Genomic DNA, 230686 nt, shown 5'->3' on the forward strand with positions numbered 1-230686 from the left:
CTCTTAAAGAACGCATCTCAGATTTAGAACATGAACTCGCTGTCAAAGAAGCCGAGGTTCATCGTTATCGCCTGGAACTGGGCAAAGCCAATCAAGCTTTAGAGAAAATGATCATGCAGATGAGCCAGGAATTGAAGATGGCTCAGACTCTGCAAAAAAAGCTTTCCCCCACTGAATTGCCAAACGTACAAGGATTCGAGTTCAGCACCAAATTTTTGCCGGGCACTCGGTCCGGCGGGGACTACTTTGATATCTTCGAACATGAAGACAAACTCAAATTTGGCATTCTGATTTCTAGCGCGACGGGCTACTCACTCTCATCGATGCTGCTTTCGGTTATCATTAAAATTTCATCTCAGATGGAAGCGCGTCGCGGCCTTGAAGCCCACAAGGTAGTGGGTATATTGGCTAAAGACGTTGTTCCAAATATTACGAATGAAGATCGCGCGAACATCTTTTACGGTATCGTCGATCGACGCAGTTATGAATTTCAGTATTGTTCAGTAGGTGACATCGATGGATTTCACCAGATATACGGCAAGGAAGGTCTTTCTGAGCTCATGGCGACAGGACCAAGCCTTGGTAAGGATTTTAACACGGAGCCTCAAAGTCGCACGGTGCAATTGAATCCCCGTGATAGACTGATACTGGCTACTGAAGGACTTAAAAACTCTCAAAACTCATTGGGAGTTGGCTGGGGCGGGCACAATCTGATGGATGCCATATCCAAGGCACCTCGTCAGGGTGTTCACGAGCTGCGTAACGAGATTCTGTATTTGAATCAACAGTACACAGGCAAAGAAGACCCCGTTCGTGATCAGACTCTGATCGTCACTGAGGTGAAGGATCGAGTGATCAAGCTTGCCAAGAACTAGCTGTTTTTATATGACTTATTTTATCTAATTCCACTGGAAAGGAACCCCACAATGGCTGAAGTAAATATCTACGAAGGCGCCTTGGATAAAGGCTTAGAAGGCGTAGTAGCATGTACAACGAAAGTATCTTTTATCGTTGGCGATAATCTTAATTTCCGCGGTTACACAATCGACGATTTGGCTGCGAACTCCACATTCGAGGAAGTGACATACCTTCTTTGGAACGACAAGCTTCCAAATGCTTCTGAATTGGAAACATTCTCTAAAGAGCTTCACGCTGAAATGGCGTTGTCTCCAGACTTTATCAAAGTTCTAAAAGGTATCCCAACTGACGTTCACCCAATGGGTTGGTTGCGTACGGCTGTTTCTTTGATGGCTCACTACGATAAAGACGCTAACGACATGTCTGCTGAAGCAAACCTTCGCAAATCTGTTCGTTTGACTGCGAAAATGGGAACTCTTCTTTGTGCATTCGATGCAATCCGCAAAGGCAAAGAGCCTGTAGCTCCAAAAACTGACAAGTCTATGGCTTGGAACATGATGTACATGCTTACTGGCGGCAAAGAGCCTAATGCTGAACACGTGAAAGTAATGGACACTTGCTTGATCCTTCACGCTGACCATGAGTTGAACTGCTCTGCATTCGCAACTCGCGTAACAGCTTCTTCATTGTCTGATCTTCACTCTGCAATCGTATCTGCGATTGGCGCCTTGAAAGGCCCTTTGCATGGCGGAGCGAATGAGCAAGTTATCTTGATGCTTCAAAAAATCGGCACAATGGATAAAGCTCAACAATTCGTAAAAGACGCTCTTCAAGCGAAAGAAAAAGTTATGGGTATCGGTCACCGCGTATACAAAAACGGCGACCCTCGTGCTCGCATCCTTCGCGCTATGTCTGAAAAATTGACTAAAGCGGCTGGCATGGAAACTATGTACCAAATGTCGACTTTGATCGACGATACTATGTACAAAGAAAAAGGTTTGATGCCGAACGTGGATTTCTATTCTGCGACTGTGTACTTCTCAATGGGTATCCCAACTGATTTGTTCACTCCAATCTTCGCAGCTTCTCGTATCTCTGGCTGGTGTGCACATGCATTCGAGCAATACGCGAACAACCGTATCTACCGTCCTCGTGGTAAATGGGCTGGTAAAGAAGGTTTGACTTGGAAACCTGCTAACCAAAGGTAGCATTCACTCCGGCGTTGCCGGAGTATTTTATTCACTCCGGTTTCGCCGGAGTAGGATTTGAAAAAACTTTGGTCTCAAAAGGGAGTCGTAAGACTCCCTTTTTTATTTGTAGGAATGCAGTCCATTCGTTTTGATTTCGAAATTTTCTGGCCGACGGCCTTGCTGACTCTAACATTCGAGCCATTGCGGTAAGAGTATGGAGGGAGAGCAAGGAGAATCTAGCTATGAAAATACCCTGGAGAGTCTTTCTTGGTTCATTTGCCGTTGTGTGCCTCTTTGATGCAGAACCCGTCGGCGCTCAATACACTTCAGGTCCGAATGGCCAGCGCGAGTACTTTCCCGCCGCTGACTACATAGCCTTGTTCGAGAACATGAGTGTGGACGACATCCGAAATACAGTTTTACAATCCTGGATTCATGGCGTGAATCCGGCATATTATTGGCGCTCTGATATGGAAAAAGCATATCAATCAGGCGGAGCTACGGCGCCGGGTCTGAAAGCAAAAGCCGACGAATACTACTTGAGACTCTTGAAGGATGTTTCTGTGGGAAGTGTCAACCCAGAGCAGCTGGGACCTGATATTAAGCTTTCCAAAAAGAACTTCATTTCTGTCAAATACCTGCAGATGCTTGTGAATGCCAGCGGTAATAAGCCAAATCTTGTGATGGACAGTCTGGCGCCACAAAGTCCGCCTTACAATTCATTGAAGGCCGCCATGGCAAAGATTTATCCATCTTGCAGTGACGGAACCTGGGCGCCGCTGAAGCCTTTTAAAAAGGCCCTTAAATTCAATACTAAAAATCCTGCGGTCATCGACATTAAAAAACGCCTCAATCTGCTTGGCTACCCAATTGGAAATTTTGATGAAACCTTTGACGCTGAAACGGTGCGGGCAATTAATGACATTCAATGGAATTTGCATTGGAAACCCGATGGTGTGTTGTCTCCAGGGGGCCGTACTTGGAAGTTCTTAAGTGTGTCGTGTAAAGATCGTACACGCCAGTTGCAAGCTGACATGGAAAAGATGCGATGGTTTCCACAAACTTTTCCTGAACGATATGTATTTGTAAATACGGCGATGACGTACTTCGGGATGGTGGATCGGGCGCAGCCTTACTCCATGGCATTTAAATCTATCAGTGGCCGTCCTGCCAGAAAAACTCCGACCATGGCCGACAGTATCGTGCGGGTCATTCTGAATCCATTCTGGGTGGTACCGCCTACGATCTTTATTGAAGACAAGGTTGAAGAGATCAAAAAGCTAAGCCGGTCGGAAATAAACCGTTACTTTGACTCGCACAACTACGAAGTTTGGAACAGGGAGTTCACGAAGCGGTTGGATCCTGCAAGTATCGACTGGTGGGCGATTGATTCCGGCGCGGATGCAAATATCTACATTCGACAAAAGCCACATATGGGAAATGCCTTGGGAGTGGTCAAGTTTGATCTCACCAACTCATACTCCATTTATTTGCATGATACCAACCAACGGGAATTGTTTGCGCAAGCAAACAGGCAGCTAAGTTCGGGCTGTGTGCGATTGGAAAAACCTTTGGATCTGGCGGAGTATCTGCTGAAGGGAACGGAGTGGGATCGCCAGGCAATTGAAAGCACCGTAGCGCAACCCGGTCAGGTCATGACCAAGGATACTAAGATCAGATTGCCGCAGGCGATGCCGGTCTATATCGGCTTTATTACCTCGCAAATGTTTTCGGATCGCGTGATCCGGTTTGCAGAGGATTCGTATAAGCAAAATTCAGCAATTCTATCGTTGATGCGAGCGCCTTTCTAGGGCGCTCAAAGATCAGAAACTACTTACTGTTGGAGCGAATAACTATCGTCGGGATGGAGCTGTTCTTGATCGTATCCCGGGCCGTGCTTCCCAGGAAAGCCTTAACAAATGAGCTTCTTCCATGGGTGCCCATAACCAGATACTGATATCCACCTTTGCTGGTTTCAGCAGTGATCGCTACCTGTGAGCTGGCGCTGTTGTCATCAATTTTGAACGAGCATTTCACACCGTCCACTTTGAAAAGTTTGACCTTCTTCTTAAGGGCTTCCAACGATTTTGAATTCAACGTGTTGATGGTACCTTCATCGATAAAATTAGTTCCAGACATTGCGGCGTACTGATCAGCAATGCGCAGAGTTTCCACTGAGGAGTAAAGCAATACGACCTCGGCCTTGAGGGCTTTTGCCAGTCTTTTCGCATAAGCTTCAGCGCGGCGACTGTTGTTGGTAAGATCGGTTGCCACCAGTATTTTACCTTTGTCGGTCGGTGCTTTGATTACTTTGGGGCCAATGACCATGATTGGCACGATGGCATTTCTGACGACTTCTTCGGCAACGCTACCCAGAAAAAATCTCTCCAGTCCCTTTTTTCCCTGACTCCCCAAAACAATCATTCCGGGCGCAGGAGAAGTATTTTCGAGCCTGAATATCTCGTCGACTGGATTTCCGTAGGCTTCCACAACTTGAACTTTAGGGTTGTTTTGGCGAGCCATATCCAGGGATTTTCTGATGCGCTCGCGGTCGGCGGATTTCAAAGTGATATCGATAGGGTTTTGAACATACAGAAGTTTTACGGGTGCTTTTAACTGGGTTGCAAGACCCAACCCGCATTGTCGAATCAGCTCAGACCTTTTTTTAGCCCCGGGGGTTACATCCAGCACGTCATCGGCAATTAACATATACTTGCTCGCCATAAACACCTCCGAATACTATTGTACTCCTTGTCAGAGTCGAATGTCATTGCCTGAGTTTTGTCTCACTTCTATACTTTGAGGGCTAAAGAAGTGAGGGAGCAAATGGCTTCAATTTTTACTAAGATTATCGCTGGTGAATTGCCTTGTTATAAAATCTATGAAGACGACAAAGTATTGTCGTTTTTGGCATTGGATCAGGTGAATTTGGGACATACTTTGGTCATTACCAAAGAAGAGTTCAATCATTGGACAGAAGTTCCTGCTGACACTTATGCGCATCTACATAAAGTGTCGCAGAAAATTGGAAAAGCAGTTTTAAAAGCTTCCGGATCTCCACGTGTGGGGCAAATTGTGGCGGGTTTCGAAGTCCCTCATTATCATCTGCATTTGATTCCGGCTTGGTCCATTCCTGATTTGGATTTTAAACGTGCACAACGCCGATCTGATGCTGATATGAAGCAAATTCAGCAGGAAATCATCAAACACCTGGGGTAGTCATGCAAAAGCCTAAGGCTCCGGTCAGCGGTGCCATTTACAAACATTATAAAGGCAAGTTCTATCGCGTGATTGGCGTGGGAAAGCATTCTGAAACGTTGGAAGATATCGTTCTGTATGAATGTTTGTATGAAAATTCACTGGGAAGACTTTGGGCGCGGCCCTTGGAGTTGTGGTCGTCACCTATTGAGGTCGATGGGAAAATGGTTCCGCGATTCGAGTTTCAGTATGAATAAAAAAATCCCCGCGTATCAGGCGGGGATTTTTTTTGAAACTTTAAGTTACTCTGGGATTTGGCAGGAGACTTCAAGCAGAACGTCTCTTCTCCAGATTGTATTAACAACGGAGTCGCCGGCTTTTAACAAAGTTGCATCAGCGTAGTAACGGCCTTCACCAGCAATATCAAAAATTTCAAGGGAAACACGGCTGCCATCATTGTTGCGAATGCGGAAACTGTAGCCATCAATGTCACCAATTTTACCGTAGCCGTTCAAAGTTGGTTTGATCACTGTTTCCAGTTGCAGATCATTGTTTTCAGTAACTGTGCAGGAAACCTTCAAGTCTGTGGCTTGCGCGGATGCGCCAATCAAAGTCATCAAAGCTGCCGTAATTAGAGTTTTCATCGTTCCTCCTTGAACATCCTAAATTCGCAAATCTCCGACTCCGTCGGAGGGGTTTGTCATTCTTACAAGGGGCTTTCTTTTCTTCCCGACTGATTCTCAGTTGGTAGTCAGCGGGGAGCATAATTCCAGGGTGAATTTGACGTTTGTTAAGGTCACCTATATGACTCCGCAAGCCCTTATTTATCTTTGCAGGCCTTTGCCTCGGAGAGTACTGATTTGAAGGAGCCGTGCATTCGTTCCGGTCGTTGCTCCAGTACGAATGCCAATCACTAATGTACTGGACGTTTGGGCCAGGCAATTTAACAGGAGACGAAATGAAAACTCTGAAGTTAATGGTAGCCGCATTTTCGGCCGTGTTCGGGATGAGCGCATCGGCAGCCAGCAATCAGGAAATCATCAGCCATATTTCCTACAACGTGATCTCTGCAACATATGTTGAGTTTGCTCATGCAACTGTTTCCTTAAAGCAAGCAGTCGATATTTTCGTTCAAAACCCAAATGAATCCAACTTGGCTCAGGCTCAGGCTGCTTGGCGTGGCGCTCGCATGCCATGGGAGTCTTCTGAAGCTTTCTTGTTCGGTCCGGTGGATTCTCTTGGAATTGATCCGATGCTGGATACATGGCCTTTGAATAAGCAGGATCTTGATTCTGTGTTGGCAATCAACACTCCAATCACGACGGATATGATTCGCGGTCTTGGAACAAACCTTCAAGGTTTCCACACGATCGAGTATCTGCTGTTCGGTGATGGTATCCGAACTAATTCCAGACCCTTGTCTCAATTCACACAAAGACATTTTGAATACCTTCAAGCAGCAGCCCAATTGGAAATGGAGTATGCTGTGGCGTTGGCCAATTCCTGGACAACCAACTACAATCCGGAAGATACAACAACTCCGGGTTATTCTGCCATTTTTGCTCAACCAGGTTCAAATAATCCGTTTTACACTTCCGACGCTGCAGTTATGGAAGAGCTTGTGAATGGCATGATCGCCATTGCAGACGAAGTGGCCAACGCAAAAATTGCTGAGCCAATGGGTGCTGATATTAGCTCTGCAAATGTGGGTTTGATCGAGTCTCCGTTTTCCTGGAACTCTTTGAATGATTACACCTTCAATATCCGTTCAATTTACTCAGTTTATACTGGTACCTACAGAACTTCCAAAGGACCTGGAATCAAAGCCATGGTTGAGCGTCACAATCCTCTACTGGCACAACAGATTGAACAACACATCCTTGCATGCATGCAGTTGATTCAGGCGATCCGTCCTGCGGGCGGCGGTGACATGGGTCAGGCGATATTCACTGTGGATGGTCGTCAACGTGCAACTCAGGCGATTCAGGCTTTGAATCAGTTGCAAGCCGTTTTGGAAACACAAGTTTTGCCCTTGGTTGACAAGCAATAGATGAAAACTCCAGCTCTGCTATTAACACTTCAATTGTTCATTGGTGGAGCTGCGATTGCCGCTTCAAATTCCCATGCCATCGACATGGATTACGTGCACGCGGTCATGTCGGGTGGTGATACCACAGTTATTTTTAAGCGAGAGTCCATTCAGGCGTTCAGAAATCCTGCCGCGAATTTGACTGAGGATGAAATCCGACGTCATTTTACCGGTGATGCTTTGTTTGAAAGAAATTTTTCTGACGATCCTTCGCGCCAGGATCATGGCTTGGGTCCTGTTTTCAACAATACAAACTGCAATGCCTGCCATGCCAAAGACGGTCGTGGGGCTCTTCCTGTTTTGCCAATTGGTCAGGAGAAAGTTTTGCTTCGTCAAAACGAGGCGGTTTTCTTAAGAATCAGTATTGAAACGGCAGTACCGCAAGCGAAGTCTGCTTCCAATAATTGGGGAGCACCAACTCCGGTACCTGGTTTTTCTGATCAATTGTTTCACTTGGGTTCGCTGGGAGTTCGCCCGGAAATGCAGGGGGTCGGTCAGGCTCAGGTTTGGATGAGCTATGAAACTTCACAGTTCACATATCCTGACGGATCAGTTGTTGGACTACGCAAACCGATCTTCACAGTGACTGCTCCGTACGACCAGTATTTTGACTCAGTGACCGGGCAAGTTCGGTCACGATTGTTCGAGAAAGACGTTAAGATGGGTCCTCGTATGGGGACGCCGATGATCGGCTTGGGATTGCTTGAGGCGATCAAAGAATCTGACATTCGATCTTTGGCGGCTCGCGATCTGTCGGCGGAAGGAATCTCCGGTCAGGTTAACATGGTATTTGATATTGAAAAGTCCATGAGAGGTGAGGCGTATCCGGTGTCGTTGGGTCGTTTTGGTTTGAAAAACAACACGCCTTCGGTATTTCATCAATCGTTGGGGGCTCTTCGTGGTGATATCGGCGTAACTAATTATGCATTTCCCAATGAAAGCATCGTGGATACACCGCTTTATGAGAAGTTCATGGAGAACCGTCCACAACTTCCAGCGCCTCAGGCAGCAAATCAGGTTGCCGACGATATAGTTTTTTACTCTCAAACACTGGCTGTTCCTTCCCGTCGCAATGTGGATAATCCCGTTGTAATTGAAGGCGCCCGATTGTTTAACCAAACCAGTTGCACGAGCTGCCATCAACCAAGTTTTGTGACGGGACCTCATGCGATCTCGGCCTTTGCCAATCAAAAGATTTACCCATTCACTGACATGCTACTGCATGACATGGGACCTGGTTTGGCGGATGGTCGCAGAGATTTCGATGCTTCAGGCAATCAGTGGAAGACTCGTCCACTATGGGGTATCGGACAAACTCAAACGATCAATCCACGCGCTGGCTTTCTGCATGATGGACGTGCACGCACTCTGGAAGAGGCCATTCTGTGGCACGGAGGCGAAGCGGAATATTCCAAAACCAAATTTACTCAACTTACCAAGGATCAACGTATCGCTTTGATTCAGTTTTTGAAGTCCTTATAATCAAGACTTAGAAACAGTGGAAACCCAGACTCCGAATCAGTTATGATTGACGAAAGCCTCTATTGGGGCTGGGAAGGGGGTGGTCTTATGGTTAAAACATGTGACATAACCAAGGCGGAGGTGGCGGCTTCTTAGCCGACTCGACCTTCGCCGAGGAATCGAAAGTATTCCAAACAAAGGCGGCTCTCAAGGCCGCCTTTCCTTTTTTCAAATCTGGCCCTCGCATTTCAGTTCTTAGCCTCTCTTAAATATACGAAATTCCGATAAATTCACAGCTATGATGGATGATCAAAACGACGCAAATGATCTGCCGGATTTTTCCGGACTGATAGACTTTGAGCAAATCGAAGAGGTTTCGCGCGTCTTTTTTGAGGAGTCCAAAGAAATTCTGCAAGGTCTCGATGCGCAAATCATGAAGCTTGAAGATGCGCCAAATGATATCGAGCAAATCAATGTGTTGTTCCGAAAAGTACATACTATCAAAGGCAGTGTGGGATCTGTTCCCGGCGGTCAGTTGCTGGCTTCCCTGTCACACGAATTCGAAGCATTGCTTACGCGTATCAAGCGTGAATCGCAAACAGTCTCCAAGGAATGCATCGATTTATTCCTATTGAGTTCGCGTCTGATGAAGCAACTTGCGGATGCCTTGCGTGAAAAGCGTGATTTGTATCCGGAGGAGCTAAGCGAAGTGATCGAAACAATCACTCGTTACAATGGTTTCCAGTTTTCAGGGGAAGCTCCCAAGAAAACCAAGAAGATCTCCAAGTCATCTGCTCCATCAAGTGATGAGGATGGCGTTTGGATGTCGACCAAGCAACTGAATGAAATGCTGCGCTTAAGTGGTGAGCTGCTGGTGCTTAAGAATTTTTTCGCAATGATGAATCAGACAGTGAACTTCCGCATGGAACCGGAACTGTTTGAGCGTCGCCAATCCGATTTTTCACAAAACCTCTCCAAGATCACAGATCAATTCCAGAGCCAGCTTCAGGTAATTCGCAAGGAAAAGGCCGACGAGAGCTTTCAAGGAATTCCGGTCTTGGTTCGTCAGACTGCGACCGAGCTTAATAAGACAGTGAACCTGGAGATGAACGGTTTGGACTTTTTCATCGATAAGTCTTTGGCGAAGGACATTTCTGAATCACTGATCCATCTGGTGCGCAACTCCATCGATCACGGTATTGAAGATCAGTTTGAAAGAACGGTGGCAGGCAAGCCTTCCATTGGACAGTTGTCGATCGAAATCACGGATCGCAGCGGGACCATATATGTTGTCATGAAAGATGACGGTAAAGGTTTGGATCGCGAGCGCATTCTAAAACGTGCTCTTGCCAATGAACTGATCAGGCCTGAAGACGTCGGTTCTGTTTCTGATGAGGAAATATATAAGTGTATTTTTGAGCCAGGGTTTTCCACCAAAGAAAAGATCACAACCGTCTCCGGTCGTGGTGTGGGAATGGATGTGGTATCAACCCTGGTTGAAAAATACGGTGGTAGTATTTCAATATCAACTCAAAGTGGCTTGGGAACGACCTTTACTCTGGTTTATCCAGCACCGTCGCATATCCTGGTGGAAGCAGCAATGCTGGCGACTTGGAATGGTTTCCAAATTGCCGTGCCGTTAACTTCTGTGGCCCATATCACCTCGTGCAGTGGTCTGCAGTTGAATCGCATCGAACATCTTCGCTATTGTCAGTTCCACAATCAAACAGTGCCGCTACTAAGTTATCAGGAGATTCGTGAAGACAGATTGAATCTGGACGAATCCAAAGTGTCGGCAAGCACTGCTGTTTTTATCAGAGCAAAAAACTCAATGGTGGCATTGCTGGTGGATCGGGTAGAGGCCCAGACAGATCTTGTGGTTAAGGGATTCGGGAATATCGTTAAAGAGCAAAAGGGCTTTAAAGGGTTCTCGATTCTTGCAGATGAAAAGGTCACCTATATCATTGATCCTGAACAGTTGCTGGCAATGTTAAAACAGGCTCTACCTATGGAGAACGCGGCATGAGTGACATCTTCGGCGATGATTTTACATGGGAATTGAAAAAGTACTTCCTGGAATCAACCAGTAAAGATGTTGAGTCATTTATTGATTTGCTTGATGACTCGACGCTGGCGAAAGTCACGCTCGAGATACGCGAATCCGTCGATTCCTGGCAGATCGATGCCAAAACCAATGAGTTTGCTCAGTTGGAATCCTGGCTTGCCGACTTTAAAAGCAAAATAGACTCCTTGGACACCGTTGAACAGTTGCGCACCGGACTCGGCTTACTGCTGAAGTATTTAACTGCGCTTTTGACGGAAAAAAAGGACAGTGAGGAACTTGTCGCTCGATTCCCGCTGGTTGCGCAAAGCAATCGCGAAGCTTTGTTCCTGCATTGCAAAACCGGAACTCAGGAATTTGTTGTTCCGATCGGCAACGTCATTGAGATCAGCGGAGTTCTGCCTGTGTACATACTGCCGGATGCCCAGCCAGGTTTGGCGGGTTTATTGCCGTTCCGTGGGGATGCGATTCCGGTGATTGATTTGAATTCCTACGGCTTTCATGCCGTGGATTTAAGTAAGTGCTACTATGTCATCTGCGAACATGAAGGCATGCGCTTTTCATTGAAGGTGACAGAGGCAGACGAGTTAATAAGTTTAAAAGACAGAGATATGCAAAATTTAAGTGATCATCCAACGATGCTTTCGGTGCCTTTCATCAAACAGTTCTTTGTAAAAGACAAGCACAGCGTGATGGTACTCGACATTGAAAAGTTGGTGGCCGCATGAATTCACATTATTTGTATCCAGGTAAGTACGCAGCATTTAAAGAAGAGACGATTATTTCAACCCTTCTCGGTTCTTGTGTTGCCGTCGCGATCTTTGATCCGACTACAAAAATTGGCGGGTTGAATCACTATCTTTTGCCCGAAGCCCAGTCAGGGGAGCGTGCAAACTCCCGCTATGGAAACTTTGCCATTCAGATGCTTGTGGATGATTGCCTGCGTTTAGGCGCAAATCGCAGTCAATTGAAAGCAAAGATTTATGGCGGTGGCAACGTTATCAGTGTGTCCTCGCTGGGTGATGCCATTGGCTCCCGAAATATCGAATTCGCTGAAACAACATTGCGCCAGCTGGGCATTCCGATAGTTGATAAGAATGTCGGTGGCGAATCCGCTCGAACGATCAAGTTTAATACCGCGACGGCGGATGTCTTGCATAATCAAACCAAAGAAGGCAGCTCGGAAAGTCCAGTGGACGTTTCGGGGTTTAAGCCACTGGCCGTTGCAAAAAGCATTAAGGTGCTGATTGTTGATGACTCGGCAACAGTACGTACATTGTTCAGTAAGATATTCACCGCCAGTGGTTTGGAAGTGGTTGGAGCTGCCGCTGATGCCTATCAGGCCCGTGACCTAATTGTTAATAAAAAGCCGGACGTGATGACCCTGGACATCGAGATGCCAAAAATGTCCGGTGTAATGTTTCTGGAAAAGATCATGACTCACTTTCCGATTCCTGTGGTCATGGTTTCGTCATTGGCCAATACAGGTGAAGCGGCCTTGAAGTCATTGAATTTGGGGGCTGTTGAGTTCGTTCACAAGCCGTCACAGTTTGATCCTCAAGTTTTAAAGCAATTGGCAGAACAGTTGGTAACCAAGGTTCGTGCTGCAGCTTCAGTAAATGTTATTAAAAAGCTCAAAGAAAATCCAGCACCCGAAGTTCGGGCTTCAGCGCCGACAGTGGCTTTGCGTCGCGCGGCGGAATTGAAGCTGGTTGTTGTTGGTGGTAATTCAGGAAGTGCCGATGCATTGGAGAAATTCATCACCAATCTTGCGGCGGATACACCACCAGTTGTAGTCTCTTGTAGTACTGTTACAAACTTCGTGACGGCCTATATATCTAAGCTAAAGGGTAATTCAAAAGTATCTTTGGTAGTGGGTAAAGATGGTGATTTCCTGCGAATGGGACACGTGTATTTCATTCCTTCGGAACATCATGGTAAAATTGCTCCAGGCGCACAAGGCCCTATGTTGAAATTGGAAAAGGGAGCCCCGGTGGCTTCTCAGTTGCCTTCCAGCAACGTGCTGTTTCAATCAGCTGCAAGTGCCTACGGAAAAGGTGTTTTCGCCGTCCTTCTTGGGGGATTTGGCACGGACGGCGTAAATGGTTTGACCGAGGTGCAGAAACTCGGGGGTGCGAGTGTTGTTCAGAATCCATCTGAGGCTCAGTTTCCGTATGGACCACAAAAAGCCATTGAACTTGGCGTGGCGGATGAGGTACTAAAAGCAGAGGCTTTGGCTGGATACTTAATGCAGTATCGTAACCAAAATCTTTACTAATACTGTTCCTTTTGAGGTCCGTTTTGGAAATTCTAAATTTCGTTTCCGGAGAATTCAAATCCTCCGGAAATCAAAAGACATTCTTGAAGCTTTCACCTTTTGATAATTCCGAATTGGCTCGGGTTGCAGAATCCGATGCGATGGATGTAATTCTGTGTTTGCAAAGCTCAAAGAAGGCGTTGGCCTCTTTCGAAACCTCGACGCGGGAACAGCGCGCAGAACTACTAAATAAGTTAGCGGATTATTTCGAAGTCCATGCCCAGGACATTGCGCTTCGTGAAGCCCTTCATCAAGGCTTGCCTCAAAAGTTTGTTTTAAAGAACAGTGTAAATGTTGCGATTGCAACTCTGCGTTCCACGGCTGCAAATCTATTGATACCATTGCCATCAGATATTGGTGTGAAAGCAACGGGATTGGTGGGAATCGTAACTCCCTGGTCGCTGTCTTTAAGAATGGTGACGGAAAGACTGGCTCCTGCATTGGCAGCGGGCAATGCCGTGATCGTAAAAGTATCTGAACATTCTCCGATCACTTCTGCCATTCTGGGTGAAGCATTTAAATCCATCGAGTTACCAGCCGGACTGGTGCAGGTATTAAACGGAGGCGCAGAAGTGGCGCAAGTGATTGCAGGGCATCCTGCAATTCGCGCTGTTTCAGCAGCGGGTAAATCCCAAACCATGGAAGCCATTGCGAAAGCGGCCCTGCCACAAATGAAGAAGCTTCAACTCAGTGGTGGAGCAAAAAATGCCGCTATCGTTCTAGGTGATTTTGATTTTAAAAATCGCATGGCAGAAATAGTGGAACCATTTTTATTGGGACAAGGACAGATGTGCTGGAACTCAACTCGCTTGTTTGTGCTTGAAGCCTTTGCCAAAGAGTTCAATGAGGAGTTGAAATCGTTCATGTCGTCCTTAAAGCCACTCACCTCTCCTCAAGGTGATTCTGTGTGGACTCCCTTAATCTCCAAAGATCGTGTGGAGATTTTGCAGCAAAAAACGCAATTTGGAATTTCCGAGCATGGAAAAGTTCTGGCGCAACCAGAGTCCGAGTCATCCGGAAATTTTGTGAAACCAACTTTTATGTTGGATCTGCCAAATTGCTCCGTGATGCAACAAGATGAATTGTCAGCTCCTTTGTTCTTGGTGACAGCGGTGAAGTACCAGCACGAAGCCGTGAAATGGACTAATACGTCTTATCTCGCGCACTCTGCAATTGTTTGGTCCAGCGAAGAAAAGTTCCAAAAGGTTGCGGAGAAACTGGAAGTTGGACATGTATCTTTGAATACATGGATGAGTCAGATGAACTATCCCGTGGTGGGCATCAAACAATCCAGCTTCGGCGTGATGGATATGTTGTGGAGTGGCCCGTTCTATTCGGATGTGAAAAAGTTGACGATGGTGCCATAACGTCAAATTTGTGACGAAATGGCCTGTCGGATTCTTGGCGCGATTTAGTTCAAAATGTGCGTTCTAGCACGAGTTTTGACATCACAGTGAGAGCAGAATGCCTCTTCGGTAATCTCAGAAATATTTGGATCAGATACGTGTCGTAGTTCAAGTACAGTGCCGCAAAGTATGCAATTGTTTTGGGAAATTATAAACTCGCGGTGCTTGGGGCTGTCGGTTTTCTCGAAATAATTTACTTTTGTATCTTCCATGTTGCCTCATCCTTGAGCTGATCACCTGCATCCATGCAGGGAAGCATCATGGTGCCAATGCAAGATCCGTTCACAGGCCAAAGTCCGGACGCCGGACAACAAATCCAGCACAAATCAATCTGCCGTGGTGCCGATATTGGAAACCGTGAATCCCGGAAGCAAATAACGGGAGTGGAAATGAAGTCGGTAGTAAGTGTTTTAGCGGTTTTAAGTCTTTTCAATTTGGTCGCTTGTGTTGAGGTCATGGATAAAGATGATCTAAAAGGCGAGGTTGTGGTGAAGGAAATCCGCAACTTGGTCATTGATGAGCCCTATTTTCTGGTAGATGGGGATTTTGTCCCGGCTCGTCGGTTAACGAATAAACCCAATGCTGAAATGGCTTTGCTGGGAGATCGGCAAACCTATGCTCTTTCCGTGGACGTTCTAACATTTACGGACAAGGGTGTCCTGTTCACGATGGGACAGGATGTTCGTATTTCTGCACGTGTTTTGGAATCCCAAAATGGATGGATCACCACTTTTCCTGCAGATCATGAAGCAAGGCTTGTGGCCGACGGGGTGTCTGGCGGAAATATCTCACTTCAGGTGGAAAGAGCTTCTGGTTCGCTTAATTTGGTTATGCAAGGTGAACGCGGAGGTGTTGGATTAACTGGCGGTGATCCGCATCCTTCCATGGATGGAAAGTCATTTCCACTGCCCAGGCCGATGAATGGATTTGGTTGCACGCAACCTAAGGAAGGTGCGCCAGGTGGTCTTGGAGCCCGCGGTGGCATCTCGGGTAGCGCACATATTGAAATTCTGGATGGTGAGGGTTTTGTGTTGAATGCCAAGGCCTCACCCGGTTTGGGCGGAAGAGGGGGACCTGGTGGAGCCGGTGGTCGTTATTGTATGGGCAGTCACAAGCGCGGCCCATCAGGAGCGACGGGACCAGTGGGTGCTGAAGGAACTGTTCAAACGATTTGTGTTAAAAGAGGCAGTAGGGAGTTGCAGTGCAAGTAGAAAGCAAAAAGGCGCGATGTGAATCGCGCCTTTTTGCTTTTAAAGATAACTTGTTTTAAGTTTTGCCTCTGATTCGTATCTCTCAAAAGCAAATCCGATCAATTTCGTGATCAGATCCTTGTATCCCACTCCCGTGGCTTCCCACATTTTTGGATACATCGAAATCTTCGTGAATCCCGGGATGGTGTTGATTTCATTGATATACAATTCACCATTCGGTCTTAGGAAGAAATCCACGCGAGTCAAACCGTCGCAACCCATAGCCTGATACGTTTTCTTGGCCATATCCTGCAGGCGTTGCAAAGTTTCGCCGTGAATCTCTGCAGGAATCTTCAACAAAGCGCCATTATCGTCAAGATACTTCGCTTCGTAAGAATAGAACTCATGCTGCGGAATCACTTCACCTGGAAGAGAAGCTTGAGGCGCATGATTGTGACCCATAACTGAACATTCCACTTCACGACCTTGGATGAATTCCTCTGCCAGAACTTTATAGTCGAACTGAAATGCATCCTGCAGCTTCACTTTGAAATCGTCAGCCGTTTTGATTTTATGAACGCCCACTGATGAGCCCGCGTTTGCAGGCTTGATAAAGAATGGCGTACCCAGGTTCTTAACGATTTCGTCGTAGGAATTTTCCTTGTGCGGAGTCAGCAGCATATAGCGCGCATTAGGAATCTTTGCGTCAGCCAGAATGTGCTTCATTACCGCTTTATCCATACCAGCAGCAGATGACCAAACACCGCAGCCCACGAACGGAATATTCACCATCTTGAAGATGCCCTGAATAGTTCCGTCTTCACCCATGGTTCCGTGCATGATTGGGAAAGCACAATCAACTGAAGTTTTTGTGCTGTTTTTCAAAGAGTAAAGAACCGGTTTGCCCAGATCGCAAATCAAGGCCACAGGTTCAGCATTTGGCGGCAGAGCTTTATCGTCAATTTTTGTGACTTGAGTGAAAACACTCATGTCGGGAAAACGGTACCAAGTTCCATCAGAACTGATGCCAATCAAAATAGGAGTGAATTTTTCTTTGTCCAAAGCATCTGCGATGTTTTTTGCCGAGCGCAGGGAGACTTCGTGTTCTGCTGATTTGCCACCGAAAATAAGTGCCAGTGTCTTTTTCATTTTAATTCCGTCCGTGAGTTAAAACATTCTAAATCTATCTAAATTAAGCCCATTCAACGATTTCGTGAGCCAGGCCGAAAATTCCCGCGAAGACTTCGTTAGGTCTCGCATCGCCGTACATATATGCCGGAGTCGTCACAACTTTTGTTTCGCGATCTGTGATGTAATCATCCACCGGGCATTCTTCGTGTAGTGCGCCGGTTTTCTGAATTTCTGCAGCAGTCGCCGGATCATTTCCAATGGTCACTGTGACTTTCTTTTTACCCAGAACTTTTGCAACAAGCACTGGAGCGATACAACAAGCACCAATAGGTTTGCTGGCTTCATAAAATTCCAGGATCACACGTTTAACTTCTGCGTTTACATCGCAATCCGCGCCTTTTTCAGCCCAGTTGCAAAGATTTTTCGCAGCACCGAAACCACCCGGGAAAACCACAGCATCAAAATCCTTGGCATGAAGATGTGCCAGGGATTCAACGTGACTGCGCGCAATGCGGGCAGATTCTTTCAAAACATTTCGTGTTGTGCCTGTTGGAGATTTTGCGACGTGATCGACTTCGTGCAATTCGATATCAGGGGCAAAGCAATTTACTTGTGCTCCTGCTTGGTTAAGTGCAATCAACAAACTGACTGACTCAGTGATTTCAGCGCCATCAAGATAACCGCAACCAGAAAGGACTACTGCGATTTTTTTCATAAAAAAACCTCCGGGAGAGATTTCACTCTACAGGAGGTCCTTGTGTCTGGCAATCAAGTGCTGGTTATTACTGGCTGCCAGTGCGTTGAAAGTTTGTAAGACGGTTGCACACCGTGACTAAAACTTTTGATGAATCGGGGATCTGAACCAGGCCACGATTGCAGTAGTCCAAGACGCGCCCAAAAAAAGGCAGATCTTGCGTGACCGAAATACTGTAGGTGACCTTCTGCTTTTCCGTGGCTGTTCCAGTTTTCATCAAAATCGACCAATCAAATGTCACTTTTTTAACATTGAGCTCACAGTTTGGAATTCCGCCGCAGTTAGGTTGCTTTTTAATAAGGTCAGGGGCAGGGCGTACTTCTGTGACAGATGTCAAATTGCTACATTTGATTTCGCAGGAATCGAGCTTCAACTCTTCTTTGCAGTATTTTTGAAGGTCGTCAGTCATAACACAGGCATTTGCCAGCATCACAACGCGCTCGAAACCCAGGGTCAATTCATAGTCGTCAGCTTTGGTAGTAACATCACTTTTTTTAGTTAAAACTGATTTTAAAGTTTTCAATCCTGCTGACTGGGCAGTCAGATCGTTGCCTTTGCTGACGGTGCGGTATTGTTTGCGAGTCGACTGCGAGGAATTGTCTCCTGTGATGACCGCAGTTTGATATAGGAATGTATACTCGTACTTCTCAGCAGTCTCGGCGATTTCTGAAATCGTGGTTCCTTCCTGGAGAACCAGGCGGGGATTCATTGTGTCGATTTGTTGATCTGTCTCCTGAAGAAGGAAATCACCTTTAAGCATTGTCAGAGGGCTGACTGAGCCCCAGGAATCAACCAAAGAAGTGGTTACTTGCTCAGCTGTTGCCGGAGTGAACTCGTCTTCCAAATCCGGTGTTTTCATACAGGACAGAGTGGATGCGATGACCGTCGCAAGGGCCACTCGTTGAAGGTATTTATTCATATGGAATCCCAACCCCAAATCCACAGCTGCAGGGGCATGATTTTATCGAATTTTTGAACGGTCTCTTCTTTAAAGATGCCAATTGCGCGATAGTCGATCGGGCCGAACAACAAACGAACCATATCTGTTTCATTGTTGATCGTATAAAGATCCTGACCGATACCAAAAACGAAGTTATCCGGGTGTTTTTCCAGAACAAAATCCGCAATACCTTCCGCGCGGAAAGCACGTTTAATTTTTGCAGACAATTGATCGAAGTTCACAATTTTGATCATGCCCAGGAAGCCGCTGTTTTTAGTCACAGAGCGAGTTTCCAGTTCGCGAATCAAGTTTTGCGAGTGTTTTGGGCAAATAATTGTAAACGGAGTGCCTTTTTTAGCTCTGATAAAGCTTAACAAGGACAGCAACGCCGGCGTTGAACCACCCCATTCGTGGATATAGCCGCCCAAATCGATACCTTTGCCTTCAATGGCATACGCCGCCAGTTGGCCGCTTGGTTCCCAGGCTGTGTAGATTTGCGTTTGTGGAATGCTCAGGAACTTACGAGTTTCCTCGATCGAGCGCACCGAGTTCACGGAATGTTTGGAATAAAGACGGTAAATAGCATCCGGTGCAACTCGATTGTCAGTGGAGTAGCTGAGGTTGCTGATAGGCATATCGAAGTTATCTTCGATAACGAAGCTGATTTCACTGCCGGCAAGTTCAAAGCCCATACGGCGGTAGAAATCGAACAAATCCGTCCATAAAATAGCGATATCACAGGATTGTTCCTGGGCTGAGCGAAGGCAATCTTTGATTACAGTCGTGCTCAAACCCTGTCCACGATGGTTGTCATCGGTAACCACAGAACCAATGGCCGCCACTTTATAGATGACGTGGGGGGACTTAATAATAAGAGGTTTCAATACCGCATGGGAAAGAACGCGCTCTTCATCCGCGATAATACGCATATTGTGCAAGTTGTTAGAGGTAAACGCCGTTGGGTACTCGGCAGCAATGGACCAAGGGGCTTCTGAACGTAGTTTTTTATTCAAAAAATCCAAAACTTGGGGAAGCTCAGTTTCCCTAGGCGAACGTGGTCCTTCCATGAACCCTCCTTTTGACAGTCTCCTTTAGAATAGCGGGATTTGGGGCTGGACCCCAGTTATTCGACAAAAAAGGCCCTGAAAATGCGACACAAGTCCGGAAGGCCAGTTTGACAGGAGGGGGGAAAGCCTTATAAATAAGGGGCGTATTTAGGAGAAATTCATGGCCGATAAGAGTCAAAAGTGGAACGAAAATAAACCAGGTAAAGTGTTCGTCGATCAATCTTGTATTGCCTGCGACGCCTGCGTTCTTACGGCTCCAAAGAACTTCTCCATGCATGAAGAAGATGGCCATGCTTTCGTTTCCAAACAACCAGAATCTCCTGAAGAGCAAGAGTTGGTAAAAGAGGCAATTGAAGGTTGTCCAGTCGAAGCAATTGGCAACGACGGTGACAACTAAGAAAAAAGCTCCCTTAGAGCAAACGATAGCCCTTTTAAAGCGTTATTATCCTGACGCTCACTGCGCTCTAGATCACAAAAATCCATTTGAACTATTAGTGGCAACTGTTCTATCCGCTCAATGTACTGATGAGCGGGTGAACATGGTGACGCCAGCCTTATTTGCAAAGTATCCCACTCCTGAAGCCATGTCGAAATCCCCTTTGAGCTCGTTGGAGACATTGGTTCGTTCCACAGGTTTTTTTAAAAACAAAGCCAAGAATTTAAAGTCTGCGGCGACGGATCTGGTGAAAAAACACGCCGGAAAAATCCCACAGGATCTTGAGGCTTTGGTCGAGTTGGCAGGGGTCGGTCGCAAAACCGCAAACGTTGTTTTGGGTAATGCCTTTGATATTCCCAGCGGCATCGTTGTGGACACGCATGTGACACGTCTGTCGAATCGCCTGGGTTGGGTTAAGACGGAAAACGCGGTGATCATCGAGAAGCAGCTTTGCAAAGTTGTACCTCAGGATGATTGGATTTTATTGTCACACTTGTTGATTTCTCATGGTCGAGCTGTCTGTAAGGCGAGAAAACCGGATTGCGATCATTGCTTCCTTGAGACGACTTGCCCGAAGCGCGGAGTCTAGGCACAATGGTCTCATGTTTGTTTCATTCTTTGAGAGCGTTAAATACGTAGGTCATCTTCTTCCCATTTCATTTCTCAGAATTTTTCTGGGTTATTACTATTTGGAACAAGCTCTTCAGAACTATCGTGGCGATTTTCTAACCCGCCCTCGCATCGCAGATCAAATTGCTGAGTGGTTGCCATCAAGTCACGCGCCAAACTGGTTCAAGATATTTGCAAGTGCACAGATGATTCCAAACTGGCAGACAGTGGCATTTATTATTGTCGGCTTGGAGTTCGCAATCGCCATTTCATACATCATCGGATACGTGGTAAGACCCATGGCTCTGTTGGGTGTGCTTTTGTGTGTCACTATGTTGTTTCTTTCGGGACCGGGGCAGGAGGATTTCTTCAAGACCTTCCTGGCAATTCATCTGATTCTGGCTTGGGTTGGTGCGGGCCGTTGTCTGGGCCTTGATTACTACTTCTTCAAACGCCGACGTGGTATCTGGTGGTAATTGTATGAAAAATTTTATCGTTTTTATTGCGGTTGTATTCCTGGGTCTTTTTTTGGCGATGTTAAATCGTACAGATTCCACTTCCGCAACCGGAAGTGTTCCGACGCTACGGGTGTTTGGATACTCGTCTTTCACAGGAAAATTTGGACCGGGTCCTTTGCTGAAGGCTGAGTTTGAAAAGAACTGCCAGTGCAAGGTTGAATTTATCGAGGGAAGTGATTCCGGCATTCTGTTGCAACGTCTGAAGATTGAAGGCGAGAGTCTTGGTGCAGATCTTGTTGTGGGTTTGGATCAGTTTGACCTGTCCAAAGCCATGAACGAGCAAAAATGGCGTAAGATGAGTCTGGGCAACCTGAATGTTTACGATGCAGTCAAGCCTGCGTTGGGAAATAACTTTTTTGTTCCTTATGACTGGGGCGCTTTGACCTTTGTGATGAGAACAGGCGAGTTGAAGAAAGTACCGGTTAAGATCGATGATCTTTTGGACTCAGAACTGACCAGAAAAATCTCTTTGCAGGATCCTCGCACAAGTTCTCCTGGGATGCAGTTTTTGTATTGGCTGGTTCGAACCAAGGGTGAGGATGAGGCATTCAAGTTCCTTGAACGGTTGATGCCTCAAGTTCACAGTTTTTCCCCGACGTGGTCGGCGGCCTACGGCATGTTCACGAACAAACAGACTAAGATGGTTTACTCTTACGTGACTTCTCCTCTGTACCACGAGATCGAAGAAGGAAAGAAAGACTTCCAGGCCATCGCATTTGAAGAACCTCTTCCCTTGCAATTCGAGTTCATGGGCATTCCGGAGTTCTGCAGACATTGTGAGCTCGCAGAGAAGTTTGTAAATCTGATGCTGTCCAACGATGGACAGAAAATCATTATGGAAAAGAACTATATGATGCCGGTGATGAAAGGTGTGCGTGACGGCACTCCGTTTGCGTCAGTTCCGGAGTATAGAACTTTGAACGAGTTTGAGATCCTGTCCACGTCTGAAGTTGATCGCTTGTTGAAGCGTTGGTCAGAAGTTCGCAGAGGCGCGCTCAATTGAGCTTACGAAATCTCCTTCGCATCTCTTTGCTCCTGTTTCTGGTTTTCCCGTTCCTGTTTCTTGTCGCGCAATTCAGACCTCATGAATTGCCGGACATGGCTGAAGTTTTCTGGGCATTCAAAAACACTTTGTTTCAGGCGGTTTTGTCTGCTCTAGGATCAGTTTTCCTAGGGGTATGGGCATCATTTGGAATATTGAACTTTGCCGGAGGCAAGCATCGTCTTCGCTTGGTATTGGAAGTCCTGTGCCTGATTCCAAGCTTCCTTCCTCCATTATTTATTATTCTTTCAGTTCTTAACATTGTGGATCCATTTCCGGTCGGCTCGATTGGCATCGCATTGATTCATACGGTGATGAACTTTGGATTGGTTGCAGTATTGTTCACCGGGATAGTTGAAAACAAGATTGGCGGAGTGGCGGAGCTTTCCTGGATCGAAGGCTCCAGTCGCTGGCAGTTTATTCGCCAAGGCCTTATTCCGATGCTGAAAAAGGATCTGTGGCTGCTGGGATTGTTTGTTTTCGTGGTTTGCTTTGGCAGTTTCTCAGTTCCTTTGATTGTGGGGGGCGGTAAAGGCACGACGATCGAGGTTTTAGTTTACGAAAAAATCAGATTGTCCAGTGACTGGAGTGGCGCTGTGTTTCTTGCAGCGATGCAGTCTCTATTTATCTTTGCGCTGTCGATGATCGTGGGACGGGGTAAGGGCAGCCCAGGGAAGCGAATCGCCAATTTAAGCATTCTGCGAATGCGCTCGGGCATCGCAATTATTGTCGCGGTTTCGTTGATGTATATCACGGGATACTTTCAGGGCCTGGTTGCGGGTTTCGGCATGATGTCGACATTGTATGAATATCAATCATCCTTGGCCTGGAGCTTTCTGGGTAGTATCTTCATCGGCGTTTCAACCGGTCTGTTGTGCTATGGCGGTTTGATGCTAATTGCATATTGCTGGCCAAAACCCTGGTTTGAAAAGTTTCTGAATGGCTACGTGGCTCCCAGCACCTCATTGGCGTGTTTTGCTTTGCTGATTCTAAGTCCCAATGAAGGAATCTTTCCGTTCTTAAAGATCCCGGTGGCCATGTTGCTATTAAGTTTGAATGGTCTGTTTAGAATGGGTTGGGATAGTGAACTTCGTTCTTTGGAATCTCAGCTGAGCGTTGCGTATGCAATGGGTGCGTCTCCTTCTCAGATCTTTTCTGAAATCATGTTCCCACAGATTTCCGGAAAGGCCGGTGTTCTTGCCGGGATCGGGGCGGTGTGGGCGTGTGGTGACTTTGCTGTTTCCCGTATTCTGGCTCATCGTGATCTTAGTATCGCGATGATGACAGAAACACTGATGTCCAGCTATCGCTTGAATCAGGCAACAGTTCTAAGCTTGCTTATCGTACTTGCGGGATTAATCTGTTTCTTTATTTGTATAGGGGGGAGTCGTGTCCTTCGTAGAAAATTTACGCCGTGATTTCGGCGACTTTAAATTGGATATCCCACGTTGGGAAATTCTGGATCAGGGAGTTACTGTATTGTCAGGACCTTCCGGCTCAGGAAAGACCACTGTTTTCAGAATGCTGCTGGGCTTGGATGAATGCCCTGGAATGAAGTGGACCATTGAAAATCTGGATCTGGCCAAGCTGCGCACACCGGAGCGACGTTTGGGTGTCGTATTTCAAACTCTGGATTTATTCCCACATATGACGGCCCGGGAGAATATTCTGTTCGCGGCGCGTGCTAGAAAAATTTCTGAAGAGAAAGTTCGTTCCCGTCTGAAAGAGCTTACGCAGAATTTAAAAATGGAATCCTTTTTGGATAGACCAGCGGCGGTGATTTCCGGTGGCGAAAAACAACGTGTTGCTATTGCGCGTGCCTTGATGGGCGAGCCAAGACTGTTGCTTTTGGATGAACCGTTTTCATCGTTGGATCAGGAACTTCGCGAGGACAGCCGACGCCTGATAAAGGCGGTGATTGAAAATGAAAAGATACCGACCTTATTGGTCACTCACGATCCGAAAGACATCGAAGTGCTGGCTAATAAAGTTTACTATATCCGCAACGGTTCAATAATTTCTGAAAGCTGAATCTAAATAGTGTATCGCTGAACCATCTCAAGCAGGGCCGTCTTCTTGACGGGTTTCGTCAGATGCTCCGTGCAGCCGGCATCCAATGATTTCTGAATGTCTTCGGCCATGGCATTGGCGCTCACTGCGATAATCGGTGTAGGTTTTAGTTTGTTGACCTGCTCCCATTCGCGAATTTTGCGAGTGGCCACATATCCATCCATCACCGGCATTTGAATGTCCATCAGGATCAGGTCAAAATCCCCACGTGTTGCTTTTTCCACGGCGATCAAGCCATTTTCAGCCTGGACAATGTCGAACGGATACTTCTTAAGGTAAGTCAGCAGCAGGAATCGGTTGTCTTCGGTGTCGTCGACGACAAGAATTCTCCCATTTCGAGAAATATTGGTGGAGATTTTTGAAATCTCCTTGGAATCCGGAGCTACTGGCGGTGCTTCAATAGCGGCTTCAGTTGGAACGAACGGAATAGTGAAACCAAAGGTACTGCCTTTGCCCTCCTGGCTCTCAAACCAGATTCGTCCACCCATAAGTTCAACCAGATTTTTTGAAATAGTCAGTCCCAGTCCACTGCCACCAAACTTACGCGTGATGGAGCTGTCTGCCTGTACAAAGTTTTGGAAGAGCAAATGTTGCTTGTCTGTCGGAATCCCTGTGCCGGTGTCACGAATACGGAAGCGCAAGCAGTGCTTTGATTCGTCTTCAAAATCCACGGTCACAGCGATTTCACCGGATTGAGTAAATTTGATCGCATTCCCGATCAGATTAAACAGAATTTGCCGTAAACGGGTCGGATCACCAATCATATGGGGACGTTCGCCCTCCAGATTCACGGTCAGATTGAAATCCAGATTCTTCTCAGAAGCTTTTTGTTTCAAAATGTCGCAGATATTTTTTGTCGTCGAAACAAGATCGAAAGCGATCTTTTCAATACGTACTTCCCGGGCTTCGATTTTGGAAATATCCAGAATGTCATTGATAAGGGAAAGCAGGTTCTCGCCGGCATTGGCACAAACCTGAACAAGTTGAGCTTGCTCCGGTTTCAAATCAGATTCGGAAAGGATATCTGTAATACCAATGATCGCATTCAATGGCGTACGGATTTCATGTGACATTCTGGCCAGGAACTCGGATTTTGCCTGAGAGGCCTTGACGGCTTGCTCACGGGCTTGAATCAAAGCGTGCTCACTTTGGATTCGGTCCGTAATATCAGTTCCCACGAATACGAATGTCAGATCTTTTGAAGTCCGGTTTGGCAATGCCGCCCAGTTCATCAAAATCGGAATTCTGTGGCCATCAACGTTTGTGATCTCCGCCTGAATACTGTGGCGGGTTTGCAATAGCCAAGTGTAGTTTTTGAAATCAGGCTGAGCATGGATCAGGCTTTTTAGATCGACTTGTGAAACCTGGTTGGGCGAAAGGCCCAAAAGTTTCAAGGCGTATTCGTTGGCCTGGGAAATCATGTATGAAGACTGGCGCCAGTCATCGTGATGCACGACCTTAACGATGAATAGGAAGGCTTTGATGGATTGAATAACGCTATCCAGGAATTCCTTGGATACGGTGGTGGTTTCCAAACGGTCGGCAAGCTGATTGTACTTTGTTACCAGCATCCCGATCTCGTCGCGGGATTGATAGTTGATCTTTTGAGTCAGATTGCTGGTTCCCAGTTTTTCCAGGCGATCCGTCAGAAGCTGGATAGGCTCAACGACTTTACCCGTTGCTGCAAAGGTCGCAAAGAAGAACAGAATGAAAATTAAAACCGCAGCGGCGCTGGATGCGATAGCGATACGATCCAAAACGGCAAAAGCTTCGCTCTCATCGATTTTGGTTTGGATATACCAAAGCTCACCATTCGGCAGATAGATTTTGCCGATGGAGCGAATTACTTTATGGCCGCGATAGTCAGTACCCAGTTCCCGAACCTCACTGAGGTTCTCGATTTTCTTGATGTCTTCATTTCCACGGTTACTTAGGGTCGGAATACTTCCTTCCTGACCAATCTCACTCTCTGCCGCTTCGTCCGTACGGAAGCGGCCCGTGTTGCGCAGACTCCAGTCTTCTCCGTAAATCAAAGTTTCGCCCGTTTGGCCCATACCGTGAGTGGCCCAGGCAAAATTGTCACTGGTGATGCGGTCAATTTCAGAGATGGAAATTTTTAGAATGACAGCCCCGAGGAATTTGCCATTGCGGATGATCGGGGAGGCAACGTAACCAGTGGTAAATTTGACATTCACTGGATCCTTTTCAAAATCCAGAAACAGAGTGGATCCCTCTTGCGCTTTCAGTGCCCAGATAAAGAGATCTTTCAGTTTTTGATTGCCGGTCGTTTCGTCGTATACGGAATCGCCATCGTCAAAGTCTTTACGGGTTGTATACAGTACTCGTCCGTCAGGATTGATCAGAGCCAGGTCGTAAATATTAAAATCCAGGACATAGTTGTCCAGGAGGCGACGAAACTCTGGAAATGAATCCGACTGCTTGTCCATCAGAAGGTTGTCTGTCATCTCGTGGGATGAAATCAGATTTACTGCCATTTGCAGATCGCGGAAGTAATTCTCAATTGAAGTGGTTTTGGCAATACGGATTTGTGTCAAACGTTCATACGTGCTGTCCACGATTGTCGATTCGACAATTTTAAGACCGATCAAAGCAACAACGAAGGTAGCTAAGAATACCGAGACTAGATTGAATAGAAAAATTCTTAAACGTAAAGTCATTTTGTTGCCTTATATCTAGTAGTACCGATTGAATTTGATTCACGCAACGAGTAGTTCCTTTTCTCTCTGAAAACAGGTCGTTTTTTGGTGCTCGTGTTAGGTTTTTGTAACTATAAGAGCAGACAGATTCTTATGCGGTTACAGTGTGCGCGCCTTGTAATTTGTCTTTTGTCTGCGGGGGTGAAATTTTCCCCAAGTATGGTTATTAATAGGAACCACATCATGGGAGGCAACATTGAAGAAAAACTTTCTAGCGCAGGCGCTTTTTACGACGACGTTTATGCTTCATTTGATCTCATGTGCCCAAACGAAGGTCATGGAAGGGGATGCGGCTTTGTTGTCTCCTACAATCTATTACAAACCCACAGTCCATTTTGATGCAGCGAAATGTACCCAAGAAGAGCTTCGCGACATGGTTTCTCCGGCAGACAAAATCCTTACCACGATTTGCGTAAGGGACTTTGATCGATGTCTGATCGAAGGTGCCTGCTTTGTGGATAAAGGCGGGAGTGTTCGTTCTTTCAACTATCATTCCAGGATTAAAAATATTCCGCGCTTTGTGGAGGTGGACTTGCGCCGATGTCCATTTGGTTATGGCGTGAACAATTCCTGTCTGGACCCTTATTACACAATTGCCGCAGATCTTTCGATCTACAAAGTAGGTGACGTGGTATTCGTTCCTCGACTGGTAAATGCACCAATGCCTGATGGCAGTATTCATGATGGATTCGTGGTGATTCGTGATCGTGGTGCCAGAATATTGGGGCAGGGTCGTTTTGATTTCTTCACGGGTTTCTACAATCATGCAGACAAAGACAACATCATAGCTCGTCTGGGATTCGGTGATCCTTATGCACGCTTTGACTATCGGATGGCGACGGAAGAAGAATCTGCTGCTGCTCGTGAACGTCGAGGTTATCCTGGAATAAAGAACACGATTATTGTCAGAGCTCTGGAAGACATATCCAAATTAACTCGCACTACGCCGGAGCAGGCTGTAAGCGAGTAGATAAACGCCAGTCTATTTTGTGTAACATAACCATTGAATATCTATCGTCTTTTTACCCACCTTGGTCCAGTGATCCCTGGACCTTTGTCTAAAAAAATCCAAACTCAAAGTTTAATAAAATCAGGTAGTAAGCGTGGTCCCCGAAAAAAAACTGGACCTAGGTCTAAAGTTTTCTGGACCTTCGTCGATAAGTATTTCGTAACACGTTGGGCTTCCGCGGACCTCTCCTCAAAAAGATTCCTCGGACAAAGTCTCCTGCAAACATGGTCAGTCACCCATGCTGCGGGGGACCTGCTCCAACCAAAATATTTGTATTTAAAAATTTAAGAGTTTTTGAACGAAACAAACAATCGATCATAGTACGTTGTCGGGTTCAAAGGTGTTCTGCAGGTAAGTGGTGCGACCACAGTGCAATCTTTAATCCTCAAAAAAACAGCGTCTTATGGTCAAAACAAATCCCGAGGAGGATCGTAATGGGCTTAAGAATTGCAACGAATACAGCGTCTATCGCTGCTCAGCGTGTATTGTCCACGCAACAGAAAAGAACTGAGCACTCTGCTCAGGCTCTGGCTTCAGGTTCCCGTATCGTAAATGCTGCTGACGACGCCGCAGGTCTGGCGATCTCAGAAAACTTCAAAGGACAATTAAAAGGTATTTCAGCTGCGCGAAACAATGCGAATAACGCGATTTCGTTTGCGCAAGTCGGTGAGGGTGGTCTGAACGAGATCTCCAATATCCTGATTCGTCTGCGTGAGTTGGGTGTGCAAGCCGCATCTGATACTATCGGTGAAACCGAGCGCGGATTCCTAAATAAAGAGACCCAACAACTTCTCCAAGAGGCCGATCGTATTGCCAAAACGACAACGTTTGGTAATCGAAAACTTCTCGATGGATCCGGTGGTGAGCTGGAGTTCCAGGTCGGTGCGAATGCCGGGGAAGATAATATGATTAAAGTAACCTTCGATGCCGATGCTTCTGCAAGTAATCTTGGTATCGATGGTATCGACATGGAAGACAAAGGCGGAGCGCGATCTTCACTCGAAGATATCGATAAAGCCTTGGTGAAAGTCAGTGAGATGCGTGCCGGTTTCGGTGCGACCCAATCTCGACTGCAGTCCACTGTCAGTAACTTGGATATTTCTTACGAAAACCTTTCTGCAGCGAACTCGCGTATCCGTGATACCGATATCGCCAAAGAAACGGCCGAGATGGCTTCTGCCAACATCCTGCAAAACACAGCGGTGTCGGTATTGGCCCAAGCCAACCAATTGCCTAACGTTGCCATGAAACTCGTAGGCTAAGGTTATAATTAGAGATTTAATTTTTAATTAGTTCCTTCAAATTGCGAGGGGGACTCCGGGATAATCTCCCTCTGGAGTAGTCGCCCACAAAAACTACTCTAATTCAGCCCACCCACAGGGGCCCTCGACGGGGTCCTTGTGGGTTTTTTGCGTTTGTACCCCGCCCGCTCTCCGCCACCCCCCGGGGGTATCGGTCATGTGCGCCGCCGGGGACGACTGTACTCTCCCGTCCACAACTCATGGATCTGCTGCTCACTCATTCCACGCAACCTGGTCTTTGAATACGGACGCCCGTTCGCTTCACACTCATTTAACTGTATATAGTTCCGCACAGTCCGATACGCCCGAAACCCTTTCACCACTCTGGTAAATGGCCGGTGCTTCCAAATCCTAACACTCTCCCGCCCTCGCATGGGGGTATCGGTCAACCTTTGCGCAAACTGCCCAGGCACCACACGAAAAAAACTCTGCAGTCGTGATCTGCGACTTGCACGGATTAACAAGTGCACGTGATCGTTCTGTATGGATACCTGCTCGATCTTTACAAAAAATTTCAACGAGTACCGTTTCAACAGAATATTCATCAGTCGGAACACGTGGGGATTGCGAAGGCCTCCACGCATCGTGAATTTATTTATCTTCAACACCAAGTGAATCGGTTTTTTATTTGATAGCGGTCGAGTGCCGCGTCCGAAGGAAGAGTTTCTTAGCGCTCCTCCATAAGAGAGCTTGTGATTTTTAGGTAAATCAAAAGGTTTGAATACGTTCTTCATGGAATCTCCTTGAGAGGATGACCGGTACCCCCGGGATGTGGAGAGAGTGATGCACGTTTGTGGCTGGTGAGAGGAGTGATTGTGTTGAGAGAGGAGAGGAAGGTGTCCGTATAGCGGAAAGACAGAGAGTGGGATCATGACCGATACCCCCGGGACGTGGGTGTTGTGTTCCGGTTGGGATCAGTGGAGTGCTTCTTTAGGATGTATTGGGATCGATTTCCTTAGCTTAGGTCTGATGGACCTTTGTGGGATCCGGGAAATCACTGGACCTTGGTATTGAAAAACCCCCGTTTAAGGCCCAGTTTTCGGGACTATGGTCTAGGTTTGGCTGGATCATGGTCTAGTTTTGCAGGACGCGACTAAAGGCTTCACAGACCTCGCCGAAAGGTATGTCAGAAGCAACGACGAAATCTAAGTCGAAAGAACTCGAGAGCTTCGAAGGGTGTGACTGCCTGACGAAAGTTCGCTTGCAGAGTGATTAGACAAAGGTTGAGTCCCGACGTGTTAAACAGGTCAGCCTAAGTAGGTATAAGGCGGCCAAAATTTATGGGGGTCCCAAATGGGAATGAGAATTTCTACTAATATCGCAGCGGTTAATGCACAAAGAACTCTTCAGGGTTCACAACGTGTAATTAGCAAATCCATGGAGCAATTGTCTTCTGGATCACGTATCAATAAAGCGGCGGATGATGCAGCCGGCTTGGCAATCTCTGAAGGTATGAAATCGCAAATCAGATCTTACAGCCAAGCACAACGAAATGCGAATGATGGTATCTCAATGGTGCAAACTGCTGAGGGTGGCTTGTCTGAAGTTTCCAATATCTTGACTCGTATGCGTGAGTTGGGTGTACAAGCTTCTTCTGATACTATCGGTGATACTGAGCGTGGCTTCTTGAATAAAGAGGTTCAACAACTAAAAGATGAGTCTCAACGTATCACTCAATCTACTAAATTTGGTACAACAAAACTACTTGATGGTTCCGGCGACAAGTTTGACTTCCAAGTAGGTATCGGTAACGACGATTTTGCGGACCGTATCTCCTTCAACGCAGGTGAGACAGACGCAACGACATCTTCATTGGGTATTGATGGTTTCGATTTCAGCTCTAAAGCTGGTGCTCAAGAAGCCCTGGCGCAAATCGATGCTGCGCAAACTCAAGTGAATGGTTTCCGTGCAAATCTGGGTGCCCTTCAAAATCGTCTGACTTCAACAGTGGACAACTTGGGTGTACAGCACGAAAATATCTCTTCAGCGAACTCTCGTATCCGTGATACAGACATCGCTTCAGCTTCTGCTGACCAAGCTCGTAACCAAGTATTGTTGCAAGCGAATACAAGTGTCCTGGCTCAAGCGAACTCGCTTCCAGGCGCAGCAATGAAATTGATCGGTTAATTTTAAATGTTTGATCTGGGAGGGCGCCTCCGTGCTCTCCCGGTACCAACCTACCCAGGGAAAATCATAATGGGTTTCCCTGGGGTACTTAGAGGGAAGGACTTGGGAATGGCCCAAAGTCCAGCTGTTTAAGTATGAGGCAGAAATGCCGATAAGTACCTCATGAATATCAAAGGATTGATTCCCAACATACAGCCCTCCGACATCAAGTCGGTAGACCGCGCAGGGCGGGCGATTCAATCTGATATGGCCCATGACCGAGATGCCAACGGTCAGGAATCTTACCAACAGCAACAAAATCAAAGACCGCCGATGTCCGAAGAGCAGCTTGAAGCCTCGATGGAACATCTTCGTAAGCTTTCCGCATTCAAGGAACATCGATGGACCGTGGAGTTGGAAGATAGCGAAGGCGAAAAGTTTGTACTTGTTAAGGACAATCTTGGAACCTTGATTCGCAGAATTCCCGAAGCTGAGTTGTGGACTTTGCCTTCTGATGATTCTCCTCGAGGGCAGCTTTTAAAGCGATCTGCCTAGCCTCTTTGGAAAAATCCAAATTATTTTAAGTGATAATAGCATTTGATTCCCAGCTTCTGGTCCAGCTATCAGGGGGGATGTCAAAATTTATCCGCCTTATATTTCAATACAGCCTCAAAACCCGCATCCCTAGGCCTTTCGACGGACATTTAATTGACTCACGTTCACTGTATGAATTTGAGACGATTGTTTCATGGCAGGAATACGAATTACAGGCATGGCCTCTGGGCTACCACCAAATATCGTCGAGCAGCTGATGGATGCTGAGCGTATTCCTGTGAAGCAAATGGAAGGAAAGAAGTCCGAGAAGGATGACAGGTTGAAACTTGTCAAAGAACTCGAAACTAAGGTGATGGATATCACCAAGAATCTTTCTGAGCTGACCAACGTTCGCGGTTTTGCGGATAAAAAGTTTACCACAAGCGATAACACGGTCGTTGACGGTCAGCTTGATCCGAATACAGCAATGCCGGGTGAGTATAACTTGGAAGTGGTTGAGCTGGCAGAAAAGCCCGCGGCCATTTCGAATGGTTTCCCCGATAAGAATGAAACGCAAATTGGCACGGGATATATAAAATTTGAAACGCACGAGGGGACTAAGGAAGTCTATATCACGGGCAAGAATTCCACATTGGAAGGTGTGGCAAATCAGATCAACAATGCCGACGTCGGTTTGAAGGCGCAGGTTTTGGAGGATCGCAAGGATAAGGAAAATCCTTTCAAGCTTTTGGTTTCCGGTATGGCGACGGGCGATGATAACCAGGTTGCGTTTCCAAAGATTTATCTTTTGGACGGTGATCAGGACATGTACTTCGATCAGTCCCGCGCTTCCAAGAATGCGAAAGTGAAGATCGATGGTTTTGAAATTGAGCTTCCTGATAACAAGGCAAAAGATTTGATTCCAGGCGTGGTGTTGGATCTGAAATCCGCAGCCCCAGGCAAGAAGATCAGTATGTCGGTGAAAGAGAATCTGGAAGCCATCAGCGGTAAAGTTAAGAACTTCGTTGATGCTTACAATGCGGCTTTGGGGTTTATCCAAAAGCAGAATCAGATTCAGGGCGGAGATAAAAGCGGAAATCCAAAGCTGGGCCCATTGGGCGGTGACGGACTGTTGCGCACGATCGAGAGCTCTTTGCGCTCGGCCATTCTGAATCCGGTCATGGGGGTAGAGTCTCCTATTCACCGGATCAATGAGCTGGGAATTACGTTTAATAGAAACGGTACACTGGAGTTGAACCAGGATAAGTTCAACAAAGTATTGAATGAAAACCCGGTGGGCGTTGGCGCGTTCTTCCGTGGCGACAGTTTTAAAACTGGTTTTGTTCAGGTTATCAAACAGACGGTCACTAATTTGACCAACGGACAATATGGCGGCATCGCCAACCGTAAAAGAGGTTTGGAATCGCAGATCAAACAGATTGATCAGCGAATCGATACCAAAGAAAGACAGCTTCAAAGAAAGGAAGAGGGACTTCGCATGAAGTTTGCCAACCTGGAAACGAAGATGTCAGAGATGCAGGCCCAGCAAGCCAAGTTCGCAGCTATGGCTGCTCAGGGCGCAGGATAGTTTTTGAAGTTAAACAGGACGTTTACTGTTAGTTAGAGGAAGAGGAAACGATGAATAAGAACGCGTATCAAAAATATAAGAATACCTCGGTTCAAAGCGCCAGCAAGGAGAAAATCCTTTTGATGCTGTATGAAGGTGCCATCAAGTTTACGAAACTTGCTGTTAAGGCCATTGAGGAAAAGAAAATCGCTGATCGCGGTCAAAACATCGGCAGAGCCTTCGATATCATCATGGAACTTAATAATACTCTTGATCATAAAGTGGGCGGGGAAATCGCTTCCCAGTTGGAACAACTTTATATGTTCATGATGGAACAATACACGAAAGCCAATATCAGCGGAGATGCGGCACCACTTCATGCGAACTTGAAGTTGCTGAATACTTTGTATGATGGCTGGGTTCAAGCAGTGGAAAAAATTAAAAGAGAAACAGACGACGGAAAGAAAGCGGGTTAATACCATGGAGGGTAACGTGACCAGAATCATCAGCCTGTTGAACGAAAAGAATCATTACCTTGAAAAGTTTTATGCTTTGAATGAGGTAGAGCTTGTGAACTTTGCGCAAGGCTTGTTCGACAATGTGGAGCACTTTTATCAAACGCGTGAGAAAATTCTGGATGTTCTGAAGTATGTTGATTCACAAATCGACAAAGCTCATAACGAAATCAATCCTGACGCTGTAATGACTCAAGAAGATCGTAAACAGATCAAAGAAGCTCTGATGATCAAAGATGAATATGTTAGCCGTATTATTGAGCAGGATATTCAAGTCTTGGCGTGCATCGAGATGGCAAAAAATTCCATCATTCGTGAGCTTCAGGATGTTCGTCGCAATCGTAAGGCAATCGGCGGTTATAAATCCAAGTCGTTTGCTCAGCAATTGGATGAAGAAGCCTAGACCCGGCAATTTTTTCCCGACAAAAAGCTGACGGCAAGGACGGTCTGGGAGTCAAACTCCTGAGCTGAACTTGCCTCAACTTAAATTAAACGCACTTCAAAGTTTGGCATCTGTGTTGCTCTTCTATTTCTTCGGAGGAGATCCATGCAGATGTTGGAAAATCAGATCGTTCAAAAGTCCAGTGATAATATTCAAACCGGCACTTCCGCGGAAACTAACCAGGAAAGTGCAGGCAGAGTCTATTTCGATTCTGTGCAAGCTCTTGCTGACTTTGAATCAGAAACCACAATTAAATCCCAGGAAATTTCAGATCCTCGTATATCCAAGTGTCTGCAAAATGCAGAGGTGCTGTCAAAGCACGGAGAATATCACTTGGCATTGAATCTGTTGCGTCAGGCATGCAACCTGAATTCGAAACATCCCGCAACTCTAAGTATGTTGTCCCGCAATCTTGAAAAGATCGGCAAACATGACGAGGCACTTGTTGCACTGAATGCCTGGAATAAAGTTGATTATGGGTTTGAGAGTCTGGCATTTCTGGCGCATGCCCTGTATCGCATGGGACGTGATCAACAGGCATTGGAAAAGTACTTCGAAGCTTTGTCAGTTTTGACTGAAGAAGATGATCAACTTTTCGAGGTCTATAAAAACATCGGTAATATTTACGTTCGCCAAGGTGATTTCGATGGTGCCGAAGAGTATTACAATAAAGCTTATACTATTAATACGACGTCGGACGTGTTGCTGGTGAATTTCGGCACACTTGAAGTTCAGCGCGGTGACTTTGATAAATCCCTGTACTGCTTCCGTAAAGCGGTGGAAATCAATCCTGACAACGATAAAGCGTGGGTTGGACTTGCAATGGTTCATCAACAATTCGGTGATACTGAGTTGGCCTGGGCGAACATTGAAGCTGCATTGGATATCAATAAGAAAAATCGTACTGCGGTTCATTTAGCCGCTAATTGGGGTCTGCGTGACCGCCAGCTGCATAAAGCTATCGAAGCTTTGCAGGAATACCTTTCGAATGTGGAACAGGATGAGGATATGTCCTTGGTTCTGATCAATTTGCTGTGCACAGCGGGACAAATGGATCAGGCGATGCTTGAAATTGAACGAGTGTTGCTGTGGAACCCCGATCACACCGAAGTTAGAAATCTTAAAAAGAAAATCACACCTACAGTAAAGGCAGCTTAATCATGTCCATGATCACTTTCTCTGAAAATCAGGAATCTTCCCTTATCGCTTTTGAAGCTGGCGTTCCGTTGGCAGCAGTAAACTCGCCACGCGAGGAAGCTTTAAAATGGACGTATTCTTTGGGGCCGATTCCATCGTCACATGTGGTGATCGTCGGACTTGGTTCGGGATTCCATGTTGAAGCTCTTGCTGACATGGACACGAATGTTCAAATCACTATCGTTGATTCCCGTGACTCCCTGGTGCCGGTTTTCAGATCCCAATTTCCGGAATTGGCGGAGCGAGTGGAAATCGTGATCGCCGACAGCGTTCAGGATCTGATGAAGAATGATATCTACGCAGACGTCGTGGCTAATCGCGCATACGTGGTTTCTTTCCGCGAATCGTGGGGCGAACAAATGAATTTGTATGCGGAATTTTTCGGTCATTTGACGGGTCGTACTGTTGAGGCGGTTAAGTACCATCTTCAGGATCTGGAAATGAACATGAAGTCTTTGTACTTCCAAAACAATAACAGCCTTCTTTCAATCAAGGATATTCTTCCGGTGGTTGAGGCATCCCAAGTGGCAGAGGAAAAAAAACAAATCTTCCGCATGCTGGGTGAATTGGTTAAATAGATGAAGATATTGGTCGTCTCTTTATTGCGTCTGGGGGACGTCATCCAGCAACAGCCTCTTTTGAAGGCTTTGCGTAATGAGAATCCTCAGGCAGAAATACATTTGTTGCTGAATCGCCAGTTCTCTCAGGTGGAGAACTTGTTGGGCGATTTGGTCGACAAGTACTTCTATTTCGATCGGGAATCCTTGCAAAAGGGTCTTGGAGAGGCGTCCTATAATATTTTGTGGTCACATCATCAGCTGGAGTCTTTGGTTGAGGAATTGAATCATGAAAATTATCAAAAAGTTTATAATTTTACCCATAACAAGTTGAGCGCCTATTTGCTGGGTGCAATTCAGTCACCAGTGAAGCTGGGGCTGTTTCATGGTGAAGGACGCTTTCAGGGGTTGAATAGTCCATGGTTGCGTTACTTCAATGAGCGATTTTCAGGTACCCAGCCTTCATTGTTTCACTATGTGGAATTGTTGGGGAACTCCTTCGGTCTGCCGGTGGAGAGAACAACAACTGACACTTCTGGAAAAAGCAAAAAGATCCTGTTTCAGTGTCTGACCAGTAACGAAAAGAAGAATTGGTCTTTGAAGCGCTTTAAGGAACTCAAAGAGACAATCGAAAGCTCATTGGTTGACTATAAGGTGCAGATCCTTTGCGCTCCATTTGAAAAAGAAGCATTGCTGAAACACTTTTCAGATTCAGATTTGCTGGTATGTGATCTTAATTTGGCGCAGTCCGCTTTACGCGAGAGCTGTCTTTTGGTTACTGGCGATACCAGTATTAAACATCTTGCAGCTCAGAGTGGTGTTCCGATCATTGAATTGGTTATGGGCAGCAGCGATTGGACCAAGACCGCTGCTTTTTCAAAGAATTCCGAAATTATCACGGCGCAAGTGGCTTGTGCGCCTTGCTCTCACTCTCAAGCTTGTTCGCAAAAATCACAGATTTGTGCCGAGCAAATTTCAGTGGAGCAGGTCTTTGCAGCAGTTTGGGACCGTCTAAGTAAGAAATCTCAGCAAGCAGGCGTCACTTTGCGTGATGTTGAGAGAGTAGCATGGACAATGCAGCTGAATGAGGTGGCGACTGCGGAAGTGATTCCATACGCCAATGCTGCATTAAGATTTACGGAGGAATACTCCAAAGATTCTGTTCGCCGTATTCTGGCGTCTTGCCGGGAAACACAACAACGGAATGAATCCTGGATGGCCCGTCTGGAAAAGGCATTTCCAACCTGGAGTTCCCTGGCTGGAAAGTCGCAACTGAAAAGTCAGGATATCGGGGAGTTTATTCTGGTAGCCCAGGAAATTGTAAAATCAAAACAAGACACGGCTGGGTACTTCCAGTTCGTTGTGGACACTCTTATGGCCCGTTTTTCGAGCACGTTGCAATTTCATGAAAAAATGCAGGGTGCGCTTGCAGAGGTCCGTGGACTTGTACAAGCACGAGGTCAGTTCATTCATTCATTAGAAATAGTTCTCAAGGAAGGGGCCTATTATGCAGCAGGAATTGGACAATTATCTATCGACGGCTTTGAAGAAGTTGGAAGAAGCGTATCGCGAGATCGTGAAGACGCAGCCATATAATCAGGAAGCTGAAACCGTAAAACTTGTTGCTGAACTGGCAAAGGAACAAATTAAAGATGAAAATTCTAATTCTGCAACTCGCTAGACTTGGCGATATCTATATTTCTTGGCCTGCGATTCGTGCGGTTCGCCGTATGTATCCCGATGCAGAGATTCACTTCCTGACGCGTCCTCGTTTTGAGGGGGCTGTTGAAGGTTTGACTGCCATTGATCGCCATCTGACTTTGCCAAGTGGTCATATTCTTGAACCCTTGGTGCAGGAAAATGCAAATACTGAAGAATCCCTGAATCGCATGGAAGAGTTTGTTGAGACCGTGCGGGCCGAAAACTATGATCAGATCATCAATCTGACATTTTCCCCGTTTTCGAGCTATTTGACCCATGCTTTGACGATGCCACATACGTCAGTATTGGGATACACACGCTTCAGAGACGGATTCTTCTGCGCAGCCGATGAGGTCAGTTCTTACTTTTATGCTCAAGTGGGCGTGAACAAGCCAAACCGTGTGCACATTGCCGATATCTTCGCTTCGATGATTGGTACTGAGTATGTGGAGCAGGATTGGGAAGCGCCACAATTGCCAGATGTGAAGATCGATCTTCCAAATTTGTTTTTGACAGTCCACGTGGGAGCAAGTGAAGCGCACAAAGCATTGAATGCTGAAGCGTGGGGACGTGCGCTGGATTATTTCAGTCGTCGCTATCAAGGTATGCCCATTGTTTTGATCGGCGCACCAAATGAGATCGAGATTGCCGGTGAAATTGTTCAGAAGGCACCAAACGCCAACATCGTAAATCTTGTTGGTCGTACGAAAATGCACGAGTTGTTTGCAGTGCTGAAGCGCTCTGAGTTGTTGATTGGCTGTGACAGTGCACCTATTCACATGGCTTCGTTGACCGATACCCCAACTCTGAATATCAGCGTTGGAAATGTAAACTTCTGGGAGACGGGTCCCAAGGCAACATTGGGTCTTATTTACCGAATTGAAGAAGGTCAGGATATCGTGCCTGAACGCATCGGGGAAATAGTTGCGCAGCTTCTGGAAGGCAGCGCGGATCCGGAGCTTATCATGCGTACGCCGGGCCTTGCGAGTTATTCCAAAGTTGAATCGGATCAACAGGAATTCCGCTGGAAGCTGGTTCAGGCGATTTATCTGGGCGGTGAATTCCCAGTGGCTGATCGTATTGAAATTATTGAAGGTTCGATGAAACTGGATGAAATCAATGACTTCATGATGAGCCAATTTGCCTTGATTCCGGAAAAGGGTGTGGATGCCATTGCGCCGTTTATTGACGGTGGCGAAGATGTGATCAAATCAATTAGCCGAATTGTTCCTGAATTGCGTCCTATGATTGATTGGTATCATGCGGAGAAGATCCGCGTGGCACCAGGCACGCAAGAGGAAATTATTGCAGCAACTTTGAGTGTTCATGAGCGTTTTAAACGCCATCTTCGTGTTTATGTTCCTCAGGATGAAAAAATCACGACAGTGGAGGCTGAAGATGGAACGCTTTAAAGTAACGGGTGAAGAGCTTCGCAATTTCTATCAAACCGACACAGTTCTTTCGCGTGTATTTGACGATATTGAAAATGACCTGCGTGAAACGAATGAGGTGGTCTGCCGATTCATCTTGAACGGAATGGAAATCAAGGAGACCGACGAAGCACGCTTTGGCACAGTTTCCCTGAGCGAAGTGGAAACACTCGAGTACATGACAGAAAATAGCAACGATCTGGTGTTGGATGTTTTGCAGGCTTGGATTGCCGCTTTGCCGGAGCTTCAGCAGAAGACGGAAAGTCTTTCCAAGAGAATGCGTACCCAGGGTTTCAGTGGTTTGCTAAAGCCGATTCACGATCTGGTTCAAAACTGCGAGTTCCTGATTGATTCGGTGATGTCATTGAAGATATTGGCGGGGGATCGGTACCTGGTTAGCAGTCCAGTTGATTGGGTCAAGGCGGAGCAAAATAGTAAAACGACGGTTGTTGAAGCGCTTCGTGCTCTGGAAAATAAGGATTTTGTTCTTTTAGCAGATGTCCTAGAGTATGATTTAAACAATGTTCTGCAGATGTGGACTGAACACTTGCAGCACTTGGAGAAGGCGTTCAATGGGGACAGCAGCGGAACTTATCAATCCGAACAAAATAGATCCAATTTTATGGGTCGGAAGCGTATCGCCAATTAGGCTGCCTCATTACTTTCCGTTTCAAAAGCGGGAAGTTGAGATTGTTTTGCGGGCTTCGTTCGACGAGGCCCGTTCGCTTTTGCATTCTCAGAAGTTTTCCTCGATCTTGGTCCAGGACGATGGCACGAATGAGGCTTTCGAACTATTGATTCAGGCTCGTCACTTGCAGCCGATCGCCCCAAGATTTTTTATATCCAATGATCTTAGTGAAGAAAAAGTGCGTCAGGGAATCAACAAAGCCCAGGTGTATCGTTTTATCCGCTGGCCATTGCCAGAGCGTGAAATCTGGCAGCAGTTGGAGGACGCTCTTGAGAAGCACTCCACTTTTTTGTCGCGGTCCCTTCTGTTAAGGGAGTCCTCTTCCCAAAATAAAGAACTGGAAGCTCTGACTCACTCCCTGGAAGGCCTCGTCGATGAGCGAACCCAGGGTATTGAGATGTCGCACAAGGAAGAAAGCGACAAGCTGAACCGCGAGCGCAATTTGGTTCGTTTGATTAAGGATTTGGCGAATCAAAATTCATTTGAGGACGTGTTGGGGATTATCCGCAAGGAACTGCGCAAGTTCCATAAAATCGGTGATCCCATTCTGGTGTATCGCACGGATAACACCAAAACTCATTTTATCAGCTTTCAACTGGGAGCGATGACACAGTCAGAATCATCAATTGATTTTGAGTTCCCAAAAAATGCACAGGTGCCTTCGTCTGATCTGATTCGTCAGTTGGCGAATCATTTTGGACGCCCATTTGCAAAAACCTATGTTGTCCCACTGGAACTGCGTTTAACCAATCACCTGTTGGGCGAAAACAGTGAAGCGATTCTTTGTATCGAGAACTCCCTGAACGAAAAAGAAATGCCTCCTTTTGTGGAATTCATTTCAGATCGCATGCGTCCCCTTGGAATGACCTTGGATCGCGTTCTTTTGGAAAGTCAGCTTTCTGCGTTTTCGTATCGTTGGGAAAAGACCTTTGATGGCATGAGGGATCCAATTGCGATTATGGACGTGGACTACAACGTTATCCGCGCCAATCGAAAATTTTCAGACAGATTCCCAGATAAAAAAATGGCTGGTGAAGCCTCGCCAGCGGCGCAGGCTTTGGCAGATGGTCAGCCTCATGTCGGACAAATTCAAGCAGACGGACGGGTGTATCAGGTGCACAGCTATCCGGTTGTTTTGGATAATGGCGGTAAAGCGACCAATGTTGTGAATCAGTATGTGGATATCACACAGTCCCGCGAGCTGTATCTGCGCATGCTGCAGAATGAAAAAATGGGTGCCATTGGAATGTTGGCTGGCAATATTGCCCACGAGTTGAATAACCCGCTGACCGGTCTGCGCTCGTTGACTCAGGTTTTATTGCAAGAGGCAGAGAAGAACACAAACTTGTACTCCGATCTGGTTGAAATTGAAAAAGCGGCGGCTAGATCGCAACGAATCATTAAAAATCTTCTGGATTTCTCCAAAGGAGAGGATCAGCCGGCCGAAGACATTACTGTTGATGAAATTGTAGAGAGAACGTTGCCGATGCTGAAATCGGCTTTGCGCACTCATAGACTGGAAGTCACTTTGCACAGCATTGAAAAAACTGTGCACGTTGAGCCACACCTTATTCAACAGGTGGTGTTTAATCTGATTAATAATGCGTGTCAGGCGATGAAAGACCCAGGGCGACTTAGAATCAATTCGTTCCACTTCGGAAACCAGGTGGTTTTGGAGATTGAAGACAGTGGCCCGGGCGTTCCTGAAGAGATTCAAAGACGTATATTTGAGCCTTTCTTCACGACAAAAAAAGAGGGACACGGAACGGGTCTTGGGTTAAGTATGTCTAAGTCCGTCATTGAGAAATTTGGTGGCAGTATCACGTATCAAACGGCGCAACCGCAGGGAGCCCGTTTTGTGATTACCTTGCCTTGTAAGTAAGGATTCTTTTGTGAAGGTTCTAATCGTTGATGATGAAGTATTGGTTCGTAGATCTCTTTCCCGTGCCTTCCGTGCCAAGGGGCATGATGTTGTTGAAGCAGAAGACGGTAACCAGGGTCTGGAACAGTGGAAGAAGACATCCCCTGATCTGGTTTTCTTGGACGTTCTAATGCCGGGAATGACAGGGCCTGAAGTTTTAAAAGAGATTGGTGCAGACCGCTCTGGCAAAGTGATTTTGATGTCAGCGTTTGCCGGTGAACACAATATGGAAACGGCTTTGCAAATGGGGGCCGAGATGTTTGTACCCAAACCGTTTGAAGATATTTTTGCCGTCGTAAAGATGGCCGAGGATTTGTTGTCATGAGAATCATTGCAGGGAAGTATCGTGGTCATCAGTTGGTGAGTTTTAAGGCGGATCATATTCGCCCCACCACAGATCGCGTAAAGGAAACCTTGTTCAATAAACTTCAGTTTGAGTTGGAAGGGGCTAATGTCGCGGACTTGTTTTGTGGCACAGGCAACCTGGGAATTGAAGCCTTGTCCCGAGATGCAAAATTTTGCACGTTCGTGGAAAAGAATCCCAAGTCTCTGACGATCACTCGTCAGAATTTCGAAAAGCTTAGAGTTCCGGATTCCCAATATAAAATCATCAGTATGGATGTCATTGCGTTCTTAAAATCCTACTCGGGCGAACCATTTGATATCATTTTTGCCGATCCTCCCTTTACTGAAAAGATGGCTCACTTCGTGGTTGAGGCCGCCAGCACCAGCCAAGCTTTTGGTGCGACCACTTTGATGGCTATAGAATCTGAGCGCAAAGAGCGCATGGAGGATCGCTATGGTCAGCTGGTTCGTTACAGCAAAAAAGAATTCGGCGATAAAATCCTGAGCATGTTCTGCCACGAAAGTGCGTTGGAGCAGGATACGCAGGAAGAGGAAAACGACAATGAGTAGAATCGCAGTCTATCCCGGCAGCTTTGATCCCATTACTATGGGCCACGTGGATATCATCAATCGTGTGGCGCCTCTTTATTCTGAGGTCGTGATATTGGTGGCTCAGTCGGCGCAAAAACAATCCTTGTTCACGGCGCAGGAGCGCAAAGAGCTGATTGAAAAATCCCTGTCTCATTTGAAAAATGTCAAAGTTGATTTCTTCGAAGGTTTGACTGTTAACTACATGCAAAAGCACAAGGCTCAGGTCATTATTCGTGGATTGCGTGCCGTTGTGGATTTTGAATATGAATTGACGATGGCTCAGATCAATAAAAAGATCGCACCAGAAATTGAAACCCTGCTGATGTTTGCCAGTCCGGAATGTTACTATATCTCCTCACGGGGAGTGAAGGAACTGGCAGTGAATGGTGGCGAACTAAACGGTTTTGTACCGGATGTTGTTAAAGAAGCGATTATAAAAAAATTGAAGAAGTAGGACTTTGCCAAATGTTGCAACTTTCCAAACGCGCTTTGAACCTAAAAACATCTCCAACGTTATTTCTGGTTGCGAAAGCCAAGGAGCTTGCGGCGCAAGGCCATGACGTGATCTCTCTGACAGTGGGGGAGCCGGATTGGCCAACCTTCGAAGTGCCGAGCAAAGCCGGTATCGAAGCTATCGAAAAAAACATCACCAAGTACACTCCAGCCAATGGGACGTTGGAACTTCGCCGGGCCATTGCTGAAAAAATTAAGTTTGAAATTGGTCAGGCCTATTCCACCAAGGAAATCACGGTGGCTTCTGGTGCCAAGTTTATCATCTTTGCGGCTTTGCAGATGCTTTGTTCTCCGGGGGATGAGGTTATCGTGGGCGCGCCTTATTGGGTTAGTTATCCCATGATGGTGGAGTTGGCAGATGGCGTTCCACGCATCGTTGAGTGTGGTGAGCGCGAAAACTACAAAATCACTCCCGAGCTTTTGGAAAAAGCGATCAATGCGAAAACCAAAGCTCTTCTGTTCTGTTCGCCCAGCAATCCGACAAGCCTGCTGTATACAGCGGATGAGTTGCGAGCGTTGGCCGATGTCTTAAGAAAACATCCTCAGGTGGCGATTATTTCTGACGATATGTACAACCGCCTGGTGTTTGATGGTTCCAAGGTCGCTCCGCACATTTTGCAAGTGGCTCCGGATTTGAAAGATCGAACAGTGGCAGTGAATGGTGGCTCCAAAGCATACTCGATGACAGGGTGGAGAATTGGCTGGGCAGCGGGCCCGGAAAAGCTGATTACCGCCATGGCGGACTATCAAAGTCAGGCCACGGGATCACCTTCCAGTATCTCCCAGCATGCGGCGATGAAAGCCATTGAACAATGTGAGCCGGATATTGCCGAAGTGGTCGGCAAACTGACTCTTCGTAAAAATTCAGGTTTAGCAGAATTGCGATCTGTGCCGGGCTTTAAGGTTGCTGAGCCAGATGGTGCCTTTTATTTCTGGGTGGATATCAAAGCTCATATCGGGAAGACATTCGACGATCAGTTGATTCGAACGTCCAAGGATTTCTGCGATATTTTATTGGAAAAGTTCTATGTCGCCACGGTTCCCGGAGCGGAATGCGGTATGGATGGTTTCATGCGCCTGAGCTTCGCCGTTTCCGAGGAAACGATGAAGCGTGCTGTGGTTCGCATGAAGGAATTCATCAGTAAACTTGCTTAGTAGATCCAGATTAGCTTTTTAGCCATATCTTTCATTTTGCTGGCATGGACAAGGTAAGCACCTTGTTCCGGAAGGCAGATGATGTCTTTGCGGTAGTCGCAGGATTTGCCCCAGGAATTGCGAACCATGTAGTAGCAGGAATTTCCGATTTTCTTACGACCCACGATAGTGGAAGCGTGGCCTGCACCAAAAATACCACCAACGTCGGTGATTTCAGAAGCATCATACTCCAGAGAAATCAGCTTGCGGCGATTTAGCAACCAGTCGATCTGGCTGTTGATGGATTCAAATGGATGAGTTTTCTTGCTCCATGTCTCGTATTTCAAAGAGTTTGGAATTGGCGTCGCTTTGTAACGGCAGGAGTTGTCCAGGAAGAAGAACACCACATCCTCAAGGCTGACATTTTTATTAGACAGAAGATACTTTCTGATCGTGTCAGGGGAAGTTCCTGGGAAAAAGCCCTCTGCCAGTTGGTTAAAGGACTTTTCGCACAAGTCCACGCATTTGCCTGCGCGAAGGTCCTTCATGCGATTGATTAAAAAAGCCATGCCGTTGTGAACTTTTGTTCTGGAAGACAAATAGACTTCTTTGGTTCCTTGAGAGGGAACGTCCTGCTCTTTGCAGGCATAACCCAGGTCATACATTTTTCTGACGGCCACACCCACCATACCGCCCTCTGGTGTTGTTGTTTTATTAACAACGCCACGGCCGATCTTACCAAGCACAGTGACTTGGCTGGAATAGTAAGCAGACAAATGAAGAGCGGATACAGGAGTGCCCAAGGCCTGACTGATGATGTCTGCAGCTGTGTAACCGTAGCACCAACCGATATCGCCTTGGTCAGATGGAGTGGACATGAAAGTTTTAACATCAGCCGGAAGGCTGTCTCGAACGTCTACATTTGAGCAGTCATTGGAAGCAAAAGCATTCACCTGAAGTGCACAAATGAATGTTGTTAGGATGCTCAAATATTTCATGTAAATTTTCCCCTGCTTTTTGAAGTCCGAGACGTATCGCAAGTCTTCGCAGGTTTGTCTATTCCCAGTGTGACAAATTTGAGCAATGCTGACTTTTTTACTCTATTTGTTTCTGCACTGTAATAACTACATTTCATTCAGGTCACTTGAAGTGGAATGTGAGAGAGGCTAATTTGGTGCCACTCAGGGAGAACAAAATGAAAACGCTTGTTTTGGCATTCGTATTATTGGCGTCAACTGCAGCCTCTGCAGCAACTACTTGCACAGCAGTGACGGAACGTATGAACCTTCAAATGGTTCAAAAAGAAAACTCTGTGGCGATTAAATATCAAATGAATGCGCGTGATTTTGGTAAAACAAATGAAACGGCAGGTTTGACGGTTTTGTTCCAGGAAGGCGTTGCTTATGATGTGCAAGGAACTAACTTGGATGCTTTGAAACAGAATAAGACTGCGTTGACGAAGTTGGTGGTGATGGCAATTTACCGCACGGCTTACTTTGGCGGCGAGGAAGACATGGCCTATGTCGAAGCAGGCGACCTGATCGCAGCTCTTAAGTGCCAATAAATAAAAAACCCTGCTCGAGAGCAGGGTTTTTTTATGTCCGAATTTAATCAGAATCTAAAACAGGTTTTTAAAGAAGTTCATGATCTTGGTGAAGAAGCCGACTTCCGATTGTGGTTGCTCCACAGAGCTTGGAGTTCGGTTTGCATCACATTGGTACTTAATTTCGATTTTGCTGCCAGCAGGTACCGGAGTGTCGAAAACTATGCTCATACCCTGAACGCGGTAGCTGAGGGACGCCAACGTCGGAGTGATTGTCACGACAGGTGTTCCAACTGGAGTACATTCCAGATTTACGCTGCCCAATGAATCAACGATCTTATCCACAAACAAATTCAAGTTCGTCCCGAAATCCGCTTCGCAGATGCTGCCGATACCGCCGCCCGTAAGGTTGGACAGGGCCGCGTATTGAACACCATAGTGACTTTTTGCTCCGCCAGCATCCTGGGTTTTCATACAAGCTGCATCGCCTGGTTTTACGATGATTGAGTTTACAGTAAAGCGTTTGTTCGCACCGAAAGTGGACTTAACATAGTCAACAAAGACCTGAGGCTGGTCTTCATTTTCAAGAGCATAGTATTCGTCTTTATAATATTGCTGTGTTTTATCTCCACCAATACTGCGCTCATCTTCGTCAGAGATGATCACATAGGCAATAGCTGCATCTGCACGGTAGCAGCCGCTCGCGCCGGAGTAACGATAGTCGCCATTGTAAACGTGGCGATAGGCCGCCTTGATCGCGCGCTCGTCATTGGATCCAGCCCAGCCAGCGCCAACGTAGTTGATTGTTTGCGCAAAGATCGTTGAAAGATTCGCAGTGCCTTTTTTAAGTACCAAACCCAAGGTGGTGTTTGGAGAAGCCGAGTTGGTTTGCCAGTAGATGGAAGCACCCCACGCCACTGAATTTGCACCACTTGAAAGACCCCGAGTCACCGTCAAACACATTTGCCAATCCAGATTCTTATTTGACTGAAGTGTCGTGACAAAACTTGAAAGTTTGGCAGCAAGCTTTTGGTTGTCTGCCAGCATCGAGTTGGAATCATCGACCACAAGAACGATATCAATCTTATTGTTTGAGGCTTCAACGGTGTTGCTGTAAGTGACATCACGAAGATTTGGAGTGGGTGATGGCGAAACCGTTGGAGTTGTCGTCGGAGTTTCAGTTGGTGTCGGAGTCGGTGACTCTGAAGTTTTAACTGATGGCGCGCTGAACTGTACCGGATTACAGGCAGTAAGACCGATTAGTAAAACTGGCACCACGGCAGCAGCCTTTTTATACAAAGACAAAAACATACTTCCTTTTCCCCTTTGGTGCAGAATAGCACAGGAAGCGACTTCGTCTCAAAATTTACCAAGTCCAGTCTGGGTTTGAGACAATCCAGACCTTCGTCTCATTGTGGGAATAGAGCTTAAAATACTAGAATTAAATCCATGTTCTTGTAGGAGGCTGGGTGAGCTTTTGGTTTTTAACTCAATTGTTGGTGAATGTGATTCTTTTGGCTGGCGTTATTGGCGTTTGGGTACGAATGAATCGCCCGGCTAAGGATGATCCTCGTTTGAGTAAGGGCTTGCAGCTTCTGCAAAGCAAAATTGCCGTTCTGGAGGATCTGTCCGATCGTACCGAGACCCAGGTGAATCAGCTGACGGCACTGTTGGAGCAAAAAGTAAAAGATATCCAATCCAAAATTCAGGCGTCAGAAAAGCAAATCGCCAAAATTGATCAAAGCATGCAAAAGAGTATGGAAGTTGCAAAAATCTTCCAGGATCGTATCCCGCATACTGAGATTGTGGAACGCCAGAATACCATTAAGTATGTCAAAGCAGCTCGTTTGGCCCATCAGGGTTTAAGCGTTGATGAAATTGCCGGCCAAGTGGATCTTTCAATTGGTGAGATCGAGTTTATTGCCAAAGTGAACAAAGACCAACTTATGTTCTGCGAAGACAGCCTGCCTGAATGGGCCAATGAAGAGACGGATTCGGCGGATGCAGCAATGGCCTCTGACTTCAGCGATGTCGACAACATCTCGTTCATGCAACCGTTGCAAAGAGCGGGTTCTGACATCAGTAACGTATTTGCACTTCCGCAGAACGAAAGCGATTCGATGAAGAAACTGGGGGATGCATTCAAAGCAGCCTGCCAGGAAGTGGAAGAAGAACAGGCTGAAGCTGAAAAAGCGCCAAGTATTTTCGATGTTACTCATAATATTGCGCAGAACTTTCTGGGCGAGAAACCGGCACCGGCCACTCCGACAGCTGTGACTTCAAAGCCAGCTCCGGCAAAAAATAATTCTGCAACAGGTCCGAATGTGCGCCCTGTGGAATTTCGCCGCATCGATCTTGTGAATGATCTGGAGTAAGTGGTGGCAAGTTCGGCGTTCCTGAAATCACTGACCAAAGGGCAGATCCTGCATTCTGTTGTTGAAGAAAAACAATCGGGCCGGGATGTCCTGTGCAGTTTTAACGGGAACCTACTAAGAATTGCCAATCATAGCGGACAGCCCATGGACAAGGGGCAGATCGTCCGGGTGCAGGTAAAATGCACCGATCCACTTGAGTTTCAAATTTTTGATCCCAACACAATTAAGTTCGAACGTGTAATTTGAAAGCCAAGACCCTGACTTGTTTGCGAGTTCAGGGTTCCGGTTGAAAACTGTAATTACCGTTCAGTATCACCATGCAAGGGGAAAGATATGCGAGCGTTTCGAGGCCTGCTGTTGTCAGTGGTATTCGTGTTCAGTCAGTCAGCTTTTTCACACGACATCGTTGGTGGGGTGGAAGCAGCACCCGGTGAATTCCCTTGGATCGTTTCACTCCTGGATAAAGACGGCAAAGCTTATTGTGGTGGCAGCTTGATCGCAAAAAAATGGGTTTTAACCGCCGCCCATTGTATGAAGTATGCTCCCGCGAAAATTTTGGTGGGACTGTATCAGATGTCACAAATGGAGGGGGCTGAAATTCATACGGCTGCCCGGATTATCAATCATCCTAAAAAAGGCTACTTTTCCAATGATTATGATTTCTCACTGATTGAGCTTGCTGCGGAATCGGCGATCGCGCCGGTAGAGCTGAACACTCAGGAAATTCAAATCCCCACTGAGCCCACAGCGCCAGCAGTGATGACAACAGTGGCGGGCTGGGGAACGCTGACCTCGAATGGGGCTGTTCCGGATATTTTAAATAAAGTCGATGTGCCTTTGGTTCCTCAGGAGAGTTGCAACAAGGTGTATTCCCCGTTTGGATTTGAAGTTACCGACCGGATGCTTTGTGCAGGTTTGGAAGCCGGTGGCAAAGATTCGTGTCAGGGTGACAGCGGTGGTCCGATGATTTTAAAAACGACTGAAAAAACATTATTGGCAGGAATCGTAAGTTGGGGAATGGGATGTGCTGAGCCCAATTACCCAGGTGTTTATGCCAAAGTGAACGCGGTGACTGATTGGATTAATCAAACAATGGCCGGGGAGGTGCCTGCTCCTATACCTTAGTCCAGAAAGCTGGACCAAGACACAGATTATACCCAAATTGGAACTAGCCTTTGGCACGACTTGAAAAACAAATAACAATGTCTAAGCACATTCATTTTTGAAGGATTCAAAAAGAGAGGGACACGGACATGAAAGTTTTAAACTACCTATTAATCACAGGTCTAGTATTTACAGGTGCAGTTTCCACAGCAGCGCAAAAAGTTGGCGCTAAAATCGTGGGTGGCGTTGAGGCGTCTGTTGGTGAGTTTCCATATATGGTATCTCTACAAGGTAACTACGGCGGTCACTTTTGCGGTGGTTCATTGATTAAGCCAAACTGGGTTTTGACAGCAGCTCACTGTGTAAAAGGTGGTACTGTTAAAGCTGTTAAAATCGGTCTTCACAGTCAAAAAGACACTGCAGGTGTTGAGTCTTTCGCTCCAGTTAAAATCGTGGCTAACGCTGGCTACCCAGGTGGCGGCACAGACTACGACTACGCGTTGATCCAACTTGATGGCAACTCCACATTCACTCCAATCGAATTGAACACGACTGAAATCGTTATTCCTGAAGACGGTACTGAAATCATGTCCACAACTGCTGGTTGGGGCGCGACTAAAGAAGGTGCTTACGGTCTTCCAGACAAATTGCAAAAAGTTGACGTTCCATTGGTTTCTCAAGCAGCTTGCTCTAAGTCCTATTCTGGTAAAATCACAGATCGTATGATCTGCGCTGGTTACACTCAAGGCGGCAAAGACTCTTGCCAAGGCGATTCTGGCGGTCCATTGGTGGCTAAAGCGGACGACGGCCAAACTTACCTGATCGGTGTAGTGAGCTGGGGTAAAGGCTGTGCACGTGCCGGTTACCCAGGCGTTTATGCCAAAGTCAATGCAGCAATTGACTGGATTAACCAGACTATCGCTGAATAAAACCGAGCTTTTAGCTTAAAACTTAGATCCCGTGGCTTAAAAACCACGGGATTTTTTATTGCCAAATCGTGCCATCGAGCGGGACTTGCTTTTCCATTAAAAAAGAGTAAATCCATTAACAGTATGCAAAATAAAGAATTTGATATCTTAGTAGTTGGTGCCGGCATCATCGGAACTTCCGTAGGTGCAGAGCTTGCTCGTCGTGGCGCAAAAGTTTGTGTAATCGATAAAGGTTCAGTGGGCCGTGGTTGCTCGTATGGGAATGCAGGTTGGATGACTCCTTGCTTTTCTATGCCGCTTCCAATGCCAGGTATGTTCCTGAAATCCATGAAGTGGTTGGCGAATCCGAACAGCCCCCTTCATATCAAACCGTCCTTGTCGTTGGATCTGGCTGCATGGCTGTTCCACTTCATGAAGGCGATGAATGAAAAGCAAGCGCGTCGCGCAGTCGAAGGCTTGGTTGTTCTTTCCCAAAAATCTTTGGAAGAGTACGCAAAACTTGGTCAGAAGTACCCAAAAACCCGCTTTGAACAAAAAGGCCTTTTGATGGTTTCCCGCACTAAAGAGGGTGTGGCGGCAGCTGTTGAGGAACTTGAATACGTTCGTGGCGTTGGTGTGACTGGCAAACAAATGACTGGCGAAGAAATTATGAATTTCGAACCAGCGTTCCGTCCGCCAATGTTGGGTGGTGTGTACTTTGATCAGGAAGCTATGGCTGAGCCATTCCAAGTGGTTCAGGCAATGGCCGAAGAAATTCGCGCTAACGGCGGCGAGATCATTGAAAACTGTGAGTTGATGGATCTTGAAATCCAAGGTGGTAAAGTCACCAAGGCCCTTACTTCCAAAGGTGAATTCAAATTCAAGGAAATCGTTGTGGCGACAGGCAGCTGGTCTAAGGATCTTGCGAAGTTGTTGCAGCTTAGAATTCCGATTTTGGGTGGTAAAGGTTATGCCTTGATCGTTCCAAAACTTGAAAAACAACCAAAGTATCCAATCATGTTCGTCGAGAAAAAAATCGCGATCACTCCGCGCGAAAACACTTTGCGTATCGCGGGAACTTTGGAGCTTGTGGATCAAGATTTCTCCATTACAGAACGTCGTGTGAACAATATCAAAAAAGGTGCATCTGAGTTGTTGTATCTTCCAGAGCAACTGGAAGTTCAGGAGCTGTGGGCGGGACTTCGTCCTTGTACACCGGATGGCGTGCCTTTGATCGGTTACCACAATAAGATCTCCAACTTGATGTTGGCAGTGGGTCACCAGATGCTGGGTCTTCAATCCGGCGCTGGTACAGGCTTGATGGTGGCGGACCTTATCGATAAGAAGAAAACTTTCGTCGATGTGGAAACCTTCGCACCGAACAGATTCTAAAATAAAAAAAGCCCGGGAGACCGGGCTTTTTTTTATTCATAATTCGTTTCAGAATTATTTCTTTTTACCTTTTGCTTCCACTTTTTTAGCAGCAGCTTTTTCTTCTTTGGCAGCAGCAGCAGCTTCTTTTTTAGCCCCAGCCTTTTTAGCCTTACGTTGTTGAATGATACGATCCAAAATGTCGTAGGATTCTTTTTGCAGGTCATTTTCGAAAACGAAGCGGTAGAAACCTTCGATTTCAGGGCTTTGGCGGAACTTTTTTAGCGATGTAGGCAAGCTTTCAGACTGAACGAAATCAATGGAGCTACCGTCTTTTGAGAGCTTTACTTTTTCTGCCATCTTTAAATCCCCTAGTGTTTTTAAGAACTTGTACATTAAATCGAACGATTGAAGCAAGTAGAAAATGCCCGCCGGGACCGCGGTTTATTTTAAATTGGATTAACTAAACCATTGAATTTCTTTGGAAAATACTGGAAATTGGGGCTTCCAAACAGGGGAGGTGTTACCGTGCTCATTTTAGATGGCAAAGAAGTATCAAAGCAAATTCGCGCCTCCCTGGTTCCTCGCATTGAATCATTTAAAGCAAAAAACGGCCGCGCCCCACATCTGGCGGTTGTTATCGTGGGCGAGGATCCTGCCAGTCTGATTTACGTTCGCAATAAAAAGAAATCCTGCGAACTTGTTGGAATGACGTCCACCATTCATGCCTTGCCGTCAGATATCACGCAAAATGAACTGATCGAAATGATTGAGACTCTGAACAACGATGAAGGTGTTGATGGAATTCTTGTACAGTTCCCATTGCCCAAACATCTAAGCGCCCATGAAGTGTTGCAAACGGTGTCGCCGTTGAAGGATGCGGATGGTTTGACGTACAAGTCTCTTGGTTATTTCTTTGCGGGCCGACCGTTGGTCAGTCCTTGCACACCAAAAGGTGTGATGTCCATTCTGGCGTATTATAAAATCAACGTTGAAGGCATGAATGCCGTCGTCGTCGGGCGCAGCAATATCGTGGGTAAACCGATGGCGACTCTTTTGACAGAAGCCAATGCCACAGTGACTTTATGTCATTCAAAAACCAAAAACCTGTCGGAGTTCACACAGCGTGCGGACCTGGTCGTGGTTGCCGCGGGTAAGGCCCATTTGCTGGGTAAAGAAGATTTTAAAAAAGATGCGATTGTCATTGATGTGGGAATGCATGGTTCCGGTCAGGGACAAAAGCTTCGTGGTGACGTAAGATTTGCTGAGCTCCAAGGTTGGGCAAAAGCTGCGAGTCCGGTTCCAGGCGGAGTTGGTCCAATGACAATTACGACGCTTTTGGAAAACACTTGTCTGTTGGCTGAAAACAGAGCAGGTCAATAGAGTTCAATTTCTCGAGGTTCATATGTTCACAGGATTTTTAAAAAACGTATGGTACGTGGCTTTGCCAAGTGCCGAACTTGCCATCAATAAAGCTCAAGCCAGAAAAATCCTGAATGAGCCTGTGGTGTTCTTCCGTAATTCCCAGGGGAAAGTTTCAGCAATGCGTGACATCTGTCCTCATCGCGGAATTCCGTTAAGCTACGGACGTGTTGTGAATGACACTCTTGAGTGTCCATATCATGGCTGGAAATTCAATGGATCTGGAGTTTGTACAGAGATCCCGTCGTTGTGTGAAGGTCAGGATTTGAATCCTGGTAAAATCAAAGTTCGCAGTTATCCGGTTCACGAAGCTCAGGGGTTGATCTGGGTCTTTATGGGCGACAAGGATTTTGATTTAAGCAAGGTTCCCACTCCACCAGTGATGAAGGGTTTCCCAGAGGATAAAAAACCGAATCTGACTTATGTGGTGAACTTCCCATGTCACGTGGATCATGCGGTCATTGGTCTTATGGACCCGGCACATGGTCCTTATGTGCATAAAAGCTGGTTCTGGCGTTCTGAAAAAACCATGCTTGAAAAAAGAAAGCTGTTTGGACCCGTGGATTTTGGTTTTCAGATGATTCGTCATCAACCGTCCTCCAACTCCAAGGCTTATAAATTGTTGGGCGGAGTGCCCACGACCGAAATCACATTCACGCTGCCATGTGTGCGTGTGGAGCATATTCAGGTCGGGGAGCGTAAATTCTATTCTTATACAGCACTGACTCCGGTCGACGAGAAAAACACGCGGGTCACTCAGCTTGCAGTTTGGGATATTCCTTGGCTGACACTATTTAAACCGGCTGTGAATCAGTTCGGAAAAGTGTTCCTGGGCCAGGATATGGAAGCCGTTACCAAGCAGCAGGATGGTCTGAAATACGACCCAAGTCTGATGTTGATCAAGGACGCTGACACTCAGGCCAAGTGGTATTATTCTTTAAAGACCGAATATCACAATGCCCTGGAAGAAAAACGCGACTTTGTAAATCCGGTTAAACAGACAGAACTTCGCTGGAGAAGTTAATGCAGATATTTCTGATGGTTCTTGTTTCGGTTCTGATGTTGTCAGGACCCGCGCAGGCTTTAAGTTTAAAATATGTAGGCGAGACATCGATTGTCACTGGCGCCAAGTTTGAAAACACCACCATTGGTGGATTGTCCGGTATCACATACAAAGACGGCATTCTGAATGCCATCAGTGATGATAAAGGCCGTTGGGGCGAGCCCCGTATTTATCAATTCGAATTTAAAGTTAATAATAAATCAATGACCTTGATTCCTAAGTCAGTGAAAGAAGTGAAAGGGCTTCCCAAAGAAGGCCGTCGTAAAGCTTTCGTGGATTTGGAAGGCCTGGTGCAATTGCCTGATGGTGATTTTTTAATTTCCTCGGAAGGTAACGGAGATCTTAAGCCGCGATCCTTACCACGAATTTTCCGGGCAGGAGCGGAAGGCAAATGGAAATCAGATATTTCAATTCCGGAAAAGTACCTGCCAGAGAGCACCGGTATGCAAAGCAAAGGTGTTCAGAACAATGGTGCCTTTGAAGGGTTGACTGCGACTGCTGATGGCAAGTTTGTTTTTTCCTGCCTTGAAGCGCCTTTAACTCAGGACATCGACATGGAGACCGAAGCCTCCGGCGTTGTCGTACGAATGTTGAAATTTGAGGACCGTGGTGCCCAACGTGGATATTATTCCCCGGTTTCAGAGTTTGCTTATAAAGTCGATGCCTATCGTGACAATCAGATCGGTCGTGAGATTTTCAGAGGTGTTTCTGAGGTTCTGGCCCTGTCTGAGTCCAAGGTGATTGTGCTTGAACGTGGCGCACGTCTTTATGGCAAAGGCTGGAAATCAACGGTTTCTTTGTATTTGGCGGATTTGTCAAAGGCGACCAATACTTTGCCGATGGTGAAACTTTCTGATCATAAGTACACACCCGTTGAAAAAGTGAAGCTGCTTGATCTTGAAACAGACTTGATAAAAGAGCGCGGAAAGAAAGACGTTCAAAACTTTGAAGGTTTGGCCATCGGGCCCAAATTGCCGGATGGTCGTCGTACGCTTCTGGTTATGTCAGATAATAATTTTTCCAAGAACGAAGTTACTGAACTTCTGGTCTTTGCAATTGAAGGTGAATAACAATGGTTACGGTTTGGAGACTCCGCACTGGAGCTGATAAACGCATTCGCAGTGGGCATCCCTGGGTTTTTTCCAATGAGCTGTCAGTCAGTCCGAAAGGTTTGCCGCCGGGTTCACCCGTGGAGCTTCAGGACGCCAAGGGGCAGTTCCTGGCAAGGGGTTACGGCAATCCGCATTCTTTAATCGCTTTCCGTGCGTTGACTTTCAATAGTCAGGACAAGGAACCAACGGGATTTGATTTTCTTCACAGCAAAATTCTAAATTCGTGGAGAGTGCGCAAGGCTGCGGGTTTTCGAGGAAGTTTCCGTCTGGCGTTCGGTGAATCTGACTACATTCCGGGGATCGTGCTGGATTACTATGTGATCGACCAGGGGGGGAAGCAGGCTCAGGTGTTTGTGGCCCAACTTGTGACAGCAGGAATGGATCTGGCATTGCAGAATACTGAAGCCTTCTTTAAAGGTTTGGCAGAGAAAGCCAAAGAACAGGGTTTGTCCTCGTTTGACTGGAATCAAACAGCTGTGATCATTCGCAATGATGTCAGTGTTCGCAAACTGGAAGGTCTGACCAACAATGAAGCGAAAGTTGTGAAGGATCTGCCTGATTTCAATTTAGATCACGTGGAAATTCTTTTGAATGCCGCGGGAGACGCTGGTGTTATCAAGATGAGTTGTGATCTGCGTGAAGGCCAAAAGACAGGGTTCTTTCTGGATCAGACTCATAACATTTATCTGGCAATCGGTCTTTTTAAAAACTGGGCAAAGCAACAACAGACCAAAACTATTCGTGTGTTGGATTTGTGCTGTTATGTGGGCCATTGGTCGACGCAAATCACCCGCGCTTTGAAGGCGGAGGGTTTTGATGTTGAAGTTTCCCTGGTGGATGTCTCTAAGACGGCTTTGGCTTTCGCCAAAGAGAATGCCGAGCGGGAAGGTGCCAAGGTTACCGTTCACGAAATGGATGTATTGGAAGGTTTGGCAAATTTGCCTACGGGCCAATATGACATTGTGATTTCGGATCCACCGGCGTTCATCAAAGCCAAAAAAGATATTCCAACCGGAAAAGCGGCCTATATTAAAATGAATACTCACGCTTTCCGTTTGGCAAAAAAGAATGGATTTGTGGCTTCATGCTCCTGTTCTGGTTTACTGGAAGAGGATGAATTCCGTGATGCGATCAGAAAAGCATCACTTAGGAACTACAGCGAAGTTCGCAGCGTTTTGCGCGGCGGGCATGCAGCGGATCATCCTACTTTGATGCAATTCCCAGAGGGTTTTTATCTGAAAATGTACGTGCATTATATCGTCTAAACAAATGAGCTGGACCAAGGGCTAATTGAAGGCCCTTGGTAAGTGTCACGAAGCTCTATTTTGCCCTAATTTTCTAAGGCTTGGCTGGCTTATACCCGATAAATACAGGGATGAAACAGCTGTTCAAAAAAACCAAGATCATCGTAATTTTACTATTCATGTCTCAAATTGCATTGGGACAGGATGTGACGCCTTTGGCGGCGACGACGATCTTGCCAACCACGGCAGCCTCACCAGTCGTGACAGCGCCGGTGACTACGACCACGACAACGACGACCGTTGGTCCGACGATGATGGATCTGTATCTGCAGCAAGTGGCAGCACAGCAAACGGCAGCGGCGGAGCAGGCAACGGCAGAGGCGACAGCGCAAGCACGCTCCCAGCAATTGGCTGCGGGAATTCAACTGGCGATGAAAGCCTGTCCGTTTTTTCAGGCCTCGGAAGCGACAAAGATAAAAGTTGAAGGACAGAAGATTCAAGAGGCGATCGGCCGTGACTCTGACAAGGGTGGGAATCAGGATCCGACAGTGAGTGAACAGGATCAGAAGCAAAACCGCGAAAGCAAAAGTGCCTCTTCAGTTGTTAAATCCTGTGATTCGTTTATCAAAGATGATGGAGAGTACGGTTCATTGGGGAATAAGGTTCTGGCGGGAGTGCGGGAAAATGCGGATGCATTTTCCGAGAAAGTTCCCAAGGATATGAAAAGCCTTTGTCCCAAGTATGCATCCATGGATAACGAACAAAGAAATAAATTCTGGGTGTGGGCGATGATGTCCATGGCCTCCACCGAGTCATCTTGTGATTCCGAACAGGTGAATGAAAATGCCCCGCACGGTGCTGCCGTCGGGTTGTTTCAGTTGTCTGGTGATGTCTGCGGTAAGGAAGTGGATTTAAAAAACGCGATATCCAATGCGGATTGTGCCGTGAAAAGACTGGCTAAGGAGCTAAAATCCCGTCCTAATTTCATTTCAAGTTCAGCAGTCAGTGAAGATGGTACTTATTGGGCCGCAATTTGTGTTCCCAAAAAAGGATCCAAGGATTGCGGCGAGAATGGCAATTCAGGTAAGAAAACCATTTCCATGATTCGTCAGTTTAGCGGCTGTGGATATAAAGCGAAACCCACAGCCAGCAAGACCGCCAAGAAATAACTATTTCAAGGATTGATTGATTGCATCCATCAAAGTCTTTTTACGAATCGGCTTCGTCAGGAAGCTTGTCTTCGGAATCGTCTGCGCCCTTTTCATGGTTTCTTCCAGAGCATCTGCTGTAACCAATAGAATTGGTCGCTGTGGCAATCCCTGTGAAGCTTCGTGGGCGCGCATTCTTTCGGCAGCTTCAAAGCCATCCATCAATGGCATTCTCACATCCAGAACCACGATTTGCGACGGGTTGGCTATATAGGCATCCAAAGCCTCTTTGCCATTTTGGGTGTATTTGATATTCCAGGGCTTGCCGTCAAAGTAGGCCATGTAAAGCTCCTGATTTCCCATGTCGTCATCAGCTACCAGAATGTTCAAAGAGTCAGGTATCGGTTTGACCGCTGGCTCCATCTTCGACTTTTGCAACTCGCGATTCTCGGTGCGCCGTGCGTGTCTGCCGTAAAATCCTGTGATTAACAAAACATCTGTCAGGGCAAGTGGAGACACATCCAAAACAGGGGCCAACAGCCGTGGATTGTTTTGAACTATTTCATCCTTATTGCCCAGCAGAAGCACGTTTCCGATTTTATGAAGTTCGGTGATGTATTCGTCCGTGATCGAAACTGTGGATGTGTCCACCATGATCCAGTTGTTCTGCTGGGAAATTTTTGGATTTTCGTGCGGCTTTTCATCCTTTGAAATTCTGGAGAAGATAATCGCCGGGTGCATTGACAGAGGTTCAGCACTGACCTGCAGATTGTGATCCTCTGTGATCAAAGTGAATTCCTTCATTTGATCATCCGGGGAGTTGAAGCTCTCCAGCCAGTTGCTGCCATCAATAACTTCGACATCGAGATCAACCTGGAACAGGGTTCCTTTTTTATGAGTGGAAGCCACATGCAGGCGTCCATTCAGCTTGTTTACCAGCTCTTTTACAATGGCCAGGCCAAGTCCCACGCCGCCTTCTGCAAAAGCCGTGGAGTTTTCAACTTGAAAGAAGGCGTCGAAGACTTTGTTGATTTTGTCATTCTGAATTCCGACACCGGTATCTTCAACCTCAAAGCGCAGGGTCGCCTTGTTCTCTTGTTGCTGGATTTTGCTGACTCTTAGAGTGACGTGACCCGAGTTCGTGTACTTGCAGGCATTACGCAAAAGATTCAGCAGAATCTGACGCAGACGACTTGGGTCGTAGTGGATGACTGAAGGCAGGTCGAAGGCAAACTGAGAGTAAAAGCGCAGATTTTTCTTTGCGCAGTCTTTCCCGGATATTTTTGAGATATCAGTCAGGAAGTTGATCAGTTGCATTCGTTTCGGCAGAACCTGAAGCTCATTCGTGCTGGATTTTGCCAGATCCAACAGATCCTCAATCATGGAAAGAAGATGATTACCAGAGGAGCGCATGCTACTGAGATAATCATTGATCTTTTTGTCGGTGTCTTTTTCTTCGCACAGATCAATCATTCCCAGAATCAAATTCAACGGTGTGCGAATTTCGTGAGAGATATTTCCCAGGAAGCGATTTTTTGCGACCAAGGCCTCTTGAAGTTCCTGATGGGCTTGTTCCAAGTCATGAGTTTTATCGATGACCATTCTGGAGACGCGGCGGTTTTGTTGCACCAGTACCCAGAAAAGGTAGGAGATAATCAAAGTTATCAGGACGCTCATCAGGCCGGTTATGGTGGAGGCGTTGGGGCCATCCGGCTTTTGAAAATTAAAATGAAAGTGAACCTTCAGGGGGCTTTGCTGAGTTTCCCCGAGGCGAAGCGTTTGCAGAAGGGAGTCACCTTTTTTTGCCTTTGTTTCGCCATCGCCGGTACGGATGGTTTTATTGGTTCCGTCGGATGAAACAATCCAGGATTTCGCGCTGGCGGTGTCCTCGATCTCCAGGGACTCCGTGGGGCGAATGTCAATTTTTTCAAAAAGGGAAACCAGCGGTGTCGAGAAAACAAAGTAAATATTTTCGCGGCTTCGTGATTGCAGAACATATGTCACCAGGGGAACGCCATCCCGGTCATGTAAAATAGCGCGGCTGTATTCCTTGTGCGCGATGATGTCAGCGATTCCCTTAAGGACGGCCTCGGAAGACATGTTTCTTCCTTTGGTCAAAGGTACTTGCGAATTGGGCGTGTTGATCCTTGAAATCAGTCTCAATTTGGGAGGGGTTGCTGTACGTTTTCCGACAAGCTGAAAAATAGAGAAGCGTTGGAAAACGGTGTAGCGCAAAGATTGACCCAAAAAAGCCATATCGCGATAATAGTCCATGGGACGGGTGCCGATGTACTCCTCATAGGACTGAATTCTAAGAACGCTGTTGGAAAGTAATAGATCCAGTGATTGAATCATCTCTCTGGAGCGTCTGATGGAGTCGGCTCTTTGATCCACATATTCACGTTCCGTCATACGTTTGTGAATATAAAATGAAAGAGACAGCCCGCAGACGAGCGTCAGAACAGGTATCCAGAGAAAGAATTTACGGGCTTTTTTCAGAATGATATTAACACGTTTCATCTGTTACACTCTCGCAGATCTGGGTGAGAACGATGTTAATTGAGTTTGAAGGTTTCTTCAAACCAATTTAAATTCAGCGTATAATCGCATTGTTATTGTAATGCTCATGAAGGAGCTAACAGTGGAAACAGATAATGACTTGGTGGGAGTCAGCAGGCAGTTGAAATCGCTGCGAGGGTTTGACTCACACGCATTTAATCATTTATTGGAAGATACGACTCCTAATACCGTTTTGCGGATATTGGCGCGTTTTAGTGTATCGTTGAACGAATGCATTCCGGTTTTGGAGCAGGGAGCTACAACTGGGGACGCCGAGGCAGTGTGGAAGGCGGCTCATAAACTGGCCGGGTCTGCAGAGATGTTGGGGTTTAAGGAGTTTGGCAGAAATTCCAAAGAACTAAGCTGGCAACTGAAGCAATCCGCGCATATCGGCGCAAGTCAGGAAGAGGTGAACTTCTACTTGATGCAAGCCCGTGAGTTGGCAAAACAGCTTACGGATGTCTTTCCTAATCAGAAGCACTATCTCTAACAGCGGCTTTGTATCCTGCGCTCAGCACAGTCTCCACTTTGACGGAGCTGTCGCTGATCTTCTTGCGCAAGTGACTGACGTGGGCGTCAACCGTTCTTTCGGTCACATACTTGCCAACACCCCATACTTGATCGATGAGTTGCTCTCGGCTGTAGACTTGCCCTGGGCGGGCGCAAAGGATTTTCAGAATTTTGAATTCAAAAGGTGTCAGTTCGATTTGAACTGTGCCTGTCTTGGGGTTGCGCAGTTCAACACACATGCGATTTGAGTCGATATATAGATCACCCAATTGCACTTGCTGAGTGTTTTGCTGATAGGATTTAACGGCACGAAGTCTGGCATCAACACGGGCGCGCAATTCACTGGAGTTTGGTGGTTTTGAGATGTAATCATCCGCACCGATACCGAAGGCCGCGACCTTGCTGATGATATCATCGTCCGTGCTCAAAATGATAATTGGAACAGGTTTCGCTTTAAAAGAATCCTTCAGATCCGGAAGGATTTTCATCCCGTTTCCGTCTGGAAGTGAGATATCCAATAATACCAAATCGAAACTATCCCGTCCTGTTTGCACGATATTGAAAGCATCTGCAATAGATTCGGCTTGAGTTAACGTGTGGTCTTTTAAAACCGAACTCAAGTAAATAAAAAACTCAGTACTATCTTCGATGCACAGGATTTTTGCCATACAGGTGGATTTAAGCAGTGTTTTGCGAAATCATCAAATCATTTTAGCACAAAGCCAATCTCCAGGCCCGATCATTAATAAATCAGCGGGAGGTAGCCATGGAAAATTTATTGGCTCATGAGAACGAAAATATAGAGGCGATTCTTTCTAATATGATGTTGGATACGGAACCACGCCGATTCTTGATTGTTGAAGACGACACTGGGCAGTGGCCTTTGTGGGAAAGTATAATTCGATCCGGATTTCCCAACGCTCGAATTGACTGGGAAACTTCGGAAGCCGGAGCAGAAGCGCTTTTGCGGCATTCATTTCACACCGAGAAGCCTTACGATTTGGTTATTTCAGACGTATTTCTTGACGGCGATGACACAGGTATAGATTTGTGGTCCCGATATGGCGAAGCCTCGGATCATTTCGTTTTCGTCAGCAGTATGAGTCTGGGGAATTTTGACTCGCTCTTGCAGTCAGTTAGAAATACGACAGACCAATTGCCGTTTTATCTGCAGAAACCTCTGCAGGTACAAAAATGTAAAGAAATTTTACTGGCACTTTTATAGTTTAATTTTGAACCACAGGAGGATTCAGCATGACGAATGTAGAACTTAAAACAGACAAAATCGCCCTTCCCGAAAAGGATCAATTGCTCATCTCATGTGGTCGCATATTGGAGCGTCTGACTGCGACAGCGCCATCAGACAGCAGTATCAGCATGTCCATCGATTCACGTGGTGCTGACTTTATGGTCGATGTGGGAATTGTTTCCGGAGAACTGCGCTTTTCAATCAGCGCCGATGCAAAAAGTCCGTTCATCGCCTTGGAAAAAGCCAGTAAGGAAGCCTCAGAGCGCATCAAGAAGTGGTCGGCCACCAAGCAAGTGGACACGATGCCCGCAATAGTGGAATAGGGGCATCGATCACAGTAATTCAAATCATGGACAGGGAAGCGTCATGAAAACAAGAATTCTGATTGTCGAAGATGATTTATCATTGAAACCCATCTGGGAGCACATTCTGCGCCGGCAGTTTAATGACTTCCATTTGGATTGGTCCGTGAGCTGCGAGGAAGCGCAGAAACTTGTCAGCTCATCCATTGTGCGTGACGCACCTTACGCTTTAATTGTGACAGATTTATTCCTGTCGGGTGCGGGCACGGGCCTGGATCTGGTTCGATATTTGGCGCGCGCCGTGAAATCAAGCCCCATAATTCTTGTATCGGTTGTTGAAGAGACAGCACTCCGTGAAAAATACGGAGACTTGCTGTGCCGAATGCAGGTGCTGACAAAGCCTATCAGCGTTCCTTTGTGCGATCGCGCACTCGATAAACTATTCGGAGTGGACATCGCGTCCTCCAGCTAGGTTTAAATATGCAAAAGCATGCGACCATTTTCAAGAAAGTGGTTTTGGTGACCGGATGCACTTCCGGTCTGGGCAAAGCCATATGCGAAAGTCTGATTCGTTCCAGTCGATATCGGGTGGTGGTAACCGCACGGGGTCGCTCGTTCATGCGGCTGGCGGAAATTTTCCCTGAAAATGATGATACTTTGCACCTGCCTTTGGATGTCACAAGTGAAAGTGAGATTTCCAATGCAGTGAATGAGATCTGCCGGCGTTGGGGGAGGATTGATATACTTATTAATAATGCCGGTGTTTGTTTTCGGTCTGTCGTTGAACACATGGATGCCAATGCCGAAGACCTGCAAATGCGTACCAATTTTTTTGGGCCAGTTAACCTGATGAAATCTGTTTTGCCAATAATGCGTGAGCAGCGCTCGGGTCATATCATAAATATCTCGTCAGTGAGTGGCATGGTTTCAATGCCTACGATGGCTTCCTACAGTGCCTCCAAACATGCTCTGGAGGGTGTCAGTGAGGCCTTATGGTATGAATGTCGGCCCTACGGAATTCAAGTCAGCATTGTTCAGCCGGGATTTATCAATTCACCATCATTTCGCAATGTCATTTTGTCACGTAAAGCCCGACTCAGTTACGAGCTGCGCGGCCCGCATTCGGAATACTATGACTCGATGACTCCATTCATTGAAAACTTAATGGGTTATTCCATGAGTCGGCCTGAAGTCGTAGCCGCAAAAATTTTAAAACTGCTTGAGATGAAGAATCCACCGTTAAGAATCAAAGTGACCTTGGATGCGATTTTGTTTGGATTGTTGCGCAGATTGATTCCGGGATTCTGGTTTCACAAACTGATGTTCTATTTTTTACCAAGATCCGGACAGTGGGGAAATAAAAAATGGGCTCAGGAGGAGGGACCCCTGAGCCCACGGAGGAAAATATAATCTGCGCTTAAGCTTGAGTCGGCGCTGTAGTTACTGTTGCAGTTGCAGTTGCAGGAGCAGCCTGTTTTTGGGCTGCGTGCATTTGCTGGATCTGATGAGCTTGCTGCTGAGCCTGTTGTTGCGCTTGAGCCGCTGACACCTGAGCGATCTGAGTTACCACATTCTGAGCATGTTGTGCTTGTTGGTGGTAGTAATTCAGTTTCGCAACGTATTCTTTCAATGAGATGTTCTCTTGTTTCAGAACCACGGATTGGCTCAGTGTCTGTTGCAGGTGACTGAAGTAGTCCTGTGCTTCCAGGGATTTCTTATCCAAAGCCACTTTCATCTCGACGATCTTGGTTTCAGCCACAGAAGTCAGATTCTGCAAAACTTCATTCTGCTGTTGCGCGGATGCCTCGACTTCGCTGAAGGCCGTGGAGATCTTTTCGATTTCCTCGTTCAGGGAAGTGACCGTGGTATCGCGCTCTTCAATTGTTGCCATCAATTCCGAGTTGGCTTGCTCAAGATCTGATTTGTCCTGCTTCAGCTTTTGAATCTCAGCCTGAAGTTTTTCGTATTGTTGTTCCCACAAATCCTGCTCACGCGCCCAGGCACTTTTTGCTTTGGCAAACTCCATGGCAGTTTCGTCTTTCAATGCACGAGTCAGATCCAAATCTCTTTGCAGAATTTTGCTTCTTTCAAACATGGATTGAGAATATTTTTTTTCTTCGCCTTGAATTTGCAAAGCACGCGCTTTCAAACCTTGAATTTCAAGTTGCAGCTGCAAACTCAATTCTAACGATTTTGCAAGGTCCGAAGACATCTTGGCATTCGTTGCGCGTTCTGCGCTGAGTTGATCCGCCAACAGTTTCATCTGCGTATCCAACGTTTCAGATCCGTAAGAAAAGCTCTCTAGCGATTTGATTTTCTCGCGAAGATCTTCTTGTGAACCTTTCAAGTCAGAATTGAATTTCTTCATCTGCTCTTGCATTTGCTCGTACTTTGGCTGAGTTGGATGATTTTCATCCGCGTCACCATTGGTGCTGAGCTCGTTCAGTTTATTACAAATTTCATCAAATAATTTTTCGTGCTCTGGTACGGATGGATTTGTCATAGACTTTATTCTGGTCTATGGACTGAAGTCCGTCATTGAAAAATATTGACAAGACTTATGGCTCTCGATTTAGGTCCAGTGTGTGGAGGTACTAATGATCGTTGCGAAGTTGTTCCGATATGTCACAGCTCTGATTTTCGCTTTCAATTCCATTGCATTTGCGCAATCACATGATTCGCTTGGAATGAGTGATATCAAACCACCAGCCCAGGCATCGGAATACATTTTCCGTTCATCGCCTAAAGAATCTCTTATCAGTGTACAGCTCTTGGGTGCGGTTAATCGCCCTGGTATCTACTATGTGCCACCATCAACGGATTTGTTAAAGCTGATCACTTTGGCTGGAGGGTCCAGTTCATCCGGTGATATGTCAGAAATCCTGGTTAGAAAGTTAGAGCCCAAAACTTGGGCAGAAATCAAATCCAAGGCAGTGGAAGAGTATCAAGGTGCCTACGAAGTTGATGCTGAAAAGGTCATCAAGTATGGGGGAGGCAAACAGTTGAAGCTGGCTCAGGATGATTTCATTTATGTTCCCCAAAAATCCTACATGGTGAGCAGTGACACAGCGAGATCCATCACGATTGTCTCTTTGGTGCTTGGTATTGCGTTGACGGCGATCCTGATTGATAAGAATTCCGGACAAGGGCTTCACAAGTAATGATTCACGCCAAAGACGCCCGTATTTTATTTCTGATAAAATCTTTGGTGGCGTTAACTTTCCTGTGCAAAGTTTCATTGGGTGGGCTTTTGCCCATCCCGCGGGAGATTCCTTTTTTGATTTTTCAGCAAGGCATGCATCCTTATGTAAATGTTTTGCTGACACTGCTTTTGGGAATTCCACTGCTGTTGTTGTGGTTAAGAGTTCCTGTCAGACAACATCTTAGTGGTTTCTATAAGCTATTCGTCTTTTTCTTAATGATTATTCTGGCAGTACAAACTCTGCTGCAGATTCACTATGTGAATCCTGATGAGTCCGTGCTTTTTCAATTGGGAGCAATGTTGCTGTCCCTGTTTATGGTCGGAATATATGGGTTGATTATTCCCAGTTTGTGGAATGTTCAGGATTTTCTTAGGTTTGTGCAAAGGTGGGCGGGTGCACTAGTTCTACTTTCGTTGATTGTTTTGATCTTGTCTCCAGGATCAGCATTCAAGGGCGGCCGCTTTATTGGCGTCTTTAAGCATATTCCTCATATGGTTACCTGTGCGACGACGGCGTTCATTTTTTCTATGGGCACATTTCTTTTGGATCGAAAATTGAAACATAAGATTTGGGATGTGTTGATTTTGATCGCGAGTTTTACCGCCATTGTTCTGACGGGGACCAGGTCGTCAGCGGCAGCCGCAATGTTCGCTTTTCTGTTGACGATGATTCTGCATGAAACCAGAACCTCGCAAGGGCGCATGTTTAAGGTTATTGTCGTTTCACTGCTGACCACATTCACCTTGTTTTTCGGAATGCAAACCTACCAATTGGCTCACGAAATTGCCACCGGACATGCTTCTCTGGGGGGGCGTCAGGCTCAGGATGGAGTGGCCTCGCGATGGGAAGAGGTGGAGCGTGGATCAGAAATCTTTCAGCGTGAACCTTGGTTGGGGCAAGGCTTGGTATCAAAGTTTGCGTCGGGCAATGAAGTTGATGTCGGTAACTATAACTCCTTTAAGGATCCCCATAATATTTTTGTCTCTGCCGGAGTGGTCGGAGGTTGGCCACTTTTGGTTTTGGCGGCAATTGCATTGGGATTAATGACCATCGGTGCACTGAAGGCAATTAGATCCTTCAGCATAGCAAAACGACAGATTTCAATTTACCTCCTGGCACATGTACCTATTCTGGTTATTTATCACGTCCATCTGTCGATTGGTGGTATGGCGGATAGATTGTATTGGATGATCTTTGGCTTCGTCGCGGCTGCGGTCTTTGAGGAAGTTCGCTACAAGTCACTTTTAGGCCGCCCTTTTAAGTCTCTTGAACAACCTTTAGACAGTCAAAACGCATAAAAAGGGTTTCTACCGGATTCTGACGGGGCATGGATTCTGCTTAAGTGGAAGCGTTGTTAATTATTTCGCTAAAGGATGCAAACAATGAAAAAGCCAATTGCTATGCTATTTGGGTTCGGAATGTTGTCACTTACTGCATGCAGTAATGGATTTGAAGCTGCTCAACTGGATGTTTCAAACGCAATTAAAGCCAACCAAGCGGCGGCAACGTACGATGCATGGCACGCTTCCGAAGACAGCCCGGAACATGTATTTGAAAAATGGCGCGAAGAGATCAGCAAAGAAGGCATGACGGCGGCCGATGTCTGTCAGGCGTTGAAAGAGATGGACGTTAAGCATTTGACTTTGTTTGAACAAGAGTTGGATGCGGAAGTGAATCAGGACATCGTCAAGGACTGTGCAAGTGAACTTACTTCCAGATTGAATGACTACTATCGTGATGATCGTGCGACTTTGACGACAAATCTTGGAAACTTTTTTGACGGGGAAACCGTTTTCACAGCCCCAGGAAAACAAACTGTGGTTCTGCCGGGTGCCGGCGTTAATAAAACATCCCAATTCAAGTTCCAAACAATTGAACGTGCGATTGACACCAGAAACGGCTTTGATGGCACAGCAAGAGCCAACGGCAAACGTCTGCATGTGGGTCCAAAAGAAGTTGTATTGACGTTTGATGATGGTCCATCTCCTTATACAAAAACAATCCTGAAAACCCTTGCGGAAGTGGATGCCAAGGTCATGTTCTTTCATGTTGGCAGAAACGTGATTGCCAATAAAGAATACGTGAAAATGGTTGCTAATGACGGCCACGTTGTCGGAGGTCACTCGATGACTCATGCCAACCTGGGTAAGCTGGGTTTGCAAAGCGCGGAAAAGGAAATGTACGGCAGTTTGAACGCCATCCAATCGGTTCTTGGTTGGGCTCACCCGGTATTCAGATTCCCATACGGCAGTTCCAGATCTGATTTGAAAAACTCATTGAAGACACACCATGTGGGTGAGTTTTTCTGGAATGTTGACAGCTTGGATTGGAAGTCAGGTCGTTCAAACTCTGAAATGATTGAATTCACAATGAAACAAGTGCGCGCCAACAACGGTGGAATTGTTTTATTCCACGATATTCAAAAACGTACTATGGAAAGCCTTCCGCAGTTCCTTGCGGTGCTCCATAAAGAGGGCTACAAGATTGCAGTTCTTAGACCTACCAATGTGATGATGAGTCCTATCAAGCTTCCATAAAATGACTTCTGACTGCGCTGCGAGTGCAGTCAGATTAATTTCACCAAATTAATCCTCATTACAGAATAGACACAGGCCATCCTTTTGAAAGGATGGCAAAACTATGTGCTTGGGGGGATGAGTATGCAGGATCCAAACTTGGAGCCAGAGCTTAGTGTTGGTGAAATTCTAAAACTATATTTGTCACACTGGCGGATGTTCGTATTCTTCACAGCGATTCTTTTCGGCCTGAGTGTGCTTGTTTATGCAGTTAAGATCCCCTATATAGCCTCCACGACTGTGATCTTTAACGACTCACAGAACTCTTCAGTACAGGCCTTTACAACGCAGTACTTTGGCTTAAATAAATCCCTGCAGGAATCAAAAAAAGGCAGCAGCCTTTTGTCCAAACACATTGAGTATTTGAAAACCCGTGAGTTCTTTGAGGCGGTGCTAAGCAAGATCCCGGAACGGGGAGAATCCCCTCTTATATCAATGGAAGAGCGCAAAGGTTATGAAACTCTTCGCGACAAGTATTTAAGTAAAATTTCGACGACGCCAGAAAGCAAGATCGCCTTCCTGCAGAAGCTCGATGGCTGGATTCGCGCGCAACTGGATTCCGAGTTCGAAATCAAAATCACGGCGGCCACTCCCGATCGGGCGATGTCTTTGTTTTTGGTGAATACCGTTGTGCAAACCGGCAGCGAGCTTATGAAAAAGCGTGAAGCCCAGGAAATCAATCGCGTTGAGAACTTCATTATCGAACAGAAAAAAGACGCCGATTCAAAAATTGCAAGTCTGGGCATGGAACTGGCTGAAGTTGAAAATCGCGATCACAGCGTTGTGCCCTTGGCATCCAAAGACAAGATCAACGACTATGTCAGTGAACTGCTGGTGCGTGGTAACGAACTGAAACTTAAAATTTCCCAGAATTCCAAAATGATTGCTTACCTTAAAAAAGACCGGACTGATAGTAACGACAAAACCATGTACGGTGTTGGCGGTCAGATCGAGAATCTGAAAAATCAGAATGATATTTTGAAGGATCAACTGGGGCAGGTACAGGCTTCAATCAATAGTTTGAAGTCTGAATCGCGAGAGCTGCCGTACCAGGCGCATATGGCCGATGACTTAAGAAAGAAGTCCGAATTGGAGTTCGCAAGATACAAGGAACTCAGTACAGCTCTTGCAAAGCTAGAGTCCCAAAAGCTTTCGGTTGGAAATCGCTTTGAAGTCCTGGAACCGGCTCGTTGGGAGAACACCTCTCCGCAGATTGGTTTGATGGCCTTGGCACTGCTAAGCATTCTGGTCAGTCAGTTTGTTGGATCGTTGATTATCTATTTCCGTTACTTGTGGAATCCAAATGTTGTGACAGCTGAAGCCACTCGCAATCTTGTGGTGTTTGACAATCACTCCATGGATCCTCGCGTGATTATCGAGAACTCAAAAATCAAATTGAATCTAAAACAACCGGACAAGGATGAAACGGTGGATATCATATGAAGCATGTATGCGTAAGATCTGTGATGGTACTGGGTATGACTGCATTGACCGCCTGTGGCGGCGGAATCAGTGAACAGATTCTAGAAACCATCACTGTGAATAAAAATTCCACCTCATTGGCAGAGTGGGATGCCTCTCCGGCAAATCCGGAGCATCTTTTTAAAAGCTGGCGAAGTGAGAACACGGACATCAAGTCCCAGGAAAAGTTTTCTGCACAGCTGTGCGCAAAGCTAAAGGATCTGGATGGCTTGTCCTTAACAATATTTGAAAATGAAATTCGCGAGGACATCAATCAGGCCCTGGTGAAGTCCTGTCGCAAAGATCTGATGGCACAACTTGAAAGGCATTACACTGCAGAGCGCGCGACTTTGAAGGTTCGAGTGAATGCCCTTACGACAGATCCTTCAGGCAATAGTTTTCAGTTTCCGGTAAATACCCAATATCGGGATGTTTCGAAGGGATACTTTGCCCGCGCCGGAGACGTTGCACCCAAAGAAATCGTCATTACTTTCGATGACGGTCCGAATGATGTTTACACTCGATCAGTGCTTAGAACGTTGAAAGAGGTCAACGCCAAGGCGCACTTTTTCCAGCTGGGAAAAAACGTTCGCCAGAATCCTGAAGTTGTTAAAATAGCGGCAGCAGACGGGCATGCGATGGGCAGCCACTCGGTGACTCACTCCTGTCTGGCGACTACGGCTAATTGTGAGCGCATGATGTATAAAACGCTGTCGTTCACAGAGGCTGTTGCTGAAATCAAGGGCGGGCATCAGGCGGTTTTCGATACCTTGGGTTATGTTGAGCCATTTTTCCGCTTTCCTTATGGGGAGGTCGATCCCGAGCTTCGCAATTATTTGAATGCGAACTCTGTGGCTGAATTTAACTGGAATATCGATAGCGAGGATTGGAAGGCGCAAACCAACGAACAGCTATTGAAATTCACATTGGAAACTATTGAAAAAAAGGGACGGGGTATTTTGCTTATGCACGATATACACCGTCGTACCGCAGAGGTTTTGCCACAGTTACTGGCTGAGCTTTACAACCGTGGGTACAGTATTGTATTACTCCAGCCCACGGACGCGGCCGCAAGATTCAATAGTAAACTGGTGAAAAAGCCCGTCCCATAAGGGACATGAAAACAGATAAAGACCGACCCTCTACCTGGAAATCCTATAAACAAGGAATGTGCAGTGGTTGCCATGGCCACTGCTGTACCATGCCGGTGGAAGTTAAGCTGGCGGATCTGATTCGTCTGGGAGTCACCGACGAGGATGAGGCTGCGAGCGGGGTCAAAAAGCTTTCCAAACGTCTGATCAAAGAAAAGATCGTCATCTCGTATCGAAGCGGTACGGAGTTCTTTATGCTGGCGTCCCGGCCTAATGGGGATTGCCATTTTCTTCATCCTATTACGCGCCTGTGTACCGTCTATGACAAGCGCCCTGATACGTGCCGGGAATTCCCCAGTATTGGCCCTCGCCCCGGGTTTTGTCCGGTCGGCCCCAAGTAGGTTTGTCGATAGTATTGACAGGGTGGTGCGCGGTCACGGCACTGTCTCATATTGAGAGACGCCAGATTCAACCAATTGCAGCTTAGGTGGCATAAGGGATGCTCTTGTAACCAGTAGGAACAGGAGTCTTTTATGAAACTTAAAGACAACAAACTTGAAATTGCAATACTGGTAGTCGCGGCGATCCTTATCGGCGGCGTGGGCAATCTGTTCAAAGCACCTGTTCAAAAAGCACTGCAAAACAGCGACATCAGTTTTGAGATGATTCGTCCTAAATCAGTTTTGGCGGCCCTATTTGATCTTGGTGGTCGTGAAGTTTCCCGTAATTACGTGAATCCATTTGGCAATAAAAAGGCTGAAGATAAAGCTACGACGCCAAATGCAGAAGATAAAACCAAACAGGCAGCAGCGGCAGCTGCAAAAACGGCTGCAAAAAAAGCCGAAGACAAAAAGGCTGATGCTGAGAAGAAATCCGAGACTGAAGTTCGTGTCGTAGACGCGGGTCCTGGCTTCAAAGCGGGTTCCGATGATCTTTCCACAGGTGCCGGTGCTGGTGCTGTGGCTCAAGCGGGCGCAGGTGCAGCTACTGACAAGGCAAATAAAGAAGCTGATAAAAACGCAATGACAGCAAATCAATGGCGCTCTTTGGTTTTGGGTCAACCAACCAAAGAAAACGTTAATAAAATGGTTGTGGCTTTCATGGAGCAGGAACTAACAGACGCTGAATTCTACGGGATTGTGAAAGAGCTTTTGCAAAACAGCAACGCCGAAACACAAGCCTTGGGTTTGTCGGCAGCGAGCACCTTCTACACAGCGACAGCATTTAATACAGTGGCTTCCAGCTACAAGGGCTTCTCAGCTGATATGCAAACCAAAGCAATGGCTTACCTTCTTGGTTACGCAAATGCAGGTCGCTTGAGTGCTTTGGCGTCCTCTTTGAAAAGCAGTGATGTCGAAGTGGTCAACTTGGCAGCTCAAGTTGTTGTTAAAGGCTATAATTCTGCAAAAGAAGGTACCGCAACCAGCCAAGGCAACCGTTTCCGCGGCGATGCCTTCACGAACGCATTGGGCAATTACACTCAGTTTGTAACCCTTTTCACGGAACTTTCTCAAAACAGCCAAAGTTCAGAGATCGCAAGCATCGCGAACTCTGCTTTGAGTCAAATTCAATCGGGCGTTGCATCTCTATAAGAGCTGGACAGCCAAAGGTATTTGCGACGACAATGATTCACATGAATTTCGGTCGTCGCTTTTTATTTTTAATCATCGCATTCTTTTGTGCGCATTCTTATGCAGCCACACAGTTGCCTCGTAACTTGGATGTCGGTGATCAAAATAGAACTTTGGAAATCCTGGGTTATGGATCATCCTCAAAAATTCTGGGCGACCCGTATCCTCTAGGTGGGTATTCGGGCGTTGAAGTCGGTGTTTCATCCCAATTCATTCCTGTGAGTGATCTTGCCACTTTGGGCAGCGGCACCACTGAAAAGGGCGAGATGTCCTATTATACAATCACTCTGGGTAAGGGGTTGTTTTATAATATCGACACCTTCGTTTATTTTTCCCCGGCAATTCAGACAGAAGAAATGCAAAATTTTGGTGCGCAGATTCGTTGGGGATTTTACGAAGCTTCTTTTTTTCCGATTTCGTTTTCGACAATGATCTATGCCGGCGGAGCTAACTTTCAGAATTTGGTTAATATCGCAACGACGGGTTGGGATTTGATCGGCACTGTGAATATGGAAAACGTGGCGTTGTATTTTGGCGGCGGCCGCGTGCGAGCACAAGGAACATTTATCGGTGGCAGTGCAGGAATTACGGCATCCGGCAATACGGAGTCCCGGGATATTACTGACAACCATACATTCTTTGGTGTGAATATCGAGATTTCCAAGGCATTCATCGCCCTGGAAGTGGATCGTTACACAGATTCAGTTTATAGCGGGAAATTAGGATTTAGATTCTAATTGAGCTTTTTCAATAAGCTTTGTGGTGGATTTGCCATCAATGAACTGCAAAGACATCACTTGGCCACCATAGCCCGCAACAAAAGTTCCACCCACGATCTGTTCAATTTTCCAGTCGCCACCTTTTACCAGAATGTCGGGCTTAACTTTCTTGATCAGATTTTCCGGTGTGTCTTCAGTAAAGATCACAGAAAAATTCACGCAACCCAATGCTGCCAGAATTTCTGCGCGATCATTTTCAATTTGCACGGGACGAGTTGGACCTTTAAGGCGCTTTACGCTGGCATCAGAGTTCACTCCCACAACCAGAACGTCACCCAGGGCTTGAGCCTCCTGCAGGTAACGAACGTGACCCACATGCAGCAGATCAAAACAGCCATTGGTGAAAACAATTTTTTTGCCGGCAGAGCGAAGCGGAGCCAAGGCTTCAGAGATATCATCAAACTTACGAACTTGGCCCATAACGAAACCTATACTTTCTTAAGAAGGCGCGCACCTGTGATCTTACCAGCAAAGTCTTTGTTGAAAAGAGCTGATATAACCGGAAATACAAAGAATCCAGTCGCGATCACCAAAAGGCTGCGAGCGGCAACTTTAAGGTAAAACAGACCTGAGTTAAGTTCTTCAGGTTTGCCTACGCGTTGATCGAAAGCCCACTCACCTGGAGTGGCACCCGTGAAGATGCGGTTCACAGTCAGGTAAATGAAAGCAACACCCGCGAAAATTCCGAACGTCGAGAAGTAAATCAGGAAGTTTTCATCCGGATTCGTCAAGTTTGCCACAAGATCGATGCGAGCGATAGAGACCAGCAGGATCAGGCACAGAAGGCTGGCTGCGATAACAAGCATTCCATCCAGCAAGCCTGCTGAAAAGCTGAAATACGTGCTTTTGTACTCTTGTTTGGTTTGAGCTGTGATTTTGGTTTTTGATTTTGACTCATCAAATTCCAAGCGGCGGTTTTTTTGAAGAGTTTTAAGAATCTCATCAACCGCAGCTGTTGAAGAACTTGGGGAGGCATCGCCGCCCACTTCTGTCAGGTAACCCGGAGCAGAAGGAACTTGAGATTCGATACTGGACTTTTTGCGGGGAAGTGGTGGACGAAGTGGATCCGTAGAACCTTCTTCCAGCAATTCCAAGCCTTGGTTTTTCAAAAGAGTCGGGGATGGAGTGGAAGCAAACGAGTCCACATCAGCATCAGCTTTTGCAGCCGCTGCCTTCTTTTTGTGGAAACCTAGACCATCCGTGAGGGGCTTAAATTCAAACTCTTCGAAAGGATCCATTCCTTCTCCTTTAAACCATCAGATCAAAGTCATACTTTAGGACTGATACCAAGGCCATGCAAGCCGTTTCAACTCGCAAAACTTGGGGTCCCAAGGTGACTGGATGAAGGCCTAGGTCCTGGAATTTTTGAACTTCGGAATGGGAAAAGCCGCCTTCGCTACCCACGATAATCCAAATGTTGGAGATACCTTGGGTGTGAGACGCTTTAACTTTGCTGATGTATTCTTTAATGCTTAGCGTTGACGAGCCTTCATATGCAAATAGACCCACGGAAGAGTCATTTTGGTTAATGATGCCAGCAAGCTTATCAAAGTTCACCGGTGCGTGAATTTTCATCAGATCACCACGCCCCGATTGTTGGGTCGCGGATTTCACGATTTTATCCCAGCGGTCCGTTTTGTTTTCAGAGATCTTTTCGCCGGAGCGAACGAAACTGAATTCAGAGAAAAACGGTTGAATGCTTTTTACACCCATTTCCACAGATTTTTCCATCACTGCATCCATGACGGGAAAACGTGAGACCGAAAGAGCCAGGTGAATGTGCGGAGTTTTTAATTGAGGAATATCACGTTCTTCGATGATACGCGCGACAGCGTTTTTTTTTGAAACCTGAGTGACTTCGACAAAGTAAGCTTTGCTGTCTTCAGTAAGAACTTCGAATTTCGATCCTTCTTCCTGGCGACAAACATCGAAGATGTGATGAAACACATCTCCAGTGAAATTAACCTGATCTCCGAATAGATCTTTTTTGTCGATCCAATAGCGTCTCATCGAAATCTACCTTACGCGTTTTCTGTGGATTTTGCCCAGTAGCCAACCCATTCGTCTTTTTCCAGACGACGAACGACTTCAAGGTTGGTTCCTTCAAAGAATTTTTCAAAGAAGTGATTGTCACGCTCTTCAAGGATACCAGTCAGCAAAATGTGACCGCCTGGTTTCAGTACGCGTAACAGGTCTTTTTTGATATTGATCAAAACGCCATCGATGATGTTGGCAACAACAACGTCATAAGTCCCGCGCATTTCATCCAGTTGAGTTTCCGGAACATCGATTTGCGGAAGTTTGTTCAGTTTCACATTTTCACGAGCCACGCGGCGCGCTTCAGGATCAATTTCGATCCCTGCAACCAATCCAACACCACTCATCTGAGCCAGCATTGCCAGGATCGCAGTCCCAGTGCCGACATCAAGCAACGCCCAGTCTGCCAGGTTGGCTTTGTGTTTTTCAGCCAGCTTGTGGATGAAAAAGGCCATCATCTGTGTTGTTGCATGAGTGCCTGTACCGAATGCCATGCCCGGATCGATATAGATCGGGTGTTTGCATTCCGGTGGGGGAGTCAGCCACGAAGGCACAACCCAAAAGTCACCAATCAAGCGGAAAGGTTTGAAACCTTTTTTCCACTCTTCAAGCCAGTCTTTGTTTTCTTCTTCGTAAATCTGCCAACGGATCAAAGCACTGTATTCAGTCAGGCCTTTGAAAAAATCAGCTTCAGGGGAGTTGGGGAAGAATACATCCAATTCGTGAGACGATACGTTCACGAGAGTTGGATCATAGGTTAAATCGGGTTGGGTGAAGACCAAAGCTTCAGTGACGCCGGAAGCGCCACAACTAAAGCTGTGTGTGGTAATAATGTCTTCAAGATCAGCAGGAACCTGGCTTAAACGAACGCGGAAATATTTATTGTCACTCATTCCCTGAGTTGTTACCAGAATCCGCCACTTTTTCAAGCTTTTCCCCTGTATTAACCACAGGTTGAGCAAGGGCCTTTTCTGGTGCTGGAGGAGCAGTCGGAGCCTGTAAAATAGCCACAGTGACCCCCGGAGTTGCCGGAGCGACTTCAGCCACTTTCTTCTTTTTAGGCTTTGAATTATCAATAAATGATCCGCGGGTTTCAATGCGATCCCCGGTCATAATGCCGATTTGTTCAAGCATTGGCAGGTCGTCACGGGAAAGCAGGGTGAATTCACGGGCTACAGCGACTTTGTCATAGATTGCAATGATCTTAAGCTGACCAACGGGAACCAGAATTTCACCAACAGCATTGGCGCCTGAAGCGTCGCGAACATTGAGTTTGCGAACTGCGGTAACCACCAGGTTCTTTTTAAGTCCGGAGCTGCCATCAGCGGCGATATAAAAATCTTTGTAAGGCTCTTCATCGTTGGCCAAGGTGATATTGCGACGGACATCCACGATCGTCATTGATGCGGGACCCGCGTGTGCCGGTGAAGATTGCAGCAGGCTTGCGAATAGTAAAGCTAGCAACATAAATAAACCCTTCCATGGTTTTCTTAATGGGCTTATCGGGTGTCTTATTTTGAAACTTAAATTTGGTCTAAGAAGCTGGACCTATATCCGGCCTATTGAGAAACAATGGCGCCCTGAATGGACGAATAGACTTTGTATTTACCGTTATCAGTGGTCTGCTCAATCTCTGACAGGTAGTTACCCACAGAGCTTTGCACACGATAAGTTGTGACGTTACCGGAGTCTTTGGCAACACCGTCCTGAGTGGATCCTGAAACCAGGCCCGTCGCTTTGGATGGCGCCTTCATGGAGATGACAGCCGAAAGATCTTCAAGGGAAGCTTCCAATGAACAACCCGAAGCAAGCATCGTAAATGCAGCCAGCAACATGAGCTTTTTCATAATGGCCTCCTTGGAAATAAACGAGCCAATCTGACTAACTTATCGGTTGAAAACAAGAAATGATTAAGTGGTCTCACTTTGAGACGTTCCCTAATGCATCCAAACGTTGTTCAAGACGCTGAAGACGCTCTTCGCGCTTTTGATCGTTTTGTTTAAGGCGTGCATTTTCTTCTTTCAAAGAAGCGATTTCACGCTGCTGTTGTGTGATCTTCTGATGAATGTCTTGCGAGTCATTGAACCAATTGTGATAGAGGTCCTTGATGGCGTTTACGACGGCCCAATGAATTGGATCGACATTCAATTCCAAGTAGCCATCCTTGCGTTTGGAAACGGCATCAGGAATTACCTTTTGAACTTCTTGTGCGATAAATCCAGTTTTTTGGAAATCAGAAGGAAGTTGCAATGGGTTGTCTTTTTTGTAGGAATAACGAACGGTGTGAAGTTTTAAAATTTCTTTCAGACCATATTCGTAATCACCATGAATGTCCTTAAGCCTTGAATCGGAGGCATTTGTCCAGGCAGTTCCTGTTGAAAGACCGGCTGTTCCGACGACATGAAGTCGATAGGAAGGTGATATTGTACCGATTCCGACGTCACCATTATTGTTAATGGTCATTTTGGTTGAGGTCGGTGATCCGACTGAAAAATAAAGAAACCCTGTGGCTCCCGTGCCGGCATTGATACGGGATTTTTCGGTGCCATCAGAGTTGTACCAAACGAGGTCCCCTGAGTCATAGGTGGAGGTGGTGGGGGCTCTCATATTAATATTGCCTCCACCATTTGCGGTGATGGCACCATCCACATCCAATGTTGAGATCGGAGATGTGGTTCCGATGCCGACATTTCCAGAGGGCATTATGCGCATACCTTCAATGGTGGTTGTTCCGCTATTCACTATAAATCTTAAACTTGCCGGAGTCGAAGTGGATGTCCAATTGGCTTCAGCAGCAGCTTGAACGGAGGCCGCAGAGCCAATCGTCGTTGCGCTGGACCAGCCGCGGAAATGAATACCACCAATCAAGTCAGCGCTGAGGAGTGGAGATGGAGTGTCAGCGGTGCCTCGTCCTCGGGTCATCAGAAATCCGGGAGTCGTTGTGGCACTGTAAGTGTGTATATTGATATCATCGTAGGTGTCTGTTTTGTTATCAGCAACCACGTTGAGGCCCGAAACGGGAGAAATAGTCCCAATACCTACAAATCCTGTCCCCTTTACGGTCAGAATCGGATTTGCCCGACGTGCTGTTCCGACATTGTAGGCCCCTGAAGACGCTTGGAAAACAGTTCCTGTCGTGGTGTCAGTGGCAACAACGAGCCCTTGTTCTCCTGCAGATGCAAATGATCCCGCCCAACCGATGGCGTCCTGTTGATACCAGTTAAAGGAATTGAATGTCATGCCCACAGCCAGATCACCGTAGTTTGTTGGTGTGTTGCTTAGGCGTCCAGTGACTGAAGTTGTACCAAGTGCCACCTGATTTGTGGAAGTCACCCTAAGCGCAGGGTTTGTGGCACCGTTCGCGATCAGATCAATAGGGGCTGTGGTATTGGTGGTCAGTAGTAAACCATTCGAAGCTGTGGAATTGGCTGCCAGGATGAAACGATCCTGATACGCAGTCACCGAGTAGTCAGCCGGATAAGCAGCCAGCTGCCCACTGGAATCATTGGCGACGATCTGAAAACGTGCCCCAGCACTGGTGTTGCCGGTGGCAATCAGATTTTCAATTCGGCCCTCGGTGACAGAGTTTTGATTTTGATAAACGTGAAATTTGAAAAGAGGACTGATACCAATACCAACCAAACCAGCCGGAGTAACGGTGAGTGCAGAACTGCCACCGGCTTTCAGAGAAAAATTATTGGCGTCATTCGTGCCCACGGTTGCATTGGTTCCAAAGCTATTTCCACCGTTTACATAAACACCCGTGGCGCCCGTCAGTGGTAAATCAGTCGAAGCCAATGCGCGGAATGTTGGGGCAGCAGACCCTGTGGTCGGGCCCGCAAATACTGTACTCGCTGACTGTGAAGCAAAGTTCGAACCAGTTATCGTAATTGTAGAACACAAGAAAGAATCAGAAGCAGAGCTCCAGATGACGGCCTGACCTGCAGTACACGTGACCGATGGCCAAGGACTTGCAGAAGTGGAGTTAATCAAGTCCGTGTAAGTATGTTTGGTCGCATTCCATGCGGAGCCACTCCAGCGCAATATTTGACCGGTGGCTGAACCATTTGAGATTGAAATAGCCGGTGTTGTGGTGCCCGTTGCAACACTTAATGGCGCAGTTGCTGAAACGCTTGTTACTGTTCCAGTTGTAGGAGTCGCCCATTTTAAACCACTGGATTGTGCACTGTCGGCAGTAAGGACTTGGCCATCAGCACCCACTGATAAACGAATATTATTTGTGCCATCTCGGGAGATTAAATCACCTTTGGTTGTTAAAGGGCTTAAAGCATTGAACCCCAAAGTGGCAGTCGCTTGACCGGTACCCCCTTTGGATACGGGGACAACCGTAGAAAGTGCAGAAGGATTTAAGTTGGTAAGGGCAGAACCATCAACGGCCGGTAGTTTTGATGAGGCATCAAGTTGGACTATTTGATTCGCACCCGTGCCGACATTGACAGCCAAGCTGACAGAACCGGAAGTGCCTCCACCAGTCAGGCCGGTACTTGCTGTAACGCCAGTGATAGTTCCACCAGTGCCAGAAGCAGAACCCACCAGATCCCAAGTCGTACCATTGTCGCGGTAGATTTCTTTGGTGTCGGTAGAGATGTGGATATTGCCAGCAGTTCCGGCTGCTCCTTTGGTAGCATTCGTTCCGGATTTAAACCCTGGTGTGCCTCCAAGGTTTCTGATGGCGTCTGTGATACCATAGCCAGTTAACGTATTTGGTAAGCCTGAAGTAATTTTTGAAAAATCCAATGCAGGAATATCAGTCGCTGCTAAGGCACTTCCGGAAGTCACGCGGCCCTGTGCATCTGTTGTAACTTTAGAATATGTGCCAGCGGTCCCCACATTCGATAGTGAAATGACCGGCGTTGTTGTGCCCGTTGCAACCGAGATCTGCCCGGCAGTTCCACTGACAGAGGTGACAGTTCCAGAGTTCGTAGAATCCGCTGCAGGAGCCCACTTGGAGCCGTCATATTTAAGGACCTGGCCCGTCGTTGGTGCTGTCGCATCGACGCTGACGGATTGAATGGTTAGGGCGTTGCCAAAGCGCGAGTCATTACCTGCAGCGACGGTATTTGCTCCAGTTCCCACATTTAAGGTCAGAGCTGGTGCTGTCGTGCCATTGATTATCGTCAGATAGGAGTTGCCGGAAGTGACATTGGTCACGGTTCCACCTGCAGCACCTGTGACTCCGGCGCAGCTAAATGCTCCACTTTGAAATGTTAAAAATGTATCAGCAGGACAAGTGGGGATCGTGATTTTCTCAATAAACTCAGTGGCAGTTTTACCGTTCAGAGTCTGTGCCGTGCTTGCAGACTTTGCATAAGCGGCATAAGGAACCGCACGAATTTCAGTTTCTGGTGTAATGGAATTCCAACCCACTCCGTCGTGGAATTTTACGAACAATAAACGGCCATGCAAAGCCGAAGGAGTATAAGAGCCTGAAACATTGTTTGATCCGTCTCCGCAATCCAGTGCTGAAGCGTTTGAGAAAACATCCAACAAGCCCACCGTAGGTGACGTTGGGAATAGCTTAATACCCGAGCCAATCGGCACATCGAATACACCGCCAGTACCGGTAAGATTAACACCATTTTTCTGTTCACGATAAATAACGCAATTTCCATTTGGATTGGTTATTTCGAAAATGAAACTGACACTATTGTGTTCCAAGGGACTGCCGTCGGTCTTTAAGATGCGACCTTGATACGACAGATGGTCCAGGCCTCCCAAAGCGGGAAGAGCCAGCATGGCTGTTAGAATGAGAATAAGGGACGTACGGGTTCTCATATAGCACTTATCGGAGTGCTCAGGGAACCGCAGTAGTTTCAAACCCCGAATGCGAGTGGAAATATCATAGGCTTAATGAAACAGAATCAAGGTCTCGCTTTGAGGCGGGTATTTATGACTAGCATCATGGAAATAATCAGCGCTCCGGTCATCTGCAACCAAGTGAGGGACTCTTTGAAAATGAACATTCCAAGGATGGCTGCGGTGATCGGTTCAATCATCATCAGTAATGCGACTTCAGAGCTCTTCAACTTTTGCAAAGCGGCCAGTTCCAGAGTCAGAGGAATGATTGTTGAGATGATGGCAATTCCAAAAATAGCTGAGGCTTGAGTTGAAGTCAGATGCGGGATGTTTTCAAAGTGCGGATGATGGAACAGGGCCAGTGCAATCGCGCCAAAAGTGATGACGTACAGGCTGGAAGTAACAGGTCGAACGTTTTTCTGAACTCTGCCTGAAACCAAAACATAAATAGCATAGCTGATTCCAGAAAGCAGACCGGCAAGCACAGCCCAGGCATTGCGAACCTCGATGTGCCCCCATAATAACATGATCAATCCTGCAGAGGCCCCAGCCAGGCACAAAGCTTCGTTGCGGGAAATTTTATCATGAGTGAAAATATGCGAGAACACGTTTACCCAGAACGGATAGGTGTAAAGCAGCAGGGCTGCCAAAGTGATACTCAGTCCATCCACAGCTGTGAAATACAGAGTGGAAAACAAGCCGTAGCCGAAAATTCCCAATAAAGCCGCAATTAAAATCTGTTTTAAGGAAAGTCGAATCCATTGAGGTCGGAACAGGAGCATGAAGATCCACATCAACATCGCGGCCAGTGTGAATCGGTAGGTCAGGAATTCTCCGACATTCAATCCGGAGTTAAAGGCGGTTTTACCAAAGACGCCTAAAAAACCAAAACCCACGCTGCCAATGGAAATCTCTATAATTCCGCGGAGACGTGGGTTTAAGTTGTTCATAATTATTTTCTTTTCGGACCTTTAGGAGCGATCAATTTACCACCAGCATATTTCTTTTTGCCGGCGCTCATTTTCTTCTCGCGAGCTTTTTCTTTTTCAGCAGCTGTTTTCTTGGCATCTGCTGCCGCTCTTTGAGCCGGAGCTCTGCCTTTATAAGAATTCTTTTTAACTTTTAAGTCTTCTGGATCATCCGCCAAGAACACACGGTTTGCAGCTACGTCATTGATGAACATCAACTCGCCAACTTTCATCGCACCCATGCGCAAGCGACCAATGGATACACGTTGAAGTCTCATCACGTCGAAACCGATTTTTGCGAACATCTGACGGATCTGACGGTTCTTACCCTCAGTGATCACGATTTTGTACCATTCGTACTTTTCAGATTTGTTGTCGCCGGATTTTTTAATTTTTTCGATGTGACGGGCAGAAACTTTACCGCCAACGATGGACACGCCATCTTTCAGTTTTTGCAAGTGGCGAGGCTCTGGTTTGCCATCCAATTTAACCAGGTAAGTTTTCGTTACTTCCTCTTTTGGATGCGCCACTTTGTTGGCGTAATCACCATCGTTGGTCAAAAGAATCATACCTTCAGAATCCCAGTCCAGACGACCCACAGGGAATACGCGTGACGGAACATCACCAAGGTACTCAGCGATTGTTGGGCGGCCCTCAGGGTCGTCCATTGTCGTCAAAACACCAGCTGGCTTATTGAAGATAAGATAAAGTTTTTGAGTAAGTGGTTTGCGAAGAGGCTTGCCTTCAACCAGGATTTTGTCGTGCTGAGGGTCTACTTTCACGCCAAGCTCGTACACGCGCTTGCCGTTCACTGTGACCATGCCTTCTTCGATCATTTTGTCGGCGTGGCGGCGGGAAGCCAAGCCACTGTCGGCAATTAGTTTATTAAGTCTAACTCTTTGAGAGGTGTTATCTTCAGACATTCTTCATCAGCCTCAGGTAATTGTTGAGTGATCAATATATCACTGCTGAGGGCAGATGAGGAGTTATTCTTGCGATTGGCCTCAATCAGGGCGTGACGGAGGTCACGGGCCAATAAAGTGAGTAATTTATCCCCTAAAAACACGTTTTCAAGGGCTGTATCGGCCTTGCCCAAGACGATGGAAGACCATTTTGCGGCCTCGACATCACCCTGTTGAACCAGATTGCAGGTTCTCTCCAGCTGGCTGATCAGATCCTGATAGTAAGGATCTGTACGGCGGTCGATGAAGAATTGCTCCAAGCGTTTGATAGGGAACAAAATGCGAGTCTGATCTTGCAGAGGCTCGTTTTTGATTTCCATCAGTTTTTGGAAAACGTAACCGCGCAAAAGCACGCCGGAAACTTTGTCTTTACTTACGCGGAATTGAGCCGTGATGTAAGGAGCCACTTCGATTTTATGATCGTGATGAGAGCTCAGCTCCAATTCAGGGTTGTAGTAAAGAACCAGATCCTTGCGAAGAGGTTCTAAAGTTCCGCCGCGAATCGTGAATTTACGATCAAAAGTACGAACTTCCAAAGATTTGTCGGCTCTCAAGACGATTGCGACGACTCTTTTGTTTTGATCCGGAAGGATGCGGAACTTGTCGCCTTCCTCGCATTGGGATTTAACGTGTGAACTCACCGCGTCAATTAGGTCGGCGAAGTGTTCAATCTCAATGATTTGCATGTTTTGCGGGAAACGGATCGGGGAAAGGTCGAATTTTTGTTGGTAAAGTCGGTTGAAGTTTTCCAACAGGAACTGAACTTCGTGACCCAATTGCTGCTTGTTGGAAGCCCAATGCGGGTAATCCATGCAGTAATTGAAGAACATTTCGATCAATTCCGGCGTTAACGAATCGTCGGCGTGCGGAAACCCCTTTAAAAAGTTATAAAATGACAAACGCGTGGGCGTATTTTGGGGATTTAGATCTGAAACGAACTTCAGCAGCTGGCCGACTTTTAACATGGGCCTAACGTATGAACATTTGAATTTTCTGTCCAGAAAAAATATGATGTTTCTAAGAGCGTCACATCAGTACCCAAGGAGGGTCGGCTTATGCATAAAGAATTAAATCCCGAATTATTTGGTGAAAAGAAGATCAGCAAGAGCTCCGGCCTGGAAACAGCCTCCTCCATGGGTTCTACGGGTACTAACTATTTGAACACAGACCGTCAGATTTTCGAGTTGAAAGCTCAAAATCAGGCTTTGGCCGACCAAATGAACAAGATCGTTTCAACGGTCAACGAGCTGATCAAAAGCTCAAATATCAAGTTTGATCGCAGCCAGCAGCAACTGACTCGTCTGGAGCAAAGCCACAATGGCCTGGCGACAGAAGCTGGTCAAAAAATCACACAGCTTTCCCAGCGTGTGAACGAGCGTAAGAGCCTGGATTTGAAGGTTCAGGAGATGGTGGATCGTCATAATAACATCATCAAAAGCTTCGAGGTTCGTATGAATCACCTGCAAAAGCTTTTGTCTGAAAAAGAGGCACAAATGATTTCCTGCCAAACGGCCCTTAACGAGGCGAAAATGGAAATCGCCCGCTTAAAACGCCTGTAATATGGAAAAACAGGAGCTGACTCGCCAAATTCCTTGGTGGACTTGGGTCGCTCCGATCATCATTCAGACAATGGCTCGGTTTACCGGGCCATTTGTTTTTATACAGCCTGGATTTTACCTTATTTATCTTCCTTATCTCGTCGGCTCGGTCTTTGTGTTGTGGTGGGGGCCTCGTGTTGTCTTGGGTGCGGGGCTTGCCAGTTTAATTGGTTCGATGAGTGGTACTCACTTGGATTCGACTGGAGTCATTCTGTTGGCTTTAGCGGAGATGCTTAAAGTTTATTTGGGTTGGTGGTTCTGGAAGTATCTAAAAATATATCAGCGAAATCTTAAGCGCGCAGGAGCCCTTTTTTATTTTTGGTTTATGGCATTTGTGATTCCGAATGTAATTGGCAGTTATATTTTAATGGCGGTGCTGACATTGGGTGGGGTTTTTACCGAGCAGCAGTTTTTGCAAGACTATTTGCAAATGATCTTGGCGGACACTCTGATGACATTGATCATCAGTCTTCCAGTTTTTATTTTTATGAGCCATTGGATGACACAGCGGGGATGGGTGCTTTGGCGAAAGTCTCCATTTGGCTAGAATGGATTCAGTATACGGTGGAACAATGCTTGCGTTCTTGCTAAATGGTAAGGTGTTCGATGGGAGTTTTTGTCTTAAGAGTAATGAATGCGTCTTGCTCTTTTTATCCTGCTTGGACTGTTAGCCATTGATTCTTTGGGGGCGGCGGCTGCCGAATCTCATCGTCCCATCGCGCTTCGGTATCGTCAGCGTTCGCCTTATATAGAAAAAAAATGGGGTAAGCTTTCTGGAACCTGTGGAGATGTTGCCGTGGCGGCATTTAAAAAAGCGAAAATTGAAGTAACAGAAGTTGAGACACCATTTTTCAGACAGATCGCGCAGTTTGAAAGTGGCGAGCAAATTTGCTCGATTGCCTGGTTAAAAACCGTGAAGCGTGAACAAACTTTAAAGTTTTCAGAGCCCATTTGTGAAGATGGACCCTGGATTGTCGTGGGACACAAAGGCAGCGTTAAACCCACAACTCCTTCCGCGGAAGATCTGTTGAAAGATTCCAGTCTCAAGGTGCTGCGGCGTTCGCAGTTTTCGTTTGGCGAGGTGCTCGATAGTTTGATCGAGAAATACAAAACACCTTTGATTAGCGTTGAGAATTCGGACCTAAAACAGATTTTCGATATTATCCTTGCCGGGAGAGCGGATTATACTTTTTTGCCGGCGCGTGAGTTTGAACACCTGGTTGAAAAGCTTCAACTTCCAGAAAAGGAATTTGTGGTGCTAAGGCCCGATGACCTCAAAGGACCACATTATCGATATTTGATGTGCACAATGAGCGTGCCAGATGCAGTGATTAAGAAATTCAATAAAGCCATATCTAGTGCAAACTGAAAGTTAACAAAATCTCAATAGCTTCCTGACAGGACTCTGACTTGGAATGCTTGTCTTCCTTGCAAAGCCTTGGTCCAATTTAATTCAAGCACATTGAAATGAATTGTACTGGAGGATCTGGGATGGAGTTTCTTCGTCGTGACTTTTTGAAGTTAGGACTGACTCAAGCTATTGCCGCGACTGTCAGTGTACCTGCTTTGGCCAATGGGGGACATGAATCCTTCACGTCTGATGGATTGCCTTTTCAGAATGTGATGCGCGGAACGCCTTCAATTCTTCAAGGTGTAACGGATGCCACACGAACTCAATTCTCCATTCAGCATCATAAAGGTTTGAACTTTAATGCCGTGGCTCGCGATCAGACCGGAAACATCTGGCAACCCGATAAGATCGAACAGATCACCCAAACGTTTAGCAATTATGCGATTACGAAAGTCTTTTTCTCGAATCTTCGTCTGGGAGAGATTTTCTTTTTGGATTTGCTGGATGCAAAAGATGCGGTCATCGAGCGTCGCGAATTCAAAATGTTGGATTTAAGCAAACCGACTTTGCGCTATGCGATTGCCTCATGCATGGATGAAAGCCGCCATGAACCTAAAATCTGGCACAATATGTTTGAGCAGAATCCGGATATTATATTCTTTGTCGGAGATACGGTTTATTGCGACAAAGGAAGCAGTGAGTTCAAGGACGGCGACCCGCGCCGGTTGTGGGTTCGTCACAGCGAGGCCCGTCGCATACTGGAAGTATATTACTCAAAACGTCTGATTCCGATTTTGGCAACATGGGATGATCACGACTTCTCTGGGGATGATGCGAACTCTAACTCGGCAGAGTATATTCAAGCTTCACGGGCCAACTTCCTTTCCTTTTTTGCACAGGGCGAGGGACACGTTGAAGGTTATGCTCAAGGTCCGGGTGTTTCTTCGGTTCTGCGCGCAGGCCAGCATCAATTTATTCTGATGGATGATCGTAGCTGGAGAATGAAAAAAGAATCTCCGGATCGTTACGCGCACTGGGGACGTGAGCAAGAGGAATGGGCTTTGGAGATGATTTCATCATTTGATGGCATCACTTGGATTATGAATGGCAGCCAGATCTTTCCACAGATGATTTATAAGGAATCCATGTCCAAGCATAAGGGCCAGTTTGACGGCTTTATGAAAGCTTTGCGTGCGACCGGCAAGAAAGTCGTCTTCGCTTCGGGAGACGTTCATTTCAGCGAGGTTTCACGAATTGAATCAGCGATGTTGGGATACCAAACTTATGAAGTTACTTCGAGTGGTCTGCACTCCAAGTGCTTTCCGGGTATAGATATTATCTCTAAACATGAGCGTCGTATGATGATCACTACCAAGCAAAACTATGTGTTGATTGATTCGATTTATCAGTCAGATCGTTTTGCGGCGAATGTTTATTGTTGTTCTGCGCAAAGCAAAGTCAATTTTACCGCGCAGATCACCGTTTAGGTTTTTACGGTTGAATCCACTTGGTCACGTCGATCGGCGTGTACCAAGAATGGAAGATACTATGATCCGGGAAGTTTGTCGAAGTACCCCAGCATTTCAAAGTTCCATCCGGAGCCACTGCACAGCTGGCATTGCGGCCGACGCCGACCACCGAGTAGTTTTCGCCACCCAAAACCGCAGTCGGATTGTAGGAATTGCTTCCGGTACCGTTACCACCTGTGCCTTGGGTGCCGTTATCACTCGTTCCCCAACACCACCACGCATTATTAGAAACACGTTTTGCGCACATGTTCACACCATTGCCCGCAAGGTCGCTGTAAGCTGCACTAGCGGTGATTTCAGTTGGAGTGGTTCTGTTTGAGCCCGTACCGTTTGTCGCGTGAAAATGGGAGCCCCAGCAATAAACCTTTTGATCGGTTGCAAGTCCGCAGGACGCCGCGGATCCGAATGCTGAGGAAGTAGCGGCATGGGTGAACTTCAAACCGCCGGAAACCAGAGTTGGTGAAGTTCGTTGAGTGCTGGTGCCATCGCCGATTTCATTATAGGAGTTGTAACCCCAGCAGTACATGTCGTTGCTTTGGGTGATGGCACAAGTGTGAGAAGAACCGGCTTTGACGGAAATATACTTTGTACCAGATGTGATTATGGTCGGAATAGCTACTGCTGACGTTACAAATCCATGTCCTACCTGGCCGAAGCCGCTGTCACCCCAACATTTCAAATCATTGGCTACAGTAATTGCGCATGTGTGGTTGTTGCCGGCGGTCACGTCAGTATAGCGATTGCTTCCGTCGATGATAAATGGAGTGATTTTGTCCCAGGAAGCTCCTGAAGTCCCAGTTCCCAGCTGGCCATTGTGGTTCCTACCCCAACATTTAAGAGTCCCATCAGTTGTAATGCCGCAGGCGTGATTTTTTCCTACGGCCACTTTGGAGTAGGTTTGACCACGATCCAACATCACAGGACTTGGGCGATAAAGTTTAGTGTCATCGCCGATCGACCAATAAACACCGGAATCATCCACGTTTTTTCCCCAGCATTTCAGCTGGTCAGAAGTGGTAATTCCGCATCCGAAGCCACCCATAGATACGAATTTGTACTTTTGCCCCTTATCGGCTTCGCTAGGAGCCCAACGTGAAATTCCTGTGTCATCGCCGATACCAAGGAAGTCAATTTCACCCCAGCACTTCACGCGACCAGCTGTCGTGACTCCGCATGTGCTTTCACCGCTGGACACTTGGGAATATGTCGCCGAATCAGAGATAGGTGTTGGTACCAGTGCAGTTGTCGTCAGCAGGCTGTCTCCAATTCCCAACAACCAGCCGAATGAAATATTGGATGAGTTGTTTGAGTTCGAACCCCAGCAGTTGATGCTGCCATTGTCTACGATCGCGCAGGCCGTGCTGGCGCCAACAATAATATCAGTGTATGTGGCACTGCCATTCACCGGTGTTGGAGACGTTCTGGTGGTCGTGGAGTTGTCACCCAAATAGCCATAGTTATTGGCACCCCAGCAAGAGACCGCTCCCGTTGTACTGAGTGCGCAGGCATGTGATTGTCCTGAGAAATTCCAATTGATAGAAAATTTTGAAACGTTTGTTGCGGAAGAAGAAGCGGCAGGAGGGTCCACCGCTGTTGTCGTTCCGTTACCCAGTTGGCCAGAGGAATTTCCGCCGAAGCAATAAAGTTCGTTGATGTTGTTCAGCGCGCAGACAGAATTATATCCAACATCCACGGAAACAAATGGATTTGCTCCACCCGGATTAATTAAGGTTGGCGTGGTCCAACTGCCACCTGCAGTGGTAATGTTCTGACCCCAGCAATAGACTTGTCCTGATTTAACGGCACAAGTTGTGTTAACGCCGATTCCCAGAGCAGAAAAACCCGTACCAATAGTGACAGGAGACGCCGCTACTCCAGATGGATTGTTGTCGCCGACTCTGTAGCTGGATCGGTTCCCCCAGCATTGAAGGTCTCCGCCTGTCGTAATTCCGCAAACATGCCACTCACTAGGTGCAATGTGGGAGTATGAGGTCCCGGCATTGACAACTGCCGGCGCGGTTGTCCCGGCTTCAGAGCTTCCCGTTCCGAGCATGCCGGCGTAATTATTACCCCAGCATTTTAAAACTCCACCGGTGTAGATCGCACAACGAACTTTCTTTTTACCGGCCATTTTCAAAATGCTGGATGGGGAGGCGTTATCGACGTCATTAATCACGACACGACTTTGATAGTTTTTTGTGAATCTCGCAACCGGGGTGTCTGCGAAGCTGAAATTAATCTGGAAGTACTTACTATTCGTACTGGCGTTCGGGGATACGGTAAACGGAACAGCCACCGTTGTTGTGTTCGCAGCCAGGGTTATGGTGCCGGAATCGGCTAATGTGTGGTCGACCCCGGAAGTCGCGTCGCCACTCACAGAATAAGTCAGGTGAATATCATATGGTTTTGAAACCGAAGAAGTGATGGTGAATTGTTTTGCTGCGCCATCGTCTTCGTCGATAATTCGTTCAGTTTCTGTCACGGTTAGATTCGTAATTGTTGTATCGTAATAGAATACAGAACTTGATGGAGTATCAGTATTTGCCCAACCGGCAGTATCAGTGACTGCTGAAGTTTTAAGTGTGATTGATTTGGCGCCCTGTCCAGAAGGTGAGAATGACAAATAGTAGATACTTCCCACGCCAATAACAGTTCCTACGGAACCACCGACGACATCAAAGTCAGCATTGGTTAGTCCGGTCACGTTTTCACTAAAGCGAATCGTCAGTGGAATCGGTGATTCAAAGGCCGCGACACCAACGTCACTCGTGATCGTTGAAGTAGGGCGGGTGATATCATAAATGCTCGAATGCGTATTGGATACGGTGGAAGTATTTCCAAAACTGTCACTGGCTGCTCCGTTAGCAACTGTCACACTGAAGGTCCCTTCGGCAGAAGGAGTGACTGAGATCGTGTAGGTCGTACCGCTGCCGCTGACAGATGCTGTTGCATTGACCAGGGTAAGATCCGCATCTGTGAATCCTGTGACAGATTCACTAAATGTCGCAGTTACAGAAAGAGGTGATGTCGTTGAATAAGCACTCAGTCCAGTCAATGTTACTGAAGGACGTGTGCCGTCGTAGCTGACGTTTAAGGAGCCTGCTGTATTGTTTTTCCCAGCGCCATCCTGGAAGCTGCTTGCTGCAACAGAAATAGTGACAGTGCCATCGGCGGTTGGTGTGACATCCGCAGTCCAGTGAGTGCCGTCCACCGAAACGAAGTTACTTAAAGTACCATTCGTGACAGAGACGTCAGCAGAAGTGAAGCCAGTCACGGCCTCGTTGGTTTCAAAAGTCACTGCAATCGGTGAAGTGTTCGTGGATGGAGCTTGTGTTGAAGCGATGGTGATCGAAGGAGCTGCGGTATCGTAATACCAAGTCAAAGTATTAGATGCTGTGTTGTTGTTGGAAGCTGCGTCTGCAACGACTCCCGCGGGTAATTGAAGTGAAACGCTTCCTTCAGCATTAGCGGTCGCCGTCAATGTATAGGATGACCCACTGCCGGTCAGTGAGCTTAACGTTAAGTTAGTAGTTGTAAAGTCCGCCAGAGCGAGACCCGTGACATTTTCGCTGGCTGTAACAGTAATCGTGATGCCAGCAACAGTCGTCGGACTGGATTCTGTTTTTGACAATGTCACAGTCGGTGCCGTGGCGTCGTAGTGAACAGTCAGTAAGTTGGAAGTCGAAGATTGATTCGAGCTTGCATCAACGGCTGCGTTGTTGTTCACACGAGCACTGAAATCACCAGGTGTAGTTGCAGTTAGTGTGAAGCTGTATGTGTCACCACTTCCGGTGAAACCAGTGACAGTTGCATTTGTTAGGGTCAGATCAGAGGCATCAAAACCCGTGACCGGAGCAGAAAAGCTCACATCAACTGTTATCGCCGCAGTATTTGTGTGAGTTCCGGCGGTCGTGCTTAAAGTTGGAAGAGGACGATTTGAATTGAAATCAATAGACAGACTGTTTGAAACGATATTGTTATTTCCTGCCAAATCCGTGGTTTGATTGGCGCGATATTGGATGCCGACTGTGGTTAGGTTTGATGACGGCGTGATTTCGGCTGAATAAGTTTGTCCACTGCCTGTGATATTGCCGACAGTTCCATTTGTCACTTGGAAGTCAGCGGCAGTTGGTGCGATGACGTCTTCATCGAATACCAATTCAATTTCCAAGGGGCTGACGTTGGTTGGATTTGCCCCCAAGTAGCTAATCGTTGCCTGAGGTGCCGTGGTATCACTAATCAAAGTCAGAGTATTGGAGGCTTCGTTTCCAAGTGAAGAAGTTTGCCCAGTGGTGAAGCTTGCAGGCAAAGCTACGCTCACCGCACCTTCTGATGACGGAGTGATTTCAATATTCCAATGAGTCGCGTCCACAGGTGTGTACGCTGTGATCGTGCCATTAATCACCTGAATGTCTGCGGCAGTCAACAGAGCCAGTGGCTCTGTTGAGGTAAGTTGTACATTCCAGGTTGTGGCGTTGCTGTGACCCGAGACCAACGAACTGAAAGTGAGTGTTGGTGCAGCCTTTGAACCGAATCCATCAAAGATTTTTGCAGTCATGGAACAAGCCGAAATAATCACGCTTCCTGCAATGATTGCAAGTACATGTGCGAGCTTTCCAAAACATTCCGAAACGATTATTCGCTGACTCATTATGAGTACTTGTCGGAGAATTCTGGGTGTTCCTTAAGGTTTTTGTGAGTAAATGACTTCAAAGAACTACTTTGAAGCCCTATCCATTCTTTGCAAGAATTTGTCGGCTTTCTCAAATTGAGTCAGCGTCAAGGCGTCAATCCAAATGCCTTTGGGGTTATAGAAAATCACTGTAGGAAGGCCTTGGATGTTGTACTTCTTTTTCAATTCTTTTAATTGTGCAGTTTCTTTGGTGGCATCAAATTTCAATAACACGAAATTTCCGCCCATGGCGCGCACGCGTGGATCAGTGAATGTGTTCTCGGCTAGTTCGTGACAAGCAGCGCACCATTCGGCCCAAAAGTCTATGATGACCGGGCGGCCATCTTTAATAGCCTGGGCTAAAGCTTCGTCGGAATAGTGCTGCCAGTTCATCATCTGTATCTGATTGATGGTATTGTCGGCCATCATGCGTCCTTTAATATAAGGACGTAAATCGAAAACAGAAAGCACGATGTAGCCAATACCCACAATCAGCACTGCCTGCATGATTCCTTTTTGCATGTGTTTGAAAGGAGTGCCGCCATTTTTGGTCGGAAGAAATGCTCCATAGATGCTGGCCACAATAACCAAGCCCAGGCCTAAGGAAGCATCAAACCAACGAGCGGGCAGTAGTAGTTCCAGATAGTAATAGAATGCTGACAGCATCAAGGTGCCCAGGATGAATTTAAACCAAACCATCCAAGGACCCGAGCGTGGAAGAGTTTTAACCAATTGATTGGAAAGACCCAGGACGATAAAGATCAATCCCAATCCCAGGGCATAGACAAATAGAAACAGAAATCCAAACAACATGTTTTTGGTGGAAGCAACGTAAGTCAGAATTGCCACCAGCACCGGGCCGACGCAAGGGCTGGCCACGATTCCGGCGAACAATCCGGTCAGGTAAATTCCCAGAATACTTTGCTTGTGTTTTTTTCCGCCCAAGCGATTGCGTAAGAATGCGGGAACTTGCAAATCGTAGAGGCCGTACATGGACAACGCCATCGCCAAAAAGATCACACACACCACAGCAAGTACATATGGATTGCCCAGTGAAGCACCGAACATACTGCCGCTGCTTGCTGCTGCCAGACCTAAAAGAGAATAGGTGGTTGCAATGCCCAGAACATAAATACACGAAGTAAAGAAATTCTGCAGACGGGAGCGCTCTTCAGAATGGTTTCCCAGGACGGCCAGTGTAATGGGAATCATGGGGAATATGCAGGGAGTAAAGCTGGTGAAGATTCCCGCAAAGAAAACAAAGATCAAACCTGCGACCATGCTTGATCCCAGGTATTTTACAAAGTTAGCGCTGTCAAAGAAGCCGCTCGGGTTTTCCTGGGATTCCGTCGCGGAATGAATTTGTGCTTCACCCTCAACCATGGGGGTGATGATCGGAACTTCCAAAGTTTTCGTTGTAGGGAACAAACAGAACTGATCCGTACACGCTTGATAAGTCAGTTCCAGTTTCATTTTACTGTGTTTTTTTAGAAAGCGGGTCGGGGCTTCGATATTTGCGGTCAGTGTTCCATCGCCGACCAAGCCGGTTCTTTCACGTTTGGAAAACTTGTCATACCATTTGGTGATTGGATCCAATTTGAACGGCGCAATTTTGAAACCATCTGGTTCAAAAATCACCACTTTAAATTGATCCTCATATGCGTGGTAACCTGCCGGAAGTTTAAGTTTGAATGTGAGGGAGCCACCTTGCCCCGGGCTCCATTCATAGGGAAGCACTTGAGTCTCGACCAAGAGCGGGTCTGTTTCAGAGGCCGTAGTTTGAGCCCAAGACAAAAGGCCAGCGAAAAGGAAAGTAACTATAATGAGGAGTTTCTGAAGTGTTGCTTTCATATAATTGTCTTATTCCCTCTCTCGACTATGGGCAAGATTATTTGCCGATGACTCAATTCTAACACGTATCAGCCCGATAGAGGATACTGAGAGGTCATATTCTATGGGTTTTGTAGGTATATTGATAGTTTTCGCGACAGTATTCGGGGGCTATATTGCCGGTCACGGTAAGATGGGCGTCATCATCGAAGCTGCCGGTCTCGAGATGGTAATCATCGGGGGAGCTGCCTTCGGTGCATACGTTATTGCCAACCCAATGAAGATCGTAAAGATGGGGATTAAATTATCCATCAAAGCGATGACATCGAAGGGTCCGCAAAAGTCAGACTATGTTGAACTTTTGCAAATGCTTTTCCAACTTTTCCAGGTCTTCAGAAAAGAAGGTCCGCAAGGTATTGAGAAGCACATCGAGGAACCGGATAAATCTGACATCTTTAAAGCTTATCCAAGCTTCATGCACAATCATCATGCCGTTGATTTTCTTTGCGACACGATGAAAGTGACATTGTCAGCCGAGCTTTCACCTTATGACGTTGATGATCTTTTGGATGCGGATATCAAAGGTATCCACGCCGAAGAACATCTTGCTCAACATGCCATCGCCGCAGTGGCCGGGGGTTTCCCGGGTCTGGGGATCGTTGCCGCCGTACTTGGTATCGTTAAAACCATGGGTGTTTTGACGGCAGGTACAGAGGTGATCGGTGAGTACGTAGCCCATGCCCTCGTGGGTACGATGTTAGGGGTTTTCTGTGCGTACGGTTTGATCGAGCCGACAGCAACAAAAATTGCTGCCGATATCGAGGCGGAAGGTCGTTACTTGGGTTGTATTAAAGCAGCTCTGGTTGCTTTGCAACGTGGTGCACCTCCAATCGTGTGTGTGGAGTACGCTCGTCGTTCCATCATGCCGGAAGAAAGACCGACATTTGCTGAGATCGACAAAGCTACTAAAGAGATTAAAAAAGCTGCGTAGTGATTGTTTAAAAGGAGTCAATGAACTGGCTCCTTGTGACTTAAGGAAGAAGAAACATGGCAGAGAAGAAACAGACAATCGTCATCAAAAAGATCATCGTCCAAGGTGGCGGTGGACACGGGGGCTCCTGGAAGGTTGCCCTTGCTGACTTTATGACGGCCTTGATGGCCTTCTTCCTCGTAATGTGGATCGTGGGTCAATCTGATCAAACCAAAAAAGCGGTTTCAGATTATTTCTCCACACCTTCCGTGATTGAATACAATTTCCAAAACTTCGGGGTCGAACTGACTCTTGAAAAACTTTTCCTGGATCTTTTGAATGAGCCGTTGAAGGCTTTCCAAAGCTTCATGGAGCCAATGGACAAAACTCCAAATCTATTGGATATGGGTTCCGCAAAAGTTGTTGCTGCGTATATGGCTGACCAGATGAATGACGTCGCCAAAAACGTGGTGGTTTCCCCTGAAGGTTTTGATTTCGATATTCCGGATTATATGTTGTTTGAACGTGGCAGCTCGCAGCCCAACGCCAACTTTGTCCAGGTTATGGATAAAATCAAAGGTGTGACGGCTGGTTTGAAAGACGCAGAAATCAAATTGACCTCCGGATTGTTCATTGAATCAGTACCGGATGGAACTTTGATGTCAGCCAATCGCGTGGCTTCACAGCGATTGGATATCGTTCGTAATAAGATTGCGGCTTCATTGGAAAGCAGCTCGGTTGCAGTCAATGGCGCGATCAGCGTGAAAGAAAAACGTGGTGAAGTGGACCCTAAGAAATTGGTGGGCTTTATTCGTGTAAAGATCGCGCAAAAGGAACTTACTTCAGACGGTCAAAAACAGCGTAAGTTGGACTCCTTGTTTGGTGACCAACGTGTGGATATGTCAGTGTATGATAATTTTGTGCACCAGGTTTCCACTCGCCGCAAACAGGAAGCTCAGTCCAAAAAACCGCTTCGTGAGCAAGTGGATGATGAATTGAAAGACGCTGCTAAAAGCCCGTCTTCGCTGACAGAATAAAGTAAATATCGCCAGTGCCGTTCAGGTCGCCGGCAGCAGAGGTGCCGGTTACGGCACCTTCAAAAAAGATGACTCCCCAAGTGGTCCCGATTCCCGTTCTTAAATCAAAATAGCTGCTAATTGAATCGACGTCGGGTGTGTTGTATCCGGCTTCATTGTCCCAGATCCAACTTGTGAAGACTTGTGTGGATTTTCCAAAACCAATCCTTGCGGATTTTTTGTGGGTGCCTTCCCAGTTGCTGAAGGCTTCATACTTCACGCGGTAGGTTCCAAAATTCAGATGCAGGCCCAGGATGTTTCCGTTGCGCTCGCCATCCTGATAAAAAGTGCTGTGCGAATAGCTGAGGATGGCATTGGATTCCTGGGTGAAATTGATTTTAATATCCCCATTGGCGCGTAGATTGAAATTGTCATCGCCCACTTCATAGTTGGTATTCGAACCCCAAAGTCCCAGTCGGAACTGCGGGCCAAAGTTAAACCAGAATGAACCTTGTAAAGCGGGAGAGCCATCGGTTTGGTTCAATCCGTTTTCAACGTATTGAGACAGTAAGGAAACCTGGCCGTCCATTTTAAAGGTCGGTGATGAATTCTCCGCAGCAAAGCTGTAGGAGTTAAGGCCAATGAATGTTATGATAAAACTGATGTATCTTCGCATAGATAGTGCATTTGATTGTGAACGAAGAAAGTACAAAATAAAAGAAAAGCCGTCAGGGAGCTGGACCAACAGCCAAGCGGCAGGTATGTAAGGTTATGAATTTAGATCTGCCTTTGGATGAATACACGTATATTGCATTTGATACCGAGACCAGCGGAGCCTATCCGGTAGGATATGACATCGTGGAGTTTGGTGCGGTGAAGTTTCACAAAGGTCAGGAAATTGATCGTCTGCAGTTCCTGCTAAAGCCTCGCGAGTTGATGAGTGACTTCATCATCGGAATTCATGGCATCACAAATCTAATGGTTGCCGAAGCTCCATTAATGCCAGAAAAAGTTCAACAGATTCACGAGTTCTTCAAGGGCTCTGTTGTTATGGCTCATCATGCACCGTTTGATTTGGGTTTTTTGACAATTGATTTTGAAAAAGCCGGTTTGCCTTTACCAATTGAACCCGCATTGTGCACAAGTCTTCTTTCGCGCAAATGGATTCATGGTGTTGAAAATCATAAACTGCAAACATTGATCAAACATCTGAACATAGATGGTGGTCAGGCGCATCGTGCCTATGATGATGCTAAGGCGTGCTTATATGTTGGCTTGGAATGCTTTAAAAAAATGGGCGAGGGAGCAACTCTTGCACAGGCAATTAAAAGCCAAGGCAAGCAACTGTGGTGGAAAGATTATTCCATGTACACGGTGAACAACAACAATCTTAAGACGATGATTGAATCCATTCATACCAAAAAAGATTTGGATCTTGTATATGATGGGGGCTCAGCTAAGGGCGAGACTCGTCGTGTAAGTCCAATTGGAATAGTACGCAATCCAGATGGTGATTACCTTATGGCCCTTTGTCAGAGAGAGAACACCAATAAGCGTTATTATCTGTCCCGCATCAAAGATGTGGGAATTGTTTATTAACCCTCACCTTGACGATAATTAAATCGGATACATGATTAACCTATGACCTTGCCATTCACGGCAGGGGAAAGGTGAAACCATGTCATTCGTATCTGGTTACCTTCCTGTTATTCCGCTTAGAAATGCCGTTCTGTTTCCCGGTGTCAGCATGCCTTTGCGGGTTGGAAGAGACCGCAGTATTCTCGCTTTGCAAAAAGCACTAACCAATCAAAAGTGGATCGTCCTCCTGACGCAGAAAAATCCCGAAAGCTCGCTGGAAAAGCTCGAGGATATGCACACAGTGGGCACGCTCTGCAAAATCGAATCGCATCGCAAGGAAGACGATGGCAGCTATACTATTTTTGTAAATGCCCATCAGCGTATACGTGCTCTGAATATGAGATTTGAAAACGGCATCTATGAGACTTTGACGGAAGGGGTTGAAGATATCCTGGTCGCTGACCGTAAGACCGAGGAAGCCTTGCTTGAAAGCCTCAAACAGATTGCCTATGAAACCGTGGATTTGCTTGGTAAACACATGCGTCGTGTGAAGGAGTGGATCGCCGAGATCGAAGAGCTTTCACTGCTGACCAATGTGTGTGCCGCTCACGCGGATTTCACTTTGGCTGAAAAACAGGGGATTCTGGAAACTGCAGATGTGCGTGAACGTGCGCTGAAAATTCTGGATCTTATGAAAGAGCAGAAAGAGCGTTTGAAAATTCAGCTCGATATCCGTCAAAAACTCAGTGAAAACATCAACCAAAGCCAGAAGGAAAGCATCCTTCGCGAGCAGATGCGTGTTATTCGCGAGCAGCTGGGGGATGAAGACAGCAATGAAATCACGGACCAGTATCGACAAAAAATTCAGGCGGCCGGATTGCCCGAAGAAGCTTTGGCGCTGGCAACCTCGCAACTGAAACGACTGGAGAACATCAATTCTGCATCTCCGGAGTATCAGATCATTCGCACGCATCTTGATTTGATGACTGAACTGCCGTGGAGCAAATCCTCGGTCGATCAGGAAATTGATCTGGAAAAAGCCGAAACGATTTTGAATGAAGATCATTTCGGCATGGATAAAATCAAAAAAAGAATTCTGCAGCATCTGGCGGTTATGAAACTGCGCAAGACGCATCAGGGTTCCATTCTGTTGTTTGTGGGTCCTCCGGGAGTCGGTAAGACCTCCTTGGGTAAAAGCATTGCGCGCGCTTTGAATAAAAAGTATGTGCGTGTGGCCTTGGGTGGCGTGCGGGATGATGCGGAAATTCGCGGACATCGTCGCACCTACATAGGGGCAATGCCGGGACGGATTATTTCTGGAATTAAGAAAGCCGGTGAAAACGATCCTGTATTTGTACTGGATGAAATCGATAAACTTTCGCGCAGCTTTAACGGTGATCCTGCCAGTGCCCTTTTGGAAACTTTGGACCCTGAGCAGAACAATTCTTTTCAGGATCATTACCTGGATACGGCATTTGATCTTTCGAAAGTTCTATTCATCGCTACGGCCAACGCGCTCGATACTATTCCAGGTCCGCTATTGGATCGTATGGAAGTCATTGAATTGACGGGCTACACGATAGAGGAAAAGAAAAACATCGCGAAACGTCACTTGTGGCCGAAACAACTTGCTGAGCACGGTATCGAGGAATCGCAGTTGGAAATCACAGAGGGCGCATTGTCCAAAATGATCACCGACTACACCCGGGAAGCCGGCGTGCGTGAACTGCAGAGAAAAATTGCGACGATATGCAAATACATGTCGATCAAGATTTTGAAAGCCGAAGGTGAAAAGCTGATCGTCGATATCAATGATCTGGATGATATTTTCGGTGCGGAAAGATTTACTTCTGAACTGACGGAAACCTCATTGCCACCGGGAGTGGTGACGGGGCTTGCATGGACTCCGGTGGGTGGTGACATCCTGTTTATCGAAACGGAGGAAATGCCGGGCTCAGGACAGCTTTTGTTGACGGGGCAATTGGGCGAGGTGATGCAGGAATCCGCAAAAATTGCGATGAGTCTGTTGAAGGCCAGATTGCCATTGATGGATCCAACGGTTGATTTCACCAAAAAAGAGGTGCATGTCCACGTTCCGGCGGGTGCGATCCCGAAAGATGGTCCGTCGGCAGGTGTAACTATGCTGACATCGATAGCCTCCAAGTTGCTGAAAAAACCGGTCAATCCAAAATTGGCCATGACGGGTGAAATCTCATTGCGTGGAAGTGTTCTGCCAGTGGGTGGCATCAAGGAAAAAATCATTGCGGCTCACCGTGCAGGTGTGACCGAAGTGATCTTGTGCAAACGAAATGAAAAGGACCTTCGCGAGGTTCCAAGTGAGATCAAAGACAAGATGAAGTTTCATTTCGTCGATAACGTCAATGATCTGCTGAAGATCGCCTTGGAAATTGATTTCCCGGCGTACAAGTTGAACTTTGATAACAATACGCAGATGTTCCCACGAGCTATCAATTAAAGTACGGACACACTTTCGCCAAAAAAGAAGGCCATGAGGTTATACTCATGGCCTTTGTCATTTTGAAGAACGTGTGTCGTAACTTTGGCGCTAACTTAATCTTTGAATTCAACGACGTTGACGGTGCGCTCAGATTTCATGGTACTGATGCGTTTGTTGATTTCTTCTGCCAGGGTTTCAAGTTCTTTGAACTCGTCGCCTTTACGCACTTTAAGTGGCGGAATGGACTCGCCCTTCATGATTCCGTAGACATATCTTTCAAAGGCATAGATGGGGCCGGCAATGCGATGGGAAAGGACTTTTCCGACTGCAAAAGTAATGGCACAAAATGCGATGCAGATAATAGTGAAGGTGATCACATAAGGCACCAGAAACTTATTCAAAAGAAATTGGTTATTGCCAACCAGCTCCTGAATGGTCACACGCAGATACGTGTAAGAGAAAACCAGACTGATCAGAGTAAGACTTAAACCCACGGCCATCATCAGAATGCAGTACTTTACCTGAAACGACAAATTGACCCAGAAACGTTTGCGCGAGTTGTTTTCCGGCCACAACAATTCTCCTTCGCGGATAATCGCATAGACGATCAAACCATAGCCAACCCATTGAAGGGCATCGGCGATATTGAAAGCCGGGCTGGACAAGGATGGAGTTCCGATAACAATGAAATCGACAACATATCCCCAGATGATTCGGTCGCCGACGTTGCCCAGAATCCCGCCGATTAATATCGAAAGGCCACAGCGCAAGGTCAGGGATTTGATGGGTAACAGGTATTGAATCAAAGCGTAAGTACACAGTAGGAATGCGCCGCCGGTGGAAAGTGAGACGATACGCAGCACTGATGGCAAATCTGAAAACAGGCCTAGCATTGCGCCGTGATTGTGGTGCAATACGAAGTGCAGTGGGCCGTGGGATATCACTGAAGTGATGTCCGTAGCCCACAGCTTAGTTACGCGGTCGACCAACCAGGTCGCAACAAGAGGAAGTATAACAATGAGCCATTCGCGCTTTTTCATGCACCTCAGTCTACCAAGAGAGGCTCTATTTGTTGCGAATTGATTTTTCGATCGCTACTATTGTCTAGGCATCATCAGGGAGGACGTATGCGATATTTTTTTCTAGTAACAGCATTGATGACTAGTTTTTCAGCAAATGCGAATTTGGATGCAAAGTCTGCTGAATCAGAAATGCAAAATCTGGCAAAGAAGTACAAGGTCCAGCTGTCTGATGTGGGTATTTACGCCACCACGGGTGAGGGTGACGGCCTGAAGGTTCTGCTTGATAACAATGGCTCCAAGATGATGATTCCTGCCTCCATCACAAAAGTGGTGACGGGATCCGCAGTGCTGGCAACGTTTCCGCCGGGGCACAAATTTAAAACTTCCATCTGGACTACGGGTGAAATAGTCAAAGGCACATTGAAGGGCAACGTTTACCTGAAGGGCGGAGGCGATCCGTCTTTTGTTTCCGAAAACATGTGGTTCTTGGTAAATGCATTTTTGCGAAATGATATCAAGCGTGTCGAAGGTGATATCATTGTGGACGACACTCTGTTTGATAAAATGCGCTACGATGAAAGCCGCCAGAAGGCGCGCGTGGATCGCGCTTATGATGCACCAGTGGGCGCGATGTCCTTCAACTGGAATTCGGTAAATATCTTTGTGCGTCCCGGTGCCAAATCCGGGGATGATGCCCGTGTGTATGTGGATCCTGAAAATGAATACATCCGCCTGGTGATGAAGGCGAAAACCACGAATGGCAACGACAACAAACTTCTTGCAGACCGCAAGGAAGACCCGAAGTTTGACGGGGATCTGTTGCATATCGGTGGCAGCATAGGAAAAAACAATAAGGAGCTGGCGATTTTCAAGAACATCACGCAGCCAGACCTTTGGTCAGGGTATAATTTCAAAAACTTTCTTTCGCAAAGAGGCGTGACAGTGACGGGCGCGGTTAAAACCGGAGAGACTCCGAAAACTGCTGCCATGGCTGCGGAAACTGACAGCAAGGCGATTGAACAAATCGTTGCGGATATGAATAAGTTTTCCAACAACTACGTCGCTGAAATGCTGACGAAAAACATGGGCACCCTGAAGAAAGAAAAGGGTGTGACATTGGTGGATGGAATGACCGCTTTGCAGGAGCATATTCAGTCTTTGCAAATTCCCAAAGAGCAAATTCACATCGAAAATCCATCAGGTTTGACTCGGGAAAACAAAATGTCATCGTTTGCCATGTGGAAAGTATTGCAGCACCTGCGCAACGATTTCAGAGTGCAACCTGAGTTTCTTCAAAGTCTTCCCATTGCGGGAATAGATGGAACCCTCAAAAAAAGAATGAAGGGAACAAAGGCCGAACGCTGGGTACGTGCTAAAACGGGATACTTAAATAGTGTTGTATCTTTAGCGGGTTACGCCGGGTTGGAGGATGGAAGAGTTATTACGTTCTCCTTCATTTATAATGGCTCGACTGATGAAGCAATGGTTCGACAATATTTTGATAAATTGCTCGAAAGTTTGGTAAACTGACTATGAAGAGAACACTAAGGGGATCATTCTCGTGAAGTACTTTGTCGTCTCACTTTTAGTCACAGCACTTATGGCTCCTGCCGCAAAGGCGCAGGATCTGAGTGATATATTCCCCAATATGGTTCCACGAGTTCTGCCGGAAACGCGTATGTGGCGTCCACCGATCTTCAAGAATCAAAACAAGTCATTGGGTTATAATTCAAATGCTTTTGCGACTCCGAAAGGAATGGAGAAGCAGGTGCAATTTTGGGTGGATGTGTACTCCAAGTACTCATCTGATCAGGGCATCCTTCATGATTCTGAAAACGTTGAAAAGGTTTATAAGATCGTTGATTTAAAAGGTCTGAAAACTGAACGTGAAAAACAGAAGAAAATCGATGAAGTAAAGAAAGACGTCATTGCCAAGGAAAAACTGAATAAAGAGCAGGCAGCGAATCTGCGCTATCAGTTGGGTCAGAAAGACCGCATGCAACAGGCGATTTTCTATTCCGGAAGATACATTGAAGATATGGAAAAGATTTTCCGCCAGGAACAGCTGCCGCTGGAACTGGTTCGTATGGTTTACGTGGAAAGCTCCTTTAATATCATGGCCCGCTCTAAAGTGGGTGCAAGCGGCGTTTGGCAGATCATGCCTTACACAGCAAGACCTTTCAGAATGATTTCCTCGTCGGTGGATAAGCGCAATCATCCAATGGATGCGACCCGAACGGCGGCGAAACTTTTGAAATCCAATTATAATATGCTTCAATCCTGGCCTCTGGCGGTGACGGGTTACAATCATGGACCGACAGGAGTTGCCAAGATGACCAAATCCTACAAGTCCCGCGAGTTGGGGCACTTGATTGAGAACGTGGAGTCGCGAAGAAGCTTTGGATTCGCTTCCCGAAACTTCTATGCCTGCTTCCTGGCGGCTTTGGAAGTTGAAAGAAATGCGCAGAAGTACTTCGACACGGTATTGTGGTCGAAACCACTACCTGCACAGGATTTGAAATTGCCGGTTGCGATTAAGTACCGGGATCTGGTGAAGTGGTTTGATGGGGATCACGATAAAGCTCAGGTTTATAATCCGCATCTGACTTACAATGTGATCAAAAAAGGATTCAAAATACCGTCGAAGACGGTGATTTCGGTGCCCAAGGACAAGTACAACGTGGCGTTGATTTCTTTGTCCCACAAAGGCCGATCGATCGCTTCAGACAAATAGATTCACAGCCTTTAAAAACAAAAAACCCGGTTTCTCAACCGGGTTTTTTTTATTCAGCTGTTTGAATATCAAGGTACTTCATGAACAACTTGGACATCTCACTGATGATTGTCGGGTCGTTGATGTAGTTTGGATTATCAATGGCCATGGTATTAGCCATGCCGATGAACGCGTTGACCATAATATAGGAAATCTTCTCCATGTCTTTACCTGGAATTTGCGGCAGATTGTACTTCACAGTTTCCTGGAAAAAACGGATGGATTCAGAGATATAAGAAGCGTCGGCTACGTAGTATTGAATTGTGGTCAGTTTGGCGCGCAGTTCGTACTGTCTGCGATAAGTTTCGAATGCCATTTCCAACATTGCGCGGACTCTTTGCTCCGGTGGCAGAGGGAAGATCGCACGCATTTTCTCGCTCATGATGCGTTTGTCTTCTTCCATCAGATTTTTTACCACGGCTTGAACCACAGATTCTTTGTTTCCAAAGAATTGATAAAGGGAACCAATGCTGACTCCAGCTTCTTTGGCGATTTTATCAGTAGTAATGGAGTAAAAACCTTCAGATACCAACAAACGAGAACATGCATCTAGAATTGTAGATACTGTCTGGCGAGAGCGTTCTTGAGTAGGCGCCTTAACAATGATCTTAGTTTTCTTCGCTTTTTCTTTTGCCATTTCCGTAGACTGAATCATCTGAATGATTCTCCCTTTCCTTTGGACGAGAGTCCTTAATGTGAGGACAGAATAGGTCCTGCTGGACGCGACAATCAAGTCTGGATTTTTGCATTCGTGTAATCCTTTGGACTAAGGTCTAGGAAAACTGGTCCAAAAGCCCCTTAAATTCGATTTGGGGCATAAAGCTTGTAATGTTTGCGACACGAAGGAGGGGTGTGGGAATAAAAAAAGGAGCCGCAGCTCCCTTCTATTAATTCAATTCATTCTCGCAGAATAATTGAGCTCGGTCTGAATTTGGTGGGTAGGCCATGGATTTGGCCAGTGTTTCACATTGCTTTTTACTGATTGTGGAACTGTACTCGCGAAGGCAATGCCACTTGGTTTCGTCTCCGGAGTCGGCATACTCCATTTGTTTGGCGATGGTTGCACAATCCTTCAGCGTTAGTTTCTTAAGATCATAAAGACAAACCAAGCGAGCTTCCTCGGCGTTGTTGGAGTATTCCATGGATTTAGCCACGGCCAAGCATTGGTTTGGAGTCAGCTCTGCCTTCTTTTTCTTCAGGCAGTTCGAGCGCCAGTTGTCTCTTTGATCCATGGCGAGCTTGGAACCACGAGGGGGTTCGCAGATGGAAGCCGAGGCCTCCACAGTATATATGGATACGATAGTAAGAACGGCAAAAATGATTTTCAACCAACGTGAGTTCATGGCGAGTCCCTGTTGCAAAAGTAAAACCCCGTTAAACTAGCTTATATTTCATTTGAGTGGCAACAGCTTGTCTAAGAACCCGACAATCAACACATTTTGACGTTTTTATAATAGACCCTATAGTTCTGGATGACGCAGAGCAGGTGTTGGTAAGCAGAACGACTTATGAAAATCCTAATTATCGCATTATCCCTTTTGGTTTTCTCGCCGGCATTTGCCAGCGACATCCTTGGCCCTAATTTTCACGAAGTTGAAAAGGGTGAGCTTTATCGTTCTGCTCAATTGGATGGCCTTGAACTAAAACGCTATATCAAAAAACATGGCATTCAAACGATCATCAATCTGCGTGGTGCCGAGCCTTTGTCCTTCTGGTGGCAGCAGGAAACTTCTGTCGCTAAGGCGATGAACGTCCTTCACTACAACATCCCGATGACCGCAGAGGAAATTCCTCACCGTAAAAATCTGATTCGTTTGATCAGTCTTTTTGATATGGTACCTCGCCCGATTCTGATTCATTGCCAAGGCGGCGCGGATCGCTCCGGTGAAGCTGCGGCAATTTACCAGATGATTTATGCTGGTAAAAGCAAAGAGGAAGCTTTGAAACAGCTGACTTTTAAATATCGCCATATCGCCAAAGTAAAGCCTGCAAAAAGATACTTTATCGATCAGGTTTGGAAGGGTGATGATTGGATGATCGCGAATTACGATCCATGCAAAGCCAACTACAAGTACTATAATAAAAAGAATTCTTACTGCAAAGACGGGGACGGGGAAGAAGACAGCGAAGAGTAGTCTTCGCCGCTGTCACTGTTACCAGCGAATCGGCTCAGGTTCCAACTCCACACCAAATTGCGCCTTCACATCGGCGCAAACCTGGGTCGCGGTCGTCCAGACATCATCGGCATCAGCGCCACCATGATTTACCAGCACCAGCGCTTGTTTTTCGAACATTCCCACAGGGCCGATGCTCTTACCCTTCCAGCCCGCTTGATCAATCAACCATCCCGCAGCTAATTTCACCATGCCATCCGCATAGGGGAAGCTGACCAGTGTCGGATACTTCACCAACAACTGATCGCGCACCGGGACCGGTACAATAGGATTTTTAAAGAAGCTGCCGGCGTTGCCGATCACTTCCGGATTCGGCAATTTGCTGGATCTTATTTCGCAGACTACTTTAGAGATAGTGCGAGGGTTGGCTTCCAATCCCTGGCGCTCCAGCTCTTTACGAATATCACCATATTCAAGGTGCAGCTTGTTTGCTTTTGGAAGGCGGAAGGTGACTTCCCAGATGATGTATTTCCCGGCGCCATCCTGCTTAAAGAAGCTATCGCGATAGGAGAAACGGCATTCTGAATTATTGAAAGTTTTAAGATCGCCGCTGCTTAAGTCCACACACGTCACTTCGAAAATGGAGTCCTTAACTTCAGAACCATAGGCGCCAATATTCTGAATCGGAGCAGCTCCAACAGTGCCGGGGATTAGCGAAAGATTCTCAAGGCCCCAATAGCCTTGATCCAAAGTCCAATGCACAAATTCATTCCAGACTTCTCCGGCTTGAGCTTTGACGTACCAGGCTTCGTTGTCTTCATGAATCAGCGAACGGCCTTTGTTGGCCAAACGGATGGTCAAACCACCGACTTTGGCTGGCAGAACCAGATTGGAGCCGCCGCCCAGAATACGCCACGTGATTTTCTTTAAAGCTTGGTCGTTAAGAAGGGCTTGTACGTCGGAAATAGCATGCAACTCTGTATAGAGTTCCGCCGTGGATTTTAAACCCAAGGTATTCAGCTTGCTAAGATCAAATTGTGCCTGAAGTTGCATTAGGGGAAACTATATTAAAAAACGCCAGCCTTGGCCATCATTCTTTCCAGGATGTCGTCTTTATGGATGAAACATATGCCAAGTCCCAATCCATTACTCCAGATTACTTCCGCGGCCACATTGTAGACGCGCTTTAAGGAGTTCAGTTCGACAGTGAGGTTTAGAAGGTCCCCTTTTCTTGGGACGTATTCGCCGTGGTTCACTTCGAGATAGGCGCCGGTCGCAGACAGATTACGCATTTTAGCCTCGGAGTTTCCGATATGGCCGTAAACCTCGAGCTTTGCGTTTTCTTTCGTCTTAAAGCGTTTAGCGCTCATTCTTCACCTCAACTAGAGTGCACACTCTTATTTTCGGGGCATTCTATGAAAACCCGAAGGGAAAAAGGTTGCATTCTCATTATGAGATCAAATTCTGGTCCCTACTTTTTCAGGTATGTAAGAAACGAAAAGGGAATAGGCAGTGAAACGTCTCGACGTTCAGTGAGTTTGAAAACACTTTCGTCAATTTCGGGATAATGTGTATCGCCCGGAAACTCGCGGTGGATCAGAGTTAAATACACTTTATCTGTGAGGTCCTTAACAAAAGCCTGTTTGTAAATCTCTCCACCACCGATGATGAAAACTTCCTCGCCCCAGTGTGCCGTCAGGGGGCGAGCATGCTCGACCGCCTCTTCCAGACTGGAAACGAAGACCACCGGACTTTTTTCGGTTGAGGGAAATGAGAACTTGGACGGATCGCGCGTCACTACGATGTGGTAGCGATTCGGCAAGGCCTTGCCATTGAAAGAATCAAAAGTCTTGCGACCCATGATCATGATGTGACCCTTGGTGGTGTCTCTGAAAAATTTCATGTCTTCAGGAAGCTCCCACGGGAGTCCGCCCTGAGTTCCAATAATTCGGTTTTCAGAGCACGCCGCAATCTGGGTCAAAATCATACTGCCACCGGAGCTTTGATTGCAGGGTGCGGGTCGTAGCCCACGATTTCGATATCTTCGTAAGTGAAATCAAAAAGATTTTTTACACTCGGATTCAATTTCAATTGTGGCAGTGGGCGTTCGTCACGAGCCAACTGTGTTTGAACTTGCTCGATGTGATTCGAGTAAATGTGCGCATCACCCAAGGTGTGAACAAAGTCACCGACTTCAAGGTTGCAGACTTGTGCGATCATATGCACTAGCAACGCATAGCTTGCGATATTGAATGGCACACCTAAGAAGATATCAGCGCTTCGTTGATACAGTTGGCAGGAAAGTTTTCCGTTCGCCACGTAAAACTGAAAGAACGCATGACATGGTGGCAAAGCCATCTTTTCAACGTCGCCCGGATTAAATGCAATAACCAACAAACGGCGTGAATCTGGATTCTTTTTGATTTGTTCAACCACGTTCGTGATTTGATCAATCGTGCGACCGTCAGCAGTTTCCCAGGATCTCCATTGTTTTCCATATACGGGACCCAAGTTGCCATTTTCGTCTGCCCATTCATCCCAGATCGTGACTTTGTTGTCTTTCAAATACTGGATGTTTGTTTCGCCTTTCAAGAACCACAAAAGTTCATGAAAGATCGAACGCGTGTGCAGTTTTTTTGTGGTCAAAAGAGGAAACCCCTCTTGAAGATTAAAGCGCATCTGATACCCAAACGTAGAGATCGTCCCTGTACCAGTACGGTCTTCTTTTTTGGTTCCGTTCTCTAAAACAAATTTCATCAGATCGTGATACTGCTTCATCTTATCTCCTGCGCCTGATTTTAAGTTTAAGTGGGGGTTCATTATTGGTCCAGCAAGCACAATGCGGCAAATTTACTTTCTATGTCGACATCACAGGAACGGGGGAAAGGTACGCCGTACCTTCCGGGGGTGCGCCGTGTTGACGATGACCTTTTGGCTGGAATGTAAGGTGATTATTACAACTCAACTCTGCGGTGGTGGAGCTGTGCAAACATTCAGCTCTTTGGTCATAATTGCGGGTTCGCTGATATCTAGTTTCACCCTTATGTGGTCTACTTGAACCACCAATCAGTCGTTCTCTTAGTTCATTAGATTCCCTTTTGTCCTTTATGAATGGCCCCTAGCTTTTTTAAGGAGGCAAAAATGGGAAAAAAAATATACGTTGGAAATCTTAGCTACAATACTGACTCTGATCTGTTGGCAGAGACTTTCAGTGCTTTTGGTACGGTTGAGTCTGCAAACATCATCACAGACCGCGAAACTGGTCGCAGCAAAGGTTTTGCTTTTGTTGAAATGTCCTCTGACTCTGAAGCTACTGCAGCAATTGAAAAATTGAACGGTATGGATTTGGGCGGTCGTGCGATGAATATTTCAGAAGCCAAGCCTCAAGCTCCACGCACAGGTGGTGGTGGCGGTCGCAACTTCGGTTCACGTCGTTCTTACTAATTTTTTAATAAAACACCGTATAAATGCAGATCCATCTTGTTGGTGGATCTGCATTTTTTATTTAAGGAGGAATGATGGCTAGAGATGACTTGATTATGATCGAAGGAAAGGTCTCCGATTTAAAAGGTGGCGGCATTTACTTTATCACTCTGCAAAATGGAATCGATATCAAGGCCAAGCTATGCGGGAAAATGAAGCGCTTCAATATCAAAGTGGTAGTGGGCGACAGAGTTACGGTCAGCGTTTCTCCTTATGACCCCACCCATGGCCTCATCACCCATCGCTTCAAAGCGTAGGCTTAAGGGACTATTCTCGCGCGTGTTTAAAATTTGTACATGATGCTTATTCCGTAGCCCCCCTAGGTTTGAGTACGGAGGGGCATGGGAGTTGTAGGTATAACGGCAGGAAGGAGCCGTTTATGGAACGCAACCACGGACCTATAGTATTTATGATCGTTATCGCCATAGTGGGCGGTTTGATTTACGTTGCCGAAAAGACCAAGGCTCCGGCCATGGTGCCTTCAGAGCCTTTGCCTGGTGCAATTCTGATTGCGCAACAAAACAGCAAAATTCCTTTTTCTGAATCCCTGAAGTCCGCGATGCCAAAGCTTAAAAAAGCAAAGCATGATTCAGGTTTTGATATGACTCAGATTCTGATCGATCAAGTTGTTCAACGTCTTTCCGAGCGTCGCAACGACTGGGCCTTGTTTGAAAAACAAGTGCGCTCCCAAGTCGCAAGTCTTTCCTATAACGATTTGATGTCTTTGGCGGCTAAAGCCCTGAATTCCGAAGCTGAAATTCGAGAGCGCGACGTTGCCGTATATCTTCTAAGTTTGGCAGGTATGCCTGCGCACAACGCTCTTTTTGAAGTGGTGAAAGCCCCGATGGCGGTTCAGCATGGTCGAGGCAAGTCTTTGCACCAATCTCAGGACGACTCTTTGAAGATGCGTGCCCTGGTTGCTTTGGATCAGTTGGCAGTTGCGAATCCGAACCAACTTTATAAGACGATGAACCTGGTTCGCAAGTCGAAGGCAAGTTCGCAAGTTAAAACAAATGCAATGGCAAGTCTTATAGGTATCTCCAAAGGCAAGCCGGGCAAATTGTCCCTTAAATTAAATCAAACAGTGGCATCTGCGGAGGCGCAATAATGGAAACTATGAAGGGTAAAATCATTCTTTTGTCAGCGTATGTGATCACTTGCATGGCGCTGGGTTATTACCACGCAAAAGTGAATGCGACGATGAAAAGCACGGCGACAGTCGCAGTTAGTAGTAAAAATTAATCTCGGCCTTATATTCTTCATCGTTCTTTGCCCCCAAGCGAAGACCGATATCCTTGCTTAAATTAATCTGAGCACCCGCAAACAGATCGCGGTATTCATCAAGACTGCCGTGATTGTCATAGCGATACCAGGCTTCGCCCAAAAGACTGAAGCTGTCTTTTAGATTATAACGAATCAAGATGGCAGGGCCCGCACCCATGCGAAATTTATCATTCACAAATCCTTCGTCATAGGCAAATCCCGCGCGCAGCCAGGCACTGGCGGTGAAGCTATGGAATAATTCCTTGGAAATACCAATACCGCCTTGAAGCGACAAGGGCATGCAGTCATAGGCGCACTCTGTCTGATAATCACGATCCCAGCCGACTTTAAGGCGCCATGAAGGCAAGTGACTGAATATTTCCCAATTGGACAGGGATACAATTTCAATCAAACCAATCTTTTCAAACTGCACACGACCCGCATCGGGGTTGTAACTGAAATCGGTTTGGATCATCTGCATTTCAGAATAAGCAGGGTAGCCACGTACGGGATCCAGTAAATCATGTAAAGCGAAGCGATGCCCCAGGGTCATTAGATCTTGTTGATTGCGGTGTAAGTAGCCACCCTTGGCGCGGAAGGAGCCATGGGCCTGATGGGGAGCATCCAGCTCGGGTACAGGCGCAGTGAGTTCCGGAGAAACTCGATTCACTTCAGCACGTGCGATAAGAATTTCTTTTTTTAATTTAAACTGACCTTTTTGTTGAAGCACTTGATCAGCATAGCGAAAATCAACGTAGTCGATCGCCGTGTCTAATAATTCCTGGCGTTCTTTTTCATCCGAACTTTCAGTCAGGACATCGACCTTTTCGCTCTGGATGAATTCCGCGAATTTGGATTTGGCAGAGTTGTCTAATGTATTCAGGCGAGCCTCAAAAGTGGCGCGACCAGAGGGACGATAGTTGGTTTTCTGAACCAGCCCCTGGGAGGAGTAAACCAGAATCATGGTGTCCCCCGGCATCACAGCCCTTTTTGTTTTATCAATCAATCCCAGTGAAGGCCTGACGGCATCCAGAGCGGCGATAATTCGGTAAGAACAGTTCTCGGTGAAATACCAATAGTCAAAATGTGCCTGTTGAAGTTCGTAGATGTGGGCCACCAGCAGATCGACTTCATCCTGGGAAAGATTCAAGTCGTATTCCCACAGATCGCGGCTCTCGAAATTATTGTATTCGCGAACTTTGAAATAGTAGGGGAGAACTTCGAAGCGGCCGGTGAACATCCCCAAGAGTCCCATGATGGCGTAACTGGAAGGAGTAGCCCCTTCGGGAATTCCGGAAAAGCCCACGCCAAAATCGATCAGTTCATATTTCTTTTCATTCAAAGAGGAGCTGCCGCGATTCAGACGTAAAAAAGAGTGACCATAGGCTGAGGCCGGATTGTTCATGTAGTAAGAGGAAAAGACATAAGTTGCGGAGTGTGCATCCAATATGCTGCGGAAATTTTCAAATCTCTGGCAGGAAACCTGAGGCCACGAAACCCCCGGCAATTTGCGGGTGAGATACAGAAATCTTCCCGGGAAAAGACATTGTGCACGTTCCTGCAGGTTTCCTTCAGGGGATTTGCGGGTGACGGCAGGATCAAAGATGGCCCGAATAGTGGCTTCCAGTTCCATGCGTGGGGAGCGTTTGCCTTCCTCTGCAAAAAAGAACAAAGGAGAATCGGCCTGACTTTGTTTGGTAAACCAATCATCGCGGCGGTAATTCAAAAGATTCAGCCACTGAGGATCCTGGTCAAGATGCAGCTTCAGTGCTTCTTGTACAACGGAGTCCGGCAAGCTTGGTGATGCTTGCAACGGAAGATAGAAAAAAAGAGCGAACAATAAACTGAACAATTTCATAAAATAAAAGAGGGACCGTGAGGCCCCTCTCATATTTACCTTAAGCTTTGCAGCTTAGCAAAAAATTAACCTTTAACAGAGCAAACTTTTTGCGCAGTTTCCATAACGCGCTCAGTGGATTGCTCGCCAGTGTAGATTGATTTGTAGTTGTTCTTCAAAGTTACGCCCAAAACGTCAGAGTTGCAGTTCATCATTTTGGAAAGAGTCATCAAAGTCTCGCCTTGGCCACGAACGATATCGTTTTCAAGAGCAACAGCGTTGTTGTCGATGAAAGCTTTCGTTTCGTTGGCTGCGAATACAGAAGGACCGCAGTTTGAAGTACCAGTGGACATACCGAAAGTTTGTACGCCTGTACCGTTCAAAGTTGAAGCGAAGATTTGGATTGGACCTGATTTGTTACCGAATGCCAAAGCACCCAAACCGCAACCCGCAGTTCCGTATGAACCGTTTGAAAGATCGCCTTTAGAGAATGCGAAAGCTGAAGAAGTAGAAGCCAATACGATTGCTGCAAGAATCATTTTTTTCATGTGGAATCCTTCCGTGATGTTAAACACTGATGAAAAGTCTGAACGTGATTCTGCCATTGGGCAAATAAAATTCTATATAGATTCGTTATTGCAATTAGACCGTACAGAAGTCGTGACAAGCGGCATTGATTTCTTCTGTGTTTGCGAATTAACACTTGAAAACAATATTTGTCTTCCGTGATTGGTGAGGGGTGTGGAGGCTGTCTCAATCTGAGAAAACACCGTCGCAGTCAGTTTAATTGAATTTCAAGCCTCATATTTTTACGGGGCTTGGTCTGGTCGTTGCATTATAGATCTGCATCAAGGAGTTTTCATGAACAAGGCGACTTATATTATTGCGGCTATGATTTTGGGTTTCACAATGTCTGCGCAGGCTCAGTCTTCAAAGGCACGAACCAAATTCAGACCACAATATGCAGCTGGGGAAATGCAGGCAGCGAATGAAATGGACAGCGTTCAAACCATGTCGCAACGTCAGGAAGTCCTTGCCACTCAAACTATTCCAAATCCAATGGTCACCTTGGAACCTACAATTGGTTATGTCAGTTCCACTTTCACTGGTATTGAAGGCATTAATGGCTCCAGCGTTGATTCTGTATCTCGCATGCAAGGCGGAGCAGGTGTGCTGATTGGTCGCGGTATGTGGCAATTTGAATCAGGCTTGTTGTACTCCCAGCGTGGAGGCAAGTTAAACATCAATGCCAATGATGTGGTGAAAGCCGGTATCGATATCACTCTGACTTATATTGATCTTCCGGTGATGGCGCGTTTTTCGTGGCCACACTCTTCCAGATCGCATTTCTTTGCACGCGGTGGTGCTGTAGTTGGTTTCCTGACTGAAGCAAATACGGAAGTAACCGCACCAGTCAATTATATGGGAGCAACGGCTTCGAATACCGCTTCCCAAGATTTGAAAGACAGCTTCAACTCCACCGACGTTCGCTTGGCCTTGGGCATGGGTTATGACTGGAAGTTCGCTCGTAAAATGGGCTTGGTGGTTCAAGCCGATTTCCAGGAAAGTCTAAACAAAGTAAATAAAGAAGAAATATTGCCAGGCAAGGACATGTTCAACATGGGCTTGATCCTAAGCGCCGGACTGTCTGTTAAAATGTAAAGACCGCACTGGAAGCTATGGCTTTCTGAAAATAAAAAACCACAGAGGGTCGGCTGTGGTTTTTTTATTTTTGGGATTCGTTACTTCTACTGGAAGTTTTGAACTTGCGCGATATATGGAAGATTGCGGTAGTAGCCTTGGTAATCCAAGCCGTAACCAACTACGAAATCATTCGGGATTTTGAAGCCGACGTGGTCCACTTCACATTTCACTTTCAAAGCTTCAGGCTTTTCAAGCAAAGCGATTGTCGTCAAAGATTTTGGTTTGCGCGACATGATGGAGTTTTTCAAATAGTTCATTGTCAGGCCCGTGTCCACGATGTCTTCAACCAGGATCACGTGTTGGTTTTCAATCGGAGATGCAAGATCCAAAGTCACTTTCACTTCGCCAGAAGAGGAAGTGCCACCGTGGTAAGAGGCCACGCCGAAGAATTCGCAAGTGATGTCAGCGTTGATCGCTCTGATAAGATCAGAGTAGAACATGAAGGAGCCCTTCAGAACGCAGATCGCGATGACCTTTTCGTTTTTGAATTGTTTGGATAGAATTTCGCCCAGCTCTTTAACTTTGAGTTGGATTTTTTCTTCAGAGATATAAGGTTTCAAAGTTAAATTCGTCATGGGAACTCCTAAACAAATGAATTATTCATGATCTCGCCGAAACCGCCGCCGCCGGGAACGATATATTGTTGATCGTTCAGGCCGCGCTCTTGATCCCAGAATTGACCCGGCTTTGCATTTAAAACTGCCTGAGGGGACAGCCCACGGTCAAGTCTTAAGGCATAGATTACGACTTCGGGATGTGATCCTAACAAATTCTTTAAATACTCCGGAGTCACAATCAGGTTCAATGCGATAAATTTTTTAGCTGGTCCTGGGATGTGCTGCTTATAGTGGTTGATGGCGTGAACCATCGTATTACCAGTGGCCCCCATTGGGTCGGGCAAAATCACACACGCATCTTTAACGTCGCCCCCGATTTTCATGCCGCCGAACTCAGCCCCTGTGACGTGATGTTTGCTGTCTGTCATGCGCGCTGAAAAGATATGATCCTGACGAACGTTGATGGCTGGAAGGGCGAAATGCAGGAAGTTGTAGCAGATATGACTTGGATACGTTCCAGCGCGCGCCAGGTTCACGCTGACCGCCTTTTGGGATTGAGCAATGCGATTGCTGTGCAAAAGCTGGTCTGGGTGGTGCTCGGTCATGCGGGTGGGTTGAGTGAAGTTTTCGCGCTCAAACTCATTGTTGACCGTGATTGAAATCAAATGCGTATACAAGACCTCCACGATGCGGTTGATTTCAGGTTGAAAGCAGTCAGGAGAGCAGGCCTTTGCCAGCAAACCATTCAAAAATGGACTGTCGATCAGATGAACGCGGGGGCCATATGCGTGTTCTAGTTCTTGCTGAAACTGAGCCATGGTGGACCTTTCACGCGAACTCGGGTGGAAGGTCTTCGGGAATGACTATTTGCTGTCGTATTCGACGAAGATCACGAATTCGCTTTCGCCTGCTCTAAATTGAGGAGAGCGCAGAATTTTGTATACATCAAGCGCTGTCAGTTCGTCATCATTTTCAAGATTTGACTGAGTGGGCATAACACCGGCCATTAAGAACCCGTTTTCGCCGCCAATCTCAAATATAGCGGGGAAGGACTTTCTTTGGATTTCAAAACCACCACTTGCGGCCGGTTCGCGCCAGGTTCTTTGGATCTCAAGGTTTCCACGCAGACTGTTGCCGTCCACGTCGGACAGCTCGATGAACGTTGTCAATCCAATCTCAACTCCAGGAGTCGAGCGATTCTTGATGCCGTATGTCCATTGCAGTGATTTTCCCACTTCAACCGGGCGCTCTTCCTTATGCAGAATTTTTATACCCGCCATCTGCATGCGTTTTTCCATTCCAGGGATGATGCCCGCCGAATAGTCCGTGAAAGTCATAAATTGGCCGGTATTGCGTGCGGATTCAATCAGGCGATTTAGTGACTGGCGATTGACCTCAGTATAAAACACAGTCACATGAGGTCCGCTGCCCGCGGGTGCTGCATTGTCGGCAGAAAGTCCTCTTGCGGCTGCCAGCATTTTTCCAACATCCGCGTCTGCGCTGGTGCCTGCTGATCCCGCGGGAACTTCAGTTGCACTTCCGGCCACGGCCAATTCCATTTCCGGTGGAGGAGGTGGAGGGGGTGGTAAACTGTTGGAAGCGTTAACACGTACAACAGGGCGGGAAGTGCTGGCGACTTCCGCTTGATTGCTTTGTTTGTTTTTATAGATATAAAAACCACCGCCTGCGACCACCGTCACTAAAAGTGCGACATGCAGAGCGGGATTTTTAAAAAAGGTTTGCCACCATGGTTGAGCCTGCGGTTTAAAGCTTTCCATATCGACGCCACATTGAGCGCAATATTTATCTTGAGGTTGTTGGAAGCCACAACGCGGGCAAGTTACCATCATCGCAAATAAATCCTGTTAATATTCGAAAAAGCCTTGTAAATAGGCTAATTCAAAGCTTCTTGACGGTCCATCGAATTGTTCATACCTTGAAATTCTAGGAAGTAATGATGAAGAAATATAAGCCCGGCACTGGTGAAAAAATCGAACGCACAGAGGAATTTATCCCGCCAAAGGTCGAGCTTCCTGTGGAGTTTTCTCCTGAACATTACCCGGTGATGTTGCAGGAAGTGCTTGCTGCTTTCTACCCTTACAGAGAGAAAAGTGATGCGACATACTTCGACGGAACTTTCGGTCGCGGTGGTCATTACATGGCAGTGAAATACACTGTTCCCTCGATGAAAGCCACGGTCATGGACCAAGATCTGGCTGCAGTGAAATATGCCAACGAGCGATTCAAGACTGAAGTCGAGAACGGTGCACTTCGCATAATCCATGGAAATTTCTCGCAGTTTTCAGATCATAATCTAAAAAACTTTGATATGATGCTCTTAGATCTAGGTGTGAGCTCACCGCAGTTAGACCAGGCCGAACGAGGCTTTAGTTTTTACCACGATGGTCCACTAGATATGCGAATGAATCAGCAGCAAGGTTTGACGGCTGAGGTGCTTGTGAATACGGCAACAGAGGATGAACTCATTCGAATCTTCAAAGAGTATGGCGAAGTCTATCGTCCTTCTCGTGTTGTCCGCGCGATCGTTCAGGATCGCAAAACAAAAGCATTTCAAACAACGGCAAGCCTGGCAGGTTTGATCGAGCGTGTGGATGGATGGCAGGTGAAAGGCCATCATCCGGCGACAAAATACTTCATGGCATTGCGTTTGGCAGTGAATTCGGAATTGGAAGTTGTCGCAGAAACCATCCCCGCGATGATCCAGGCATTGAAGCCGGGTGGTCGTTTGGCTGTCATCACGTTTCATTCGCTTGAAGATAGAATTGTTAAAAATATCTTCCGTGATTCAGAGGAATTTGGAAGATCTGTTTATAAGAAGGTTGTAGTTCCATCTCAGGAAGAGTTGGATTTGAACACTCGCTCGCGCTCTGCGAAGTTGAGGGTTTTCGAGAGGAGTGCTCAGGATGAGCAAGGAAAACTTTAGGCAGTTAAAACCGTTTTTCAGTATCTTATTGGTTATCTTTACATTGTTTTCCATCGTCTTCCTGCAAATGGAAGAGCGCCGTATGGGTTACGTCGTTTTGAAGCTGACCCGCGAGCATAAAAAAGTTCAGGAAGAAAAGCGCACCAAGGAAATCGCCTTGGCCAAAATCACCCGTCCTCAGTTGCTGGATCATATGGCACAGCAAAAATTCACTCTTAAAAAAATCCAGGCAAATCAGATCATTCATCTGACGGATGTTGAGGATATTCCTGTAGCCAAAGCGGCAGACAAGAAAATTGCACAAAAGGACCTGTAAGTTGAAATCACGTATTGTTTTTCTTTTTGTTGGTATCCTATTTCTATGGTCTGCATTGGCAATGCGTGCGGCATATCTGCAGTTTTTGCCAAATGATCGTTTGAACTCCCTTCAAAACAGACAGTTCCAAACCAAAGTGACGTTGCCGGCCCGTCGCGGGGCGATTGTTGATCGCAATGGTCGCGATCTGGCAATGTCAGCAACCGCGTATTCTTTGTATGCGGATCCGAAGATCATCGAAAATCGTAAAGCGGCTGCAAAAAAGCTTTCAAAGGCTTTGGGTCAGTCCTACGAATCTGTTTATGCAAAAATCAAGGACGGCAACAAACGATTTGTCTGGATTCAGCGCATGCTGGAGCAGGGCAAAGCGGATGAAATCAAATCCTGGGAGATTCGCGGTCTGTCTTTTGTTGAAGAGTGGCGCCGTGTTTATCCGAATGAAACTTTGCTGGCGCAGACTTTGGGGTTCATGGGCAGCGAAGGGCAGGGGCTGGAAGGCCTGGAGCTGGGTTACGATCAGCACCTTCGTGGCAATCAAAAGAAAGTCATGGTTAAAAGAGATGCCCGTGGCCGTCCGTTGATCAATGATGGTTTGATGTTTATTGAAAATCCGGAAGGTAATGAATTGCGACTGACAGTCGACTCGGATCTTCAGTATACTCTGGAGTCGGAATTGGCCAATGCAGTTCAGGAATTCGACGCGGATCACGCCGTGGGTGTGGTCCTCGATGCAAAAACCTCTGCAGTGCTGGCTTTGGCGTCAGCGCCAACATTCGATTTGAACAAAGCCCTGAAGTCTTCGGCAGAACACCGCCGTAATAAGTCAGTCACGGATGCATTTGAGCCGGGATCCACGATGAAAACATTGGTGATTGCAGCGGCTCTGCGTGAAGGTGTGTTGCAGCCAAATACCAAGTTCTTTTGTGAAAATGGTGCATACAGAGTTGGCAACAAAGTGATTAAAGAAGCTGAAGCTCATGAGAAGTTCGGTGACATCACTGCGACAGAGATTCTTGCGGTATCTTCTAATATCGGTACAACCAAGATCGGCTTTAAATTGGGTGCTGATAAACTTCGTCAGGGTCTTTTGGATTTTGGCTTTGGCCAGCGTTTAGGAGTGGATCTTCCTGGTGAATCGCGAGGCATTGTGCAGGCTCTTCCATGGAAACCATTGGCTTTGTCCAATATTTCATTTGGTCATGGTATTTCCTCGACACCGATTCAGCTGGCAAATGCCTATGCAGCCATTGCGAATGGTGGGGTGTTGAATACTCCATACATCGTTCAAGGCGTGCGTGATTCCGAAACTGGTGAATTGTCTGAAACCAAAGTGAAGCCAATTCGTCGTGTGTTGACACCAGAGCAGGCCGCGCAAATGCGCGCAATGCTTTTGGGTGTGACGACATTAAAAAACGGTTCCGGTAAAAATGCCCGAGTGGAAGGCTTCATGGTCGCCGGTAAAACGGGGACAGCGCAAAAAGTGGATCCTAATGGCCGCGGTTATCTTAAAGGCGCTTACGTTTCAAGTTTTGCAGGGTTCATTCCGGCGAACGATCCTAAGTTTGTGATTTATATCGCAGTGGATTCGCCTCGCAAATCATACTATGGAGCCAAAGTTGCGGCTCCGGTTTTTTCCAGAATCGCATCCTATGCAGTTCGTAAAGAAGGTATTGCACCACTTCACGGGACACTTGCCGAAACGAATGTAAAAAACTTGAATTCAATCAAAACGGCGATCAATCAAAAGGCGGCGTTGGAGAAAATCTCCCGCGAGATAGCCACTGAAACAGCAGTGAAGCCGGCAGAGCCACAGATTGTAACGGCGGCTCAACTGGATAAGGCTGTGGAAGTAAAGCCTGGGGAAGTTGTTCCGAACTTGATGAAGCTGACAACGCGGGAAGTTTTGCGGGAAGTCAGCGGGCAGAATATCAAGGTCAAATTCCTGGGTAATGGCAGCATGGTTTCAGAGATGATCCCGGCAGCAGGTTCCACCCTTCCGGAAGATGGAAATATCACAGTGATTCTAAAATAATAAAAAAGGCACCTGAGAGGGTGCCTTTTTTATTTTATTAATAATATCCAAGAATTTTCCACCAAACTGCACAAGCGCCACCCCATACAAGCAGGTTCATGACGCTGGTGATGAAACCGTATTTCCACCATTCGCCCATGGATACATATCCGGCTCCGAATAGTACCGGGGCTGATCCGGTTCCATAGTGAGTTAGTGAAGCGCAAAGTGAAGACACAAATCCCAGAAACAATCCGAACATCAATGGTGGCGCGCCTAAACCAACTCCGACGGCAAAAAAGCTCGCATACAATGCCGAGATATGTGCCGTATTGCTGGCAAAGAAATAGTGTAGATACAGATAGACCGCGATCAAGAAGGCAGAGGCCGCGGGCCAGCCCCATCCCCAAGTGACGATCGAATCTCGAATGGAGGAGGAGAACCAAGCCGTGATTCCCAGTTTATTCAGAAAGGTTGCCATCATAACCAGGGAAGAAAACCAGGTGACGGTATCCCAGGCGCCTTTTTCTTTTAACAGGTCATCCCAAGTCAATACGCCACTGAATAAAAGAACCGCGAGTCCGATGAAAGCTCCGGCGGTAGCGTCGATTTGAAACCAGGGATGATCGCTTAAAATTTTAGATCCGCCAGCCCAGATGAACAGGAGAAGGAAAAACACGCCGACGACGATCCACTCTTCTTTTTTTATTGCACCAAGCTCGTTTAGTTTTTTTGAAGCAAAACCGGAAGCGTCAGGGGTGTGTTTAATTGTCGGGGGATACAAAAGGTAAATAATGTATGGAATTACCAATATCGCAGCAATTCCAGGAACGATCGCCGCCAAGGCCCACTGTCCCCAGGATATATCAATTTGCGCGACATCTTTAATGGCGGCGGTGATCAGAGGATTGGGGGCTGTGGCTGTGATGAACATGGCACAAGTAATAACGTTGATTTGGTAAGCAACAAGAGTCAGGAACGCGCCCATTTTCCGGCGATGCTCTTCATCGGGAGTAGAGCCCATGGCTTCTGAGATCGATCGGTTGATGGGATAAAGTACGCCACCACCGCGAGCCGTGTTGCTTGGCATGACCGGGGACAGGCACATTTCCGCAAAGCTCAATCCATAACTTATACCCAAAGTGCGTTTACCCAGAACTTTCACAAAGTGATAAGCGACGCGGGCCCCGAGGCCTGTCTTGATGAATGCTCTAGAGATGAAAAATGAAATCCCGATCAGCCAAATAAGTGCGTTGGAGTATCCGCTCAATGCATCTGACATTGATTTTGATGGATTACCGGGTGCTGTGACCTGGGAAACTCCCACAAGCAGAATGCCAATCATGGCAGCGCCGCCGATAGGCAGAGCTTTTCCAATGATCGCAACTATGGTTCCTATAAAAATTCCCAGCAATCTCCAGGCATTGATGTCAACCCCATCCGGCGGGCTGATCACCACCCAGAAAAGCATGGTCGCGATGAATGCGGCAATAGCAGGACCGAATTTGACAGGAGTCAGTTCCATCGAAGAATCTCCCAGGAAGTTGAGCGAAGGTTTCGCTGGCTATCTTCCAATGGTATTCTTCGATAAAGAAAAGGCATCGTTTCTGATGCCTTTTGTTTGAAATCAAATAGTTTGTTACATCCAAAACATGAAAGTATTCATGCGGTTTTGATCTTGGGCATCGTTTAGGGTGTCGATCAGAGTCTGCGTCTTTTGTTCACCCAGATTTTCATAAAGGTGCTTGCCACCGATAATGGTAATGTCCCAGTTTTTGGTAACTACTGATGGATCTGTCAGGACGTCATAAAGGGCATCGAAGTTCGCGCCGTAGGTATTTGGAAGTCTTAGACCATCAGCTACGACCGCGTGCAGCTGTTTTAGGGAATGAATTTCGCGACCTTGAATCAGGATTAAAATTTTATATTTGGATTCAAAGACCGTTGCGCCATAAAGACCTTCTCGCTCAACTGTTCTGTCGGGAGTGGCATTGCGAAAAGCATGGGCCTGAGTGGCACCGAAGCAAAGCAATAAGGCAGAGGCGATTAGCAGCAACTTCTTCATGGAAATCCCTTCGAAAGAGTTGCGGCACTATAGCATATCTGACTGTGTGTCTGCTCCTGTCAGGATTTTGTACAGTAAGAACTACAGCAGGGGCTATGACCCCTGCCCATTGATGTATTGGCTGATCTTTTGAAGAACCACTGGTGGAATTTCATGGCCACCGCGGAAGTTCAGAAGTGAACCCTTCATTCCATTCTGGGTCAGAAGAGTTTCCAGCTTTTGCGCCTGCTTATAGTTCAGAACCTGATCCATTTCACCATGGCTTTGGAAGAACTTTTGGCCTGCACGGTTGGGGATGTGCTTTTTCCATTCGTCCTGGCTGACAAGAGTGCCAGACATAATCACCAAACCCCGTGGAGTTTCAGGAGCGCGCAAGTAAAGATCAGTCGCAAGCATGGCCCCTTGGCTGAATCCGCCCAGGATGATTTGGTTCCAAGGAACGCGCAACTGACGAATCATTTCCATCGCCATATCGCGGGCTTTGTCGAAGCCTTTTGGGATTTCACCGCTGAAGTCCCGAGGCACTCCCGTTTCCATAGCGCGTTGAATTTCCATCATGTCAATGGGCCACCAAGCGCGCCCTGTCCACGCTGGGCCAATGGGTACTTCCAAAATTCCGTTCGGAAAAAGCCAATTGTACGTCTTATTCGTCGGGATCATTTGTCCCAAAGAGAACAGATCGTTGGCGTCAGCACCATAACCATGGAAGAAGATGATCCAGGGTGCGTTATCGTCTTGATTAATTTCTTGGCAATGTATTTTTCCGAGTTGTCTCATAGCTTTCCCATACTATACTGATCCCATGAAACTACAGCATCTTTTTTCAACAATTCCAGGAATTCCCGAGCACGCTTTGCCAGATATCGAAGTGGCGGGGATTTTTAATGATGCTCGTAAGGTCGTTTCTGATGGACTGTTTGTCGCCATTCGTGGTGTCAAAGTCGATGGTCATTCTTTCATTCCAGATGCGATCGCAAAGGGTGCAACGGTGTTGGTTGTCGAAGACCCCAATCAGGTGCCCAATAGCTTCAAAGGTTTTGTCTTGCGCGTGGAAAACACTCGTGAGGCCCTGGATATTCTGTCATCGCATTATTACGGAGACCCGGCGCAGGAAATGTTTTGTGTCGGTGTGACGGGAACCAACGGAAAGACTTCTGTGACCTACATGGTGGAAGCGATCTTGAATCATGCCAGCATGCCGACGGGGGTGATCGGGACCGTTAATCACCACCTTTTGGAGAAAATCTGGCCGTCGGATATGACGACTCCCGATCCAATCTATCTGCAAAAACGTCTGCGTGAATTCAAAGATGACGGAGCACAAGCCGTGGCGATGGAGGTTTCCTCCCATGCCCTGGATCAGCACCGCGTGGACAGTGTGCCGTTTAATACGGTGATCTTCACCAATTTGACTCGTGATCATTTGGACTATCACGAAACCATGGAAAAATATCTGGAGGCCAAGCAGCGTCTGTTCACGGACTTGCTGTGGATGACGGACAAGCATCCTTGTTTTGCGATTGTTAACATCGACGATAAGTATGGTCGTCGCTTGCATGTCGCAGATCCAGCGGTTTTATGGACCTATGGTTCCGATAGTTCAGCAACGTTGCATTTTAAAATCAAAAGCATGGATTTCGCATTAACCACTTTCGATTTGAAAACCCCGATGGGCTCGGTCGAAGTGCAGCTGCCAATGTCAGGCACACATAACGTTATGAATGCAGTGGCTGCGATCGGTGCCGGTTTGTCAGCAGGGATTCCTTTGGAGAAATGCGCGGAGGCACTTTCGCGATTCACCGGAGTGCCAGGCCGTTTGCAATCGGTACCGAATAATAAAAACATTTCTGTCTTTGTGGACTACGCTCATTCTCCGGATGCTTTGGAAAATGTGCTGACGGCCCTAACCAGCGTGCGCGAAAGCCTGAACTCCAGCGCAAAAATCTGGACGATCTTTGGTTGCGGTGGGGATCGTGATAAAGGCAAGCGTCCTTTGATGGCTGAGATGGCGTTGAAGTTCTCGGACTCTGTTGTGGTTACTTCAGACAATCCACGTACGGAAGAGCCGCAGGCGATTATAGAAGATATTTTAAAGGGCATTCCTGCCCAGGATAAGGAACGTGTGACTGTGATGGTCGACCGCAAGGAAGCTATTTTGGCAGCGATACACAAGGCCCAGGAGGGTGATGTGGTGTTAATCGCAGGCAAAGGTCACGAAGATTATCAAATTATTGGAACCACGAAGTTTCCATTTAGTGATGTGCAGGTTGCGGAACTCGCACTGCAGGGGAGAGCGTAATGAGAGCCATGGATGTGCAAACAGTTATTAAAGTCACCAACGCCCAAGTGATCAGCCAGCATGCGGATCGTTTTTCGGGTATTGGCACTGACACCCGTGCCAATCTTCAGGATCAGATGTTTATCGCACTTAAAGGCGAGGCCTTTGATGCGCATCAGTTTTTGGATAAAGCAGTTTCCCAAGGAGCGACTGTTTTGTTGGTTCATGAAGACAACAGCCAGGTTCAACAATTCAAAAACAAAGTCACTGTTTTGAAAGTGGCTGACACTTTAAAAGCCCTGCAACAGCTGGGTAACTGGGCTCGCCACCAGGCGCAAGGTAAGATTGTGGCGATCACCGGCTCGAATGGCAAAACCACCACTAAAGAATTCACAGCGGCCCTTATTGATACCGTTAAAACTGTTCACTACAACAAAGGCAGCTTTAACAATCACTGGGGTGTTCCATTCACATTGTTGCAGCTGGATCCGAAAAAAGAAGTGGCTGTTATTGAAATGGGCATGAATCACGCTGGCGAAATCACGGAACTTGTGAAAATCGCAGAGCCTGACGTCGTCGTTTGCACGATGGTAGGCCGCGCGCACATGGAGTTCTTTGGAACGATTGAAAAAGTCGCTGAAGCCAAAGAAGAAATCTACAATGCGGCAGGTAAGAACACGATCCGCATTTACAACCTGGATAACGAGCAGACTCATAACATGTATGTTCGTGGTCATGGCAAGTTTTCACAGGATAAAATTCTAACTTTCTCCAGTGAAGATCCCCGTGCCGATGTGCATTTGATGATCGATTCAATGAACATGAAAGAGTTGGTTTTAAAAGGCAGCATCAAAGGTGTGACTGGTGCGGCAAAGGTTCAGGTGTTCGGATCGCAAAATCTAACAAATCTGATGGCAGCCGCTGCTTTGGGGTTGTCGGTGGGAATGTCGCCGAAGGAAATCTGGGACGGGTTACCAGCATGTCGTACAAATTGGGGGCGCAACCAGCTGGTTCACCTCAAATCCGGTGCTCAAATGATCTTTGATGCCTATAACGCCAACCCCGACAGTATGAAAGCTTTACTGGAAAACGTTCAATTGTTAACCGTGAGTGGACGTAAAGTGGGGGTCTTTGGGCAGATGCGCGAGATGGGTTCGGCCTCCGCACAATTGCATGAGGAACTGGGCGAACGCGTGGGCAAGGCGGGCTTTGAAAAAGTTTACTTTGTTGGCGAGGATTCTGACGCCTTCAATAAGGGGCTGCAAAAGGCTCATTTCTCTAAGGAAAGTCTGATCCAGAAAGATTTTACAGATAATGCCGGGAAAGATTTAGCCACCTTCCTTAAAAACGGGGACATTGCCGTGGTGAAGGCGTCCCGTGGCACGAAACTTGAGCGTTTCGTCTTCCCATGTGAACCTTTGGATTTCACAGAAAAAGTTTAAAGAAAATAGCCTTCCTCGAAAATCCGGCTGGATTACTCCAGCCGGCTGACATATAACAGTCCTCATTATTAGGAGGACTAATGAAACAAAATCTTTCTCTACTTATCGCAGCTCTTACTTTCTCTGCGATGCAAGCTGGGGCGCAAACAAGTTCTGCAAAGATGGGTGCGGCTACTTCCACAAACACTTCGACTTCTAAAATCGAAGATCTTAAAAAGCCGACAGAAAAAATGAAGGACGTGGACGAGGAAATCACTGATGCTCGTATGCGTGCAACTTTGGGTTCTAAATCCAAATGGTCTTTCAAATCTGACCTTTCTTATTCCGGTGGTTCTGTTAACGATCCATTTGGCGCGATCCGTCCTAATTACCGTGCATCTGCAACGGCTGAATCTTTGACTTACCTTTCCGGTAACGTGGGTGTGAACGTTCGTATCACTCCTAAAGACAGCATCAGCTTCGGTTCTGGTTTGACGATCAACGATCCATTCCATGGCGATATCACAAAACCAGCATCTGACTCTCGTAGAGGCAGAGCTGCAAATGCGGTACTTCCTCGTTATGAAATGTCGACTCCTTTCGTAAGCTGGAGCCGTGGTTATAAAGCGTTTGGCACTCAAATGAGCACCAGCGTTTCCACGACTTATTACACTGATGAAGACACAAGCAAATACCAAAACTATTTGGGTAACGTCTCTTTGTCTCAAGTTTTCCTGGCAAATTTCGGAACATCAAAATGGAACGGTGGCGTGAGCGTAAGCTTGGCTAAGTACCTTTACAATGGTGAGTTGTCTGACACAGGTTACGTGGCAGCACAAGCTGCTGGCAGATACATGCGCTCTGATATCAGTGGGGGTTTGTTCCCATTCATGCAGTACACGTTCAACGACACGTACTCTTTCAGAACTGTTTTCGGTTACTTCCAATTCGCGAAATACGAAGTTAACGACAGATACGTTCAATTGGAACCATACCAATCTGTGGGCGTAGGTATCTCTATCACTCGTGACATCTACTTGTACCCGAACATCCAGTTCACACCTAAAGACGTACGTGACGACAGAACGAACGTAGCTCTTTCCACGAACATCAACTTGTTCTAATAAATATGTCTGGATCGAAGTTCATTCCTCCCTCCAAAAAGGGGGAGGATTCCAACAGTCAGGAAATCAGCATCACGATCACAGTGAAGGCCACCGCTGCAGAAATCTGGCGGGCTCTGACTGATACGGACGATCTGGAAAATTGGTGGGGCGACGACGTCGCCCTTGAACCAAAAGTCGGCGGTAAATTCCGCGAAGCCTGGGAAGATGACGAGGGCCAAGAGCAACTCGCTTCCGGCAAAGTCCTATCTTTAGTTCCTAACAAATCCATCACCTTTACCTGGCGCGAGAAAAACTGGGATGCAAAAGCCATCACAGAGTGTTCTTACGTGATCGAAGACAAAGGTAAAACGCGCACGATGACCGTTACCCATAAGGGATGGGACGTGTTCCCGGACAAGCAGGGCGCAAAACTTCTTAAAGATTTCCAGCTTGGTTGGAAATACCACATGCAAGAGCTTAAAGCTTATCTGGATGACGAAGGCTAAGCATTCGTGCTGTCAATCTAGTTGCCGTTTCATTTAACTCACCTTTGGAAGCATGTATCTGATTGTGATGTTTCCCGTTCATTCACTCTGAAGTTCCCACCGAGCTGTCTCACTACGAAGCGAATATAAAGTGCGAACCGCAGGTTCCCTTGCAAATGATATTAGGGAACCTTCACGTACTTCGATCAAAACTTTTGCAACGTCAGATCCTGAACACCTTAAACCCGGTTTAAACCGTTATCGACTCGAACAAACGCTGTGCATGGCTTTTGCTTTACTCCTTATTGAATTCAATTTGGAGGAATAATGAAAACCACAGCAACTATTGTGATCTTAGCCACAGCTTTACCATTCATGACAGCTTGTTCGCAGCTGGGTGTAGGCGCAGAAGTGGAGTTTGGTTCATTCAGAAGTGCGCAGGAAATCATTTCTGTCGTGGATGGCGAAGAGCCAGGGACTACATCTGATGAATCCATTCCGGAAGTGATTGATGAGATCCCGGTTATGCCAGGCGAAGTAATCGATGACGACGGGAATCTGGTAACCGACGATGGCGAAGTGATTTTGCCAGCGTGTGATGCCCTTCAACAGGCCGAAGCTAACTTTATATTAAGCCAAGAAGGTTCCAGCAACGTGGCGGGTGTCAGCCAAGTGGGTAATGCCAACTCTGCAACGATCTACCAAAAAGGTGACAGCAATACAGCCTGTGTGGTTCAAGTTGGCGACAATAACCAAGCAAACGTTCAGCAAACCGGCTCAAACAACTCTGCATCTGTAAGTCAGCAAGGTAATGGCAGCTCTGCGAACATCATCCAATCCGGTGGCAGCAACTCTGCAGTGGTTAACCAACACTAATAGTACGCACTAAAAGGTACGGACTTACTTAGCAGGTAAGGCCGTACCTTTTATCTTTTTAATTTTTAGTAATGATATCAATAGCTTATAAATTTCCCATTGCATTTTAAAGCGCCGATGTGCTAAACCCTTAAAGTTCCAAGCAAATATCAATTTCCAAGGAATTAGGGGAATCGCACATCATGCTTTATCAGTGGCTCTATTCAATGTCGGAATACTTCTCTCCATTGAATGTCTTCCGTTACATCACTGTTCGTACGTTCATCGCGTTTTTCACGTCGTTTTTGCTGTGCTGGATGTGGGGACCTTACTTCATCAAGCGCCTGCAACTGAAGCATTTCGGGCAAGCGATTCGTGATGACGGTCCTCAGTCACATAAGAAAAAAGCAGGTACGCCAACCATGGGTGGGGGCTTGATTCTGCTTTCCACGCTGATTCCGTGCTTGTTGTGGGTGGATATGCAAAACCCATTGGTATGGGCGGTGCTGATCATCACTTGGGGCTTCGGTTTGATCGGTTACATGGATGACTGGTTGAAAGTAAGCAAAAAGAACTCCAAAGGTCTTTCCGGTAAAATCCGTTTGGCCGGGGAGTTTTTGATCAGCGGAGCGGTGGTTGCGTACTTGGTGCACTTCCATAATTTGGGTACGACTGTTTATATTCCGTTCGTAAAATCCTTTGGTTTTGATATGGGCTATGCCTACATCGTTTTCGCCGCACTTGTTGTGGTGGGGACTGCAAACGCCGTGAACCTGACAGACGGTCTTGACGGTTTGGCGATCGTGCCAGTGATGATTTCGGCTGCGACTTTGGGGTTGTTTGCTTACGTCACGGGTCACTATTCCATCGCAAATTATCTGAATATCCCCCATGTCGTGGGAGCAGGTGAGTTAACTCCGGTGGCGGCGACGATTGTTGCTGCGGGAATGGGCTTCTTGTGGTTTAACGCGTATCCCGCTCAGGTCTTCATGGGCGACGTAGGTTCTTTATCCTTGGGTGGATTCCTGGGTTCCATGGCTGTGATCACGCAAAATGAACTTTTGATGGTGATCCTGGGCGGTGTCTTCGTGGTGGAAGCATTGTCTGTAATCACTCAGGTTATTTCCTTCAAACTCACTGGAAAACGTGTGTTTAAGATGGCGCCGATTCATCACCACTTTGAATTGGGCGGTTTAACTGAAACGAAAATCATCGTTCGTTTCTGGATTATTTCGATTTTATTGGCTGTTTTAAGTCTAGCGACTCTCAAATTGAGGTAGAAGAATGTATAAAGAATATAGTGATTTAAAAGACAAAAGAATCCTGGTGGTCGGTCTTGGTAAAACAGGTGTGTCCTTGGCGCACTTTCTTACCAAGCATGGCGCTCAGGTCACTGTAACGGATCACAAATCCAAACCAGAACTTTCTGTTCAACTTGAGCAATTGGGTGATTTGCCAATTAAGTTTGAATTGGGTGGTCACAGTCCGAAAACTTTCATCGCTCAGGATTTGGTTATCCTTTCTCCGGGCGTTCCATCCACTTTGAAAATCTTCGATTACGCAAGATCTCAAGGTATCAAGATCACAGGCGAGTTCGAGTTCTCTGCAGGGTTCATCAAAGAACCGATCATCGGTTTGACTGGTACCAACGGTAAAACCACTGTGGCACGCATCACAGAGGCGATTTTGACTCAATCAGGTATTAAAACCTGGGTGGGCGGCGCGAATGAAAAACCATTGGTGGACTACCTTCGTCTTGATGACAAAGCACAAGTGGTGATCGCTGAAGTTTCCAGTTTCATGCTTGAGCATTGCGACACTTTTAACCCAGGCAACGTGGTCTTCACGAACTTGGCTGAAAATCACCTGGATCGTTATCGCTCCATGGAAGAGTACGTAAATGCAAAACGCCGTATCTTCAAAAACACCAACCAGGCAACTACAAGCATTTTGAATGCGGATGACAACGCCGTTGTTGAATTGGCGCGTGATCCAGCGGTTCAACGTGGTCGTATTTTCTACTTCTCTCGTAAACCGGCTTTGGAGCCTCAAATCATGAACATCGGTGGTGCAGTGAATATCGGTGACGAGATTCGCGTGCGCACAGGTCCTGAGATCGAGACTTTCAATATCAAAAACATGAAAATGCGCGGTAAGCACTCGGTTGAAAACGTGATGGCAGCAATCCTGGCATCTCGTGAGCACGGTGCGACTCGTGAAGCTGTTCAAAAAGTGATCGATACTTTCCAAGGTCTTCCTCACCGTATTGAGTACGTTCGCAAAGTGGGCGGAGTGTTGTTCTACAACGATTCCAAAGCCACAAACGTTCATGCCGTACTTCGTGCACTTGATACTTTCGATGAAAACGTGATTTTGATCGCGGGTGGTAAAGATACGAATCTAAACTACGAACCACTTCGTACGTCGGTAAAACGCAAAGTTAAAACTCTGATCTTGGTCGGGGAAGCTAAAGAGCGCATTAATCGCGACCTTGGTGATTTCTCTGAGACCTTCCTGATCGGTACATTCGAGGAGGCGGTTTTGATCGCTTACCAAAAGTCCAGAATCGGGGACATCGTGCTGCTTTCTCCAGGCTGCTCAAGCTTTGACATGTTTGACAGTTTCGAAGAGCGTGGTGAATACTTTAAAGAGATCGTGAGAAAGTTTCACTGATAACAATCATGAAACACCAGTGCCTCTTTGTTGGGGCGCAAAAGAAAAGGCTCTCATCGCATGAGGGCCTTTTTGCTTTTTCACAATATATAAAGCTAGGAGGGCTTTGTGATCCGTATTCTCGTTGTTTCCTTGTCGTCTGTATTCTTGTTGTCTGCTTGTGCATCCGGGACATTTAAAGCGCGCCAGGAACAACGTGATAAATTGGCTGCCAACACGGGCATGTATTGCAACTTTGTGAGTGGTGAGCAGTTTCCGGATATCGAAGTGGAATTGAGCATGGAAATGGCAAAACGCTGTGATTCCTCCCGTGCTTTCTCAATCACCAATTTTAAAAATTCTTCCAACGAAAATGGTGTCGTGTACTGCTGCTCTATGTCGGGCCGCGCACAAACTGCGGTTAACAAGCGCACGGAAGCCAGAGCCGCTTCCGAGAAAAAAGATTCAGGTGCTGAAGTGGTGGAAGCCGCTCCCTAATTCGGGGTCCAGTCTTCCCACCATTCCTAGACGTTCAAATGGACTTCTGATTAAAATAAAGGCGAGCACGCCTTTGGGAGTCCATCATGTTTAGATATTTATCCAGCAGCTTGTTTTTGGCCATTATCACTTTATTGGGCATCGGCCTGGTGCAGGTTTACTCTTCCAGTTTTATCTTTGCGACCGAATCCTACGGAGACGGTCTTTTCTTTTTTAAACGTCAGTTGATTTTCGCAGTGATCGCATTCGGTGTTTTGATTGGGACGATCCATGTTCCTTTTCGTCTGATTGAAAAACACGGATGGATGTTGTGGTTTGCTGCCGCGATCGGCGTGTTGATGACCTTCGTTCCAGGTCTTGGGGTGCGAGTGGGTGGCGCGATTCGCTGGATCCAGTTGCCGTTCGGTTTGCGCTTTGAGCCGGGTGAACTTTTGAAGATCGCATTCTCGGTCTGGTTTGCAAGCTTGCTATGCCGTCGCGACAATATTCTGGGCCACGTAAAGTGGTGGTGGTTGGCACTGGCATTGGTTGTTCCATTGTTCCTGTTGCTTCGTCAGCCAGATTTCGGAAGCTTTGCGATCATCTTGATGGTGGGTGTCAGTCTGTTGTTTGCCTTTGGCCTGCAATGGAAATACATCGCTGGAGCGGTGGCAGTTCTAATTCCGGCGTTTTACTTCCTGGTGATGTCGGTGCCTTACCGCCGTGCCCGCGTTTTGGCCTTTTTAGATCCTTGGGCTGATCCGGCACAAAAGGGTTTCCAGGTGATTCAAAGTATGCTGAGTTTTCACTCCGGTGGTTTGACGGGCGTTGGTTTGGGGCAAGGGCAGGGGAAACTTTTCTTCCTTCCTGAAGCACACACGGACTTCACGTTGGCTGTCCTGGGTGAGGAAATGGGCTTTGTCGGCTTCGTTGCAATTCTGGCTCTTTATGGATTCGTTGTTTTCCGCGGAATTCAAATTGCCATCAAAGCCGAAGATCCATTCAAAAGAGCATTGGCTTTGGGACTTTCTGTCACGTTTGGCATGAGCGTCTTCATCAATGCGGGTGTTGTCATGGGCCTGCTTCCAACAAAAGGTCTGACGCTTCCTTTCTTAAGTTACGGTGGCAGTTCCCTGGTGGTTTTGTGTTTTATGTTCGGACTCATTTTGAACATTGAAAATTCCTTCGAAGAGGATAAATTCTCTAAACGTTTCGGATCATCCCGTTGGAACGCATCGAAAGTGAAAGCACATGACTAAAAAGACCGTTGTGATTGCCGGGGGTGGCACAGGTGGCCACATCTACCCAGGAATCGCTATTGCCCGCGCCATCCAGAAATTGGACCCTGAAGTTCAGGTTCATTTCGTGGGAACTTCGCGCGGGATGGAATCTAAAATTGTCCCTCGTGAGGGATATACTCTGCACTTGATCGAATCCGGCCAGCTGAATGTGAAAAGTCCCATTAAAAAGTTAAAAACATTGCTCCGCATGCCATTGGGGTTGTTTCAATCCATCCGTCTGCTATGGCAGTTAAAGCCGTTGTATGTGATCGGGGTGGGTGGTTATGCTTCGGGTCCTTTCGTGCTGGCGGCAAGCATTGTTGGCTTTAATACGGCGATCTGGGAGCCGAATGTCATGCCGGGCATGGCGAATCGTTTTCTATCTCGCTTCGTCGACAAGTGTTTCGTGGTTTTTGAAGAGTCGCGCAAACACTTGAAAAGCAATCGTGTGACCCAAGCTGGGATGCCGGTTCGTGAAGAAATCGAAAATGCGGTCCATGCTCAGAACAAAGATGAGAAGTTTCATCTTTTGGCCTTCGGTGGCAGCCAAGGATCCAGAGTTATCAACAACTGCCTGAGTGACGCGATCATTGGCGGGGGCGAGTGGACGAAGGATTTATCTGTCGTTCATCAGTTGGGAAGCGCTGATTTTCCTACAATCTCTGTCAAATATCAAAAAAACAGCGCCGATGTGGATTATCATGAGTATATCTTCGATATGCCAAAGTATTATCAGTGGGCGGACATAATTGTCAGTCGTGGTGGGGCCAGTTCCATTGCGGAAGCGGCAGCGTTTGGTATAATTCCTATAATTGTGCCATTACCAGGAGCCGCCGATGATCATCAGCAAAAAAATGCCGAAAGCCTTGTCGCCCGAAATGCGGGTCGCATGATTTTGCAGAAAGATTTAACCCCTGAAAGATTGATTTCAGAAGTACAATCTCTTCGCCAAGATAAAGCTTTGCGTGAGCAAATGGTTCGGAATATAAAAGATCTTTATGTTCCCCAAGCAGCTTCAACCATCGCAAAGGAAATCTTGCAATGAAATTACAACACGCCAAATTCCACTTCGTAGGTGTCGGCGGCATCGGTATGTGTGGACTCGCTGAACTTTTGCACAACATGGGTGCGAAGGTTTCAGGATCTGATATCGCGGATAATGCGAATACAGAACGTCTTCGTGATATGGGCGTGAGAGTATTCAAAGGTCACGCGGCCTCCAATATCGGTGATGCTGATGTTGTCGTTTATTCTTCAGCTATTCAATATGGTAACCCGGAAATCTACGAAGCTCGCGCTCGTCAGATTCCATTGATCCCTCGTGCAGAAGCCCTGGCTGAGATCATGCGCTTAAAGCGTGGTATTGCTGTGGCAGGAACGCACGGTAAGACCACGACAACGTCCATGACGTCGGCGATTTTCCTTGAAGGCAACCTAAGCCCGACGATCGTGGTTGGTGGTCGCTTTGAAATGATCAAATCCACAGCTCTATTGGGGGCGGGTGAGTGGTTGGTTGCAGAGGCCGATGAATCCGATGGCAGCTTTAATAAGCTGACTCCGGAAATCGCGATCATCACCAATATCGACTCCGATCATTTGGATCACTATAAGACTTTCGAGAACCTGCAAAAGAACTTCTATGACTTTGCTCTTAAAGTTCCGTTCTATGGAAAGATCATCGCTTGTGGTGATGATCCCGTGGTTCGCCAGATTTTTGAGAACTTCCCAAAACGTATTTTGTACTACGGTTTCGATGAAAAGAACGACTTGGTTCTTTCAGGTGAGCAGGGGAGCTACTCCCTGTATCGCAGCGACCGCCTGCTTGGCACTCGTCACTTGGTGGGTAAGTTTAAGCTTAACATCCCAGGTCGTCACAATGCCTTGAATGCAGTGGCCGCTATTTGTGCTGGTCTTGCAGCAGGCATTCCATTTGATATGTGTGCGGCTGGTTTGCAGCGCTTTGATGGTGTGGATCGCAGATTCCACTTCAAGGGCGAAAAAAGCGGTATCAAAGTTTACGACGATTACGGTCACCATCCAACAGAAGTGCGCGCGGTTCTTCAGGCCTTCCGTGAAAAGTATCCTCAAAACCGTCTGGTGGTTTATTTCCAACCACATCGTTTCAGTCGTACTCAGCACTGCTGGCATGACTTCACAACGGCATTCATGGAAGCTGATCAAATCCTGCTGACGGATATCTATCCAGCGGGTGAGGCACCAATTCCAGGGGTCAGCTCGGAAAAGCTGGCTTCAGAAATGAAGCATGAAAATGCGCAGTACTTCCTTCGCGATGACAAGTCTTCGTCTAAGATTGTGTCGATGCTAAAGGATGGCGACGTGTTCATCACTCTCGGCGCCGGCGATGGCTGGAAGCTGGGATTGGATGTTCTGGATAAGATTCAAAACTAAAACAAAGCCGGGGAGACCCGGCTTTTGTTTTTAAATTCCTGTTCCTAGGTCGTGTTTTCACGGATCCCACGGGCATTGGTTTAAAGCTGACTGAATTAATTGATAGTCTGGAGTCTGGAAGCCATTCCTTTGGAGAGTCTGTGAAGAAGTTGGTTCTAAAACTATTTTTGGGTTTCATTGTTATACCAGCTGCCTTGGTGGGAACTCTTTATTATCTGAATGAAAATGGTTTCTTTAATATTCAAAAAGTCGAAGTGGTTCTGGAGAATCCGGCAGCAGGGCAAGAGCACTTTTTAAAGCCCAATGTGGATGCTCTAGAAAGTCTTCTGGTGAAGTATAAAGGTATGTCCCTTTGGAATATCAAACTTCGCTCTGTCTCCAAGGAATTGCAGAAGCAGGAATGGGTCGAGACCTTGCAGATCTCAAGATCCTGGCCGACGACGCTGGCGATTCGTGTGAAGCCTTATGAAGTTAAGTTTCTATATATGGCCAAGGGTGGAAAGCTGACTCCGATCATCAAGGACGGAAAGTTCCTGGATGTGATCGAAGCAAAGCAGGCGCCTGACGTGGCGATTTTGGATGGTGATGCTTTTGGAAAAAAACAAGAGCTTCGCAAAAAAGCGATTGATGTGATCGAGCAAATTCCTGCTCAAGGATCGTTCAGTCGTAAAACAATTTCTGAAGTTCGTTACGATAATAAAGAAGGCTTTTGGATGACACTGATTAAGACTGGAACACAGGTGAAAATCGGTGAAGACCAAGTGGCACTAAAGGCAGCGCGCGTTTCTCGCGTCGTTGATTATCTCGAAACCAAGCAGTTTGACGCTCGCGTCATAGACGCGGATCTGTCAAAGAAAGTCCTTGTCAGGTTGCGTAAGGATCCCTAAGCTTAAGTCTGGTAGACCATCTAAAGTCGAGCTCGCGTTCGGCTCAGATCGAATAAAATGATTTTATTCGCCGGTCTTTCAAACAAAGACGCCCAAATAGGGTGTCATATACGAGGACTTAGGGATGAGTACATCAAAACCGAAAGCTCCGGTATTGGCTGGTTTGGATATTGGTTCGACCAAAGTATGTTTCGTCATCGGAACCGTCAATCCCGAGGGGAAAATCGAAGTCGCAGGAGTAGGTACTGCTCCTAATACAGGCATCCGCCAGGGTGTTGTCGTTAATATTGAGGCAACAACCGACTCTATTAAAAAAGCAAAAGAAGAAGCAGAATTGATGTCCGGTTATAGAGTCGACGAAGTTTGGGTCGGCGTTTCTGGTACTCATATCTCTTCATTTGATTCAAAAGGCATGGTCGCGATCAAGAATCGCGAAGTCACACCTTCTGAAATTGATCGCGTGATTGAAGCTGCAAAAGCAGTGGCAGTTCCGACAGATCGTACTGTCTTGCACATCCTTCCAAGAGAATTCAAAGTCGACGGTCAAGACGGCATCACTGATCCAGTGGGCATGTCGGGCATTCGTTTGGAAGCCAACGTGCATATCGTAACCGGCAGCCAGTCCGCGATTAACAACACTGTTAAATGTGTTGAAAAAGCGGGACTTAAAATCGCAGGCTTGGTGCTAAGCCAGTTGGCTTCTGCGACAGCGGTTATCTCTAATGATGAAAAGAATCTGGGCGTAGTGGTTGTCGATATGGGCGGCGGTACTTGTAACAACTTGTACTTCGTCAACGGCAGCGTGGCTCATTCCTCTATTATTCCAGTAGGTGGTTCGCACTTTACTCATGACGTGGCGGTAGGTCTTAGAACTCCGCAATTCGCAGCTGAAATCTTGAAAAAGAAATACGGTTGCGCAATGGCGTCTATGGTGAATGACAACGAAACTATCGAAGTTGAAGGTGTGGGCGGTCGTAAATCCCGTGTGATCCCGCGTAAGGATCTTGCGGATGTGATCGAGGCTCGTGCTGAAGAAACATTGAATCTGATCGCCAACGATATTCGTATGAGCGGTGTGATGCCAATGTTGGGTTCAGGTATCGTTCTAACTGGCGGAGCAAGTCAGTTGGATGGCCTGATTGAAATGGGTGAGTTTATTTTTGATATTCCGGTTCGCAGAGGGGCACCTTTGGAAATCGGAGGTCTGACTGATGTTGTGAAATCTGGAGAGTTTTCGGCAGCAGTTGGATTGTTACAGTATGGATTGTCACAACGTAAAGATTTGATGATCCAAAGCGCGCAGGAACTTGAGATCAATATCGGAGAGTCGATCAACGGCTTGACGAAGCGTCTTAAGGAAATGTTTGAAAAGGTATTTTAGTTTTTAAATTTACTCGGTGGAGGCTGGAAGCCTCTGAATCTTTTAAGCATCGTCGGGAGGGACAACATGTTTGAGTTAGAAGAAAATATCAATATCGGTGCAAATATTAAAGTAGTTGGCGTTGGTGGCGGCGGTAGTAACGCAGTTTCCACAATGATCGCTTCTGAAATGAGCGGCGTAGAATTTATCGTGGCCAACACAGATATTCAGGCTTTGAACTCACACAAAGCTTCCAATAAAATTCAATTGGGTCTTGATCTGACTAAAGGTTTGGGCGCTGGCGCAAATCCGGATGTTGGTCGTCGTGCTGCGATCGAGTCTTACAACGAAATCGTGGAAAAATTGGAAGGTTCTGACATGGTATTCGTCACTGCTGGTATGGGCGGTGGTACGGGTACTGGTGGTGCTCCGATCGTGGCGAAAATCGCTCGCGAGTTGGGTGCCCTGACTATCGGTGTGGTAACGAAGCCGTTCCTTTTTGAAGGTAAAAAACGCTCCAAGCATGCAGAGACTGGTCTTCAGGAACTAAAAGACAATGTTGATACATTGATCGTAATTCCCAACCAAAAACTTTTGACGATTGCTGCAGAGAAAACTCCACTTTTGGATACTTTCAAAAAAGCGGATGAAGTTCTTTTGCAAGCAGTTAAAGGTATCTCTGATTTGATCAACATCCGTGGTTTGATCAACCTGGATTTCGCAGATATCCGCACTGTTATGTCTTCCAAAGGTATCGCGATCATGGGTACTGGTTCTGCGAAAGGTGAAAACCGCGCAGTTGAGGCAGCTACAGCGGCGATCTCTTCTCCACTTCTTGAGAATGTTAAAATTGATGGTGCTACAGGTATCATCGTTAACATCACTGGTGGTTCTGAGCTTTCATTGTACGAAGTGAACGAAGCAACTACATTGATCACTGAAGCGGCTCATGAAGATGCAGAAATCATCTTCGGTGCGGTTATCGATGAAACTATGGGTGAAGAAGTTCGCGTGACTGTTATCGCTACTGGTTTCGACTCTCACGATGTGAAACTTGTGAACGATATGGCTCAAGTGAACCAAATGCAAAACTTCCTAAATCAGCAAACTGCTCAATTTGGAATGAACAACATGGGTATGGGCATGCAAATGCCGCAAATGCCAAGCATGAACCACATGCCGCAAATGCCAAACATGCAACAGTTTCAAATGCCGCAAATGCCAGTAATGCCAACTATGCCGGTTATGCCTCAGCAGGCAGCTCCGGTTGAACTTCCGCCTATCGCGGCAGTGCAGTCCCAAGTGATGAACTACACTTACCAGCAGCAAGTGGAAGTTCCGGTCACTTCGGGGTTACCCCAGCAACCCGTCACTGAGACTGTAACAGTTCCGCCGGTTGCTCAAGTTACTCCGCAAGTTGCTCAACAAGCAGCTCAATCTGTGGCAGCACAAGTGCCTCCACAAGTTCAGCCGCAAATGATGCAGCAAGTTCCGGTTCAGCAACCGGTTCAACCAACTCCAGTCGAAATGGCGACACCAATCCAACCACAAGTTGAAGGTGTTTCCCCTCGTGATTTGTTGTTGGCTAAGGCTCGTGCTTTCAAAGAAAGCCAGGACCTTAAGAACCGTCATGCAAACCCAGAGCAATTGTCCATGAACGTGGACCATGAACAACAATCTTTGGAAGAAGCTCGTCGTATGGCACGTGAAGTGTTGAGTTCTCCATTCTCCTCTCAAAACCTGGAAGTACCTGCTTTTATCCGCAAGAAACAAGGTTTTGATTTGAAACAAGACTAAGTGGAAGCCTGGTTTATATCCGACATTCACTTAAAATCCGCAGAAGAGCGCAACGGGCAAATCCTGTTGCGCTTTTTGCGTTCTTTGCTGAAGGAGAATCCTTCGCAAGTTCACCTTTTTATGTTGGGTGATATTTTCGATCTTTGGATCGGCAGTTCTGAGTTCTTTGCCAGAAAGTTCCAGCCTTTGATGGATGCTTTGAAAGACCTGAGAAATGCGGGTGCTCGTATCACGTACATCGAGGGTAATCACGATGTGCACGTTGAGGGTTACTTTACCAAAAAACTGGGCGTCGAGGTTTTTGTCGAAGCACAGTACTATCAGATAGATGGCCTTAATGTGCGTGTGGAGCACGGTGATCTGATCAATCTTAACGACATCAAGTATCTTAAATACCGTTCGATCATTCGAAATCCCTGGGTCAAACCACTGAAGGATTTTTTTCCGGGAAGCTTTTGGAATTACATTGGCAATCGCGCCAGCAAGAAAAGTCGTGAGCGCAGTGGCAACTATCGCGAGCGTAATGAACAAGAGCTTGTGTCCATGATTCGCGGACATGTCGCACGCGCCTATGATGAAGCGCCCTTTGATGTGATTATTTCCGGTCATATGCATGTCTTTGATGATTCCGTGGTGCAAACTCATGGACGCGAAGTACGTTCTGTAAATCTGGGGTCCTGGTTTGAAGACCAAGTAAAAGTGTTTCGCATCAAAGATGGAAATTGCAGTTGGGTGACGATTTCCTAGGCCCTGTGATTGACCAGACTCCGGTTCACTTTTAAAGTTTCCTCTAATGGAGGAATTCCCAATGCGTTTGCTATTGTTTGCGATCCTTTCTTTGTCCCTGGTGGCATGTTCCACGAATCGTAATAAAGCCGAAAAAATTGATACTGAAATCGAGCATTCCGCGCCGGTTGGTGGCGGCGCCATCGGAGTGAAAGATGGAGATATGGTGTATCAGCGCAAAGTGCAGATGAATGAGCAGCTGCGTACTTTGGAAAACGAAGTATATGATCTTGAAGCCCGCGTATTCGGAGGTCCCCGTTATCTGGACAACCGTGGATTGTACGGAGTCCTTCGTGATTGCCGAATTCAAATGGGTGATTCAGATAATAAAGGCGATGGGAAAATTCGCTGGACTGAACAGCGTACCTACGTGACATCCGAAGAGGATTTCTCCAAAATTGGTATCGAAAATAAAAAGGACATTGTCGGTGTTACCGAAGAAGGTCTTCGTGATCGTCTGGATCGTTTCAAAGGTTACAAAGCAACTTTGATCAGTCGCCATGATGAATACGAAACAAAAGTAAAAATGTGTGAGCTGGAGCTGAAACAGCAAAAGGCCAAAGAAAAAGTTGAAGGACATTAAAGAATGAATTTTGGAAAAGCTGGATCGGTCTTGGGGATTCTTGTTATCGCGGCTTGTGCTCACAAGCCCATGGACCGAGTGGAAGGGTTGACCTATGTGGGTTTGGCAGATGGAAACACTTCCTTTGTCAGAACCATTGCTCCGCAAAATGGGAAATGCCCTGAGGTAAAAATCAGTAAAGGTGCTGCAGAGGAAACCACTTTGCAGATGACGGCGAATAAGTTTGAATCCGCGACGGTGTGCGAGGCGACCTTGCCCGAAGGGACTGCTTCAGTTTCCGTCGCCGGAAAACAGATTCAAATCCCTAAAGCACCCAAGCGCATTGTGGTATTTGGGGATACGGGTTGCCGTTTGAAGGGTGATTACTTCCAGGAATGCAACGACCCAAATCAATGGCCATTCAAAAGAATTGCGAAAGCTATTGAACTGGAAAAAGCCGATTTGATTGTTCACGTGGGTGACTATCACTATCGTGAATCCTGCAAAGATCCAGTGAAGTGTGCTCCCTACAAAGATACATTGGGTTATGGATATCGTCCTTGGGAGGCGGATTTCCTGCATCCGGCGGCACCACTTTTACAGACAACACCGTTCTTGTTTGTGCGTGGAAATCACGAAGATTGTCAGCGCGCCCATGAAGGTTTCAGTCGTTTGTTGACTCCGCTTGGAGAGAACTCATGCCCGAAATTTCAAGACACTCGTTACACGAATTTCGGAAACATTCTGGTGGTAAATTTTGATAATGCCACTTTGTCTGATCAGGGATTGGATCCCAAAGGTACGGAGATGAACCAATGGCGTGAACACTATCGTAAGATGGTGGCGCAAATCAAATCCCGCCCTGAATCTGAAGTGTGGATTGTTTTGCACAGACCAATTTGGGGGCTTTCTCCGAACTGGAATGGTCCTGCAGCGGTTTTACCGGTGAATCTGAACATGCAGCTTTTGGTAAAAGAAATGCCATTGCCGAAAAAAGTTAAGTTTGTTTTCGCGGGTCACATTCACAACACACAAGTTTCCTCGGGGAAACGACCGGTTCATGTGGTGGTGGGTGAAGGCGGTACAGCTTTGGACTACTATGATGAGGCGACTCGCAAATTGATTCCCGCTGGCTTCACAGTGCTGCCTTCCACTCATGGTTACATGGTGTTGGAACAAAACTCTGATGGCAAATGGGTCGGCGTGGTTAAAGACGATCAAGGCAAAGCAAGTTTCAAATGTTCCTTGGAGCAAGCAAATGCTCCGTGCGCGGTTCCTTAAGGCTATTCAGTTGCGCAGACAAAGGTCGTGACTGACCATTGTCTGCGTGAGATCCTGCTTTTCTATGAAGCATCTTGAAGAAGAAACACTGTCATCCAAGCAAGTATTCAAAGGTCGATTTCTTAAAGTCGAGCAGGACGAAGTTCGTGCGCCAGACGGCAAGATCTATCACCGCGAATACATCACACATCCGGGTGCTGCGATGATGATTCCTATTTTACCCAACGGCAACCTGATCATGATTCACCAGTATCGTCATGCCGTAAAACGGGTGATGCTGGAGTTTCCTGCGGGCAAACGGGACGGTGGCGAGGACAGTCTGCTGACGGCAAAGCGCGAATTGCTTGAAGAGACAGGATACTCGGCAAAAGAGTGGAAGTTTTTGACCCCGATTCACCCGGTGATTGGGTATTCCGATGAGCAGATCGATCTCTATTTGGCAAAAGATCTTAGCAAGACCGAGCAACAACTGGATCATGGTGAATTCCTTGAGGTAGTTGAGATTGCTCCTCAAGAACTTATGTCTCTTGTTCAACAGGGTAAAGTAACCGATGTGAAAACCCAGATCGGTGCCTTTTGGCTTGATAAAATTCTCCGCGGGGAGTGGAATTAAGAGGGAGGATCCCCTCATGTTGGTACAATCAAAAGACAGTTTCAAAACAAAAGAAAAACTTAAAGTCGGTGCGAAAGAATATACGATCTTCAATCCCAAGAAGACAGCGCATCCGAATTTCAAAAAACTTCCAAACTCTTTAAAAGTGCTTCTGGAAAATCTTCTGCGTCACGAGGACGGCGTGCATGTCACGAAGGAAGATATCGATGCGCTTCTAAGTTTAAGCAAAGAATCCCTGACCCGGGAAATTTCATTCTTTCCAGCGCGTGTTCTGATGCAGGACTTTACCGGTGTTCCGGCCGTGGTGGATTTGGCAGCGATGCGGGATGCGATGAAGGCGCTGGGTGGTGATCCGACCAAGATCAATCCATTGGTGCCAGTGGATCTGGTTATCGATCACTCGGTGATGGTGGATTCCTTTGCAACTCCTTCAAGTTTTCAGGAAAACGTAAATATGGAATTTCAGCGCAATCACGAGCGCTATGTTTTCTTGAAATGGGGTCAAGGCGCATTTCAAAATTTCAGAGTGGTGCCGCCAGGTACCGGCATTTGCCATCAAGTGAATCTGGAATATCTGGGTAAAACAATCTGGGATGCCAAAGGTCAGCACGGCGAATACGCGTTTCCTGATACATTGGTCGGAACGGACTCTCATACCACCATGGTGAATGGACTTGCAGCCCTGGGGTGGGGTGTTGGTGGTATCGAAGCTGAAGCGGTGATGTTGGGGCAGCCTTTAAGTATGTTGATCCCTGAAGTGATTGGCTTCCGCCTGGAAGGCAAAATCAAAGAAGGCGCCACAGCGACAGATCTGGTTTTGACCGTCACACAAATGCTGCGCAAAAAAGGCGTGGTGGGAAAATTCGTCGAGTTCTATGGACCGGGATTGGAAGGTTTGTCATTGGCAGACCGAGCAACTATCGCCAATATGGCTCCGGAATATGGTGCAACCTGCGGCTTCTTCCCCATCGACGAAGAAACGATGAAGTATCTTAGAATTTCCGGTCGTGATCCGCAAACGATCGCGCTGGTTGAAGCTTACGCAAAAGAAACTGGCATGTGGCGCACGTCTGATGACGAGCACTTTGCCTTTCATGACACATTGAAATTGAATTTGGCAGACGTTGTTCCGTCATTGGCAGGTCCTAAGCGTCCCCAGGACCGTGTCCTGTTGGACAAGGCAGCTGGTGATTTTACCACACAGTTGGGAACGACTTTTGCGGTTGGCGCAGATCACACAACGAAAGAAAAATTCAACACACCTGTGGACGGGGCATCTTACTCCCTGGGGCATGGAGATGTGGTGATTGCAGCCATCACAAGCTGCACCAATACTTCCAACCCGTCGGTTATGATGGGAGCTGGATTAGTTGCCAAAAAGGCCTTTGAAAAAGGTCTTAAGGTGAAGCCCTGGGTGAAAACATCCCTGGCGCCGGGATCTCAGGTGGTAACAGACTATCTTGAGAACTCGGGACTGCAAAAGTATCTGGATAAAATGGGATTCAATCTTGTGGGGTACGGATGCACAACTTGTATCGGTAACTCCGGACCGCTTCCTGAGCCCATCGCGCACGCGGTGGAAAAAGGAAATCTTGTCGTGGCCTCGGTGCTATCGGGGAATCGCAATTTCGAAGGACGTATCAATCCCCATGTGAAGGCGAACTACCTTGCTTCACCGATGTTGGTTGTTGCCTACGCGTTGGCTGGAACGATGCAATTGGATATCACTCAGGATCCATTGGGTGAGGATGCCAGCGGCAAGCCGGTTTACCTGGATGACATCTGGCCGACCAATCAGGAAATCTATGACATCGTCAATAAAACGGTTGAAACCAAAATGTTCGACAACCGTTATGGCAATGTGTTTGCGGGAACGACGGATTGGCAAAAAATCAAAACAACCACTTCACAAACGTATTCCTGGGATGAAAGTACTTATATTAAAAATCCTCCGTACTTTAAAGGAATGCAAAAATCATCAGGTAAACTGTCAGATGTAAAAGGGGCCCGAGTTCTTGCGATTCTGGGAGACTCCATCACGACGGATCATATATCACCTGCAGGAAGTATTAAAAAAGATTCTCCAGCTGGTAAATATTTGATGAGCAAAGGTGTTCAACCGGTTGATTTCAACTCCTACGGTTCACGCCGCGGGAATGACGATGTGATGGTGCGCGGAACATTTGCCAACATTCGCATTAAGAATGAAATGTTGAATGGTGTCGAGGGTGGCATGACCAAGTACATTCCGACTGGCGAGCAAATGTCGATCTTTGATGCTTCGATGAAATACCAGGCGGAAAAAACTCCCCTGGTGGTCGTGGCCGGCAAGGAGTATGGAACGGGTTCTTCCCGTGACTGGGCAGCCAAGGGAACCACTCTTTTGGGGATTCACGCAGTGATCGCTGAAAGCTTTGAGCGTATTCACAGATCAAACCTTGTGGGTATGGGTGTTCTGCCTTTGCAATTCCATGCGGGCATGGATCGCAAGACGCTGAATTTGGATGGCACTGAGGTGTTGGACGTTGTGGGTGTAGAGACCATGAAGCCGCTGCAGGATGTGACCGTTCGTATCACTCGGGCAAATGGCAAGACTGAAGAGATCAAAGTGAAGTCTCGGGTCGATACAGCCGTTGAAATTGAATACCTGAAAAACGGGGGGATCCTGCAATACGTCCTTCGAAAATTGATGTAGGTTTGCAGTAAATGTAAAAGTTATGGACAGGGGGATCCGAAAAATCCCCCTGTCTTTTTTTTCGATTTGTGGGCATCGGGTTTATCGGGGACAATGAGTAAAGATAGCGGAGTTACACCTTGAAAGCACTCTTGAAACTCATCACATTGATTCTTCCAGTGATCGCCAGTGCGAAGCTGCCACTGCATGAGTTGGATAGCTTAAAACAAATCGTCATTGTGTCTCGCGTGGCCATCAACGAACCGGCAAATCCCGAAGTGGTCGCCTGCAAAATCAAAACCGAGGGGCTGGATCTGAAACTTCAGCAAGCCAAAGACAACGCAAAGAAAAGCTGGAAGAAACAGATTGTTCGTAAAGGCGATTTACCACTATTGACCAAAGCAATTCAAAACTGCGCAGAGCGGGTTACATGCGAAGTGTACGACAGCTTCATTACATCTGTACGAATTGAGCCGGCCATCGAAAAACAAGTGGAACCACTGAAGATAGTGTTGGATCAGAATCTCCAACAGTTGAAGCCGGAATCCTATAAGGCAGTATTTAAGACGGTCAGAAACCCTTGCTCATTGTTGAAAGCAATCTCAAAATAGTCCCACAGGTCCAGTATAAACAGGATATAGTTTCTTGAGTGGTGAATTTGAGATATACTCAGGTCATGCCTCCACGCAACCGTCCCAGTGAAATCGAAAAATGGATGATGATATCAGCTTTCTTGATCAGCTGTTACTGCGGTTTCATGTTTTTTTGGAGTGTCATTGATGCTTTGGATTCCACCGCACTTATGTACGCGTTGGGCGTCCTGGTTTCTTCCTATATCGGCGTTAAGATTGCCGGTCCTCGCAGACCCAGCGTAGACTAGAATTATGAAAAGTAATTTCCAGATTTTCGCACGTGACCTTATTTGGACGCTGGTTCTGATTGCATTCAATCCGTTTAATCTGATTGCGCTTTACAGCCGCTATACCGGAAAAGTTTTTGTAGGAATGGAACATGCCACAAGCACAGATCCAGTAAAGGCATATCTTTTGCCCACTCTGGTCTATGCTGTGATTTGGTTGATTTTGAAAAAGTGGCGCCGCTGGAGTTACTGGAATCTGTATTTCTTTTCATTCCTGGGCGCGATTGCTGTCTTTTATATCTGGTTCAAGTTCGCGTAAAAGAACTGGCACCTTTTCTTACTGCATGGTTGCCAGCATGTTCGCCAGTTGGGTCATGCTGGCCGCGGTTTGATTCTTAAGTCCTATGCAAGTTCCCTGAACATATTTATTGCCATGATATAGCTGAATGTTCGCGCGTGGGCAGCTGTTGATATTAGCGCCTTTTAGCGAAGCGATTTGACGGCTTTGAGTTGTCAGGAAGTTATAGTTCGGATCCGAAAGGCTGCCGATAGTCGGGGAGCCGCCTTTACTATAGGCATAAAACTTTCCACGGGTATCCTGCCATACAGTGAAGTAGTTCTTTTGATTTCCATAAACAACGACAACACGGAATCCGTTAAAGCTGCCAGCCTTTTTGGGGGCGGCTTTGGGATTTGCAGCACGACGTTGCATGCTTTGTTTTTGCGGAGCAGACCACGCCAGTACCGGAACAATCAGAAGAAGTGCGATAAAGTATTTCATTATTCAACTCCTCCCTTAGAGTTAGCAGGGGCGCTCATGATGTCGCTTGCTGCCGGTGCTGCTTTAGGGGCGCCAAGTGCTTTGGCCATCGCATCCGGATTTCCAGCATCACAATAAAGATAGCTGCTGGAATCGTAGCAATTCATTTTCTTTCTTAGTGCTGGATTGGCGGTGACGATTCCGTTTACTCGTGAACTGAAGTCAGGATCATCAGTGAAACCATCATCAGGCCGTCCAAAAGAACATTCTTCGCGATAGGCATTGGCGATTCCCTGGCGCCATTGTGAAGCGGACAGCTTGCTGTATTTTTGAGAGACATATTCCGTAACCACTTCCGTCGTTAACCAGTCTGAAAAAGCACGGGTGACCTGATCATTTGCGCAGAATCCTGCTTCCTTGAAGGAGGACCCGTGATTGTGTTTGGCGCTGACTGACTTTCCGGAGCGCAGACATGAAATCATTCCCTTAAACGGATAGGCTTCCTCAGCCTGGGCAATGGATTTTTCCTTGGGGCGACGGATAATGCTGTCGATGCCGCAGGGATTGATCGAAGCCGAAAGTTCGTCGGCAATCATTTTCGCGGCAACGAAATCGGACATTCCCGGTTTGGCTTTGCACAGATAGAAGGTGTTGTCAGAGTGAGTAAAGAAAGAGTTTGGCCAAAGTGATTCATCCAGACTTGCGGAAAGCTGTTCACACTCTGTCGAAAACTTCATGCCGTTCAATTTTGCCAGGATGGCACTTCGGGCAGATTCATCAATCGGCATTGCCGCCACTTTTTTGATGAAAGCTTTTTGAACTGCAGGAAAGGTTTCAGTTTTTAGTTTATCGTTGAAAGCAGCCTTGCTGTCTTTAACGTTACCGACAGTGGTGCCATCGCTCGCACCAATTGAAGAGCATGTGTATGCCGCCATGTCGGAGCAAGAGCTGTCTTTTTGAGCATGAGCGTGCACGGATAGAATCAGGCTTAAAAATAAAAACGTCTTATTCATAACTTTAAGTTTAAAAGTGAATGAAAAATTCGTCTATTGCAGGGCCGTAGATTATCCCAATTCCAGACCAGGAAATTAATGCCCGTACTGGACCACACAGATGTGGCCCTGTGGAACAGGTGCATTAAGGAAGATTTGATAGGAATGCATTCTCCAAACGTCCAGAATTCTGGCGAGCAGACTGGCAGACGCGCTCAAAGAATTTTTCGATTTTCTCGTAGCGTTTTCCTTTAAAGAAAAACTGTGGATCTTTGGACTTTATTTCAGAGAGCAAAGGACTTGCCGTGAACAGTATCTGAGCGGATTTAGCCCAGTCCAGACAGGAACCGCGACTGACTGATTCGCGGAAATCAGAACTGAAGGACTTTGCGGCGTCGCTGGAAAACTTGGTCCGGACTCGTTTGCTGAAATCAGCTTCAGTGTCGCCACTGAATGCGATGGCATTTAACTGAGCATCACTGAGTAAATCTCCATCCAGTTTTTTACCCTTGCTGGCTTTAACCAGTTGCAGACGTTGAAGAGCACGACTGGTGCAGTTTTCCGCGCTGCCGGTTTCATTGATCATCACTTTGACGATCGTCGGAAGACACAGTTCTTGAGCTTGTTCGATAAAACGGCTGTCCAGCTTGTTGGCGTTCTTTTTGGCTTTGGCCAAAGCGCCATTGTACAGAATGTTATTTGCGACTCTTCTGGTTTCAGTTCGTGATTTTGAAGCCAGACATGCGGTCGGCGACAGGTATTCTTTGCCGTCGAAGACCTGGTTTTTTAAAAACTCATACTTTTCAGATTGCTCGGACTTTAGTTTCGCAGCACCAAAACGGTAGGCAACGACGGATTCAGCAAAATCCTCGTGGGGATTGGTTTTTCCGTACAGGGAAACAGCTTTCGAAGGGTCCACCAGGGAATAGTTCATTCCTGATTTACCTTTGGAGTTACGTTGGACCCAGCCGGCCACTTTCAGCCATTCAGCTGATTCATCCAGATTGTTCTTTCGCGCGACCACGTGACCCAGTTCATGAAGCAAGGTTTGCTGACGTTCCGCCAGGCTTAGTTTATTCCAGAAGTCGTAGATTTCCATCGTGGAGTTGGCGACGCTTTCCCCTTCGGGCGTTTTCATGCTGGCACCGCGGGTTGCGTGAATCAACTTGCGATTGTAATCAAGGGGATAAAGCTCAATCGGATAGTCGGAAAGGGCAGCCAAAATATCATCCAACTCATCACTGCGCCATGCTGAGGCATTTACAGTGCGCAGGTGAGACCCGTTGAATCCGAAGTGCTTTAACATGTATAGAAGTTGAATGCCGACGCGAGGGCCATAAATGGACTGAGCACTGCAAATCACTTTGTCGCAGTGGGATTTCAAGGACAAGGGGCTGGCCTTGATCATGGTGACATCATAGCTGTGCAAATCCCGGAAAAGCTGCAACAGTTGCGGGTCCTCGTTCGTGAACGCGATGCCAAACAACGTTTCTGATTTTTTTGTCAGACTGGAAGACTGCAGATCCAACAGCATTTCTGCGTCAGAAGGTGACCTTGTGTTCTTGCAGGGAGCATTTGCTACATGTTGAGGTAAAACGGACCACCATTCCAGATTGGCGGCGAATAAACTGCCGGGATTGAAGTGAGCGGAAGTGACTTCGCAAATAGGAGCACTGACTTCCGCGACTTCATCTGTTGCGAAACCCATGCTGCAAAAAACTATAGTGCTTAAAAATAAAGTCCACTTCGCCATTCAAAAACTTATCGGATTTCGCCCAAGTTTCTAAATGAAAACGAAGTGGATTGAGCCTGACTCAAAGTGAGACGTCAGGGGCGCGCTTCGTAGGGACCTGAGTTGGAACGACGAACGTGGCGCATGGCCACTGCGTGATTATAGGCATTTAAGAAGGTCGATCGCGCAAATCGTTCAATCGATGTTACTGTGGAGTTTTGCTTGTCCCGATTGTAGGTACCAGCCAGCAATCCATTACTGGCTGCATGGTCCAGCTCGATGAGTTCCTCTGCCATGGTTTGAGACATGCCAGCTCCGACCATGTAGTTGCGAAGTTCTGTATCGGGAACCGCGGCATACTCAAGTGTGGGCTTGCCGATGGATTGTCCCAGAACACGGGCGATTTCCCGATAAGTCAAAGTTCTTTCACCAAGAAGGTATTCGACATTGTGGGAGGTGAAATTCGGATGAGCCAGCAGGAAAGCCGCCCGGGCCGCAATGTCTTTGGTTGCGACAAAGTCCACGGGGGCATCTTCATGGATAATTCCAAAGACTCGGTCCATGGCAATTATCGTGGGAATTTCCTGTATCAAATTCTCCATAAAAAATGTCGATCGCAAATGAACAATGTTCAATCCAAGGATTTTATTCAGTCGATCCTCTTGATCACGCAAAGCCAGAACGGGGCCTGTGCCACTGCCGAGATCTGCTCCGACACTGCTTAAGTTGACGACGTGCTTAACACCCGCTTCCTCGATGGCTTCGGCAATGACTTCACCCACTTTGTTTGCGTGAAAGCGGGGCTCGGCGGCTCTGATATCCGGGGGAATCATGACGAATGCAGCGGAGCAGTCTTTCAAGGCACGCATCATCGTGTCGACGCTGTTGGCATCGCCGGTGACGAACTCAGCCCCTTCAAATTGTTCGGGATTGGAAAAGTGGCGGGCCAGAAGACGGACTTCATGCCCTTGAGAAAGAAGTTCCATCGCAATCTTTGAACCCACATGCCCGGTCGCACCCATAACCAGAATCATAGCCAGCCTCCTTGAATACTTAAATTCTAGAAGGAGGCGGCGGGCTTGTGCACATTAAGACATGTGTTTGTTCACAGGTACGGACTTACCTTTATCTGGCTTCGACCAAAAGCTGCTCAGCATGAGCCAGGGACGTCTTGGAGATTTTCTCGCCGCTGATAAGGCGGGCGATCTCCTGAACGCGGTCCTTTTGCTTTAGTTCGGAAACCAGCATGGCAACGGATTCTTTTTGCGGAGATTTTTGGATAAAGAAGTGTGTGTCACCAAACGCTGCGACCTGAGGCAAGTGAGTCACGCAGATAACCTGCTGACCTTTTGCAATGGTCTTAAGTTTGCGTCCCACTTTCTCGGCTGTTTCACCTGACACTCCTGTATCGACCTCGTCGAAAAGATAGGTGCGAGGTTGATTGCTGGAGCCCACAACGCGCTTCAAAGACAATAGAATACGGCTCAACTCACCACCAGAGGCGAATTTTGCCAATGGACGTTTAACATCCTTTACGGAGGTTTGGCTTAGGAACTCAACATCGCTGGTTCCGGTGGAGCTTAATTCATTCAGCTTTTCGATTTGGACATGGAAAGTGACACCTTTCATGTTCAGATCCAAGAGTTCCGCATTCACACTCTCTGTCAACAGATCGGCGCCTTTAAGACGACGTTTGTGCAGATCTTGTCCCAGAGCTTCCAGTTCTTTCAACAATACGGCCGCTTCCTTGCGAAGGGTTTCAATTTTCGCATCGGAATTCTGCAGGTTGGAGATTTCGATTTCCATCTCCATCAAAGCTTTCAAAATATCGTTTACAGAGGCGCCGTATTTCTTTTGTAATTTGCGCAGATCACTCAGGCGACCTTCAACTTCCTCAAGGCGTTGCGGGTCAGCGTCGATCTTATTTGCGTAATTGCGAAGCTCAAAAACACTTTCATCAATCAAAGCCTGAGCCTGCTCCAGTAATTCCAATTTTGCGCCGATTTGCGGGTCAACGTTGGAAAGTTCCTGACCTTTTTTAAGCACCATTTTCAAGCGGCTGATCGCGGAGTCATCGTCTGTGTACAGAGCGGACTCTGCCTGATCGACAAAAGAGCCAATGCGATTGGCATTCTTAAGTTTTTTAACTTCAGTCTCAAGCTCGATGTCCTCGCCAGGGGATAAATCCAGGTTGGCGATTTCATCACGTTGATAAATCAGGAAGTCCAGACGTTGGGCTTTTTGTTTCGCATCACTTTCAAGCTTTTTGATTTCTTCAAAGATACCAAAGTAGCGATTGTATTTTTCAGTGAAAAGCAGGCGCTTGTCCCAGGTGCCTGCATACTGGTCCAACAGATCCAGGTGATAGGCTTTGGACATCAGGTTGCGATTTTCATGCTGACCTGTCATTTCGATCAACGGTGCGGAATGACCTGCCAGCTCCACCAAGGGGGCCACGATATCACGCAAGCTGTTCAGAGTGGACAGGCTGCCGTTCAGATAGACTTTTGATTTGTCACCAGTGCTGAGCACGCGACGAACAATCAGAACGTCTTCGTCAGCATCAATACCCATGTCTTTAAGGTTGGTCATGATGTCGGTGCGCTTGCTGATATCAAAGGAGCCTTCAATAGTGGCTTGAGTGGATCCGGTGCGAATGGTGTCGCTGGAACCCTTGCCACCCATTAGCAATGACAAGCTTTTCAGTAGAACGGATTTACCAGCACCAGTTTCACCAGACAGAATATTAAGTCCATCTTTGAAAGTGATGTGCAGGTTTTCGATAATCGCAAAATTTGTAACTTTAAGCTCTAGCAACATAACTAAGTCCGGTCTCCGAATTTAAGTTTTTCACGAAGCAAATGGAAGTAATTGTGATCCGGATGTCTGACCATCCAATGATCGTAAGGGGAGCGAGTCAGCACGACTTCGTCGTCGGCATTGATCTCGGCCACCTTTTGCCCATCCACGATGAAATGGGCTTTGTGAGTTTTGCCGTCCAGTTGAAACGACAGTTTGTTTTTGTCAGGAACAATCAGCGGACGGGAGGTCAAGCTGTGAGGCGCGACAGGTGTCACCACCAGCACTTGCGCTTCCGGATGCAGGATCGGTCCACCCGCAGCCAAATTGTAGGCTGTGGAGCCCGACGGACTTGCCACGATGAAGCCATCGGCTTTCACTTCACTGACCAGGTGTTTGTCTGAATAAATTGCCGTATGAATCAACTGCGACATCGAACCTCTTTCGATGACGACGTCATTCAGCGCGTGGAATTCAGCTTTGGCTTTTCCTTTGCACAGAATTTTTGCGTGAATCATGGTGCGCGGGCGAAGCTCCATCTGACCGTTCAAAGTGTCTTCGATGACTTCCATGGTGGAGTCAGCACTGTGTGCAGTCAGGAATCCCAGCGAGCCCATATTGAAGCCCAGGATTGGAACATCACGGCCCTCAAGAACTCGAACGGCGCGCAGATATGTTCCGTCGCCGCCCAATACGATAACCAGCGATAAAGAATCGAGTTGTTTTTTAGTGGAAGCCAGTTTGGTGCCAGTCACCAGTTTTTGCCCTGGTGCCGTGAAGACCTGATGGCCCTGTTTTTTTAAAAACTCAGCCACCTTCTTTGCCAAAGCAACAGCACGGTCGGTCTCCAGACGGTAAACCAATGCGATATTGCTTTTGCCTGGGATCACCAATTTACTTTTCGGACTCATCGCGGTTTTCTTCATTAAATCAATCCATCACGTCTTAGCAAAGCATTTGGATCTGGTTCACGGCCACGGAATTTTTTGTAAAGTTCCATTGGATGTTCCGTGCCACCTTTGCTCAGGACAAACTCTTTGAACTTGCGAGCGACTTCAGGCGAGAACAAACCTTCTTCTTTGAAGTATTCAAATGCGTCTGCATCCAAAACTTCCGCCCATTTGTAAGAGTAATATCCTGCAGAGTAACCGCCTGCAAAGATGTGGCTGAAGCTGCAAGAGCTATTAGTGCCAGCGACCTTCGGGAACAAACGAGTTTCGGCCGTTGCCTGCTCTTCGAAAGCATCCACGTCCTTGATCAAGGAAGGGTCCGCCGTGTGCCAAGCCATGTCCATCATGCCGAATTGCAATTGACGGCAGGATGCATAACCCGCCTGGAATTTTTGCGAAGCTTTCAATTTATTGATCAGCTCTACTGGCATTGGCTCGTTGGTTTCATAGTGACGGGCAAAAAGGTCCAAGCCTTCTTTTTCACCGGCCCAGTTTTCCATGATTTGTGAAGGAAGCTCTACGAAATCCCAATAAACGCTGGTGCCGCTTAAAGTTTGGTAAGTCACATCAGAAAGCATTCCGTGCAAAGCATGACCGAACTCATGGAACAAAGTGCGAACTTCATCGTAAGTCAAAAGTGAAGGTTTTGTCGGAGTTGGTTTTGTGAAGTTGCACACGATACTGACGTGCGGGCGTTTCAGATCTTTACCAAACAAACCTTGAGCACGGAATTGAGTCATCCATGCGCCGCCTTTTTTCGTTTCACGCGGGAAGAAGTCTGTATAGAACAAGCCCATGTATTTGCCAGTTTCGTCGGAAATCTCGTAAGCTTTCACTTCCGGATGGTAAACCGGGATGTCCTTGTTTTCTTTGAACGTCAAACCGTAAAGCTGTTTCGCGTGTTTGAAGACACCTTCCACAACGTTTTCCAATTGGAAGTACGGGCGCAGGTCCTCTTCATTGAAAGCGTATTTTTCCTCTTTCAATTTTTCAGAGTAATAACCAAAGTCCCAAGGTTTCAATTCAGGAATTGCATCCAGCTGTCCGGCAAAAGCAGCAACTTCAGAAACGTCACGCTGGCCGGCTGCTTTGGAGGCATCCAAAAGTTTGTGCAGGAAAGTGCCCACTGTTTTTGGGTCTTTTGCCATGCGCTCCGCCAAGACGAAGTCCGCGTGAGTTTTGAAACCCAAAAGGTTCGCACGTTTCGCACGCAGGGTTACGATCTTTTTCACGATCTCCTGATTGTCAAACTCGCCACCAAAAGCACGGGACGTGAAGGCTTTGGACATTTTTTCGCGCAACGCACGGTTGTTCGCGTAAGTCATGAACGGAAGGTAAGAAGGAATTTGCAGATTGAACAACCAGCCTTTTTTACCTTTGGCTGCTGCGGCAGCTGCAGCGCCCTCAAGGATGCCTTCAGGAATTCCAGCAACATCTTTGTGATCTTCCAAAACCATTTCAAAAGCATTGGTCGCTTTCAAAACGTTCTCGGAATATTTCGGACCAAGGACAGACATCTCCTGGTCAATCTGACGAAGAGTTTCTTTGTCAGCGCCCGAAAGCAAAGCACCATTGCGAGTGAAGCCCAGGTATGTTTTTTCAAGCAGGCGAAGTTGTTCTGCAGTCAACTTCATTGAAGTGCGATTGTCGTAAACGCTTTTCACACGTTTGAAAATCTCCTCATCCAAAGAGATGTCGGATTCCATCGCTGTCAATTTTGGATAGATATCCTTGGCAAGTGCCTGGAAAGCTTCGTCAGAGTGTGCGGATTCAAGATTTCCATAAACACCGGCAACCACACCCGCAAGTTCTGTCGCTTGCTCCAACGCGAAGATCGTATTTTCGAAATCCGGAGTCGCTGTGTTTGCTTTGATTTTTTCAATATTGGCTTTTGCGGTTTTTACGGCTTCATCCAAAGCTGGCAGATAATGCTCAACTTTGATTTTATCAAACGGAACCGCTTGATCTTTGGCTGTAAAGGGCATCAAAAAAGGATTGTTGGAACTCATAGAAGTACTCCAGTTTAAGAGCTAATAAATCGCCTCTGGTTATCCCTTGAGAATAGCGCAAAATAAAGGAAAAAAGCCTCTGGTTGCCGGTATGTTTTTTAATTAAAATTTGGTGCTTTTTGGTGATACTTGGGGACGCATTTGCTGCGCCTCAATATGAAAGGGCTCTTAGAGGTAGTTCCCGCTAAGAGCCCATGAATAATGCGGCATATAACCCGGTAAAAACCGGTGAGGAGGCCGCGCTCCTCTTATTTAAACTTATTTAAAGATTAAAAACCAAAGCCGAAACCGATACCGAAACCAATGCCGGCACCGACTCCACCGTACGGGTAACCGTAACCCGTGTTGTAACCATAGCCGTAACCAGGTTGTTGGTAGCCATAGTTATAGTTTTGGCCTGTAGTACAAACGCCCAAGCCAGAACCAACCAAGACTTCTTGGCATGTTTGGCCGGTACCGCAAGAGTTTGCCTGATTCATCAAACAGCTCGTTGCGATTTTACCAGAACAGTTAGCACCGTTGCCGCTTGGAATATTTGAAACCTGCTGGAAGTTATAGCCGGATTGAGGGGCATAGAATCCATAAGGCATTGCTGCGTAGTTGTTGTACTGGAACTGATAGAAGATATTCCAGTTAAAGCCATTTTGAACACGATAACAGCCCATACCCATCACAGAGTTGTATGCTGGTGCAAAGCCCATCGGGCAACCGCACACTCCATATGATTGGAAGTAGTTAAGATAGTTGTTATTCACGCCGCCGTTTGGAAACGTATAAGGCATCCAACCGCCATATTGACTGTAGACACCGTTGTTGCACAGAGTGCTGGAAGTGATACAGCGAGTGTCGCCTTGGATTGGAGTGGTCGCAACGCCGTTGTCGCCGCCGCCACCGCCGCTATCGCCGCAGGCTACTACCATTAATGTCATCAATGCTACGAAGAGCCTTTTCATAGGTACTCCTTGAAAAATTAAAACTTCAACAACGCCTTGTAATTCAAGAGGTGTGCCCTGGGTGTCTCATCTTGAAACCCCTGTAATTTCGATTTGGATGGCAGAATTTGCAGTGAACGTGCCGCTTTTGGGCACCTTGCGCCGCAAAATAGTAGGCAGGGACCCTTTTGAGTGGCAGCATTAAAGGATAGCTACTTCGACAAATCGGAGTGTATGTCCATCTATCGAAAGGAGTCGATAATGAAATACATGGGATGTTTGCTTTGTCTTCTATTGGCGCTTCCAGTGAGCGCGGCAATTCCATCAAAAAAAGTGCAACAGGGTCCGAAGATTCTTTCAGGAAAAGGCGAGCTATTTGGCGGTTTGGCCGGCTCTGGCTTCACGCTGTTGGATGTTCGCAGAACTGCGGATAAAAATAAAAAAGTCGAACGCGTGGTGTTTGATGTGGGCGACAAAAATGGTGCAAAGATGAAGGGCTGGCCGGGATATTTCCATGCAGAGCTTAAAAACAATCCGCAAAGATTGATCATTTCTTTCGCACAAATGCCGACGTCGTTGGTGAATGAAGTGGCTTTGAATTTCCGTTTGAAAAATTCTTTCGCTGTTAAGAAAACTGCGATGAGCATGGATCCGATGGACAGCTCTTTGAATCTGACGATGGATTTGAAACAAAACACGAAAGTGCGCGTTTATCAGGTCGCGGGTAAAAAGAATACCTCCAAAGTCGTTGTAGACTTAATGGCGGAGTAGGTCTTTTTAGTGAATCGCTCGGTGAAGTCTGCAGTTCTTTTTTCTATCGTGACACTTATGGCGGCCTCTGCGGAGGCGCGGGTGTTCGATATCAATCGTGATTCAATGGCTCCGTATTTTATTCTTTCCGGTGGATCCTCAGTCCTCGGTACGAATGCTTATGCCAATGAAGCAACGGGAACTACGGTTTCCGGCGAATCCATATTAACCTATGGCGGGGAGTTTGGATTTTTACTTTCACGACCGCTTGTGAATCTGGCGTTTGGAATTGGAATCATCAAGCCTGCATTGGTGGAGGGCTTTTCCGGTAGCAACACGGGTGGCACTCAGATGTTTACTGGTAACAGCGAAGTCCTGGGTTTTGCTCCCAGAATTACCCTGGAAGTAAATCTGCATGGTGACCAGGTGTCGCGTTCTTTTATTGCAGTGGGTATTGGGTACGCTGATGTGAAATTGCAAAACTCGTACACGATGACAGCAGCAGGGGATGCGGCTTATCCAGGTGTAGCAACAACGATTGAATCCAAAGGTGCTGCCACTGAGTTGATGGCAGGGCTGGGGTACGAGGGCGTTTTGTCGGATTCCACCACCTACGTATTTCAGTTTGGTTATCGGCAGCTGCGAATTGATCAACTCAAATATTCGAAAGACTACACGACCTTCAACGGCCCGGTGAGTGCCGGCGGCACAGTGATGAATGGTGCGTCAAATCGCGAGTTGAATCTCTCCGGCGGTTTCCTATCTCTTGGATTTCGCTTCTATTTATAGAGTTCTTTTTACATTGCAAACTAATAAGACCCTTGTGCTTTGGCATCAATTATCGCCTGTGCTATAGCCAACTCCCTAAATAGAAACGGAGTTACAGCTATGTTCATGAAATGGATTTTCTCTTTCTTGTCTCTAGGTCTTGTACTTGCTTCGCAACAGGCTTCCGCATTTATCGTCGCAACGGAGCCGGCTCGATTGAATCCCAACGTTGCCACGGATATTTACGTCGCTGGTTTTGGTGGTGATCAAGGCAATCAATTTACTCACTCCGCGGTTCTGGGTGCGCGTATTTCGCGCGATCGTTTTCCTGAAAGACAGCGCGTGATTATTGCTGCTGTTAATAACAGTGCCTCTTATGAGGGGAGTCTGTTGACCAGAGGCGGTTTAAGCCTTCGTCGTGCAGACAAGGATGGTTTGACGGGAGAGCGTTTAGTCGCGACCTTAAGCAGTCTTGGAGTTCGTGCAAGCTCTTTGCAGTTCTACGGACACGCCAACACTTACAATGGCTTCCGTTTGCAAACAAAGTACAAACGCCTGGATCATGATGATGAATCCTTTGCGCAATTGGGACGTTTCATCAGAACAGATGGTTTTGCGGTGATTCATTCCTGTAATTCTGCCTGGTTCCTGGCGCCGGCGGCTGCGAAACTTTGGAATCGCCCGGTATTTGGTTCCTTCGCGGGATCCAATTTTCAAAATCTGAAAAGCGATGGCAACTGGTACTACAATGATCCAGGGTTTTATCCGGCGAACTTAAGCTGGAAAAGCAGCACTTCACAGCTGACGAAAAATACTTTGAGCTGCGAGGATGGACGTTGCGTGCGTTTGAAGCCGGTTAACATTCCTTACCATGATTCTTTCGGCAGATTCAGCCGTGGTTTGGGCTTCTATAAAGTCTTTGCGCCGGATGCGACGCAGATTCCACGCGCGTTGGTTCATCTGACGATGCTTTACCCAACGAACACGGCGGCGACTCCTACTTCGTCTCGCACAGAGTTCGGCAAGGCCCTGGCGGATTGGATGTGTCCTTCTGATAGAACTCAGGCAAAATTCAAAGCCTGCCAAGCTGCGATCTTGAATGAAGAGTTCAGATCCAAGCCCCATATGAGTTTCTTTGAGGGAACTTCCATTGCTTGTAATAACGTCAGCTGCAATACGCGGGTGAAGTGTAAATCCATGAAGGTGATCTTCTCGGTTCCATGCAAAACCTATGACGTGGCTTCGGGGCGTTCGACTGTGTTCAGTGATACGTTGAAGCAGGCGTTCCAAGGGTTTGATCAGATGCAAAGTGGGGCTGTTAAGTTTTAAGGCGAGGTTACTTTAGGTTAGATGAAATAAATTCATCTGGATCTGGATTAATTGTGAGGGCAAGCGGCTTGGGTTAAGAAACCCCTCTTTAGTTAAATTAAATAACAGAGGTTCTTATGCTTAAATTTGCGGTTCTTACGTTAGTCACAGTTTCTTCATTAAATGCAATGGCTCTTGATCATAAAGACGCTTCTGGTGCAGTTCTGGCTGCGACAACTATGGCTCCTGTTTGGACTGTTGTTGGACCATTTATGACAACAAAAAACGCGATGTCACCAGAGCAGTACAAAGTTCTTGTGGCAGCAAAAGATGATGCTGCGATTTTTGTTGGTACTGACGGTGAAGTTCGCACTGTGAGATTGCAGCGCGCATTGGAAGTAGTTCGCAAAGCAGATCCTAGAGCGGTTGCTTCTGATTTGGAAATTGCGGAAGCACTTTTGGCTCTGTAGATTTTGTCTTATAATTTAAAATACGAAAAAGCCCGGTTTGTGCCGGGCTTTTTTTATGCATACATCTTTTCAATTTCAGTACTGAACTTCTGATCCAGCTTCTTGCGTTTTAGCTTCATCGAAGGGGTCAGTTCGCCGTTTTCGACTGTCAGCTCAATCGGCATGATCACATGCTTTTTGATGCTTTCAAAGCTGGCCAAGCTACTGTTAGCTTCAGCCACCGCATTGCGAATCAACTCGTCAACAAATGCGCTTTTGCTTAAGTCATTCCAGTCCGTGAACTTGATGCCTTTTTCTTTGGCCAAGGTCGTGACAGTTGCCTGATCCGGGAAGATCAAGGCCACGATATATTTCTTTTGATCACCATGAATAAGTGCATGGGAAATATAAGGGGAGAGTACCAGCAGGGATTCCAGGCGTTGCGGTGCCACGTATTTGCCGCCGGCGGTTTTGATCAGATCCTTTTTGCGATCTGTTATGCGCAGATCACCGCTTTGAGTGATTTCGCCGATGTCGCCGGTATGGAACCAGCCATCAGTGAAGGCCGCATCAGTAGCTTCGGTATTTTGATAGTACTCTCTCATCACTTTTGCCGATTTAACCAGGATCTCTCCGTCTGCGGCGATCTTTAGTTCCACGTCGCCAATGGGGCGGCCCACGCTGCCAAAACGATAGTTGAAGGGAGTGTTCACGGTGATTGCTGCCGTTGTTTCTGTCAGACCGTAGCCTTCCAGAATCAAAATGCCTGCAGAGTGAAAGAACATCGCAATTTCTTTGGAGATCGGTGCGCCGCCACTGATGGCGAAACGCAGACGGCCACCGAAGGCTTCGGTGATTTTTCCAAGGACTAATTTTTTTGCCAGTTCGTACTTCGCAAGCAAACCCACAGGAAGTATTTGACCGGAAAGTTTGTACTCGCCAACTTCGCGTCCCACGTCCACGGCCCAATTGAAAAGTTTCATCTTCAATGGCTTGGTTTGAACCTGAGCAAGAATGGCACTATGGATTTTTTCAAAAATTCTGGGAACTGAAACCAGGATTGTCGGACGGATGTCAGCCAGATTGGCGCGAACCTTCTCAAGGCTTTCTGCATAGGCCATGGTAAAGCCAATGTACAGGTGTCCCCAATGCTCAATGCGACCTAAAATGTGCGCATAAGGCAGGAAGGACAGGGAAGTGTCGTTAGGGGAAGCTCCCGCAAACGGGAAGGCTTCGCTGACTTCGCTGTAGGCTTGCAGGTGAGTCAGCACCACACCTTTTGGCAAACCAGTGGTGCCAGAGGTGTACAGGATTGTTGCCATGTCATCGGCTTTAATCGTGGAGCAAAGATCCTTGTAGCAAGTTGGATTCGCTTCCAGATAACCGGCGCCGATTTTGTGCATTTGATTCCAATGCAGATTTTCACCGGGCGTGTGTGATGTATCCATGAGGATGATTTTTTCAACATGCGGGCATTTCGCACGGATCGACTCAAAAGTTTTAAGAGGACCACGGCTTTCGCAAATTAGAAATCTGGCCTTGGAGTTGTTCAGAATATACTCGACGTCTTCAGCGATGTTGTTCTGATAGATCGGGACGGTGATCGCCTTGATACCAAAAATAGCGTAGTCAGATACAGACCATTCGTATCGAGTGTTGGCCATGATCGCAACGCGGTCACCAGGTTTGATGCCCAATGAAAGCAGGGCAGCGCCAAGGGTTTCGATGTCTTGATAGTATTCTTTCCAGGATTTTTGTTCCCACTTTTTGCCGGTGTTGAATTTAACAGCCACGGCTTGGGGATCGCGTGACGTCATTGTCAAAATAGAATGACCTAAGGTCAGAGAATTCGTCTTCATGATGAAATGCTCCTAGTTGCTTGTCTCTCTGGCAAAGTCTTAAAGAGTGTATTACTTCAAATACAGTTCAATCGTCTGTTTTTGATTGGCTGGGATGGTCACAGTTCTTTCAGCTGAAAGTCCGGTCACCTTATTGTAAGCCTGAATCTTAACTCCGACCTCTGCTTGAATCGTATAGCCCTCGTGTTGAGAACGTATTGCCACCGGAACTCCGGCAATTCTTAATTCAGAATTTGCGCCGCCGTTCACAATGTTGATGAAAACAGATGCCACTCTTGGAAGAACTTGTAAAGAGCCAGTAAATGAATACGCCTCATAAGTGGGTGTGACAGTTGTCACCAGATCCGTATAGCCCTCTTTAACCAGACGCAAACTGAATGGCGTGTTCGCCTTTCTTTGCATGCTGTACGGAGTGAACTCGCCCGTATCGACACCATCAATCACGATACGTGCCTTGGCAGGCGTACTGTAGATTGAAACAGTGTAGTTCGGAGCTGTCGTTGACATATCTGTAGTTTGCGGAACTTCCGGAGCTGTTTGCGCCACGGGTTGTGGGGGAGCAACAGGAGTGTGCTTAGGAGCCATGCCCAGTTGCTCGACTGCAGGTTTGTCACCAGAGAAATTTTTAAGTCCATAGACCACGCACACACCACCGACGATGGCGATCGCGCCACGCAGAACCCAAGTCATCGCATTGGATGACTTTTTATATGGAATACCAGCAGCTGTGCCCGAGATGCCATTAGGTCCACGAGTCACTCCACCAGTACGGGTTTGCGTGTTGGTGTGAGTATTGGTGACCGTGTGATTGCCAAAGTTTTTTGGTTTTGGCGGCGTTTTTAAGTCTTTCAAATCCACGCGAATATCAGTGGACGTGTCGATATCCAAATTACCGGATTCATCCGTGGCTGACATTGTCGGAGGAGTCGGTACGCTTTGTGGTGGAATGCGTGTGTCAGTTTGCGTAACAACCGTTTTGTCTTCTGTCGGTTGAGTCGCCTGAATTTTTGCAAATTCCACTTGTTTGCGACGTTGCTCAAGGAATGCCGCCGAGAAAGCATTTTTCATGAACACCGAGAAGTCCTGAGGAGAGAACTCCGGATACTGAGTATTCAGGAATCTGTTCATATCACGGTGGAAAGCGGCCGCCGTTTGATAACGAAGGCTGCGATCTTTTGCCAATGCTTTGTTGACGATTCTTTCCAGTTCCGGAGGGACGGAAGGATTGATTTTACGAATACTTGGAATTTGGCACTCGCGGATTTTGCGCAAGATCGCCGCTTCACTGTTTGAAGTGAACAGACGGTCATTGGCCAAAAGCTCCCACAATACGATACCCATCGAGAAAATGTCAGTGCGAGGATCAATGTTTTGACCATCAGCCTGCTCTGGGCTCATGTAGCCGTATTTACCTTTTAGAGTTCCAGCTTTTGTCGCCTCAAGCTGGGTTTCTGCTTTAGCGATACCGAAGTCGATGATTTTAACTTCGCCTTCGAAGCTGACCATGATGTTTTGTGGACTCATATCGCGGTGAACGATATTTAGCGGTTTGCCAGTCGTGCCATCGATGCAACGGTGCGCGTGGTCCAAACCTGCAGCCACTTCTTTCATCATGTATACGATTTGTTCGATCGTGAAGGACGTAGTTGTTTTCTTAAGCTCGTTCAGGATTTGGCGAAGGTTGCGACCTTCCACAAATTCCATAACCAGGAAGAATTGACTCTTTTCGACACCGAAGTCATAAATTGATACAACGTTACCGTGGTTCAGGTTGACGGCGATTTTCGCCTCTTCCTTGAACATCTCAATGAATTCCTGGTGATCTGAGTACTGAGGAAGAATACGTTTGATTGCAACAAACTTATTAACACCTACAGCGCCTGTAGACTTGGAAAGATACACTTCGGCCATACCGCCGGCCGCGACTCTCTCCAATAGAATGTATTTACCGAATTGTTCTACAGCTTGAGACATGAAATCATGTTCCCCTTTGATGGGACTATCGGTAAAATGGAAAGGCAGCTTAAGGAGAATTGACTATGAAATGGATAGGACTGACCGGAGGTATAGCTTGTGGCAAGAGCACAGTCAGTCGTATGTTGCGCGATCGTGGCTATAACGTCCTTGATGCTGATGAGGTTGCCCGAGAAGTCGTGCGCCCTGGTACAGCTGGACTAAAGGCGGTGGCCGAGGAATTCGGTGATGTGCTGCTGCCAGACGGAAGTCTGGATCGTCGAAAGCTGGGACAAATGGTTTTTGGTAACCCGGACCGGCTTCATGTTCTGGAATCCATCACGCACCCATTGATTCGTAAAGAGATTGCCCGCCGTCGCCAGGTGTTTGCGGATATGAATCTGCCTCTGGTGATTTATGATATTCCCTTATTATTTGAAACTCATGCGCAGGAGCAGTTCGATCAGATCGTTGTGGTTTCCTGCACCAAGAACCAACAAAAAGAACGACTGATGAGACGCAACCAACTGACCGAATCCGAAATCGACATGCGCATAGCCTCGCAAATTCCCGTGGCCAGCAAAGAATCCGAAGCCGATTTCGTCTTACAAAACAACCGCGACGAGCAACACCTGCTCAAAGAAGTCGACCGTTTGGATGCGTGGTTGAAAACGCTGTAAACAAGCAAACCCAAATTGCTTGTTTGCAAGATCCACTTCCGAATCGGATGCGGCGATAGGTCATAGTAGGTATCAAGCGACTTTTATTTTTACTTCGGGGCGAATTCTGCAGAGTAGCTCCAGAAGTTTGTCGATGGTGAATCGATCGTGGTTGTAGTTAAGGATTTCACTCACGCGTGAATCTGTCACACCGAGCCGCTGGGCCAACTCTCTCTGGCTAATATCTTCATGCCTGCGGTACTTAATAAATTGCGCGCACAATTCGTGCTTTGTTCTTTCAACAGGACCAGCGTTAGAGGGAAGAGTCTTTGATGCGGGCTTTTTATCCAGCTTCTTATCGATCTCTTTCCATTGGTCTTCAGAAGGCCAATTTGGAGGAGGCGTCTTGCTGATTTTGTAAGGACTTTTAGTCACTTTCTTCATTTCGATCTCCTGTAAGCATTTCGAATTCCAAGGTAACTCTCATCAGATGGGATCACTAAAATGAGCCGATACGGTTTTCGATTGTGTTCTACATCAACTTCGAAGCAGCGAAACCCATTAGATTCCGCTGCAGGTTCGAGCTCGTGATTGTTGAGATAAGAAAGTAGTTTCAAAATCAGCTCATCTGTAATGGATTTGCTATGCTTGGCCTCGTAATGAGGGTCTATCCAAACCTCGGAAAAAGGCAATTCGTTTAGAACCAAATCTAATTCATAAACGCGAAACACTTGATACCACCATAACACAGTTTCCCAAATTTGGGAAACTTTAATCTCATAAGAGCAAGTTGTTGATTTTCCACAAGTAACCTCTATTTTTTGATTACTGGCGTTTCAATGTTTATGCCCTATTTGTGATGGCGGTAATTTAGAAGATGGAGGGGTGGGAGTTCATTTTGCGGACAATAGTGACAGCCCTACACCCGTAGCGGGTGCGGCGATATGTCATTGCGGGATAAAAAAAGGGAGATCACTGATCTCCCTTTTTCGTTACTTAAGAACGACTTGAATGTTTGTCGAGGAACCCAGTTTTGTACGGTAGGAAGTTCCTGGGCAGATTCCGTTGCTTTTGCTAGCCCATGCAAGTTGATCTTCTGATGTGGATCTTTCCACTTTCCAAGTTCTGTCTTCTTGCTGTTTGATTTTGTAGTTCACGACTTTCACAAGTTCAACATTGTTGGATCTTGTGATTGGTGTGCAGCGAGCAGGACTGTAGGGATCTCCCGGTCTTGGAGTTGGGTTGATGCCGCCCACTTGGTAGTCTGTGCGAGTGCCTTTGATTAGCTGGGAAGATTTTTCGGAGATTTGGAAAGTCCCGTCGGCCAAAACCTGACCTTTCACTTTGCCTTTTGCATCGACCAGCTTGTCACCTTTGATATCATAAGTGCCCAGGAAGTCATTGGTTGCAAGGCAGTCAATCACTGCGAAGTCCATGGTGATTGAAGTCGCAGAACGTTTCAAGTTCATGGCGATTTTGCATTTTTCGTATTTGCGCACGGTTTTTTTGCCGTTGAATTGATCGTGAGAAACAGTCATCGTGCCCAAACCGCGAAGCTCACCCAAAGAGGTGGCGTGGGAAGTTGCACCCAGTAGCAAAGTCATGGCGATTGCAAAGAATTTCATATGTCCGTCCTTTGTTAGTACAAAAGACAGATATCAAGTGCTTAAGGACGATGCAACTTGGGAACTGATAATGAAGCAAATGGTCAGAAATTAAAGCCGTAACCTGTGATAGCGTAGAGGTCTGCGCCTACAACCGCAAGGCCCACGCCCATTTCAAAGAAGAAAGAATCGCCGACGCCGACGCCACCACGAGCCCGGAAGCGTTTGATTTGAACGATATTCCCGAGTTCATCATCCGGATCTAAAAAAGTCCCCAAAGCAAGGCGAGCATAAGGATAGAAACGATCGTTTTCAAGATTCCAGCGATGGGCCCCAAAAATACCGATGGCATTGTGTTCATTAAATTCAAAATGCAGATCCCAAACAGGGCGTTCGCGCTCAATATTTGCGATTCGCAATCCGTAGATCACACCCTGTGACCACTCGTCATTTTCAATGATGTGCCCACCGCCGTAGCCAGCCAGCACTCCCAATTGCCATGTCGGTGCTGGCTCTCTAAGAGCGGCAGCTTTATCAGACAGATAGGGATCGTTCTCGCCAGTCAGTGGCTGACTGTCCAGAGTCGTCGTCGCAGTGGGGGCCGCGACACTCACGTTTGATAACAAGACCAAGGTCAAAAAAAGGGGGAGAATAGAAACTCGCATAAGCAAAAGTATAATTTACGAATACAATCTTTGTAAAAGTAAATTGGAGACAATATATGTTTAAAAGAGGATCGCTTCTCCTCTCGGTCGGACTTTGCACTACGTTTTTTGCAGCAAATTCTTTAGCAGCAGATTCAATGAGTACAACAATTCATCACCAGTACCAGGCTCCGCGCGCCCTTGGTATGGGTGATGCCTTTGTCGCAGTTGCTGACGACTATACTGCCATCTTTTACAACCCAGCAGGTTTGGCTCGTCGTGAAAGTGGCCAAGTTAACTTGTCTATGAGCTTTGCTGGTACGCCAGGGGCTAAAGACTTCTATGATGAGTATAGCGAAATCGAATCCAATACATCCCTGGATGAAATTGGTAAAAATACGGCCTATATTAATTTGATTGAAAAGCATTATGGCGACAACTACTCCGTTCGCATAAGTCCAATGGAGGGCGTGTGGGTTCGTCCAAAGTGGGGGATTGCGTTTATTCCCGCGGACGTGTCCGTACAGCTGCAAATGCATAGAAGTATCGCAGCAGCTATTGATACTAAGGTTTACGCGGATTCGACATTGGCTCTTTCCTATGCTGATGATCTTCGTTGGTTCAATAATGGCCGTTTCTCCATGGGTTTAACTGCCAAATTTGTGAATCGTGGATTCTACAGCAAAATCATCCAGTCAACAGACTTGGCAACCAGTGATGAGATTGTTAAGAAAGAAGACCTTTCAGAGGGCTACACTATCGATGCTGATATTGGACTCTTGTGGACACCGGAAATTCCGGGTGAAGGTTTCTGGAGCTTTTTCCAATTGGCTCGCCCTACGTTCGGTGCCGTGGTTAGAAACGTTGCCGAGACGGGTTTCAACAACTCTCTTAAGTTGATCAATAAAGATGAGCAAACTGTGAATCCGGTTCCTGAAAAGCTGTATCGTGTATTCGATGTGGGCTCTAAATGGGAGTATCCAAGCGCTTGGATCTTTGGGGGCCGTGGGGTTCTTGACGTTCGTGATTTGGGTCATCCTGATTTCAACTGGAGAAAAGGGATTCATGCCGGTTTGGAATTTGACTGGTTTGTATATTCTTGGTGGAAGGGTCACTATCGAGTGGGCTTGAGCCAAGGGTACTGGACAGCAGGTGTCTCTGCTCAGCTTGGTATCTTCAATCTGGATTTGGTCAGCTACGCTGATGATGTCGGAACCAGAAATACACCCGTTGAGAGTCGGGTGTACGCAACAAGACTTAATTTGGATTTCTAAAACAAAAAAGCTCCTCTTCCGAGGAGCTTTTTTTTATTTCCATTTGGCGATCAGTTCTTTGCCTAGATCTTCAAGCTGGGTTGGTGTTAGTGAGATTAGCTCTTCCGGAGTAATTGAGGCTTGGGTGAGTGCTTCATTGATTGGTCCGCAAATATCTTGATTGGCACCACTTTGGCCACATGAAATTGCATAGACCGCTTGAACGGATTCAGCAACCGCTGTGATGGTGTCTATGGCTGTAGCGTATCCTGGGTCGCCGCTGCCCGCAGTTAAAGAGGCCTCGATATCCGAAATTAGATCGGTGATTTCATCAGGGTCACATTCGGAAATGCCACCGGCACAAGAAGGGAAAGTAGACGTAGAGGATGCTAGTGCTGTCGCACTTTTTGCCATTGCCCCCATTAATGCAAGGCCCGCTGAACCAGACTTTGTACAGTAGTCAGCTGTTTCGTTTGCTAATGCTGTGTCCCCATTTTTGAAATTTAGAATTGAAAGCATAGTAGCTGTATCGCCATCTTCGGAAAGAGCGGTGAATGCCTCAGCAAGGTTTGAAGCGGAAGTAACTTCAGACTGAAGAAATCCAGCCGCACAACGAATTGCATAGGCATTTTCAGATGTCAGGCTGGCAATTCCTGAAACACAAGACTGCGCTGTTGATGGGCTAGCTTTATCCAGGCAGTACTGGGCTTCCATAATCATATCTTTTTCGGATTGAGGGCCTTCACAACCTGCAAGCAGGGCAGCGCACGAAAGACCAGCCACTAACGCTGTAAACTTTGAACCAACCATCGCAAAACTCCTCGGACGTAGACCTTTTTGTTTGCTATATGATTACTTATCGGACTTTTATCGGGGGGCTTAACGCTGGACTTACCTCCGTATTTTAATGAGACGTCTCAATGTGAGGCTGGTCCCGACCGATAAGAAGTTTGACGGAAAATTTTGGTTTTCCGCACGTTTAACGAACGGATGGAACTATGAAACGGATTTTGTGGATCGCCATCATTCAAATAGTCTTGCTGATCGCATTCACCTTTGATGTGAACGCGGCAGAGCGACGTTCTTTCTATTCAGGTGTGCGCTGTCAGGGGATGGGCGGAGCCTGTCTTGCAGTGGTGAATGACGAAACAGCATTAATAGTAAACCCCTCAGCACTGGGCAAGCTTCGTGACTTTTATGGCACCTACTTCGATCCCGAAGTTGAGATGAATGCCAATGCTTCCTCCATGTATTCGGCGGGTGGAATTGGCAATCCTTTTAATCTTTCTGATATCAAAGGTGCTCTGGATTCAAATCGCGGAAAATACTATCACGCGAAAGGACAGATCTTTCCTTCGTTGGTAATGCGAAATTTCGGTATCGGTATTTACAACAATTATCTGCTTGATGCCGAGATGAGCTCCGACGGAACCACGATCGATACTTACTATCGCAATGACCTTGCATTGGTGCTGGGTTTCAATTTCAGATTCTTTGAGGGTCGTGTGAAGCTGGGCTTTAACACCAAGCTGATTGATCGGATCGAAGCTGATAATCGGACTTTGAGCAGTGTTGGTGCATTGGATTATGGCTCCATTGCCAACTCAGGTATGGGCTTGTCGACAGACGTGGCATTGATGTTGTCAGCTCCTTGGAAGTACATTCCAACGGTTACGGCCGTGTTGCACGATGTGGGTGGAACCAGCTTCAATCAAACAGATTCCATTCGTCAGGATTCGGCGACTTCAAATCGTCCCAATCTGGTAAAGCAGGATCTGGACATTGCAGCGGCGTTATTTCCAATTCATACCAATTACGTTAGATCGTCGTGGACTTTGCAATACAGTGGCTTATTAACATCATCCGACGAGGAAGATAAAGCCAAATTGATCCATGGTGGGATGGAGTTCAACTTCGGCGATGTGTTCTTTTTGCGTGCAGGATATAATCAAAGGTATTGGACCGCAGGTTTGGAAGTCGCATCCGAGATGTGGGCATTTCAATTCGCCTCCTACGGCGAAGAAATCGGCACCTCAAGTTCACCCAGAGAAGATCGCAGATACAACATGAAATTTTCACTGAGGTTCTAAGGGAAGCAGATGGAATTGTTTAAGCGCATAACCATTCTAATAATTGCATTTTCACTTTCTGCATCCTGCAGTTCGGAAAATGTATTGTCGGATTTCTCGAATAAAGAAACCGATGAGGCGCTGTATATTGATGCCAAAAAAGCTCTTGATGAGATGGAGTGGGATACCACTATCGATATTATCAACAATCAACTTTCTTCAGCTTATCAAGGAAATCGCGATGTGAAACTGGTGCTGGCATCGGCCTATGCCGGGCGGTGTGGTTTGTTGTTTGCAAATCTGATTCAAGGGATGACGAACAACGCTTCTTCGCAGATGTTCCGATTCTTTATGGGCATTTGGGCTGGGCAGACGGTAGCGCCGGATTCCTGCGAGCTTGCAATTGAAGTGTTGCAGGGGATTGGTACTGTTGCAGAGAGATCTGATAAAGAAAACCTGTTCTTGGCATTGTTGGGCGTTGCCCGCATGGGAACGAATCTTTCGGCAAATCTGGATTCTGGTGATCAAAATGGTGACCTGGATGCGGATGCCACCGTTTGCGATGAGGATGCCACTGGTTCATTAACGAAATGGCCGGATGCTCCCATGCCTTTGCCAGTGGATGCTTACCGGGACGAGTTTGCCCATCCACCAGTTGGAAAGACAAAGTACATGAGCACGACAGCGATGAAGCGTGTGGCATCGGGCCTGGGTTTGGTATTGGAAAACTTCGCGGCTTTAACTGATGCGCTGGGAAGCGGTACATCTGTGGATTCGATTGGGGATTTAAGTGATGATTGCGATGCTGCACTTACGGCAATCATTGGAGCACCCACCACCTGTGCGACCATGACGACTCCGGCAGCGGTTAGCGATGAAATGGTTTATGCGATGAGATTCATGATGGATTCGAACTCCTTTGGTTGGGGCACTTGCAGTATTGATGATTCAGTGAGTTTCTTTTCGACCTTGGGCACTTACGATCCAGTGACAGATAATCCTCCAGCCACTTTGTGCTGTCCTTCAACCAGAATCCCGGGAGTGTCGTTCTAGATGTTACGCTCTCTGCTATTAACCTTTATTTTGACTTTTTCAACGACGGCTTTGGCTCAGTCGTTGTCAGAGTTTGCGCGCAATGCACGGGCCCTGGGAATGGGCGGAACTTACATTCCATTCGTGAACGGCGCGGATGCGGTTTTTTACAATCCGGCGGCACTTGGTAAAGTTGAAGGTTTGGATATCAAAGTCGTGGATGTCGGGATAAGTTTGAATTCAATTTCACCTGAAGACTTGGAAGCCATTCAGAATATCGATCCGAATGATCCGAACTCGTACAATAGTTTATTTGGTACTCGTGTTTGGGTGCAAGCGACGGGAAAAACTGCCTTGGCACTTGGAAACTTTGCCGTGGGATATCTGAACGACAACGAGGTTTCGTTAGAGCTGCATAATCCAGCCTATCCGCAATTTGACACCTACTTCAGGCAGGATACAGGCTACTATTTGGGTTACGCATTTAATGTCGCACCTGGAACTTATTTTGGTATTGCCGCAAAAAGGATTGATCGTTGGGGTGGAGTGCCTCAGGAACTGGGCTTGTCCGATGTTGCGAATGCAGATTCATTTAATGAGATCGGTGATCGTTTCGATGATAAAGGTCAGGGATACGGAATTGATCTTGCGCTGGCGACGACAATTGATTTGCCTCTTTTAAAACCAACATTGGCCGTGGTTTGGCAGGATGTGGGAAATACGGCATTCAGAAAAACCGCAGGGGACGATGCTCCACCACACATCACGCAAAATCTAAGTGTCGGCGCCGGGGTGACGTTGGATTTGCCTGGATTGGATTTGGCTTTTGGTGGTGAGGCACGACACCTCTTGGAGCCGGATATTGAAATGGGCAAGAAGTTGCATCTAGGAGCTGAGGTTTCCTTGCCTATCGTGGATTTACGGGCGGGTTACAGCCAGGGCTATCTGAGCTATGGCGTAGGCGTAAATCTATTTATTTTTCACATTGATGCTGTAAGTTACACCGAGGAGCTAGGCGCCTATCCGGGGCAAACTGCAGATAATCGTTATATGGTCAGCGTTGGCATTGATTTAAGCTTTGATGCTGACTTCAAATTCACCGATACTCAGGGTAAAAGAAGAAAGCTAAAACAACGCCGGTAAACCCTGATGCTACAAATTGTCCCCATTAAAAATCGCTCGCAAATCAACGAGCTGTTTACAAATTATGACCCACGAACTCAATCGTGGCTGGTATCGGATTTGCGCACCAAATTCGAATTGCAGCAAAAGATTTTGGCTCGTGATGGACAATACGTGGACGAATCCGTTCTGCGTGCCAGTGATTTGTGGAAACTTCTTTTAAAACGCCTCGAACCGCGTTTGCGCCTGGTCAGCGATCCATTTGCGCGATCCATTTTGCGCACGATTTTGGATGAGCACTCTGAAGTATTGGGTGTGAACTCCTCCGCAGAAGACACCGTATTTTCTTATATCGATCAATTGGCGCCAGTACTATTCTCCGAAAACGGCATGGGCATGCTGACGGAATGGTTTGAAGGCCATCCCGAGGCAAAGAATCGCTGGGGAGCCTGGGCGAATCGCGCGTACCTGTGTTCTCAGTATTTGATCAAACAATACAATATCATTACTGCTGATTGGATCACATCCTATCTACAATCTTTCAATCAACTTGAACGAGTATGGGATATTCCCTTGATCGTTGATCTTAGTGGAGAGATTTCCCGCGTTGAGGCGGAGATCCTGCACACGCTTTCGCGCAGTATCGATGTGGTGATTCTGGAACCAACTCCGACCTGGTCCGAAGAATTTAAATATCTTCTGAAACCCTACGAAGATTTGCGTGGCAAAAGTAATTCCATCAAAAATCTTCAGCCAGTGGAGCCGACAAAAAAGAAACGGGAGATCCTGCGTTTTTCAGGCATGTTGGCTGAAACCAAAAACTCCGTGGGCCAGGTTCGTAAATGGCTTGAAGAGGGTGTGCCGGCCGAAAATATCGCAGTGATTGCACCGGATATTGAGCAGTATTGGCCGGTCCTTCAGGCCTTTCTGAAGGAAGAGGGCATTCCTGTCCAAAAAGATATCACTCACAAAGTGCAAAGCTTGCCTGCAGCGACTCGTTGGCTGGCGACTCTGCGAGCAAAAAGTGGGCGCTTGTCTTCCTCGGATCTGGAGATTTCATTTTTCGACAAGCATGAATCCCAAGCATTGCGCTACGAGGACTTCAAGGCTCTGTTTAAAAGTCTTTATGTTAACGAAGACCTTGCCCGTAATGAACTGATTCAAAAAATTTATTTCGAACAAATCGATCTGACCGGTCTGGTTTCCCGCGATGAGTTCGTGGGTAAAGCGTTAAGTTTTTGGAGCTCCAATGACACGGAGATCGTGCAAATCGTTCTGCGTGAGCTATTGCAAAATGCCACAATAAACACAAAGCTGATCTGGAAAGAATGGTTGAGTTATCTGGAAAGCATCGTGGCCGCCAAAGAGTACACCGTCGAAAAAGGTGATGGCTCCGGTGTTCTGGTCACAAAACTGATGTCGGCGTACAGTGAAAAAGCCCGTTATCGCGTGTTCCTGGGGCTAACGGATGAGTCGCTGAAGTCCCGAAATAAAACCCAGCTTTCCGGTACGGACTATTTCGACCTTTCAAAAGATATTGGATTTTATCTGGATAATCCGGATCAAAGCGATCTGGCATTCGAGTTGAAACTTCTGGCGGAAGCGGATTCCTCTCATGATATCTATTGTTTCGGCGGAACGGATTTTTCCGGCACCTTGTGCTCACCATCAACTTTTTGGATGGGACTTAATGAAGGACACGTCCATGAGCATTTGACTCTTCCATTGGAAACCCGATGGGATGAGTTGCAATACTCGCAGGAGGGTTCTTCACGTCCATGGATCGAAAGCCGCTCCACGGAAATTGAACATAAAATCAAACAGGATCTGGGGAAAGCCGAATTGCCTCTTGTGCAACTTAATAAGCTGCCAAGTATTTCTGCTTCCGCTATTGAAAGCTATCTGGAGTGTCCTTTTATTTTCGCGGCACAACGGTATTTCAAGTTAAAAGACCTGCCGGAAATTGACCTGGATGTGGATCACCGCACCCGCGGACAACTGGCCCATGCTCTGTTCGAAAAGCTGACTCAGGAACCGATGCGCTTTGACTGGAAGACAGAGGAGATTGAACAACTTCTGGAAACGACCCGTAAAGAAAAGGGTCTTCTGTTTGCCGACGAACGCCTGTGGATTCCTTTAAGAAAAAAGCATATTCAACTGGCACAAAGATTTTTGGATTTTGAAAAACAGTGGCGTCAGGAATACAACCGCACGAAAACTTTGGCGCGGGAAAAACGTTTTGAATTTTATTTGGATCCCAAGACCGGTGAATTAAGCAAAGAACCAACAGACAGTGCCTTCCGCATCTCCGGTTCTATTGATCGCGTGGATTCGGATCAAAATGGCCAATTGGTATTGTTGGATTATAAGAGTTCCAGCGGCGGGATATCCGCTCATGGATCCTGGCTTAAAAACCAAGAGCTCCAGTTGCTGTTCTACATGTGGGTTATTGAAAAATCCCTTATCGAGGACATCAAGGGCGAGGTTATCGGTTTATTCTATTATATTTTCCGTACCTTTGATCGCAAAGGTTTCCGTGTGAATGATCTTGCTGGAAGTTTGTATCCGGCGACTCGCACGAAAGACAAAAACGCTACTTTAGAGGCAAAGGAACTTTACCTGACAGAGTTTTCAAAAATTCTGATGTCGACGCTGGAACGCATTCGACTTGGGGAGATTCGTCCAGAGCCAGTGGACACGCAATCTTGTAACGGCTGTGAATGGAGACGACAATGTCGAGCACCACATCTGAATTAAAAAACACAATTCTGCGTGCGGGTGCCGGTGCTGGTAAGACCACCACATTAACGGCGTTGTTTTTGGATTTTGCTTCTGATTTCAAAAGCAAACATCAAAGATTTCCGCGCATCGTGGTCACCACGTTCACGCGTAAGGCGACTCAAGAATTGAAAGAGCGTCTTTCCGCAAAAGCTTTGGAAAAGAAGCGTGAAGACCTGTTCCATTTCGCCAACTCCCGTTCACAAGTGCAGATTTCTACCATCCATGGTGTTCTGAGCTTGTTTTTGTCCCGCTATGGCTCTGCTATCGGACTGACTCCTGATTATAAAATCATGAGCGACAGTGAGATTCGCAGGGGAGCTCGTAAGATTATGCGCAAGCATATTCTGGAGAACCCATCATTGCAGGAGCTTTTGGAAGAGTATGAATTCAGTGTCATTGAAAGTGCCCTGATGCAGTATTTTTCAGAACGTATCGTATTTCCGCAGGCACGCTTCATCACTTTGGATGAGCAGGAGTCAGCAACACGCAAAGTGATCAAGGATATTTCTGGCAGACTTAAAAGATTGTGCGTTGAGATTGATCAGGAAACTGAACATGAAAAGTGGAAAGAGTACGTCGCCACTTTGCACTCTTTTAACTGGGATGCCGAGGACCTTGGGCAGTTTTTCGGACTGCTACAGGGAATGTGGGATGGAATCACCAAACCTTCGTATTTGAAAAAGAACCCGCCATTCAGTGCAAGTCTTAATGAGGAGCTGGAAGAGCTGCGCGATCGTATTGATAAGCTGCTCGAATCCGCTCGTTATCGTCCGGATTTCTGGGCAAGACATCAAAAAAACTGCGAACTGTTCGAACAGCTGGCGCAGCTTTTTTGCCGGGATCTGATGCAGCAAAAGCTTGAAAACGGTTTGCTGTCGATGGCGGATCTTGAAACATTCGCTTATAAAATCATCAAGGATTCACCAGAGTCTGCAGAGAATTTCTCTCAGGAATGGGACTTCTGGATGGTGGATGAGTATCAGGATACCAGCCCCATTCAAGTGGAAATCCTAAGAAACTTGATCGGCGCAAAGCCGTACTTCGTGGTGGGTGATCCTCAACAAAGTATCTATCTGTTCCGTGGAGCCAGATCCGAAGTGTTTCAGGAAAAAGTGGCGGAAGTTCAATCTCAGGACGGTGAAGTTCAAGTCAAACTTGTTAATTACCGTTCCACTCCCGAAGTGCTGGAGTTCTTCAATCATTACTTTACCAGATTGGATGGCAAGCAGTTCGCGGCCATGACTCCCGCACCTGATAAAGAAAGAAAAGGTCCGGCGGACCCAGTAGTGCAAGTGCTGGTGACAGAGACGACCGACGAGGACGAAATTTCCAGAGAATACCTGGGAACTGTTGCCCGTATTCAGGAGCTATTGAAAGAGGGCGTCAGCCCCGAACAAATCTGTATTCTTTCCCGCACGCATAAAGTTTTGGCGGATATCGCCAAAGTTGCTCAGGATCACGGTGTGCCTTTGCAACTTCACAGCGGAAGTGGTTTTTATGAGCGCCGTGAAGTTATTGATGCGTTGGCGATTCTAAAGTTCTTGGTGAATCCTCATGACAACGCCAATTTGGTGGCCTTATTGCGCTCGCCATGGCTGGTGATGGCGGATTCTGACATTCTGGAGCTTTGCCACAACTTCAAACACTCGTTCTGGCGTGAAGCTTTAAAGACGCTGGAGAACCGCTCATCATCTCATCCTGTGGCAATTTTGAAGTCACTTTTGGAAATGAGCGAGGAAAAAGGTTTGTCCTTTACTTTGAAAACAGCACTGATTGATTTAGGGTTGTTTGATTATTCCGCGCGCATAGATTCCACGGGACGTCGTGAGGCAAATCTGTGGAAGGTCGTTTATCTTTTAAGTACTGAAGAGCGCCGTCCTGGTTTTAATTTCCTGGATTTCTTAGACTCCAGTCTGGACTCGTTGTCGACAGATGAAGGTGGCGAGGATTCAGATGCCACTCCGGTGATTGAGCCCAAACGTGTGAACTTCATGACTGTGCATGCCTCCAAGGGTTTGCAATTTGATCACGTTATTTTGCCGGGCATGGGTAAAGATCCAAGAGCAAGTCATGCTCCTGTTATTTCATTTGCTGAGAAATCCGGACAATGGACTTTGAAAATCCGCGATGAGGAAACGCAGATGCTGGCAAGCAGTATTCTGGCGGATCAGATCATGGAAGAGCTTCGTCGCCGCGAGGGCGAGGAGTTCCTGCGGGTTCTATACGTGGCGTTGACTCGCGCCAAAGAAGGCGTGACGTTGCAGTGGGATTTGAAAAAAGTCGGAAAAAAATCCTGGGCCACGCAGTGTCCTTTGAATATCGAAGAAGGTTTGCACGAGGAAAAAGATTTCTCTTACGTGGTTCGCCGGGAAAATCCGCAACCTGTGACCTTGGCAGACCAGGAGTTGGAAGTGAAACAGCTACGCACTCCATGGGCTCCAATCCGTAAGGAAGAAAAACGCAAACACATTTCCGTAACCGCACTAGTGACGCCAGAGTCTGCAGAGGGCTCTTCGCACGTGATGTCCGTTGCTCAACTGGCACCAGGCCTGGCAAGAGCCCAACAAGGGACGACTGCGCACAGATTGTTTGAAGCGCTGAAGTTTACGTCCTATCAGGATCTTCTGAAAATTCCGGAGTATGTTGATCTTAAAAATCCGTTGGTATTCTTGGCGGAAACAGAGCAGCTGCCGCTTTTGAAAATCATTGAAAACGGCTATGTGGAGTGGGGATTTGCCCTGGTCGAGCAGAATGCTCTTATGCAGGGGCAAATCGACTTATGGGGTATCGTCGATGATACTTTATGGCTGGTGGATTACAAAACCGGTTCACAACGTTATTCTGAAACTGCGTTCAAGCAATTGGAAGCTTATGCCTGGGCACTTTATCGTATGAAGTATCTGGATAAAGTGAAAACGGTGAAGCTTGCGGTCGTTTATCCGATGGACGAAATTGTTAAAATCAAAGAAATACTGTCTTTGACGGAATTGAATAACCGCATGAAGTCGCAGATCGCGGATTACATTAAAACGTAGCTGGTCATTGATTGACTCAAGCAGCCTGTCCGTTCGAGGATCAGGGTGTGACAAATACAGCACGTGGATACATTCAAATCTTTACTGATGGCGCTTGCTCTGGCAATCCCGGCCCGGGTGGCTGGGGCGCTGTCGTTCTTTTACAAAACGATTCCGTAACAGAATTGGGTGGTGGCGATCGTCCCACCACGAACAATCGGATGGAGATGAAGGCAACGCTGGAAGCGTTGAAGTTTGTCTCTGAAATTCCAGGTCCTGTGCATTTCTACACAGATTCCACCTATGTCATTCGCGGTATCACGCAATGGATCTTCGGTTGGAAGAAGCGCGGCTGGAAAACGGCAGAAGGTGCCGAAGTTCTGAATCGCGATTTGTGGGAGGAACTGGGACAGGTGGTGCAGGCCCGCGGAGCCAGCAACAAAGTTGATTGGCGCTACAGTCGCGGCCACGTGGGAATTCCAGGGAATGAACGTTGTGATCAAATCGCAGTGGCATTTTCCAAGAATGACCACGTTAGCTTGTATACTGGAAGTTTAAAGAATTACCCTGTCAGTATTCTGGAAGTGCCTGCCGATCACTCTTTGCCGGAGATGAAGTCCCCGACAGAGAAAAAGGCGGCATTCAGTTATTTAAGCAATATCGGTGGACTGGTTTATCGTCATAGGGACTGGCCATCTTGTCAGAAGCGAGTGAATGGTCAGTCTGGTGCTAAGTTCAAAAAATCCACGTCGGCTCAGGATGAACAAGAAATTCTGAAATCCTGGGGACTTCCTGCCAGCACACCGATCAAGGAAGGTTAAGTTATATGGAGATCACGGGACGTCATATTTTAGTGACTGGTGCAAATCGAGGTGTTGGTCGTGCATTTGCAAAAATGTGCGCGGAAAACAAGGCCCATTTGCATCTGGTGGTTCGCTCTGAAGACAGCAATCTGGTGGAGGAGTTGAAATCTGAAGGGGCTAAATCTGTCACCGTATGGACTGCCGATTTGGCAAAGCGCGAGTCGGTAAACTCACTGGTGGCTCAGCTTCAGGGAACTCAGATTGATATTCTTTTCAATAATGCGGGACAGTTGACCGGTGGTTTGTTGGAATCTCAACCCATTGATGAAATTTGCGAGATGATTCAAGTCAATGTCAGCAGTTTGATTCAGCTGACTCATGGGGTGTTGCCGGGAATGCTTGAGCGCAAACGTGGCAAGATCATCAATGTCTCCAGCATCACTGCATTCATGGATTTGCCTGCGAACTCCACTTATGCAGCGACTAAGTCTGCGGTTGCTGCATTTACACGAAGTCTGCGGGTGGAGTTGAAGGATACAGGTGTTACGACGCTGCTTTTGATCCCGCCGGGGATCAAAACGAGAATGTATGATAAAGTGATGGGGGCGTTTGGTTCCCACATTGAAATGCCGGATAAAACCATTTCACCATCCCAGTATGTTAAAATGATTCGCGAGGCGATTCTTCATGATTTGGAAGTGGTGCAGCCATCAGGAATGATGGGGCTGATGTTCAAGGCGGCAAGATTTGCAAAGCCTGTATTTGATTTCGAGATCGCACGTCGATTTCATAGATAAAAAAAGGGGACTTGAGGTCCCCTTTTTTATTTCTTATTAAAGCTCAAAATTCCTGATCCGACCGGGCCTGTGACTGTAACCTTCATCTCTTTGCCAGAGATAGTCTTTTCAGAGACCGGGAAGGTTAAGCTGTACGGTGTGTAGAAGCGGTTGTGAGTAGGGTACAGGCTGATCAGCTCTGCCAAAGAAGATTTGAGTCGAGTGACTTTGCCTTCATATCTTCTGCCATCTACATCCAGAAAAGCTTTCCAAAGTGATTTGGGAGTGCCCAGGTTGTCGTTCTGTCTTTCAGGAGTGAAGAAGCTTAAGAAGAACTCGGTCTCGGTGCTTAGGCGGGTTGCAACCTTGCCTCTTTCTTCCTGGAACTTTGCTTCATCCCACAGGTATATCCGGGTCTTTTGATCAAGCTGTGCTTCCAGAACTTCAGAGCTTAGCAACGTGGCTTGCATTTCCAGAACATTGTACAGGCCGGAATACTTTGTTGTTCTATCAGTAAACTTTTGAACCGTTTCGAAATACTGATCTTCTGTGCGCAAAGCGCGGCCTGAATCCGTCACTTCATAAGAAGCACAGCCGGTCAGAAGAAGTGTCAGCAATAGTGGAAGTGCTAAAATGTATTTCATGTGCGGTTCTCCAAAAAGCCATCTAGAAATCTTTTAATATCAGCAAAAGCCGTGTCCCGCATTACATCGTTCACGATTTCATGCTTAGCATTAGGATAAACCTTGAGCTCTTTCTTTTTGCTGCCCAGTTTTTCAAAAAACTTTGTAGCTTCCGGTGTGCTGCAAATAGGATCTTTTTCCGGAAGGATGAACAGAGCAGGTTTTTTGATTTCACCGGCACGAGGTCGGACGAAATCCCAATTTTCCAGCATCCCTGTGAATACGCCCGGGGACATTTTCACATGTCGAAGGGAGTCGTTTTCATATTCGCGAATGACATCAGGATCGCTGGTAAGAGCGTTATTGTTGATCTCATTACCCAAGGTCAACTTCGGCAGGATTTTATTTAGCAAGAAAGCCGCTGTGGATTTGATCAGGGGAACTTCCATGGAAAGACCCAGCAAAGGTGCGCTGACGATCATACCATCGAATTTCAAATCAGGATTGCGTAGCAATGTTTTTACTTCAATCAGGCCACCCATGGAGTGACTGAACAGAATGACAGGGCCCTTTTTGACTTTCTCTATGGAAGTTACCATGTCGATAAAAATTTTATGGTCTTTGCAGTAGTCATCAAAGTGAGAGGCAAAGCCACGATGACCTTCGGATCGGCCGTGGCCACGTAAATCCCAAGCGTAAAATGACCATTGATCATTCTTAAATGCCTCGATCAGGCGATGATAACATTCCGAGTGTTCACCGTGACCGTGAGTGATGATGACTGTACCTTTGGCATTGGGATTGTCCCAAACTTGAAAGAACAAGTTGATGCCATCGAAACCTTTAAAAAAGCCTTCTTCGCGTTTGAACATATGAATTTAGATTGCCGCTTGCCCCAAGTGAAAACAAGGTTCTTTTTGCTTCGGGGCCCAGGTAATAGGTCTAGATCAGTCCGCGGACGACAATAGTGTCACGAGGCGGGTCTTGTTGCTCAGGGAAGTCGATGTTGTAGTGGATTCCGCGACTTTCCTGGCGACGAAGTGCACATTCAACAGACAAATTGGCAACGGTTGCGATATTTCGCAGCTCCAGAATGTCGGAATGGATCTTCATGTTTGAGTAGTATTCTTTAGTCTCCGCCAGAATATTTTCCAGGCGATGTTGGGCGCGCTCCAGGCGTTTATTGGAACGGACAATTCCCATATAGTTCCACATCAGGCGGCGAATCTCCTCCCACATGTGGGAGATAACGATCATTTCGTCGTCGTTGGATTCTTCCGGATGTGTCCAGGCCTTGGGTGCAATCGGGAAATATTTCGAATCGTCAGCAGTGGACTTCATTTGCTCAGAGCAATTGTGTGCCGTTGTCAGGCACTCCAGCAGTGAATTTGAAGCCAGGCGATTCGCACCGTGCAAGCCTGTGCAGGCTGTTTCGCCGATGGCCCACAATCCTGGAATGTCTGTACGTCCGGACTCATCAGTCAAAACTCCTCCACACAAATAATGTGCGGCGGGTACAACCGGAATCGGCTGTTTCGTCATATCAATTCCCAGTTCCATGCACTTGGAATAAATATTCGGGAAACGCTGTTTTAAAAAATCGGCATCCAGCTTCGTCATGTCCAGATAGACACACTCAGCACCAGTGCGTTTCATTTCCTTGTCTATGGAACGTGCAACCACATCACGAGGCGCCAGAGATGCCAGTTTGTGGTATTTTTGCATGAAAGGCTCGCCATGGACGTCGATCAACACTCCGCCTTCGCCACGCAAAGCTTCGGAGATCAAAAAGTTTCGGGAGCTCGGATGGAAAAGGCAGGTCGGATGGAACTGCATGAACTCAAGATTTGCGATTCGCGCACCCACTCGGTAGGCCATCGCTATTCCGTCGCCAGTGGCTCCGCTCCAATTTGAAGTGTAGAGATAAACTTTGCCAGCGCCACCAGTTGCCAGAACTGTGTTTTTTGCTACAAAAGTGTGCACTTCGCCGGTATTTTTATCCAACGCATAGGCTCCGATGCACGTGACCGGTGTCATGTCGTTGGGATCCACTTCTTTATTCACAATCAGATCGATGGCATTAAAGCGCTCAAGCAACGTGATGTTTTTGTTTTCGCGAACGCGAGCCAACAGAGTTCTGTGAATTTCCAGTCCCGTTTGGTCTTCGAAGTGAAGAATGCGGCGAAAGCTGTGTCCGCCCTCGCGCGTCAAATCGATTTCGTCGGCTTCTTCGCCGCCTTTTTTTCGCAGATCGAAATGAACACCCCAGTTCAGTAAATCTTCAATGCGTTCAGGGGCTTGATGGACATAGTTATGAACAACAGTTTCCTTGCAAAGGCCTGCTCCAGCCACCAATGTGTCTTGAATGTGTGAGTCAAAGCTGTCCTCATCCGACATGACGGCCGCGATCCCACCTTGCGCCATCGAAGAGTTCGTGTCGGTCATCTTTTCTTTGGCAAGGACGATCACTTTTCCCTGAGAAGCCATTTTCAGAGCTAGGGCAAGTCCGGCAGAGCCAGAGCCAATAATCAAAACATCACTGCGGTGGGTACTCATAATGCAGACTTTCTAATTCCTTTTAGTGCCTTTGGCAAAGGAGTCTTGCTTGATTCTTACCAGTTTCTAAAACTACAATGAAATCAAAGACTCAGACGTGCGCTAGTCCGCGGCGAGTCCTGGGATTGGGACAGGAAGGAACAGGCTCAATGAAAGTGAAACTCCTAGCAGTGTTGATTGCAGTAGCAGCGTTATTTATCGGCGCCGTTTTGTGGCGAACAGATAGTTTCGTGTACGGCGATCGCATGAGTTGGGTGGAGGCACAGACCCGCACACAAATCAGTTCCATCTCCCGTTCTTTGGGCGGCGAGCTTAAATCCCTGCAAAGAGTTGTTGCGACTTTCAACGCCGAGAACTTTCAAAAAAACAGAATCAACTGGTCCACAATTGCGCCGTACTATGCGGTGGCTTCAGTGGCTATCAATGGCAGTGACATTGAACCTCAGGTTTTGATCACGCGTGAAAATTCGAAAGCCGCCAACTGGAACAATGCTTTTGTAAAAGCGGCTTTGGGTAAAATTGAAAATCGCACGAACGACCTGAGATTTTTTATCAAACCTTTCCAGGACACCAATCGTGGCCGCTATGTCGCTGTCGTGATTCTTGAAGGCAATCGTGGATATGCGTTGTTCAGTTCCGGAGAAATTTTTCAGTCGCAAGTGGATTCCGAGCGCGGCAGTCTTAGTTCCTTTTCCATCGTGACGACCTACGGTCTGACAGTGGGGCACACCATTCCGGAATATCTGGGCACAGTGATGCGTGATGATCCAATGTACAAACAGATCGCCAAGGACGGGGCAACTCACGGTGGAGGAGTTGTTGAAGGCAGCGGCAAGCAGCAATTGTTTGGAATGTTTGAACAGGTGCCTCACACGAATTTGTGGGTGCTGAGTTCGGCGCCGTTGAATGAAGCTTTGAAGGGGCGCACCGGTTTGTGGTGGCAGTTCCTGTTGATGGGTGTGGGACTGGTGCTTGTGGGGATTGCGGCGGTGCTTTGGGTTGTCGCTCCCGCTGAAAATAAAATTGAAAAACTTGAGACGGATTTGGTGAAAGCACAAAAGCAGGCTGCAGCCACACCACCACCGACCACATCAGTGGTCGCGGATCCGGAAACGGCACAAAACGAAAAAGTTCAGACATCAATGCGCGTGGCTTCGGCGTTGGCACACGAGATGCGCGGACCGTTGAGTTCGATTTTGGGATACTCACAAATGATTCTGGCGAAACATCCTGAAGGGGAGATCGTCGAGAACACCGATTCTATTTTGCGCGAGACGCGCGCTGCCCGTGAAGTTCTGAATAAACTTTTGGGTTATGCCGGCGAAGAGATCAAAGAAAAGAACTCCATGAAAGTGGAAGGCCCGCTGGCAAGAGCTTTAAAATCCCTGGAAGGCGAATTGCAAAACAAGGGTGTTAAAGTAGTTCGTAATTTTCAGGAAACCAGCCCGTTGGATTTGCATGCCGATGCTTTGGTAAAGGCATTTGAAAACATCATCATGAATTCCATTGAAGCAATGGAGCGCATGCCGAAAAAGGAACTGAAGCTGGATCTTTTCGAGGACGGTTCCGGAGTGCATTTGTCATTCGAGGATTCCGGTGAAGGTATTGATTCGGCAAATCTGACAAAAATTTTCGATCCGTTTTTCACCACACGTTCATTCAAGAATCACATGGGGTTGGGATTGTCAGCGGCCTTCGGTGTGTTGAAGGAACATAATGCTGAAGTCAAAGTCACGTCCGAGCGCGGTTTCGGCGCAAAAGTTCTGATCACCTTCAAGAAGGTGGAAGCAGTGGGTGTTTTGAAAGCGCCATTGGCGGCACCAGTGGCTCCGGCTCCGGTGGTTGAAAAGATTCAGATTCAAGGCGAGGTGTTGCAGCTTCGCGAGGAGTCCCCGCATCGCGAAGAAGCGGAAGCGGAATTTGTGGAGACGAAAATGCAAGCATCAACAGGCACTCATTCACCATTGGATGTGAATATCGACAAACTTTTGGAAATGCCTGAAGAGGTGGTTTCTTCGACAATCGACGAAGAGACACCGGTTCCGGAAATTGAAGCAGCCGATTTTTCCGAGGATAAAACCGTTGTGTCAGCGCCGATTGATGATCAGTTCACTCCGGTCAATTTGATCAATGCGCCAGCAGCAGAACTAAAACCGGTACGCAAATCCAAGGCCGACAGTTATCAAGTTGAAATTCGCAGACCTGGAAAGAGGACTTAATTGGACATTCGCGATCATAGCTCTCAGTTTACAGTTTATGTATTCACCACGGATGTGGATCAGGGTGCTGCCGTGAAGGTTTCTCTTTCGCAGGCGGGTTATGATGCCTATTTTATCCAGGATCCTGAGCAGCTGGAACAGCGTTTGAAAGACACTCCACCGCATTTGCTGGTGTTTTCGACGGCGACTATGGCGGGTGCTTTAAGTGATTTCGTGGTCCATGTGCAAAAGATCAACGACGAGATTCGTTTCATTGCGATCTCAAATTTGGGGCAGTTTGATATTTTGTCCCAGTATCAAAGTTTCGGATTCATGGATGTTATCTCTGACGAGGCCGTGGCGATAGAGTCCCGCGTGCTTTGGGCCGTGGATCGGGCTTGTGAAAAAATTTATCTGGCTTTGCAGAACGAACAGTTGATCGAGGATATTGAATCCACCAAGCAACAGCTTGAAGATGTTCAACAGGCAGCAATGACCACGATGAAGCATCAGGAGGAAGAGGCGGCTCGTCCGGCTTTCCCGATGCGTATCGCTGAGTATCGTTCCGCGCAATCCAAAGAAGACATGGTACAAAGATTTCTGAACGGAATCTCTGAAAGCCGTTGCGTGTTTTTTAAATTTCTTCCTTCCGTGCGCAGCTTCGTGGCCACGCACGCCAATGGAATCGATTCGGCGCAAATTCAAGGTGTCGGAACTCAACTGACCACGGACGAGATGAAAGACCTGGGGTCGCAATTGGCCATGGGTTTGATTCCACCAAGTTTTTCGAATCTGTTGATCGAAGCCTTTCATTTGAAGCCACCCAAGGCGATTCCGCTTTACGGTGGCAATCAATTGGAAGGACTGTTCGTATATTCCGGTGGTATGGAAGCACAGGCGCTGGCTCAGTTGAACGATGAGTACACACTGTTTAATCTCTGTTACTCACATTTTGTTCTGGAAAAAAGAGTCGACACGCTGGAAGTCCAAGATTTTGTGACGGAACTCTTTAATCGCAATCACTATGTTAAAGTTTTGGAGGATGAAGTTGCTCGTGCCCGTCGTTTGAAACAACCTCTGGCAATCGTAAAAATCTCCATGGATGATTTTTATGAGATCGAGTCATCTTTGGGTGATGCGGTGAGGGATGAGTTGCTAAAATCATTGGCAACTGTGATATCAAAATCCAGTCGTACCAACGATACGAACTTCAGAACAGCAGCCAATGAGTTGACAATGGTGCTGCCTCATTGCTCTAAAAAAGGGGCAGCGTTGCGTGCGGAAAGAGTTCGTCGCGCTGTTGAGGGAAGTACGTTCCTGGAAAATGGAATGCAGGTGTCGATCAGTTTGGGAGTGAGTGAATACCCTTCGTTGTGTGATTCACCGAAGTCCCTGGATGAATCAGCTGGGAAAGCCCTGGCGCACATTGCAGATAAGGGTGGAAACAAGATTTGCTTGTACAAAGCCCCGGAAAGTCACAAGCCTGAATTCGAAATTCCGGCTGAATAGGATTAGTGTTTTTAATGGAAATGTTTCGAAAAACTTTTGCGGAAATAAATTTGGATAACCTGACACATAACATTCGTGTCTTGCAAAAGGCGTTTCCGAACAGGTTCCTGTGCCCGATGGTCAAAGCCAATGCCTATGGCCACGGTGATGTTAAACTTGCTTTGCACCTGGAAAAGCTGGGCATCCAGCAATTGGGTGTCTGTCTGATTGAGGAAGGTCTGTTGCTTAGAAAATCCGGCGTAAAAGTGGAAATTCTGGTCTTCAGAGGTTTCGATGAAATTGGTGCCAAGGCAATTATCGACAACAACATGACCGCCGTTGTCAGCACCTGGGAGCAGATTGAAGCTCTGGAAAAAGTCGCAAATAAAAAAGTCAGCGTTCATGTTAAATTTGATACCGGGATGAATCGCCTGGGTTTCCGGGTTGAAGAGGCGCAAAAAGTCTTTGATCGTTTGAATGGTCACGCAAAGATTGAAGTAAAGGCCCTGTGCACTCATCTTTATATTGGTGAAAATGCGCAGGAAATGGATCAAACCAGCGCGCATCAGTTGCAAAAATTGAATAAGATCTCCGAAGTCTTCAAATCCATGAATGTGTTCTGTCATGCACTGAACAGTTCGGGAATTTTGAATTTGATGGAGATGGATAAAAAAGGTTCTCAGGATAAATCTCATCCTCTGTATATGCAGAACTGGGGGTTGCGCCCGGGTTTGATGATTTATGGTTACAGCTCGTTGGGACATCCTGACGTGGCGGGATTGAAACCGGTGATGAATTTGAAATCGGTGGTGAATAACTTTCGCCAGGTAAAAGCCGGGGAAACTGTTTCTTATGGCGCAAAATGGACGGCACAGCGTGATTCTGTCATCGCTGTTATTTCCATTGGCTATGGTGACGGTTATCATCGTCTGCTTTCCAATAAATCGTCGGTGTTGTTTGATGGTAAAAATGTGCCTGTGGTCGGAACCGTTTGTATGGACTACCTGATGGTGGACGTGACAGATGTGGTTCAGGGGCGTGCACTTGAAACATTCAAAAACACAGAAGTCGTTTTATTCGGTGCAGATCAAAAAGGTCATGTGCTTTCGGCTGATGAGTTGGCTCATAAAGCCCATACCATTTCTTATGAAATGTTGACCAGCGTGGGTGAGCGTGTGCCTCGGGTGTACGTCGGTAAGGAGACTCCGTGAGTTCACAAGGACTGGTACAAAAAGCAGCGTTTGGTGTTTCCTGGATCGGAGCTTCGTTTATCGGTTTCTTCCGCAGTTTTGTCGAAGAAACCGGGCGCATGATGATGTTCTTCGGGGAAAGCATCCGTTTAATTTTTGCCAAGCCTTCGCGTTTTCCGGAAATCATCAAGCACATGGAGTTCATCGGAAATCAGTCCATTTGGATCATCTGCCTGACCGGTGGATTTACAGGACTGGCGCTTTCGATGCAGATTTATCTGGGATTCAAAATGTTTAATGCCGTGAATATGGTTGGACCGGTTGTGGCTCTGGGGATTACCCGTGAGTTGGGTCCGGTATTGACGGGATTGATCGTGGCGGCGCGTGCCGGTGGAGCGATGGCCGCTCGCCTGGGAACGATGCGCGTGAATGAGCAGATTGACGCCCTGGAAGTTATGGGTGTGAACACCAAGCAATATCTGATCTCCCCAAGATTGGTGGCGGCATTTATCTGTATGCCACTTTTGACTGCTGTTTTCGACTTTGTCGCGATGATGGGCAGTTGGTTTTTGTGTGTGAAGATCGTGCAACTTGATGAAGCAGTTTTCTGGCAGAAAATCCGCGACATGATCGAGGTCAAACACATCAATGAAGGTTTGATCAAAGGTGCAGTCTTCGGGGTTTTCTTTGCTTTGATTTGTACCTTCCGTGGCTTTAATACCACGGGCGGCGCCAAAGGCGTGGGTGAAGCCACCAACCAGGGCGTCGTACAAAGCATGGTCATGATTATTATGCTGGATTACTTCCTGACAAATTTGATCCGTCTTTACTACAGCCTGATGGGGATCTCATAATGTTCAAACAACCCGCTGTACAAATTCGTGACTTGAAAAAAACCTTCGATGGCAACGACTACATTTTGAAGGGGATCAATCTTGAGATTCCCAAGGGAAGTCTGACTGCGATTATCGGGTTTTCCGGTACTGGAAAAAGTGTGATGCTAAAGCATCTGTTGGGTTTGTATAAACCCACTTCCGGTTCCATCGAAGTTTTGGGGCGGGATTTAAATCAGATGAATGAGGATGACCTCACCAAGTTCAGACAGAAATTCGGCGTGTTGTTTCAGTCCGCTGCTTTGTTTGATGACATGTCTGTTCTGGAAAACGTCTGCTTCCCACTTTTTGAGCACCGCCGGGATTTGAAGGAAACTCAAGTCCTTCGTATTGCTGAAGATAAACTTCATCAGGTCGGTCTGGACCCTAAGCACTACAAAAAACTTCCGAGTCAAATCTCGGGTGGAATGCAAAAAAGAACGGGTCTAGCCAGAGCTCTCGCCCTAGATCCAGAAATCCTGATCTATGATGAGCCCACCACGGGTTTAGATCCCATTCTGACTGAAATGGTAGATAATTTAATCCTGGATACGCATAAGCAACGGAATGGGCAATTGACGTCAATCATGGTTTCTCATGATTTGTCCGCCGCGTTTAGGATTGCGGATCATATCGCGATGTTAGATAGTGGCAGGGTTTTACTATTCGGGACTCCAGAGGACTTCTTTAATACCGATATTGAGTTGGTTAAGAAGTTCGTGAATAAAGGGATGAAACATCAATGAATTGGCTCCGTGCTGCTGAGTTTAAAGTAGGTCTTTTGGTGATCGTAGTTGGATCACTGATTGCCGTTATGTCCATGCAGGTGAGCGAAGATCCCTCTTACCTTGGCCGTTCCAAAAAAGCCTGGTTCCTTCTTCCCAATGCGGGTGGTCTGGTTAAGAATTCAGCAATTCGTTCTGCGGGTATTCCTGTGGGTGTTATCAAAGACATTCGTTTGCAGGATGGCCAGGCCCGTGTCGACATCACCGTTAAATCAGATGTTCCTCTAACAACATCTGCAGGTATTGAAATCAAAGCTCAAGGTATTTTGGGTGACTCCCACGTTGAAGTTTACCCGGGCTCTCCGACAGATCCACCACTTCCTGACAATGCGCAAATTTTGAATGTCAAAGCCGGTGGTTCTTTGGAAAACCTGGTTCAGCAAGTGGGTGAGGTCACGTCCTCATTGAAAGCAGTGGCAAAAAATCTGGAGCAAGCGACTTCTGAAAATGGAACTCGCAACCACATCCTGGGTCGCATCGTTAAGAACGTAGAAACGATCACGCAAGACCTGGCGCAAATGACGACTGAAAACAAAGACAAAGTCGGCGACATCGTGAACGATGTTCAAGACATCACAACCAGCCTGCGTGAAGTCATGAATGACAACAGCGACACAGGACTTAAAAAGACCTGGGCTCGTCTGGCTGAGACCATGAAGAACCTGGATGAAATCACCGGCAAAATCAATCGTGGTGAAGGGACTATCGGTAAACTTATCAGCGACGAAGCTACTGCTGAAAAAGTCGACAGTGCCATTGATGGTCTGAACAACATGGTCGGTGCGGCCAGCAGTATCGAAACTGCTTTCGATTTCAGAACTGATTATCTGGGCGAAGTGGGTAACTGGAAAACGACAGTGGGTGTAAGAATCCAGCCTGGGTTGGATCGTTACTACTACCTTGCGGTCGTGGATGATCCAGTGGGCCTTGTGGAAACAACACGCTTTCAATACTCCGGTGCACCTCCACAAAACTCGGGTGACTACTACGAAAAGAAAACTTACGAAAACAAACTTAAATTCACGTTGTTATTCGCTAAAAACTTCTGGGATCTGACTCTTAAAGGGGGCGTGATCGAGAATGGTGGCGGTTTCGGTGTGGATTACTACTTCTTCCGTCGTAAGATGAAAGCGACTGTGGAGGCGTTTGACTTCACTCGTACCAACTTGCGCGGGAATATCAGTTACTTCTTCTATCGTGGTCTTTACCTGAACGCCGGTTGGAATGATGCCTTCAATAAGAACGACGCGAGTTCATCTTATATCGGTGCTGGTCTTTTGCTGACCAACGACGATTTAAAACTGCTCCTCACGAAGGGGCTGTAAAGTATGTCGGTTGAGGTTTCCAATACAGAAAAAGTATGGCTGATAAAATCCTCAACCAGGATTCTAGGGCCATATTCTGTCGAAGAAGTCACAACACTTTTGAAAACCCGCCAGGTTTCCATCATTGATGAAATCAGACTGCCTGTCGGTCGCTGGAGTTATATCCGCGAAAATCAGCGTTTTATGGAAATCATCCGGACTATTCGTGAAGAGCAGGATAATTCTCCGGAAAACACGATGACCCAATCGATTCCTCACAATACCTCGTTTACGAAAACGGAACCGACGGTGGATCGCGAAGAGCATACTTTGACTCCGATTCCGCCTGTTCATTCCGGCATGAAGGATATTTCCGCGGCAACTGAAAGACCCGTGGGACATAAAGGTTTGCCAGGTGCTGGTGTCAGCTATGGAACAGCCAATGATGCTCGCGTGCAGGGGAAGCTTCGTCAGCAGTCCTCGACACTTCGTTGGGCTGTGATTGGATTGGCGGCGATCGTCACTCTTGGAATTTATGTGATGCTTGGTAATCGTCAGTCCCAGACGTCAGGAAATTATGACGAACTGATTTCTCAGGCGATCCGCTATAAAAGTGTCGGCTTGTATGAAAAAGCCCTTCGCGCTTACAAATCCGCAGCAAGCTTAAAAGAGCCGGATTTGGATACCCAAATTCAAATGGCTCCGGTGCTTATTTCAGAGGATCGTCAGACTTTGCAAGGTCGTCGCACCCTGGAAAAAGCCATTGTGCAGGAAAGCCGTCAGCGCGGGGACTTGGTGGATGCCTATCTTGGAATCGCTGTTTCGTACATGATGGACGGGGACTTGAAAGAGGCCGAGAACACTTTGCAAAAAGCGATCGGTCATGAACCGTTCAATATTTCTGCGCGCTTGAATCTGGCGATTGTCGACATGAAAAAAGGCAACTACCACGAGGCCATGCGCAAGTTTGAAAACGTACTTAGCAGAGAACCCGGCAATGTTATGGCAGTCTATGGACGTGCAATGGCGGCGATGGAAGTGGCAAAGACAACATCGGATTTGTCTTACCTGAAGCACGTCGTAAATGATTTGCAAAGCACTTTGCAGAAAGCTTACTGGTTGCGCCAGGAGCTGAGTCTTTTCCTGATCTATGCATATAATTTGATGGGCGACGTGGATGCAATGAACCAGTCGATCGTTAAGTTTTTAAGCGAGACCCCAGGCACATCCAGTCAGTACACCCATTCCTTGAACGTCGACTGGCGCTTCACTCAGTGGGATTACCTTGAGAAATATTGTTCAGAAGTCTATGCACGCAGCATTCCTTCCGCAGAGTTCAAAGCAGTTCGTGCAATTTGCCTGATGGAAATCAATCGTGACAGTGATGCCGACAAACTTCTGCGCGAAGCGATCAGTGAAGGTCCTAAAGATCCATACGTTCTTGCTGCCCAGGCTGCATATTTGAAAAAGACGGGGCGTATGCCAGAAGCCATGGCTATTCTTAAAATGCCGGAACTTTCCAGTCTGAATGTGCGGGACCGTTTGACGGGCGATATTTGTATGTCCAATCACGATGTGAATTGCGCACAGATGGCTTTCACCAGAATGTACGAAAAGAACAATGCCTCCGGTCCGGCTCTTTACGGGTTGGCCTGGGTTGTGTTGAAACGAAAAGATCGCAATGCCGCTTTAAATTATACCCGGGCGGGATTGCAAAACGAACCTACCTTCATACCTCTGTTGGAAATGAGGGATCAACTGGAGGCTGATTGATGAATCAGCCTTTTGTGCTTTTCATTCTGGGTGCTTTAGTTGCGCTGAGTGGGTGTTCCAAAGACCCAGGTGGTTATCATCGCGAAGAATACAAAGTGGTGAAGTTCGAGGACGTGCCACCGGATTTGAAGATTCCAACCAAGGCCTGGGAGGCACTGTCTTTTCAAGCAGCTCCGGATGCCCACGGTGCGGAATCTGAAAAGGCTGATACCAGCAACAAAGAAATCGTATTTTCAGATGTGACTGTTTTCCTGGTCGATAAAAATCCCGGCATTCTGAAAGAGGAAGCCATCAAGTTTGAATTGCCTCGTGGTGGCGGTGAAATTGATCTGTCGCAATACCTGAATGATCGTCAGGGTTCATTTTATGTCGGCTTTGAATTTCCGGCTTTCACTGAAGCCACACAAAGCAAAGTTCTATTTGTCAGTCGCGCCCGCAAACGCCGTCTGGGTGATATTGTTTACGGTGCGGGCTGCAATCAAATTCTGGATATCACCAACAAGTATAATCTGGCGATGAAGGGCGAAGGCCTGAAAGTCAATACCACACGGGAACGCCATATCAGTGTTCTGGGCGGTACGTTCCTGTTCTCGGCTGAAAAGGCCGGAACTATTTATGTCGCACAAGTTTCGTTCGTGGATCCAACTCATAAAAATCTTTTCTGTGAGGCGCCCTGATGGACAAGAAAACCGTTCATAGTCTTCAAGATAAAGACACCGTTGAAATGCTTTTCCTGGTTAAGGAAAAGACCGTCGGAGTGGGTAAAAATGGCAAACCCTTCATGGGCTTGCAATTGGGTGATGCAACAGGATCCATTGATGCGCGTCTTTGGGACCGCGTTGAAGAACTGGCACGTCAGTTTGAAACCGGCGATGTGCTGAAAGTTAAAGGCCTGGTGCAGTTGTTTCAAAACCGCAAACAGCTGGTGATTCATCGACTGGAGCGCGTGGAGAACTCGGAAGTGAATTTCGAGGATTTCATTCCAAAGGCGGCAAGAGAAACCGAAGACATGCTTGCGGAACTGTTGCAGCTGGTTCGCTCTATGCGCAATGATCATCTTAAACAGTTGGTGTTGGATACTTTGGAGGACCCGGAAATTCGTCCCCGTATTCTGCGCGCCCCTGCCGCGAAGTCCATTCATCACGCTTGGGTGGGCGGACTTTTAGAGCATATTCTGTCGATCTGTAAAATCATGGATTTCATGGGATCACATTATCCGTTCCTGAACCGTGACTTGCTTTTGTTTGGCGCTATTTTTCATGACATCGGAAAAATTTGGGAACTCTCTTATGATAACGGAGTTCAGTACACCGATCGCGGACGCCTGTTGGGGCACATGCAATTGGCTTGTGAGCTTATAGATAAAAAATCAGCTCGCATTCTGGGATTCAGCGAAGAACTTCGCGATATTTGTAAGCACATTATCCTAAGTCATCATGGCAAATTGGAATATGGTTCGCCGAAGCGTCCTAAATTTATGGAAGCGATGTTGATCGCCATGGTCGATGACCTGGATAGTAAAGTCGCGACTTTGAAATCAATTGTTGACGGTGAGCGCGCCTCGGGCGAGAAATGGTCTCGCTACAATGAATTGTTTGATCGTTACTTCCTACTTGATGATTTGAATGAGAAATATTGATGTTTGATTTGTGGAAGCGCCTGATTGCGCTGTTGAACACATACAAGGCTTACGATCCCGCGGCAAAGTCCCGTTGGGAGATCGCCTTGTTGTATCCGGGCCCAAAAGCCTTGATCATGCACCGCCTGGCTCATCTGCTTTATAAAGCTGAATTGTTTTTCGTGGCGCGCTTGGTGGCGGAGATTTCCCGTTGGTTGACGGGGATCGAAGTTCACCCGGGGGCAAATCTGGGGCGTCGTCTGGTTATTGATCATGGCTTCGGCGTGGTGATCGGAGAGACGGCCGTCGTTGGCGATGATTGCATTATTTTTCATGGAGTGACATTGGGGGGGATTAAATTCGACCCGGTGAAACGACATCCAACAGTGGGTAACAAAGTCATGATCGGTGCCGGAGCCAAAGTTCTGGGGCCAATCACCATCGGTGACGGTGCCATGATCGGAGCCAACGCTGTGGTCGTGAAAGATGTGCCAGCAGGCGCAACTGTGGTCGGTCCCGTTGGTCAGGTTAAAGCATGACCCTGCAGGAGTGGTTCGCTGAATACGGCGAAAGTCATCAAAACTCCAAAAACAAAATCATCCATAAAATTTGCGTGCCGTTGATTTTCTTTTCGGTCGTGGGCCTGCTTTTGCAAATTCCAGTTCAAATGGGCCCGATCAAATTAGGAGAGATCTTTATCGCCATTGCTCTGGGTTGGTATTCCACCTTGGGAATGAAGCCGGTGATGGTGATGCTGGGGCAATTGGTTTTGTGTTACATCCTTCTCTATTTATTGGGTATGGTGATCCAGCCGCTATGGGCGGCCCTCGTGATCGTTTTCGTTCTTGCTTGGATTGGTCAGTTCTATGGCCATAAGATTGAAGGCAAAAAGCCCTCTTTCCTGAAAGATCTGCAGTTTCTGCTGATCGGACCCCTTTGGGTCGTTAAGGACCTGTTTTTTAAGTAAATATACCCACAGATCGCAGCGCACAGCATCACAAAGTTAGCATGGGCTCACATCCATTTGCATTACGGTTTCATGATCAAAAACTAATACTAAATCTGTCGCTTGACGCCCCGTGGCTCTGAGAGAATGGGGGAGTACCTAAACCACATCGGCCAATCTGGTTGGTGTGATTGAAACTAGCACGAAAGGAGTTCGGCTATGAAACAGGTAGAACTAGAAACGGCTCCTACGACGACCACTCAACTTGAAAGTACAAGTATTGCTACTCCGGTCCGTAAGAAAAACCGTCGCCGCCGCCTTGCCGCTTGGTAAGTAGGCACTCGGGGCCCTCCCAGCGTGGAGGGCTTCCATTAAGTTACTTCATACAAGTAGCTTCGTTGAAAACCCGGTAGTCGCCCTTATTTTGGGCCACCGTCCACTTTCCTTCTTTTCGTAGTAAAATTCTGGAAGTCCCATCTCGAGGGGACATAGGGATCCATCCCTCATTCAAGTCTGTTTCCAGGGCATAAAGCTCTTTGGTGCTGCCATCATTGTGGGTTTCGATCAGTTCCAGGAGGCCCGGTTGGCCAATACTGGGGTTTTCCTGGATGGTGATGCTTTTAAGATCGGGCTGAGCAATGTCCTTACAGAACAACACTGTCTTGGTCGTGGCCTGCGTTACCGCAGAAACCCCTAGGATCGAGATGAAGGTAAGTTTTGTAAGTCGCTTCATGGCAGTTGCATTAGCAAAGGCTTTGTGGAATGTTGAGTGAAAATCTCGACATATGGAATTACGACAAGGACCCGCCGTTGCCATTTGTTTTCTGATTTTACCGCGGCAAAAACTTAGTATGCATTTCGTGATCTCAGAGTGCTTTCTCAATACGTTTTCAATTAGAATGTATTGGGAGTAATTCCTGTTCAACAGGTAGGCATTTCCATTATCACGGTAGCTCGCTTTATAAAGGACTTACTTATATGAAAAGAAAAGGCAAATCTGCTCGCTTTAAACTACAAAGACGTCTTATGACTGAGCTTCCAGGCTTGGGCAAAGCTGGTGCTTTGGAAAGAAGACCATATCCTCCAGGTCAACACGGTCAACGCCGTCGTAAATACTCTGAGTTCGGTCTTCAACTTGAAGAAAAACAAAAAGTTCGTATCCACTACGGACTACGTGAAGAACAATTCCGCCGTATCATCGGTAAGGCTCAAAAATCTTCTAACTCTAACTGGGTTGAGTCTTTGGTGAACTTGTTGGAAAAACGTTTGGATAACGTTGTATTCCGTCTTGGTTTCGCACCTTCTATCGCTGCAGCAAAACAAATGGTTTCTCACGGTAAAGTTTTGTTGAACGGTAAAAAAGTAAACATCTCTTCTCAAATCATCAAAGTAGGCGATATCGTTTCTTTGAAAGCTGATGCTTACCAAAACCAAGTTTACATGTCTGCGAAACAAGCTCCACGTCTTCCACTTCCTTCTTTCATGACTAAAGAAGAAAAAGGTGGCATCGAGACTGGTCGTTTGATCGACGAACCGAACATGGAAGCAGTTCCATTCTCTTTCGATCCAGGTCTAGTGATCTCTTACTACTCTCTTCGTGGGTAGTTCTTAAAGACATTAAGAATCTTAAAAAGGGAGCTGAAAAGCTCCCTTTTTTATTTGTTCTTCAGGGCTTTTTCCGCCTCGTCATCCAAGTGCATCAGATAAAGGATTGTACCTGTGATGGCCGTGATACCTGTTCCGATAACTCCCACCTTGGTCACCGTCTCTTTTTGAATGCGATTGCTTGATTCCTTCAGGCGGTGAAGCATGACGGGCATATCAAACTTTCCGATATTGTAGATTTCAAACTGAATGGGATTTCCGCTTCCATCATGCAGACCTTTTTTAAGGATTGTGGTCAGTGCCGCATAGGGGGAAATAAATTGCGCGCCGTTGGTTCCTACAAAAACATCCGCCTTGGCCAAGGCAGCACACGCAACCTTGGAGCAGGTGACTCCCCAGGAGTTATCGAATTTTCTTAGGAACTCATTGTTCAGGTCTTTGCGTTTAATCCGAACGACAATGCCGGTTTCCAGTTCTGCCATGTGATCATGCACGGTTGCCTTGGTCAGAACACTTCCATCCAAGCGGGTGGCCTCCCTGACGACATAGGCGTGACCATATGGTGCAAATCCCAAAAGAATGTCGTCTGTTTTTCCCAGCACATCAGCGACTCTGGGGTCCCCCTTCTTGAATTCGACATGGCGGTAGTTCACCTTCATATTCAATTCTTCGATGAAAGTTTCACGGCTATCGAATTCAAGAACATCGTTAAAGACATTTTCACAAAGGGCGGCGGCGTGAGCGGCAGGGGATGATAGGCTCAAAAAGCCTGTCAGGGCCAAAGGTAAAAATATGAATTTTCCTGCCTTGATCGGCATAGGAGCCCCTTTTTGCGCGTTGGGTGTCTACGCATTGAACAGCCACAGCTGTTAAATCAAAACAGCCGCGGTCCCACATTCTTTAAAATTTCAATTTATTGAAAAAGCAATCCAGGGACCAAAGGGTTCCTTAGAAACGGCGACGTCCCTTGGCCTCCGGGGTGCCATCGGCAGGGTCTTCCGGCCACTGATGCTTGGGGTACTTTATTCTGAGTTCTTTACGCACTTCCGGATAACCATTCTTCCAGAAGCTTTCCAGGTTGGAGGTCACTTGCACCGGGCGGAAATTAGGTCCCAGCAGATGAAATGTCAGGGGGGATTTTCCGAATAATACTTTCGGGGTTTCCATTAAACCGAACACTTCCTGAATGCGAACTTCCAGATAGGGAGCCTTATCCGCTGGATAAATCACCTTGATCTGACTGCCGCTGGGAACTGTGATTCTTGCCGGAAGTTCTTTGTTGAAGGTGCGGATGAAGTCATGGTCAAAAACGGATTCAAAGAAGAACACCAGGTCCTTTTCAAACACGGCCTGCAGTTTCTTTTCGCCCATACTGGCTTGGGTAAAGGCTTCCAGTTTAAGTTCTTGCAGCTGTTCTTCGCTAAAGCTGAATTCACTTTCGAAAGCAGCCTGAGCTTGATGGCGCATCCAGAACTCCAGGCGCTCCCACCACTCCGCCAGCTTTTCATTGTTCTTTGTGACTAAAGACCATTTCTCGACAAGAACCTGGGGCAGTTTTGCTTCCACATCTTCCGGAGAAGCTGGCAATAGCGATGGCTCTTCCAAAGGAAGTCCGAACAGGGATTTATATTCCCGAACAAAAAACTGACCTTTTTCTTCAATGAAAGTCAGATCGCGGTTCTTTTGAATCTCATTTTTGAAATGGCCAAGGATAAATTCTTTCGTGAATCCGCAAGCCAGACTCACAATGGTTTCTGCATCACTGCTGCCTTCAATCCCATTGAGAGCCACGAAAAATTCAGAAGTTTTAACTTGGGACTCCGCTTGCAGTTTTACGCCACGTCCACCCACCATCAAGGCGCGATCTGTTTGACCGCGACGGCGACACAGGCGATCCGGAAACGCGCGAAGCAGTAGCGTGCGCATTTCCAGCTCGGTTGATTCCGTCTTGGTGATTTGGTTTGCTCCCATTTTTCTGGCAAGACTCAGAATTTGTGATGCTGATTGGGAGACTGTTTGCATCGCCATGAACCCGGCTTCGCGCGGTGCTTTTCCGGATTTTTTAAACTGCTGCAAAAGATCCAGACGTACTTGCAGATCGCATTCAGTTTTATCCCCTTGAAACGAACCTTGGGCTTCGCGCCGAATGAAATCACGTTCCTGAAGGATCGCGGCAAGATCGGCACCCAGCTCCAGGGAATTTCTTTCAGCTGCCACCAACATTAATTTTGCCAGACGAACTGGCAGTGGAAAGTGCAGAATCTTGCGGCCCAGGTCGGTAATCTTACAATGACTGTCGATGGCTCCGGCAAGCTTCAGATACTGAGTGGCTTTTTCGATCGCAGCGGAACTTGGTTTTTCAAACCAGGAAAAATTTTGAAAGTCAGTTACACCCTGGGCTGCCAGGAACAAAAGGCTTTCAGTCAGATCCACACGCTGGATTTCAGCAGTCTCACTTTTTGCAAAGGAGTGCTCATCCATTTTGTTCCACATCTTATAGGCTCTGCCGGGGAATTGGCGTGCGGCACGACCCGCGCGCTGAATGGCGCTGGAGAGGCTGATGCGGCCCAGTTCCAGACGGGAAAATCCAGTGCGATAATCCTGCTTCATGTTTTTTGCGAGACCTGAATCAATGACCGTATTCACGCCGTCCAAAGTGACCGAGGATTCTGCGATATTGGTTGAAAGCACAATGCGCTGGCGGGGGCCTTTTTGCAGTGCACGTCTTTGATCCTCAATATTCAACGAACCATGAAGTGGAACCAGGTCTATGTTTCGACTTGAAGCCCAGTCCTCAAGGACGTTTCGTGCGCGATCAATTTCGCCGACACCGGGCAGGAAAATCAGAATGTCTTTATCCGTTTTCGCAGCGGCTTCACACACCGTTTGCGCCAGGCTTTCAAAGAAAGAAGGAAAGGTCTGAATCACCTGAGAGTTTTTTTGATAAACAACTTCCAGATCAAAAAGCTTTCCAGGTACCGATACGATCGGTGCCTGTCCCATATAGGCAGAGATTTTTTCAGCCTCCAGTGTTGCTGACATCACCAGAATTTTAATTTCCCGGCCCAGTTCCTGTAATTCACGCAAAAGTCCCAGGGACAGATCGACGTGCAATGAGCGCTCGTGAAATTCGTCCAATATAACCAGATCCACGTCTGACAACTCCGGATCATCCAGCATTTGGCGCGCCAGAAGTGCTTCGGTCATAAAGATCAAACGGGTTTTGGCGGAGGTCTTGTTGGCGAAACGAACCTGGTAGCCGACTTCGTCTCCGATGGTCCAGCCGTTTTCATCGGCGATGCGATGAGCGGCGGCAATGGCAGCCATACGGCGTGGTTCCAGTACGATGATTTTTCCCTTTACGATATCCAACAGGGCCGGAGGCAAACGAGTGGTTTTACCAGCACCCGGTGCAGCGGTCAGAACCAGATTCAAACCGTTTTGAATCTGGTCTTTTATCGAAGGAATAAAATCATCAACAGGAAGGTGAATCATGCGGGATACAAAAGCAGCATGAATTCAGCTTTTTCAAATGGAACTTTCTTGGCGATTTGATCGATGGTTCCTTCCAGATTCAATTCATCCTCTTGGGACAGATTCAGAGAAAGAAGCATGCGGCGTTGTGGGAAGTGATCCTTCATATCGCCCAGCATTTTTTTAAGACGATAAGGCGTGTCCATCAAAATGATGGCGCGTTTTTCCTTGGTCAATTCGCGCAGTGCTTTGCCACGGGCTTCAGTTTCTGCGGGAATGAAACCACGGAAAACAAATTCGTCCAGACGTTGACCGCTCAGGGATAGCAATCCCATAAGGGCGGAAGCACCCAGAACTGATTTTACCGGAATATTTTTTTGGCGACACAAGCGAACCAGGTCTGCTCCGGGGTCACAAAACCCAGGGGTGCCGCAGTCAGTGACCAGAGCCACCATTTTTTTCTCACACAAAGGCACGAGCGCTGCTTTGTCATCCGGTGTGGAGTGTTCATCCAGCACTTCATAGGACTTTCCGGTGATTCCATGTACGCGTAAAAGTTTGGATGCTTCTTTGGTGCTTTCGCAAATCACAACTTCGCAGTCCTTCAGTATTTGCAGGGCGCGCAAAGATATTTCGCTGGTGTCACCAATCGGAGTTGCCACTAGGTACAACATTAGGAATTCCTTTGATTCAGGACAAAGTTCATAATTCGAGGCAGGTCAGGAGGTGGTTCTGCCTTGCCCGAATGGGTGCTGTCAAAAAAAATACTCTCAACCTGAGGACATTTCTTGCCCATCAGGTTCAAAATAACAGGCTCGTTGTCGAAAAAATAAACTTTGGCGTAGTTTTGGCGGGCGTCTGCCAAAAACCAATCGGTTTTGTATTCAGCATCGTCCATGGCTTTGTCGGGTTTGACGTACAGGATGGCTTGCTCATTGAGTGGCAAATTCCACTGTTTTAGCTGTGCCGTGGTGCCCGGCTCCATACGGTGGACATCCCGTCCTGTCAGGTAGGCGATATCCGCACCCATTTTTAAAACGGTTTGGACATATTCAATGGCGCCGTCGATGGGCTTGTCATATTTCAAATAATCATTGGAGAAGAAGTGGCTTTTCCAATACTGCATCACTGCGTCCTGAAAAGCCGGATGGTGTCCATCCAGCCCCGCTCGTTGCAGGGCATTTGTAAATCCCCAGTCCGTGTGAGCCATTTTGATTTGTCCAAAAAGAGCCACCTGATCCGGGAAAAGTTTTTGATTTTGGGGATCGGCAGCAAAGTCTTTCAGAATCATTTCAATGCGAGGGCTGACGTCGAACAATGTTGAATCCAAATCAAAAACCACAAGGCATTTCTTGCCTTGTGAAACCAGTGTTTGAATATTGACAAGGATTTGATCGATCATGGGGTCATCGTAGCTGTTGGGGTCCAGTTAAGGCAAAGACTTTGTTAACAGGGAAGAGGTCCTTTACTAGAATATTCGTGGAGGGTTCATGAACCTTTTTTCAACCTGCACGTTATTGATTCTTTCCCTGGCCTTTACGGGCTGCAACTTTAAAAAAGCTGCTTTGGGAACCGCTGAAAATCCGATCAAATTTCACCTCGTTCCGTCTGTGGATGCAAAGGTGCTCGCTGATAATTCCAAGCTTCTGAAAGAGTATCTGGAAAAATCAACGCCTTACAAATTTCAGATCACGGTGCCCCAGTCTTTTGTGGCAGTTGTTGAGTCCTTCGGCACAAGTCGTGCGGATGTGGCGACAATTAACACCTATGGATACTATATGGCGCACAAGTCCTATGGAGTCGAAGCGCGACTGACAGTAATTCGTTATGGCCTGGGGACGTATCAGTCACAACTACTGGCAGGAAGTAAAAGCGGGATTAAAACACTTAAGGACTTCAATGGAAAAAAAATGGCCTTTGTTGATCCGGCATCGACTTCGGGATACCTGCTTCCGCTGAAAACATTAAGGGATAAAAAGATTGAACCCAAGGAAGTTGTATTCGCGATGAACCATGATGCGGTCGTGTCGATGATCTATCAGGGACAGGTTGACGGAGGGGCTACATATTACAGTCCTCCGCAGGATGGCAAGATCGAAGACGCCCGACGACTGGTGAAGCTGCAATACCCTGATGTCGAGGAAAAAGTAAAAATCATCGAGTTGTCAGAGCCCATTCCCAATGATCCGATCGTGTTCCGCAAAGATATGCCTGAAGAGATGAAAGAAAAAATAGTCGACGTTCTTTTGCAATGGGTGGCGACACCGGAAGGAAGAAAATCTTTGGACCTGATGTTGGGTGCGACCAATTTAAAAAAAGCGACAGATGCCGACTACGACAGCGTTCGCGAAATGCTGAAGCAGATGCTACCGGCGGATAAGAAGTAATGGGTACTTTATTAAAGGTCACAGACCTGCATAAAACCTATCCCAACGGTGTTCATGCGCTTCGTGGGGTTTCCTTCGAGGTTCAGCAGGGCGAGTTTCTGGTGGTGATTGGTTTAAGCGGCTCGGGCAAATCAACCTTGATGCGTTGTTTGAATCGGCTGCAGGATCCCTCGCGTGGAGAAATCAATTTCGCCGGCAGTGATATCATGGCCCTGAAAAGTACAGAACAGATCCGTTCGTTGCGCCGGAAGATCGGTATGATCTTTCAACAATTCAATTTGATTCCAAGACAAAGCGTTTTAAAGAATGTGCTGATGGGAGTTCTGGGGGGCAAAAAAACTTTACCCAGTATTTTAGGATTGTTTTCGGAGGAGGAAACGGCCGAAGCACTCGGAAATCTGAAACTGGTGGGGATTGCGGAAAAGGCGCATCTGCGCGCAGACCAGCTTTCAGGCGGACAAAAGCAGCGCGTGGCCATTGCGCGGGCTTTGATGCAAAAACCAGAACTCTTGCTGGCAGATGAGCCGGTGGCTTCGCTGGATCCGGCGACGTGCCATGTGGTGATGGATTATTTGAAGAAAATAAATCAGGAGCTGGGGATTACTGTCATCGCGAACTTGCACTTTTTGTCTTTGGTTCGACAGTATGCAAGCCGGGTGATCGCCTTGAAAGATGGCGAAATTGTTTTTACCGGCCGACCCGAGGAAATCACCCGGGAATGGTTCCAAAAAATATACGGGGAGGGAGCACAGGATGTTACGCCGGACAGTCTTTGATTCTCTTTCTTTTGCCTTTTTGTTCTGCTCACTGACTGTGGCTTTGTTTGTGACCAATGAGGAACAACTGCTGAACCTGGGCATGGACTTGGTTTTTGTTGCACTCTTTCTCGGAGTTGGGGCCGGGGTTGCAACTCTTCTGCGTAAAATCCAAGTGCAGACTTTGGGGGGCGTGTTATTTGATGCGCATCGGACTTCCGATACAAATTCCTGGTACCGCAGCTTCTGGGGCTGGCAACTGATGGTCTTGTTGGTTGTCTCGTTGGCAGTTGCATTTGTGAAAACGGATTTTTCATTCATTGAACTTTTGGATCAAAACGGATTCGCGGGTGCTGTTCGACTTTTCAAAGGTCTTTTCAATCCCAATTGGGAGGTGTTGCCTCGGGCGGTTTTGAATATTATCGAAACTGTCTTTATGGCGTTTCTTGCGACGATGATTGCGATTCCTTTTGCGTTTGTTTTAAGTTTTGCCTGCGCGAAAAATATCATGCGCGGACCGGTTGCTTATCCCGTTTATTTGGTTCTGCGAACTATTCTGAATGTGACTCGATCCATTGAAGCTTTGATTTGGGCGATTATTTTTTCAGTGTGGGTGGGAATCGGTCCTTTTGCGGGAATGCTCGCGCTGATGATTCATTCTGTGGCCTCCTTAGCAAAACAGTATTCTGAAATGGTCGAGGCCGTGGAGGATGGTCCGATCGAAGCCATCGAGTCAACGGGAGCCGGCAAGGTGCAGACTGTCTGGTATGCGATTGTCCCTCAGGTGGTTCTGCCGTATATTTCATTTACGGTGTATCGCTGGGACATCAATGTGCGCATGGCAACTGTCATCGGTATGGTCGGCGGTGGTGGCATAGGCACCATGCTGATACAGTATCAGGGACAGGCCATGTGGAGAGAAGTTGGTTGTATCATCGTCGTGATTGCCGTCGTCGTCTGGGCCCTGGATCTTGCATCCGCACACATCCGCGAGGCATTGAAATAGGAAAGAGGATAGTATGAAGGAATTTGGAAACTATAAACTATTGATCCGCGAATCACACATCGATTCCTATGGGCACGTTAACAATGCCGTTTACTTGTCCCTTTATGAGGAAGCCCGCTGGGAGGCGATCACTCCGCGAGGTTTTGGATTTAAAGATGTTCACCGCATGCAGCAAGGCCCGGTCATTCTTGAAGTGAGTATAAAATTCATGAAAGAAATCAAATTACGCGAAACTATCAACATCGTATCAAGCATGATGGACTACGAGGGTAAAATTGGTCACATGAAGCAGCAGATGATCAAAGAGGATGGGACGATTGCGAGCGAGGCCGTGTTTACTTTCGGTTTGTTTGATATGCAGGCGCGAAAAATGATTCTACCCACACCCGAATGGAAAAAAGCCTGCGGTTTGGATTAATTGCTAATCATCAAAATGTTCGATCAGGGCTGACTTCATGTTGGCCCATTTTTTTTCGCCCACCGAAGCCGCGTCGATCATAATGTGATGGAATCGCGAGGCACGACTGAAAGGTCTCTTCTGAACCTGATAGGTTTTCCAGTTCGTCAGATGATTCGCACGGATATACTCCATTGTACCGTAGGGATTGATCAACTCATCTTTGAGATCATAAAACAACAGGGTGGATGTGTTGATTCTGCGCCCATTCGTGTTTTGGGACAGAGACAGACTGACATCAAGAGTCGCCTTATATGCAGATACCGGAGTGCCCAGTGCATTGGCATAGTAATCCCGATTCATAATATTGGGAATGACGGCCAGTGGGTTCAGGCTGTTCAGCAGTCGCCATAGAAATCCGGATCGTCGAATGGACAGGGCCGGGGCAAACAAAGCCATTTTATCAAAATGAACGTGGGGAAATTTGTTTGCAATCGCCACACCCATGACTCCGCCCAATGAAAAGCCGACAAAGTAAACCGGCATATCGTATTTTGTGGCTCTTTGGTTTGCCATGCAATAGGCGCGCAAGGTGTCTCTTTCCCACATTTTTGCAGAGACGCGTTTAAAGATGTTTATATTATCGTTGTGTCCTGAAAGCACGACATGCAGGACATCGATGCGGTCAGCAAGCAGAGCATTTTCTATCGAACGCATTTTGCCCGGATTGATATTAAGGCCATGAATCACTATGGCAGCCGCCCTGGCTGGTTGTTGCTGGCTTAAACGCCATTCAGCCCTTGAGTCGCTCCCGCGCAGCAGAGAAGGGCAGTTATCCGCCCAGACCGGTAAAGATAAAGTGAACAACAACAGAAATGCAATAACGAGTCGAGTACTCATGGAGCCACACCTCACGCAATACTGCTTTTAAGGAGAGGCTAAGGAAGGCGTCGTAAGGTGTAAATATAATTGGGTATGTATCTTGAGGTCGGGTTGGACCTTGGCCGAGGTCGTTTGTCTCAGATGTGGAAAATGAATAATTGTTTACAATACCTTGGATTTGGAAAAAGTGTTGCCTAGAAGTTCGACGAAAAACCATGGAACATTTTGAGGTAAAATGACTAATATCCGACAGTTAAGTCATCAGTTTTTTGAACCGATAGGGAAACTCAAGGAGCACTGAACGATGGGAAAACAGTATTATCTTTCTAATAATGGGACTCATATCGGACCTTACACTTTTGAAGTTGTCCTGCAAAAAGTTGAATCCCACGAACATCAATGGACTGATTACGTCTATGACGAAACGATCGGTGACTGGGTTATGTTGATGGAACATCCTGAATTTTCAGTGAAAGTTTCCACCAAACCAACTACACGTCCAGAAGAGGCACCAGAGACAGCTGCAGAGATTCCGGCATCCGAGGGTCTTAAAGATAAAGAGTGGTTCATCCTTAAAGAAGGTAACAACTACGGTCCTTTCTCTCCTGTTGAAGTTGTGCAGATGCTTCAGGAAAAGACTTTGTTTGAATACGACTATATTTGGCATGCACGCATGGCAAACTGGTCACGTGTGGCAGAAGTCGAGGAGTTTGCTCCTGACAAAATCCGCGCAATGAAGCACTCCAATGACACTGGACTTGCGGAGATTTTCTTCCGCCGTCGTCATGCTCGTGCGGCATACGGTGCCAGCTTGATTGTTCATAATAATAAAACTGTGTTCCGTGGTCAGGCATTGGAGATCAGTGCTGGTGGTGCGGGTGTTATGATTGACAACCCGAACTTGCAACCAGGGCAGTCTTTGTTTTTGCATTTCCAACCGGGTGACGGTGTGCCGCCATTCAATGCAGTTTGCCAGATCGTCAGCAAGCAATTCATTAAAGAGCTTGCGCCAAAAGGTTCTGATTCTGTCAGATACGGGGTTAAGTTCACGACAGTGAGCCAATCCGTGCGCGAAAGCATCAAGACTTTCACGACAGCAAAAGCGGCCTAGGTTTTTTTAATTACTTTTTAGAATTGGTGGCAGAGGGTCCAAGGACTACTCTGCCACTTCCATTTTGGAATTACTGGTTTCCGGATTGGCAATCAATGGGGACTTATCACCCGCCGAAGCGAATTGATAGTATATGCCCTTGGCATCCATGAGTTCCTGATGAGTTCCCACTTCCGCGACATTGCCTTGATTCAGAACGACAATACGATCACATTGCTCGATGGTCGACAGGCGGTGGGCGATAATAATGCTGGTGCGGCCCTTGGTGATTTCATGGGTCGCTTCCTGAATGATGTGCTCACTTTCAGAGTCAATATTGGCTGTCGCCTCGTCCAGAATCAAAATATCCGGATTGAATGCCAGGATACGCGCGAAGGCGATCAACTGTCTTTCGCCGACCGACAGATTCGCACCACGCTCATCCACCGGACTGTTCAAATCCCGCCCGGTGCGATCCAAAAGCCGCATATAGCCGGTTTTCTCGCAGGCCGCTGCAATTTGTTCGTCTGAAACACGAGGGTCTCCCAAACCAATATTGTTGCGAATGGTTCCACGGAAAATAAAGTTGTCTTGTTGTACAACTCCCACGTGGTGACGGATCTCCTCGCGTGCGATGCTTTCAATAGGCAGACCATCAATGAACACCGTGCTTTCAGGGGCGTCGTAAAAACGCTGCAGCAAGGAGATAAACGTGGATTTACCACTTCCGGTACGTCCCACCAGTGCGATGGATTCACCCGGTTTGAAATGCAGATTCACGTCCTTCAGAACCAAAGGCAGACTTTCTTCGTAACGGAAGTTCAAATTACGAATCTCAATGTCTCCGCGGACTGTTTTAGGGGAAGTGAGCTGTTCCTGCTCGTGTTCCTTGTTTTCGTCCATCAAAGTGAAAATACGTTCGGCACTGGTGAGTGAGTTTTGGAACTGTTGATACTTTTCCAGAATCTCGCGCAAGGGTGGAATAAAATCCTGAATGTTCATCAGGAAGGCGATCAATGATCCGATGGCGATGGAATTTTCCGCGCTCATCAATCCACCAAAATAAAGTGCAGAGGTGATGGTCACGGCATTGAACAGATTCATAATTGGCTGCATTAATGCATAAGCATAAATCGAGCGCATGTTGGTGTCGCGGTAGCTGGTGGACAAGTTGCTGAACCGATCCCTGTTGCGGCGAACACGGTTATATAGTTGCACCACTTTGATGCCATTCAGATTTTCAGCCAGAAAAGCATTAATGACAGAAAGTTTGCGCTTTTGCTCGTGCAGAATGTCGCGAATTTTGTTGCTCAGGTAAAATGAGGCCCAGATAAACAGAGGTGCCATGACCAACGATATCAGAGTCAGCTTCCATGAAATAAGAGCCAGAGCAATGACAACCGAGCAGATCACCACGAACTGAGTAAAGACGGTAATGACACCTTCGGTGAACAGTTCCCCCAAGGATGCCACATCATTGGTCAAACGGGTGACGATGCGACCCGTGGGTGTCTTATTGAAGAATTGCAAAGGCAGTCTTTGCACGTGGTTCATTAAATCTTCACGCAAATGGAAAAGCATTCTGTTGCCGAAAAGCTGGAACAGCAGGTTGTTCGAAAATGAAAAACAGGTGCGCAGAATTTCCAGCCCCAGGTAAACGAAGGCCACCCAGGTGAACAGCTCGTAGTTCTTGCCCTTGACTCCATGATCAATCGCATAGCCGATCAAAGCCGGAACCAGGCGCGCAACCAGGGCGCCGCCAAAGACAGCAAAGATCGCCAAAAACAAAAGTGTTTTTTCGCGTCGGGCATAAGGCCACAAGCGTTTGAATAGAACTGGATAAGTGACCTTGGTTTTGACCAGGTCTTCATTCATGAAATTGTCGTTATTCATGATTCACTCCCTGGCCTTGAATGCTGACGGTCTTTTGGAACGTCGGACTGACTTTCAGAACTTCTTCGTAGGTCCCCAGCGCTTCGACTTCGCCATCGCGAATTATCAGCAGTCTGTCGACTGTTTTAAGCGAGGACAGGCGATGCGCCACAATGATTCGACTCATGGAGCCCTGGTTTTTGCCAAGCTCTTTCTCAATGGCTTTCTCGGTGCGCGTGTCCACGGCACTCAAAGAGTCATCCAGTATCAGCACAGGAGTTTTCATGATCAATCCGCGCGCAATTGTCAGGCGCTGTTTTTGTCCACCGGAAAGATTCACTCCGCGCTCACCCAATTGAGATTCAAATTGATGTGGCAGGGATTGTATTTCCCGGGTCAGGTCCACTGTTTCAGTCATGTTCAGGATGGCCTCATCAGAAGCCCGTTCTGCAAGTCCAAAGCTGACATTTTCAGAAATGCTTTCGCTGAACAGGAAGGCCTCCTGCGGGACCAGAAGGAAGGTGCGATGCAAGGATTCCTGCGTGACATCTTCGATGCGGTGACCGTTGATCAGAATTTCACCCTCGGCCAGTGGATACATGCGGGTTAAAAGATTCAGAAGCGTGGTCTTCCCGGCGCCAACAGGCCCCATAATGCCCAGGCTTTCGCCGGCCTTTAGCGTGAACGAAACATTTTTCAGCGCGTAAACCGTGCTGCTGGTGTGTTTGTAGGAGACGTTTTTAAATTCCAGGGTCTGGAACTTGGTAATTTCAATTTTGCCCAGATCTGGAATATCAGTTTCTGTTTTCAGAACATCCTTGATCCGATCAAAGGAAGCATAGCCTTTTTGCATCATCGAAAAACCCATGCCCAATGCCGTCATAGGCCACACCATTTTTTGAATGTAGCGATGAAATGCAAAGAAGGTTCCGATGGTGACGGTACCGGCGTAAAGGTCGTCCTTGGCGATGAAAAGCAGAATCACACTTCCAGAAGTGACTCCGAACTCCATCACCGGAACAAAGAGCGAGTCCACCTTAGCAACTTTGTTGCAGGCTTTTTCAAAAGCAGCACTGACGCCATTGAACAACTGAGTGCGGTTGTCTTCCTGGGAAAAGCTTTTGATCACGCGAATGCCACCCACTGTTTCCTGAGCGACTCCAGTCAGCTCGGAAAAGCGGTCTTGTTGAATTTTGTAATTCGTGTGAATCAGGCGCATGACTTTCCAGATCATCAAAGGAACCAACGGAAGAAATATCAGCACCTTCCATGTCCAGGACCAGTTCATGGTGATCATGATCGGCAGCACGATGGCTATGATGATCACTCCATCAGCCAGAATCAAAAGCCCGGGACCGATTGCCTGACGGAACGATTGCACATCGTTGGTCAGCAGGCTCATCAATTCACCGACCTGATTTTTATGGAAAAAGTTGGGACCCAGGGAAGTCAAATGGCGGAAAATTTTTTGGCGGATGTGCTCGGCTGCATAGGTATGAAACTTACCGAAAAAAGCACGCCAGCCCAAGCGCGTGGCTGCAAGACTTGCCATCACCAGTGCAAAGATCGCACAGGTTTTTGTGATCTCACTCATCGGGGCCTGGGACTCGATGCTGTCGATGATATGCTTCATGATCAGCGGGTAAATGCCATCCAGCGCATTGGTCAAAAACAGAAAGAGCATGCCAAGGCTGAAAGCTCTTGGATTGTTTTTTATATAGAACAAAAGGGGGCGCTTATAGAGGAAGGCATTTTCTGAGGCTTGCATCGGCATTGAATCTAATGTTTATCCCCGGCATCTACAAGGGATTTGCCTCAGGTATTATAATACAGTACTCTGCTTCTTGGAGGCTGACATGTCGCAAATAGATCAGTTTTTGGCGTCGTTAAAAAGGGCATTGAAATCAAAAAACATTCTCTACCGCGATCTGGCAAAGCCTCTGGGGCTCAGTGAATCCAGCGTTAAACGTATATTATCCAGTAAAAGCTTAAGCTTGGAGCGATTGGAAGAAATTTGCAGAGTGGCGGACCTCAGTTTTTCTGAGGTGGTGAAGTCGGCGAATCTTGAAGATGGTAATCAGGTTTATCTTCTGACGCAGGAGCAGGAGAGCGCTCTGGCGGAGAATGCGCGCTTGTTGCATTATTATATGCTGCTTCATGATGAGCGCACTCCGCAAAAAATTGAAAAGGAATATCAGATTTCCAAGATTGAAGCCCAAAAATACCTGTTTCAGTTGGACCGTCTTAATCTGATCGAATTGCATCCACGGGATAAAGTTAAATTCAAACGTCAGGGATTTTTGCGATTTCGCAGAGATGGGCCCATCGGCCGCGCTTTGTTTGAACAGATGAAGGCCACGTATTTGATGTACGATTTCAAGCCTGAGGATTTTGTGCGCTTCACGTTGCTTAAGATCAGCCCGTCGACTTTGGCGAAGTACAAAGGAAAGCTCGAGAAGCTGGCAATGGAAATGCAGGAAGACTCGCGCTTCGATGCGCAACACAACACGGCGACGGTCGATGCAGGTGTGTTGATGGCTTATCGTCCTTGGACGTATTCCTATATGGGTGCTATCAAAAAGAAAGATTAAGAACTGATTTACTTGAATGGTGATAAATGCGGCGATTTGCCTGGCGCGAGCGGGCCTGCCTTGGTCTCGTCAGCCTTGCGCCCGCAATTCCGCGACCCGCCATCCTTGGCTCAGCCGTGTCCCGCCTGCGGCGGGTGCGCGCCATCCAGGCGCCCACGGAGGTCGCTGCATTTCAGGCACAAGTCTGCCGAGCCCAACTCAGACCCACTCACGCCATGCAAATTTCTCAGTTAATTCATTCAGGGTATTCAGATACAGATTAGAACAGGCAGTATCCATTGTTCTTGGCGATGTAGAGATTAAGACTTAGCTCCAAGTGCTTTGGAAGTTTAGTGGTGCACCAGTTACGGCGTGCCAGGCGTTTGAGGTGATCTCTTAGTTTTGCACATCGTTGATTTAGGGGGAACAGCGGGTCGTGTTTGGCTTTCTCTGATTTCAGGTGCTTTTGTTCGCGTAGCTTTTCTTTATTACCTTTGGATTTGAACTGTTGGTATTTGATCGTGGGGAATACCTTTTCAACGATCGCTGTGTATTCACCCTTTTGGTCAGAGCGTATTTCAGAGGGAGTATTGGTTAGTTGGCCCTGTAGTTGCGTCAGAAGTTGTTCGATCTTTTTCTTGGATTCATTCTCCCGGTAGCCGTATTTCTTTCGTGCAGTGTGAGCGGTTTTCCCGAAAGCGGGAACCCTCCCGACGTGAGCGCCAAGGATTTCATAGTTCTCGTTAACAGCGAGTGCTATGGTAAGTGGTTTGAGTTTGGTGTGTTCGATGGACAGCATCTCATCAAAATAGATAACCTCGGCTTTTAGCGTCTTATTCCGATTTACTTGGAGCGCGCGTAGTCCCAGCCAAATAAACTTCTTGTAAACGGTGATGTAGCTGCAATTTAAGTTACGAGCCGTCTCTCGCAAGGAAACCCCGGCGTTATGGTATTTAACAATAGCATCATTAAGATCCAGTCGTTTTTGTCGGTAGGTCGGTGAGTGTGTTCGGGTGGAATATCCCACGTTGCAGTCGCGACATTTAAACCGTGGAATATAAGTTTTAGTGATCTTTTTATAGAAGTAACCGTTCTTTACAAAGAGCAAAGAGCCACAATGGGGGCATTTACGGTGGTGAATGGAGTATTGTCGCATACGAAGCTCTTGCGTATGCAATCATTGGGTTCACTCGAGAAACAAATAAATGGCGGGAGATTGTCGATAGTGTCCGGAATTCAATGTTATTCCTCAATATCCCCATTCAAACGAATCAGTTATAAAGATTAAACTTTATACATTTGTTTTATCTCAATTGGGCGGCAATAAGGATGTTCCATCGTTGCCGTTCCTCCACTCGTTTGCAAAGCTCTTGAGCATGAGATTTTTCCAAATTCCATTTCTGACAGTGTCGCTGATGCTCGTTGCGAGTTTTGCTATGGCCTCCTTTGCCCCGAACTCGATGTTCAATCGTAAAACCACCTCGGGCAAAAACTTGTACAAAGAACTTATTGCTCAGGGTGTTCCCGAAGAGCCATTAAATTTGCTATTCAGAATGTTCGACTACAATGTGGGCAGAATCCCGAATACAAAATCTGCGGTGATTGTGGACTACACGCAGTCTTCAGTCCAAAAGCGTCTTTTGTTTTTAAAGTTTGATACGGGCACCATCGAAAGAACTTATGTCTCTCATGGTATAAACTCAGGAGTGTTGGAGACCCGCAGCTTTTCAAATCTTATCGACACGTGGAAAAGTTCTTTGGGATTCTATTTCGCCAAAGGCTCGTACAACAGCTGGAAGAATGGTCCCTCGCTGAAGCTGGAAGGTATTGATCGGTCCAATAGCAATGCAAAGGACAGGTTGATTGTTTTGCACGGAGCTAAATATGTCAGTGAGGACTTCATTCTTCGCAATGGTCGACTTGGTTGGAGTCAGGGATGCTTTGCCGTTCAGCCTGAAGTTTTGCAGCCAATTATAAATGCTTTGCAGAGTGGCAGTTTGATTTTGTCATATCATAAGGATCTGTGGCGCCAGGCCCGGGAGTATCCGAATGATCAGGAAGTGCTGGGCAACGAAGTTGTTCCGCCCAATGTAAATACGCGCATCACACCAGAGGAGCAAGTGGAGCCTGAGGTGCCATCTCCCACTCCGCCAACGCCGGTGCCGCCTGGTGCTGGTGAAATTCAGTGGGTGGACTTACTTGGAATCGAGAGTCCGTGAGCAGCCATCGACGAAGTAGTACAGCTTGCTTTGGATATCTTCGAGAGACATACCCATTAATATTTTGTCGAACAGCATTGAGCCATGAAAGTAAGTGTTAAAGACTTCGATCATTTGGGTGATATCCACGTCCTTGTTGATTTTACCTTGGCTCTTTAAGTCCTCAAGACGTGCGATGACTTGGGGTACGAAATGTTTATTGGGAGCAATTTCACGAATACGTTTAAGAAACTTTGCATCCACAAGACATTGGCCCAGCACGATTTTAAAAAACTCCTCGTCCTTTTGGCAATGTTGTTTGAACATATAGTCCACCAGTGCGCGCAGCTCTTCGTGAACTGTTGGCAGTGGTGCGTAGGGTAGGTCGATGATTTTGTGCTCTTTGAGATGACTTTCAATAAGTGCAAGCAGAAGCCCCATTTTGCCGTCAAAATAGCGGCCAATGAGTGATTCGTTGATTTTGGCTTTGTCAGCGATCATGCGTGTTGTAGCACCCTTAAAACCATGCTTTGAGAAAATGTCTTCAGCGGCTTGAAGAAGGCGTTCTTCAGATGCGGAACGGTCTCGCTTTTTTGTCTTAGTTCGGGAACCAGTCTCTTTTTGATCTGGATTTTTCGATTTAAGTAAAGTTTCGTTTCCCATTTTGAACTCCTAAACACTTTTCTTTAACAGCGTTAAAGCATTGAAAGTACTTGATAATAGTAAATATATCACGAAAGTGAATTTCAAACAAGTAAGTAATTGCTTGAGTACTTTCAGAAAATGCCGTAAATATGTATGTAAGCAAGTGATTACATGATGAGTAGTTGCATGTAAGTGGATGAGGAGTTACCCCATGGCAAAATCGGGTCATAAGAGTGAGAGTTGCTTTGTGCTAAGAGCTGCAGTTGCGTTCGCGTTTATCGCTGTCGCTGCTACGGAAGCGCAGGCAATCAGTTTGAATCAATATCTTCAACAGGTACAAACTGACAGTAATAGTTATAAGGCCACGACGACACAAGCCGAGGGTAACAATTTGGAATCCCGCGAAGCGGATCTGATCTTTACTCCAAAATTGTTTGCAGAATTTAGTACGGGATCTGACGGAAAACCAAGTCAGCCAAAAATGTATGATCGTGTTCACACGGACACATATATATTAGGTGTAAGCCAACAGTTCGATTTTGGTTTGCAAGGTAAATTGTACTACACCTCAACTCGCACCGAGTTCGACAACGCGGGCAGCGCCTTCACAATGAGTAAATACTGGGATGCGGTTCCTAAGTTGGAATTGTCTTTGCCAGTTTGGGGTAATGGCTTCGGTCGTACCGCTCGTGCCAATGAAGATCTGGTTCGTCAGGGTAACTACGCAGAACAATATCAAGCTTCCTATCAATCCACTGCTTATTTGGCGCAAGCTGAAGCAGCTTATTGGAAATTGTCTGCTTGGGGTGACGTTGTAAGAATTCAAGAGACGGCCTCAAAATCCGCACAAGATATTCTTAGTTATGTTCAACGTAAAAGAAGTATGAATCTTGGGGAAAACGCAGACGTCGTTCAAGCTCGTGCCTTGGTTGAGGCCCGCGGCCTGGAACTTCAAGTTGCAAGAAATGAACAGCGTGAATCCCTTAGAAATTTCAATCGTTTCCTGAATAAGCCAGCGACAACACCGGTGGATAATCTTGAAACAGTTCCTTATTCAACACTCGAGAAAATTACGGTGCCACAGGCTCGTCCCGGCGAACGTTATGATGTGAAAGCCACTCAGGCTCAATTGCAAACAGCTAAAGCCAACGCCGTGATCGCCAAAGAGCGTAACAGACCGACTTTGGATATCTATTCCACTTATGCTTTGAATGGTCGTGATGATTCTTATTCTGAAGCGATGAAGAATGCTGGTTATACAGATACTGATACAGGCTATGTGGGACTTCGTTTCAATATGCCATTGAACATCGGCGCTGCGAGTGATGCAAAAGCCGGTGCGGATCTAAACGTCAGAGCAGCTGAATACAATCGCGAATATGCGCTTTACGCTCAGGAGCAAGACTGGATCAATCTGACTCAAAATCTTTCTGATGCACGCGATAACCTGGTGTTGCTGGGAAAAATCGAGAACGCACAAAAAACCAAATTGGAAGTTGAAAGAACACGTCTTCGTCAGGGACGTACAACGACTTACCAGGTTTTGTTGTTTGAACAAGACTACTCCGCAGCGGCTCTTACCCGTGTAAAATCAGCTGCAAATATCCTGGGGCTACAAACGCAAATCAAACTTTACCAAGCCTCTCCTGAGGAAGGGAAATAGTCATGAGCTTACCTAAACTATCCATCAGCAGACCGATTTTTATTACGTGTGTGACCCTTGCGATCGTGATCGTTGGTTGGGCGGGCTATAAGTCCATGCCAGTTGATTTGTTTCCGGATGTTTCTATTCCGGTTGTGACTGTACAAACAGTTTATGCGGGTGCAGGTCCTTCTGAAATCGAGACACTGGTTTCGCGTCCTCTTGAAGATGAAATCAGTACGATTTCCGGTATTAAACGTATGACTTCCAAATCCATGGAAGGTGTTTCTCAAGTTATCGTCGAGTTTAACTCGGACGTTGACGTCAAATACGCGGAACAACAGATCCGTGATAAAGTTAATATTGCTCAGCCGAAGCTACCAGATGAAGTCGATGATTCTGTCATCAAGAAATTCGACCCGTCTGATACACCAATTATGATGCTGGCCCTGGTTGCCAAAGGTGATATTGGTTCGGCGGAACTTTACGATATTGCTGATGACGTTATTTCGCCGCGCTTTGAGCAGGTGAATAACGTGGGCGCCATCGATATCCTGGGTGGTCGCAAAAGAGAAATTCATGTCCTTTTGGATCGCAATAAACTAAAAAACCGTGAGATGTCTGTTTCTCAAGTGGCGGCACAAGTGGGCGCCATGGGGGAAAACATTCCATCGGGTAAAGTAAACCAAGGTGGCATGGAGCTGACGTTCCGTGGTCTTGGTGAATTCCGTAACACGCAGGATGTCGCTGATACTCTGGTGAATTTGTACGGAAATGAAGTGCCGACTCGTGTTTCTGATTTGGGCACAGTTGCTGACACCCTGGAAGACGAAAAGTCCCGCGCGTTTGTGAATGGCGAAAAAGCGATCTTCCTGCAAGTTTATCGTCAGTCCGGTTCCAATACAGTAAAAGTTGCGGATGACATTATTAAGCAAATGAATGCGATGGGTCCGGAGCTTGAAAAGCTTCCTGGTAAGCTAGAATTAAGAATGGTCACCAATGCGTCCCAAAAGATTAAAGACAATCTTTACGACGTAAATGAAACCATCATCATTGCGATTCTTTTGACGGTACTGACGGTATTCTTCTTCCTGGGAAGCCCGCGTACGACATTGATCACTGCAGTTTCTTTACCGGTTTCCTTGATCGGTTCCTTCATGTTGATGAAGCTTGCCGGTTTCTCTTTGAATATCGTATCGATGCTCGCGTTGACACTGGCCGTGGGGCTTCTGGTCGATGACGCCATCGTTGTCGTTGAAAATATTTATCGTCGTATGCAGCTGGGTGAAAACTCGCTGGTGGCAGCGGAAAAAGGGACAGTAGAGATCCAAATGGCCGTTATGGCGATCTCTCTGGTGGTTATCGCCGTGTTCCTTCCGGTGGGTACGATGTCGGGTACCATTGGTCAGTTTCTGAAGCAGTTCGGTTTCACGATCGTGTTTGCGATGATCATCTCCTGGTTCGTTGCCATGACAATCATCCCGATGTTGACCGCATATTTTGCGGGTGAAGCTCACGGTGCTCATGGTGCTGGTCATGATTTCAAACCAACAACAATGTATGATAAAACTTTGGGTCGCATGGTTCGTGGTTTTGACCGCTTCCAGTCCCTTCTTGAAAAGTACTATGAAAAACTTTTGAAGGTGACTCTGCGCCATCCACTTTTGACTATCGGCGCGACATTGCTAATCTTTTTGGGTTCGATTTATACAGCAACCAAAGTTCCGGGCGGATTTATTCCAGATGACGACGCCGGCGAGTTGAGTGTGACGCTTGAAATGACTCCGGGTACAAGTTTGGATGGTATGCAGGTTGTGGCTGATAAAGTGGATACTTTATTGCGTAGCAATCCATCCATCGAGTTTACGACAAAAATCATCGGTAACATTTATGGTGAGGCGAACAAAGCCAGCTTCTATGTGAAAATGAAAAATGAAAAGGGCAGAAAGAAAACGGAACTGTTCCGTGAAGAATTGCGTCACGAATTGGCTCAATTCAAAGATGCCAACCCGGTAGTAAAAAAATACGATGCTACTGGCGGTATGGGTCAGCAGCCGGTGGTTCTGAATATCATGTCGCCAGATCCAAAAGATCTTGAATCAGCGGCAACAAACATGATTGCAGCGATGAAGGCAGATCCAAGATTTAAAGACGTGGATTCCAATTTCCGTCCTGGTAAGCCGGAGCTTCAAGTTCAATTGAAACCAGGTGCTGCTAAAGCTTACGGTATCAATACGACGACGATGGGTGGCGAATTGCGTGCTCAAGTTGAAGGTTTGACGCCAGCGAAATTCCGCGAAAAAGGTCGTGAGTATGAAGTGCGCGTTCGTTTGCGCGATGATCAGCGTGACTTGAAAGAAAACTTCACGAAGGTCTTCGTTCCGAACGTGAATCGCAAGTTGGTTCGTTTGAACGACGTGGCAAATGGAGAGCTTTCATCAGGTCCGGCGTCCATCGATCGTATGAATCGTGCTCGCTATATTCAAGTGACCGCGGCATTGGCTCCGGGTGTGGGTTTGTCCACGGCCATTGCGGATGTGATGAAAATGACTCAAGAGGGTGAGACTAAATTCCCAGCGAGTGTTCGATTGAATCTTGGCGGTGAGGCGGAGAACTCTGCCGACCTTGCGTCTTCTGCGGGAATGGCCCTGTTGTTTGCGGTGCTGTTCATTTACCTGATCCTGGCGTCTTTGTATGAATCATTCATCACGCCAATCACAATCATGGTGGCGTTGCCGTTAGCCTTGAGTGGTGCCTTCGTGGCCTTGTTCCTGGCGAACCAAATGTTGTCCATGTTTGCGATCTTTGGTTTCTTTATGCTCCTCGGGGTCTCGGGTAAGAATGGTATCTTACTGGTCGATACGGCCAATCAGTTGATGGCCGAAGGCAAATCCAGAGCGGATGCCTTGGTTCAAGCTGGTAAGACACGTCTTCGTCCGATCCTGATGACTTCATTCGCTTTGATTGCGGGTGTTATCCCTGTGGCGATCGGCATGAATCCAGCTTCTAGAACTCGTACGGCTATGGGCTTTGCGATTATCGGTGGTATGATTTCATCGACAATTCTAACCCTCATTGTGGTACCGGCTTTATTCACGTATGTGGATCGCTTCAGAGTTTGGGCAAATAAACTTGGCAGCAAATTGACTTCTGCCACTAAAGAAGAATCGATTCATGAGGATGCCAAGGCTGGCGCACCACGCGAAAGCGGAGTAAGCGACTATGCCGTTACATCACCCGAAAAGTAGTGACCAAAAGATAGTTATAATTATTGGTGGAGGTTTCGCGGGCTTAAGTGCCGCGAAATCTCTGGCCAACAAAGAAAAAGTTCATGTTGTCCTGGTTGATCAACGTAATCATCACTTGTTTCAACCGCTGTTGTATCAAGTTGCAACGGCCGGATTAAATCCCTCCGACATCGCAGTTCCCATCCGGGCAGAGTTTTCCAAAGCCGACAACGTTGAAATTCACATGGGACGGGTCGATTCTGTCGATCTGGAAAAGAAATTTGTCGTCTCGAACGAAGTTGAGCTGCACTACGACTACCTAATTGTGGCGACGGGTGCGCAACACAGCTATTTCGGGAATCCCGAGTGGGAAGAGTACGCTCCGGGTTTGAAAACCGTTGAGCAGGCGACAGAGATTCGCCGTCGTATTCTGCAGGCCTTTGAGGATGCGGAAAATGAAATGGATGCGGAGAAGCAAAAGGCATTGCTGAATTTTGTCGTGGTTGGTGCAGGACCGACAGGTGTTGAGCTGGCCGGGGCTATTGCGGATATTGCCAGAACAGTTTTGGTTAAAGATTTTAATCATATTAATCCGGCGAGTGCCCGTGTGTTGCTGGTGGAGGCCGGTCCCAAAATTTTATCTACCTTCAATGATGGTCTTTGCAAGCGCGCGATGCGCGATTTGCAGGAGATGGGTGTTGAAGTGCGCACATCATCGCGCGTTGAGAAGATAGATGAAAACGGAGTGAGAATTGCAGGGGAGTTTATGCCTGCGCGCTCTGTATTTTGGGCGGCAGGAGTGCAGGCTTCGCGAATGAAATTCACACCCGAAGTTGCGAAGGATCGTGCGGGTAGAGTTATTGTTCAACAGGATTTTTCAATTGAAAATTTCCCAGACACATTTGTTATTGGAGATATGGCTCACTTTGAAATTTCTCCTAACAAGTTGCTTCCTGGCTTAGCACCTGCGGCTATGCAAGCTGGCAAATTTGTTGGTAATGTGGTACTACAAAGTATCGAAGGGCAAGTCCGAAGCTCCTTCAAATATTTGGATAAGGGCCAGATGGCCACTATCGGAAAACGCAGAGCAATCGCCGAATATGGCTCCCTCAGAATGAAAGGGGTCATTGCATGGCTGGCATGGTTATTCGTTCACGTACTTTACCTGATCGGATTTAGAAACAGATTGTCTGTAATTACTGAGTGGACTTGGAGTTATGTTTTCTCCAAGCGCGGCTCAAGATTAATTACCTCGCGTGATTGGAAATTGAAAAACTAACGAAAACCTGACAATTGGTTTTTTGTTTAATGATTTTATTTAGAAGAAAATAACGACCCAGAGGAGATTAAAATGGCGAAATTATTTATTCAGGACTTGCCGACAGAACAAGAGATTAAGGCATCCGTTGAAAACCTGCACACAGAAGAGGTGGACACAGGGATTCTTCATGCAAATCTTCTATTGATGAAGGTCGCTAATGAGTTGGACAATCATTTTGAAAATATCCTGTCCAAGTACAGCCTTTCAACAGGGCGTTTTACTTTGTTGTACATGTTGAGAAATGCACCAGAAGGTTTAAGCCCATCAGCATTGGCATCCATGGCGGGTGTGACTCAGGCTACAATTTCCGGCCTTTTGAATAACATGGAGAAAAACGAACTGATCGTTCGCGAAACTCACGCGAAAGACGGACGTTCTTTCGTTATCAAATTGACCGACAAAGGTAACAATACTCTGAAAGAGATCTTTCCACAGTGGTATCCACGCGTGAAAAGTTTTTGGGATCAACAGTTCACTCGTGAGCAAATGCTGAGCTTTAAAGCCACATTGGAAGAGATGATCAAAAAAACAGAGATCCTTGCGACTGAAGGATAGTCCAACCTGGAAGGCCCCTGATAGGAAACAAGGGGCCTTGTTGCAATCTGACAATTTTCTCAACGCCTACATAATTTCAAATAGAATGAAGGTAAGTCTTTAATTCCTATTTGGAGGTGGTTATGGCGTCAGTTCCTTTGCAAGACAGTGAGACCGCGAAGTGCATCAAGGCCTGCATGAATTGCAGTAAAGCCTGCATGGAAGCTATTCATTACCTGCTACAGCAAGGTGTATCCGGGAAACAAATTTCCATTCTGCAGATGTGTGTAGAGTCCTGTCAGCTGTCTTCCAAGTTGATGCTGTCTGATCTTGAATTCCATCATCAGGCTTGTGAGCTTTCTTTTGAATTATCCACTGCATCCGCTGCAGTCTGTGCAGCCTATGATGATCCTGCTATGGAGAGATGTGCGGAAGCTTGTCGCCACTGTTCGGAAACGTGCCGTGGTATGGCGGGCATGACCGTTCGAATGCAGGGAACCGCCAAAGATTTGCGCAGCTCCCTACCTTCATCGGCTCGACTATAAAGGAATAAAATCATCTATTACGCCAGCACGAATCAGAGTCTTGAAGAGTCTGTTAACTTCGGCTGGCGATACTATCTGCGAAAACTCCAAGAGCGCATCGGTGATGCTTTTGCCGTCTTGCAGGCTCAAGATGATTTCGGCGTGAATGGGATCGATAGGCTCGGCCACGGCATGTCCATTGAGTTTATAGATCAACAAGCTTTGTGGTTGGCTCCAGTTAATCTCCTCATAAACATATGCAGGCTCCTTGCGACGTTCCCAAAGTTCCAGGACTGAATGCATGCTTTGATGCACGCGCATCGCTTCCACAAAACCTATTTTAAAGTTACTGGATTGCAGTTGCTCCTTCAGGCTTGCGGCGGGCAAGGGGTTTGGTGTTGCCGCGTTTTGGACCTCTTTGATAAGCCATTCAAAGCGCGCCAGGTCCGTCAGAAAAGGAATACCCCTGGTTCGCATTGTTGAACCCAGGTGTTCTGGAAAGCTGACGCCGTAATCAGAAAGCATAAAACTAACTGAAGGTTGTGAGTCGATATAACGGGTGGAAACATCATGAAACAAGTCACGACCCAAAACCCAAGCGACGGTTTCAAAGGTTTTCCCCAACGAGCCGGCAAGCTTGGAGTGGTACATGTCGTGATAGATTTCAAATCCCTGATCCAAAGAGATGTTACCCACAGGACGGAGATCCCGAATGGATTGAGCATCGGCTTGGCCATCTAGGACGTTTCGTTTAAACAAATGCTGGGCTTCGTTGATTGTCATTTGAGCTCTCCAGGATGAATGAAGCTTTGATCACTTCCATTTCCAATTCGTTAAATTCCGGAATATTTTTTATGCGTTCAATTCCAATGGGCAGATGACGAATCAAGGGTGCCATCTGTTTAAATAATTCCCAGACCGGAGTTGAAATTGCCGTGGCTTTCTTGTCGATCCAATGGGATTCGGTTTCAGTCGGCCCGGACAAATGCACCAGCTTAACTTGATTCATAGGAACTTTTTGCAGGAATCTGCCAGGACAGAAACCGTGGTTAAGGGAATTCACAAACAAGGCCGTCAAATCCAAAACCAAACCACATCCAGTGCGTCGGGCCAGCTCGCTGATAAACTCAATTTCCGTCTGATTGCTGTCGGCATAGTTCACGTAGGTCGCGATGTTCTCCAGCGCGATAGGGGTCTTTAAATGACTTTGAACTGTATCGATATTGTTGCAGACCACTTGCAAGGTCTCTTCGTTCCATGGCAGGGGAAGAAGATTGTGCATATTCAGGTCGCTGCTTCCGTTCCAACTTAAGTGATCTGAAATCAGAAACGGCTCGATGTTTTCATTCAGCGTGCGCAAAGCTTTCAGGTAATTCAAATCGGGCCCTTGGGGATTTCCGATATTCAGATGGGACCCATGAAGTGCAACAGGATAGTCGTGGCGCAATTTTTTCAGCACTTCCAACGAGTAGCTCTGAGGGGACAGGTAGTCTTCTGTTGTGCCTTCAAGCCAGGCTACATCCGTGTGCGGCTCGGATTGAAGGTAGGGAAAGTGGGCACTATGTAACATCATGCCCACCTTATAGTTTGAACGGGAATGCATCATTTTGCCTTCCCAGCCAGAATCGCTTCGCCCTGAATATCCACTTCAACTTCATCGCCGACCAGGACTCCACCAGTCTCCATGGCTTTGTTCCAAACAAGACCGAAGTCTTTGCGGCTTAGTTTTGTTTCCAGTTCAAAACCCACGCGGCGTTTGCCCTGTGGATCTGTGACGGCGCCATTATAGTCGACATCGACAGTGACATCCTTGGTGACTCCGTGAATGGTCAGCTTGGCCTGAACTTTTTCTGGTTTTGCACTCTCGTATTCAGTCTTGGTGCTTTTGAATTCGATGGTTGGGAACTTTGCCACATCCAGAAAATCCGGGCTTTTCAGATGCTTGTCGCGATCACTTTGATTGGTATCGATTGAGTTCGCTTGAATTTTTACGACGACGTTGTCCAGTTTTTGGGACTTTTCATCAAAGTCAAAGGAGCCCTCGAATTTATCGAAACGACCTTTTACTTTCGCGATCATCATATGCTGAACTTTGAATGAGATCGTGGTGTGCGCGGGGTCGATGGTAAACTTCTCGGCCCAGGCTGGAGCGGACATTAGAGTTGCCAGAAGAAGGGCAGTGGCGGTTTTCTGAATTTGCATGGGAACCTCGCTTGGTTTGAGTTTCGTAAACATTAATCGTTTAAGAAGAACAAACTCGAGGCAAATTACGTATCGGAAAGACCGCTGACAGCTGTTGAATAACAGTAATCGAGGGAATAAAAAAAGGGAGCCTGAAGCTCCCTTTTTTTATTCTAAATTTTGTTACTTCTTAGAATTTCAAAAGTGCGCCAACATCAAGTTTGCCGTTGGAAGTCACTTTGCCATTCAATGCCGGGATCGGTTTCGCTGAACCCAGGATCGCAGCTTTCACATCCTGCCATGATTTCTCTGGGTGAGCAGACCAGTAAAGAGCTGCTGCGCCTGCAACGTGTGGAGTGGCCATTGAAGTTCCATCCCAAGTTGCTTTGAAACCCATTTTGTCGATCACAACATCTGAGTAGTTGTTGAACACAGTCGTAGAGTAAACAACCACGCCTGGTGCGCCAATATCAACAGAACGGTTACCCCAGTTGGAGAATGAACCCAATTGATCTTTCACGTCGATAGCTGCAACAGAGACGATGATATCGTGTGGGTAGCTCGCTGGATAAGCTGGAGCTGCATCGTTATCATTGTCGTAACCAATACCTTTGTGTCCGTTACCAGCGGCAGCGATAAACAAAACACCTCTGTCTTGCGCGTATTGAACAGCATCACGCAAAGCTTTGTTCTCGGCGCCTGCATTTGGATCTTCACCTTCAGAGCCCCAGGAGTTGCTCATGATTTTCGCACCGTTATCAACTGCGTATTTGATCGCTTTGATTGCGTCAGCAGTTGTGCCGCCGCCTTTTTCAGAGATGAAACGCAAAGACATGATTTTTACATTCGGAGCCACACCAGCAACACCTTTGCCGTTATCGCCACGAGCCGCCACGTTGCCTGCGCAATGTGTGCCGTGACCTGGGTTGCCACCTTTGAAAAGGATGTCCAGGGGTTCCATAGAAAGGTCATAAGGTTTGTTGTCGTTTGAAACGAAATCCCAGCCAACAACGTCATCGATGTAGCCATTGCCATCATCGTCTTTGCCGTTGTTTGGAATTTCTTTTGGATTTCTCCATAGATTTGGCAACAGATCTTCGTGAGTGTAGTCAACACCTGTGTCGATCACAGCCACGACCATCTCAGGATTGCCTTTTGTCACTTTCCAAGCTTCAACCACACCAATGTTGTTCATGCCCCATTGTTTGTTGAAAAGTGGATCTGCGCCCGAAGTTGATTGCGGAGCGTCAGGAACTTCTGGGTTGTCTTTGATCGCCAGGGCCGCAGGTTGTGGGTTGCGACGCAACATTTTAGCCAAAGCGGCACGGCGCAATGGGTCTTGGATTTGATAGCTTTCCAGCAAACGGATTGGATAGTTGGGTTGAACGTACTCAATCGCCGGGTTTTTAACCAAGCTGTTCAGACTCATGGATTTGGGAGCGCGTACGCGAACCAGGTTTTCAGTGATTTTCTCGGTTTTTGCTCCGAAAAGTTCGACGTTGTCATAGCCAGGTGCCAGTTTAATAAGCAAATCCTGGGTTTTGTGCTGGGCTTGTGCGCCCATCGCGAATGCAAGAACGGCTGATGCGGTAAACACGGCCAACTTCTTCATGAAAACTCCTTTCAAAACAATCCTTGTTATGTGATCGAGCAGTTTGGTTTCTCGACTGAATTTGGGTCGAAAGTAGAGTTTGTTGTCTGGCGAGAGGATAATCAATTTCATTTGCGTGTACTCATGATTTTGTTGAGGCGCGTTGAAGATGTGCAGACACGGGTCTACAATGAGTATCTAGTTGTCAGGATTAAGGTTTTTCGTTAGTTACTTAATGATAGCTAATTGAAATTGCAGAGGTGTATTTATGCACAAAGATCAAGTGCAGAGTTCCGCACTCGGAACTCAAGCAGCGGACGATATGTCGCGCGATATTGCGTTCACCACGAAGCTCGATCACATCGTAGCTTGGGGTCGCAAAAATTCGTTGTGGCCAATGCCTTATGGTACTGCTTGTTGCGGTATCGAATTCATGTCGGTGATGGGACCGAAGTATGACCTTGCTCGTTTCGGAGCCGAGGTTGCGCGCTTCTCTCCACGTCAGGCGGATCTTCTTGTTGTCGCAGGTACGATCACAGAAAAGATGGCGCCAGTCATCGTTCGTATCTATCAACAAATGCTTGAGCCGAAGTACGTGATTGCCATGGGCGCATGTGCAAGCTCCGGTGGTTTCTATCGCGCTTACCACGTTCTTCAAGGCGTGGACAAAGTAATCCCTGTTGACGTTTACATCCCAGGTTGCCCTCCGACACCAGAAGCGGTGATGGACGGTATCATGGCTTTGCAAAAAATGATCGGTGATCACACACCTCGTCCTTGGAAGGACAACTGGAAGAGCCCATATGAGCAAGCTTGATTCAATTAAACAAAACCTAGCGGGACGCTTTAACGTAGCGAACTTCAAATTCTCCAACTCTGTTGGTGATGATGTTATTGAAGTGCCTAAGGAAGACATCCCAAATTTGATGATGTATTTGCGTGAGTCCGGCATGTTCGACTTCCTGATGGATGTCTGCGGTGTCGATTACCCTACACGCGAAAAACGTTTCGATGTTGTTTACAATCTTTTCTCTTCAAAAGATAACACGCGTCTTCGCGTAAAAACTCAAGTCGGTGAGGGCGAGTCTGTTGGTACTGCAATTCCAGCTTATCGCGGTGCTGACTGGTTTGAGCGTGAAGCTTATGACATGTTCGGTATCAAATTCGAAGGTCATCCAAATTTGCGTCGTATCCTGACTCACCACCAATTCGTGGGTCATCCACTGCGCAAAGATTACGAAGCGGACCACCAACAAGCTTGTACGGCATCCATGCCAATTCACTTCAATAACGAACCGGGTTCTCCGGGTGACGTATTGAATGACAAATATGTTCCTTTGAACATCGGTCCGGCCCATACAGCAATGCACGGAACTCTTCGTGTGATGGCTGAGATGGACGGGGAGACAATCGTTCGTTGTAACAACGAAATCGGTTACCTTCACCGCTGCTTCGAAAAAATGGCAGAGACTCATCCGTACAATCAGGTGATCCCGTATACAGATCGTTTGAACTACTGTTCTGCTCCGATGAACAACATCGGTTACTGCAAAACTGTAGAGCGTTTGTTGGGCGTGGAAATTCCGCCAAAAGCACAGGCAATGCGTATTATCCTTGCTGAGCTTTCCCGTGTTATCGACCATACGATTGCAATCGGTACTGGCGCGATGGACTTGGGTGCTTTGACTTCCTTCTTCTATATGTTCGGTTTGCGTGAACAAGTTTATACTTTGTTTGAAAAACTGTGCGGTGCCCGTCTGACAGTGTCCATGACTCGTGTTGGTGGTATGGCTCAGGACGCTCCGGAAGGCTGGTTCGACGAAGTTTTGACTCTTTGTAAAGAGCTACGCCGTGGAACTGACGAAATGGCGGGGATGGTTGTTGATAATAAAATCTTCATCCAGCGTACTCGTGGTGTTTGCGCGGTTTCAGCTGCAGACGCAATTCAGTGGGGCTACACAGGCCCGTTGCTTCGTGCCTCTGGTGTGAGCCTGGATTTGCGTAAAGCGACTCCTTATTATGGTTACGATCAATTGGATTTCGACATCCCGGTTGGAACAACTGGCGATATCTATGATCGTTATTTGGTTCGTTTCGAGGAAATGCGCCAGTCCGTTCGTATCATCGAGCAGGTTTGTAAAAACATTCCGGCGGGTGACTACACGATCCGCGATAAAGGTATCGTTCTTCCAGAGAAAAAAGACGTTTACGGAAACATCGAAGGTCTGATGAATCACTTCATGCTTGTGATCAAAGGTCTTCGTCCACCTGTAGGCGAAGTTTATGACGCGACAGAGGCAGCCAACGGTGAGTTGGGCTTCCATCTGGTCAGCGACGGTTCTGCGAATCCATACCGTTTGAAAGTTCGTCCACCATGCTTCGCTATCTATCAGTCTTTCCCGACGGTAGTTAAAGGTGCGATGTTGGCCGATGCAATCGCAACTGTAGCTTCGATGAACTTGATCGCGGGAGAGTTGGACCGATAGGTCCAATTCGGAGGAAACATAAATGTTTAAACTTTCTGAACAAGGCTTGGCTAACGTAAAAAAAGAACTTGCTCGCTACGAGGCGAAAGAGTCTGCGATTATCCCAAGTCTTTATATTGCTCAAAAAGAAAATAGCGGCTTCATCACGCCGGATATTATTCGTCACTTGTCTCAAGTGATGGATATTCCTGAAGCGCGTATCAATGAAGTTTTCAAATTCTATACAATGTTCAACCAAAAACCGGTGGGTAAGTACCACGTTCAGGTTTGTACGAACATTTCCTGCGCTCTTGAAGGTGGACGTGAGATGGCTCACCACATCTGCAAAGAGTTGGGTGTGAAATACAACGAAGTTTCTGCTGACGGCCGCTTCACAGTGTCCAAAGTTGAATGTCTTGGTTCTTGCGGTACAGCTCCGATGATGCAAGTGAACGACACTTATCACGAGAAGCTGACTCCTGAATCAGCGATGAACTTGTTGAGAGGTATGAGATAATGGCTGAGATTAAAGTTCTATCCGAGCACTATCATTTGCCGGAATACCAAACTCTTGCTGGTTATAAAGCTAAAGGCGGTTATGAAACTTTGCCTAAGGCTTTCAAAATGCAACCGCAACAAATCATCGACGAAGTGAAGGCTTCCGGTCTTCGTGGTCGTGGTGGTGCAGGATTCCCAACAGGTATGAAGTGGGGCTTTTTGCCTAAAAATGGCGAACCTCGTTACTTGCTGTGCAACGCCGATGAAGGCGAGCCGGGAACATTCAAAGACCGTATGATGATGGAGCGTGCTCCACATCAATTGATCGAAGGTATGATTATCTCTGCTTTCGCAATCGGTTCTCACAAAGGTTATATCTACGTTCGTGGTGAATACGTTTACCCGATCGACGTTTTGAATAAAGCGATCAAAGAAGCTTACGATGCAGGTCTTCTTGGTAAAAACATCATGGGTTCAGGTTTCGATTTTGACCTTGATGTGTACCGTGGTGCCGGCGCGTATATCTGCGGTGAAGAGACGGGTATGATTTCCTCTTTGGAAGGCTTGAAAGGCCAGCCAAAATTGAAACCTCCATTCCCAGCGGTTCAAGGTTACTTGCGTAAACCGACAATCGTGAACAACGTGGAAACTTTGGCCGCTGTTACTTATATTATTAAGGACGGCGCTCAAGCTTATCGCAAACACGGTACCGAGAAATCTGCAGGAACAAAATTGTTCTCTGTATCCGGTAACGTTGTTAAGCCTGGCAATTACGAAGTACCACTGGGTTACCCTTTGATTGATCTGATCAACAAAGAGTGCGGCGGTATGAAGCCGGGTCGTAAACTGAAAGCGATCATCCCGGGCGGTTCTTCTGCTCCGGTTTTGACAGCTGAAGAGTGCGGAAAAGCAAATCTTGATTACGAATCCCTTGCAGGTCTGGGCACAATGCTTGGTTCCGGCGCGGTGATCGTAATGGACGACTCTCAATGTATGGTTGATATGTTGGGCGTGTTGACTCACTTCTATGCTCACGAATCCTGCGGTCAATGTACTCCATGCCGTGAAGGTACGGGTTGGTTGGATAAGATCCTTCACTCGATCCTTGAAGGCCGTGGCCGTCTTCAGGATATCGACCTGTTGATCAAAGTCGCTGACAACATGAAAGGTAAAACAATCTGCGCTCTTTCAGACGCTGCTGCTTTGCCGGTTCTAAGCTTTGTAACTAAATTTAGAGATGAATTTGAATTCTATGTCCGTGAAGGACGCTCGAAAGTAAAAGGAACGACATATGCCGAAATGCACCATTAATGGCAAAGAAGTCGAAGTAAAAGAAGGCACGTCGATCATCGAAGCGATGCAAGTGTCGGGCGATCGTATCGCTCACTATTGCTGGCATCCGGGATTGAGCGTAGCCGGTGTTTGTCGTCTGTGTGTTGTGGAGATCGAAGGAAATCCACGTGTACAGATCGCATGTAACACCATGGTTACTGAGGGAATGAAGATCAATAACACGTCTGAAAAAGTAAAAGACACTGTTAAGTGGGGTCTGGACTTCCACTTGATCAACCATCCTTTGGATTGTCCTATTTGTGACCAGGCTGGTGAGTGCGGATTGCAAGACCAGTATATGGAGTACGGTAAGTACGATCCTGAAATGGCCGAAGCAAAAGTTAAAAAGCACAAAGTTGTGGATTTGGGACCGACAGTGGTTCTGGATTCTGAACGTTGTATCCTGTGCTCTCGCTGCGTGCGTTTCACTGAGGAAGTTTCCAAAACAAACGAATTGGGTCTGTTCAACCGTGGTGACCGTACTGAAATCGGCACTCACGATGGCATGCCTTTGGATAACAAATACTCTTTGAATACAGTTGATATCTGCCCAGTGGGTGCATTGACTTCCAAAGACTTCCGTTTCCGTCAGCGCGTTTGGTATCTAAAAGATGGCGACAGCGTTTGTAACGGTTGCTCCACAGGTTGTAACATCAAGGTGTACTACAACAAGGAAGGTCTTTTCCGTATCAAGCCAGTTTACAATGAACAAGTAAACGGTCACTGGATGTGCGACAGCGGTCGTAATGCCTATAAGTTCGTAAATCGTGAAGCGCGCCTTTTGAAAGGTATTGCTCGCGGAACTGAAATGGCTCCAGGTGCGGCAGCCAAGAGCGCAAGCGAAGTATTGAAAAGTACTTCAGGCGATGCTGTGGCGTTGGTGTTGACGGCTCAGTACACTGTTGAAGAGTACGAAGCGATCATCAAGACGTTCGTTGAAGAATTTAAAACTAAAAAAGTATTCTTCTGGATCAACAACAAAGAAACTTTCGACAGCTTTGACGGATTGCTATCTCGCGGAGATAAAAATCCAAATACTAAAGGCTTGCTGAAAGTTATGGAAAAATACGGCATCTCTGCAACTTGGACTGACTTGTCTGCAGGTCTTGCTAACGGTTCCATCAAAACTGTGGTTGTAGCCGGTCCGGAAAACCAAGCTGTATTCCCAGAGTACAACGAGAAGTTGAAAGAGCTTTCCAAAGCTCAGAACTTGATCTGGATGCAAGCAGGTAAGAACGAGGCTTTGACGGCTTTGACAGGTAACGTTTGGATCATTCCAATGAAAACGTTCGTGGAAAAAGACGGCACATTCATCAATCACTCTGGTCTTGAACAAAAGATCAAAAAAGTGACGAATGTGGTTTCTGAAGCTTTGACTGTGACTGAAGCGGCGTTGTTGTTGTCTGGTAAAAACCTGGCAATGCCAATGATGGCTCCATTCATGCCAACAAATCAACGTCCTGACCAAGTTGAATTGGAAGCACGTAAAAAGAACGAGTTTGTATTCAGAAGAGGTAGCCTATGAGCGTAATGCAAAATAACTCCGAAAAGTCCAAGTGGTACTTGCCGGGTGTATTAGGTGGCTTGTCTGTGACCATGAAACACATGGTAGGCAATCTTTTGAACCGCAAAAAAATGATGACTTTGAACTACCCGGAGCAAATGAATGATTATTCTCCGCGCTTCAAAGGTAATCACGTTTTGACAGTTAAGAAAGACGGTTCTCTTCGTTGCACAGCTTGTATGTTGTGCGCGACGAACTGTCCTGCTGAATGTATCAAAATCGTTGCGGCTGAACATAACGATCCAGCGGTAGAGAAATTCCCTATTGCTTATGAGATCGATATCCTTCGTTGCGTATTCTGCGGTTTCTGCGAAGAAGCCTGCCCAGTGGACGCGATCCGTTTGGGGCCTGAGTGGCAAACTCCGGCATTGAACGGTGGTCAGTTCATTTACGACATCAACCACTTGGCTTACCGTCCGAATCTTAAGGGTGGTATCCAAACTCACGTTGATGACGAAGAACGCCACAAACAGGGGATCTAAAGATCTCTTGTTGAAAATCCACAATCGAAAATGGAAGTTTGAAGGACTGGGGAAACCCGGTCCTTTTTTTATTTCCGAGTCGCAATTTCTACATCCGTAGCGGGTGTGGATATTACGTGGAAATTAGGTTTGATAGGACGTGGGTTAAGGAATCTTGGT

At 46.9% G+C, this 230686-nt stretch carries 217 protein-coding genes (2 of these 217 only partly in view); 143 read left to right on the forward strand and 74 right to left on the reverse strand.

Annotated elements, in window-relative coordinates; all coding sequences use genetic code 11:
• The 3 genes from AAAA73_RS12420 to AAAA73_RS12430 all read left to right on the forward strand — a co-directional run.
• Window positions 1-875, forward strand: partial view of a PP2C family protein-serine/threonine phosphatase gene (locus AAAA73_RS12420; RefSeq protein ID WP_340598643.1) — the 3' portion only. The gene continues 19 nt to the left of window position 1, outside the view; 875 of the gene's 894 nt are visible here — the last part of the coding sequence; its start codon lies beyond the left edge, outside the window; its stop codon occupies window positions 873-875.
• Window positions 876-926: 51 nt separating this feature from the next.
• The gene (locus tag AAAA73_RS12425) at window positions 927-2066 is read left to right on the forward strand and encodes a citrate synthase (RefSeq protein ID WP_340598644.1); all 1140 of its coding nucleotides are present in this window, start codon (window positions 927-929) and stop codon (window positions 2064-2066) included.
• 224 nt (window positions 2067-2290) lie between these two features.
• Entirely contained in the window at window positions 2291-3859 is a 1569-nt protein-coding gene (locus tag AAAA73_RS12430) for a L,D-transpeptidase family protein (protein ID WP_340598645.1), read from the forward strand.
• A gap of 19 nt (window positions 3860-3878) precedes the next feature.
• Here AAAA73_RS12430 and AAAA73_RS12435 read toward each other — a convergent pair whose 3' ends face one another.
• Window positions 3879-4772 (reverse strand): universal stress protein, encoded by an 894-nt coding sequence (locus AAAA73_RS12435; RefSeq protein ID WP_340598646.1) that lies wholly within the window; start codon window positions 4770-4772, stop codon window positions 3879-3881.
• Window positions 4773-4874: 102 nt separating this feature from the next.
• On the opposite strand from AAAA73_RS12435, the gene AAAA73_RS12440 reads away from it, so the two are divergent.
• A complete protein-coding gene (locus AAAA73_RS12440) occupies window positions 4875-5267 on the forward strand; it encodes an HIT family protein (protein WP_340598647.1) in 393 nt (130 codons plus the stop codon).
• Between the two features lie 2 nt (window positions 5268-5269).
• Window positions 5270-5503 carry a DUF1653 domain-containing protein gene (locus AAAA73_RS12445; RefSeq protein WP_340598648.1) on the forward strand — a complete coding sequence of 78 codons (234 nt, stop codon included), beginning with the start codon at window positions 5270-5272 and terminating at the stop codon, window positions 5501-5503.
• A 45-nt stretch (window positions 5504-5548) separates the two neighbouring features.
• On the opposite strand, the gene AAAA73_RS12450 is transcribed toward AAAA73_RS12445, so the two are convergent.
• On the reverse strand, window positions 5549-5890 hold the full coding sequence (locus AAAA73_RS12450) for a hypothetical protein (RefSeq protein ID WP_340598649.1): 342 nt from the start codon (window positions 5888-5890) through the stop codon (window positions 5549-5551).
• 314 nt (window positions 5891-6204) lie between these two features.
• Here AAAA73_RS12450 and AAAA73_RS12455 point away from each other — a divergent pair, with 314 nt between their 5' ends.
• The 7 genes from AAAA73_RS12455 (at window position 6205) to AAAA73_RS12485 (ending at window position 15792) form a co-directional block, all read left to right on the forward strand.
• Window positions 6205-7296, forward strand: a complete 1092-nt coding sequence (locus AAAA73_RS12455; protein WP_340598650.1) for an imelysin family protein — start codon at window positions 6205-6207, stop codon at window positions 7294-7296.
• Window positions 7297-8817, forward strand: coding sequence for a di-heme oxidoredictase family protein (locus tag AAAA73_RS12460; RefSeq protein ID WP_340598651.1), 1521 nt, complete (start codon window positions 7297-7299; stop codon window positions 8815-8817). It abuts the gene before it with no gap.
• 277 nt (window positions 8818-9094) lie between these two features.
• On the forward strand, window positions 9095-10822 hold the full coding sequence (locus tag AAAA73_RS12465) for a chemotaxis protein CheA (RefSeq protein ID WP_340598652.1): 1728 nt from the start codon (window positions 9095-9097) through the stop codon (window positions 10820-10822).
• Window positions 10819-11586, forward strand: coding sequence for a chemotaxis protein CheW (locus AAAA73_RS12470; protein WP_340598654.1), 768 nt, complete (start codon window positions 10819-10821; stop codon window positions 11584-11586). The genes AAAA73_RS12465 and AAAA73_RS12470 overlap by 4 nt, the downstream gene beginning before the upstream one ends.
• Window positions 11583-13136, forward strand: a complete 1554-nt coding sequence (locus AAAA73_RS12475; RefSeq protein ID WP_340598656.1) for a chemotaxis protein CheB — start codon at window positions 11583-11585, stop codon at window positions 13134-13136. Before AAAA73_RS12470 ends, AAAA73_RS12475 begins: the two co-directional genes overlap by 4 nt.
• A 23-nt stretch (window positions 13137-13159) precedes the next feature.
• Window positions 13160-14542: an aldehyde dehydrogenase family protein gene (locus tag AAAA73_RS12480; protein ID WP_340598658.1), complete on the forward strand. Its 1383-nt coding sequence runs from the start codon at window positions 13160-13162 to the stop codon at window positions 14540-14542.
• A 299-nt stretch (window positions 14543-14841) separates the two neighbouring features.
• Window positions 14842-15792, forward strand: coding sequence for a hypothetical protein (locus AAAA73_RS12485; protein ID WP_340598660.1), 951 nt, complete (start codon window positions 14842-14844; stop codon window positions 15790-15792).
• A gap of 39 nt (window positions 15793-15831) precedes the next feature.
• Here AAAA73_RS12485 and AAAA73_RS12490 read toward each other — a convergent pair whose 3' ends face one another.
• The 4 genes from AAAA73_RS12490 to AAAA73_RS12505 form a co-directional block, all read right to left on the reverse strand.
• On the reverse strand, window positions 15832-16920 hold the full coding sequence (locus AAAA73_RS12490; protein ID WP_340598662.1) for a D-alanine--D-alanine ligase family protein: 1089 nt from the start codon (window positions 16918-16920) through the stop codon (window positions 15832-15834).
• Between the two features lie 43 nt (window positions 16921-16963).
• Window positions 16964-17617, reverse strand: a complete 654-nt coding sequence (elbB, locus tag AAAA73_RS12495) for an isoprenoid biosynthesis glyoxalase ElbB (RefSeq protein WP_340598663.1) — start codon at window positions 17615-17617, stop codon at window positions 16964-16966.
• A 67-nt stretch (window positions 17618-17684) separates the two neighbouring features.
• Complete coding sequence (locus AAAA73_RS12500; protein ID WP_340598665.1) at window positions 17685-18575, reverse strand: hypothetical protein; 891 nt, start codon at window positions 18573-18575, stop codon at window positions 17685-17687.
• Window positions 18572-19663 (reverse strand): GNAT family N-acetyltransferase, encoded by a 1092-nt coding sequence (locus AAAA73_RS12505; protein WP_340598668.1) that lies wholly within the window; start codon window positions 19661-19663, stop codon window positions 18572-18574. Before AAAA73_RS12505 ends, AAAA73_RS12500 begins: the two co-directional genes overlap by 4 nt.
• 160 nt (window positions 19664-19823) lie before the next feature.
• Between AAAA73_RS12505 and AAAA73_RS12510 the strand changes: the two genes are divergently transcribed.
• From AAAA73_RS12510 to AAAA73_RS12535, 6 genes are read left to right on the forward strand one after another with little or no spacing between them, the layout of a single operon-like run.
• Window positions 19824-20060, forward strand: a complete 237-nt coding sequence (locus AAAA73_RS12510) for a ferredoxin (RefSeq protein ID WP_340598670.1) — start codon at window positions 19824-19826, stop codon at window positions 20058-20060.
• Complete coding sequence (gene nth / locus AAAA73_RS12515; RefSeq protein WP_445292043.1) at window positions 20038-20688, forward strand: endonuclease III; 651 nt, start codon at window positions 20038-20040, stop codon at window positions 20686-20688. Before AAAA73_RS12510 ends, nth begins: the two co-directional genes overlap by 23 nt.
• Before the next feature lie 13 nt (window positions 20689-20701).
• Window positions 20702-21184 carry a hypothetical protein gene (locus AAAA73_RS12520; protein WP_340598674.1) on the forward strand — a complete coding sequence of 161 codons (483 nt, stop codon included), beginning with the start codon at window positions 20702-20704 and terminating at the stop codon, window positions 21182-21184.
• A 4-nt stretch (window positions 21185-21188) separates the two neighbouring features.
• On the forward strand, window positions 21189-22229 hold the full coding sequence (locus tag AAAA73_RS12525) for a thiamine ABC transporter substrate-binding protein (protein ID WP_340598676.1): 1041 nt from the start codon (window positions 21189-21191) through the stop codon (window positions 22227-22229).
• A complete protein-coding gene (locus tag AAAA73_RS12530; RefSeq protein WP_340598678.1) occupies window positions 22226-23686 on the forward strand; it encodes an ABC transporter permease subunit in 1461 nt (486 codons plus the stop codon). The genes AAAA73_RS12525 and AAAA73_RS12530 overlap by 4 nt, the downstream gene beginning before the upstream one ends.
• Complete coding sequence (locus AAAA73_RS12535) at window positions 23658-24299, forward strand: ATP-binding cassette domain-containing protein (RefSeq protein ID WP_340598680.1); 642 nt, start codon at window positions 23658-23660, stop codon at window positions 24297-24299. Before AAAA73_RS12530 ends, AAAA73_RS12535 begins: the two co-directional genes overlap by 29 nt.
• Window positions 24300-24301: 2 nt before the next feature.
• Here AAAA73_RS12535 and AAAA73_RS12540 read toward each other — a convergent pair whose 3' ends face one another.
• The gene (locus tag AAAA73_RS12540; protein ID WP_340598682.1) at window positions 24302-27016 is read right to left on the reverse strand and encodes an ATP-binding protein; all 2715 of its coding nucleotides are present in this window, start codon (window positions 27014-27016) and stop codon (window positions 24302-24304) included.
• 235 nt (window positions 27017-27251) lie between these two features.
• Here AAAA73_RS12540 and AAAA73_RS12545 point away from each other — a divergent pair, with 235 nt between their 5' ends.
• Complete coding sequence (locus AAAA73_RS12545; RefSeq protein WP_340598684.1) at window positions 27252-28025, forward strand: 3D domain-containing protein; 774 nt, start codon at window positions 27252-27254, stop codon at window positions 28023-28025.
• 473 nt (window positions 28026-28498) lie between these two features.
• Complete coding sequence (locus AAAA73_RS12550; RefSeq protein WP_340598685.1) at window positions 28499-29326, forward strand: flagellin N-terminal helical domain-containing protein; 828 nt, start codon at window positions 28499-28501, stop codon at window positions 29324-29326.
• Between the two features lie 194 nt (window positions 29327-29520).
• Here the strand turns inward: AAAA73_RS12550 and AAAA73_RS17435 are convergent, their stop codons facing one another.
• Window positions 29521-30237, reverse strand: a complete 717-nt coding sequence (locus AAAA73_RS17435; RefSeq protein ID WP_445292033.1) for a transposase — start codon at window positions 30235-30237, stop codon at window positions 29521-29523.
• A gap of 421 nt (window positions 30238-30658) precedes the next feature.
• Here AAAA73_RS17435 and AAAA73_RS12555 point away from each other — a divergent pair, with 421 nt between their 5' ends.
• The 15 genes from AAAA73_RS12555 to AAAA73_RS12625 all read left to right on the forward strand — a co-directional run bounded on the left by AAAA73_RS12555 (window position 30659) and on the right by AAAA73_RS12625 (window position 44627).
• Window positions 30659-31492 carry a flagellin N-terminal helical domain-containing protein gene (locus tag AAAA73_RS12555; RefSeq protein ID WP_340598687.1) on the forward strand — a complete coding sequence of 278 codons (834 nt, stop codon included), beginning with the start codon at window positions 30659-30661 and terminating at the stop codon, window positions 31490-31492.
• 162 nt (window positions 31493-31654) lie between these two features.
• Window positions 31655-32026: a hypothetical protein gene (locus AAAA73_RS12560; protein WP_340598689.1), complete on the forward strand. Its 372-nt coding sequence runs from the start codon at window positions 31655-31657 to the stop codon at window positions 32024-32026.
• Window positions 32027-32219: 193 nt separating this feature from the next.
• On the forward strand, window positions 32220-33593 hold the full coding sequence (gene fliD / locus AAAA73_RS12565; protein WP_340598691.1) for a flagellar filament capping protein FliD: 1374 nt from the start codon (window positions 32220-32222) through the stop codon (window positions 33591-33593).
• 50 nt (window positions 33594-33643) lie between these two features.
• Entirely contained in the window at window positions 33644-34048 is a 405-nt protein-coding gene (fliS, locus tag AAAA73_RS12570; RefSeq protein WP_340598692.1) for a flagellar export chaperone FliS, read from the forward strand.
• A 16-nt stretch (window positions 34049-34064) separates the two neighbouring features.
• Window positions 34065-34490 (forward strand): hypothetical protein, encoded by a 426-nt coding sequence (locus AAAA73_RS12575; protein WP_340598694.1) that lies wholly within the window; start codon window positions 34065-34067, stop codon window positions 34488-34490.
• Window positions 34491-34634: 144 nt separating this feature from the next.
• Window positions 34635-35687, forward strand: coding sequence for a tetratricopeptide repeat protein (locus tag AAAA73_RS12580; protein WP_340598696.1), 1053 nt, complete (start codon window positions 34635-34637; stop codon window positions 35685-35687).
• A gap of 2 nt (window positions 35688-35689) precedes the next feature.
• Window positions 35690-36304, forward strand: a complete 615-nt coding sequence (locus AAAA73_RS12585) for a hypothetical protein (protein ID WP_340598698.1) — start codon at window positions 35690-35692, stop codon at window positions 36302-36304.
• The gene (locus AAAA73_RS12590) at window positions 36305-37879 is read left to right on the forward strand and encodes a glycosyltransferase family 9 protein (RefSeq protein ID WP_340598700.1); all 1575 of its coding nucleotides are present in this window, start codon (window positions 36305-36307) and stop codon (window positions 37877-37879) included.
• Between the two features lie 56 nt (window positions 37880-37935).
• Window positions 37936-39396, forward strand: coding sequence for a glycosyltransferase family 9 protein (locus AAAA73_RS12595; protein ID WP_340598702.1), 1461 nt, complete (start codon window positions 37936-37938; stop codon window positions 39394-39396).
• Window positions 39383-40063 carry a hypothetical protein gene (locus AAAA73_RS12600; RefSeq protein ID WP_340598704.1) on the forward strand — a complete coding sequence of 227 codons (681 nt, stop codon included), beginning with the start codon at window positions 39383-39385 and terminating at the stop codon, window positions 40061-40063. The genes AAAA73_RS12595 and AAAA73_RS12600 overlap by 14 nt, the downstream gene beginning before the upstream one ends.
• Window positions 39987-41984: an ATP-binding protein gene (locus tag AAAA73_RS12605; RefSeq protein ID WP_340598706.1), complete on the forward strand. Its 1998-nt coding sequence runs from the start codon at window positions 39987-39989 to the stop codon at window positions 41982-41984. The genes AAAA73_RS12600 and AAAA73_RS12605 overlap by 77 nt, the downstream gene beginning before the upstream one ends.
• A 10-nt stretch (window positions 41985-41994) precedes the next feature.
• Complete coding sequence (locus AAAA73_RS12610) at window positions 41995-42348, forward strand: response regulator (protein WP_340598708.1); 354 nt, start codon at window positions 41995-41997, stop codon at window positions 42346-42348.
• Window positions 42345-42938, forward strand: a complete 594-nt coding sequence (gene rsmD / locus AAAA73_RS12615; protein WP_340598710.1) for a 16S rRNA (guanine(966)-N(2))-methyltransferase RsmD — start codon at window positions 42345-42347, stop codon at window positions 42936-42938. Before AAAA73_RS12610 ends, rsmD begins: the two co-directional genes overlap by 4 nt.
• A complete protein-coding gene (gene coaD, locus AAAA73_RS12620; protein WP_340598712.1) occupies window positions 42931-43413 on the forward strand; it encodes a pantetheine-phosphate adenylyltransferase in 483 nt (160 codons plus the stop codon). The genes rsmD and coaD overlap by 8 nt, the downstream gene beginning before the upstream one ends.
• An 11-nt stretch (window positions 43414-43424) precedes the next feature.
• Window positions 43425-44627: a pyridoxal phosphate-dependent aminotransferase gene (locus AAAA73_RS12625; protein WP_340598714.1), complete on the forward strand. Its 1203-nt coding sequence runs from the start codon at window positions 43425-43427 to the stop codon at window positions 44625-44627.
• Here the strand turns inward: AAAA73_RS12625 and AAAA73_RS12630 are convergent.
• A complete protein-coding gene (locus AAAA73_RS12630; RefSeq protein WP_340598715.1) occupies window positions 44624-45604 on the reverse strand; it encodes a hypothetical protein in 981 nt (326 codons plus the stop codon). The two genes, AAAA73_RS12625 and AAAA73_RS12630, sit on opposite strands and share 4 nt — an antisense overlap.
• 197 nt (window positions 45605-45801) lie before the next feature.
• Here AAAA73_RS12630 and AAAA73_RS12635 point away from each other — a divergent pair, with 197 nt between their 5' ends.
• On the forward strand, window positions 45802-46170 hold the full coding sequence (locus AAAA73_RS12635; RefSeq protein ID WP_340598717.1) for a hypothetical protein: 369 nt from the start codon (window positions 45802-45804) through the stop codon (window positions 46168-46170).
• A gap of 54 nt (window positions 46171-46224) precedes the next feature.
• On the opposite strand, the gene AAAA73_RS12640 is transcribed toward AAAA73_RS12635, so the two are convergent.
• Window positions 46225-47460, reverse strand: a complete 1236-nt coding sequence (locus AAAA73_RS12640) for a hypothetical protein (protein WP_340598718.1) — start codon at window positions 47458-47460, stop codon at window positions 46225-46227.
• 158 nt (window positions 47461-47618) lie between these two features.
• Here AAAA73_RS12640 and AAAA73_RS12645 point away from each other — a divergent pair, with 158 nt between their 5' ends.
• The 5 genes from AAAA73_RS12645 to AAAA73_RS12665 all read left to right on the forward strand — a co-directional run bounded on the left by AAAA73_RS12645 (window position 47619) and on the right by AAAA73_RS12665 (window position 51928).
• Window positions 47619-48524, forward strand: coding sequence for a DUF2802 domain-containing protein (locus AAAA73_RS12645; RefSeq protein ID WP_340598720.1), 906 nt, complete (start codon window positions 47619-47621; stop codon window positions 48522-48524).
• Between the two features lie 3 nt (window positions 48525-48527).
• On the forward strand, window positions 48528-48770 hold the full coding sequence (locus AAAA73_RS12650) for a hypothetical protein (RefSeq protein WP_340598721.1): 243 nt from the start codon (window positions 48528-48530) through the stop codon (window positions 48768-48770).
• 87 nt (window positions 48771-48857) lie between these two features.
• Window positions 48858-49649, forward strand: a complete 792-nt coding sequence (locus tag AAAA73_RS12655; protein WP_340598723.1) for a serine protease — start codon at window positions 48858-48860, stop codon at window positions 49647-49649.
• Window positions 49650-49777: 128 nt separating this feature from the next.
• Complete coding sequence (locus tag AAAA73_RS12660) at window positions 49778-50557, forward strand: serine protease (protein ID WP_340598725.1); 780 nt, start codon at window positions 49778-49780, stop codon at window positions 50555-50557.
• Window positions 50558-50680: 123 nt separating this feature from the next.
• On the forward strand, window positions 50681-51928 hold the full coding sequence (locus tag AAAA73_RS12665) for an NAD(P)/FAD-dependent oxidoreductase (protein WP_340598727.1): 1248 nt from the start codon (window positions 50681-50683) through the stop codon (window positions 51926-51928).
• A gap of 54 nt (window positions 51929-51982) precedes the next feature.
• Here the strand turns inward: AAAA73_RS12665 and AAAA73_RS12670 are convergent, their stop codons facing one another.
• Complete coding sequence (locus tag AAAA73_RS12670; protein ID WP_340598729.1) at window positions 51983-52267, reverse strand: hypothetical protein; 285 nt, start codon at window positions 52265-52267, stop codon at window positions 51983-51985.
• A gap of 168 nt (window positions 52268-52435) precedes the next feature.
• Here AAAA73_RS12670 and AAAA73_RS12675 point away from each other — a divergent pair, with 168 nt between their 5' ends.
• From AAAA73_RS12675 to AAAA73_RS12695, 5 genes are all read left to right on the forward strand, one after another.
• Window positions 52436-53290, forward strand: coding sequence for a bifunctional 5,10-methylenetetrahydrofolate dehydrogenase/5,10-methenyltetrahydrofolate cyclohydrolase (locus AAAA73_RS12675; protein WP_340598731.1), 855 nt, complete (start codon window positions 52436-52438; stop codon window positions 53288-53290).
• Between the two features lie 22 nt (window positions 53291-53312).
• Window positions 53313-54353 (forward strand): aromatic ring-hydroxylating dioxygenase subunit alpha, encoded by a 1041-nt coding sequence (locus AAAA73_RS12680; RefSeq protein WP_340598733.1) that lies wholly within the window; start codon window positions 53313-53315, stop codon window positions 54351-54353.
• Window positions 54353-55462, forward strand: a complete 1110-nt coding sequence (locus tag AAAA73_RS12685) for an esterase-like activity of phytase family protein (protein ID WP_340598735.1) — start codon at window positions 54353-54355, stop codon at window positions 55460-55462. The genes AAAA73_RS12680 and AAAA73_RS12685 overlap by 1 nt, the downstream gene beginning before the upstream one ends.
• A gap of 2 nt (window positions 55463-55464) precedes the next feature.
• Window positions 55465-56769, forward strand: a complete 1305-nt coding sequence (locus AAAA73_RS12690; RefSeq protein WP_340598737.1) for a class I SAM-dependent rRNA methyltransferase — start codon at window positions 55465-55467, stop codon at window positions 56767-56769.
• 110 nt (window positions 56770-56879) lie between these two features.
• Window positions 56880-57917 (forward strand): hypothetical protein, encoded by a 1038-nt coding sequence (locus AAAA73_RS12695; protein ID WP_340598739.1) that lies wholly within the window; start codon window positions 56880-56882, stop codon window positions 57915-57917.
• Here AAAA73_RS12695 and AAAA73_RS12700 read toward each other — a convergent pair whose 3' ends face one another.
• Window positions 57918-60416: a hybrid sensor histidine kinase/response regulator gene (locus AAAA73_RS12700; RefSeq protein ID WP_340598741.1), complete on the reverse strand. Its 2499-nt coding sequence runs from the start codon at window positions 60414-60416 to the stop codon at window positions 57918-57920.
• A 121-nt stretch (window positions 60417-60537) separates the two neighbouring features.
• On the opposite strand from AAAA73_RS12700, the gene AAAA73_RS12705 reads away from it, so the two are divergent.
• Complete coding sequence (locus AAAA73_RS12705) at window positions 60538-60945, forward strand: Hpt domain-containing protein (RefSeq protein ID WP_340598743.1); 408 nt, start codon at window positions 60538-60540, stop codon at window positions 60943-60945.
• Here the strand turns inward: AAAA73_RS12705 and AAAA73_RS12710 are convergent.
• Window positions 60923-61633: a response regulator transcription factor gene (locus tag AAAA73_RS12710; protein ID WP_340598745.1), complete on the reverse strand. Its 711-nt coding sequence runs from the start codon at window positions 61631-61633 to the stop codon at window positions 60923-60925. The genes AAAA73_RS12705 and AAAA73_RS12710 overlap by 23 nt on opposite strands.
• A 98-nt stretch (window positions 61634-61731) precedes the next feature.
• On the opposite strand from AAAA73_RS12710, the gene AAAA73_RS12715 reads away from it, so the two are divergent.
• From AAAA73_RS12715 to AAAA73_RS12730, 4 genes are read left to right on the forward strand one after another with little or no spacing between them, the layout of a single operon-like run.
• Entirely contained in the window at window positions 61732-62190 is a 459-nt protein-coding gene (locus tag AAAA73_RS12715; RefSeq protein ID WP_340598746.1) for a hypothetical protein, read from the forward strand.
• Window positions 62191-62219: 29 nt separating this feature from the next.
• A complete protein-coding gene (locus AAAA73_RS12720) occupies window positions 62220-62537 on the forward strand; it encodes a hypothetical protein (protein WP_340598747.1) in 318 nt (105 codons plus the stop codon).
• A 43-nt stretch (window positions 62538-62580) separates the two neighbouring features.
• A complete protein-coding gene (locus tag AAAA73_RS12725) occupies window positions 62581-62988 on the forward strand; it encodes a hypothetical protein (protein WP_340598749.1) in 408 nt (135 codons plus the stop codon).
• 8 nt (window positions 62989-62996) lie between these two features.
• Complete coding sequence (locus AAAA73_RS12730; RefSeq protein WP_340598750.1) at window positions 62997-63926, forward strand: SDR family oxidoreductase; 930 nt, start codon at window positions 62997-62999, stop codon at window positions 63924-63926.
• Window positions 63927-63933: 7 nt separating this feature from the next.
• On the opposite strand, the gene AAAA73_RS12735 is transcribed toward AAAA73_RS12730, so the two are convergent.
• Window positions 63934-65019, reverse strand: a complete 1086-nt coding sequence (locus tag AAAA73_RS12735) for a hypothetical protein (RefSeq protein WP_340598752.1) — start codon at window positions 65017-65019, stop codon at window positions 63934-63936.
• Window positions 65020-65113: 94 nt separating this feature from the next.
• On the opposite strand from AAAA73_RS12735, the gene AAAA73_RS12740 reads away from it, so the two are divergent.
• From AAAA73_RS12740 to AAAA73_RS12775, 8 genes are all read left to right on the forward strand, one after another.
• The gene (locus AAAA73_RS12740; protein WP_340598754.1) at window positions 65114-65677 is read left to right on the forward strand and encodes an SLBB domain-containing protein; all 564 of its coding nucleotides are present in this window, start codon (window positions 65114-65116) and stop codon (window positions 65675-65677) included.
• Window positions 65677-67017, forward strand: a complete 1341-nt coding sequence (locus AAAA73_RS12745) for an O-antigen ligase family protein (protein WP_340598755.1) — start codon at window positions 65677-65679, stop codon at window positions 67015-67017. Before AAAA73_RS12740 ends, AAAA73_RS12745 begins: the two co-directional genes overlap by 1 nt.
• Window positions 67018-67101: 84 nt before the next feature.
• On the forward strand, window positions 67102-68256 hold the full coding sequence (locus AAAA73_RS12750; protein WP_340598756.1) for a polysaccharide deacetylase family protein: 1155 nt from the start codon (window positions 67102-67104) through the stop codon (window positions 68254-68256).
• 123 nt (window positions 68257-68379) lie between these two features.
• Window positions 68380-69738, forward strand: a complete 1359-nt coding sequence (locus AAAA73_RS12755; RefSeq protein WP_340598758.1) for a hypothetical protein — start codon at window positions 68380-68382, stop codon at window positions 69736-69738.
• Window positions 69735-70868, forward strand: coding sequence for a polysaccharide deacetylase family protein (locus AAAA73_RS12760; RefSeq protein ID WP_340598759.1), 1134 nt, complete (start codon window positions 69735-69737; stop codon window positions 70866-70868). The genes AAAA73_RS12755 and AAAA73_RS12760 overlap by 4 nt, the downstream gene beginning before the upstream one ends.
• 5 nt (window positions 70869-70873) lie before the next feature.
• Window positions 70874-71248 (forward strand): YkgJ family cysteine cluster protein, encoded by a 375-nt coding sequence (locus tag AAAA73_RS12765; RefSeq protein ID WP_340598760.1) that lies wholly within the window; start codon window positions 70874-70876, stop codon window positions 71246-71248.
• A 132-nt stretch (window positions 71249-71380) separates the two neighbouring features.
• Window positions 71381-72439, forward strand: coding sequence for a hypothetical protein (locus AAAA73_RS12770; RefSeq protein ID WP_340598761.1), 1059 nt, complete (start codon window positions 71381-71383; stop codon window positions 72437-72439).
• A gap of 41 nt (window positions 72440-72480) precedes the next feature.
• Entirely contained in the window at window positions 72481-73215 is a 735-nt protein-coding gene (locus AAAA73_RS12775; protein ID WP_340598762.1) for a hypothetical protein, read from the forward strand.
• On the opposite strand, the gene rfaE2 is transcribed toward AAAA73_RS12775, so the two are convergent.
• The 10 genes from rfaE2 to AAAA73_RS12825 all read right to left on the reverse strand — a co-directional run bounded on the left by rfaE2 (window position 73198) and on the right by AAAA73_RS12825 (window position 84006).
• Complete coding sequence (gene rfaE2, locus AAAA73_RS12780) at window positions 73198-73677, reverse strand: D-glycero-beta-D-manno-heptose 1-phosphate adenylyltransferase (RefSeq protein WP_340598764.1); 480 nt, start codon at window positions 73675-73677, stop codon at window positions 73198-73200. The two genes, AAAA73_RS12775 and rfaE2, sit on opposite strands and share 18 nt — an antisense overlap.
• An 8-nt stretch (window positions 73678-73685) precedes the next feature.
• Window positions 73686-74495, reverse strand: a complete 810-nt coding sequence (locus AAAA73_RS12785; protein ID WP_340598766.1) for an RDD family protein — start codon at window positions 74493-74495, stop codon at window positions 73686-73688.
• Between the two features lie 10 nt (window positions 74496-74505).
• The gene (locus tag AAAA73_RS12790) at window positions 74506-75267 is read right to left on the reverse strand and encodes an RsmE family RNA methyltransferase (protein ID WP_340598768.1); all 762 of its coding nucleotides are present in this window, start codon (window positions 75265-75267) and stop codon (window positions 74506-74508) included.
• 11 nt (window positions 75268-75278) lie between these two features.
• Window positions 75279-76223, reverse strand: coding sequence for a 50S ribosomal protein L11 methyltransferase (locus AAAA73_RS12795; RefSeq protein WP_340598769.1), 945 nt, complete (start codon window positions 76221-76223; stop codon window positions 75279-75281).
• Complete coding sequence (locus AAAA73_RS12800; RefSeq protein ID WP_340598771.1) at window positions 76180-76761, reverse strand: hypothetical protein; 582 nt, start codon at window positions 76759-76761, stop codon at window positions 76180-76182. Before AAAA73_RS12800 ends, AAAA73_RS12795 begins: the two co-directional genes overlap by 44 nt.
• A gap of 92 nt (window positions 76762-76853) precedes the next feature.
• On the reverse strand, window positions 76854-77141 hold the full coding sequence (locus AAAA73_RS12805) for a hypothetical protein (RefSeq protein ID WP_340598773.1): 288 nt from the start codon (window positions 77139-77141) through the stop codon (window positions 76854-76856).
• 73 nt (window positions 77142-77214) lie between these two features.
• The gene (locus AAAA73_RS12810) at window positions 77215-81090 is read right to left on the reverse strand and encodes a tail fiber domain-containing protein (protein WP_340598774.1); all 3876 of its coding nucleotides are present in this window, start codon (window positions 81088-81090) and stop codon (window positions 77215-77217) included.
• Between the two features lie 86 nt (window positions 81091-81176).
• Window positions 81177-82061, reverse strand: a complete 885-nt coding sequence (locus tag AAAA73_RS12815) for an EamA family transporter (protein ID WP_340598775.1) — start codon at window positions 82059-82061, stop codon at window positions 81177-81179.
• A gap of 2 nt (window positions 82062-82063) precedes the next feature.
• The gene (locus AAAA73_RS12820) at window positions 82064-83002 is read right to left on the reverse strand and encodes a pseudouridine synthase (RefSeq protein WP_340598777.1); all 939 of its coding nucleotides are present in this window, start codon (window positions 83000-83002) and stop codon (window positions 82064-82066) included.
• Window positions 82957-84006, reverse strand: a complete 1050-nt coding sequence (locus tag AAAA73_RS12825) for a hypothetical protein (protein ID WP_340598779.1) — start codon at window positions 84004-84006, stop codon at window positions 82957-82959. The genes AAAA73_RS12820 and AAAA73_RS12825 overlap by 46 nt, the downstream gene beginning before the upstream one ends.
• A 90-nt stretch (window positions 84007-84096) precedes the next feature.
• Here AAAA73_RS12825 and AAAA73_RS12830 point away from each other — a divergent pair, with 90 nt between their 5' ends.
• From AAAA73_RS12830 to AAAA73_RS12845, 4 genes are all read left to right on the forward strand, one after another.
• Window positions 84097-84600, forward strand: a complete 504-nt coding sequence (locus tag AAAA73_RS12830) for a hypothetical protein (protein WP_340598781.1) — start codon at window positions 84097-84099, stop codon at window positions 84598-84600.
• A 1-nt stretch (window position 84601) separates the two neighbouring features.
• Window positions 84602-85186, forward strand: coding sequence for a hypothetical protein (locus AAAA73_RS12835; protein WP_340598782.1), 585 nt, complete (start codon window positions 84602-84604; stop codon window positions 85184-85186).
• 135 nt (window positions 85187-85321) lie between these two features.
• The gene (locus tag AAAA73_RS12840) at window positions 85322-86008 is read left to right on the forward strand and encodes a substrate-binding periplasmic protein (RefSeq protein WP_340598784.1); all 687 of its coding nucleotides are present in this window, start codon (window positions 85322-85324) and stop codon (window positions 86006-86008) included.
• A 122-nt stretch (window positions 86009-86130) separates the two neighbouring features.
• A complete protein-coding gene (locus AAAA73_RS12845) occupies window positions 86131-87477 on the forward strand; it encodes an alkaline phosphatase D family protein (RefSeq protein ID WP_340598785.1) in 1347 nt (448 codons plus the stop codon).
• Between the two features lie 4 nt (window positions 87478-87481).
• On the opposite strand, the gene AAAA73_RS12850 is transcribed toward AAAA73_RS12845, so the two are convergent.
• The gene (locus tag AAAA73_RS12850; RefSeq protein ID WP_340598786.1) at window positions 87482-92077 is read right to left on the reverse strand and encodes an RCC1 domain-containing protein; all 4596 of its coding nucleotides are present in this window, start codon (window positions 92075-92077) and stop codon (window positions 87482-87484) included.
• 159 nt (window positions 92078-92236) lie between these two features.
• A complete protein-coding gene (locus tag AAAA73_RS12855; protein ID WP_340598787.1) occupies window positions 92237-94042 on the reverse strand; it encodes a protein-disulfide reductase DsbD family protein in 1806 nt (601 codons plus the stop codon).
• Between the two features lie 103 nt (window positions 94043-94145).
• Between AAAA73_RS12855 and motA the strand changes: the two genes are divergently transcribed.
• Window positions 94146-95012: a flagellar motor stator protein MotA gene (motA, locus tag AAAA73_RS12860; RefSeq protein WP_340598788.1), complete on the forward strand. Its 867-nt coding sequence runs from the start codon at window positions 94146-94148 to the stop codon at window positions 95010-95012.
• Window positions 95013-95068: 56 nt separating this feature from the next.
• Window positions 95069-96028: a flagellar motor protein MotB gene (locus AAAA73_RS12865; RefSeq protein WP_340598790.1), complete on the forward strand. Its 960-nt coding sequence runs from the start codon at window positions 95069-95071 to the stop codon at window positions 96026-96028.
• On the opposite strand, the gene AAAA73_RS12870 is transcribed toward AAAA73_RS12865, so the two are convergent.
• A complete protein-coding gene (locus AAAA73_RS12870) occupies window positions 96000-96683 on the reverse strand; it encodes a TorF family putative porin (RefSeq protein WP_340598792.1) in 684 nt (227 codons plus the stop codon). The two genes, AAAA73_RS12865 and AAAA73_RS12870, sit on opposite strands and share 29 nt — an antisense overlap.
• Window positions 96684-96778: 95 nt before the next feature.
• Between AAAA73_RS12870 and AAAA73_RS12875 the strand changes: the two genes are divergently transcribed.
• Together AAAA73_RS12875 and lon are read left to right on the forward strand one after the other, a co-directional pair.
• The gene (locus AAAA73_RS12875; RefSeq protein ID WP_340598793.1) at window positions 96779-97606 is read left to right on the forward strand and encodes an exonuclease domain-containing protein; all 828 of its coding nucleotides are present in this window, start codon (window positions 96779-96781) and stop codon (window positions 97604-97606) included.
• A gap of 79 nt (window positions 97607-97685) precedes the next feature.
• Window positions 97686-100061, forward strand: a complete 2376-nt coding sequence (gene lon, locus AAAA73_RS12880) for an endopeptidase La (protein WP_340598794.1) — start codon at window positions 97686-97688, stop codon at window positions 100059-100061.
• 95 nt (window positions 100062-100156) lie between these two features.
• On the opposite strand, the gene AAAA73_RS12885 is transcribed toward lon, so the two are convergent.
• Window positions 100157-101083: a signal peptidase II gene (locus AAAA73_RS12885; RefSeq protein ID WP_340598796.1), complete on the reverse strand. Its 927-nt coding sequence runs from the start codon at window positions 101081-101083 to the stop codon at window positions 100157-100159.
• 87 nt (window positions 101084-101170) lie between these two features.
• Between AAAA73_RS12885 and dacB the strand changes: the two genes are divergently transcribed.
• Complete coding sequence (dacB, locus tag AAAA73_RS12890; protein WP_340598798.1) at window positions 101171-102595, forward strand: D-alanyl-D-alanine carboxypeptidase/D-alanyl-D-alanine endopeptidase; 1425 nt, start codon at window positions 101171-101173, stop codon at window positions 102593-102595.
• A 31-nt stretch (window positions 102596-102626) separates the two neighbouring features.
• The gene (locus tag AAAA73_RS12895) at window positions 102627-103799 is read left to right on the forward strand and encodes a lytic transglycosylase domain-containing protein (RefSeq protein ID WP_340598799.1); all 1173 of its coding nucleotides are present in this window, start codon (window positions 102627-102629) and stop codon (window positions 103797-103799) included.
• Window positions 103800-103848: 49 nt separating this feature from the next.
• Here the strand turns inward: AAAA73_RS12895 and AAAA73_RS12900 are convergent, their stop codons facing one another.
• Both AAAA73_RS12900 and AAAA73_RS12905 read right to left on the reverse strand, forming a co-directional pair.
• On the reverse strand, window positions 103849-104493 hold the full coding sequence (locus AAAA73_RS12900; protein ID WP_340598800.1) for a TetR/AcrR family transcriptional regulator: 645 nt from the start codon (window positions 104491-104493) through the stop codon (window positions 103849-103851).
• 232 nt (window positions 104494-104725) lie between these two features.
• On the reverse strand, window positions 104726-105181 hold the full coding sequence (locus tag AAAA73_RS12905; RefSeq protein ID WP_340598802.1) for a hypothetical protein: 456 nt from the start codon (window positions 105179-105181) through the stop codon (window positions 104726-104728).
• Window positions 105182-105346: 165 nt separating this feature from the next.
• Here AAAA73_RS12905 and AAAA73_RS12910 point away from each other — a divergent pair, with 165 nt between their 5' ends.
• Complete coding sequence (locus tag AAAA73_RS12910) at window positions 105347-105973, forward strand: dual specificity protein phosphatase family protein (RefSeq protein ID WP_340598803.1); 627 nt, start codon at window positions 105347-105349, stop codon at window positions 105971-105973.
• Window positions 105974-105991: 18 nt separating this feature from the next.
• Here the strand turns inward: AAAA73_RS12910 and murB are convergent, their stop codons facing one another.
• From murB to AAAA73_RS12930, 4 genes are all read right to left on the reverse strand, one after another.
• On the reverse strand, window positions 105992-107005 hold the full coding sequence (gene murB, locus AAAA73_RS12915; protein ID WP_340598804.1) for a UDP-N-acetylmuramate dehydrogenase: 1014 nt from the start codon (window positions 107003-107005) through the stop codon (window positions 105992-105994).
• A 14-nt stretch (window positions 107006-107019) separates the two neighbouring features.
• Window positions 107020-107322: a PilZ domain-containing protein gene (locus tag AAAA73_RS12920; RefSeq protein ID WP_340598805.1), complete on the reverse strand. Its 303-nt coding sequence runs from the start codon at window positions 107320-107322 to the stop codon at window positions 107020-107022.
• Window positions 107323-107423: 101 nt separating this feature from the next.
• Window positions 107424-107939 carry a dihydrofolate reductase gene (locus AAAA73_RS12925; protein ID WP_340598807.1) on the reverse strand — a complete coding sequence of 172 codons (516 nt, stop codon included), beginning with the start codon at window positions 107937-107939 and terminating at the stop codon, window positions 107424-107426.
• A complete protein-coding gene (locus tag AAAA73_RS12930; protein ID WP_340598808.1) occupies window positions 107936-108730 on the reverse strand; it encodes a thymidylate synthase in 795 nt (264 codons plus the stop codon). Before AAAA73_RS12930 ends, AAAA73_RS12925 begins: the two co-directional genes overlap by 4 nt.
• 363 nt (window positions 108731-109093) lie before the next feature.
• Here AAAA73_RS12930 and AAAA73_RS12935 point away from each other — a divergent pair, with 363 nt between their 5' ends.
• The 4 genes from AAAA73_RS12935 to AAAA73_RS12950 all read left to right on the forward strand — a co-directional run bounded on the left by AAAA73_RS12935 (window position 109094) and on the right by AAAA73_RS12950 (window position 110677).
• The gene (locus AAAA73_RS12935; RefSeq protein ID WP_340598809.1) at window positions 109094-109396 is read left to right on the forward strand and encodes an RNA recognition motif domain-containing protein; all 303 of its coding nucleotides are present in this window, start codon (window positions 109094-109096) and stop codon (window positions 109394-109396) included.
• Window positions 109397-109470: 74 nt separating this feature from the next.
• On the forward strand, window positions 109471-109692 hold the full coding sequence (gene infA / locus AAAA73_RS12940) for a translation initiation factor IF-1 (protein ID WP_445292044.1): 222 nt from the start codon (window positions 109471-109473) through the stop codon (window positions 109690-109692).
• Window positions 109693-109814: 122 nt separating this feature from the next.
• Window positions 109815-110543, forward strand: a complete 729-nt coding sequence (locus AAAA73_RS12945; RefSeq protein ID WP_340598813.1) for a hypothetical protein — start codon at window positions 109815-109817, stop codon at window positions 110541-110543.
• Window positions 110543-110677, forward strand: coding sequence for a hypothetical protein (locus AAAA73_RS12950; protein ID WP_340598815.1), 135 nt, complete (start codon window positions 110543-110545; stop codon window positions 110675-110677). Before AAAA73_RS12945 ends, AAAA73_RS12950 begins: the two co-directional genes overlap by 1 nt.
• Here AAAA73_RS12950 and AAAA73_RS12955 read toward each other — a convergent pair.
• Together AAAA73_RS12955 and AAAA73_RS12960 are read right to left on the reverse strand one after the other, a co-directional pair.
• Window positions 110661-112556, reverse strand: coding sequence for an Lnb N-terminal periplasmic domain-containing protein (locus tag AAAA73_RS12955; RefSeq protein ID WP_340598816.1), 1896 nt, complete (start codon window positions 112554-112556; stop codon window positions 110661-110663). The two genes, AAAA73_RS12950 and AAAA73_RS12955, sit on opposite strands and share 17 nt — an antisense overlap.
• Before the next feature lie 65 nt (window positions 112557-112621).
• Entirely contained in the window at window positions 112622-113083 is a 462-nt protein-coding gene (locus AAAA73_RS12960) for a DUF3015 family protein (protein WP_340598817.1), read from the reverse strand.
• 313 nt (window positions 113084-113396) lie between these two features.
• On the opposite strand from AAAA73_RS12960, the gene AAAA73_RS12965 reads away from it, so the two are divergent.
• Complete coding sequence (locus AAAA73_RS12965) at window positions 113397-114197, forward strand: porin family protein (RefSeq protein WP_340598819.1); 801 nt, start codon at window positions 113397-113399, stop codon at window positions 114195-114197.
• 86 nt (window positions 114198-114283) lie between these two features.
• Here the strand turns inward: AAAA73_RS12965 and hpt are convergent, their stop codons facing one another.
• Genes hpt through AAAA73_RS12980 form a run of 3 tightly spaced genes read right to left on the reverse strand, consistent with a single transcriptional unit; the run spans window position 114284 to window position 116574 of the window.
• Window positions 114284-114814, reverse strand: coding sequence for a hypoxanthine phosphoribosyltransferase (gene hpt, locus AAAA73_RS12970; protein ID WP_340598821.1), 531 nt, complete (start codon window positions 114812-114814; stop codon window positions 114284-114286).
• A gap of 8 nt (window positions 114815-114822) precedes the next feature.
• On the reverse strand, window positions 114823-115614 hold the full coding sequence (locus tag AAAA73_RS12975) for a uracil phosphoribosyltransferase (protein ID WP_340598823.1): 792 nt from the start codon (window positions 115612-115614) through the stop codon (window positions 114823-114825).
• A 45-nt stretch (window positions 115615-115659) separates the two neighbouring features.
• Entirely contained in the window at window positions 115660-116574 is a 915-nt protein-coding gene (locus AAAA73_RS12980) for a hypothetical protein (protein WP_340598825.1), read from the reverse strand.
• 179 nt (window positions 116575-116753) lie between these two features.
• On the opposite strand from AAAA73_RS12980, the gene rsmH reads away from it, so the two are divergent.
• From rsmH to AAAA73_RS12995, 3 genes are read left to right on the forward strand one after another with little or no spacing between them, the layout of a single operon-like run.
• On the forward strand, window positions 116754-117740 hold the full coding sequence (gene rsmH, locus AAAA73_RS12985; protein WP_340599374.1) for a 16S rRNA (cytosine(1402)-N(4))-methyltransferase RsmH: 987 nt from the start codon (window positions 116754-116756) through the stop codon (window positions 117738-117740).
• Window positions 117721-118056, forward strand: a complete 336-nt coding sequence (locus AAAA73_RS12990) for a histidine kinase (RefSeq protein WP_340598827.1) — start codon at window positions 117721-117723, stop codon at window positions 118054-118056. The genes rsmH and AAAA73_RS12990 overlap by 20 nt, the downstream gene beginning before the upstream one ends.
• Before the next feature lies 1 nt (window position 118057).
• On the forward strand, window positions 118058-120088 hold the full coding sequence (locus AAAA73_RS12995) for a penicillin-binding transpeptidase domain-containing protein (protein WP_340598829.1): 2031 nt from the start codon (window positions 118058-118060) through the stop codon (window positions 120086-120088).
• Between the two features lie 37 nt (window positions 120089-120125).
• Here the strand turns inward: AAAA73_RS12995 and AAAA73_RS13000 are convergent, their stop codons facing one another.
• The 3 genes from AAAA73_RS13000 to AAAA73_RS13010 all read right to left on the reverse strand — a co-directional run bounded on the left by AAAA73_RS13000 (window position 120126) and on the right by AAAA73_RS13010 (window position 122909).
• Entirely contained in the window at window positions 120126-121592 is a 1467-nt protein-coding gene (locus tag AAAA73_RS13000) for a DASS family sodium-coupled anion symporter (protein WP_340598831.1), read from the reverse strand.
• A 114-nt stretch (window positions 121593-121706) separates the two neighbouring features.
• Window positions 121707-122132: a barstar family protein gene (locus tag AAAA73_RS13005; protein ID WP_340598833.1), complete on the reverse strand. Its 426-nt coding sequence runs from the start codon at window positions 122130-122132 to the stop codon at window positions 121707-121709.
• Between the two features lie 93 nt (window positions 122133-122225).
• Window positions 122226-122909, reverse strand: a complete 684-nt coding sequence (locus AAAA73_RS13010; protein WP_340598835.1) for an alpha/beta hydrolase — start codon at window positions 122907-122909, stop codon at window positions 122226-122228.
• 25 nt (window positions 122910-122934) lie between these two features.
• Between AAAA73_RS13010 and AAAA73_RS13015 the strand changes: the two genes are divergently transcribed.
• From AAAA73_RS13015 to AAAA73_RS13120, 22 genes are all read left to right on the forward strand, one after another.
• The gene (locus AAAA73_RS13015) at window positions 122935-124431 is read left to right on the forward strand and encodes a UDP-N-acetylmuramoyl-L-alanyl-D-glutamate--2,6-diaminopimelate ligase (RefSeq protein ID WP_340598837.1); all 1497 of its coding nucleotides are present in this window, start codon (window positions 122935-122937) and stop codon (window positions 124429-124431) included.
• Window positions 124431-125852, forward strand: a complete 1422-nt coding sequence (locus tag AAAA73_RS13020; RefSeq protein WP_340598839.1) for a UDP-N-acetylmuramoyl-tripeptide--D-alanyl-D-alanine ligase — start codon at window positions 124431-124433, stop codon at window positions 125850-125852. The genes AAAA73_RS13015 and AAAA73_RS13020 overlap by 1 nt, the downstream gene beginning before the upstream one ends.
• A gap of 80 nt (window positions 125853-125932) precedes the next feature.
• Complete coding sequence (locus AAAA73_RS13025; protein WP_340598841.1) at window positions 125933-126955, forward strand: hypothetical protein; 1023 nt, start codon at window positions 125933-125935, stop codon at window positions 126953-126955.
• 5 nt (window positions 126956-126960) lie between these two features.
• Window positions 126961-127443, forward strand: a complete 483-nt coding sequence (locus AAAA73_RS13030; protein WP_340598843.1) for an SRPBCC family protein — start codon at window positions 126961-126963, stop codon at window positions 127441-127443.
• A gap of 306 nt (window positions 127444-127749) precedes the next feature.
• Window positions 127750-128298, forward strand: coding sequence for a hypothetical protein (locus AAAA73_RS13035; RefSeq protein WP_340598845.1), 549 nt, complete (start codon window positions 127750-127752; stop codon window positions 128296-128298).
• A 182-nt stretch (window positions 128299-128480) separates the two neighbouring features.
• On the forward strand, window positions 128481-129557 hold the full coding sequence (gene mraY, locus AAAA73_RS13040; protein WP_340598846.1) for a phospho-N-acetylmuramoyl-pentapeptide-transferase: 1077 nt from the start codon (window positions 128481-128483) through the stop codon (window positions 129555-129557).
• Window positions 129558-129561: 4 nt separating this feature from the next.
• Complete coding sequence (gene murD / locus AAAA73_RS13045; protein ID WP_340598848.1) at window positions 129562-130950, forward strand: UDP-N-acetylmuramoyl-L-alanine--D-glutamate ligase; 1389 nt, start codon at window positions 129562-129564, stop codon at window positions 130948-130950.
• A gap of 108 nt (window positions 130951-131058) precedes the next feature.
• Window positions 131059-131427 carry a hypothetical protein gene (locus AAAA73_RS13050; RefSeq protein WP_340598850.1) on the forward strand — a complete coding sequence of 123 codons (369 nt, stop codon included), beginning with the start codon at window positions 131059-131061 and terminating at the stop codon, window positions 131425-131427.
• Window positions 131428-131513: 86 nt separating this feature from the next.
• Window positions 131514-132665, forward strand: coding sequence for a putative lipid II flippase FtsW (ftsW, locus tag AAAA73_RS13055; protein WP_340598852.1), 1152 nt, complete (start codon window positions 131514-131516; stop codon window positions 132663-132665).
• The gene (gene murG / locus AAAA73_RS13060) at window positions 132658-133731 is read left to right on the forward strand and encodes an undecaprenyldiphospho-muramoylpentapeptide beta-N-acetylglucosaminyltransferase (protein ID WP_340598854.1); all 1074 of its coding nucleotides are present in this window, start codon (window positions 132658-132660) and stop codon (window positions 133729-133731) included. Before ftsW ends, murG begins: the two co-directional genes overlap by 8 nt.
• The gene (murC, locus tag AAAA73_RS13065) at window positions 133728-135095 is read left to right on the forward strand and encodes a UDP-N-acetylmuramate--L-alanine ligase (RefSeq protein WP_340598856.1); all 1368 of its coding nucleotides are present in this window, start codon (window positions 133728-133730) and stop codon (window positions 135093-135095) included. Before murG ends, murC begins: the two co-directional genes overlap by 4 nt.
• Window positions 135096-135235: 140 nt before the next feature.
• Entirely contained in the window at window positions 135236-135982 is a 747-nt protein-coding gene (locus AAAA73_RS13070) for a cell division protein FtsQ/DivIB (RefSeq protein ID WP_340598858.1), read from the forward strand.
• A gap of 124 nt (window positions 135983-136106) precedes the next feature.
• A complete protein-coding gene (gene ftsA, locus AAAA73_RS13075) occupies window positions 136107-137363 on the forward strand; it encodes a cell division protein FtsA (protein ID WP_340598860.1) in 1257 nt (418 codons plus the stop codon).
• A gap of 66 nt (window positions 137364-137429) precedes the next feature.
• Complete coding sequence (gene ftsZ, locus AAAA73_RS13080) at window positions 137430-139139, forward strand: cell division protein FtsZ (RefSeq protein ID WP_340598862.1); 1710 nt, start codon at window positions 137430-137432, stop codon at window positions 139137-139139.
• Window positions 139140-139886, forward strand: coding sequence for a UDP-2,3-diacylglucosamine diphosphatase (locus AAAA73_RS13085; RefSeq protein ID WP_340598864.1), 747 nt, complete (start codon window positions 139140-139142; stop codon window positions 139884-139886).
• 61 nt (window positions 139887-139947) lie between these two features.
• Window positions 139948-140508 carry a hypothetical protein gene (locus AAAA73_RS13090; protein WP_340598866.1) on the forward strand — a complete coding sequence of 187 codons (561 nt, stop codon included), beginning with the start codon at window positions 139948-139950 and terminating at the stop codon, window positions 140506-140508.
• A gap of 3 nt (window positions 140509-140511) precedes the next feature.
• On the forward strand, window positions 140512-141768 hold the full coding sequence (locus tag AAAA73_RS13095; protein WP_340598869.1) for a metallophosphoesterase: 1257 nt from the start codon (window positions 140512-140514) through the stop codon (window positions 141766-141768).
• A 64-nt stretch (window positions 141769-141832) separates the two neighbouring features.
• Window positions 141833-142381: an NUDIX hydrolase gene (locus tag AAAA73_RS13100; RefSeq protein WP_340598871.1), complete on the forward strand. Its 549-nt coding sequence runs from the start codon at window positions 141833-141835 to the stop codon at window positions 142379-142381.
• 16 nt (window positions 142382-142397) lie between these two features.
• On the forward strand, window positions 142398-145076 hold the full coding sequence (gene acnA, locus AAAA73_RS13105; protein WP_340598873.1) for an aconitate hydratase AcnA: 2679 nt from the start codon (window positions 142398-142400) through the stop codon (window positions 145074-145076).
• A 119-nt stretch (window positions 145077-145195) separates the two neighbouring features.
• The gene (locus tag AAAA73_RS13110) at window positions 145196-145666 is read left to right on the forward strand and encodes a hypothetical protein (protein ID WP_340598875.1); all 471 of its coding nucleotides are present in this window, start codon (window positions 145196-145198) and stop codon (window positions 145664-145666) included.
• Window positions 145667-145704: 38 nt separating this feature from the next.
• The gene (locus AAAA73_RS13115) at window positions 145705-145935 is read left to right on the forward strand and encodes a hypothetical protein (RefSeq protein ID WP_340598877.1); all 231 of its coding nucleotides are present in this window, start codon (window positions 145705-145707) and stop codon (window positions 145933-145935) included.
• Window positions 145936-145939: 4 nt separating this feature from the next.
• Window positions 145940-146233: a hypothetical protein gene (locus AAAA73_RS13120; RefSeq protein ID WP_340598879.1), complete on the forward strand. Its 294-nt coding sequence runs from the start codon at window positions 145940-145942 to the stop codon at window positions 146231-146233.
• Between the two features lie 18 nt (window positions 146234-146251).
• Here AAAA73_RS13120 and AAAA73_RS13125 read toward each other — a convergent pair whose 3' ends face one another.
• From AAAA73_RS13125 to AAAA73_RS13160, 8 genes are all read right to left on the reverse strand, one after another.
• A complete protein-coding gene (locus AAAA73_RS13125; protein ID WP_340598880.1) occupies window positions 146252-146695 on the reverse strand; it encodes a hypothetical protein in 444 nt (147 codons plus the stop codon).
• On the reverse strand, window positions 146695-147687 hold the full coding sequence (locus AAAA73_RS13130; protein WP_340598882.1) for a hypothetical protein: 993 nt from the start codon (window positions 147685-147687) through the stop codon (window positions 146695-146697). The genes AAAA73_RS13125 and AAAA73_RS13130 overlap by 1 nt, the downstream gene beginning before the upstream one ends.
• Before the next feature lie 124 nt (window positions 147688-147811).
• Window positions 147812-149374, reverse strand: a complete 1563-nt coding sequence (locus tag AAAA73_RS13135) for a hypothetical protein (protein ID WP_340598884.1) — start codon at window positions 149372-149374, stop codon at window positions 147812-147814.
• 119 nt (window positions 149375-149493) lie between these two features.
• Window positions 149494-150432: an NmrA family NAD(P)-binding protein gene (locus AAAA73_RS13140; protein WP_340598885.1), complete on the reverse strand. Its 939-nt coding sequence runs from the start codon at window positions 150430-150432 to the stop codon at window positions 149494-149496.
• Between the two features lie 91 nt (window positions 150433-150523).
• Window positions 150524-152218: a DNA repair protein RecN gene (gene recN, locus AAAA73_RS13145; RefSeq protein WP_340598887.1), complete on the reverse strand. Its 1695-nt coding sequence runs from the start codon at window positions 152216-152218 to the stop codon at window positions 150524-150526.
• Window positions 152219-152220: 2 nt separating this feature from the next.
• Complete coding sequence (locus AAAA73_RS13150) at window positions 152221-153123, reverse strand: NAD(+)/NADH kinase (protein WP_340598889.1); 903 nt, start codon at window positions 153121-153123, stop codon at window positions 152221-152223.
• Window positions 153123-155156, reverse strand: coding sequence for a M3 family metallopeptidase (locus AAAA73_RS13155; protein ID WP_340598891.1), 2034 nt, complete (start codon window positions 155154-155156; stop codon window positions 153123-153125). The genes AAAA73_RS13150 and AAAA73_RS13155 overlap by 1 nt, the downstream gene beginning before the upstream one ends.
• Before the next feature lie 269 nt (window positions 155157-155425).
• The gene (locus AAAA73_RS13160; RefSeq protein ID WP_340598893.1) at window positions 155426-156109 is read right to left on the reverse strand and encodes a hypothetical protein; all 684 of its coding nucleotides are present in this window, start codon (window positions 156107-156109) and stop codon (window positions 155426-155428) included.
• A gap of 240 nt (window positions 156110-156349) precedes the next feature.
• On the opposite strand from AAAA73_RS13160, the gene AAAA73_RS13165 reads away from it, so the two are divergent.
• From AAAA73_RS13165 to AAAA73_RS13180, 4 genes are all read left to right on the forward strand, one after another.
• A complete protein-coding gene (locus tag AAAA73_RS13165; protein ID WP_340598895.1) occupies window positions 156350-156859 on the forward strand; it encodes a hypothetical protein in 510 nt (169 codons plus the stop codon).
• A gap of 9 nt (window positions 156860-156868) precedes the next feature.
• On the forward strand, window positions 156869-157627 hold the full coding sequence (locus AAAA73_RS13170; RefSeq protein WP_340598897.1) for a hypothetical protein: 759 nt from the start codon (window positions 156869-156871) through the stop codon (window positions 157625-157627).
• Window positions 157628-157726: 99 nt separating this feature from the next.
• Window positions 157727-158935: a hypothetical protein gene (locus AAAA73_RS13175; RefSeq protein WP_340598899.1), complete on the forward strand. Its 1209-nt coding sequence runs from the start codon at window positions 157727-157729 to the stop codon at window positions 158933-158935.
• Between the two features lie 116 nt (window positions 158936-159051).
• Entirely contained in the window at window positions 159052-159384 is a 333-nt protein-coding gene (locus tag AAAA73_RS13180) for a DUF2388 domain-containing protein (RefSeq protein ID WP_340598901.1), read from the forward strand.
• A 53-nt stretch (window positions 159385-159437) separates the two neighbouring features.
• Here the strand turns inward: AAAA73_RS13180 and AAAA73_RS13185 are convergent, their stop codons facing one another.
• Window positions 159438-161222, reverse strand: coding sequence for an AMP-dependent synthetase/ligase (locus tag AAAA73_RS13185; RefSeq protein ID WP_340598903.1), 1785 nt, complete (start codon window positions 161220-161222; stop codon window positions 159438-159440).
• Window positions 161223-161273: 51 nt separating this feature from the next.
• A complete protein-coding gene (locus tag AAAA73_RS13190; RefSeq protein WP_340598904.1) occupies window positions 161274-163196 on the reverse strand; it encodes a serine/threonine-protein kinase in 1923 nt (640 codons plus the stop codon).
• A gap of 65 nt (window positions 163197-163261) precedes the next feature.
• Here AAAA73_RS13190 and coaE point away from each other — a divergent pair, with 65 nt between their 5' ends.
• Window positions 163262-163855 carry a dephospho-CoA kinase gene (gene coaE, locus AAAA73_RS13195; RefSeq protein ID WP_340598906.1) on the forward strand — a complete coding sequence of 198 codons (594 nt, stop codon included), beginning with the start codon at window positions 163262-163264 and terminating at the stop codon, window positions 163853-163855.
• 72 nt (window positions 163856-163927) lie between these two features.
• On the opposite strand, the gene AAAA73_RS13200 is transcribed toward coaE, so the two are convergent.
• The 3 genes from AAAA73_RS13200 to AAAA73_RS13210 form a co-directional block, all read right to left on the reverse strand.
• Entirely contained in the window at window positions 163928-164278 is a 351-nt protein-coding gene (locus tag AAAA73_RS13200; protein WP_340598908.1) for an XRE family transcriptional regulator, read from the reverse strand.
• A 548-nt stretch (window positions 164279-164826) separates the two neighbouring features.
• Entirely contained in the window at window positions 164827-165459 is a 633-nt protein-coding gene (locus AAAA73_RS13205; protein WP_340598909.1) for a hypothetical protein, read from the reverse strand.
• An 83-nt stretch (window positions 165460-165542) separates the two neighbouring features.
• Complete coding sequence (locus tag AAAA73_RS13210; protein WP_340598911.1) at window positions 165543-166103, reverse strand: hypothetical protein; 561 nt, start codon at window positions 166101-166103, stop codon at window positions 165543-165545.
• A 137-nt stretch (window positions 166104-166240) separates the two neighbouring features.
• Here AAAA73_RS13210 and AAAA73_RS13215 point away from each other — a divergent pair, with 137 nt between their 5' ends.
• On the forward strand, window positions 166241-167356 hold the full coding sequence (locus AAAA73_RS13215) for a hypothetical protein (protein ID WP_340598912.1): 1116 nt from the start codon (window positions 166241-166243) through the stop codon (window positions 167354-167356).
• A 33-nt stretch (window positions 167357-167389) separates the two neighbouring features.
• Here the strand turns inward: AAAA73_RS13215 and AAAA73_RS13220 are convergent, their stop codons facing one another.
• Complete coding sequence (locus tag AAAA73_RS13220; protein ID WP_340598914.1) at window positions 167390-168145, reverse strand: hypothetical protein; 756 nt, start codon at window positions 168143-168145, stop codon at window positions 167390-167392.
• Between the two features lie 188 nt (window positions 168146-168333).
• Between AAAA73_RS13220 and AAAA73_RS13225 the strand changes: the two genes are divergently transcribed.
• Genes AAAA73_RS13225 through AAAA73_RS13255 form a run of 7 tightly spaced genes read left to right on the forward strand, consistent with a single transcriptional unit; the run spans window position 168334 to window position 178953 of the window.
• Window positions 168334-169425 (forward strand): hypothetical protein, encoded by a 1092-nt coding sequence (locus AAAA73_RS13225; RefSeq protein WP_340598916.1) that lies wholly within the window; start codon window positions 168334-168336, stop codon window positions 169423-169425.
• A 9-nt stretch (window positions 169426-169434) separates the two neighbouring features.
• Window positions 169435-170457: a hypothetical protein gene (locus tag AAAA73_RS13230; RefSeq protein ID WP_340598918.1), complete on the forward strand. Its 1023-nt coding sequence runs from the start codon at window positions 169435-169437 to the stop codon at window positions 170455-170457.
• Window positions 170458-171579 carry a hypothetical protein gene (locus AAAA73_RS13235; protein WP_340598920.1) on the forward strand — a complete coding sequence of 374 codons (1122 nt, stop codon included), beginning with the start codon at window positions 170458-170460 and terminating at the stop codon, window positions 171577-171579. It begins immediately after the preceding gene.
• 6 nt (window positions 171580-171585) lie between these two features.
• Window positions 171586-174315, forward strand: coding sequence for a PD-(D/E)XK nuclease family protein (locus AAAA73_RS13240; protein WP_340598922.1), 2730 nt, complete (start codon window positions 171586-171588; stop codon window positions 174313-174315).
• Window positions 174291-177374, forward strand: coding sequence for a UvrD-helicase domain-containing protein (locus AAAA73_RS13245; protein ID WP_340598924.1), 3084 nt, complete (start codon window positions 174291-174293; stop codon window positions 177372-177374). The genes AAAA73_RS13240 and AAAA73_RS13245 overlap by 25 nt, the downstream gene beginning before the upstream one ends.
• A gap of 47 nt (window positions 177375-177421) precedes the next feature.
• A complete protein-coding gene (gene rnhA / locus AAAA73_RS13250) occupies window positions 177422-178174 on the forward strand; it encodes a ribonuclease HI (protein WP_340598926.1) in 753 nt (250 codons plus the stop codon).
• Window positions 178175-178179: 5 nt separating this feature from the next.
• Entirely contained in the window at window positions 178180-178953 is a 774-nt protein-coding gene (locus AAAA73_RS13255) for an SDR family NAD(P)-dependent oxidoreductase (protein WP_340598927.1), read from the forward strand.
• Between the two features lie 26 nt (window positions 178954-178979).
• On the opposite strand, the gene AAAA73_RS13260 is transcribed toward AAAA73_RS13255, so the two are convergent.
• From AAAA73_RS13260 to nadB, 3 genes are all read right to left on the reverse strand, one after another.
• Window positions 178980-179576, reverse strand: a complete 597-nt coding sequence (locus AAAA73_RS13260) for a hypothetical protein (RefSeq protein ID WP_340598928.1) — start codon at window positions 179574-179576, stop codon at window positions 178980-178982.
• On the reverse strand, window positions 179573-180427 hold the full coding sequence (locus tag AAAA73_RS13265; protein ID WP_340598929.1) for an alpha/beta hydrolase: 855 nt from the start codon (window positions 180425-180427) through the stop codon (window positions 179573-179575). The genes AAAA73_RS13260 and AAAA73_RS13265 overlap by 4 nt, the downstream gene beginning before the upstream one ends.
• A 70-nt stretch (window positions 180428-180497) precedes the next feature.
• A complete protein-coding gene (gene nadB / locus AAAA73_RS13270) occupies window positions 180498-182111 on the reverse strand; it encodes an L-aspartate oxidase (RefSeq protein WP_340598931.1) in 1614 nt (537 codons plus the stop codon).
• A 149-nt stretch (window positions 182112-182260) separates the two neighbouring features.
• Here nadB and AAAA73_RS13275 point away from each other — a divergent pair, with 149 nt between their 5' ends.
• Genes AAAA73_RS13275 through AAAA73_RS13325 form a run of 11 tightly spaced genes read left to right on the forward strand, consistent with a single transcriptional unit; the run spans window position 182261 to window position 194306 of the window.
• Window positions 182261-184330, forward strand: coding sequence for a sensor histidine kinase (locus AAAA73_RS13275; protein ID WP_340598933.1), 2070 nt, complete (start codon window positions 182261-182263; stop codon window positions 184328-184330).
• Window positions 184331-185818, forward strand: coding sequence for a GGDEF domain-containing protein (locus AAAA73_RS13280; RefSeq protein WP_340598935.1), 1488 nt, complete (start codon window positions 184331-184333; stop codon window positions 185816-185818).
• Window positions 185819-185838: 20 nt separating this feature from the next.
• On the forward strand, window positions 185839-187008 hold the full coding sequence (alr, locus tag AAAA73_RS13285; RefSeq protein WP_340599375.1) for an alanine racemase: 1170 nt from the start codon (window positions 185839-185841) through the stop codon (window positions 187006-187008).
• Window positions 187005-187841 (forward strand): MlaE family ABC transporter permease, encoded by an 837-nt coding sequence (locus AAAA73_RS13290; RefSeq protein ID WP_340598936.1) that lies wholly within the window; start codon window positions 187005-187007, stop codon window positions 187839-187841. The genes alr and AAAA73_RS13290 overlap by 4 nt, the downstream gene beginning before the upstream one ends.
• Complete coding sequence (locus tag AAAA73_RS13295) at window positions 187841-188605, forward strand: ABC transporter ATP-binding protein (protein ID WP_340598938.1); 765 nt, start codon at window positions 187841-187843, stop codon at window positions 188603-188605. Before AAAA73_RS13290 ends, AAAA73_RS13295 begins: the two co-directional genes overlap by 1 nt.
• Window positions 188602-189969: an MlaD family protein gene (locus tag AAAA73_RS13300; RefSeq protein ID WP_340598940.1), complete on the forward strand. Its 1368-nt coding sequence runs from the start codon at window positions 188602-188604 to the stop codon at window positions 189967-189969. The genes AAAA73_RS13295 and AAAA73_RS13300 overlap by 4 nt, the downstream gene beginning before the upstream one ends.
• 3 nt (window positions 189970-189972) lie before the next feature.
• Entirely contained in the window at window positions 189973-191721 is a 1749-nt protein-coding gene (locus AAAA73_RS13305) for a tetratricopeptide repeat protein (protein ID WP_340598942.1), read from the forward strand.
• Entirely contained in the window at window positions 191721-192398 is a 678-nt protein-coding gene (locus AAAA73_RS13310) for a hypothetical protein (protein ID WP_340598944.1), read from the forward strand. Before AAAA73_RS13305 ends, AAAA73_RS13310 begins: the two co-directional genes overlap by 1 nt.
• Window positions 192398-193360 carry a 3'-5' exoribonuclease YhaM family protein gene (locus AAAA73_RS13315; RefSeq protein ID WP_340598946.1) on the forward strand — a complete coding sequence of 321 codons (963 nt, stop codon included), beginning with the start codon at window positions 192398-192400 and terminating at the stop codon, window positions 193358-193360. The genes AAAA73_RS13310 and AAAA73_RS13315 overlap by 1 nt, the downstream gene beginning before the upstream one ends.
• On the forward strand, window positions 193360-193878 hold the full coding sequence (cysE, locus tag AAAA73_RS13320) for a serine O-acetyltransferase (RefSeq protein ID WP_340598947.1): 519 nt from the start codon (window positions 193360-193362) through the stop codon (window positions 193876-193878). The genes AAAA73_RS13315 and cysE overlap by 1 nt, the downstream gene beginning before the upstream one ends.
• On the forward strand, window positions 193875-194306 hold the full coding sequence (locus tag AAAA73_RS13325; protein ID WP_340598948.1) for an Mpo1 family 2-hydroxy fatty acid dioxygenase: 432 nt from the start codon (window positions 193875-193877) through the stop codon (window positions 194304-194306). Before cysE ends, AAAA73_RS13325 begins: the two co-directional genes overlap by 4 nt.
• Before the next feature lie 355 nt (window positions 194307-194661).
• On the opposite strand, the gene AAAA73_RS13330 is transcribed toward AAAA73_RS13325, so the two are convergent.
• Window positions 194662-195018 carry a hypothetical protein gene (locus AAAA73_RS13330; RefSeq protein ID WP_340598949.1) on the reverse strand — a complete coding sequence of 119 codons (357 nt, stop codon included), beginning with the start codon at window positions 195016-195018 and terminating at the stop codon, window positions 194662-194664.
• A gap of 245 nt (window positions 195019-195263) precedes the next feature.
• Here AAAA73_RS13330 and rpsD point away from each other — a divergent pair, with 245 nt between their 5' ends.
• Window positions 195264-195890 carry a 30S ribosomal protein S4 gene (gene rpsD, locus AAAA73_RS13335; protein ID WP_340598951.1) on the forward strand — a complete coding sequence of 209 codons (627 nt, stop codon included), beginning with the start codon at window positions 195264-195266 and terminating at the stop codon, window positions 195888-195890.
• Window positions 195891-195940: 50 nt separating this feature from the next.
• Here rpsD and AAAA73_RS13340 read toward each other — a convergent pair whose 3' ends face one another.
• The 4 genes from AAAA73_RS13340 to AAAA73_RS13355 all read right to left on the reverse strand — a co-directional run bounded on the left by AAAA73_RS13340 (window position 195941) and on the right by AAAA73_RS13355 (window position 200766).
• The gene (locus AAAA73_RS13340; RefSeq protein WP_340598952.1) at window positions 195941-196708 is read right to left on the reverse strand and encodes a hypothetical protein; all 768 of its coding nucleotides are present in this window, start codon (window positions 196706-196708) and stop codon (window positions 195941-195943) included.
• A gap of 130 nt (window positions 196709-196838) precedes the next feature.
• Window positions 196839-199385, reverse strand: coding sequence for an ATP-dependent helicase HrpB (gene hrpB, locus AAAA73_RS13345; RefSeq protein WP_340598953.1), 2547 nt, complete (start codon window positions 199383-199385; stop codon window positions 196839-196841).
• Window positions 199382-200038: an SAM-dependent methyltransferase gene (locus AAAA73_RS13350; protein WP_340598955.1), complete on the reverse strand. Its 657-nt coding sequence runs from the start codon at window positions 200036-200038 to the stop codon at window positions 199382-199384. Before AAAA73_RS13350 ends, hrpB begins: the two co-directional genes overlap by 4 nt.
• On the reverse strand, window positions 200038-200766 hold the full coding sequence (locus AAAA73_RS13355) for an HAD family hydrolase (protein WP_340598957.1): 729 nt from the start codon (window positions 200764-200766) through the stop codon (window positions 200038-200040). The genes AAAA73_RS13350 and AAAA73_RS13355 overlap by 1 nt, the downstream gene beginning before the upstream one ends.
• Window positions 200767-200854: 88 nt before the next feature.
• On the opposite strand from AAAA73_RS13355, the gene AAAA73_RS13360 reads away from it, so the two are divergent.
• Genes AAAA73_RS13360 through AAAA73_RS13375 form a run of 4 tightly spaced genes read left to right on the forward strand, consistent with a single transcriptional unit; the run spans window position 200855 to window position 203930 of the window.
• On the forward strand, window positions 200855-201751 hold the full coding sequence (locus tag AAAA73_RS13360) for a phosphate/phosphite/phosphonate ABC transporter substrate-binding protein (protein WP_340598959.1): 897 nt from the start codon (window positions 200855-200857) through the stop codon (window positions 201749-201751).
• On the forward strand, window positions 201751-202527 hold the full coding sequence (phnC, locus tag AAAA73_RS13365) for a phosphonate ABC transporter ATP-binding protein (RefSeq protein WP_340598961.1): 777 nt from the start codon (window positions 201751-201753) through the stop codon (window positions 202525-202527). Before AAAA73_RS13360 ends, phnC begins: the two co-directional genes overlap by 1 nt.
• On the forward strand, window positions 202505-203512 hold the full coding sequence (phnE, locus tag AAAA73_RS13370) for a phosphonate ABC transporter, permease protein PhnE (RefSeq protein WP_340598962.1): 1008 nt from the start codon (window positions 202505-202507) through the stop codon (window positions 203510-203512). The genes phnC and phnE overlap by 23 nt, the downstream gene beginning before the upstream one ends.
• A 13-nt stretch (window positions 203513-203525) precedes the next feature.
• A complete protein-coding gene (locus AAAA73_RS13375; protein WP_340598963.1) occupies window positions 203526-203930 on the forward strand; it encodes an acyl-CoA thioesterase in 405 nt (134 codons plus the stop codon).
• Between the two features lie 3 nt (window positions 203931-203933).
• On the opposite strand, the gene AAAA73_RS13380 is transcribed toward AAAA73_RS13375, so the two are convergent.
• Window positions 203934-204809 carry an alpha/beta hydrolase gene (locus AAAA73_RS13380; RefSeq protein WP_340598964.1) on the reverse strand — a complete coding sequence of 292 codons (876 nt, stop codon included), beginning with the start codon at window positions 204807-204809 and terminating at the stop codon, window positions 203934-203936.
• Between the two features lie 286 nt (window positions 204810-205095).
• Here AAAA73_RS13380 and AAAA73_RS13385 point away from each other — a divergent pair, with 286 nt between their 5' ends.
• Window positions 205096-205902, forward strand: a complete 807-nt coding sequence (locus tag AAAA73_RS13385; protein ID WP_340598966.1) for a GYF domain-containing protein — start codon at window positions 205096-205098, stop codon at window positions 205900-205902.
• Between the two features lie 45 nt (window positions 205903-205947).
• Here AAAA73_RS13385 and AAAA73_RS13390 read toward each other — a convergent pair whose 3' ends face one another.
• The gene (locus AAAA73_RS13390) at window positions 205948-207774 is read right to left on the reverse strand and encodes an ABC transporter ATP-binding protein (protein WP_340598967.1); all 1827 of its coding nucleotides are present in this window, start codon (window positions 207772-207774) and stop codon (window positions 205948-205950) included.
• Window positions 207767-209527 (reverse strand): ABC transporter ATP-binding protein, encoded by a 1761-nt coding sequence (locus AAAA73_RS13395; RefSeq protein ID WP_340598969.1) that lies wholly within the window; start codon window positions 209525-209527, stop codon window positions 207767-207769. Before AAAA73_RS13395 ends, AAAA73_RS13390 begins: the two co-directional genes overlap by 8 nt.
• Before the next feature lie 82 nt (window positions 209528-209609).
• On the opposite strand from AAAA73_RS13395, the gene AAAA73_RS13400 reads away from it, so the two are divergent.
• Window positions 209610-210344, forward strand: a complete 735-nt coding sequence (locus AAAA73_RS13400) for a helix-turn-helix domain-containing protein (RefSeq protein ID WP_340598971.1) — start codon at window positions 209610-209612, stop codon at window positions 210342-210344.
• Window positions 210345-210603: 259 nt separating this feature from the next.
• Here the strand turns inward: AAAA73_RS13400 and AAAA73_RS13405 are convergent, their stop codons facing one another.
• A complete protein-coding gene (locus AAAA73_RS13405; RefSeq protein ID WP_340598973.1) occupies window positions 210604-211479 on the reverse strand; it encodes a hypothetical protein in 876 nt (291 codons plus the stop codon).
• A gap of 220 nt (window positions 211480-211699) precedes the next feature.
• Between AAAA73_RS13405 and AAAA73_RS13410 the strand changes: the two genes are divergently transcribed.
• Window positions 211700-212542 carry a murein L,D-transpeptidase catalytic domain family protein gene (locus tag AAAA73_RS13410; RefSeq protein ID WP_340598975.1) on the forward strand — a complete coding sequence of 281 codons (843 nt, stop codon included), beginning with the start codon at window positions 211700-211702 and terminating at the stop codon, window positions 212540-212542.
• Here AAAA73_RS13410 and AAAA73_RS13415 read toward each other — a convergent pair.
• Window positions 212519-213184, reverse strand: coding sequence for a TetR/AcrR family transcriptional regulator (locus tag AAAA73_RS13415; RefSeq protein ID WP_340598976.1), 666 nt, complete (start codon window positions 213182-213184; stop codon window positions 212519-212521). The genes AAAA73_RS13410 and AAAA73_RS13415 overlap by 24 nt on opposite strands.
• A gap of 193 nt (window positions 213185-213377) precedes the next feature.
• Here AAAA73_RS13415 and AAAA73_RS13420 point away from each other — a divergent pair, with 193 nt between their 5' ends.
• The 5 genes from AAAA73_RS13420 to AAAA73_RS13440 all read left to right on the forward strand — a co-directional run bounded on the left by AAAA73_RS13420 (window position 213378) and on the right by AAAA73_RS13440 (window position 220435).
• Window positions 213378-214829 carry a TolC family protein gene (locus tag AAAA73_RS13420; RefSeq protein WP_340598977.1) on the forward strand — a complete coding sequence of 484 codons (1452 nt, stop codon included), beginning with the start codon at window positions 213378-213380 and terminating at the stop codon, window positions 214827-214829.
• A 2-nt stretch (window positions 214830-214831) separates the two neighbouring features.
• Window positions 214832-218056, forward strand: a complete 3225-nt coding sequence (locus AAAA73_RS13425) for an efflux RND transporter permease subunit (RefSeq protein WP_340598978.1) — start codon at window positions 214832-214834, stop codon at window positions 218054-218056.
• Window positions 218031-219314 (forward strand): NAD(P)/FAD-dependent oxidoreductase, encoded by a 1284-nt coding sequence (locus tag AAAA73_RS13430; protein ID WP_340598979.1) that lies wholly within the window; start codon window positions 218031-218033, stop codon window positions 219312-219314. The genes AAAA73_RS13425 and AAAA73_RS13430 overlap by 26 nt, the downstream gene beginning before the upstream one ends.
• A 72-nt stretch (window positions 219315-219386) precedes the next feature.
• A complete protein-coding gene (locus tag AAAA73_RS13435; RefSeq protein ID WP_340598980.1) occupies window positions 219387-219911 on the forward strand; it encodes a MarR family winged helix-turn-helix transcriptional regulator in 525 nt (174 codons plus the stop codon).
• 122 nt (window positions 219912-220033) lie between these two features.
• Window positions 220034-220435, forward strand: coding sequence for a hypothetical protein (locus tag AAAA73_RS13440; RefSeq protein WP_340598981.1), 402 nt, complete (start codon window positions 220034-220036; stop codon window positions 220433-220435).
• Here AAAA73_RS13440 and AAAA73_RS13445 read toward each other — a convergent pair.
• From AAAA73_RS13445 to AAAA73_RS13460, 4 genes are all read right to left on the reverse strand, one after another.
• Window positions 220430-221197: a DNA-binding domain-containing protein gene (locus AAAA73_RS13445; protein WP_340598982.1), complete on the reverse strand. Its 768-nt coding sequence runs from the start codon at window positions 221195-221197 to the stop codon at window positions 220430-220432. The genes AAAA73_RS13440 and AAAA73_RS13445 overlap by 6 nt on opposite strands.
• A complete protein-coding gene (locus AAAA73_RS13450) occupies window positions 221166-222020 on the reverse strand; it encodes a multinuclear nonheme iron-dependent oxidase (protein WP_340598983.1) in 855 nt (284 codons plus the stop codon). Before AAAA73_RS13450 ends, AAAA73_RS13445 begins: the two co-directional genes overlap by 32 nt.
• Window positions 222017-222616, reverse strand: coding sequence for a YceI family protein (locus AAAA73_RS13455; RefSeq protein WP_340598984.1), 600 nt, complete (start codon window positions 222614-222616; stop codon window positions 222017-222019). Before AAAA73_RS13455 ends, AAAA73_RS13450 begins: the two co-directional genes overlap by 4 nt.
• 169 nt (window positions 222617-222785) lie before the next feature.
• Window positions 222786-224207, reverse strand: coding sequence for a S8 family serine peptidase (locus AAAA73_RS13460; RefSeq protein ID WP_340598985.1), 1422 nt, complete (start codon window positions 224205-224207; stop codon window positions 222786-222788).
• A gap of 301 nt (window positions 224208-224508) precedes the next feature.
• On the opposite strand from AAAA73_RS13460, the gene AAAA73_RS13465 reads away from it, so the two are divergent.
• Genes AAAA73_RS13465 through AAAA73_RS13490 form a run of 6 tightly spaced genes read left to right on the forward strand, consistent with a single transcriptional unit; the run spans window position 224509 to window position 230527 of the window.
• Window positions 224509-225003, forward strand: coding sequence for an NADH-quinone oxidoreductase subunit B (locus tag AAAA73_RS13465; RefSeq protein WP_340599376.1), 495 nt, complete (start codon window positions 224509-224511; stop codon window positions 225001-225003).
• A complete protein-coding gene (gene nuoD / locus AAAA73_RS13470) occupies window positions 224990-226672 on the forward strand; it encodes an NADH dehydrogenase (quinone) subunit D (RefSeq protein ID WP_340598986.1) in 1683 nt (560 codons plus the stop codon). The genes AAAA73_RS13465 and nuoD overlap by 14 nt, the downstream gene beginning before the upstream one ends.
• Window positions 226673-226694: 22 nt before the next feature.
• Window positions 226695-227168 carry an NADH-quinone oxidoreductase subunit NuoE family protein gene (locus tag AAAA73_RS13475; RefSeq protein ID WP_340598987.1) on the forward strand — a complete coding sequence of 158 codons (474 nt, stop codon included), beginning with the start codon at window positions 226695-226697 and terminating at the stop codon, window positions 227166-227168.
• Complete coding sequence (nuoF, locus tag AAAA73_RS13480) at window positions 227168-228460, forward strand: NADH-quinone oxidoreductase subunit NuoF (protein ID WP_340598989.1); 1293 nt, start codon at window positions 227168-227170, stop codon at window positions 228458-228460. The genes AAAA73_RS13475 and nuoF overlap by 1 nt, the downstream gene beginning before the upstream one ends.
• On the forward strand, window positions 228441-230006 hold the full coding sequence (locus AAAA73_RS13485; protein ID WP_340598990.1) for a 2Fe-2S iron-sulfur cluster-binding protein: 1566 nt from the start codon (window positions 228441-228443) through the stop codon (window positions 230004-230006). Before nuoF ends, AAAA73_RS13485 begins: the two co-directional genes overlap by 20 nt.
• Window positions 230003-230527 carry a NuoI/complex I 23 kDa subunit family protein gene (locus AAAA73_RS13490; RefSeq protein ID WP_340598992.1) on the forward strand — a complete coding sequence of 175 codons (525 nt, stop codon included), beginning with the start codon at window positions 230003-230005 and terminating at the stop codon, window positions 230525-230527. The genes AAAA73_RS13485 and AAAA73_RS13490 overlap by 4 nt, the downstream gene beginning before the upstream one ends.
• A gap of 112 nt (window positions 230528-230639) precedes the next feature.
• On the opposite strand, the gene AAAA73_RS13495 is transcribed toward AAAA73_RS13490, so the two are convergent.
• Window positions 230640-230686, reverse strand: partial view of a S41 family peptidase gene (locus AAAA73_RS13495; RefSeq protein WP_340598993.1) — the 3' portion only. 1063 nt of this gene lie beyond the right edge of the window; 47 of the gene's 1110 nt are visible here — the last part of the coding sequence; its start codon lies off the right edge, out of view; its stop codon occupies window positions 230640-230642.

The sequence above is a fragment of the Bdellovibrio sp. GT3 genome, assembly GCF_037996765.1.
Classification (GTDB): Bacteria; Bdellovibrionota; Bdellovibrionia; order Bdellovibrionales; family Bdellovibrionaceae; genus Bdellovibrio.

Bases quoted from the DNA above. Each gene is read 5' to 3' on its own strand.
- AAAA73_RS13090 (WP_340598866.1), top strand. From the start codon at position 139,948: ATGCGTTTGCTATTGTTTGCGATCCTTTCTTTGTCCCTGGTGGCATGT.
- AAAA73_RS12965 (WP_340598819.1), top strand. From the start codon at position 113,397: ATGAACAAGGCGACTTATATTATTGCGGCTATGATTTTGGGTTTCACA.
- AAAA73_RS12500 (WP_340598665.1), bottom strand. From the start codon at position 18,575: ATGAATAAATACCTTCAACGAGTGGCCCTTGCGACGGTCATCGCATCC.
- lon (WP_340598794.1), top strand. From the start codon at position 97,686: ATGTCATTCGTATCTGGTTACCTTCCTGTTATTCCGCTTAGAAATGCC.
- AAAA73_RS12715 (WP_340598746.1), top strand. From the start codon at position 61,732: ATGGAAAATTTATTGGCTCATGAGAACGAAAATATAGAGGCGATTCTT.
- phnC (WP_340598961.1), top strand. From the start codon at position 201,751: ATGGGTACTTTATTAAAGGTCACAGACCTGCATAAAACCTATCCCAAC.
- AAAA73_RS12770 (WP_340598761.1), top strand. From the start codon at position 71,381: ATGAAACTTAAAGACAACAAACTTGAAATTGCAATACTGGTAGTCGCG.
- hrpB (WP_340598953.1), bottom strand. From the start codon at position 199,385: ATGATTCACCTTCCTGTTGATGATTTTATTCCTTCGATAAAAGACCAG.
- alr (WP_340599375.1), top strand. From the start codon at position 185,839: ATGTTTCGAAAAACTTTTGCGGAAATAAATTTGGATAACCTGACACAT.
- AAAA73_RS12560 (WP_340598689.1), top strand. From the start codon at position 31,655: ATGAATATCAAAGGATTGATTCCCAACATACAGCCCTCCGACATCAAG.
- AAAA73_RS12950 (WP_340598815.1), top strand. From the start codon at position 110,543: ATGGAAACTATGAAGGGTAAAATCATTCTTTTGTCAGCGTATGTGATC.
- AAAA73_RS12775 (WP_340598762.1), top strand. From the start codon at position 72,481: ATGAATTTCGGTCGTCGCTTTTTATTTTTAATCATCGCATTCTTTTGT.
- AAAA73_RS13275 (WP_340598933.1), top strand. From the start codon at position 182,261: ATGAAAGTGAAACTCCTAGCAGTGTTGATTGCAGTAGCAGCGTTATTT.
- murG (WP_340598854.1), top strand. From the start codon at position 132,658: ATGACTAAAAAGACCGTTGTGATTGCCGGGGGTGGCACAGGTGGCCAC.
- AAAA73_RS13330 (WP_340598949.1), bottom strand. From the start codon at position 195,018: ATGAAGCGACTTACAAAACTTACCTTCATCTCGATCCTAGGGGTTTCT.
- AAAA73_RS12505 (WP_340598668.1), bottom strand. From the start codon at position 19,663: ATGGAAGGACCACGTTCGCCTAGGGAAACTGAGCTTCCCCAAGTTTTG.
- AAAA73_RS12900 (WP_340598800.1), bottom strand. From the start codon at position 104,493: ATGATTCAGTCTACGGAAATGGCAAAAGAAAAAGCGAAGAAAACTAAG.
- AAAA73_RS13010 (WP_340598835.1), bottom strand. From the start codon at position 122,909: ATGAGACAACTCGGAAAAATACATTGCCAAGAAATTAATCAAGACGAT.
- hpt (WP_340598821.1), bottom strand. From the start codon at position 114,814: ATGACGAATTTAACTTTGAAACCTTATATCTCTGAAGAAAAAATCCAA.
- AAAA73_RS12465 (WP_340598652.1), top strand. From the start codon at position 9,095: ATGATGGATGATCAAAACGACGCAAATGATCTGCCGGATTTTTCCGGA.
- AAAA73_RS13450 (WP_340598983.1), bottom strand. From the start codon at position 222,020: ATGATGCATTCCCGTTCAAACTATAAGGTGGGCATGATGTTACATAGT.
- AAAA73_RS12765 (WP_340598760.1), top strand. From the start codon at position 70,874: ATGAAAACAGATAAAGACCGACCCTCTACCTGGAAATCCTATAAACAA.
- AAAA73_RS12960 (WP_340598817.1), bottom strand. From the start codon at position 113,083: ATGAAAAAAATGATTCTTGCAGCAATCGTATTGGCTTCTACTTCTTCA.
- AAAA73_RS12525 (WP_340598676.1), top strand. From the start codon at position 21,189: ATGAAAAATTTTATCGTTTTTATTGCGGTTGTATTCCTGGGTCTTTTT.
- AAAA73_RS13260 (WP_340598928.1), bottom strand. From the start codon at position 179,576: ATGAAATACATTTTAGCACTTCCACTATTGCTGACACTTCTTCTGACC.
- AAAA73_RS13095 (WP_340598869.1), top strand. From the start codon at position 140,512: ATGAATTTTGGAAAAGCTGGATCGGTCTTGGGGATTCTTGTTATCGCG.
- AAAA73_RS13360 (WP_340598959.1), top strand. From the start codon at position 200,855: ATGAACCTTTTTTCAACCTGCACGTTATTGATTCTTTCCCTGGCCTTT.
- AAAA73_RS13405 (WP_340598973.1), bottom strand. From the start codon at position 211,479: ATGCGACAATACTCCATTCACCACCGTAAATGCCCCCATTGTGGCTCT.
- AAAA73_RS12760 (WP_340598759.1), top strand. From the start codon at position 69,735: ATGAAGCATGTATGCGTAAGATCTGTGATGGTACTGGGTATGACTGCA.
- coaD (WP_340598712.1), top strand. From the start codon at position 42,931: ATGAGTAGAATCGCAGTCTATCCCGGCAGCTTTGATCCCATTACTATG.
- AAAA73_RS13460 (WP_340598985.1), bottom strand. From the start codon at position 224,207: ATGAAGAAGTTGGCCGTGTTTACCGCATCAGCCGTTCTTGCATTCGCG.
- fliS (WP_340598692.1), top strand. From the start codon at position 33,644: ATGAATAAGAACGCGTATCAAAAATATAAGAATACCTCGGTTCAAAGC.
- AAAA73_RS13295 (WP_340598938.1), top strand. From the start codon at position 187,841: ATGTTCAAACAACCCGCTGTACAAATTCGTGACTTGAAAAAAACCTTC.
- AAAA73_RS12855 (WP_340598787.1), bottom strand. From the start codon at position 94,042: ATGAAAGCAACACTTCAGAAACTCCTCATTATAGTTACTTTCCTTTTC.
- AAAA73_RS13420 (WP_340598977.1), top strand. From the start codon at position 213,378: ATGGCAAAATCGGGTCATAAGAGTGAGAGTTGCTTTGTGCTAAGAGCT.
- rsmH (WP_340599374.1), top strand. From the start codon at position 116,754: ATGAAGAAATATAAGCCCGGCACTGGTGAAAAAATCGAACGCACAGAG.
- AAAA73_RS13000 (WP_340598831.1), bottom strand. From the start codon at position 121,592: ATGGAACTGACTCCTGTCAAATTCGGTCCTGCTATTGCCGCATTCATC.
- AAAA73_RS12670 (WP_340598729.1), bottom strand. From the start codon at position 52,267: ATGGCAGAAAAAGTAAAGCTCTCAAAAGACGGTAGCTCCATTGATTTC.
- AAAA73_RS12920 (WP_340598805.1), bottom strand. From the start codon at position 107,322: ATGAGCGCTAAACGCTTTAAGACGAAAGAAAACGCAAAGCTCGAGGTT.
- AAAA73_RS12550 (WP_340598685.1), top strand. From the start codon at position 28,499: ATGGGCTTAAGAATTGCAACGAATACAGCGTCTATCGCTGCTCAGCGT.
- rsmD (WP_340598710.1), top strand. From the start codon at position 42,345: ATGAGAATCATTGCAGGGAAGTATCGTGGTCATCAGTTGGTGAGTTTT.
- AAAA73_RS12680 (WP_340598733.1), top strand. From the start codon at position 53,313: ATGTTCACAGGATTTTTAAAAAACGTATGGTACGTGGCTTTGCCAAGT.
- murB (WP_340598804.1), bottom strand. From the start codon at position 107,005: ATGCAACTTCAGGCACAATTTGATCTTAGCAAGCTGAATACCTTGGGT.
- AAAA73_RS12585 (WP_340598698.1), top strand. From the start codon at position 35,690: ATGTCCATGATCACTTTCTCTGAAAATCAGGAATCTTCCCTTATCGCT.
- AAAA73_RS12975 (WP_340598823.1), bottom strand. From the start codon at position 115,614: ATGGCTCAGTTTCAGCAAGAACTAGAACACGCATATGGCCCCCGCGTT.
- fliD (WP_340598691.1), top strand. From the start codon at position 32,220: ATGGCAGGAATACGAATTACAGGCATGGCCTCTGGGCTACCACCAAAT.
- AAAA73_RS13305 (WP_340598942.1), top strand. From the start codon at position 189,973: ATGTCGGTTGAGGTTTCCAATACAGAAAAAGTATGGCTGATAAAATCC.
- acnA (WP_340598873.1), top strand. From the start codon at position 142,398: ATGTTGGTACAATCAAAAGACAGTTTCAAAACAAAAGAAAAACTTAAA.
- AAAA73_RS13220 (WP_340598914.1), bottom strand. From the start codon at position 168,145: ATGGTTGGTTCAAAGTTTACAGCGTTAGTGGCTGGTCTTTCGTGCGCT.
- AAAA73_RS12425 (WP_340598644.1), top strand. From the start codon at position 927: ATGGCTGAAGTAAATATCTACGAAGGCGCCTTGGATAAAGGCTTAGAA.
- phnE (WP_340598962.1), top strand. From the start codon at position 202,505: ATGTTACGCCGGACAGTCTTTGATTCTCTTTCTTTTGCCTTTTTGTTC.
- elbB (WP_340598663.1), bottom strand. From the start codon at position 17,617: ATGAAAAAAATCGCAGTAGTCCTTTCTGGTTGCGGTTATCTTGATGGC.
- AAAA73_RS12945 (WP_340598813.1), top strand. From the start codon at position 109,815: ATGGAACGCAACCACGGACCTATAGTATTTATGATCGTTATCGCCATA.
- AAAA73_RS12590 (WP_340598700.1), top strand. From the start codon at position 36,305: ATGAAGATATTGGTCGTCTCTTTATTGCGTCTGGGGGACGTCATCCAG.
- AAAA73_RS12790 (WP_340598768.1), bottom strand. From the start codon at position 75,267: ATGAGACGCTATTGGATCGACAAAAAAGATCTATTCGGAGATCAGGTT.
- AAAA73_RS13380 (WP_340598964.1), bottom strand. From the start codon at position 204,809: ATGAGTACTCGACTCGTTATTGCATTTCTGTTGTTGTTCACTTTATCT.
- AAAA73_RS13030 (WP_340598843.1), top strand. From the start codon at position 126,961: ATGTCTGGATCGAAGTTCATTCCTCCCTCCAAAAAGGGGGAGGATTCC.
- AAAA73_RS13175 (WP_340598899.1), top strand. From the start codon at position 157,727: ATGTTCATGAAATGGATTTTCTCTTTCTTGTCTCTAGGTCTTGTACTT.
- AAAA73_RS13255 (WP_340598927.1), top strand. From the start codon at position 178,180: ATGGAGATCACGGGACGTCATATTTTAGTGACTGGTGCAAATCGAGGT.
- AAAA73_RS12655 (WP_340598723.1), top strand. From the start codon at position 48,858: ATGCGAGCGTTTCGAGGCCTGCTGTTGTCAGTGGTATTCGTGTTCAGT.
- AAAA73_RS12460 (WP_340598651.1), top strand. From the start codon at position 7,297: ATGAAAACTCCAGCTCTGCTATTAACACTTCAATTGTTCATTGGTGGA.
- AAAA73_RS13315 (WP_340598946.1), top strand. From the start codon at position 192,398: ATGGACAAGAAAACCGTTCATAGTCTTCAAGATAAAGACACCGTTGAA.
- AAAA73_RS13310 (WP_340598944.1), top strand. From the start codon at position 191,721: ATGAATCAGCCTTTTGTGCTTTTCATTCTGGGTGCTTTAGTTGCGCTG.
- AAAA73_RS12850 (WP_340598786.1), bottom strand. From the start codon at position 92,077: ATGACTGCAAAAATCTTTGATGGATTCGGTTCAAAGGCTGCACCAACA.
- AAAA73_RS12910 (WP_340598803.1), top strand. From the start codon at position 105,347: ATGAAAATCCTAATTATCGCATTATCCCTTTTGGTTTTCTCGCCGGCA.
- murC (WP_340598856.1), top strand. From the start codon at position 133,728: ATGAAATTACAACACGCCAAATTCCACTTCGTAGGTGTCGGCGGCATC.
- AAAA73_RS17435 (WP_445292033.1), bottom strand. From the start codon at position 30,237: ATGATCCCACTCTCTGTCTTTCCGCTATACGGACACCTTCCTCTCCTC.
- AAAA73_RS12475 (WP_340598656.1), top strand. From the start codon at position 11,583: ATGAATTCACATTATTTGTATCCAGGTAAGTACGCAGCATTTAAAGAA.
- AAAA73_RS13150 (WP_340598889.1), bottom strand. From the start codon at position 153,123: ATGAAGAAAACCGCGATGAGTCCGAAAAGTAAATTGGTGATCCCAGGC.
- AAAA73_RS13440 (WP_340598981.1), top strand. From the start codon at position 220,034: ATGGCGTCAGTTCCTTTGCAAGACAGTGAGACCGCGAAGTGCATCAAG.
- AAAA73_RS13430 (WP_340598979.1), top strand. From the start codon at position 218,031: ATGCCGTTACATCACCCGAAAAGTAGTGACCAAAAGATAGTTATAATT.
- ftsZ (WP_340598862.1), top strand. From the start codon at position 137,430: ATGTTTGAGTTAGAAGAAAATATCAATATCGGTGCAAATATTAAAGTA.
- AAAA73_RS13435 (WP_340598980.1), top strand. From the start codon at position 219,387: ATGGCGAAATTATTTATTCAGGACTTGCCGACAGAACAAGAGATTAAG.
- nuoF (WP_340598989.1), top strand. From the start codon at position 227,168: ATGGCTGAGATTAAAGTTCTATCCGAGCACTATCATTTGCCGGAATAC.
- murD (WP_340598848.1), top strand. From the start codon at position 129,562: ATGTATAAAGAATATAGTGATTTAAAAGACAAAAGAATCCTGGTGGTC.
- AAAA73_RS12935 (WP_340598809.1), top strand. From the start codon at position 109,094: ATGGGAAAAAAAATATACGTTGGAAATCTTAGCTACAATACTGACTCT.
- AAAA73_RS12785 (WP_340598766.1), bottom strand. From the start codon at position 74,495: ATGGATCCTTTCGAAGAGTTTGAATTTAAGCCCCTCACGGATGGTCTA.
- AAAA73_RS12870 (WP_340598792.1), bottom strand. From the start codon at position 96,683: ATGCGAAGATACATCAGTTTTATCATAACATTCATTGGCCTTAACTCC.
- AAAA73_RS13100 (WP_340598871.1), top strand. From the start codon at position 141,833: ATGAAGCATCTTGAAGAAGAAACACTGTCATCCAAGCAAGTATTCAAA.
- AAAA73_RS12660 (WP_340598725.1), top strand. From the start codon at position 49,778: ATGAAAGTTTTAAACTACCTATTAATCACAGGTCTAGTATTTACAGGT.
- AAAA73_RS12630 (WP_340598715.1), bottom strand. From the start codon at position 45,604: ATGAAATATTTGAGCATCCTAACAACATTCATTTGTGCACTTCAGGTG.
- AAAA73_RS12805 (WP_340598773.1), bottom strand. From the start codon at position 77,141: ATGAAAAAGCTCATGTTGCTGGCTGCATTTACGATGCTTGCTTCGGGT.
- AAAA73_RS13445 (WP_340598982.1), bottom strand. From the start codon at position 221,197: ATGACAATCAACGAAGCCCAGCATTTGTTTAAACGAAACGTCCTAGAT.
- AAAA73_RS13245 (WP_340598924.1), top strand. From the start codon at position 174,291: ATGTCGAGCACCACATCTGAATTAAAAAACACAATTCTGCGTGCGGGT.
- AAAA73_RS13355 (WP_340598957.1), bottom strand. From the start codon at position 200,766: ATGATCGATCAAATCCTTGTCAATATTCAAACACTGGTTTCACAAGGC.
- AAAA73_RS13410 (WP_340598975.1), top strand. From the start codon at position 211,700: ATGAGATTTTTCCAAATTCCATTTCTGACAGTGTCGCTGATGCTCGTT.
- coaE (WP_340598906.1), top strand. From the start codon at position 163,262: ATGAAATGGATAGGACTGACCGGAGGTATAGCTTGTGGCAAGAGCACA.
- AAAA73_RS12470 (WP_340598654.1), top strand. From the start codon at position 10,819: ATGAGTGACATCTTCGGCGATGATTTTACATGGGAATTGAAAAAGTAC.
- AAAA73_RS12520 (WP_340598674.1), top strand. From the start codon at position 20,702: ATGTTTGTTTCATTCTTTGAGAGCGTTAAATACGTAGGTCATCTTCTT.
- AAAA73_RS13230 (WP_340598918.1), top strand. From the start codon at position 169,435: ATGGAATTGTTTAAGCGCATAACCATTCTAATAATTGCATTTTCACTT.
- AAAA73_RS12625 (WP_340598714.1), top strand. From the start codon at position 43,425: ATGTTGCAACTTTCCAAACGCGCTTTGAACCTAAAAACATCTCCAACG.
- AAAA73_RS12955 (WP_340598816.1), bottom strand. From the start codon at position 112,556: ATGAAATTGTTCAGTTTATTGTTCGCTCTTTTTTTCTATCTTCCGTTG.
- AAAA73_RS12605 (WP_340598706.1), top strand. From the start codon at position 39,987: ATGGGGACAGCAGCGGAACTTATCAATCCGAACAAAATAGATCCAATT.
- AAAA73_RS13130 (WP_340598882.1), bottom strand. From the start codon at position 147,687: ATGAATAAGACGTTTTTATTTTTAAGCCTGATTCTATCCGTGCACGCT.
- AAAA73_RS12865 (WP_340598790.1), top strand. From the start codon at position 95,069: ATGGCAGAGAAGAAACAGACAATCGTCATCAAAAAGATCATCGTCCAA.
- AAAA73_RS13340 (WP_340598952.1), bottom strand. From the start codon at position 196,708: ATGCCGATCAAGGCAGGAAAATTCATATTTTTACCTTTGGCCCTGACA.
- AAAA73_RS12695 (WP_340598739.1), top strand. From the start codon at position 56,880: ATGAAACAGCTGTTCAAAAAAACCAAGATCATCGTAATTTTACTATTC.
- AAAA73_RS12440 (WP_340598647.1), top strand. From the start codon at position 4,875: ATGGCTTCAATTTTTACTAAGATTATCGCTGGTGAATTGCCTTGTTAT.
- AAAA73_RS13035 (WP_340598845.1), top strand. From the start codon at position 127,750: ATGAAAACCACAGCAACTATTGTGATCTTAGCCACAGCTTTACCATTC.
- AAAA73_RS12980 (WP_340598825.1), bottom strand. From the start codon at position 116,574: ATGGAAAGCTTTAAACCGCAGGCTCAACCATGGTGGCAAACCTTTTTT.
- AAAA73_RS13005 (WP_340598833.1), bottom strand. From the start codon at position 122,132: ATGAAGAAGTTGCTGCTAATCGCCTCTGCCTTATTGCTTTGCTTCGGT.
- AAAA73_RS12725 (WP_340598749.1), top strand. From the start codon at position 62,581: ATGAAAACAAGAATTCTGATTGTCGAAGATGATTTATCATTGAAACCC.
- AAAA73_RS12735 (WP_340598752.1), bottom strand. From the start codon at position 65,019: ATGACAAATCCATCCGTACCAGAGCACGAAAAATTATTTGATGAAATT.
- AAAA73_RS13455 (WP_340598984.1), bottom strand. From the start codon at position 222,616: ATGCAAATTCAGAAAACCGCCACTGCCCTTCTTCTGGCAACTCTAATG.
- AAAA73_RS12820 (WP_340598777.1), bottom strand. From the start codon at position 83,002: ATGTCTGAAGATAACACCTCTCAAAGAGTTAGACTTAATAAACTAATT.
- AAAA73_RS12830 (WP_340598781.1), top strand. From the start codon at position 84,097: ATGCATAAAGAATTAAATCCCGAATTATTTGGTGAAAAGAAGATCAGC.
- AAAA73_RS12710 (WP_340598745.1), bottom strand. From the start codon at position 61,633: ATGGCAAAAATCCTGTGCATCGAAGATAGTACTGAGTTTTTTATTTAC.
- AAAA73_RS12490 (WP_340598662.1), bottom strand. From the start codon at position 16,920: ATGAAAAAGACACTGGCACTTATTTTCGGTGGCAAATCAGCAGAACAC.
- AAAA73_RS13415 (WP_340598976.1), bottom strand. From the start codon at position 213,184: ATGGGAAACGAAACTTTACTTAAATCGAAAAATCCAGATCAAAAAGAG.
- AAAA73_RS12485 (WP_340598660.1), top strand. From the start codon at position 14,842: ATGGTGCCAATGCAAGATCCGTTCACAGGCCAAAGTCCGGACGCCGGA.
- AAAA73_RS12690 (WP_340598737.1), top strand. From the start codon at position 55,465: ATGGTTACGGTTTGGAGACTCCGCACTGGAGCTGATAAACGCATTCGC.
- AAAA73_RS12835 (WP_340598782.1), top strand. From the start codon at position 84,602: ATGGAAAAACAGGAGCTGACTCGCCAAATTCCTTGGTGGACTTGGGTC.
- AAAA73_RS13200 (WP_340598908.1), bottom strand. From the start codon at position 164,278: ATGAAGAAAGTGACTAAAAGTCCTTACAAAATCAGCAAGACGCCTCCT.
- motA (WP_340598788.1), top strand. From the start codon at position 94,146: ATGGGTTTTGTAGGTATATTGATAGTTTTCGCGACAGTATTCGGGGGC.
- AAAA73_RS13385 (WP_340598966.1), top strand. From the start codon at position 205,096: ATGGGAAAACAGTATTATCTTTCTAATAATGGGACTCATATCGGACCT.
- AAAA73_RS12990 (WP_340598827.1), top strand. From the start codon at position 117,721: ATGAGCAAGGAAAACTTTAGGCAGTTAAAACCGTTTTTCAGTATCTTA.
- AAAA73_RS13135 (WP_340598884.1), bottom strand. From the start codon at position 149,374: ATGGGTTTCGCAACAGATGAAGTCGCGGAAGTCAGTGCTCCTATTTGC.
- AAAA73_RS13155 (WP_340598891.1), bottom strand. From the start codon at position 155,156: ATGAGTTCCAACAATCCTTTTTTGATGCCCTTTACAGCCAAAGATCAA.
- dacB (WP_340598798.1), top strand. From the start codon at position 101,171: ATGCGATATTTTTTTCTAGTAACAGCATTGATGACTAGTTTTTCAGCA.
- AAAA73_RS12685 (WP_340598735.1), top strand. From the start codon at position 54,353: ATGCAGATATTTCTGATGGTTCTTGTTTCGGTTCTGATGTTGTCAGGA.
- AAAA73_RS12635 (WP_340598717.1), top strand. From the start codon at position 45,802: ATGAAAACGCTTGTTTTGGCATTCGTATTATTGGCGTCAACTGCAGCC.
- AAAA73_RS13020 (WP_340598839.1), top strand. From the start codon at position 124,431: ATGAGAGCCATGGATGTGCAAACAGTTATTAAAGTCACCAACGCCCAA.
- recN (WP_340598887.1), bottom strand. From the start codon at position 152,218: ATGTTGCTAGAGCTTAAAGTTACAAATTTTGCGATTATCGAAAACCTG.
- AAAA73_RS13425 (WP_340598978.1), top strand. From the start codon at position 214,832: ATGAGCTTACCTAAACTATCCATCAGCAGACCGATTTTTATTACGTGT.
- AAAA73_RS13465 (WP_340599376.1), top strand. From the start codon at position 224,509: ATGTCGCGCGATATTGCGTTCACCACGAAGCTCGATCACATCGTAGCT.
- cysE (WP_340598947.1), top strand. From the start codon at position 193,360: ATGTTTGATTTGTGGAAGCGCCTGATTGCGCTGTTGAACACATACAAG.
- AAAA73_RS13400 (WP_340598971.1), top strand. From the start codon at position 209,610: ATGTCGCAAATAGATCAGTTTTTGGCGTCGTTAAAAAGGGCATTGAAA.
- AAAA73_RS13225 (WP_340598916.1), top strand. From the start codon at position 168,334: ATGAAACGGATTTTGTGGATCGCCATCATTCAAATAGTCTTGCTGATC.
- AAAA73_RS12640 (WP_340598718.1), bottom strand. From the start codon at position 47,460: ATGTTTTTGTCTTTGTATAAAAAGGCTGCTGCCGTGGTGCCAGTTTTA.
- AAAA73_RS12455 (WP_340598650.1), top strand. From the start codon at position 6,205: ATGAAAACTCTGAAGTTAATGGTAGCCGCATTTTCGGCCGTGTTCGGG.
- AAAA73_RS12905 (WP_340598802.1), bottom strand. From the start codon at position 105,181: ATGAACTCACGTTGGTTGAAAATCATTTTTGCCGTTCTTACTATCGTA.
- ftsW (WP_340598852.1), top strand. From the start codon at position 131,514: ATGTTTAGATATTTATCCAGCAGCTTGTTTTTGGCCATTATCACTTTA.
- AAAA73_RS13015 (WP_340598837.1), top strand. From the start codon at position 122,935: ATGAAACTACAGCATCTTTTTTCAACAATTCCAGGAATTCCCGAGCAC.
- AAAA73_RS13190 (WP_340598904.1), bottom strand. From the start codon at position 163,196: ATGTCTCAAGCTGTAGAACAATTCGGTAAATACATTCTATTGGAGAGA.
- AAAA73_RS12815 (WP_340598775.1), bottom strand. From the start codon at position 82,061: ATGAACAACTTAAACCCACGTCTCCGCGGAATTATAGAGATTTCCATT.
- AAAA73_RS12580 (WP_340598696.1), top strand. From the start codon at position 34,635: ATGCAGATGTTGGAAAATCAGATCGTTCAAAAGTCCAGTGATAATATT.
- AAAA73_RS13390 (WP_340598967.1), bottom strand. From the start codon at position 207,774: ATGAATAACGACAATTTCATGAATGAAGACCTGGTCAAAACCAAGGTC.
- AAAA73_RS13160 (WP_340598893.1), bottom strand. From the start codon at position 156,109: ATGAAAAGGCTCTTCGTAGCATTGATGACATTAATGGTAGTAGCCTGC.
- AAAA73_RS13485 (WP_340598990.1), top strand. From the start codon at position 228,441: ATGCCGAAATGCACCATTAATGGCAAAGAAGTCGAAGTAAAAGAAGGC.
- AAAA73_RS12740 (WP_340598754.1), top strand. From the start codon at position 65,114: ATGATCGTTGCGAAGTTGTTCCGATATGTCACAGCTCTGATTTTCGCT.
- AAAA73_RS12730 (WP_340598750.1), top strand. From the start codon at position 62,997: ATGCAAAAGCATGCGACCATTTTCAAGAAAGTGGTTTTGGTGACCGGA.
- AAAA73_RS13180 (WP_340598901.1), top strand. From the start codon at position 159,052: ATGCTTAAATTTGCGGTTCTTACGTTAGTCACAGTTTCTTCATTAAAT.
- AAAA73_RS13140 (WP_340598885.1), bottom strand. From the start codon at position 150,432: ATGATTCTGGTTATGGGTGCGACCGGGCATGTGGGTTCAAAGATTGCG.
- nuoD (WP_340598986.1), top strand. From the start codon at position 224,990: ATGAGCAAGCTTGATTCAATTAAACAAAACCTAGCGGGACGCTTTAAC.
- rpsD (WP_340598951.1), top strand. From the start codon at position 195,264: ATGAAAAGAAAAGGCAAATCTGCTCGCTTTAAACTACAAAGACGTCTT.
- AAAA73_RS12555 (WP_340598687.1), top strand. From the start codon at position 30,659: ATGGGAATGAGAATTTCTACTAATATCGCAGCGGTTAATGCACAAAGA.
- AAAA73_RS12665 (WP_340598727.1), top strand. From the start codon at position 50,681: ATGCAAAATAAAGAATTTGATATCTTAGTAGTTGGTGCCGGCATCATC.
- AAAA73_RS12930 (WP_340598808.1), bottom strand. From the start codon at position 108,730: ATGAAGCAGTATCACGATCTGATGAAATTTGTTTTAGAGAACGGAACC.
- ftsA (WP_340598860.1), top strand. From the start codon at position 136,107: ATGAGTACATCAAAACCGAAAGCTCCGGTATTGGCTGGTTTGGATATT.
- nadB (WP_340598931.1), bottom strand. From the start codon at position 182,111: ATGAGTACCCACCGCAGTGATGTTTTGATTATTGGCTCTGGCTCTGCC.
- AAAA73_RS13235 (WP_340598920.1), top strand. From the start codon at position 170,458: ATGTTACGCTCTCTGCTATTAACCTTTATTTTGACTTTTTCAACGACG.
- AAAA73_RS12600 (WP_340598704.1), top strand. From the start codon at position 39,383: ATGGAACGCTTTAAAGTAACGGGTGAAGAGCTTCGCAATTTCTATCAA.
- AAAA73_RS13185 (WP_340598903.1), bottom strand. From the start codon at position 161,222: ATGAAGACGAATTCTCTGACCTTAGGTCATTCTATTTTGACAATGACG.
- AAAA73_RS12700 (WP_340598741.1), bottom strand. From the start codon at position 60,416: ATGAAACGTGTTAATATCATTCTGAAAAAAGCCCGTAAATTCTTTCTC.
- AAAA73_RS12875 (WP_340598793.1), top strand. From the start codon at position 96,779: ATGAATTTAGATCTGCCTTTGGATGAATACACGTATATTGCATTTGAT.
- AAAA73_RS12510 (WP_340598670.1), top strand. From the start codon at position 19,824: ATGGCCGATAAGAGTCAAAAGTGGAACGAAAATAAACCAGGTAAAGTG.
- AAAA73_RS13165 (WP_340598895.1), top strand. From the start codon at position 156,350: ATGAAATACATGGGATGTTTGCTTTGTCTTCTATTGGCGCTTCCAGTG.
- AAAA73_RS12745 (WP_340598755.1), top strand. From the start codon at position 65,677: ATGATTCACGCCAAAGACGCCCGTATTTTATTTCTGATAAAATCTTTG.
- AAAA73_RS13375 (WP_340598963.1), top strand. From the start codon at position 203,526: ATGAAGGAATTTGGAAACTATAAACTATTGATCCGCGAATCACACATC.
- AAAA73_RS12750 (WP_340598756.1), top strand. From the start codon at position 67,102: ATGAAAAAGCCAATTGCTATGCTATTTGGGTTCGGAATGTTGTCACTT.
- AAAA73_RS12435 (WP_340598646.1), bottom strand. From the start codon at position 4,772: ATGGCGAGCAAGTATATGTTAATTGCCGATGACGTGCTGGATGTAACC.
- AAAA73_RS12450 (WP_340598649.1), bottom strand. From the start codon at position 5,890: ATGAAAACTCTAATTACGGCAGCTTTGATGACTTTGATTGGCGCATCC.
- AAAA73_RS13120 (WP_340598879.1), top strand. From the start codon at position 145,940: ATGAAAAGTAATTTCCAGATTTTCGCACGTGACCTTATTTGGACGCTG.
- AAAA73_RS12845 (WP_340598785.1), top strand. From the start codon at position 86,131: ATGGAGTTTCTTCGTCGTGACTTTTTGAAGTTAGGACTGACTCAAGCT.
- AAAA73_RS12755 (WP_340598758.1), top strand. From the start codon at position 68,380: ATGCAGGATCCAAACTTGGAGCCAGAGCTTAGTGTTGGTGAAATTCTA.
- AAAA73_RS13325 (WP_340598948.1), top strand. From the start codon at position 193,875: ATGACCCTGCAGGAGTGGTTCGCTGAATACGGCGAAAGTCATCAAAAC.
- AAAA73_RS13205 (WP_340598909.1), bottom strand. From the start codon at position 165,459: ATGAAATTCTTTGCAATCGCCATGACTTTGCTACTGGGTGCAACTTCC.
- AAAA73_RS12540 (WP_340598682.1), bottom strand. From the start codon at position 27,016: ATGACTTTACGTTTAAGAATTTTTCTATTCAATCTAGTCTCGGTATTC.
- AAAA73_RS12825 (WP_340598779.1), bottom strand. From the start codon at position 84,006: ATGTTAAAAGTCGGCCAGCTGCTGAAGTTCGTTTCAGATCTAAATCCC.
- AAAA73_RS13475 (WP_340598987.1), top strand. From the start codon at position 226,695: ATGTTTAAACTTTCTGAACAAGGCTTGGCTAACGTAAAAAAAGAACTT.
- infA (WP_445292044.1), top strand. From the start codon at position 109,471: ATGGCTAGAGATGACTTGATTATGATCGAAGGAAAGGTCTCCGATTTA.
- AAAA73_RS12720 (WP_340598747.1), top strand. From the start codon at position 62,220: ATGACGAATGTAGAACTTAAAACAGACAAAATCGCCCTTCCCGAAAAG.
- AAAA73_RS13395 (WP_340598969.1), bottom strand. From the start codon at position 209,527: ATGCCGATGCAAGCCTCAGAAAATGCCTTCCTCTATAAGCGCCCCCTT.
- mraY (WP_340598846.1), top strand. From the start codon at position 128,481: ATGCTTTATCAGTGGCTCTATTCAATGTCGGAATACTTCTCTCCATTG.
- AAAA73_RS12595 (WP_340598702.1), top strand. From the start codon at position 37,936: ATGAAAATTCTAATTCTGCAACTCGCTAGACTTGGCGATATCTATATT.
- AAAA73_RS12885 (WP_340598796.1), bottom strand. From the start codon at position 101,083: ATGAAAAAGCGCGAATGGCTCATTGTTATACTTCCTCTTGTTGCGACC.
- AAAA73_RS12800 (WP_340598771.1), bottom strand. From the start codon at position 76,761: ATGTTGCTAGCTTTACTATTCGCAAGCCTGCTGCAATCTTCACCGGCA.
- AAAA73_RS13210 (WP_340598911.1), bottom strand. From the start codon at position 166,103: ATGCGAGTTTCTATTCTCCCCCTTTTTTTGACCTTGGTCTTGTTATCA.
- AAAA73_RS12925 (WP_340598807.1), bottom strand. From the start codon at position 107,939: ATGATTTTGACCCAGATTGCGGCGTGCTCTGAAAACCGAATTATTGGA.
- AAAA73_RS13025 (WP_340598841.1), top strand. From the start codon at position 125,933: ATGAAACAAAATCTTTCTCTACTTATCGCAGCTCTTACTTTCTCTGCG.
- AAAA73_RS13215 (WP_340598912.1), top strand. From the start codon at position 166,241: ATGAGTACAACAATTCATCACCAGTACCAGGCTCCGCGCGCCCTTGGT.
- AAAA73_RS13265 (WP_340598929.1), bottom strand. From the start codon at position 180,427: ATGTTCAAACGCGAAGAAGGCTTTTTTAAAGGTTTCGATGGCATCAAC.
- AAAA73_RS12810 (WP_340598774.1), bottom strand. From the start codon at position 81,090: ATGAGAACCCGTACGTCCCTTATTCTCATTCTAACAGCCATGCTGGCT.
- AAAA73_RS12445 (WP_340598648.1), top strand. From the start codon at position 5,270: ATGCAAAAGCCTAAGGCTCCGGTCAGCGGTGCCATTTACAAACATTAT.
- AAAA73_RS13240 (WP_340598922.1), top strand. From the start codon at position 171,586: ATGCTACAAATTGTCCCCATTAAAAATCGCTCGCAAATCAACGAGCTG.
- AAAA73_RS13125 (WP_340598880.1), bottom strand. From the start codon at position 146,695: ATGAAATACTTTATCGCACTTCTTCTGATTGTTCCGGTACTGGCGTGG.
- AAAA73_RS13490 (WP_340598992.1), top strand. From the start codon at position 230,003: ATGAGCGTAATGCAAAATAACTCCGAAAAGTCCAAGTGGTACTTGCCG.
- AAAA73_RS13350 (WP_340598955.1), bottom strand. From the start codon at position 200,038: ATGTTGTACCTAGTGGCAACTCCGATTGGTGACACCAGCGAAATATCT.
- rfaE2 (WP_340598764.1), bottom strand. From the start codon at position 73,677: ATGGGCCAAGTTCGTAAGTTTGATGATATCTCTGAAGCCTTGGCTCCG.
- AAAA73_RS13300 (WP_340598940.1), top strand. From the start codon at position 188,602: ATGAATTGGCTCCGTGCTGCTGAGTTTAAAGTAGGTCTTTTGGTGATC.
- AAAA73_RS12430 (WP_340598645.1), top strand. From the start codon at position 2,291: ATGAAAATACCCTGGAGAGTCTTTCTTGGTTCATTTGCCGTTGTGTGC.